This is a genomic window from Archangium violaceum (assembly GCF_016859125.1).
GTDB classification, from domain to species: domain Bacteria; phylum Myxococcota; class Myxococcia; order Myxococcales; family Myxococcaceae; genus Archangium; species Archangium violaceum_A.
In genome coordinates this window covers 4,424,745-4,652,494 of record NZ_CP069338.1, presented here as the reverse complement: position 1 = coordinate 4,652,494, position 227,750 = coordinate 4,424,745, and the positions used below count along the sequence as shown (strand labels likewise).

The following is a 227,750-nucleotide window of genomic DNA, read 5'->3' as shown; positions in this document are numbered from 1 at the left end:
TCGCCAGCTTGAAGGTGGCGTTGAAGGAGTTGACCACGATGAAGACGTGGTCCAGCACGTGGTTGAGGTCCTCCTCCAGGCTCTGCACCGTCTCGAAGAGCAGCTTGAGGCCGTGGAAGGAGAGGAAGTCGGCCAGCACCGGGACGAACAGGTCGTTGGCCGCCATCAACGCGTTGAGGTTGAGCAGTCCGAAGGAGGGAGGCGCGTCGAAGACGATGACGTCGTACTGGGCCTCCACCTCCTTGAGGGCGTTGCGCAGCTTGAACTCGCGTCCCGCCATGGGCATCAGCGCCAGGTCCACCGTGGACATGGTGAGGTTGGAGGGGACGAAGTGCAGGTTGGGCAGGGAGCTCTTCTGGATGACCTCGGTCATGGGCGCCTTGCGCACCAGGACGTTGAGGAGCGTCTTGTCGAAGTCCTCGCCCTCGAAGCCCAGGCACTTGGTGGCGTGGCCCTGGCTGTCGAGGTCGACGATGAGGACGTTGTAGCCCAGCTCCGCCAGGCGCCAGGCGTAGGAGGTGGAGAGGGACGTCTTGCCGGTGCCGCCCTTGAAGTTGAGGAAGAGCTGCTTGCGGCGGCCGAGCGACGGCGGGAACGCGCCGAGCTGTGCCCGCAACGCCCACACCTCCGTGCCGGTGTAGCTGTCCTGCTTCAGCGCCGAGGCGATGGACTTCGGGGGCAGGCCGAGCATCTCGGCAACCTGCTTGGGGCTGTACGTCGGCGCATCCATTGAGGAACCCTTCGTCGAATCTCAGGGGGGCATACCTTGCCTCAAGCGGCGAAGTATTTGTGCCCCCTCCTTATGATCGCTCCCCTGGCCACGAGCAGGGCGAGCGCCTCCTCCACGAGCTCCAGGGTCGCCGAGACCCCGGAAGCCAGCTCACCGAGCGAGCGGCCACGGATGGCCACGCGGATCTCCGACATCAACGGCCCGCACAGGGCTTCCACGGGGGAAGGGGCCGAGCGCGCGGCGGGACGCGAGGCGGGCGGAGGCGCTGCCTTCGGAGGGGCCACCGGGGTGGCGGCGGTCCGGACGGCCTGGGCCGCGCTCCGAGCCGGGGCGGGCGCGGGACGGGCGGGCGCGGCGGCCCGGGCCGGAGCCGGGGCGGGCGCCACGGGCACCGGAGCAGCGGCCATGGGAGCGGGCGCGGCCACGGCGAGGCGCACGGGTGGAGGCGCCCTGGGAGCGAGCGAGGCGCGCACGGGCTGCACGGGGAGCGAGGCGAGCCGGCGGATTTCCCGGCGGCGATGGCCGTCATCCATGTTCACCACGGCGGAGACGTCCTGGCCGAGGATGCGCGAGAGGCTCTGCGCGGCCGAGCGGCGCACGCGCACCTCGGGGTCCTTGAGGGCCTCCAGCAACAGCGAGCGGGCGTGCTCCCCGCTGCCAGCCCCGAGCGCCAGGGCGGCGAGGCTGCGCACCTCGGGGTCCGAGTCGTGGATGGCCTCCTCGCCCAGACGGCGCGCGCTCTCCCCCTCCAGGCCGAGCGCCAGCAACGAGGCACGCCGGCGCACGGAGCGGTCCGGGTCCTTCACGGCCTGGGCGAGGTGGGGCGCGGCCTCCTGGGGCGCCAGGGCCAGCAGCGCCTTGAGGGAGGCGATGCGTACCTCGGGGACGGTGGAGGCCAGCAGGGGCGACACCACCGAGGCCCCCTCCTCCTTGCCCACCTCGGCGAAGGCGGCCAGCAGGGCGACCTGGACGGTGGGGTCCTTCTCCGCGTGCAGCGCGGTGGCCAGCACGGGCGCGGCGGCCGGCTGGCCCAGGGCCTTGAGGCGCTCGGCGGCGCGCACGCGCGAGGTGGCATCCGGCGCCGACAGCTCGCGCACGGAGAAGCCGAAGAGGGTCTCGTCGCCGCCCCCGCTCCCGGAGAGCTCCGCCATCTGCCCGGGGCTCACCGCCAGCCGCCCCTCCAGGAGGAGGCGCTGCGCGTGCTGCATCACCGGAGAGACGCTCGCCACCGAGGACGCCGTCACCACCGCGAGCGCGGGGGCCGGCTCCTCCTCGGAACGCTGCGGCTCGGACGGCGCGGGCCACGGGTACACGGGGGCGGACGGCGCGGGCGCGGACACGGCCTCGGCCGGACGCGTGAGGGCCTCGCTGCGCAGCTGCGAGATGAAGGAGGCCAGGTCGATGCCCAGGCCGTCCTCGTCCTCCTCGCGCTCGGGCCGGTCCGAGGCCCGGATGCGGCTGGCCTCCAGCAGCTTGCCGAGCAGCTGGCTGCGCTCGGTGCGCAGGGCCTGGTTGAGGCGGGTGAGCTCGTCACGGTCGGCGGACAGGCGGCCCAGCCGGACCTCCAGCTCCGCCACCTCGCGCCGCAGCGCCAGCTCCCGCTCCTCGGACTGGGTCAGCTCGCGCTTGAGGTGCTCCATCTCCTCGCGCGTGGACATCAGCTCATGGTGGAGCTGCTCGGCACGGGCCTCGAAGTAGACGATCTTTTCGAGTGCGCTCTTGAGCAGCGCGTCCGGACGCTCGTCACTCACAGCCTGAACAGCCCTCCCAACCGGGGCACGCCTGGAAGCCTCGGCGCCTGGGAACGCGGGGGATTCCGGTACCCGGGGACCCCCGGGAGGGCGCCACCCTATGTCAGAACGTCATGCTAGGTAAACCCCTGAAATAGCTGGGACTTTTCCATTCCGACCCACCTCGGGGGTTGACAATCGCGCCGGGGCCGATTTCTCGGGCCTCCGGGCGATTGTGTCCCCGGGAGGCCAGCCCGGGCTTCCAGGCCCCGCCCCGCCTCCAGCGACCGCGAGTGCTCGGCCCCCAACAGAGCCGCCGGCCTTCCATGCCCCGGTTGTCGATTCCGAACCAACTCCAAAAGTTATCCGCTGACACGTGACTTCAGAAGTCATATAACCCTGGGAGTCAGGACGGAGCCGAGAGGATCCATGGCGTCGAAGACGACTTATCCAGGCCCCCCCGAGCAGTCCTCCTCGTCCCGGCGCCGTACGCGCGGCAACAAGGAGGCCTCCAACAGGGGGAAACGAGAAGCGAAGCAACAGTTGGCCAAGGCCATGGGGGACTCCGCCCGAGAAGCCCGGACGAAAGCGGGGCTCACCCAGGCGGACGTGGCCGAGCGAATCGGCGTGGCCACGGAGGTGTACGGACGGTTGGAGCGAGGACTGTTGATGCCCAGCGTTCCCACGCTGCGCCGGCTGTGCATGGCGCTGAGCCTGCACGCGGATACGTTGCTGTCACTCGGCCCGGGCCAGCCCCCCGCCTGGAGCACCCCTCCCCTACCACCCCAGCCGGAGAGTCCGCTGATGCGGCGGCTGATGCGCCACGTGCGCAAGCTCAACCCCATGCAGCTCCGGGCGCTGTCCCTGGTGGCCGCCACGCTGCTGCGCGGGAGCTGAGCCGGACGGGGGAGGCGGAAGCACGCGGGGCTTCGCGTTGGCGCAACCGATTGGCGCCTGCAATGAAGCAGTTCACACCCCGCGTGCGTACACGAATGGGACATGAGCCCTCGCCCCGCCTCTCCTCCCGCGGTCGATGTCCCACATCTCGCCGTCCATGCCCTCTGGTGGGCATGGGTGCCCGCTCTTTTGCTGGGGTGGGACACCCTGCCCGGGGTAGGACGCGCCGCCCTGCTGGTGCTCGGCTTCGTGCTCCTCTTCTGGAACTACGCCGTGCTCCACAACCACATGCACGTACCCATCGCGAGGCCCCGAGCCCTGCGCTGGCTCGTCTCGCGCACCCTGGGCGTGGCGTGTGGCTTCGCCTACCGCGGCTACCACATCCACCACTTCAACCATCACAAGTACAACGATGGAGAGGGGGACTGGGGCCGGCGCCGCCCCGGTGAGGGCGCGCTCACCTATCTGGTGCGCTCCACCCTCACCCCCTGGCTCTGGCCCTACGCGCTGCTGGGCAGAATCTGGAAGATCGCGTCCCAGAAGCGGGGCCAGCGCGCGGAGCTGGTGCTGGACTTCGTCCTGCTGCAGGGCTCCCTGGTGGCGCTCGCCCTGTGGCGGCCCTGGCTGGCGCTCTCCTACCTCGGCATGGTGCTCCTCGGGCAGCTGTCCATCCACCTGCTCAACCTGGCCGCCCACCATGAGACGGACGCCACCCGGAGGGACGCCCTGGGCGTCACCTCCACCTCCCGCCTGTACAACCTGCTGTGCTTCAACGCCGGCTACCACCAGGCCCACCACCTGCGCCCCCAGGCCCCCTGGAGGGAGCTGCCGGCCCTGACGGCCCGGCTGGCCGGCGAGGGGCTGGTTCGTCCAACACTGCAAACCCCGCTGGCCCCCATTCATCCCGCCTGGGTCCTCAGGCTCCTGCGGAGCTATGCTCCCGCGCCGTGCAATCCGCAGAAGGACTCGACGACTACCTCCGAGACCCCATCGGCCGCTACCTGACGGGGGAGAGCTTCCTCCATTGGTACGCCTCGCCCGAGGTGTGCGGGTTCACCGTATGGGGCAGGCCGGGCGAGGCGCAGATTCAACGCCTCACGCAGGTGCTGGACGTGGAGCTGGCGCCCTCGGCGCCACACGTGTCGCTGGTGGACGCGCGCCGCGTGGAGGCCCCGGACGCCAACGGCCTCGCCGTGCTGGTGAAGTACATGATGCCGCGCATCTCCGGCTTCTCCCAGACGGTGAAGCGCCAGGCGCTGGTGCGGCCGGAGGGCATGGCCGGCGCGGTGGTGGGCGGCTTCTACAGCCTCGTCAGCTCCAGCTACCCCACCCGCGCCTTCGCGGACCCGCTCGAGGCGCTCTCCTGGCTGGGCCGTCCCGAGAGCGAGTCGCACGCCCTCATGAACGAGCTCAACGATCTGGTGACACGGCTCATGGGGCAGACGCCCCTGCTCGGCGAGCTGCACCGGGTGCTGAGGACCCGGCTGGTGGACGCCAGCCTCACGGACGTGGCTCGGGAGATGGGCATGTCCGAGCGCACGCTCCAGCGCCGCCTGCGCGAGGCCGGCACCTCCTTCCAGTCCGAGCTCAACACGGTGCAGGTGCGCACCGCCCAGGCGCTCCTCCTGGAGAGCGACGCCAAGCTCACCGCCGTGGCCGTGGAGGTGGGGTGCGCCTCGCTCCAGCACTTCAGCAGCCTGTTCCGCAAGATGACGGGCGAGTCCCCCAGCGCCTGGAGGGCCCGGCACCGCAAGACGCCCTAGCTCGCGAGGCCGCAGGCCGCCGGCGCGGCGCGCTCCGCCCCCAGCGGGAGCACCAGGGAGAAGCGGGCGCCGCCCTCGCAGCGGTTCTCCGCGAGGAGCGTGCCCCCCGCGCGTGAGACGTACTCCCGGCACAGGGCAAGTCCCAGCCCCGTCCCCTTCCCGGGCGGCTTGGTGGTGAAGAAGGGCTCGAAGAGCCGCGACATCACCTCCGGGGGAAGCCCCGGGCCGTTGTCCTCCACCTCCAACCGCACCCCGCCCTCCACCCGCCTCGCCCTCACCACGATGTGGGCCCGGCGCGCGGGCACCGCCATCTCCACCGCGTCCGCCGCGTTCAGCAGCAGGTTCACCAACACCTGCACCAGCTGCCGCTGCCCCAGCCGCACCGGCGGCAGCCCCGGAGTCACGTCCAGCGACACCTCGCCCAGGCTGCGCAGGCGCACCGACGCCAGCCGCTTCGCCTCGTGCAGCGCGTCTTCCGGCTGGCCCGCCTCTTCCCCCTCCCCCTCACGCGAGAAGCGCCGCAGGTCCGTGACGATCTGCTGGATGCGCAGCACGCCCTGCTTCGTCTCCTCGAGCACGTCCCGCAGCTCCGCGCGGTCCATCGGCCCGTCCCCGCCCAGCAGCTCCTGCTCGAGGTAGTGCAGGTTGGACTTCACGAAGGCCAGCGGGTTGTTCACCTCGTGCGCCACCCCGGCGGCCAGCTGCCCCACCAGCACCAGCCGCTCCACCTCCGCGCGCTCGCGCTCGGCGCGCAACCGGCGGCGCTCGCTCTCCGCGAGCCGCTCCAGCGCCGCCAGCCGCTCCTGCTGCGCCACCAAGCGCTCCTGCTGTGCCACCCACCGCTCCTGCTGCGCCACCCACCGCTCCTGCTGCGCCGACCGCTCCGCGCTCCGCGTGCGCCGGTACGTCCCCGCCAGGAAGATGGCGACCCCACTGATGAGCCCGAAGCACGACACATGCAGCAGCATCTGCCGCGCCGGCATGCCGGCCAGCGTGTCCAGCAGCACCACCACTCCCACCATCCCCAGGCTCGTCAGGATCGTGGCTCCGCGGATCTCCGAGGCGAACGTCGCGACGACGAGCGGCAGCGCGCTGAGCATCGGGAAGTAGGGACTGGCTGGCCCTCCGGTGACGTGGATGAGCAGCGCCGCCGCCACGAGGCTGACGGACCCGGAGCACATGCCCGACCACTCCGCCGGAATCCACCCCGCCCCCACCGCCGCCCCGAGCAGCACGAACATCGAGCTCCACCCGAGCAACGACAGCAGCGGCGCCGGGTCCGCGGAGCCCGACACCCCGCAATGGCCAACGGCCCCCACGGCCAGGAGGGCCGCGCAGATGAAGAAGTTCCTCCTCTTCACCTGCGCCAGGGTCTTCAACCCGAAGGAATCCGCCATCATCGGGCTCCGCTGTAACATTTCAAGCGGGCGGCATTATATAATAGAGTTCCTGGTAAGTCAGGTCTTCAACGCTCGGACCCATGGGGTGATGGACAAGGAGCGCCCGTCCACCTAGGCGCGCTTCCTCCCGGGGCGCACCAGGCGCCGCGTCTTGCCCAGACGAATGCCCGCGGGGGAGCCCTTCTTCTTCGCCGGGCCCTCGCCCCCGGAGAAGATGGGGTCCGGACACACCGGGCGCAGCCGGCACCCGCGGCACTCGGCCCCGCTCCACACGGACTCGTAGAGCGCCGTCACCCGGTCGATGACGTCGAAGTCCTCGGTGACGAAGCCCATCTCGAAGTTGCGCGCGTCCTCGCCCTTGGCCCCCAGCCCCGCCCCGGTGAGGTTGGCGCTCCCCAGGTAGGCCCACGCCCCGTCCACCAGCACCGTCTTGAAGTGCACCCGCGGACACACCTTCAGCTCCAGCCCCCCCTTCACCAGCCGCGAGCGCTTGTCGAACTCCGCCCGGAAGGGCCGGCTGGGCAGCTCCGCGTGCAACAGCCGCAGCGCCACCCCTCGCGCCGCCAGGCCGTCCAGCACCTCCAGCACCGGAACGAAGCGCCCTCCCTGCTCCACGTACATGGCCTTCACGTTCGCCGTGGAGATCCACACCGACTCGCGCGCGTGCGCCAGCTTGCCGAGCACCACTTCCCGGTACAGCGCGCCGCCGTCGAGCAACTCCGCCTGGATGGGCCGCATGCCTACATGCTCGCACACCCATCGGACGACCGCGAGCTTCCCATCACTCCGAGAGAGGAGCCGAGGCCGTTGACAGGGAACCGGGGCACACCTAGGGGAATGACCCCCCGCCCCCCACCTCCCTCCCCTCCGGGCGGCAGGTGCGCGTCCAGGCGTGAACAATCCCATCGCCGCGCAGGGGACCCACCACTAAGGATGACCTAGAGCCTGTGAGCGGTGGGACCCGAAGGCGAACGGAACCCAGAGGAGACGAAGCAATGCGCGTGGTGGATACGAACGAACAGGCTCGGACGAACCCCCTCCAGGAGACCTTCGAGCGCCTTCGGGCGCGGCGCTGGGACATGGCGCACACGAGCGCGAAGGAGCGCATCGCCCGGCTGCGCAAGCTGCGCGACACCATCGTCCAGCGGCGCGAGGCGCTCTACCAGGCCCTGCACGCGGACTTCCGCAAGCCGGCGGCCGAGGTGGAGAACAGCGAGGTGCTGATGGTGTTGATGGAGATCGACCACGCCATCAAGCACCTGGCGAAGTGGATGAAGCCGCGCAAGGTGGGCACGCCCGTGCTGCTCGCCGGCACGCGCAGCGAGGTGCGCTACGAGCCCAAGGGCGTGGTGCTCATCATCTCGCCGTGGAACTACCCCTTCCAGCTGACCATCTCCCCGCTGGTGGCGGCGGTGGCGGCGGGCAACTGCGTGGTGCTCAAGCCGAGCGAGAAGACGCCGCACACGTCCGCCTTCATGCAGCAGCTCGTGCGCGACGTGTTCGACCCGTCCGAGGTGACGGTGGTGCCAGGCGGCGCGCAGGAGAGCCAGGCGCTGCTGGAGCTGCCCTTCGACCACTTCTTCTTCACCGGCGGCCCGAAGGTGGGGCGCCAGGTGATGGAGGCGGCGGCGAAGCACCTGGCCGGGGTGACGCTGGAGCTGGGCGGCAAGTCGCCCGCCGTGGTGGACGCGTCGGCGGACATCAAGACCACCGCCGAGCGCCTGACCTTCGGCAAGTTCCTCAACGGTGGCCAGACGTGCGTGGCGCCGGACTACGTGCTCGTGCCCGCCTCGAAGGAGGAGGAGCTGCTCACGCGGATGCGAGAGACGGTCGAGCGCTTCTACGGCAAGACGGAGGAGGCCCGGAAGGCCAACCCGGACTTCTGCCGCATGGTGGATGACGCGCAGTTCACCCGGGTGAACCGGCTGCTGGAGCGCTCGGTGGCCAAGGGCGCGCGCGTGGTGGTGGGTGGCACGGTGGACGCGGGCAGCCGCTACATCGCGCCCACGGTGCTGGCGGACGTGAAGCCGGAGATGCCCATCATGGAGGAGGAAATCTTCGGCCCGGTGCTGCCGGTGCTGCGCTACGAGCGGATGGAGGACGCGGTGCGGCACATCCGCGCGGGGACCAGGCCGCTGGCCATGTACATCTTCAGCCAGGACGCCCAGACGGTGGAGCGGCTGCTGTCGGAGACGTCCGCGGGCGGCACGTGCGTGAACACGGCGGTGGTGCACCTGAGCAACGCGGAGCTGCCCTTCGGCGGTGTCGGCGAGAGCGGCATGGGCAACTACCATGGCGAGTACGGCTTCCGGACCTTCAGCCACGAACGCGCGGTGCTGCGCCAGGGCCCCCTGTCCCTGCTGAGCACCCTCTTCCCGCCGTACACGGAGAAGTCGCGGAAGATGGGGCGCATGGCCAGCCGCCTCTTCGAGTAGAAAGCGCCCCCGTGCTCAGCGTCGATCCCCATCCGTTGCTGGACGTGGTGGCCTTCGAGGTCACCTTTCTCTCGCCCCTGTCCGCCTCGCCCTCCCCCGAGTGGCTGGTGGCCCTGCTGAAGCCGGACGCGTCGGCGCCCCTGAGCGCCGATGACACGGTGCGCGGCGCGGTGAGGGATTTGTTGCGCCACGGCGGCTACAAGCCCACGGGCCGGGGCAAGCCGGCCTCGGAGTACCTGGTGCGGGCCGCGGGCGACGGCTCGCTCGGCTCCATCAACGCGGCGGTGGACGTGTGCAACGCGGTGTCGCTGCACAGCGGGCTGCCCATCAGCGTGGTGGACCTGGACCGGGCCCGGCCGCCCCTGCGCATCGGCATCGCACCCGAGGGCTCCTCGTATGTCTTCAACGCCTCCGGGCAGAGCATCGACCTCGGGGGCCTGCTGTGCCTCTTCGACGCGGAGGGCCCCTGCGCCAACGCGGTGAAGGACGCGCAGCGCACCAAGACGCAGGCCGACACGCGCCGCACCCTCACCGTGCTGTGGGGGACGAAGGCCCTGCCGGGACGCACGGAGCGCGCCTTCTCCTGGTACCGCGAGCTGCTCGAGAGGCTGGGCGCGACGGTGGAGCGGCGGTCCTGAGCGCGCCGGAGATAGCCCCCCTGCTGGCCAACGGAGCCCGTGCACTGTCGGCGGCCTGGGGCCGTCCGGTGCTGCTCGGCTCGCCCGAGCTCCTGAAGACGGGGACGCGCAGCGTGGTGGTGCGCGCCCAGGTCCGGGGCGGCCCCGTGCCGGGCATCATCCTCAAGCACTTCCGGGATGAGCCGGTGTGCGGGTTCGACGACTGGGCCGGCGCGGAGTTCCTCACCCGCCGCGCGCCGGAGCTGGGGCCCCGCTTCCTCGCGGGCGACGTGGACGCGCGCCTCTTCGTCCAGGAGGACCTGGGACACGGACGCTCGCTGGAGGAGCTGCTGCGCGGAGAGGACGAGCGCGCGGCCGCCGGAGGCGTATTGGCCACCGCCCGGCTCGTCGGCCAGCTCCATGCGCGGACGATGGGCCTGAAGTCCGAGTACGAGCTCATCCGCCAGGCGCTGCCACCCCGGCACCAGCGGGTGCGGGTGGAGAACGCGCGCTTCCTCCTCGAGCACGAGGGACGGCTGCTGCGCTGGTTGTCGGCGGTGGAGGCCGAGGCGGCTCCGGGCACGCGCGAGGACCTCGAGACGGTGGCGCGCGCGCTGGCGGACCCGGGGCCCTTCCTCGCCTTCACGCACGGGGACCTGGCACCGGGCAACGTCCTCTTCACCCCCGGGGGCCCGCGCCTGCTCGACTTCGAGTACGCGGGCATGCGCCACGCGATGTACGACGCGCTGATGTGGCTCGTCACCGTGCCCTTCCCGGACGAGCTCGTGTCCCGCGCGGACATCACCTACCGCATCGCCCTCTCGTCCCAATGCGAGGCGGCCCAGGTGGACTCACAGTGGGCCCGGGCCCGCGCCACGGTGGCGCTGGCTCGCACGGTGAACCTCTTCCAGTGGCTGCCCCCGCGCGTGCTGGAGGAGGACCGCGAGTGGGCACCGGGCCTCTCCGAGCGCGCCGCCCTCCTGCACCACCTCGCGCGCTGCCGGGCCCTGCTCGCCCCCGCGGATGGCTTCCCGGGGCTCGCCCGCACGTTGCGGACGCTGGAGTCACGCCTGAGCGAGCGCTGGACGGTGCCACCCTTCGTGTGGCCCGCGCTCCGTCAGGTCGGTGCCTGAAGGCCCAGCTCCCGGAGGATCCTGGCCACCACCGTGTCCGGCTCCGCCGTGGAGACGTCCACCGCCAGGGCGTCCCGCGGCACCTCCAGCGTCGCGAGCTGGCTGCCGAGCAGCGTGGGCGACATGTAGTGGCCCGAGCGCCGCGTCAGCCGCTCGGCGAGGAGCTCCGGCGACGCATACAGGTACACCCACCGCTGCCGCGCCGCGTCCACCGTCAACCGCTCCCGGTAGGTGCCCTTGAGCGCCGAGCACGCCAGCACCAGGTCCTCCCCGGTCTCCTCCAGGGCGCTCCGCACCAACTCCCGCAGCCGCTCCAGCCAGGGCCCCCGGTCCTCGTCCGTCAGGGGGATGCCCGCGGCCATCTTCGCGACGTTCCCGGGGGGGTGGAAGTCATCCGCGTCCAGGAAACGCCACCCGAGCGCCGCGGCGAGCCGCGTCCCCACCGTCGTCTTCCCCGCTCCGGACACTCCCATCACGATGACCACCAAGCGCGTGTCCTCCGACCCGTCTTCATCCGTTACCAGGTGCACACCGGCCGTATCCGGGCAGGTAGAGCAGAAGTTCCATCGAAACCGGCCAGATGTGGAAGTTTTGATCAATCCTCCCCGAGCCAGGTGAACGAATTGAACATAGGCCTCCGAGGACAGAGGGGCGTGCGTTGGCCGTCATTGCAATCACCTGATTTCCCGTCGTCGCGCACTCCCTGCGACACAGTCCACATCCCCTCCATCCACCCGCGGACAGAGCACGGCGCTTGCAGATGGAACTCGTCCTGCATGCACTGCGAGCACTGTTCGTCAGAACATCCCGCGAGTCTCCCTTGCGAGGAACAGGCCACCTGGACGGGAGCCGAACCCACGGGCTCGGCGCCTCGCCAGGTGGCCTCGACGACACCGGCCCTGGTGGACCTGCGCGGCCGCACGCTCGGCCACTACAGGCTCGTCCAGATGCTGGGCAGCGGTGGCATGGGCACGGTGTACCTCGCCGAGCAGATCATCATCGGAGCCCGGGTGGCGGTGAAGGTGCTGCACCCGGACATGGCCCAGGACACCCGGTTGCGCTCGCGCTTCTACGCCGAGGCGCGCACGGTGAACCTCATCGGCCACCCCAACATCGTGCGCATCTTCGACATCAACGAGTCGAAGGACGGCATCCACTACTTCGTCATGGAGTACCTGGAGGGCACGCCCCTGTCGCGGCTGCCGCGCCCCGTGGAGCCGGGGTTGCTGGCCTGGCTGCTCGTCCAGGCGTGTGACGCGCTGGAGGCCGTGCACCGCAGTGGCGTGGTGCACCGCGACCTCAAGCCGGACAACCTCCTCATGATGGAGCGGCCGGGAGAGCTCCCCACGCTCAAGGTGCTCGACTTCGGCGTGGCCAAGGCGCTGCACGACACCGCCAACCCGGAACAGACGATGGCCGGGCAGGTGTTCGGCACCCCGGCGTACATGGCTCCGGAGCAGTGGGCGGGCCAGCACGTGGATGGGCGCGCGGACGTCTACTCCCTGGGCGTCACGGGCTACCTGCTCCTCACCGGCCAGCTCCCCTACCCGCGCGGGCAGCTCGCCGAGCTGGTGCTCTCGCCGGAGCCGCCGCCTCCGCTGCGCCCTCCCCATGAGCTGGCACCCGCCGTGCCCGAGGCGCTCTCGAACGCCCTCCTGCGCGCGCTCGCCCGCAACCCGGCGGAGCGCTTCGCCAGCGCGCTCGACTTCAAGAAGGCCCTGCTCGCCGCCATCCGGCCGGCTCCGCGCACCTACAGCGTGCCCCTGCCGCCTCGCGCGTCCAGCACCACTCCCATCCCCGCGCTCCCGGCCCGGCCCGAGCCCAATGATCCCACGCCGCCTCCCACCTGGGCGGCCCGCGTGCGCCACGACACGGGCTCCGTGGTGGTGCATTGCAGTGAGATCAGCCGCGGCGGTGTCTTCATGTGCTGCGCCGAGCCCTTCCCCGAGCTCTTCACCCGGCTCGAGTTCACCCTGCAGATCGGCGGTGAGGAGGTGGAGTGCGTGGGGGAGGTGGTCCGGCACGTGGACTCCTCCCAGGCGCGCACCTGGCGCATGTCTCCGGGCGTGGGCCTCCAGTTCATCAACCCCTCCGCCCGGTTGCGCGAGCTCCTGATGCGCCTGCGCCCTCCGCGCCGTCCGTCCGCGGCCCCCCAGTCCGCGCCCCTCCAGGAGGCGCTCGCGATCCTCTGAACGGCGCCTCTGTCCACTTCCAGCCATCCCGGGTTCGGGAACGTCTCCTGTTGGACGGTGCCGGAGTCAAGACAGGGCACCCCCTGTGCGTCATGGATACCTTCGTGTGCGCATGATGCGCGGATCTGGTGAGGCGACCCGGGGGGGTTGGATGCTGGCGCTCGTGTGCGCCGTGCTGCTGGGAGCCTGCCGGGATCCGGCCCAGGCCTCGGGGACGGCGCTCTACGTCACCACCGAGTTCGATCCCACCCTGCTGCTCACCCAGGTGCGGGTGTGGGGCACGGTGGAGGGTGGTGGCCCCACCTTCGGGCCCGAGATACTTCCCGAGCAACCGGACCGGCTGCTCTACAGCGGAGAGACGTTGCGCGTGCTGCTGGGAGACATCCCCAACGGCACGCGGGCGCTGGTGTCCATCGAGGGATTGCGCAACGGCGTCGTGGTGGCGCGAGGCCAGGGCAGCGCGGAGATCCGCGACGGGTACGAGGTGGACGTCACCCTGCGGCTGGAGCCGGCCTCGCCGGACAACCCGGATGGGGGAACCTTCTGTATCGGGTGCGATGGCTGCTGCTTCCAGGGCAACTGCGTGGACCGGACCTTCCAGACCTGCGGCACGGGCGGCGTCGCCTGCACGGCGTGTGATGAAGTACGCGCCGACACCTGTGACAGCCGCGGCGTCTGCGTCTGCGGGAAGAATCCCGCCTGCAGTGGTGTGGGCGTGGATCGCTGCGTGAACGGGCAGTGCAGGTGCGGCAACGGCCAGGCCTGCGCCGCGGGACAGGAATGCGTGGACGGCACCTGCCGCTGCACGTCGAACTCCTGCTCCGGCTGCTGCTGGAACGACACCTGCCAGCAGGGCAATACGCAGAACGCGTGCGGCAAGGGTGGAGAGACCTGCCGCCAGTGCAGGAAGAGCTGCAACACGGACCGGACCTGCAAGTGAACGCAGGCCTGGCCCGTTTCACCGCACGGTGAAGCCGCTCGAGGTGCCCCGGTAGGGTCGCACACGACCATCCCAGCCGGACTTCCAGTCTCCCTCGTGGATGATGCGGTAGGTGCCCGGCCGCGCGTCCTGGGGGATGGCCCACTCGATGGTGACATGCGAGCACGCCAGGGTGGGCAGGCAGTAGCCGCGCCGCCACGTGTACTTCGTCTCCCAGTCCCAGTCGTACGCCATGTCCTCCCACAGCGGACCCGCGCGGCGCTGCACGCGCAGGTAGGAGCCCTGGATGTGCGGCTCGTTCTTCGGGTGCCCGCCCAGGAAGGTGACGCGCACCGTTTCGCCTCGAGCGTAGGACGCGTGCGCGTCCACGAGGACGTCCCCGAAGTCCTTCCACAGCGGCTTGTCATCGAAGAGGACGCCGGGCCGCAACTGACTCTGCTGCTGGCACAGATCGCGAGGCCGCGGGCCCGGAGGCAGCGACGAGCCCTCGCGCAGGGCCTGGGCCAGGGAGTCGAACGCCTGCTGGAGGGCCGCCAACGTCCAGGGGCCGAAGTGGGTGGAGGCCCCTTCGTAGTCCTGCAGGGCGTACTCCTCGCGCGTGGCGACGTAGCCGGAGTAGGCATTGGACAGGCCCGCGATGACCACCTCCGTCACCCCCGCGGGCGCCAGCCGGGCCCGCACCGTCTCGCGCAGGCGGCGCCCCGCCATGGTGGTCAGCTCGAAGGGCACCGCCACCATCGCCACGTTGCCCACGGTGACGAGCTGCATCGGCAGCACCTCGGGGCTCCACGGGAAGGGTTTCATCGCGCCCATCCGCAACACGATGGGCTTCTCCGCCTGGCAGGACGTGGTGGTGGTGGAGCAGGTGAAGGAACTCCACACGTCGTGCATGGCGGCGCACGTCGCGCCCTCGCCTCCTCCCACGCCCGGCCCGTCCTCCGCGCCCGACAGCATGGAGATGCCGATGGCCGCCGGGCAGGTGTGCCGCGCGGTGCCGTCCGTGAACTCGGGCCGCACCTCCACGTCGTCCATCTTCACGTAGACGTGCCGGTAGTCCACCCCGCCGGTGAGGGGCGTGGTGGCGCTCGCGTAGAGCGACGCGGCGCGCTCGTACTGCTTGCGGCCCGAAATCTCCGTGCTCTCGAAGTCGTCCCGGCCACCGCCGTCCTCGCCCCCGAAGATGTTGGGCGTCACGTCGCCCTCGTTGGCCTGCGCGAAGGCGGCCACGAAGGTGTCCCCCCGGGCATCGTAGCGCGTGCCCATCGACTTCTCGAAGAGATAGGAGGCGTACCCCTTGTTGTCGCCGCTGATGTGGCGGTGCGCCTGCCCCATGGAGGTGGTGTGCACCGCGAACCAGTTGAGGAGCCCCACCTCCACGCCCGACTCCCTGGTGAAGCGCAGCAGCGTCATCCGCTTGTCCGTGTCGTGGGCGTAGCGCGCGCGCTCCTCGGGCGGGTTGAGCCGGTAGGCCTCGGGCGAGCGGTTGCGGCTCGCGTCGAGCAAATCCCCCGCCGCCAGGGTGATGCGGCCCGGCCCCAGGTGCTCGTGGGCCCGGACGATGGACTGGTAGATGCCCTCGACGATGATGTCGAAGTTCCCCGGCTCGAAGCCGAACGTGCTCAGGTTGTAGAGCGCGTAGTGCGAGTACCCCCCTGGCCCGCTGTGGGTATGGGTGGCGCTCAGCAGCACGTTGTCATCCGAGTAGAGAGACCCGTACGTGGCCCGCAGCCGCTCCACCACCCGCTGCTTCACGCCCTGGAACACCATGCCCAGGTCCGCGGTGACGATCGCCACGCGCTTGCCGTTGCACGGTGAGGCGATGACGAAGGCCCGCGAGCGCAGACGCTGGTGGATGCCCGTCGTCTGCTGCTCCAACTCCACGTAGCCCATCATCCCCACCTCGGCGGCGGGACCGGTGATGTCGTGGATGCCGCTGCCGATGAGGAACGATTGCTGCCCGGCGCAGGAGCCACCGAGCCCCTGCCCGCCTTGCTCCACGGGAAGCCCGGAACCCGACTGTTCCTCCCGGGAACCGCGGTGGCCACAGGCGGCGAGCACCAGCGCCAGCACGAGCGCACCCAGACGGATGACGGACGAACGCACACAAACCTCCACGAGGGGCGAAGACGCCCTTCCTGAAGGTTAGGAACCCGGGACGGGTGATGCAGGGCCGGCCGCTGGCCCGGCTCAGGAGACCCTGGGCAGCGTCACCCGGAAGACGCTCCCCCGGCCCAGGCAGGAGCTCACGGAGATGCTCCCCCCGAGCGTGCGCACGATGTCGCGGCACACGGAGAGCGTCGGCCCCGGGCGGGCGTCCCGCGCCGTGAAGAGCGGCTCGAAGACGTGGGGGAGCAGCTCGGGAGGGATGCCGGCGCCGGTGTCATGCACCTCGACCACCACGTGGCCCGTGCCGTCGCGGGTGACGAGGCGCACCTCGTTCGCCTCCGTGTCCTCCCCATCGGGCAGGGACAGCACGGCGTGGAGGACGAGGTTGAGCAGGGCCTGGCGCAGCCCGCTCTCGCTGCCGGCCACCGGGGCCCGAGCGCTGTAGTCACGCACCAGGCGCCCGCGCGTGCGCAGCGTGCTGGACACCATCTGGCCCACCGTGTCGAGCAGCGTGTTGACGTCCACCGGCCCCTGGCCCGACTCCGCCCGGAAGCCGCGCAGGTGGCCGATGAGCTGCCGCAGCCGCTCGGCCCCCTCGTGCACCTCGGCGATCGCCTCGCGCCACTCGGCCACCTGGCTCGCCGGGGTGGCCCCGGCCACGTCCCCCATGCTGGAGAGCAGGTACTCCAGGTTGGCGAGCATGAAGGCGAGCGGGTTGTTCATCTCGTGCGCGAAGCCCGGCAGGAGCATGCCCAGCGTGGCCAGCCGGTCCGTCTGCTGGAGGCGCGCCTGCAGCTGGCGGCGCTCGGTGGTGTCCGCCAGCGTCCCCAGCACCTCTCCCTGACCCGTCGGCGAGCTGTGAGCGGCCAGCTCCACCCATCGGACCCCCCCGGAAGCGAGCAACCGCAGCTCGAGCCGGAAGGACGCCTGCACGCGCGCGGCGATCGCATCCAACACCGCCCGCACGCGCGGCCGGTCCTCCGGGTACACCATCTCCACCAGCGGTTGCCCGAGCACGTCCTCCACGGGCAGGCCGGTGAGCGAGCTCCAGGTGGGACTCAGGAAGGTGAAAGTGCCCGGGCCGTCGAGCTGGAAGACCACCTCGCTGAGCTGCTCCGCCAGGAAGTGGTAGCGAAGCGCGTCCGCGGACAGTCCCGAACGGAGGTTGGCGGCGAGCGCCAGAAGGCCCATCCTCGAGAGCGCCCCCGGCGCCGGGCTCTCCGCATCGAAGGCGACGGCCTGCGACAGTTCCTGGTACGCCATACCGTGCTCCTTTCCCCCGGGGAGACGGCCGCGCTTCGGAGACGGATTCCCCCTGCCGTCTGCCGAGGGCTCCTCCCGCGCACGCCATACTCCACCAGACGGGCCCTCTACATATTCGGAAGCATAAGACCCTCGAATGAAGCGGCGTCAATTCGGGGGCCCCCGGTCCGGCTCCGTTTTCTCGGGAGTTGACATGAATACCAGGGAAAACCGGTCAATCAGTCCCCGGAATCGTCAGATGGTGGCCAGGAGGGGTCGGGGGCGCCGGAGCGGCGGCGGTCCCGGCGGTCGCCGATCACCCGTGCGGGGACGCCGGCGACGATGGCCCAGGGAGGCACGTCCCGGGTGACGACGGCGCCCATGCCCACCACGCAATGATCGCCGAGGCGAACCCCGTCGGTGACGCCCGCGTTGGCCCCCACCCACACGTCCTTGCCGAGCACGATGCCGCGTGAGGTGACGGGCTGGGAGCGCACGGAGCGATCCGGGGCCAGGCCGTGATCGAAGGCATAGAGGGTGGCACCGGTGGCGATGCGGCTGCCCTCGCCGATGTGGATGCCGGCGGCCCCTCCATCCAGGCTGACGCGCGCGTTGAGGCTCACCCCGGCCTCGAGCACCACCGGCCCGTGCACGAAGGTATTGGCGGCGATGCTCACCCCGGGGCCCACGATGCGGATGGGGCGGCCCGGCTCGGCGAACAAATGGGCTTCCGGGGAGATGAAACAGCCCTCGGCGATCTCCACCGTCTCCAGTTCGCGCAGTCGGTCCTGCACCTCCTTCTGCCAGGCCTCGGCCCAGGCGCGGTGACGAGGCTTGAGCGTGAAGTAGAGCCACGGCATCCAGGAGAGGCGCTGCTTGTGCTGTTCGCGTCTGCGGGCGTCGAGATCGTCCACGGCTTTTGACTACCACGACCGCGCACGGCCAGCCTCGGGAGCGATGCGGAGATGTTGGCCCGGGTGACGTCGCATGCTACGGAGCCCGCCCCTCCCGGCTTCCGCGCCCCCCCTATGACACCCTCCAGGCTCATGGCCTCGGCACTTTGCGTGCTGCTCGTCTCCTGCGGCACCACCCGCTCCACCATCACCCCCGCGGCCGAAGAACTCACCCGCTACGTGCTCGTCATCCAGGAGTCACCCGACGGTCAGGTGACCCACGACTGGCGACGTGCCGAGGACTTCGAGCTCTCCGGGTACAGGCTCTCCTCGAGCGCCCGTGGGTCATATGGACGCGTCGTGCGCGTGTCGGGCCATCCGCGTGACTGCGATGAGGAGAACCGTCAGTGCGTCAAGATGGGAAGGAAGAATGGTGTAACAAGCAATGCAGGCAACCCTATCGTGATTGTCAGGAATTGGAGGGCCGCCAATTCCAGGAGTTTTCGGCCATGGATGAGGCTGTTGACTGGCTGAAGCACAACCATGAGGCCATTCTGGTAGGAAGCATTGTCGTCATCGCAGGCGTTGCGTTCGTCACGGTTTCCGCGGGTGCGGGGCTCGTTGTCCTCGCTCCAGCGGCTCTCCTGGCATCTTGACGAGCCCTGCTCGACCCCCACATCACGGCGGCATCCTATGGATATCGGAAAGAGCATCTTCGAAGCGATAAACCTCCTCGGCTTGATTCATGAGAAGGCCCAGTCTCCAGAGGAGAAGGAGTTGCTTCTCATCGCAGCCGAAGCGCTCAGATTCATCAATGAGACCGGCCAGCAGTATGAGTTCGAGGACTACCGCGAGGATCTCGGGACCGAAGGACCCGAGATGGTGATCGCCGCCTTCGCAACGCGCGAAGAAGCGGAACGCTGGCTGAAAAACCATCCCAGGCCGCCCCATATGGCCTGTGTTCTGGTCGCGGACGAGTACCACGTCGTCGTGTATGACCGTGCTCGGAACTTCCGCAGGCTGCTCTCCCATCACTCCATCGAGCACCACCTCAAGGAGATGATGCAGGCTGGCCTTCCTCCGCCGGTGGCCACCTTCGACACGCGAGAGGAGGCGAAGGCCTGGTTCTACAATCTGCCCGAGCGGCCCTCCCAAGCCGTCATCCAGCTCGGGGGCGAGCCCTACCTCGCGGCGTACCACCGCAACATCGACCACCTGGCCTTCCACCCCTTCTCCCTCGTCGAGCGGCTGAAGGAGTCCAAGCCGCGATCCTGACGTCCCCGGGAATCTCGTTGGAGGGAGTCCCAAGCGACTCCTCTCAGCGGTACTTCTCGATGAACCGGGTCACCGCCTCGAGGAAGGCCTCGGGCTCCTCGAAGGGTGGCAGGTGCGCGGACTTCTCGAAGATGACGAGGAACTTGTGCTCGGGAGGTGTACCCAGGTTGTCATAGGCGTCGTGCGCCATGGCGACCGGCACCGCGCCGTCGTGCCGCCCCCACAGCACGAGCGAGGGGATGGTGATGCGCGAGAGCTTCGGGGACATCCGCAGCGCGTCGTAGAAGGCGTCGTCGGAGAGGAGCTTCTCGAGGACGATACCGTTGTTCGTGCGCATGGCCCCGAACGAGAAGGGCGAGAAGAGCAGCGGCTCCGCGCCAACGCCGGGCGAATTCGACGGATCAAGGAAGTAGCCCCCCGCCTTGGTGCACAGGCGCTGCCATTTCCAGAGGTTGTCGCTGCTCATCCGCGTCCCCTTCATCGACTCGGCCCACTCGGGAACACCGCGCCACGTGTCCACCTCCTCGCCCGCGGCCAGCTTCCGCTCGGCGTGGACCTTCACGTAGTCGAGCGCGAAGTCCCAGTTCTTCGAGCCGCTAACGGCCCGGGCCCGCCATCCCCTCGCGGGCCATGCTCACGAAGGCCCTCAGGGCCGGTGACACCTGGGCACGGCTGGGGAAGTAGAGGAAGAGGCCCGGCACCACGGGCGCGTACGGCTCGAGCACCACGCGCAGGCTCCCCCGCGTCAGCTCGGCGGCGATCAAGGGCTCGAACGTGTACATGAGCCCGACGCCTTCCTCGGCCAGTGCCTTCATCAGCGACCAATCATCGGTCGTGACCGGCCCCCGGACCGGAACGCGCCAGCTCTTCTTCCCGCGTTCGAGCTCCCACGCGTAGCGCCCGCCGCGGGTCGGCGCGCGGATGCAGATGCAGTCGTGAGCGAGCAGGTCATCCGGTTTCTCCGGGGTGCCCCTGCGCGCGAGGTAGGCGGGCGCGGCGACCACGACGAACCGGCTCGGCCCGGACAGCCGCACCTGCACCATGTCGCGCTCGATGGACTCGGTGAGGCGGACGCCGGCATCCAGCCCCTCGGCCACGATGTCCACGAAGCGGTCCTCGACGCGCACGTCCACCTCGACCTTCGGGTAGCGCGCGACGAAGCGCGGCAGCAGCGGCGCGATGACCGTCTTCACGGACATGGAGGGCACGGAGAGGCGGATCCTCCCCGTCACCTCGCCCGGTCGGGCCGAGGCCGTCTTCAGCGACTCGAGCGCCTGGTCCACGGCGGGGCCAGCGTTCTCGAGCAGGCGCTGGCCCGCCTCGGTGAGCGCCACGCTGCGCGTGGTGCGCGTGAGCAGGGTGACGCCCAGGCGCGCCTCGAGCTGGCGCACGGACTGGCTCAACGCCGAGGGAGAGATGCCGAGGTCCGCCGCGGCCGCCGCGAAGCTGCGACGGCGGGCCACCGCGAGGAAGGCGTTCAGGGCGTTGAGCGGGGTGAAGGCCATCGAGGCGCTGTTCTACGAGGCCAGGCTCGCCAAGTCGATGACGAACCGGTAGCGCACGTCGCCGCGCATCATCCGCTCGTAGGCCTCGTTGATCTTCTGGATGGGGATGACCTCGACGTCCGAGACGATGTTGTGCTTCGCGCAGTAGTCGAGCATCTCCTGCGTCTCGGCGATGCCGCCAATCATCGAGCCAGCGAGCCGCTTGTTCCCGCCGATGAGCGAGAACGCGTGCACGGGCACCTGCTCGGGCGGGACGCCGACGACAACCATCGTGCCCTGGACGCGCAGCAGGCCCAGGTACTTGTTGTAGTCGTGCGGGGCCGAGATGGTGTCGATGATGAGATCGAAGCGCCGCGCCAGCCGCTGGAAGGTGGCCTCGTCCTTCGAGTTCGCGAAGGCGTGGGCCCCCAGGCGGCGCGCATCGGCCTCCTTGGAGGCAGACGTGCTGAGCAGCGTCACCTCGGCGCCCATGGACACGGCGAACTTCACCGCCATGTGGCCGAGACCGCCCAGTCCCACCACCGCTACCCGGTCGCCCTTCTTGCAGTTCCACTGGCGTAGCGGAGAGTACGTGGTGATGCCGGCGCACAGCAGCGGGGCCACGGCGGAGAGCCCGAGGCCGGCGGGAACCTTGAGCGCGAAGTGCTCGGAGACGGTGATGCGCGACGAGTAGCCGCCGTACGTCGGCGTCTTCCGGTCCATCTCGGTGCCGTTATAGGTGCCGGCCATGCCCTTCTCGCAGAACTGCTCGTACCCGCGGCCGCACGTCTCGCAGGTGCGGCAGGAGTCGACCATGCAGCCGATACCGGCGAGGTCACCCACCTTGAACTTCGTGACGCTCGAGCCGACCTGCTTCACCCGGCCGACGATTTCGTGGCCCGGCACCATCGGGAAGATGCCACCGCCCCACTCGTCGCGGGCCTGGTGGATGTCGGAGTGGCAGACGCCGCAGTAGAGGACGTCGAGGAGGATGTCGTGCGGACCGGGCTCGCGCCGCTCGATGGAGAACGGCGTCAGCGGCTGGTTCGGAGCAACGGCTGCATACGCGGGGGTCTTCAACATGCGTGACTCCTGATGAGGGACCCGCGAGATATGCGCGGCCCGCGGCGTGTCGGAAACAGACAGGATGCGCATGGGTCGTTCAGGAAATCTTCATGATAGGCACCTCTCGTCTGTCGTCGCGCGCTCTCTTGTCTTGGAGGAGCGGCGGAGAATCAGACCTCCTCGTCGGGCAGGAGTGTGAGCAGCAACTCGTCGTCAGGGCCGAGCGGACGCCAGCCGGGCGGCGGTGGGGTGGCGAGGAGCGCATCGCCGGCCTTCCTGACACGCTCCTCATGAGTTTCAGGGGTATAGGCAGACCAGAGGCCGAGCGCCTCGGCGACAGCGAAACGGGCTTCGTCATCCAGCACGGCCGGCCAGCCGTTTGGGAGTGCCTCGGCCAATTCGCGCACGAGTTGCCCGCGCACCAGACGCGTGACCTTGCCGCTTCGCTCCGCCTCGGCAACCAACCCGCTGAACACCTGCACTGCCGCGATGTCATCAGGGCCAAGCTCGTCCGCCAGTTCCACTAGCGAAGCGGTGGGACGCGCCTCGGCGAAGGCGGTGAGCGAGTCGTAGCCGCGCTTGCGGACCCGCTCATACAGGCGCGCCTTTATGTTGCCCTGCCAGGCACGTCCGTCGCTCATGGTCCTCTCCATGGGACGAAATTCATCGGGATCCTGTAGCGCTTCATGTTGTTCGCGACAATTCTCAGGATCGCATTGCGCGTCAACATCCGGCCAGCCCTGGTCTCGGCATCAAACAGCGCCTTCATGACCATCCGGTTCCATTCGCCGGGCCATGTGCGGCCCAGCTTCCAGTCGCCACCGCCGTGAATGGCCTCGTGGTGCGCCTGCTCCAGCTTGACGCAGAACTTGTCGATGTCCATGTCGCCAGTGAAGCCGCGCTTCTCGAACCACTCGCGGAACTCCTTGGGCAGAACGTGGTGCCGGGGGGGCTCGGCCATGCCGGCCCCCGCTCTGTCCGTCACCCGCATGCCCCGTACCTCGGGCCCGTCGCCGAGAGCCTCGCGCACGCCGCGCGGCATCTCGCCGTGCGCCATCATCATCTGGCCGGCCTGAATCCGCACTGCGGCGCTGACGGCGGGCAAGGAGAGGACGCCCGCCCGCACCAGCCGGTTCACCATCTCCACCCACTCGGCGGAGACGACAATGCGCGTGCCCATCATCACGCCGTTGTTGCCCATCACCATGCCCACCCCGAGTGTCACGGGGGCCGAGGGTCGCAACGCGGGCAGCGAGAACTTCAGCGCCGACCTCATCGTCACCAGTTCCATGAGCTGCGCCAGCAACATCACCTTCTCGACGCTCCTCAGCCCCGAGTGAAGGCGCTCCGCCGTCCTGTTGAACTCGCCGGACAGGTAGCCCATCAGTGCGGGCATGTTCTCCGCCGCTGCCTCCACCTGCCCTGGCTCCCGCGAGGCCAGTGCCGCCATGGCCGGCTCCACCATCTTCCGCCAGCGGTCCATGTCCACGAACAGCGTCTCCACCGAGTCGTAGCCCTGCTTGAACGCCACATCGAGGAGGTTGAGGAAGTCCACCCATGCCGCGAGCAGCAGCGCGCCCAGCATGGCGGCCTCCAGCCGTGGGCCCGCCAGACGCAGCAGGGCCAGCTGCATGTCCGGGTCCTCCACCTCCGCGGCGGCGTGGGCCAGCCGGGTGGCGGCGGCAAGCTCGGCGTCCAACCACCGCAACTGGCTCTGACCATACTCGATAGAGGGCACGAAGAGGCCAGCGGCCTTGCCGGCGATGCCCCAGTGGCTCTTGCGCAACCTGGACAGCTCCCCGGAGAGGTCGCGGGTGGAGCCCGACACGTCGAGCAGGGCACCGCGAAACGCCAGGTGGGCCGCCAGGGCGCTCTGCCACGCCGTCTCCTCCGTGCCACCAGGGCCCACCGCCGTCACCGCCTCCCGCACGTCCTGGCGGCGGTGCAGCCGCTGTGGACCCTCGGGCTCGGGCGCGGACTCCTCGCCCGGGTCTCCGGCCCATGCGGGCGCGGCAGCCTCGTGCGGCGTGTAGCGCAGGTGCGTCCTCCGTCCGGGTGGTGACGTCAGCGACGCACAGGCGTTGGACAGCAGGGCCAGGGCGAGCAGCAGCCCCGTCCACCTGCATCCTGGCGACTCAGCGCGCATGCTCCACCCCCAGGCCCACGGAAGCGAAGGCCCCCGGGCGCAGCGCGCCCTGGCCTCGCGGAAACAGCAGCGTGCCGCCCTGGCCCAGCACGTACAGGTGCCCCCCGAGCAAGCGCCAGCGCACCTCCGCCGCACCCTGAGAGCGCGCCCCGGGTTGCCCCAGACCCACTGCCATCCCCTTCACGGCCACTTCCATCATGTCCAGCGTGGGTGTCACCGCATCCGCGCCCGCCCCCACCACCGCCGTCCCGTCCACGTGCGCCAGCGTCACCTGGGGGCCCGTCCTCCGGCCCAGCCCCAGCCATGCACGGCGGAGAGCGCCAGCGTGTAGCGCCCGCGCTGCCTGGGCCTACCGAAGAGGAGGTGCTGAATGTCCAGCGAGACTTCCGCGCCCATCAGCCGCGCGCCCAGCACGCCCGAGAAGGCCTCCGTGTAGAGAGGCCCCAGCGTGCCGGTGAGGTGCGCCGAGAGGAGGCTGTAGCTCTCCAACCCGCCCACCCACAGCGCCACGGGCGCGTTGTCTGAGCCCAGCTTGAGGCCGCGCACGAGCTGCCCCCAGTCCGAGAGGCTGTCCCAGTCCTCGCGGCGCACCCACCCGGCTCCTGGAGATCCACCACCCAGCCGCAGCCACACCGGAGCGCCCAGGTTGACGCCGAACTCCTCGCCGCCGTCCAGCACCAGCATGGGGGTCCGTTGGACATAGTGCTCCACGCCGCCCGTCGCGCCAGCCGGCAGCGGTGGCCCTATTGCCCCATCGGGCGGGTTGTCGGGCCCTTCCGCCTGAGCGAGGAGCAGTAGCACCAGCAGCGTGGACGTCATCAGCGCCTCCGATGGGTGACTCCCATTCTATTGGGCGCCTCCGACAAATCCGGACAGCCTGGACAGGGCGGGCAAAAGGTGCCTCGCGTCGTAGGGTCCGTAACCCAACCGTAAGGGGCACCTGGAGCAGCTCGATGCTCCCCGGTGCAGAAGGCGAGCGCATGCCTCCGCTCGATTTTTGGCCCTCCGCCGCCGAGGGCACGAAGACGAAGAGCACGTACAACAACGGTGGCTACGGGCAGCGGACCTTCGACGTGCCGTACTTCGAGTCCACCGTTGTCGACCGCATCCGTGCCGAGCTTCGGCAGAACAGCGTCCCCCTCGGGGATGGCCGATTCAAGTATGCGGACAAGACGTTCCGCTGGAGGTGATCGCGTTCAGTGAAGGTCTGTCGTCTCCCCGAGGTCGCTCCCCCAAGCAGGTGAGGAGCTGTCCACGCGCACGCTCCTGCCCGCCACGTTCGCGATCGACTGAGTGGCCCGGGTCCAAGTGCCTCCCTTGAGCGGCGTCGACCAGACGCTCTCGTCACCGCGCTCCAACGCATAGAGCTTCGTTGCGTCCACGGCGGTGATGGAGAGGGAGCGCGAGCCGTCGATGCCCGGCACCGAGGTGATGCTTCCGTCGGGCTTGAACTCGTTCAGGTGGCCGAGCCCCGAGTTGCCCGGGTATCTGACGACGGCGTAGGCGGAGGTTCCGTTCGACAAAGACGTGGGCGGGAGCTGGAGCCTCTCGGCCAGCAGGACACTCGAGTCGCCCTGCTTGGAGGCTCGGCCGAAGTAGCTGTAGCTGGCCTCGTACGTGATGGCTCCGGAGAAGTACACGCTCGTGCCAAAAGGAAGGATGGGCTGAGCGAGACCGGAGGTCTGCGCGAGCTGAACCGGCGCGCAACTCCCGCCGCACAGCGGGGTGCAACTCGCGGCGGCGGAAGGCGCGGGCAGGACCTCGCCCGGGTTCGCCGCCAGCTCCAGTCCGTCCGCGCCGCGCGCCGTCGAGATGTCCGAGGACTCCGTGCCCTCGACCCCCGCTCCGCATCCGCTCAGAACGGCCGCGAGGAAGAGCGCCGACACAGAAGGAGACAGCTTGCGCGACGACGCCCCTCACGCCGTGCAGGCCCACGGCGGGTGGACATGGGTGGACATCCACCTCATGAGGGCGCGGTATCGCCTCGGGACTCCTCGCGCAGCCCGGGGCTGCGCCGTCGGGCCGCACGGGCCACCACGGCCGACAGCAGCGCCCACCCCAGCCCCGCCATCCATCCGCCCAGCACGTCCGTGGGGTAGTGCACCCCGAGGTACACCCGCGTCAGCCCGATGAGCAGCGTGAGGGCCAGCACCACGCCCACCAGGTACGCCTTGAGCCACCGCCGATCGACGAGCTGCGCCAGCAGCGCTCCCAACGTCAGGTAGACGATGGCCGACAGCATCGCGTGTCCGCTGGGGAAGCTCTCCGTCAGCACCTGGGTGAGGTGTGGCACCACCGTGGGCCTCGGCCGGGCGAACAGGCTCTTGAGGAGCGAGTTCACCACCGCCCCGCCCAACGTCGAGCCCACCACCAGCGCCAGTGTCCTCCAGCGCCGCACCAGGATGAGGAACCCACTCACCGCGCACACCACCAGCGTCAGCACCGACACGCTGCCCAGCGCCGTCACATCCCGGGCCGCCTCGGCCAACCACAGCGGCCCGCGCGGCTCCTCCGGACTGCCCGGCTTCCGCAGCGCCAGCAGCACGCGCTCGTCGAAGTGTTGGGTTTCCCGCTCACGCACCTCGTCCGACAGCTCGATGAACCCCAGCCCCAACGCCAGCAGGGCCAGCAGCGTGGCCAGCAGGCCGATGCCGTCTCCCCCCATCCACCCGTGGAGACGCTCCTTCAGCTCACCAGGAGAGAGTCGCATTCCCACACCCTAGGTGCTCTCCCACCAGAGCGCACCCCGCATTCGTGAGCTTCCCGACATCGCACGCAGATCATTCGTGCGAACGACGGCAAACGACCCGTCATGGCCTTGGGGATGGCGTCGGGGATCACCAGATTGGCGCCACCATGATGTCGATGTCGTCGCGCGTGCCGGGCACGTCAGCCGCTCGGAATACCTTTCCGGGTACCCATCCCGGCCAGCCTGGGGAGTGATGGTCCCATGTCCGCATTCGCCGCCGCTACCGTGTCTCCTCCGAATTACAAGACGGGCCTCATCAACAAGGTCTTCTTCATCCGTTGGGAACAGCCGCCCAGCCCGGCCGAGGTCCAGATCGTCACCACGCGCTTCCGCGAGGCCTACGAGGCCTACCGCCAGCAACTGTGCGTCGTCGTCGTCACCGGGGCCAAGGCCCGGGTGCCCAACGGCGAGCAGCGCAAGGCGCTCTTCAAGATGCTGGAGGACCATCGCAAGTACATCTGCGAGCTCCACCTGCTCATGGAGGGCAACGAGCTGCAGCACAACCTGCAGCGCATCATCGCCTCGGCGCAGCTCATCGTGACGCGCATCTACGACAACAACTACGCGCGCCTGCACAAGGACTCGGCGAGCATCGCGCCCTTCCTCACCAACCGCCTGAAGGTGGACGGCAACCGCATCATCAACGACGCCCGTCTGCTGGGACTGGTGCACTGAATCACCGGGCGGTTCGAGGCCGTGGGCCGGAGTCATGGCGCACGGCCTCGATGTCGAAGCGCATGGACAGGCCCTTGGCGCTCCACGTGGCGGCCTTGACGCACGGCCCGCCGCCCCTCGAGACCCGGGCATAGCCCTACCGCGCCATGCAGACGTAGTAGTTCTCGCCGTAGTAGTCGTCGCTGTCGGCCGCGAGCACGCGCGAGAAGCCCAGGCGCCGCAGCGTGTCCACCAGCTCGTCCGGCTGGAAGAAGGTCACCATCTCGTTGGGGTCGGTGACCAGCCTGCGCGTCACGTCGACGTGGTAGGCGGTGGCGGCCTGGAGCGACTCGTCCCAGCGGCCCTCCGCCTTCCATTCCTCGATGGAGCCCACCATCACCTTGTGCAGGTCCGGCCGCTGCCGGGGTCCGGTGGCGATGACCACGCCGCCCGGCTTGAGGTGCTCGAGGGCCTGACGCAGCACCTGCTCCGGCGCGCGCACGTAGAAGAGGACGTTGTTGAGCACCACGGCGTCCGCCTCACCCGGCACCTGCGAGGGGAAGGAGCACACGTCCCCCTCCAGCACCTTCCAGCGGCGACGCGCCTCCTCCGGCGCCCCGGCCTGTTTGCCCACGGCCAGCCCGAGCATCGCCAGGTTGTTGTCGAAGCCCACCACCGTGTGCCCCCGCTCGACGAGCGGCTGGCTCACCAGCCCCGTGCCACACCCGGCATCGATGACGTACCTGCGACCCTCGGTGTCACGGAGGATCTTCGCGACCATCCGCCGGTAGCAGTTGAGCTGGGAGCAGATGACGTCATAGCTCCTGGCGAATTCGGTCCAGATGTTGTCGACCACGGGGGGGCCCTCGCTCTGGGTCCGGGAGAATCCCGGAACACGGGCGCCCAATGTAATGGGCCGGGCAAGGGCCGGGAGCCCCCGGGCCGGGCGGATGCGTCCAAAAAAAAACGGGCCCCGCGTTCGAGCGGGGCCCGGGCACAGGGGCGACGGCAACGCCCCGCGCTCCAATTGTCAGTGCTTCTTCATCCACTCGTAGATGGGGGCCCACACGGACTTCTCGGCGTCTTTGGCCAGGAAGAGGTCCGCGTGGCCGTAGTCCGCGGCGCGGTACGCATCCGGCAGCCGCTGCACCCGGTGGATGGTGACGTCCTTGCTGCCCAGCAGGTTCTTCACCACGTACTCGCCATAGGTGCCGAAGCCACCCGCGGCGCCCACGTAGAGCACCGGCACCTTCACCTTCGACAGGTGGTCGTCGTAGGGCAGATCCTTCGTGCCGCACTGCAGCTGCTCGCTCTCCACGATCTCCGTGAAGCTCTGGTACGGGTGGGCGGCGGAGAGGAAGTCGAAGAACTGCCGCGCCTCCACGTACTCCAGCCCCGTCAGCCTGTTGTTCGGGTCGAAGCGCCCCGCGGTGAAGTGGTAGCCGGGCACCGACGGCTGGATGCCGGCCGCAGCGTTGGAGAGGAAGGTGTAGGTGGCGGCCCCCACGGTGACACCGAGCTGGCCGTAGGTCGTATGCGGCGGCAGCTCGATGCCCGGCACCTCGGCGACGGTGTTCGGCCAGGCGCTGGCCGCCATCCCCACCTGCATGATGAGCACCCCGGCGCCATTGCCGGACAGGTTCCCCTCGTAGCGCCCGCCCGCCAGAATCATCTCGGCCACGCTCGCGCGCGTGCACGCCCACTGGCGCTGCTGCTCGGCCTCGGGCCCGAACTTCATCACCATGTCCACCGGGATGAAGCCGCTCACGTTGCGCAGGCCCGGCGGCAGCTGCGTCTCCGCGTTCATGTACGCGTAGGACACCATCGCCCCGCGGCTCCAGCCCAGCAGGTTCATCTTGTCGCCGCCGCTGCCCGTCAGCGCGCGCACCGCCCGGGCCACCGTCATGCCCACGCCCACGTCCCGCGCGTGCGTGCCCAGGTTCCAGTCCTTCATGAAGGTGAAGTCCTGCGTCTCCAGCGGCACATGCGTCCAGCGCAGGTCGATGCCCCACACGTCCACGCCCCGCTCCGCCAGGTACACGGCGATGGAGTGGTCCGCCGCCACCTCGCTCGTCAGCGTGCTGGTCATGAACGCGCCCCGGAAGTCCCAGGCGTCGCCGTGCACCATGAAGAGGGACTCGCGGCTCTTCTTCGGCACCCAGGCGTACTTCTCCTTCACCACGCGGTGCAGGGTGACGACGTCGTGCGCCGCGTCGGGGCCCACCTGCACGCGGATGGAGTAGTGGGCGATGTTGTCCGTCACCTGCTCGCGCTCGAAGTCGCTCAGGAAGCGGGTGCCCTCCGTCCCGCCCAGGCAGCTCGGGTTCTTGGAGGCCTGGAGCATGGACTGCTCCTGACCCAGCTCCTCGGCCACGACGGGCAGCTGCTCCTGGTCAACGGGAGTCTCGGCACCGCACCCCATCAGCGAGAGCAGGGCGAACGGGACGACGTGGCGGAGATTGAAGCGCATGGATTCCTCAAAAAAGAGTTTCTACGGGTTCGGAGAAGCGACGTTTCCATCACCCCACCGGCCCCACTTGCGCGGAATGAAGAGCAGGAACCGAGCCAACCCCCCAAGCCCGCGAAAAGACAGGAACACCCTCCTGGGCATGCCGTCACGGCTGAAACATGCCGTCACTACTAAACAAAGGAAAGCACGATTTTCAGAGGGAACGGATGTGGCGCGTCGGAATTGAAACCGATGCTTCAATAATGAATCAGAAATCATGAATTCGCTGTCATGTAGGACGGCCCTGAAGTCGTAGGACGCCGTGCACACCGTGACAGCGCTGTCCGGGCGTCACGTGCAGGCGTGAACGGGGGCCTGACGTACTCCTTGTCGCACCCAGCAGCCGGACCCACACTCGGAGCATCGAGAGGACAGCCCCATGGCCTTCGCCACCGTCGACCCCACCACTGGAAGGACGCTGCGCACCTTCTCCCCCCACACGCCGGAGGAGGTGGAGGCGAGACTGAAGCTCGCCGAGGAGACGTTCCACACGTACCGCCACACGCCCCTGAGCGAGCGCGCCGGGTGGATGCGCCGGGCGGGGGAGCTGCTGGAGGGCGAGGCGGACCGCTACGGGCGGATGATGACGGAGGAGATGGGCAAGCCGCTGGAGGCCGCGCGCGCCGAGGCCCGCAAGTGCGCCAGCGCCTGCCACTACTACGCGGAGCACGCCGAGCGCTTCCTCGCGGACGAGCCGGTGGCCACCCCGCCGGACACGAGCTTCGTGCGCTACCAGCCGCTCGGGCCGGTGCTGGCCATCATGCCGTGGAACTTCCCCTTCTGGCAGGTGGTGCGCTTCGCCGCCCCGGCGCTCATGGCCGGCAACGTGGGGCTGCTCAAGCACGCGCACAACGTGCCCCAGTGCGCGCTCGCGCTGGAGGAGCTCTTCCTGCGCGCGGGTTTCCCGAAGGGCGCCTTCCAGACGCTGCTGGTGGACTCGAAGGCGGTGCGTCCGCTCATCGAGGACCCCCGCATCCGCGCGGTGACACTCACCGGCAGCGAGGGCGCGGGGCGTGACGTGGGCCAGCACTCGGGCCGGCAACTCAAGAAGGTGGTGCTGGAGCTGGGCGGGAGCGACCCCTTCATCGTGCTGCCGAGCGCCGACCTGGAGCAGGCGGTGGAGTCGGCGGTGAAGGCGCGCCTCATCAACAACGGCCAGTCCTGCATCGCCGCCAAGCGCTTCATCGCCACCGAGCCCATCTACGACGAGTTCGAGCGCCGCTTCGTCGAGCGCATGCGCCGCGCCGTGGTGGGGGAGCCGCTGGAGCCGCGGACGGAGGTGGGCCCGCTCGCCACGGAGGGCATCCGCGACGGGCTGCACGAGCAGGTGGAGCGCAGCGTGGCCGCGGGGGCGAAGCTGCTGCTGGGCGGGCGCAAGCCCTCGGGGCCGGGCTTCTGGTACCCGCCCACCGTGCTGGCCCACCCGCCTCCGGGCACGCCGGCCTATACGGAGGAGATGTTCGGCCCGGTGGCCGTGCTCTTCCGCGCGGAGGACGCCCGGGACGCGCTGCGCATCGCCAACGATTCACCCTTCGGACTGGGCTCCTCCGTGTGGACGCGCGACGAGGCCGAGCAGCGCCTCTTCATCGACGGGCTGGAGGCCGGCTCGGTGTTCGTCAACGGCATGGTGGCGAGCGATCCCCGCCTGCCCTTCGGTGGGGTGAAGGCCTCGGGCCACGGGCGCGAGCTGGCGCGCCACGGCATCCTCGAGTTCCTCAACATCAAGACGGTGCGCCTGGTGAGCGCGTCGTCGACCACGCCGGCCCGGACGCAGGCCCAGGCTAACGAGTAGGCACCCGCTCCCGGGGCGGGGCGTCGCGGTGGACCTCCTCCAGGGCCTCGGCCACCGCGTCCATCTCCAGGCCGAGCTGCTCCACGCTCCGGCGCAGCCCCGCGCCCGCCACGTCCGCGCTCGCCGTGTCCGCCGAGCGCACCCGCAGCACCTGCGTGTAGAGGTTCTCCAGCGTGTAGTACAGGCGCATGTGCTCGGCCTCCAACCGCGAGGCCGCCGTGGCCAGTTCCGCGCGCTGTCCCCGCTGCTCGTCCAAGAGCCGCAGCGTCTTCTCCAGCCGCTCCTTCACCACCGCGTCGCGCTCGGACGCCACCCGCGCCGCCAGCTTCCCGTGCTCCTCCTCCAGCCGGCGCTCGTCCTCGGGCGTGGTCAAGGCGCGCAGCTCCCGCTCCCGGCGCGCCAGCTCGTGGCAGCCCTTGCGCAGCCCCTCCACCGTCTGCTCCGGCTGGTGCACCACGTCCCGCAGCACTCCCGGCCCCGCGCGCAACTCCGCCAGCAGCTTGTCGCACAGCGCGTCCACCCGCGCCGTCCTCGGGTCCTCCGGCGCCGGGGACGCCACCGTCCCGCTGGAGGCCGTGGGCTTCACGGGTGCCTCGCTCCGGACGTCCGCCTCCACCGCGGCCGTGCCCCGCCCTCCCTGGAGCCGGGCCCGCTTGTTCTGTTGGACCTGGCCCAGGATGCCCGCCGACGCCGCGCCCATGCCGAGCGCCACGAAGATGAGCCACCACTTGTCGGGCATGCGCAGCGCCATCGCCACCATCACCACCGCCGCCAGCGCGAACATCCACCCCATCAGCGGGTTGGCCTCCTCGGCCCGCCGCTGCCGCTTCAGGGCACGCCGCTGCTCGCGCAACATCCGCCGGTGCATGCGCCGCTCCATCTTGCGGCGCTCGCGCTTGCCCAGGTGGTCGGCCCACTTCTCCACCCCCTCGGCCCACTTCTCCACCCCCTCGGCCCACTTCTCCACGCCCTGGGCCTGGCGCTGGGCCCACTGCTCCCACCCCTCGGCCTGCTGGCGTGCCCACATCTCCTTCTCCCGGGCGTCATAGCGCTCCCACTTCTCCTTCCACTCCGCGTGACGCCGCTGGCCCTCGACGATGGCCTCCAGCATGCGGCGCAGGTTCTTCTGGAGTGGGGTCTCGGGCGGGGGAGCGGGCGGTTGCGGAGCCATGGCGGTTTCCAGGTGGTGGCGGCGGAGCACCACGGTGTGGGTTACACCAGACGTCTCATCCTGCCCACGATTCGACCGTTTCCACCAGGAGGCCAGGGCGCCATGCACCCGGGGCTTTCCTCCTGGAATGGAGGTGGCGCGCTCGCCTGTTCGCAAGGCCCACGGGATTTGCCCTTCCTCATCGAATGATCGAAGAAGCGGGAGCGGGCGGGGGGCCGTAAGGGGACAGTGGTGTCGAGGAACGAAGCACAAGGGGTCGGGCCCGAGGCGATTCGCGCACTGAGAGGGGGACTGAGCCGGGCGGCCTTCGCCCGACAGCTCGGGGTGACGCCGCTCACGGTGTACCGGTGGGAGCTACCAGAAGCCGCGCCCCAGGCCCGCCGGCCGAGGGGACGCGTGGCGCAGGTGCTGCGTGAGCTCGCCGAGGGGGGCCAGCCGGCCCCGCCCCCTCCTCCCCGGCTGGCCGGGAGCGTGCGCCAGCAGGAGATGTCGCCCGAGGAGCGAGCCCGGCTGGCACCGTGTCTGAAGTTCTTCCAGCGGGCCGATTGGCGCTCGGCGGAGAACGTCCTGCTGGCGATGCTGGCCTCGGGGGAGCTGCGCTCCACGGGCGCGCGCGCCATGGCCGCGGCGGGCCTGGCCTACGTGTACCGCTGGGGCTTCGAGGACGTGCGGCGCGCCTTCACCGTGCTGCTGCCCCACCTGGCCGAGGCCGACGCGGGCCTGCTGCCCGAATCCATCGAGGTGCACGTGCACGCGCAGGCCGCCAACCTCTTCGCCTCGCCGGACGGCCGCATCTTCGACGCGGGCAAGGTGAACGTGCACGTGGCGCGCGCGGAGGCCCTGCTGCGCTCCGGCAACATCACGAGCGCGGAGGTGCGCTGTCTGCTGCGCATGGCGGAGGTCGCCGCGGCCTTCTACCTGGGCGCGCCCGAGCTCATCTCCCGCCAGTTCGGGCGGTTGGAGGAAGTGCTCACCGGGGTGACCGATCCCACCATGCGGCTGATGGCCACGCATGGAATCGCGCACGAGGCCGCCATCCGGGGCGAGGTCTCGCTGGCCACCCGGCGCTTCCGGGAGCTGTCGCAGGGCGCGGCGCGCCTGGGTTATGGCCTGCTCGAGGCGCGCAGCCTCGCCTTCCTCGCGCAGCGCCGGCTGGACGAGGCGTGCGAGCCCGACGAGGCGCTCGCGCTGGTGCGTCGCGCCCGCGAGGTGGCCTGGGATGGACGGCTGGGGCGGGGCTTCTCCTTCATCTTCGCCGCGCGCGCGGAGGCGGACGCCCTGCTGCGGCTGGCCCGCTTCGCCGAGGCCGAGGCGGTGCTGAACCAGGGGGACGCCGTGGTGGAGGACCTGGCCTGGACACCGCACCCCCTGGTGGTGCAGCGCGCCCGCTTCTTCTATCTCACGGGCCGCTACGCGGACATGCGCCGGCTGGCGGTCCGGCTCTCGAGCTATTCCGGCTCCATCCAGCAGCCCCTCACCCACGCCTATGGACTCTGGGTGGAGGCGCTGGCGGACTGGGTCGAGGGCAACGCGCAGCGCTCCGCGGACGGCTTCGCCGCGGCCCATGCCCGCGTCCTGGAGCTGGGCGGCTGGCCCTACCTGCGGCGCGACAGCATCATCGCCGAGGTGGGGGCGCGCGCCGCCGCCAACCAGTTCCCGGAGGCCCGCGCGGCCCTGCGCCGGGCCCGGGCCACGGTGGAGCAGTTCCCCTCCGCCTGGAGCACCGCCCTGCTCCACCGCCACGAGGGGTGGCTGCTCGCACGCGAGGGCCGCTCGCGCGAGGCTCGCGAGAAGCTGGAGGCCTCGCTGGCCACCTTCACCCTGGCGGGAGACATCCCCGAGATGGCCCTCACCCGCCGGACGCTCCTCCGGGTGGCGCATGCCGCGGGCGAGCCGGGCTCCGAGTCCGCGCTCCTCCAGAGCGAGGAGGAGCTGCGCCGCCATGGCATCACCGCGCCCCCGGACTTCAGCCCGGGTCCCCTCCTCGCACAGGAGGCGCCTCCCACCGACGCGGCCCCCCGGCTGGGAGCCGAGTCGCTGATGGTGCCCTTCGAGCGGCTCGCCGTGCGCGGCATGGGCGCGTCCCTCATCCAGCGCGAGCTGGTGGCGGTGCTGGAGGGGCTCTTCCCCGGCTGCGCCCCCCGCATGGAGGAGCTGGACTCGCAGGACCGGGCCACACCGCTGCTGGGCCAGACCGATGTGCCCGCGAGCGAGTGGGTGGAGCTCAGCGATGGGTATGGCCGCCGGTTGCGCGTGGGCGTGGCCGGCCCCCTGCCCGCCGACGGACGGGCGCTGCTCACCGCGTTGGCGCGCCTGGCCGGCTTCGCCCTGGAGGTGTCCGTGCTGCGCGGCTTCGCCCAGGCGGAGCCCCCCCTGCGCGAGCCCGAGAGCGGAGCCCCGGAGCTGCCCGGCTTCATCGCCGCCTCGCCCGCCATGCGGCGGTTGAAGGCGGAGCTGGCGGGGCTGAGCGGCTCGAGAGCCACCGTCATCGTCACCGGCGAGTCCGGCAGCGGCAAGGAGGTGGTGGCGCGCGGCCTCCACCAGCTGTCGGCGCGGTCCGCGCGGCCCTATGTGGCCTTCAACTGCGCCGCGGTCCCGCGCGAGCTCTTCGAGGGCCAGCTCTTCGGCTACCGGCGCGGTGCCTACACGGGCGCGGCCACGGACCACCCGGGTGTCATCCGCGCCGCCCACGGGGGCACGCTCTTCCTGGACGAGATTGGCGAGCTGCCGCTCGAGGTGCAGCCCAAGCTGCTGCGCTTCCTGGAGAACGGGGAGATCTTCCCCCTGGGCGAGACGCGGCCGGTGCAGGTGGACGTGCGCGTCATCGCCGCCACGCACCGGGACCTGGGGCGGCTGGTGCGCGAGGGCCGCTTCCGCGAGGACCTCTACTACCGGCTGCAGGTGGTGCCCGTGCGCGTCCCCCCGCTGCGCGAGCGGCGCGAGGACATCCTCGCCCTGGCGCGTCACTTCATCGCCCAGCTCACCCCGGAGGGGCAGGAGCCTCCGACGCTGGGGCCGGACGCGATGGCGGCGCTGGTGGCACACCCCTGGCCGGGCAACGTGCGCGAGCTGCGCAACGTCATCGAGCGCTCGCTCGCCTTCGGGCCACTGCCAGCGGTGCTGGGGACGGACAGGCTGCGCATCACGGGCTGAGCCCGGAGCCGCGAGCCTCCGCGAGAAAAGAGCACCGCGGGCCAGGACAGGGGGCGAACCCGACCCGCGGTGCGTGGACTACACCTGCGAAAAAATGCGCGCGCGGGCCGAGGTGGGGGGGCCCCCGACCCTCACAGCGCTCCGGGCACCGAGGCACCCGAACTGGAAAGCGTTACCGGGAGAACACATAGCAGGTGGCGTGCCAACGTCAGCGGACCTTGGACGGCCAATTGGAAATCATCCAGGGCCATCCGAAAGCAGGCGGGCATATCCAACGGCGCATCCAACGGAAGCAGGGGGGGGTTCCTGGACACCCAGGTGGATATGGATGTTGGAGGAGCAGGCGGGCAGGTCGGACCAGGGGGGCGGGCGGGGTCGAAGTAGGTTAGGGAGGGAGCCATCCGATGAGTCCTTCCGCCTCCTCCCGTGCCTACCGCGTCTTCAGCTGGTTCACCCTCGCCTTCTCGCTGCTGGTGGTGCTGTGGGGCGCGTACGTGCGAGCCACGGGCTCGGGAGCGGGGTGCGGAGACCACTGGCCGGTGTGCAATGGCGAGGTGGTGCCGCGCGCGCCGAGCGTGCAGACGCTCATCGAGTACACGCACCGGCTGACGAGCGGGCTGGTGATGGTGTTCGCGGTGGTGCTGTGTGTGTGGGGGCTGAAGGCCCACGCGAAGGGGCACCCGGTGCGCACGGGGGCGGTACTCTCGCTCGTCTTCATGGTGACGGAGGCGGCGCTGGGCGCGGGGCTGGTGCTCTTCAAGATGGTGGCGGACAACGAGTCCATCGCGCGGGCCTGGTGGATGGGGGCGCACCTCATCAACACGTTCCTGCTGGTGGGCGCGATGACGCTGACGTGCTGGTGGGCGGGAGGCGGGGAGCGGCTGACGTGGCGGCGGCAGGGGCTGACGGGCTGGCTGGTGGTGGGGAGCGTGGTGGGGCTGCTGACGTTGGGGGTGAGCGGGGCCATCGCCGCGCTGGGCGACACGCTCTACCCGGCCACGAGCCTGGCGGAGGGACTGAGACAGGACGTATCCCCCACGGCGCACATCCTGCTGCGGCTGCGGATACTGCACCCGGTGCTGGCGGTGCTGGTGGGAGCGCTGGTGGTGTTCTCGGCGGGGATGGTGGCGAGGCAGCGTCCGTCGCCAGCGGTGAGGAGGTCGGCGATGCAGCTGGGCATGCTGTACGCGCTGCAACTGGTGGCGGGGATGGTGAACGTGGCGCTGCTGGCGCCGGTGTGGATGCAGCTGGTGCACCTGCTGTTGGCGGACGCGGTGTGGATCGTCCTGGTGAGGCTGAGCGCGGCGAGCCTCGCCCTGGGAGCACCGAGAACGGACGTAAAACTGAAGTCCGAGCTCTCCCTGTCCTGAAAACTCCCTCTCCCCCCGGGAGAGGGTCGGGGTGAGGGTATCCGGTTCCCCGGCTTCACCCCCGGGCCAGTTCCTCATCGATGCCCCGCAGAGCCTCCAGCGCCCGCAGGGGCAAACTGATGCCGCCGGTAGGAACCTGGGGCTCGCGCACGTTGATGCGAATCAACGTGCCCCGGCTCGCGGCCATGCGCTCACAGAAACGCCGCACGGAAGGGATGGCGGTGCCCGCGCCGCACTCGACGACGGCCAGCGTGCCAGGCGCCACCGCGTCCAACCACCGCGTGAGGCGCCGCTCCTGAGCCTGGCTGCGCGAGTCGTTCCAATCCCAGTCGTTGAACATGAGGATGTTGGGCCGCACGAGCGAGCCGCAGCGGGAGCAGACGGGAAGCGGCGGCCTGGCGCGAAAGGTCTCCGGGTCCACGTCCACGGAGTACGCATCGGCGGAAACGACGTCCGTGCAGGAGCCGAGACACTGCACGAAGTGGATGGAGCCGTGGATTTCGAAGAGACGCTCCTCCGGGAACCCGGCCTTCTGGAAGTGGCCGTCGACGTTGGAGGTGAAGACGGAGGCGCCGTGCTTCATGCGCGAGCCCCAGGAGCGCAGCAGCGCGAAGCCCGGGTGGGGAGCCGTCGCGCGGTACAGCCCGAGCCGATGGCCGTAGAACCCCCAGGCGAGCTCGGGCTCCCTCTCGAACCACTGGGGGTTGGCCAGGGAGGAGAAATCGAGCCCGAGCTTCCCGTAGGCGGGGTAGGCGCGCCAGAAGCCCTCGTTGCCACGGAAGTCGGGCAGGCCCGAGTCCACGCCCATGCCGGCCCCCGCTCCGATGAGGAGGGCCTGGGCGGAACGCAGCACGTCGGCGGCACGGCGAAGCTCCTGGCGCATCCGGGTCATCCCTCTCCCCTCCTCGTGCGAGCCACTACAGGAACGAGAACGACACCGCGTCGCCCTGGGGCGGAGGCGTGAAGCGCTGCAGCTTGCGATCCTTGAAGTGGAGCAGCACGAGCGAGGGGTCCTCCAGGGGCACGTCGAAGGTGAAGGACAGCTTCCGGGGCCCTCCGGTGTCCGCCTCCAGCACCTTCACCCTCAAGCCCTCCATGGAGACCTCGTGCCCGGCGGCCAGGGGGAAGCGGCTGGAGCGGTGGATGCGCTCGCCGATGGTGGTGAGGAAGCGGCCGTGCTCCAGCGCCACCTCGAGCGTGGACGGACCGGTGCGGGTGATGTGGTGCTCGCCCGAGGCGTAGGAGAGCGTCCACCAGGCGCGCGGGAGCACCTTGCCGGTCGCCCACCACTGCACCGAGGTGTAGATGCCCACCATGGCGTTCGGCGCGTTGAGCACCACCACGCGCTGCTCGGGGAGGCGCGCCATGTCGAACTGCTCCTGGAAGCGCAGCTGGAGCCGATCATTGCTGGCGGAGACGGTGGAGAACAGGTTGATGGTGCTCCACCAGACGTAGGGCGCGGCGACCACGTGGAGCAGCACCAGGGCACCGGCGCCGGCGACCACGGCCTTCCCGCGCCAGGAGCGCTCGCGCCGGCGCCAGGCGTGGTGCAGCACCACGGCGACGGCGACCGCGCCACCCAGGCTCGGCACGAACAGCGTGCGCGAGGAGGGGAAGGTGGAGGCCGCGAACCACGTGGAGAGGAAGGCGCCCACCAGCAGCCAGCGGACGTGACGGCGCTCCGCGTCCTCCAGGCCGGTCCAGCAGGCGCGCAGCAACAGCCCCACCACCACCAGGGCGGCGAGCCCCACGCCCAGCATGATGCCCTCGAGACGGGCCTCGCCCGCGAAGTCCACGGGGGCGTTGAGCAGGATGCCGCCCAGGTTGATGGGCACCCGGATGAGCGCCGTCTTCAGCCAGTAGAGGGGGCTGTCCAGCGGATCCAGGTACATGTCCGAGCCCGAGGCACCGTAGTTCAGCTTCTGGTGCACCCCCATGTAGACGAGCAGCACCAGGCCCGTGGGGACGAGCGCGCGGAGCCGCTCGGCGGGCCGGCCCGGGGCCCCCAGCAACTCATAGGCGACCAGATAGCCGAGGACGATCAACGCCGTCTCGCCGCCCGCGAGCGCCACCACCAGGGAGAGCACCGAGAGGGGCAGCGCCCAGGTGCGGCCCTTCTCGCGCCACTCCAGGTGCAGGCACAGGCCCACCAAGGAGAAGAGCATGGAGACCACCGCGCTGCGGTTGGCCAACCACCCCACGGTGGCGGCGTGCGAGTCGTCGATGGCGAAGAGCAGCAGCGCGAGCGCGCCCAGGGCCCCGGGCAGCACGCGCCGCATCAGCGCGCCGGCCAGCGCCACCAGGCCCAGGTACCAGAGCACCGAGTGCACGTGGTAGCCCAGTGCCCGGGTGCCGAAGAGCGAGTAGTCCATCGCGAAGAGCGCGCTGGAGAGCGGCCGCCAGAAGGCGACCTTGAGCTCGGGCAACACCCACCAGGGGAAGACCCCCTTCTCCATGAGCGCATGTTGCGCGGCGGCATCCCCCGCGGCGATGCGGTACAGATCGAAGGCCGAGTTGGCGAGCGGCGCCGGCGGCGGCACCTTCCCGAGGATGCCCAGGTAGACGAAGTCGTCGGGCATGAAGCCCGCCCTCAGCACCAGCAGGCAGAACGCCAGCGCGGCGCCCAGGGAGACCCAGAGGACGCGGGGAAAGGACAGCCAACGAGCAAGGCGGGACGGGGGAGTGTCCATAACCCGACTACCATACCAGGGCCGCAATCCCAGGTACCGCTCCCCTCCCCGTTCTCTCAACAATTCTTAATGTAGCGGCAAAAGAGCGGAAAAAGAGCAGGTGTGTCATGGCGGGCATGGAACAGCCCCGCTCGAGCACCTGGACGCCCTCCCCCTACTCCCTCCGCCGCGAGCCCGTCGTCTTCGGCCACGTGATGGAGCTGTTGCTGACCGACATGGAGCTGCTCCATCCGAGGGCGAGCGAGGCGCTCGCCGGGCTGGGGCTCTCATCGCGGGAGCCCCACGCGATCTACCCGAGCGCCGCGTGGGTGGGTGCCATCCACGTCCTCTCCGGCGCGCTCTACTCGCACCTGTCCTCGCCTGGCGCGGAGTTCGCGCTCGGACGGCGGTTCATGGCGCGGATCCTCCGGTCCCGCATGGGCGAGGTGATGAACGCCCGCGCCCGGGCGGTGGGCCCGGAACGCACGATGCACCGGCTGCCCAACCAACTGCGGATGCTGAACAACTACCTGGGTGCCTCCGTGCACGAGCTGCCCGGGAAGAGCCGCTGGGAGCTCACCCTCCGGCCGCTCCCCGAGTTCTTCCTGTCGTCGGGGGTCCACGTCGAGCCGCCCCAGTTCACCCGAGGCGCGCTCACCACCGCCTTCCAGGCCGCCGGCGTGTCCGGCATCCAGATGGACCTGGTGCGCCACGACGCGTCGCTGGGCACGTCCAGCTTCCACCTCACCTTCTGAGCCGCCCCGGGTGAGCCGCCCCAAGCCGATGGCTTCCGGCCCGGGACAGGTGGGTCCGACATCCGAGGTTGGCGCGTGGAACCCGCTGAAAAGGGCCACGCGAGAGCCCCGGGAAACCTACCGCTTCGGCTTCAGGAACGTGAGCACCTGGGTGAACGTCCTGTCTCCGTTGGGGGTGGTGAGCAGCACACCGCTCGCCCCCTCATAGGCGCCCGTGCCGCCGACGATGGGAATCGAGGAGGGGCCGCTCTCGGCCTCCCGGCCCGCGACGGTGATGGATCCATCGGCCATCGTGAGCGTCCACTGGCACTCACTGAACTGGCCGGGCAGCGTGCGGATGCAGAAGCCACTGTTCGAACCAATATTCTCCCTGGCTGCGTTCAACAGCGGCTGATCAAACACAAACATATCGCCCGGCGAGTCACCGGGGGCCCCCAGGTCCACCGGCGAGGCGATTCCGCTGCGGGCGTCGGCGATGGTGGTCAACGTCCAGGACTCCTCCGCCTGGGCGTTATCGGCACAGCTCCACATCGTCGAGGCAAGAGACACGACACCAACAGCCACGAACATGGCCTTGCGCATATGACTTTCCTTTGGGTTTGGCCCGTCCAGGGCCAGCGCGGCGTAACATGGCCACCGAGGACCGTCCAGCGATGCCCCCTCTCCCTCTGGGAGAGGGCGGGGGGTGAGGGTCGTCACCCGCGTGTTCCACTAAAGCCGTAGACCCCGGGGAACCACGAGCCGCTCGACGAGCTCGAACAACCCACTGACGAGCAACGCGAGCACCGCCGCGGGCACAGCGCCCTGGAGGATGAGCGCGGTGTCATCCAGCCGGATGCCGGTGAGGATGGGCTGTCCATAACCTCCGGCGCCGATGAGGGCCCCCAGGGTGGCGGTGCCCACGTTGATGACGGCGGACGTCTGGATGCCGGCGAGGATGGACGGAGCGGCCATGGGCAGCTCCACCAGACGCAGGCGAGCGCCGGGGGGCAGCCCCAGCGCTTCAGCGGACTCACGTACCTCCGGAGGAATCCCCGAGAGCCCCGCGGCGGTGTTCCGGATGATGGGCAGCAGGCTGTAGAGGAACAGCGCCACGATGGCGGGCCGCGAGCCGATGCCCAGTAGCGGAATCATGAACACCAGCAGCGCCAGCGAGGGCACCGTCTGGATGATACCGGCGAGCGCGAGCACGCCCTTGCCCCACCTCGGCCTGCGGGCCACCAGCACGCCCAGGGGCACCGCGACCCCGATGGCCGCGAGCAACGACAGGCCCACGAGGAACAGGTGCTCGCGCGTGTGGCGCCACAGATTCGCGAGGACACTGTCGCCGCGCACCGTCACCGTGAGGCCCAGCTCGCGCTCCAGGAACGTGGCCGCGACCTGACGCTCGGGGACGCGCTGCAACTTCGCCCGGGCGTTGAGCTCCACCATCTCGGGCTCGGAGATGCGGCCCGCGAGCCGCCCGAACGCCGCAACGGCCTCGGGAGCACGCCCCTCCAGATCGGCACGGTAGAGGAGCACGGCGTCATACGCGGGGAAGTGCCGGAGGTCATCCTCAAGGACGCGCAGGTGGTAGTAGGCGATCTCCGCGTCGGTGGAGTACAGGTCGGTCACCTGGATGGCGCCGCTCTCCAGGCCCCGGTAGGCCAGGTCGTGATCGAGCCCGCGCACCTCCCGCTGCGGCAACGCATAACGCGCGCGCAGGGAGGGCCAGCCGTCGGCCCGGTCCATGAACTCGTTGCTGAAGCCGAAGCGCAGCTCCGGGTGCTTACGCAGGTCCGAGAGGGTGCGAATGCCCAGCCGCTCGGCCTCGGCCTCCTTCATGCCCAGGGCATAGGTGTCATTGAAGCCCAGGGGCGCGCTCATGCGCAGACCCTCGGCGGCGAGCGCCTGGCGCAGGGCCTCGTCATCGGGCAGCGGACGGCCGGCGAAGATCTCCTGGCGCAGCGTGCCGGTGTACTCGGGGTAGACGTCGATCTCCCCGCGCCGCAGCGCCTGCCAGAGCACCTGGGTGCCCCCGAGCTCGCGCCGGTGCTCGGCCCGCGCGCCGGTGCTCCGGGCGAGCTGCGTCACCATGTCTCCGAGGATGACGGACTCGGTGAACTTCTTGGAGCCCACGCGCACGCCAGGGCCCTCCGAGGACACACCGGAGCACGCGGCGAGCACGACCACCAGACAGACACCGAGCCCCCTCATGACGGGCGCCCCTCGAGGGGCAGACGCTGGGCCTGGAAGAAGCGGGTGACGAAGGGCTCCGCGGGAGCGCGCTCCAGCTCGGCGAGCGGGCCCTGCTGGACGATGCGGCCCTCGCGCATCAGCACCACGTGGTCACCGAGGAAGGCGCCCTCGGCCAGGTCGTGGGTGACGAGCACCACCGTCTTGCCGAGCCGGGCGAAGATGTCGCGCAGGTCGCCCTGGAGCTCGTAGCGGACCATGGGGTCCAACGCGCCGAGCGGCTCGTCGAGCAGGAGCACATCCGGGTCGAGCATCAGCGCGCGCATCAAACCAACGCGCTGGCGCTGGCCCCCGGAGAGCTGGCCGGGGTAGCGCTCGAGGGCGTCCGGGGGAAACCGGGTGAGCTCGACGAGCTCGCGCAGCCGGGCGTGGACCCGGTCCGCGGGCCAATCCAGGTAGCGGGCCATGAGGGTGGCATTGCCCCGGGCGGTGAGGTGCGGGAAGAGCCCACCGCCCTGGAGGGCATAACCCATGTGCTGCCGGACGGTGAGCAGGTCCTCGTCGCGCAGGGGCTGACCCCGGAAGAGGACGCGACCGGTGTCGGGCCGGAGCAAACCGTTCATCAGGCGCAGCAGCGTGGACTTGCCGCAACCGCTCGGGCCGAGGAGGACGGTGGTGCGAGCCTCGGGCAGACGCAGGTCGAGCGGATGGAGCGCCCACGTGACACCGAAGCGCTTGGAGACTCCTTCGAACTCGAACACCTGACGCCCTCCTCGCGGATTGCCCTCGCGTCCGATTCCTCTACACGGGGGACGACACCCCGCAACATCTCCGGTCCTCGAGGGTCATGTTCTGTAAACCCGGGAGGGTTCCTCGGGGAATGCACGCTTGCCGGGGTATTGCACGGTCTCCACCTTCGCGCGGCCCGAGCCGTCCCAGGCGGGCTCCCCAAGGCGGAGACGTCATGCCCCCGAAACGAATTCTTTTCCTTCTGTATATGTTGTTGTTGGCCCTTCCCCTTCCGGCCCGAGCGCAGACCAGCCCGCGCGCGGTCAGCATCCGCATCCAATGCGAGCTCAGGGACGTCAGTCAGACGAGCGCGACATCGATTCGTGATTGCCAGAGCCTCTTCGGCTGGTTCGAGGGCCGGCTCGACTGGCGCAGTGGCGGCACGGTGGGCGACGACTCCTCGGGCACGCTGCTGTACTCGGAGATCGGCCGCTTCTACGCGACCCACTCCTTCGACGGCGAGGTGCTCGTCTACGCCGATGGCAACGACGTCTCCGAGGACTTCCAGCAGCGCTACCTCACCCCGAGCGAGCACAACGTCCTGACGGCGCCGGACGTCCGGGTCGTGCTCTACGCACACAAGCGGGGCGACTACGTGCTGCTCACGGACCAGCGCTTCATGCCGGTGGCGAGCGCGGCCTGGGCCCGGTACGCGGAGGAGGCGATGCGCTTCTCGGGTGAGCTGCGCGGTGACGTGACGGGGCCACAAGAGGGCACGCGGGTGGTGGGCCTCCAGAACGTCCCCGTGTCCGAGCTCGCGCCGGCCCCCGGGCAGCAACTCCGCTTCGATGGAAGCCAGTGGGCGCCCACCTCGCCCTCGCCGCTGACGGCGGGAACGGGGCTCCAGGGCGGCAGCTATGACGGCCTGAGCCCGGCCACCTTCGAAGTGGTGTTCGGAAAGGGCCCGGGCACGGTGACGGAGGGCTCCGACGTGAGGCTGCCACCGCTTCCGGACGGGGAAGGACAGCTGCTGTACTCGCATGACGGGCACTGGACCGCGCTCGCGCCGGGCGCCCCGACGCAGGTGCTGCACGGGGGTGACACGCCCTCGTGGGGGCCCGTGGCGCTGGAGAGCGACGTGAGCGGAGTCCTGCCGGCCGCGAACGGCGGTACGGGACTGGACTCGCCGGGCGCGGCGGGCAACGTCCTGCGGAGCACCGGGACGGGCTGGGCCAGCGGCCCGCTCACCGGCTCGGATATGCCGGGCGGCAGCGGCCACTACATCCAGAACCAGGACGGCGCGCCGCAGGATGCCCGGATGTCCATCAGCGGAAAGGCGAGCGTCGGAGCCCTCCAGGTGGGCGGAGGCACCACGTTCCAGCGGGTGCAGATGGGCACGTTCGTGCTGAACCCTCCCGGCCGGTGCGGCGGCTACCCCGTCGTGAAGTGCAACTACACCTACTCGTTCTGGTTCCCGATGGCGTTCTCGTCGCCCCCGACCGTCCTCGCCTCACCGCGCAGCGAGTGCTGGGACTGCTCGGACACGTTCAACGTCACCGTCCGGAGCGTGACGAACAGGGGGTTCAACGTGGTGGTGACGCGGACCGACCCGAGCCGCGCGGGTGGAGACTGGGGCCAGTCCCTGCGAATCGACTTCCTGGCCGGTAACTGAGGCGGAGACAGGGATGAACCCGGGTCGCTCCATCTGGATGCTGGCGTCCGTGGCGCTCCTCGCCGTGGGCGTACTGCTTGGAGTCCACGTGTATCGCCTGGAGGCGCGCCTGGCCTCGCTGGAGGCGAGCTCCGCCGGAGCCGGAGCGGCGACACCTGCGGAGGGACAGGCGCGAGCGTCGCCCGTCGACTCCACCGGCCGGCTCCTGCGGCTCGATGACGAGGCGGCGCGGCAGCTCTCCCGGAGGCTTGGGGGAGAACTGGGGCTCGAACAGGAGCGGGTGGAGAAGCTCACCCGTTTCCTGATGGCCTTCCACCTGCGCGAGGCACTGGCGAGCGCACGGGCACAGGGCGAGGACATATCCGAAGCGGCGGCGAGCTACCCCGAGTTGCTACGGGGAGACCTGAAGCAGGAGCTCCGCGAGCTGCGGCTCACCGAGGCCCAGCTCGCCGCCCTATCCCGGGAGACGCCAGGGCTCGACGCCCTGCTGTCGAGGCAATGAAGCTCCCTCTCCCTCTGGGAGAGGGCGGGGGGTGAGGGTCTTCACCTACCTGGGCCGAGGGGCCGGGACCAGCACGTTCTCCCCCGGCCTGCCCGTGGACGCGGCGAGCGCCTGACTTCCGACAGACACCGCAGCGTCCGAGACGAGACTGGTCTCGGCGCGCAGCACCGGCAGGCCCTGCGGCTGCTGCTGGAGGAAGGCGATGAGCTTCTCGCGCACGATGCAGCGCAGGTCGAACGCCTTGCCCGCGTCCGACGCGCTCACCAGTGCGCGCAGCGTCATCGTCCGCTCGCTGCAATTCGTCACCTGCACGCCCTGCGCCTTGCCATCCCACAGCTCGCGGCCCTCGTCGTGGAGGATGCGCACGAGCTCGGCCCGCACCGCGTCCACGTTCGTCCTGTAGTCCGCGTACACCTCCACGGTGCCGAGCAGCTCCGGCGACACCTTGCTCCAGTTCTGGAAGGGCTTGTCGAGGAAGTGGCTCATCGGCACCACCAGCCGCCGCAGGTCCCACACCTTCACGACCACATAGGTGAGGGTGATCTCCTCGATCCACCCCCACTCGTTCTCCACGATGACGGTGTCGCCGATGCGCACCGGCTGGGTGATGGAGAGCTGGATGCCGCCGAGCAGCGTGGAGATGGACTTCTGCGCCGCGAGGCCGATGACGAGGCCCGCGATACCGGCCGAGGCGAGCAACGACACGCCCACATTGCGCACCGCCTCGAACTGCAACAGCAGCAGGGAGATGGCGATGACATAGGTGGCCGCCTCGACGATGCGCCGCATCACCACGAGCTGGGTGCGCAGGCCCCTCACCCGCCCCACGTCGGCGCCGGACTCGCTGACCACCTTCTGCTCGATGAAGCGGGCGGACAGCTTGACGAAGCGCAGGACGAACCACGCCACCGCCACCAGGGCCAGCGAGTGCGCGACCACGTCCACCCACCGCTGCGCCGGAGGCGGGAGCAGCAACGCCCGCGAACCCAGGGCCCCCAGCACCGAGAAGAGGGCGTAGCGCACCGGGCCCTCGCCGGCCGCGAACACCTGATCATCCCAGCCGGACTTCGTGAAGCTCGCGGCGCGCTTGCCCAGGCGCAAGCTCCACTGCTCCAGCACCCGGCTCGCCAGCGCCACCGCGCCCACTCCCAGCACGAGCCCCAGCCACTGCCACAACTCCAGGATCCAGAACGGGCGCGCGAAGAGGAAGGGAGGCAGCACCTCCAACATCGGCGAGCCGTGTTGCGCGAAGAGCGCGTCGATGGCGCGCACCGTGTCCTCGCTGAAGACCCAGAGGGAAGCCCCATCGGGCCCGCTCACCTTGCGCAGCCGGATGTCCCGCTGCCCCTGGCCGAGCGGAATCTGCCCGACCGAGTCGTAGAGCGCATCCGCCGGGTCCCCCTGCGGATCATGGCTGATGCGGGAGAAGTCGAACCACAGCGCGCGGTCCACCACGAACATCAACCGCAGCGCGAGCCGTTCGCCCTCGGCGCGCTGCTTCTCCTTCGGCAGGTGGGACAGCCACAGGTAGTGCGGCATGCGCGTGACGTCCCGGGCGTGCGTGGCCTCCAGGAAGCCCGCCACGGTGGCCGAGGGTGTGCGGCGATCCACCTCGGGCGGAGGCTCACCGAGCCCTTCGTTGAGCGCGTTGAGCGCGAGGCCGGTGGACGGGACCACCAGCAGGAGCAGCGACAGGAGGGCGAGGTATCGATGCATCATGGGGGTCCGCATAAGCTATTTTGACCTCAAAATAAATATCAGAAGAGCAAGGCCCCCTGGACAGGGAGGAAGGAGGGTTGCGCATGCCCCCTCTCCCCCTGGGAGAGGGCGGGGGGTGAGGGTAGTCGCCCCCGTGAGCCACTCGGAAGCAGTGCCGAGGACCTCGCGGACAAGCCACGGCTCAGCACGGCTCAGTTCTCGATCCGAGGAGCCTTGATGACCGCGGCGGAGCACCGCCGGACCACGCCGTCACTGATGTTGATGTTGCCCCAGAAGTCGCTCGTGCCGGTGACGGAGAAATCCTCGACGGTCGTATTGCGCCCGGTGGAGTTCAGCCCCTGAGCGCCGTGACGATCCGATCCTGGCCAGTAATCGGGGGCGGAGTAGGAGCCGCCCACCACGGTCACGTTGGCGTTCTTCTCGTTGATGTTGATCCCCATCAAGGAGTCATGGCGCTCGTTGATGTACCCGCGCTGAACCATGGTGAGGTTCTCGATCCGCCCTCCCTGGCTCAAGTACGGATGATCCCCCTGGATGTAGGTGTTCAAGGCGAACGTCGCGTTGAGACCCCGGGCCCGGATGAACTGGACGTTCGCACTCCGGAACGCCTCGAAGCCATGGAGGAGGATGGGGCTGCCCACGGTGCAATCGATACACCCTCCCCCGCTGGAGTCGGCCCACTGGAACATCCACTGCACGTAGATCTTCAACCCTTCCGTCATCACCACGTCGACCCGCTCGGCCCAGACGCTCTCGGCACCATTCGAGGTGCTCACGGCACCCTGGCCTGCTCTGCAGATGATCGATCCGGGTCTTCCAGAGACCATCCGTCGGGAAGATGCCCTTGAAGGCGACACTGCCCGAGCGCGTGTGACGGTAGTCCCGGAGCCGCAGGATCTCCTGCTGGTTGTACTTCAAGTAGATATCGAAGCCGCTCGTGCCGAAGGTAAAGGTCTTCTCGGAGTCCGAGGAGCTGTATCCCGGCAGCTTGCTGGCGAGGTCGCTGATGACCTTCAAGCGATAGGTCTTCTCGGGCAGACCCTTCGCGCCGTCGATGTTCTTGACGATTCCCACCTCCAGGCTTCCGGTTCCCGCCCGGGCATGCCGCAGGTAGATGGCGCTTCCATCCGGGGTGAGCCGGAGGAAGAGCCGTCCGTAGGTCATCCAGGTCGTGACCTCGACATCACGCGAGCAGACCCTGGACTGGAGCAGGTGCTGATTGAAATCACTGCTGACGAAGCTCTTCGTCTGCGAGCCCGTCGCATTGAAGTTCGGGACCACCTTGCCCGGACTGTTCAAGAGGTACGAAGACAAACTATCGGCGGCGCAGGTCGAGTTGGAGGCCCGGGGCTGCGGGTCGATCTCGATGCGAACCGGAGAGATGGGGGTCCGGGAGGCATCGGAGCACAGCGTGATGGCGGGCCCCGCGTACAGCGTCTCCGTTCGAGCGGCCTCCTCGGGAGCCGCGGGAATCACCTCCTCCTCGAGCCCGGTGCAGGCAGCGCAAAGCCGCAAGGAAAGGACGCCAATGAGCACCCGCGCGATCACGGTCATCGCTGAATGGAACATGTGTCTGTCACCTGTCGTTCCACGGTAATTCCCAATTACCCGGTGAAGCACTGATCAAGCGAATGCCGAAGCGCGCGCCTCACCGGGCACACGGGACGGAGGAGCACGCGCCCCACATTCCGCGGCCGGCGCGCCGGGCGGAGGACTCGAGCGCCTCGAACTCGGAGCGCCGGGAGCCACCCGCCGGAGCCACGTAGAGGACACAGGCATATCCCTCCCGAGCGAGCAGGGAATTCACCTCGCGACCATCCACGCTCACATACGCGAGCAGCCGCCCATAGCGGTCGGTACACGCCTCGCCGTACTCCAGCCGCACGTGGCGGCCCTCGACGAGGGAGCGGTTGAAGTCGCGGGCCTGGGAGCCGAAACACTCGTGCTTGCCACCCGTGCTCTCCGGAGTGTCTACGAGCAGGTAGCGCACGCGCTCACCGCTCTGGAGCACGAGGGTGTCACCATCCACGACCCTCGACACCACGCCGGCGCCCGGGCCACAGGCGGACTCCGAGCCGCACGCGCACAGGACGATGAGCACCCACCCGAGCGCGACGAAGAGCACCCGCCAGCCACTCACGGAACGCATGGACGGTTCTCCGCGCCAGGGGTGCCCCAATCTCCCAGGCCGAAACGAAAGTCCCTGGGCGTCGGACAGAAGCTCTCCGCCGCATCGTTGCGCGTGGGGTCCCTGCGAGCCGGGTCGAGCTGACGGGACACACCGGGAGTCGCGGCGCTCGTCCAGGACACCTCGTCGAGCAGGGTGCCATCCAGGAGCAACCGGAGCGCATGAAACCCCTCGCTGTTGCTCAAGCCAAACGAGAAGGTCCCCAGCACGGAAGGCAATCCCCCATTGGCCGCGGAATCGGCGCTCCGCGCGAGCACCACATGGGTCCCCGCCCTCACCTCCAGGCACCTCGAGTCACCGAGCAGGGTCCGACCACTCCCCTCGTTCGCGAGCGTCACGCCATTGAGGTCCACATCGCGAAAGGCATACACCTCCACCCACTCCCCCGAGACATCCGCCACGGCCTTCGGATCGGCCATGACCTCGGTGAGGAGCACGTCACCCGGACGCGGACGAGACAGGCTCCGGACCGACCCCGTGCGCGAGGACAGACACGTACTCGAGGACACGCCCGCGTCGCCGGACACTCCACCATCCGCGCCTCCGAGCGGCTCCGCGCAGGCCGGGTTCGCGGCGCCGGGGCTCGTCCGGGTGCCACCGTCCGGAACAGGAGGCGCATCACACCACCGGCCCGGCTCATCATTGTCCGTCGAGTCCGGGACGAGCCTCCCGTCGTAGATGCGCCCCACACCGGGACGGGTCGGCCCCAGGTAGCGCACCTCGTCCACGACGACATCTCCACAACGCAGACCCACGAGCCCGCCCGAGTTCCCCAGGGAGCCCAGGACATCGCCGTACGAATGACTCACATGGGCGGGCAGCGAGTCCGAGCGCACGTCCCCGAGCACCACATATCCCCGCGCATCCACCGGCACGGAGGACTCGAAGAGATACGCCCGCTCCTGCGAGCCGTCCGCACGCGCCGAGTAGAGCAGGAGCCCCCGCAAATCCACCGCCGAGCGCCCGGGGTTGTGGAGCTCCATCCACTCCTGCCCGGTGTCCGCGCCCTCGGGGTCCGGCAGGAGCTCGGTGAGGACGACGTCTCCGGGCCGCCAGCCTTCACAGGCGGGCTCCACGTCACCGAGCGAAAGACCACAGGCGCCACTCACGAGCACCAGGGGCAAGGCAAGACAACGAAGGGGTATGACTCTCTTCAAGGTCGACTCCATGGGAAACGGCCTTCCAGCTCCAGCCGGAAGAGGTGTTGAGGGGGCTCGGGAGGAGTGCGCGAGCCCACGGGTGCCTTCAAATCCAGCGCGAACTCGTACCGGGCACGCAGGCCGGGCCCACGCTCGAGAGCCCAGGCCACCTCCAGCGAGGTGCGCAGCGTCTGCGTGAGCCGGGTGTTCTCCGAGAGGTCCTCGTCCTGCCAGCTCGCGCGTCCGTGCAGGCGCAGCGACGGCAGCGGCCGGAAGAGGACATCCAACAGGGCACGGCCGTCCTGCTGAAAGCTCTCGGGGCGCTGACGACTGCCCACCCACGTGTGCTGGTACTGCACGGCCAGCGCCAGACTCTCGAAGGGCGCGAGCCGCACCCGGCCCGCGAGGCGATACTGCTCGCCGGCACAGGTGGCGTCTCCCGCGAAGCACAGCCCGGGCCCGTTCCGCCCGAGGTCCTTGTTGCGATGCTCCACCCACACCGAGGGCTGGAGCTCCGGCACGCCCACGGAATCCACCCGGACGGAGGTCCCCAGGTGGGCAACGCCAGACGACTCGCCTCCGGGAGGCTGCGTCCACACATCCACCCGCCCCACCAGGCGCCACGCCCCGTCCGCCGTCCGGTGGAGGTAGCGCAACCGGGCCCCCATCTCATTGCTCGCGCGCAGGCCCTCGGACTCATCGGGGCCCGAGACGGCCCGGCTGTAGGGATTGTCGAAGCCGCGCCCGTAGTAGCGCAGCGTCAGCTCCAGCTCCCGGCGCCTGTCACCGAGCACGGAACGCTGAACGGCTCCGAAACCGCCCCCTGCCCCGGGCGGGCCCGAGAAACCACGCGCGCCCTCGAAGAAGAGGTCCACCGGACCGGCACCCCACGCGGCGTCCACCCCCACCGCGCCAGGAGCACCCCCCCCGGGGTAGCGGGCACTCTCCTTGAAATCGAGCGACACGCCCTCCACCGCCCACACGGGCCAGGCGCCCCAGCCCGTCAGCCCCACGCGGGCGCGCGGTGAGAAACCCACGGTGAGGTGGCCACCTCCGGCCAGCTCGTGGAAGACATCTGGCAGGGTGCGCGAGACGAAGCGCGCGGCTCCGGGCACCTGCTTCCCGGGGAGCACGGCGAGCACGTCCGGAGCCTCGCGGGTCTTCGTGTCGAACAGCTCGTACTGGGAGAGGTCGCGCGACTGGTACGAGCCGAAGCCCGTGAGCGACAGCGCCACGCCCTCCACCTGCCCGTGCACGGTGCCCACCACGCCGCGAAAACCCTCCGTCCACCCGAAGTCCGGAGTGACGCGCCCCTGCTCACTCGCGTCCGAGCAGGCCCCCGTCCCCGTCAACATGCAGCGCCGCTCGGAGCCACCGGGCGCGCGGAATCCATCGTCGGGGACGAAACCGTCGGGTGCGGGCTGGCCCGTGGTGTCGAGGGTGAGCCGCTGCCCGAAACCCAACCGGTACGTTCCCACCAGCACCGACGCGTGCTCGCCCTCCCACCGCACATGGAGCTTCGGCAGTTGGAGCGCGGCGCTGGGGAGCTCGGCCACCAGGGCACGGCGGCGCGAGTCGTAGCGCACGGAGTCCAGGCGACGCCGGGTGAGCGAGAGAACGCCCCCGCCCCGCAGCCCCAGCGGCCCGTCCACCCGGGCCTGGAGCAGGACGGGAGGCACCAGCGCATCCGCCGCGCCATACGCGCTCAGCAGGCGCACGCGGCCGGAGAGCGTCCCCTCCCCGCGCTCCTCTCCGGCGAGGAAGGGCCGCAACCGGCGGAGCTCCTCCGCGGTGAGCACCCCGGCCTCCACCAACTCCTCCGGCGCGAAGGAGCCCCCCACCCGCTCCCGGTACGCGAGGAGCGCGTCCACCTGTGCCCACGTGAGGCCCGGCAGCGCGTACAGCACCTCACGCGAGGCGGTGCGCGGCTCCACGCCGGTGCGCAGCAACTCCCGCAGCGTCTCGAATTCCTCTTCCGAGAGGACACCGTCCTCGTACAGCACGCGGAGGTCCGTCTCGTCGTCGATGGAGAGCTCGACATCGTAGGGCTCGGCGCGCGCGTCCGGCGCGACGAGGAGGAGGAAAGCGGTCATCAGCAGGGTAAGCGGGCAGGCACGTCGCACGGCGCGGGCGCCCTGCACGAAGGAGACCAGCGAGGACACCTCGGGGACCCCACCTCCGAGGTGTCCCGGACGGGGACGGCCCATCCAGGACGCGGACCGGGACGCGGGGGAGTTGGCCGGGACCGCGGGGCTGACTATCGTTCGACCCCGCCGTTCTCCGGCGCCCGCCCATGGGTCACGTCCACATCATCCGAGACTTCTCCTCTCCACAGGAGGGCTTCACCCGCACCGTGCGCATCTACACGCCGGACGGGTACGACCAGGCCCCCCACCACGCCTTCCCCGTGCTCTTCATGCACGACGGGCAGAACGTCTTCGCGCATGCCGAGTCGGCGGTCTTCGACACCTGGTGCGCCAACCACGTGGTGGAGCACCTGGTGGGCGAGGGCCGGGGGGAGCCGTGGCTCATCGTGGGCATCGACTCGGGTCCCGGGCGTCTCGAGGAGTACACCCCGTGGGACGAGCCACGTGGCAACGTGCGCGGCCGGGGCGACGCCCATGCCCGCTTCGTCGTCGAGACGCTCAAGCCGTACATCGACAGTGTCTACCGCACGCGCCAGGGCGCCGAGTGGACGGCCATCATCGGCTCGTCGCTGGGCGGGCTGATGTCGCTGTACCTCGGCTGGAAGTACCCCGAGGTGTTCGGCCGCATCGGCGCGCTGTCCCCCTCGGTGATGTGGAGCGAGTACCAGATGTTCCGGAACTGGACGACCCACACCCGGCGCTGGTCGCGCATCTACCTGGACGCGGGGGCGGACGAGTGGATCGACCCGGGCGGCATCCCGATGCCCTACGGCGAGGCCACGCGCGACTTCTACTTCCACCTCAAGGGGCTCGGGTACGCGGACCACGAGGTGGCGCTGGTGCTCGAGCCGGGCGGGCTCCACCACGAGCGCGACTGGCAGCGGCGGCTACCGTTCGCGATGAACTGGCTGCTCGGATGAAGAGGGGCGGTTGCGACCTCGCGAGGTAAAGCAGGAAGACCGGATGGTCTTCGTCCAGGTGGTGGAGGGCCTGCTCCGGTACGGAGTGGGTGGACGGGTGACGCCTCGCCTGCGCAACCGACTGCGACAGGTGGGGCTGGACCTGGACCGGCCGCTGCTGCCGGCCTACCCGGTGGACCAGTGGAAGCACTGCCTCCACATCATCATCGAGGAGGTGTACCCGGGGATGCCGCGCGAGGAGGCCTTCGGCCTGTTGGCGGCGGCGCACCTGGAGGGCTACGGCCGGACCCTGGTGGGGCGCGCGCTGCTGAGGCTGTTGCGGCTGCTCGGCCCGAGGCGCACGGTGCACCAGATGACGCAGGCGCTGCGGACCTCGGACAACTACACCGAGGTGCGGCTGACGCAGCTGGGGCCCACCGCCTACGAGATGTGGATGAACTCGGTGTTGGACGCGCCGGGCTACGCCGAGGCGCTCTTCGTGAGCTTCCTGCGGGTGAGCGGCGCGGAGGAACCCCGGGCGAATATCGTGCGCGAGGAGGACGGGGGGACGGTCTACCTCCTCACCTGGAAGGAGCGCTGAGGGCGCGCCGGGAGGGCGTCAGGTGGCCTGGATGAGCCGGATGGCCTCGTGCATGGAGGCGAGGTCCTTGTGGCGGGTGAGGTACATCTCATTGCCCATGGCGCTGTGGTAGACGGCGGGCATGTCGCGGTGGAGCAGGAGCGCGTCGCCGAGCTTCGCCACCAGTTCCGCGTGGGAGTAGCGGTAGCGGCGGCTGGCGCGCCGGGCGCTGTGGCACACGTGATACTTCAGCGTGTAGCGGAAGTCGCGCAGGTCCTCGCCAGTGAGGATGCGAGCCCAGAGGCGGTACACGTCCATGTCGCACGTGTAGTTCATCATGTCCGTCATGAAGCCACCGGGGGGACGCAGATTGGCCTCGAGGGCGACGTAGCTGCCGTCGGAGAGCCGGAAGAACTCGAGGTGGAACCAGCGCTCGCGAAGACCGAGCGCGGCCACGGCGCGGCGGCCGAGCGCCTCGAGTGCGGGAGGGACCTCGGTGAGGCTCCAGAAGGAGATATCGCGCTGCTCGAGCACGACCTCCATGACGCCATCGCTGTACTCGTGGCTGAGGCGGAAGACGATGTTCCCATCGCGGTCCACGAGCCCGTCATAGGTAACGATGGCGCCGCGCACGAAGGCCTGGGCGACGTAGTTGTGGAGGGGCTCGGCGAGGGCGGCATCGACGTCGGCATCGGAGGAGACCTTGAAGGTGCGGGCGGCGCCGACGCCGACGTCGGGCTTGAGGACGAGCGGGTAGCCGACGCTGCGGGCGAAGGCCTTCACACCGGCGGCGTCCTTGACGGGGATGCCATCGGGATGGGGGACGCCGGCCTTCTTGAAGACATCGTGCATGCCGAGCTTGGTGCGCAAGCGGGCGATGTCGGGAGGCAGCAGACCGGGGACGTGGAAGTCCTCACGGAGACGGGCCTCGACCTCGAGCCAGGTCTCGTTGAGCGAGTCGATGCGGTGGATGCGACCGTGGCGCCAGGTGAGATAGCCGGTGGCGCGGAGGAGGGCGTCGTAGTCGTTGAGGTTGGGGGTGAAGAAGTATTCGGAGAGGGATTCGCGGAGCTCGTGGGGGAGGGAGGCGTAGGGGGCGTCGCCGATGCCGAGGACCGTGACACCGCGCTCGCGCAGGGCGGTGACGAAGTGGAAGAACTGGGGAGGAAAATGGGGTGAGATGAAGACGACGTTCATGGGCGGGCTCGGGAGGGCCTCCTGCGCGAGAGTCACCATAGCGCGGCCGGAGACGGCGCCCATTTCCAGGTCGGCCCCGAGTAAGAACCGCGACATTCGCAATACCCCCTCTCCCTCCGGGAGAGGGTTGGGGTGAGGGTATCTCGCCTCCCTGGTTGCCCCTGTGAAAGCCCCCTCTCCCTCTGGGAGAGGGCTGGGGTGAGGGTCTACCCCGGGTGAACTCCACCCACCCGAGAGACACGGAGAGTGCCACCTGGACAGTAGGCCTCCCCATGGTCCACCAGTCACCTCCTGGAGCAAGGCCACGACTTCGGTGCAAACAAGAGCCCCAGGCGCCGAGCGGACAGGAAGGCGAGCGAGGAGCGAGCATGAAGGACGAGAAGGAGTCCGGGTCGAGTTGGGAGGAATCGGAGCGATTGGGGCCGTACCAACTGCATGAGCAGATGCAGCAGGCCGCACGGGAGCGGGGAGAACTGTACCGGGCCACGAACGAGACGAGCGGGGCGACGGCCCTGGTGCTCAAGCCCACGGCCGAGGACGAGGACGGCGAGACCCGGCGGAAGGACTGGCAGGTGCGCTGCGTCTCCTCGAGTTCGCCCGACTACCTGGCCCTGGAGGTGGAGCGAACCCCGTGGTCGGTGTCCCCGGACAGACACTCGGCGGAAGCGCTGGTGTTCACGTTCGAGGACCTGCGCGAAGGAGTGAGACGCATGGCCCGGCACCTACCCACGGCCGACGAACCTCGCCCCAAGTGGCGCCTGGGACTCGCCCTGGCGAGTGCCGCCGCGGCGTGCGCCCTGCTCTTCGCCCTGGCCAACATGTCCCGACCACCCGACGGCCCGGATTCCGAATGGAGAGCCGCGCTATCACCCATGAACCCCGAGGGGGTGCAGACGGACACCGCGATGCCCTTCGAGGGAATTTCGCTCACGGACAGCAGGGATGGAGGGTCTATTGATCTCCTTGCCCGTCCCCTACCGAGCAAACCCTACAAGGGGCAGAAGCGTCCTCCCTGCACCCCCCGTATCGAGGTAGAAATCATGGGTGGCTGCTGGGTGCCGCACAAGCTGAAGGCACCGTGCCCTGAAGAACTCCACGAGTACCAAGGGGAGTGCTACACGATCGCCGTCAGCGCCAAGCCACCGCCCCAGTCTCTTGGGCAATGAGTACGCAAGGCCATCGCAGCAGACGAGGAAGTCGAGCCAGTCGAGGTGAAGGCCGTCCCCTACCGCGACCTTACGTGACGGCAGAGCACCACCTTGGAGCACATGGGACTGCCCACGCAGCCTTAAAAGACTGACCCCGGCGCTCTCGCCACCACACCAAGACGTCCAAGCCCCTGCCGCGCTCCTCGTGGGGGCGCGGCCAAGTGCTTCAAGTGGGCCGCACTGTCGGCTATAACCGGCCCGGCACACGGCATTTGGCTCCCGGCCGCCATCTCTCTGCACCATCTCGCCACCGTCCACAGGGCCCCATCCCCCTATGCTCCAGCTCTACTCTGGTGTGCTAAGGTGCGTTTCTTGGCAAAGCAGAAGCGCTGTCCTACCGAAAGCATGCCCGCCGGAGAGCACGCCCCTCTATGAGCATCGCATTGAAAGCGGTGGCCAGCTACGATTCCGGGAGCCACCATTTCCGAGTGGTGACCCCGCAGGACCCTGAATCGTTCCTGCAGGCAGTTGCCAAGGAGTACAATCGTCTACGGACAGAGACTGCACTTCCCTTAACTGAGGTGCAGCTTGATGGTATTCAGGTTCTAGACGTCGCAGGACTGAAGGCCAAGCTGGCCGCAGCCTGCATTCCCCAGCGGACAGGAACTACCTTCGATGTCACCCGAAGCGACTTCGGGGAAACCATCGCCTACATGCTTTTGGAGAAAGAGTACGAGACACGCTTCGGATACCGTAGCATCCGTGACCGCGAACTCGTTAATCTTCCAGGCCGGGGCATTGACCTTGTTGGCGTAGAAACAGGGCCAGTCCTCACGCTAGTTCTGGGCGAGACGAAGGTGTCTGGCGAAAACGTATCCCCTCCACAGGTTGTCGAAAAATCAGAGGACTCGCTCCACCGACAGCACCGCTTTCACCTCACTGAGCGCAAAGCAACTTACAACAAACTATTCGATCTGGCGCGACACGTCAGGGACGAAGATATCCGTAACTACCTCTTTGCAGCTGCGCTCTTATTCGAAAAAGAGGAATGGAGCCGTTTGCAGCTTATCTCTTATTGTGTACTGGTGCGACCGCATAGTTGCCACAAGAAGGCAGATTTCGGAAAGTTTATAAAAAAGCCCGAGGTCTTCGACCCTTCGCAAATCCGCTTCTGGATTGTCTGCATGCCTGACGACATCGATTCGACAATCGATGCGTGGCACAAGCACTGCACCTCCGCAATGGAGGCCGCATGAACAACATCGATTTCGCAGCAGTTCTGCAAGATACGGGTGCTGCCGATGATGTTCAACGGATTACCGAGGTTACAATCGCTGCGACGTTAGCCTCCGAGGTAACTGAATCCACGGTGGCCTATCAACCCGAGCGTCTGCCCCGTCTCGGGTTTCTGTACGAAATTCAAGGCCTCAGCGCCTATCGGAGATGGACTGCACGAAAGGCATCTTTCGACCGCGCGACCGCGCAAAGTTCCTTCGGCCTTGCCTCGGCTTGCTGGCGTGGGCTAATGGCCCTTCCGGGCGAAGAGGACATCGGAAAGCCCTCTCGAATAGTCTCAAAGGAGGGCGAACGCTTGATGGCGGCCGAGATGCCAGAGGCGCTCATTCCGCCCGCACTTTCCCTTGCCTTTCACCTCGGCGTAGCGAGTGTCGCCGCTGGACGCTCCGCCGAGGCTCGCTTAGATCTCAGTCGCATTGAACTTGCGGACACACCAGCCCCTTCCGACTGGCGTGGCCATGTTGCCTCTAATGTATTCAGGGCCTTCGTTCTCCTTGTTCGGAAGCAAGGCGGCTGGAGCGATGTTGACCGTGCATTAGATTCCATTTCCAGTCTGCGCCAGCTACAGGCGCAATTTGAGGACACATGGCTCAAGCAGTCTGGCTCTGGTGAAGACAGTACCACAGTCCGTGCAGCACTCTCGCTCGTAGGCCTCTACCATCTTGCCCAGCTCGTCACCCTGTGCGGCGATTATCTCAGCACGGGGAAGGAAGCATCAGGTCGAGTCCTGACGCGGCTAGAACGCCATCAAGACCAAGCGACGACAGCATTCGAATCGGCGGGAGATCAGCCTTCCGCGCACCTAGCTCGCCTTCTCCATCTCGGATGCCGAGAACTCGTGCAGAACTCCATTTGGTCGCAGGTCGAGGGTCTAGGGGCACCTGCGCAGCTTCTTGCTAGGCACCTTGCGCGTCGCGGCGCGGAACGGCCCGTCATTGAACTCTGGCCGGCGCAGCAAACTGCGCTTCGAGAGCGTCTCCTAGACCCCTACCCTCGCGCCATCGCTGTGGAAATGCCTACTAGCGCTGGCAAAACGCTACTCGCAAAGTTTGCCATCATCCAAACCCGTGCGCTCAGCCAGGGAACCATCACCTATGTCGTTCCCACGCGCGCGCTCGTCAATCAAGTCACGATTGAACTGAGGGCAGACTTCCGAGACCTCAATCTGCGAGTTGAGCAAGCAGTTCCAGCCTTCGAACTAGACCCTACCGAGGAGCGCCTTCTCCAAAGCGGTGCAGACATTCTCGTCACAACGCCTGAGAAGCTCGACCTCCTAGTGCGCAAGGATCACCCCATCGCCAAAAATTTGGCGCTGGTGATCGCGGATGAAGCGCACAACTTGGCAGAGCGACACCGGGGACCACGACTTGAACTCCTGTTGGGAATGATCAAGCGAGACAGGCCTGGCGTCCGGTTTCTACTCCTCTCCCCCTTTATCCCACAATCCAGTGAGCTTCTCACGTGGCTGGGGGATGACCGCACTATCCCCCCCATCCGCGTTGACTGGCGTCCATCCCGTCGCGTGGTGGGTACAATTCGTAGCAAGAAGGAGAAGGGAACCAGAAAACTCACGTTAGAGACCTTGGCAGCAGCGGACAACGTCGACGTCCGTGCTGGATTGAAGATCACTCTCGCTCGGGGCGATCAGGTTCCTGATCAGACATCGATTCGCTCTCTGGTCCGTGGAGCAGTACACGCGCTGAGCACCAAGGGATCGGTGCTTGTTCTCTGTCGCGGTCCAGGGACCGCTGTCACTCGAGCCCGAGAACTCGCCGAGGCCCTTCCCGAAGTTCCGCTGACATCAGAATGCGAGTCCGTGTGTCGCTATCTTGAGGCCGAAATAGGCAGAAAGTCGGCACTCGCAGATTGCATTCGCCACGGAGTTGTTTATCACCATGCAGGCCTTTCACTTGAAGCCCGTGCGCTCCTTGAGGGGCTTATTCGTCGAGGCCAAGTCAAGGTTGTCTGTGGAACCACGACCCTAGCCCAGGGAGTCAATTTTCCTATTTCGACGGTCATCGTTGAGACCCTCCAAAAGGGAAACGACGACCTCACCTACTCTGAGTTCTGGAACATTGCAGGGCGTGCGGGACGAACACTCGTCGACCCCGTTGGACTTGTCGCATTTCCAGCACCTACAAAAGCCGACGTCGAAAAGTTCTCCGCATTTCTGAAAGGAGAGGCAGTTGCCATCTCCAGTCAACTCGCGCTCCTTGTCGACCACATCGACGAGATTGGTGACAAATTCGATATCAACACGCTTATCAACGTCCCAGAACTATCACCGTTGCTACAATTCCTGGCGCACGCGATGCGCGTCTCCGGCAGCGAAGACTTTGCAGCACACGTCGATGACGTGGAAGATATTCTCCGATCCAGCCTCGTTTATCATCAGGTCCGTGCTCAGAGTGATAGTGCTGTTCAGCGACTGGTTGCTCTCTGTCGCGCGTACTTGGAGCAGGTTCGCGGGCTATCGCGAGGCACATTGGTTCTAGCTGATCAGACCGGCTTCGCAACACCCAGCGTCCTCAATCTACTGCGGCGAAAGAGTGCCACTCCTGAGCTTCAGAGTACTTCGGAATGGCAACCCGACCGGCTCTTCGGCGAAGATTTGGGGCCACTCGCTCTTCGCATCTCTGCTATTGCTTCTCTGCCTGAAATTCAGCTCGGCAGCGACGAACAAGGCCCTTTTGACGCTAAGCGTGTTGCTTCGATCTTGCGCGATTGGGTTCGGGGGGAACCGCTGGACGTAATCGCTCGCCGCCATACGAGGGATACACCGGGAGTCGAGAAGGATCCGGACAAGGAACTCTCAAATTTTTCCAAGTACCTCTTTTCACAACTCCTGGGTCGAGCTTCTTGGGGCATGGGGGCACTGGAGTCAATCTGCCTTGCGGGAACGAACGATGCGGGTCTACAGGAGGCAGGACACGTTCCTTCGATGCTCTACTTCGGAGTGAGCCATAGAGAAGCCGTCTGGTTCCGGATGGTTGGCGTTCCGCGTGTAGTGGCCGAAGGTTTGGGACGTCTGTGGAAAATTCGTGCTGGCCGAGAGCCCCAATCTTTCGATGACCTGCGCGGCTGGGTAGGAAACCTGAGTGAAAGCGACTGGCGCAGTAGCATTCCTTCTAATTCCCCCCTCAGTCCCGCTGACATGCGTTGGATTTGGAAAGAGTTTTCGGGAGGCGTGGCCTGAAATTCTCGGTAAGGGAGTCAGACACTTCGTACGATACTTCGTACGGATTGCGTCACTCGCCAACCGGCGCGGGCTCGGGCCGTTCGATAAGGCCTGCTCGGTCAAGCAACTCGCGCACACGTGCGGTGAACGCCACGTGCTCGGGGTTGCTCGCCGTCATGGGCTCGGGGGAGAGAACGAGAAGCCATCCAAGAGCCCCTATTGGCTCGATGCGCACGGGAGCGGGTAGCGGCGGCACCGTGCCCAGGCGGCGCGACAGGTACGTCAGCCATCCCACCCTCACCTCTCGCTTCCGCTTCTGAATGAGGCGTACCATCTCGGTCGAGCTGGCCATGGCGAAGTCGGGATCCCACGCCGTAGCCACACTGGTGAGAACCTCGGCCAGCACGGGAGCACTTAAAAGTCGCTCCCGTCCCGGCCCCTCATCGGGTGGATAGAGCAGGCAGGTGTTTCCTGGTCCCGATGGCGAGTATTCACCGCAGTGAATTTCGACGCGGGTCCGCTCCTTCTTCGCATTCCACACGAACTCGCTGAACCCTAGATCCTCGATCACCTTTCCACCAGCGTCCGTGCGGTTCCTCCCGCGAAGGAACAATTGCTCCCACTCCGTCACCTCTGGGCGGACTGGGTGACCAGGCAGCTCGCGGGGGGCTCCTCGTCCCCCCCTGTACCACTGAGCGAACGTCGGGTCACATCGCGCCAGCATGGAGAAGAAGACTGCCGCACGCCGGGCGCACTCCAGCGCGCTCTCCTGACGTGGCCCCCAGTACGCCCCTACGTAGTACCTCTCCGACATGCGTGCTCCTCACCGCGCTGGCGGCGTATGGCTGACGGTGATGTTGTCCCATCCATTTTCTTCGAAAAGGGCTCGAAGGAAGTTCGCGAATTCCGCTTCGGCAATGTGCCAGATCACCGGCAGATTCAGCGCCCTGGCTGTGTCCGACTGCCGCCTCGCCTGGTCCATCAGCCCCTTGAACCCCTTCCCATTTTCGAACCAATGCTGGGCTGAACCGCCTTTCGTGAGGAAGTTCTTATAACTACCGCCCTTGGCCTCCAGCAGCGCCTTACCATTGAAGCCGTCGAACTCCACGGCGCCAGTCATGTACACCCACCATGCGGGCCGTCCCGTTATCTGCTCCTGGTAATCACGGGCCTGCTCGGACTCGGTGGTGGGCTTCTTGTACGTCCACTTGCCGGGCCCCTTCGCCGAAGCCGTTTTGGTGGACCGCCCCGGGTTGCGACTCCTGCCGGTGTTTCCCTGGCCTCTACCCGCCATGTGGAGGATGGAGAGGGCTCCCAGGTCCATGCTCGCTGAGGCTGCCATCGTGCCTCCCGCCACGACCACCCGGCCCAGCACCATTTCGCCCTTGAGCGTGAGCGACAGCACCGGCAGCTCGGCTCCCAGCCCGCTCATGCGCCCGACGATGGCCTCCGCGCCCCCGAGCATCATGATGATGTGCGTGGACAACCGTGCCGCCTCGCGTATCTGGTCCTCCCGGGACATGGCGCCGTAGCGCGCGAAGTAGCCGGGCGAAGAGGCAATGAGGAGCGCCACCGCAGTGGGCAGTTGCGCGAGGTCCTCGACAGCGCGGATGGGATGGAGGACGGATTGGGCCAGAGCCACCGCCATCTCCCCCATGGCATCCTGGGCCCCGTCGAGTGCGGCGTTGAGCGGGTCTCTCTCCAGACCCAGCTCGGCCAGAGGCGGGCTGTCCGCGCACCGCAAGGCCTCGGTAACCGGGTAGAAGATGCCGCCGCGCGAGAAGTAGAAGTCGCCCACCCGGAGGCGTCCCACCATCCACTCGCCCTCCACGATTTCGAGTGGGCCCAGGCGCTGAAGAGAAGAGCCGGTGAGCGCGGCCACCAGGTAGCCATCCGGGCGCACCAGCACCAGGAGCCAGAACCGCTCGGCACGCCATTTCAAGTCGGCGTACTCCACGCGCTCGCCGCCCTCGAGCACCTCGCGAAGCAGCCAAAACAGTACCCGGCGCGGGGCGAAATTCTTCGGTGTTACGCGCGTTTTCGCTAGATGCTCCAGGAGCGCACGAGCCTGCTCCAGGTAGAGCGCCGCGCCCGCTGGGTGCCGAGCCTCCATCGGCAGACCGCTGGCCTCCTGCACAACCTGGAACGGGTCCGCCACCTGCGAGGGGACGCCGTCGGCACCTCCCACCGCTCCGGGCGCAAGCGTGGCGACAGATCGCAGAGGGTCGGAGTTGTGGCGGAACGAGGTGACCCGCGAGCGGATACCGTCGCCGCCCAACGGATTCCCGCGAAAATGGCCGGTGGCGCACCCTTCGAGGAGCACGACCACGGCCAAGGCCAGAAGCACCACGCCGATTTGGCTGCATTTAGCCCCAGCGGGCGCCAACGGGACAAACACGCCCACATTGGAGCGCAGCCATGTGCGAAAGGAATGCACGCCAAGAAGACGATTGGACATGCCGCACCGCTCTCCCAGCCGCATGCGTTGGAGTTGAACACCCAAGACTTCACGGGGCAGCATAGAAACTCACCTCTCCCTGACCGGCCGCACCAAGGCTCCCCGCACCTTCTCCGCCGCCAGCGCTCGGGCCACTTCCCGCGACACCAGAACACCCTTGTGGGCCGACGCTCCACTGCCGAAGTATTCCCTCGTCTTCGCCATCCGGGTCGGGGGCTCGCTCGCCAGTGGAGGGAAGGCACCTCGTGTTACGGGAAAATACTTGACCCGTTCACAACGTGCACAGCGCTCCACCTCAAGGCCCATCACCACCACGCCCACCTGCTCCTGGATGACGAGTTGAACCACAGTCTTCAGCTCCGTGCCATCCACGTCGAGAACCGGCCGGCAGCCCACTCCGTTAGGATTGAAGACGGTGCTCCAGACCTCTGGTGTCACGAAGAACTCGTCGAAGACCCAGTAGAGTTGAAGGATGCCGTTGCGCCCCCACCTCGGCTCGGACTTCATCTGGAAGGGAGCCTTCTGCTCCAACCCAATACCGCACTGCTCGCAGAAGCTTGCCTTCGCATAGGTCGCATCCCGGTAGCCGAAGTGGGCCTCGATTGGCTGAGGGTATCCATGGTGCCAACCCGGCTCCAGCGCGAACCATGAAGCCTCTGCCAACTCCCTCTCCGAGAACTTCGTGCTGACGATGTCCGCGGCCCCGCTCTTCGCAATCCACTGCCGCAGGGCCGACCACGCCTCGTGGGCCTCATCTACCTCGAAGGTGACCAACCCGCTCGCCCCCACGATGACCCCCAGGGCCGCCAGTTCCCCTCGGATCTCGGGCGTCGATGAGATGGAGATGCGATGGATGATCTGCATCGTCCGCATCTTACAACCCAGGAGCCTTCAATCGTTCAGGGAATCAGCGGGAATCGGAGGGGGCCTGCTCCCGCTCGCGCAAGCCATAGTCCCGGAGAACGCCCGCCACCCGAAGGCGATAGTTCCGGAAGAGCCCCCCCCGGCCCCGGGCCTGCGCGGCCCGGTGCGCCTCCAGCGTGCGCCATGCCTCGACGGCCTTCTCGTCCCGCCAGAAGGAGAGGGAGAGGATCTTCCCCGGCTCGCCGAGGCTCGTGAACCGCTCGATGGAGATGAAGCCCTCCACGCCCTCAAGTAGCGGCCGGAGGTCGGCGGCGGTGTCCAGGTAGTCCTGCCGGTGGGCTTCGTGGGGCCACACCTCGAAGATGACGGCAATCACAGTCGTGCACTCCCAGGCTCGAAGAGAGGAATCCGCGCGTTGGCGGAGGCGCGATAGGTCACCGCTCCCGCCAGGGACTCGAACGGCATGCGAGACATCAGGACACGTTCAACGCCCGCCTTCGCGAGCGCCAGGGCGAGCGCTTCACCCGGACAGGCATGGACCCCGGCACCGAAGGAGCGCGTCTCCCGCTCCGGCCGGAACGGGTCGAAGCGCTCGGGACTCGGGTGGACCCGCGGGTCCCGGTTCGCCGCCGCGAGGACGACCAGAATCACGTCTCCCGCCCTCATCCGCCCGCCCGCGACCACGTCGTCCCGGACAACGAAGCGGCGGGTGTTCTGGATGGGTGGGTCATACCGGAGGACTTCCCGAAGTACGTCGCCCAGCAGGCCCGAGTTGGCAACGACGCGCTCGCGCCACTCGGGGTGGGCGGCCAGGACCCGCAGCGTGTTGCCGAACAGCCCCGCTCCCGCCTCGTAGGCCTGGGACATCAGACCGATTCCATTCGCCGCCACGGCCTCCCCGACATCCAGGCCCCCGCTCCTGCGCCCCAGCTCCCGCGCGAGGGTGGACAAGAGTGACTCTGCCGGGAGGGCGTGCCGGGCGAAGAGCCACTCGCGGAACAGGCCGAGCAGCTGGCCCGCGGCCACCCTGCCCCGTTCGACCTGCTCGGGACTGCTCGCGGGCGCGAGGCAGCGGACGAAATCGCTCATCCAGTCCGCGACTCGTGGCAGGTGCGCCTCCGGCATGCCCAGCAGTTCCCCCACGCCGTGGACGGACAGGCGAAAGGCGAAGTCGGTCAGCCCGCCGGGAAGGGACGCGGGAGCCAGCTCCTCGAAGAGCCGCCGCGCCCACTTGCGTCCCAGCGCCAGGGCCCGGGCTTCATCCACCGTCCCCAACGTGGCGGACACCGCCTGCTTGAGCGGACAATGGCTGGCGCCGTCATTCATGCGAACCAGGAGGCGGAAGATGTCGGCGGCGGGCGAGCCGAGCAAGGCGCGCGGAACCGGCTCCGACACCGGGCGTACCCGGCAGGCGTCGTGGGAAAGGACGGCCGTCACGGCTTCCGCGCTCGAGGCCACCCAGAGCCCCAGCTCCCGGTCATGGTGGAGGGGCCTGTCCGCCACCAGGCGCGCGTAATAGGGATAGGGGTCGGGATGGGTTACCGCCGCGACAGGGGATTGCGGAAGGGTCATGGATGGGTGCTCCAGGGCTCGCACCGCGGGAGTCGCGGAGAGCGCTCTGCCTCGGAAGCGGCGCCAGTGTCTTCGGAGTGGGGCGCGTTGTCCCGCGGGAACAGTTTGGTTACCGTCGAACCATGACGGACGAACCAGACCTGGGCGCGCTGGCGCGAGCACTGGGTGACCCCACCCGCCTGCGCATGTTGACCCTCCTCATGGAGGGCCGAGCCCTGACGGCCAAGGAGCTGGCGTATGGAGCGGGAGTGGAACCCGCGACCGCCACGGCGCACCTGCAGCGGCTGACGGCCAGTGGGTTCGTCCACCCTCGAGCGCAAGGCCGCCACAAGTACTTCCACCTCGCGTCCGAGGACGTCGCGCGGATGATGGAGTCGATGATGGTCGTGGCGCCCTCCGCCCCACGCCGGGCACCGGGAGAGAAACCCGACGCCCCCATCCGCATGGCCCGCTTCTGCTACGACCACCTCGCGGGCCGGCTGGGCGTCCGGCTCGCGGAAGCGCTCGTCTCCCGCCGCGTCCTCCGAGCGGAGGACGACGCGTTCTCCGTCACTCCAGCCGGTGAGAAATGGTTCCGGTCATTCGGCCTCGACCTGCCCGACCTGAAGCAAGGCCGCCGCAAGTTCGCCTCGAGGTGTCTCGACTGGAGCGAACGACAGGAGCACCTCGCAGGAGCGCTGGGAGCGGCCATCGCCCGGAAGCTGACGGAGGAAGGCTGGATCACCCGGCACACTGACTCCCGCGTCGTGTCCGTCACATCCGAGGGACGGCGGGTCCTCAAGGAGCGGCTTGGGGTGTCGCTGGAGCGCTAAAGAAGCTCGAACTCGAAGCGCTCCCGCAACCCGCACGTCCTGTCCTGCTCCTCGACCTTCCTCAGGATACGCACAATCCGGTCGAAGACAGCCCCCATGGCAAGACGCGAGACCTCCGCGTCCTTCCAGACCAGCTTCACGGGCCGTTCCACGTCCGCACTGAGCCTGTCCCACAGAGCATCCAGATTCCTGCCGTAGTACGGCCCGAAATCCAGCATCCTGGCGAGCTGCTCATGAAAATCCCGCTCCGACCTGAGTCGACTTCCATCCAGTTCGACCAACATCCACGCTCTCCTGGACCGTGCTACATCGGCGTGTGCCGGAGGAAGGTATCAGGGTACGACCTCCACCGGGCCCGAGCCTCAGCTGCCAGGCCATCGGGGCCATGGCGCGCTCCGCTCGAGCTCAACCTCCGGGCTTGTCCCGCTTGCTCCCCCTCCGTCTGTCAGTCGCGGCGCGCTCCGTGCGGGGTCGGCTGCGCTTGCTGGGCGGCGGTGCCGGGCGGGTTGCATCTGGCCGCTCCGCCTCTTCCTCGGCAGGGTCCAGAGCCCAGGTGCCTTCCTCCCAGCGTTTCAAGGCTTCGGAAGCCTCAAAGGGAATCAGTCCCATCCCTTTTGCAGCCTCCTCTAAAACCGCTTTGGCCTCGGCTGTCCGATGACGGAGCAGAAACGCAGCCGCAGATGTCCGCACGTCCATACTCGGATGCGTGAAAAGCACAGCGAGTGCGTCCCGCCCCGTATCTCCTCTGGAGCGCAACTCCAGGAACGCGGCAACGGCCTTCTTTGCGTGCTTGTTTCCAGTCTTCGCGTCTCCCTTGAAGATCTCTTTGGTTTGAGCCTGTACGTGATACGCGAACTCCTCAACGAGCTCTTCAAGACTCTTTACCATGCCCCATTCCTGACATTGGTGATTGTCAGTAGACCAAACGCGCTCTGCACCTCGTAGGATCCCGCACCTCAGCTCCCGCACGAGGACGGACAAGAGTGTCTCTTCCGGGAGGACGTACCGGGCGGAGAGCCACTCGCGGAACATGCCGAGCAGCTGGCCCACGGCCACCCCGCGAGGCAGCGGACGAAATCGCTCATCCAGTTCGTGACTCGTGGCAGGTGCGCCTCCGGCACGCCCAGCAGCTCCCCACGGGAAGGAGGCCAGGAAGCGGTCAGCCAGACTGGCTGACCTGGCCGAGAATCGACACATTCTTTTCCACGGGCTGTTTCGGTACCTTGAGATGGTTCGCCGGAAAGTCAGGGTCCGCATACCCCAAGGACAGCCCACAGAGGATCACGAGTTCCTCGGGGATGGCGAGCTCACGGCGAATGACTTCTGGATACGTCGTCAACGCGGCTTGGACGCAGGTTCCGATACCGCGCGCCGTCAGTCCCAGGACCAGGGTCTGAAGGTACATTCCGACCCCCACTGCATCCACGAGCCCGAGCTCCCGGTGCATGCACAGGATGCCGACCATGGGCGCGCCGAAGAATTCGTAATTGCGCCGCGAAGCCAAAGCCCTCCCGGCTTCATCGTCCCGGGAGACTCCCATCGCCCCGTAGACGATCGCGCCCAGCTCACGGCGATACGAGCGAAAAGACGCTGGCAACGGCGCCAGCTCACGCGGATTCGCTCTCACCTCCGCCATGAGGGCCTCGCGCAGACGGTCCTTGCGTTCGCCCTCCGCGAGGAAGAGGCGCCAGGGTTGGATGTTCGAGTTGGAGGGTGCGAGCTGCGCGAGAGACAAGGCTTCCACGAGAAGCTCGCGAGGAATCGGGGTGGGAAGAAAGCGGCGGCTCGAGCACCGGCTTCGGACGATTTCCTCGAAATCAAACATGCGGACCTCTTCAAACCCGGTTCAGGGTTGTGGGGGGGAGGTCAATCATAACGTGCAGGACGAAGGGGCGGCAGTAGGTGCCGCCATCACCCGAATCGCACTCAAAAGCGCACGTTCGCGCTCACCATGGCATAGAGGGGCGGCAGCATCGCGTCATAGCGGCCATGCACCTCGTAGCCCGCGCGGAGCAACAGTTCGAACCGCCCTGACGAGAGCAGTCCCGCGCGCACGCCCGCGCGCAGGGTGTCCGCGGATGCTCCGTACCAGCCGGAGCGCGCATCGGCGTAGATGCGGCTCCGGTGCTCGGCCGTGGGCTCCAGGTACGTGAGCCATTGGCGATCCCACGAGAGCTCCGCGGCCAGCAGCCAGCGTTCTCCGTACCAGCCCGGCATCGCCCCGAGTTCCGTGCCCAGCCCGCGTGCCATGAAGGAGACGTTCTCCGTGCCTCGTACCTGGACGGCCGCCTGAAGTGGCAGCTCGAACCCGCCCAACCGGAGGAGATGCACCCGCGCACCCGCGCGCAGCGAGAAGTCACCGAAGTCAGGCTGAAGCAACGGGATGGCCGCGTCGGCGAACACCCACGTGGGAGCAGCGGACCCGGTCCCCAGCGCTCGCGCATAGCCCAGCCGGCCCGTCATGAGCGCGCCATCCATCCCGATATCCAGGTACATGGCGTTGGGACGGTCCGAGGAGGGCCTCGAGGCCACGTCGGCGACCGCTCGCTCCGGCAACAGCACCACCCCGGCCAGGAGCCCCAACACAAGAGAGATGGTTCTCATCGGGCCCCCTCCAGGTCCAGCGAGCGCAGGTAATCGCGGATGTGCTCCACGGACTCCGCGGCTCGCCAGTAGACGATGTCGTTGTGGCCCGCGTCGGGGATGACCTCCAGGCGGGAGCGTTGGAAGAGGGTGCGCTGCGTCTCCTGGAACGCGACTCCGAGGTCCTCCGTGGCTCCGCCCACGATGAACAGCACCTTCGGCTGGACCCGGTCCAGGTTCGCGGTGAAGTCGAAGCGCTGGTTGGAAAGCTGGTCCAGATAGACATAGACCTTCGACGCCATCCCCGTGCGCCAGGAGGGCACGCCCCTGTCATTGCGACCCGGCTGGGCGCTCTCGTCGAGCAACCCCACCGTGAGCAGGAAGTCGGCACGCGCATGGTCATCCGTCCCCACCACCTGACGCGCCCAGGCCCAGTCATTGACCCACTCGGCGTTCAGGACCGGGCTGAAGCCGGGCACCTGCTTGCCCAGCTCCGTGCTGAACTCTCCCGGTTCGAGCAACACCACTCCCGCCACGCGTTCGGGGTGTGCGCTCATGTACATCGCGGCGTACTGGCCGCCCCACGAGTGGCCCACCAGCACCACCTGGCGCTCGCCGGCAACGCGCTCCACCAGCTCTTCCAGGTCGCGCAGGTGTTTGTCCAGGCGGAGCTCCTCGGGGTCCGAGAAGCGCTCCGAGAGGCCCGCCCCGCGCTGGTCCCAGAAGACCAGCCGGTAATCGTCCGCGAGACTCACTCCGCCGTGTCGGCCCGCGAGCGGCAGCAGATACTGGTAGTCATCGCCCGGGCCGCCGTGCAGGAAGATGAGGACGGGAGCGCCCTCGGGCCCGAATTCCTCGATGTGGAAGGAGGCACCATTCCACCGGGCCTGTGGCAACGAGGGATCCTCGACCACCGTCCCAGGCACGAGATTGCCCGGCTCCGAGGCGTCGAGGCACCCCGCCGACACAGCCACTGACAGACCCAGACACATCCTTATCACCCGGTGCAGAACAGACGCACGTCGCGCCATCGGCTCCTCTCCTTCGCGGCGGACGGATGAACATCCTCCTCGTACCGCGCGCAGGAGGAACACCGGGCAATGAAGGAAGTGTCACCCGACAGGGTCACCGCGCGTCCACGCGGCGGGCCTCGCTCTCCACGCCCATTTGAATCCAGGTGAAGCCATAACCACCGTCCTCGAGGCGCTTCGGGCGTAGCACCGCATCGAAGGCGAGCGGGAAGAAGTCTCCCGCGCTGTCGTAGCCCAGCTCGAACGCCGGCTGACCCTCGGCCTGGATCTCCAAGGCATTGCCCTTGCGACCCAGCCGCAGCTTCAGCCCTCCCGTGAGCTCGTAGTGCCCGACCAGCGCATCCATCAGCGCCGGGTCGGCGGCCACCACCTTGCGTGGCTCGCCCGGTGGCACGGAGGCGTCGATCAGGTGCATGCCCAGGCCGCCCAGCCCGTTGAGCGAGAGCAGCGCCGTGTCCGACAACACCACGACGCCGCGCTTCCGCTCGGCATCCAGGGCCACGAAAGAGGTGAAGCCACCCGTGCCCCCCTCGTGCACATGCACTGTGCGTCCACCCACCGTGGTCAGCATCCAGTTCATGCCCATGCGCTGACCCGACACGGTCTCGATCGGCCGTAGGGTGCGCTGCAACGCCGGGGTGATGGACGACTCGCGCCTGCCGAGTCCGGCCTCGACGTAGCGCACCATGTCGTCGAGCGTGGCGCGCACACCGCCCACACCCGCCAGGTTCGTGGCGAAGGTCCACGCACTCGTGGGCTGCCCGTTCGGGAGGTGGCCCGTGGCGGCGCGGACCGTGTCGGGGCGCTTGTTGACATAGGCGCCCTCCATTCCCAGCGGAGTGAAGAGGCGGCGGTCGAGCAACGTCTCGAAATCCACACCGGCCCGGCGCGCGATACCCGCTGAGAGCAGCATCATCCCGAAGTTGGAGTACTCGAAACGGCTGCCCGGTGCCTGCTCCAGCTTCACGTCGGCGAGCGACTCCAGCAGCGTCTTCTCGTCGAGGTCGGCGTAGGGGTTGGCCGGGTCCTTCAGAGGCATGCGTGACGGGAGGGACGGCAGCCCCGAGGTGTGTGTGACGATGTGCCTCAGGAGGATGGGCTTGCCCTTGAACGTCGGGACCTTCGTGCCCTTTGGCAGGAGGCTCGCCAGCGGGGTATCGAGCGAGACCTTGCCCTGTGCCATCAGGTCCGCGAGCAACGTGGCGGTCAGGGTCTTGCTGACCGAACCCAGTTCGAAGGCGGTTCTCGAGTCGATGCGCCCGGCATCCTTCGCGTTGGCACAGACGTAGGCACGCGCGACCTCGTCGTCGATCACGGCCACGGCGAAGCAGGCGCCCGTACGGTCTCCAGACAGGCGCCGCTCGACCACGGATTCCAACTCGGCATCGGTCATGGCCTGTGCGGCTCCGGCACAGAGGGTGGCGGCGGCGACGAGCATGCGCTTCATCGAGGTTCCCTTTCGCTGATGAGATGGCGGCAATCCCACGCGACTTCATGCGGAGTCGCGTTCACCTCCGCCAGAAGGGCCTCGCGTAGCCGGTCCCTGCGTTCGCCCTCCGAGGCGGCTCACGAGCGATACCACGCCCCACCACACAGCAGCCCAGAATGCGGCAACGGCGCTCCACCCGAACAGCGAGGGAGCGCCCCATCCACCAGACTGCGCCCCCGCGAAAACGGGGAGGCCAGCTGCCCGCAGGACCATCACGTCAGCAGCGAACCCCACAGCACCAGGAGCAGTCGCACGTTTCAAAAACCTCGAATGGCTTGCTGGCGACCTCGTGACGCCACCACGGGACCCTGAGCAATGCCCGGCAAGGTTGTCAACACCCACCAGGGGAATGGACGCAGCGGCTCGCGGGTGAGCGCTGCGTCATCCACGTAGGTGCCGTCCGAGGGGGACACCCTGTCTACGGGTGCGTCGCGAAGGTAACGAGCGAGCCGCAGGGGTGATCACCCGCGACCACGTCGGCCAGGGTGATGGCATTGCCCGCGGAATTCATCGGGTAGCCGGTGTAGGTGAGCGCGCCCGTGGTGAACTGCGTGATTCCACCCGTGGCCCAGTACGCGGGGAAGCCGGCGGCGGGCGCGGGCGTCGAGGTGATGGAGAGATTGCCAGCGCAGTAGGCGGGCGCGCCCGGCGGGAACTCCAAGGACAGCTTCAGGTGGGTGCTGGCCCGGAGGTTGACCAGCGCGATGAACGACGTACTGGAGCTCACCGTCACCTCCTTCGACCTGGGCGTCCCGCTCACGGTCATCTGCTCGAAGGCCACCTCGAGACCCGGCTCGGGGGTAGAGGCGGGCGGAGGGTTGTAGCAATCCAGGGGGATGTTCTCGAACTTGATGAGGGTACAGGCGGGGTTGACCGTCTCGATGTCCGCGTTCCAGGTTCCCAGGCCATCCGCGGAGTCGATGGTGCCCTTGCGCTGGCCGAGGATCCGGAACGAGGTGCCCATGGTATTGAATTGAGGGCTCGCGGCCTGCTCCATCCACAAGCCGGTGCGCGGATCGAACCGCCACATCGCGGCCCGGCAGCTCCCATTGAGGACACAGGCGGGCATCGTCCCGCCCCCGACGGCCGCGGGCACGGGCAGCCGCACGTCCAGGGTCTTCCCGGCGATCAGGCTCAAGGTGTTACCACTGGCATCCACCGCCGCCAGCGTCACCGCCCCCACCGTCTCGAGCGCGACCGGCTGATTGGCGGAATTCCTCGCGCTGAAGTCGCCGGGCATCGTGTCCGGACCGTGCGGCGCGATGAAGAACGAGACCCGCCCCGTGGCGAGCGCGCCCGTTGGGGTCTGGAGGCTGTTGGCGGGCAGCATCACCCGGATGCCCGAAGCCGGGTCGGCGATCTCGTTGTTGATCGCCGGGTCGATCAGCTTCGTGAAGGACTTCGCGAGCACATGCTTCCGCGCGATCGCGCCTCCGGTCGTGAACACGTTCACCGGCGCGTAGCCATCCTTCCGGATGTCGAACCGATAGCCCGCCAGCGACTCGGTGACCGCGACGCTGTACGTCCCCGTGGAGCTGGTGAGGCGGAGGATTCCATTCACCGTCACACGCGCGCCGGCGATGGGTTGACCCTGATTGTCCACGACCGTCCCCGAGAAGACCGCCGAGAGAGCGGCGGACCCGGCGCGAGTGCCGTCGGCGGTGGATGAAGACATCTCCGCCTCGCCACAGGCGAGACCGAGGAGGGTGGGCAACAACAACAGAGCGGAGCGTTTCATGTCGGGATTCTCCTGAGGGAGGGAGGCCTCAGGATTTGCACGGAGCGTACCGACCACGCCTGTCACCGCCTTCTCCTCTGGAGCGTCAGGGAGGACGAGCCCGTCACACGTCGCGGTGTCGACCCGAGCACAACACGAAGGACCGTGGAACGTGGCCCTCCTGGCTACGAACGCGGGTCGACCGGCGCGAAGGTGCCAAGCCGCGCTTCGATCGCCGCGGCCGCATCGAGGCACAGATCCTCGCGGTAGAAGCTGGCGATGACCTGCACGCCTTGCGGAAGTCCACCGGCGAGGTGTGTGGGAACGGCGACAGCTGGCACGCCGATGAAGCTCGTGGCGGTACACAACCGCAGGGCGTTCGCGCACCGGGCGTGCTCCTCGGGCCCGCGCGTGTCGTAGCCGACCGGCACGGCCGGCTCCGTGAACACCGGTCCGAGCACGAGGGGATGGTGGGCCAGGAATTGTGCCCAGTCTCGCTGGAGTCCCTGCCGGACCGAGGTCAGCCGCACGTACTCGGCGAGATCGACGGGGCCGCGCAACGCCATCGCGAGCTCGATATAGCGGCGGCCATCCGGAGCCAGCAGCCGCTCGAGCATCGGCCAGCTCAGGCTGAACTCGGTCATGATCATGTGTCCATACGTGTCGACGGTCTCGGCGAGCCTTGGCACATCCACCTCCTCGACCACGTACCCGGCGTCCCGGAGCGCGGCCGCGGCCAGCTCCACCGCGGCGCGTACGTCCGGGTGAACGCCGAGCCCGCCCGGGTCTGCTGTAACGGCGACGCGGAGCGGGCGCGCGAGTGGCGGTCCCTCGAGGGGGGCCGGCACCACTCGCGGGTCGCGCGGATCCGGGCCCGCGAGCACATGGCAGGCGACGCGCAGGTCCGCGACGGTGCGCGCGAGCGGTCCGTCCACCGGAATCAGCTGGGAGGACAGCGTCAGGTCACGCGGCCCGATGCTGCGATCGCCGGGGAATCGCCCGTAGCTCGGCTTGAGCGCGGCCACGCCGCCAAGCAGCGCGGGCAGGCGCACCGAGCCACCCGCGTCGTTCCCCAGACCGAGGGGCGACATTCCCGTCGCGAGCGCGACCCCCTCCCCTCCGCTCGACCCACCCGGCGAGAGACTCGGGTCCCAGGGGTTCACGGTGTCACCGTGGAGCTGGCTGCGGGTGTGCATGCGAAGAGAGAGGTCCGGCAGGTTGGTGCGGGCGAGCGGGATGGCACCCGCCTCGCGCAGCCGCTGCACCACGGGCGCATCGAGCGGCGCCACGGCGTGACGCAGCGCGGGAACACCGTGCGTGGTCGCCGAGCCCGCCACGTCGAGGTTCTCCTTGGTCGTGAAGGGCACTCCGGCCAAGGGTCCGAGTGCCTCACCCGAGGCACGCCGGCGATCGACGGCTCTCGCCGCTTCGCGCGCGGAGTCGGCGAGGACGTTCGTGACCGCGTTGACCGAGGGATTCACCTCGGAGATCCGGTGCAGGTGGTCGTCCACGACCTCGAGCGCGCTGCACTCTCCGCGCGCCACCATGCCAGCAAGCTCCCAGGCACTCCGCTTCCACAGTCCCGTGGTCACGTGATTCATCTCCATCGTTTTCCGAGTGGGAGGCAGCAGCGACACCTGGCGGCGGCTTCCATGCCGACCCGGCGCGTCCGGTGCCTCTTTCGACGAATACTACCCGGGTATAATCAGCTGTCAATATTACCCGGGTAGAATATCGGTCACGGGCAGCGGGCCCGCGTTGCCGGGTCATGCGCGACGGTCTGCGCTATCACCTTGCGCTCGAACGAAAATATGGCTTTCCTGCTATTTCCAGAAAGGATCAGATATCATGAATTCATCTCGTCGCCATTGGCAGACGCCGCTCTTCGCGCTGGGCCTCGTGGTCCTGGGCGCCTGTGGTCCTGAAAGGGAAGAACTGGAAGCAGAGGCTTCGGGAGGACCAGAGGCCGCCCTCGCGGCGAATCCGCTCACGCTGGCGGACTACCCCATCAAGGCGAGCGCGGACCAACGCTCCCTCGTCACGGCCACGGGAGCGCCGTTCCGGTACGTCGCCGACACGCCGTGGGGGCTGCCGTCGAGGCTGAGCCAGGCGGATGTGATTGCGTACCTCGACGACCGCAAGGCGAAGGGCTTCAACACCATTCAGGTGATGTTGCTCCCGATGCCGAGCGAGTGGGGGACGAAGAACTATTACGGCGACACGCCCTTCAACGACATGAACCCGGCGTCACCGGCCATCACCTCGGTGGCCACGACGAACCCCTCGGATGCGAGTGGCTATGATTACTGGGACCACGTCGAGTGGGTCATCGACCAGGCCGGGCAGCGCGGCATCCAGGTAGCGGCGGCGGTGTCCTGGTATGGCTACGGGGGCAGGGACTGGCGCCCGTACATGACGACCAGCGCGTCCACGTCCTACGGGACCTTCCTGGGCAAGCGGTTCGGAGGCAAGAACAACCTCTTCTGGATTCTGGGCGGAGACAACAATCCCACGGGCGATGCCGCGGACGTCCCGGCGGGCATGGACACGAGCGACCGCGTCGAGGCGACCAACGCCCTGGCCAACGCCATCCGCGCCAACGAGGCGAAGCGTCACCTGATGTCGTACCACGCGAAGCGGAGGAGCTCGTCCGCGGCGTACTTCGGGAGCCAGGCCTGGCACACCGTGCACTTCGCGTACTCTCCCGAGACGACCTACAGCTACGTGCTCGCGGACTACAACCGCACGACGGTGCGTCCCGTGGTGATGCCCGAGTCGTACTACGATGCCCGCACGTCCTCGCCCATCCTCGATCGCCGGCGCCTGCGCGCGCAGGCCTGGTGGTCCTACCTCAGTGGTGCCGTGGGCTTCGCCTATGGCCACGAGAACATCTGGGACATGGACTCGGCCTGGAAGACGGCCTTGCAGGCGCCGTCGGCCACCGACATCAAGAACCTCGCGTCCTTCCTCGCGGGCTACAAGACGCACCTGCTGCGGCCGGACCATCGGACGGGGAACACCCAGAAGCTGCTGGCCGGTGGATACGGCACCACCTCCACCAACGGGGGACTCGACTACGGCGTCTCCGCCACGGCGAGCGATGGCAGCTTCGGCCTCGCGTACTTCCCGACGACGCGCTCGGGCATCGTCGTCAACCTCGCCGCGCTGGGAGGGGGCAACGTGACCCTGTCCTGGTGGAACCCGGGCGCGGGTGGAGCGAAGACGCTCATCGGGACGTACGCGGGGACGGGGACGCGCGCTCTCGCCTGGCCTTCGGGCTACACGGATGCGCTGCTCGTGGTGGAGCGCGCGGGCACCCCGCCCACCTCGGGGACACTCCTTCGCGCCATCAACCTCGGTGGGCCGGCGCTCACCATCGATGGGCGGAGCTGGGAGGCCAGCAGCGGCGCGGCCAACCTCACCCTCACGGGTACGCGCTTCGAGGACCAGAGCATTCCCCTGGTGCCCGCGACGGACGCCAACCGCGCGCAGATGATCCGCTCGTGCATCTACGGCACGACCGCGAGCGTGGCGATGGGCGCGGTGCCCTCGGGCACCTATGACGTCTACCTCTACGTATGGGAGGACAACGCGACGAAGACGTTCGACGTGCGGGTGGAGGGCACGCTCGTCCAGGACAACTACGTGAGCGGCGCCCCCGGTGAGTGGAAGCGGTTGGGACCGTGGGTCGTCTCCGTCACGGATGGCACCTTGAACCTGACCACGTCGGGAGGCACCGCCAACCTGTCGGGCCTCGAGGTCTACCGCCACTGACGGGCGGCGCTGGAAGGGACGAGATCCCCAGGAGGGTTTGCGCACCGCGTCATCCGTGTCATGGTCCACCGGAGTGACGACTCCTCATGACACGGAAGCGCCGGCCCTGGTGCCGGTAACCGGGCCGGTCCCGCCCATCCTCGCAGGGGAGGGCACGGCGTCGCCTCCCGGGGCCCGAGCGGGGGGCGGCAAGCTGGAGTTCGCCCTCGGGGTCCTCAATGGCGTGCTGGGGGACTACCTCCACCGCCAGGACAACGAGCTGGCCACGCCGATGGAGCTCTTTCTCGACGGGCAGCCGGTGCGGCTCGACCGCGCGTCGCTCCAGCGGGCCTACCCCGCGCCCACGGGCCGACTGGCGCTCTGGGTGCACGGGCTCGCCGTCACCGAGGCCGTCTGGTCCTTCCCCGGCGAGCCCGCGGTCACCTACGGCGCGCTGTTGAAGAAGGAGCTGGGCGTGACGCCGCTCTACCTCCGCTACAACTCCGGCCTGCACATCTCCGAGAATGGCGAGGCCCTGGCCCGGCTGCTGGAAACGCTCATGGCCGAGTTCCCGGTCCCCATCGAGGAGCTCATCCTGGTGGGCTACAGCATGGGAGGGCTCGTCGTGCGCAGCGCATGCCACGTGGCCGCCGAGGCCGAACTCACCTGGCTGTCCCGGGTCCGTCGCGCCCTCTACATCGGCGTGCCGCACCTGGGCTCCCCCCTCGAGCGGCTGGGCAAGGTGGTGACCTGGGCGCTGCGCTCCATCCCCAATCCGTATACGCAACTGGTGGCGGACATCGCCAATCTGCGCAGCAACGGCGTGAAGGACCTCGGCTTCGGGAACCTGCTGAAGCAGGACTGGGAGGGCACAGACAGTCAGGCGCCGCTCCAGAACCGCCGCCACCCCGTCCCGTTGCTCCCGGAGCTCTCCCATCACCTGCTCGTCGGCTCACTGGGCCGCGACGAGCGCCACCTGCTCTCCGCGCTCTTCGGCGACGGCGTGGTGCCCCTGTCGAGCGCCGCCGGCCGGGCGGGCGCGATGGACCGGAGTCCTGTCTTTCCGCAGGAGAACGTCAAGGTCGTGGCCGGGGTGGATCACATCGCACTGGCCCACCACGCGGACGTCTACGCCCAGGTCCGGGCCTGGTGTGAAGGGGAGCTCCCATGAAGACGTGGCGCGGAGTGAAGGCGCTGGTGCAGGACGCGGTGGACAAGGGCGCGACGGCGGTCGAGCAGGTGCACAAGCGCACCGCCGCGGTGCCCTTCGAATTACTGGAGAAGGTCCCCCCGCTGGCGGTGCCCGTCCGGGGTGTCCACGCGGTCCACGACCTGGCCCTCTCGGGCTCGTACGGGATGGTCCGGCTGGTCAACCGCGTTGCCGGCAAGGTGTTGGACGTCGCACTCGATGTCGTGTTCTCCATCCGTCCCCAGCGGAAGAGGTCCCTTGCAAGACCGACGAGACCTTTCCTACAGGCTAGCTCTGGCGTGTGCGCACGGACCTGCCAGGTCAGGAAAGGGAGCTCCAGATGTGTAGGAACGTCTGCGGGAACGACGTGGTGCATGCGGGAGGACCGTTGACGAGAGGCACATCCCGTCGGCGGTTCCTCGCGGCGGGGGCCGTCTCTCTCGGAGCGGCGGTTGCCTGTGCGACCCCTGGACCGAAACGGAATACGCCAGAGCCGGATGAGCTGCCGCGAGACACCGGTACCGAGGGGCGCCGGTACCTCTTGAAGGGCGGTGCGGTCCTCAGCATGGATCCTTCCGTTGGAGACTTCGCCCGCGCCGACGTGCTCGTCGAGGGCAGGAAGATCGTCGCGGTCGGGCCCGCTCTCGAGGCCACGGGTGCGGCGATCATCGACGCGACCGGTACGGTCGTCCTGCCGGGCTTCGTCGATACCCACCACCATCAATTCGAAACGGCGCTCCGGAGCTCCCTGGCGGAGGGCCTGCTGCTCAACGAGGGTCAACCGCACAGCGAGAGGAACTACTTCGACATCATCCTTGGAAGGCTGACGCCGGCCTACAGGCCGGAGGACGTCTACATCTCCGAGCTCCTCGGCTCGCTCAGCCAGCTGGATGCCGGAGTGACGACGGTCGTCGACACGTCCCAGGTGAACCATACGCCGGAGCATTCGGATGCGGCCATCCGGGCCCTGAGGGATGCGGGACGTCGCGCGGTCTATGCCTATGCGTCGGGCCAGGGCTCCGGCACCGCGTACCCGCGGGACCTCCTGCGGCTGCAAAAGCAGTACTTCTCCTCCAGCGACCAACTCCTGACGCTGGCCATGAACGCCGAGCTCAGGGAGAGCGGGTTCCGCGAGAACTGGGCGCTTGCTCGCCAGGCGGGTGTGCCCATCGTGACCCACCTCGTCGGCAGACTCGACCAGGCAACGCTCCTGGAGCAGCTCGGGCGGGAGGGACTGCTCGCATCGGATATCGAGTACATCCACGCCACCGGTATCTCGCAAGCCTCATGGAAGCAGATCGCCGACACCGGTGGGGGCGTTTCGATCGCGGCCCCGATCGAGTTGACGATGCGGCACGGCATGCCGCCGATCCAGACCGCGCTCGACCACGGCATCCAGCCTTCGCTCAGCGTCGACGTCGAATGCACGATGACCGCTGATTTCTTCACGCAGATGCGGACCGTCTACACGCTCCAGCGGGGGCTCATCAACGAGCGCGCACTGAACGGCGAGACGCAATTGCCCGCGCTGCTCTCCTGCCGTGACGTCATCCGCTTCGCCACGGTCGAGGGTGCTCGGGTTGCTCGTCTCGCACGGAAGGTCGGCTCGCTGACACCTGGGAAGGAGGCGGACATCCTCCTTCTGCGGACAGATGCCATCAATGTCGCCCCGCTCAACAACGTGCCGGGCGCCATCGTGACCCTGATGGAGCGCAGCAACGTGGACACCGTCATCGTCGCTGGAAGAATCCGGAAATGGAGAGGAGCCCTTCTCGACGTGGACCTGGGCCGTCTCCGTTCTGAAATCGAAGCATCGCGAGACTACCTGTTCGAGAAGGCCGGCGTCCCGCGCGAGCTCTTTTAAAATCCAGAGGTGACCCGAAAATCCCGGCCGCGGACTCCTTTACGGTGAATTCCACCTCGAAGGCAGAGAGGTCCGTCCGCATGAGGAAGCCATTCATCGCGCCGTCCCTGGTCCTGCTGTCCGTGTTGTCCGGTGGTCAGTCGCTCGCGCACGGCTCCATGGAGATCCCCATCAGCCGTGTGTACAACTGCTACAAGGAAGGGCCGGAGACGCCCAAGTCCGCGGCTTGCAAGGCGGCGATCGCCTACGGCGGCACGCAGGCCTTCTATGATTGGAATGGCGTCAGGCAGGGGAACGCCAATGACCGGCACCGAGAGATCATTCCAGACGGAAAGCTTTGCAGCGCGGGCAATGAGTCACACAAGTCCCTGGACCTGGCGAGGAACGACTGGCCGGCGAAGCTGATCGCTCCGAACTCGAGTGGCCGGTTCGAGTTCGTCTATCACGCGACCGCGCCCCACGCGGGCCGGTACTTCCAGTTCTACGTGACGAAGGATGGCTACAATCCGCTGCAGCCGCTGAAGTGGTCGGATCTCGAGGCAACGCCGTTCTGCACCGTGACGAGCGTCACCCTCCAGAACAACCGCTACACGATGAGCTGTCCATTCCCCAGCGGGAAGAGGGGCCGGCACGTCATCTACAACATCTGGCAACGCTCGGACAGCCCGGAGGCGTTCTACGCCTGTATCGACGTGGACTTCGGGAGCGCGGGCATCGCGGCATCCGACTGGAAGGAGCTGGAGCCGGTGCAGGCCCGTGAGGATTTGCGCGCGGGGAGCAAGGTGACCTTCCGGGTGTTCGACCGCGACGGCAGGGACGTGGAGCGTCACGAGCTCCGATTGGAGGACGAGGTGAGCCCCGCGGCCCACTGGCTCGTGCGGCTGGCTCGGCAGGTCAATGCGCACTCCCGCTACGTCCGGGTGGGTGCCCTCGAAGCCGGGGGAGGAATCGCTCCCGTCGAGGCGCGTCAGGGCAACAGCGTCTATGTCCGGGACGCGGGGTACCGCATCCAGATCGACATCGAGAAGCCGGTGAGCGGCGAGCCCTCGCGCTAGGGCCGGGAGCGGTGGAGCTGATAGCCGCCATCCACGTCCCAGATGGCGCCCGTCACGAAGCCGCTCGTCTTCTCGTCGAGCAACATCAGGGCATGCCGCGCGACCTCCTCGGGGGTGGCCACACGCTTGATGAGGCTGCTCTCGATCGTGTCCTGCTCGAGCGTCGGCATCACCTTCTCCGCGGCGTCGAAGGCGGGAGTCCTCGTGCCTCCGGGGCTCAGGCAGTTGACGCGAATCCCGCGATTGGCGAGCTCGATGGCCCACGTCTGGGCCATGTGCTGCACCGCCGCCTTCGTCGCGCCGTAGATGGAGAGGTAGGGCACGGTGCGGCGCCCCGCCGACGACGAGATGATCAGGATGGCCGCGCCCGGGCGCCCGCTCAGCGCCTTCACGGCCGCGTTGGTGAACACCACCGTCCCGCGCACGTTCACGCTGAACATGGTGTCCACGTCCTCCAGGGACAGGGCTCCGATGCCTCCAACGCGAAGGGTTCCCGCGTTGTTCACGAGCAGGTCCAGCCCTCCGTGGCGGCTCACCGCCGCTTCCACGGCGCGCTCGGCCGTCTCCGCTTTCGAGGCATCCCCCACCACGTACGAGGCGCGGGGCCCCAGCTTGCCCACCGCCTCCACGAGCTTGTCCTCTCGCCGGGCGACCAGCACCACCCGCGCGCCTTCCTCGACGAGCCCGGCCGCGATCGCGAAACCGATTCCCTCACTGCCCCCCGTGATGACCGCCGACTTTCCCGCGAAGCGCATGGAGACCCCGGAATGCCACGTTCGCCATGGCGTGGTGGTCATCGAGGCTAACGCGGATTTCAACATGCTGACAACATGCCACCCTGGGTGGAACTCCCGACCTCGAGAAGGTTGCGTCAGGTGAAGCGGACCCTGTCGGTGAGATGATCCAGGAACGCCCGCACGCGGGCTGGCAGGTGCCCGCCCTGGCCGAGGAAGACAGCGTGGACCGGCTCGGTGTCCCCCGGGTTGCAGTCCTCCAGCACCGGCAGGAGCCGGCCCGCCGCGATGTCGGCCTTGACCTGGAAGGCGGCCAGCCGAGCAAGACCGAGACCCGCCAGCGCGAGGTGGCGCAGCGCCTCACCGTCGCTCACCTGGGCGTTGCCGACGGGTGCGACGGTCACCTTGACACCCTGGTCCATCAGCGGCCAGCCCTCGACCGCGCGCGCGTAGCCGAACCCAAGCCGATTGTGCGCCTCCAGCTCACCGGGTGTCCTGGGCATGGCGAAGCGCTGGAAGTAGGCCGGCGCCCCGACGATGACCATGCGCGTCTCACCAAGCTTGCGCGCGACGAGACGCGAGTCCTTCAGCGGCCCGGCGCGGATCGCCACGTCCGTGCGCTCATCGAGCAGATCGATGACCGCGTCGGTCAGGACGATGTCCAGCGAGACGCCCGGATAGCGGGCCAGGAACTCCGGGACGAGCGGCAGCAGGAAGTGCGTGCCGAAGGGCACGTTGGCGTTGACGCGTAACCGGCCACACGGGACGTCACTCGTCGCCGCTCCCCGCTCGGCCTCCTCGAGATCCGCGAGGAGGCGAACGCTCCGCTCGTAGAAGGTGCAGCCTTCCGGCGTGAGCTGGAGGCCCCGGGTCGAGCGATTGACGAGCCGTGCCCCCAGGCGTCTCTCGAGCCGGGCGACGAGCTTGCTCACGGCCGAGGGCGTCATGCGGAACGCCCGGGCGGCCGCCGAGAAGCCACCCAGCTCGACCACCCGCACGAAGACTTCCATCTCGCCGAAGCGGTTGACGTCCAATCGAGCCATCGTGAGCTCAACTCACAAGTCCTGTTCCGTGCGGCGGTCTATCGCACGGGTGCCGCGCCGTCCATATCAGGGCTGGCACCCACGGGAGGAAGTCATGAGCACCCAGAACAAGGTCGCCCTGGTCGTCGGAGCCCAGGGCGTCATCGGCCGCAACCTCATCGAGCACCTCGCGACACTCGGCGACTGGGACATCATCGGCCTGTCGCGGCGCGGCGGAGCGTCAACGGGCCGCGTCCGGTACGTGGAGGTGGATCTGCTCGATCGGAACGACTGTCGCGCGAAGCTCGGCGGGCTCACCCGGGTGACGCACCTCTTCTACGCCGCGTACCAGGATCGACCGACCTGGGCCGAGCTCGTGCCGCCCAACCTCGCCATGCTCGTCAACGTCGTCGACGCGGTCGAGCCGGTCGCGTCCGGCCTGCGGCATGTCAGCCTGATGCAGGGCTACAAGGTCTACGGCGCGCATCTGGGCCCGTTCAAGACGCCGGCCCGCGAGACCGACGCCCACCACATGCCGCCCGAGTTCAACGTGGACCAGCAGGCCTTCCTCGAGCAGCGGCAGAAGGGCAGGGATTGGACCTGGTCGGCCATCCGCCCGTCCGTGGTGTGCGGCTTCGCGCTCGGCAACCCGATGAACCTGGCCATGGTGATCGCCGTCTACGCGGCGATGTCGAAGGAGCTGGGGCTGCCCTTGCGCTTCCCGGGCAAGCCGGGTGCGTACGACTCGCTGCTCGAGATGACGGACGCGGGGCTCCTGGCGCGGGCGACCGTCTGGACCGCGACCCACGAGCGCTGCGCCAACCAGGCCTTCAACATCAACAATGGCGATCTCTTCCGCTGGAGCGAGATGTGGCCGAAGCTCGCCCTCTTCTTCGAGCTCGAGGTGGCGCCTCCCCTGCCGATGTCACTCGACGTCGTCATGGCCGACAAGGAGCCACTCTGGAACGCCATGCTCGAGAAGCATGGGCTCGAGCGGAACCCCTACAAGGACGTGTCGTCCTGGCGCTTCGGCGACTTCGTCTTCTCCTGGGACTACGACATGTTCGCCGATGGCTCGAAAGCGCGCCGGTTCGGCTTCCACGAGTACGTCGACACCGAGGCGATGTTCCTGGACATCTTCGCGGATTTCCGCCGGCGCAGGGTCATTCCCTGAACCGCGCCACGCGGCCAGCGCCCCCGTCAAAAAGCGCTGGCCGCGGGCTCGGCGAACGGCGACCTCCGCCGTTCTACCCACATCCCCGGGCGTTCACGGCTCTTCCGGCCCGGAACACCGATTGCTGATGCAGAGATCGGAAGGCTTGGAGCTGCATCCGAGAGGAACAGCCCTCCTCACGGAGCCGGAAGACAGAGCAACCGTTGTGCCACGAACATTCATCGCTCGTGAGCCACGCCTCTGGCCGTGAAACCGAAGCCGTGGAGTGTCCGGATATAGAACGCTCAATCCCATTATCGCATATCTCCTGCAAGCCCCCGGCAGGGATTCGCGGATGGGGAGAAAGTCTCTACGTCTGAGAAATGGCGTCCTCCACGCAAAACTTCACATGGATGGTTCAGGCCAGGATCTCTTCCAGGAAGGTCCGCATCGCGGCCCAGGAGCGCCGGTCGGCCTCGGGATGATGGACGATGCCGCGCTCGGGCATGTTCGCACCCGCGAAGGTGAAGGCGTGCTGGGCATGGCCGTAGGCGTGAAGCTCCCAGGGCGCACCCGCCGCGGTCAACTCGCGCGCGACCGCCGCCACGTCGGCCGGAGGCGCCAGCGGGTCGTCCCAGCCATGGAGCAGCAGCACCTTGGCGGAGATGGGCCCCTGCGCCCCGAGGTTCGGCGGCTGGAACACGCCGTGGAAGCTCACGACGCCGCGAAGATCCGGCGGCGCGGCTCGTGCCAGATCGAGCACGCAGAGCCCACCGAAGCAGTAGCCGATCGCCGCGATCCGCCCGGTGTCGACCGCTGGATGCTTTCGGGCCGCGGCGAGCCCCGCCAGCAGACGCCGGCGCAACAGGGCCCGGTCCGCCATGAGCGGGCCCATCAGCCCTGAGTTGTCGCCGGTCTCGGACCCACGTATGCCCTTGCCGTAGACGTCGAGGGCGAAGCCGACATAGCCGAGCCTCGCCACCTTCTCCGTCATGGCACGCATGGCCCCGTTCAAGCCGCTCCACTCGTGAGCGACCAGGACACATGGACGCGGGCCCGTCGTATCCGATGGGTAGGCGACGTAGGCTTCGAAGACGGAGTCCGCCTCGGTGTAGTCGAGGTACTCGGTACGCAATTCCAGAGAAGTATCGGCGGCCGACATGGGCCCTCCTTCGCGATGAGGGGGGAGAGCCTAGACGCATTCGGGTCCTCGCCGCTGGGCTTTACTCAGGGCCCCTGAGAATGGCCGCTGAGAACGGGAACGAGCCTCTCCCGGATTTCCTTCAAGTACTCGGTGAGGCCCGTGTTCCCGCCCCGCGCCGCCAGTGAGGAGAGGGACGTGTCCTCCAGGCACGCGCGCTCGCGCTCCTTGTCCCCACGCGTGAGCTCCTCCAAGGCGACCTTCGCATCGTTCTTGGCCCCGTGCTCACGTGCATCCAGGCGGTGGGCATCCCTCACGGGGTGGAAGGAAAGCCGACGCTCCGACGCTTGGAGCCGCGCGGTCTCCTCGGGGTTCTTGGGGTCGAATCCCGTGAGCGCCCAGCATTCGCGCTTGGGCTCGGCCACGCCGATGATGATGGGAAAGGGCCAGCGCCTGTCATCCCTCGCCTGTTCGAGCCCAAGGCGGCGCCGGGAGTCTCCATCACTGTCGCGAATCAGGAGCACGGCCTTGGGAGGTTGCACGGATGAGGCCAGAAGCAGAAGCGCGAGACGCGCCATGAATGCGTCCGGCTGACCGGGCTGTCCATTGACACAGACGACGCCGAGCTCGTAGGAGGCCTCACTCATGGCTCGCCGTCTCGCCTGCCTTCTCCAGCCAGGACTCGCCCACGGTGCTCCAGAACTCACCAGGGCTCATCAGGTCCTTCCAGCGCTCGAACTCGGGATGGGCCGAGAGCTTTTCGCAACGGGCAAAGCCGTTCTCCGCGAGGAAGGTCATCCGGACCTCCTTCGGGTCGAGGTAGTTCAGGATGAACGGCGAGTGGCTCGTGGCGATGATCTGCAACTCGGGGTCATTCTGCTGAAGCCTCCGCAGGACCTCGATGAGCTTGGCTTGAGCGACGGGGTGCAACCGCATTTCGAGGTCGTCGAGAAGGACGAGACGCGGCTTTTGAGGGCTCATCAAGACGGTCAGGAGACCGAGCACCATGAGCGTGCCTTCTCCCGCCGCATCCGCGGCAACGCCCTTGGCGCCCCGCATGTCCAGAACGATTCGCTGGCCCCACAGCGTGCGCGTCTCTGGAATCTGATGTTGCTGCTCATCCAGGGAGAGCGTTCGAATGAACCTCTGCTCGACCACGGCACGCTCGAGACGAATGCGACGGACCGAGGGAACCACCTGCTTCAGTGCGAGCTCAATCTCACTGAAGATCTCATCCTGGCTCAATTTGAGGTAGGCCAGTACGGACGCCAGTCCACTGCCATCCGTGCCAATCTGGGGAACAGCCTCCTCACTGTAGGAAGCCGCCGAGAGACTGCTGGCCTGGAACCGCAGAACCGTGGTCGCGCTCAGGGCCTCACGGATTCGCTGAAAAGAGGCCGTTTCCAGGTCACCATGGAGGCCGTGGGGATTATTCGGACGAGCCGTCTTGCCCCAATCTCCAGCCCAAAAATGCGCCCCGTTCCATTCTCCCTCGAGCTTGAATGGGAAGTATGGCGGCGAACCGTCTTGCGGTTTGTATGGCTCTGGGCTGCAGCTGGCGCTGGCCGATCCCTCAATGCCTTTCCACCTGCCAGAAACGCTCAACTCAATCGGCGCCTTGACTCCGTAAGACTGGAATTGGAGATTGTTCGTGGGCAGGAACCCCCTTCCTCCTGCCAGCATCTCGTAGGCCACTACGGAAAAATGATGCAGCCCTTCCAGCAGCGTCGTCTTGCCCGATGCATTCGGGCCGACGAGCACCGTGAAGGGCTCCAACTCCAGGTCGAGCGAGCGGTACGCCTTGAAATTGCGGAACGAGACCTTCTGAATCACGACCGCCCTCCCGGGAGGGGACGACCCTCACCCTAGCCCTCCTAGAGGGAGAGGGAACTTCCACAGCCGTGAACCTGGGACTTCCTTTACCCTCACCCCGACCCTCTCCCGGAGGGAGAGGGAGGAGTGGGCCGTGTCAGCTCTTCGTGAGCGGACGGTAGCGGATGCGGTGCGGCTCCAATGCCTCGGGGCCCAACCGCTTCTTCTTGTCCGCCTCGTAGTCCTGGAAGTTGCCCTCGAAGAAGAACGCCCGGCTCTCTCCCTCGAACGCCAGGATGTGCGTGGCGATGCGGTCCAGGAACCAACGGTCGTGGCTGATCACCACCGCGCAGCCCGCGAAGTTCAGCAGCGCCTCCTCCAGGCTCCGCAGCGTCTCCACGTCCAGGTCGTTCGTGGGCTCGTCCAGCAGCAGCAGGTTGCCGCCACTCTTGAGCATCTTCGCCAGGTGCACCCGGTTGCGCTCGCCTCCCGACAGGTCCTTCACCCGCTTCTGCTGATCCTGTCCCTTGAAGGCGAAGCCCGCCAGGTACGCGCGGCTCGGCATCTGCCCCGCCCGGCCCAGGTCGATGTAGTCCAGCCCGTCGCTCACCTCCTGGAAGACGGTCTTCTCGCCATCCAGCGCGTCACGGCTCTGGTCCACGTACGCCATCTTCACCGACTCGCCGATGCGCAGCTCGCCCGCGTCCGGCTTCTCCTGGCCCGTCAGCATCCGGAACAGCGTCGTCTTGCCCGCGCCGTTGGGACCAATCACTCCCACGATGCCACCCGGCGGCAGCTTGAAGTTCAGGTCGTCGATGAGCAGCCGATCCCCGTATGCCTTGCGCAGGCCCTTGGCCTCCACCACCAGCCCCCGGAGCTGCGGCCCGGGCGGAATCGTCACCTCGCCCGTTGGATCCCTCTTCTCCTGCGTCTGGTTGAGCAGCTCCTCGTACGCCGTGATGCGGGCCTTGCTCTTGGCCTGGCGCGCCTTCGGCGACGCGCGCACCCACTCCAGCTCGCGCTTGAGCGTCTTCTGCCGCGCGCTCTCCGCCTTCTCCTCCAGCTCCAGCCGCTTCTGCTTCTGCTCCAGCCAGCTCGAGTAGTTGCCCTTCCAGGGCACCCCCTCGCCGCGGTCCAGCTCCAGGATCCACTCCGCCGCGTTGTCCAGGAAGTAGCGGTCGTGGGTGATGCAGACGATGGTGCCCTTGTACTCCTTGAGCGCCTGCTCCAGCCACGCCACGCTCTCGGCGTCCAGGTGGTTGGTGGGCTCGTCGAGCAGCAGCAGGTCCGGCTTCTCCAGCAGAATGCGGCACAGCGCCACGCGGCGCTTCTCACCGCCCGACAGCTTCGTCACGTCCGCGTCCCCCGGCGGCAGGCGCAGCGCGTCCATCGCCATCTCCAGGGTCCGGTCCAGCTCCCAGCCGTTGCACGCGTCGATGGCGTCCTGCAGCTTGCCCTGCTCGGCCAGCAGCTTCTCCATGGCCGCGTCGTCCATGGGCTCGGCGAACTTCGCGCTCACCTCGTTGAAGCGGTCCAGCAGCGTGCGGATGGGCTTGAGCCCCAGCTCCACGTTCCCCTTCACGTCCAGCGAGGAATCGAGCTGCGGCTCCTGCGCCAGGTAGCCCACGCGCGCGCCCGGATCCGGCTTGGCCACCCCGAAGAACTCGGTGTCCACGCCCGCCATGATGCGCAGCAGCGTCGACTTACCCGACCCGTTGGGACCGATGACGCCAATCTTCGCGCCCGGGAAGAAGGACAGGTAGATGCCCTTGAGGATCTCCTTGCCTCCCTTGACCTTGCGCAGGTCCTGCATGGTGAAGATGAAGTTCTGGGCCATCGTGTTCTTTCTGCCTCCGACTCGGTGACGTGGACGCAGGCGGATACCAAGGAGCGCAGGCGGCCTCAAGGCGCACGGTCACTCGCTCGGTCTTCCCGGACACATGCTGTCCCGGGCTTCCGCCTCTTCCGGCTGAGAACAGTCCGTCGTGCGCGCCGCGTCCTCCCCGTCCCCCGCGCTCCTCCCTTTCCCCGCGCTCCCCTGCCCTCCGGGCGGGACTGCGAGTGCGCATCCTTCACCCCCCCGGCATTCCAGCTCCATTGGAATGCTCTCGGGCCTTTTCGGAAGCCGTGGTGGTGGTAAACGCCTCCCCACCATGTCCACCACCCCCGCGCTCGAGCTGCAGGGTCTCACGAAGTCCTATGGCGGCAAGCTCACGGCCCTCTCCGACGTCAACCTCAGCATCCGCCCCGGGGAGATCTTCGCCCTGCTCGGACCCAACGGCGCCGGCAAGACGACGCTCATCGGTTCGGTGTGCGGGCTGGTGAAGAAGACGAGCGGGAGGATCCTCGTCTTCGGGCAGGACCTGGACGTGGACCCGGTGCGCCCGCGCTACGAGGTGGGGCTGGTGCCGCAGGAGATCAACTTCGATCCCTTCTTCACGGTGGCCGAGTCGCTCTACATCCAACAGGGCTACTACGGGCAGCGCCGGGACGAGGCGCGGGTGATGGAGGTGCTCACCGCGCTCAACCTGCAGAACAAGGCGAACGCCATCACCCGGGCGTTGTCGGGCGGAATGAAGCGCCGGCTGCTCATCGCCAAGGCGCTGGTGCACAAGCCGCGGCTCGTCTTCCTGGACGAGCCCACCGCGGGCGTGGACGTGGAGCTGCGGCGCGACCTGTGGAACTACGTGCGCAAGCTGGCCGCGGAGGGCACCACCATCGTCCTCACCACGCACTACCTGGAAGAGGCCGAGGAGCTGGCCGACCGCGTGGGCGTCATCAACGAGGGCAAGCTGCTGCTGGTGGAGGAGAAGAAGGCCCTGTTGCGCCGGCTGGGCGAGAAGCGCCTCATCGTCACCTTCACCGAACCGGTGAGCACGCCGCCCGAGCTCGTGCGCAAGGCGGGCGCCACGCTGTCCGCCGATGGCCGCACCCTCACCTATCCCGAGCGCGAGGGCTGCGCTCCCGCGGGTGACATCCTCCGCACCCTCTATACCCTGGGCCTCCCGGTGGGCGACGTGGAGACGCGTCACTCGCGCCTGGAGGACATCCTCATCGACATCCTGCGCGGCAAGCCCGCCGCCACTCCCGCCACCTGAGCGCCCCACTCCCTCCCCCGACACCCACCATGAACACCCTTGGGATGAAAACCCTGCTGGTGAAGGAGGTCCGGCGCTTCATGCGCGTGCCGGGCCAGACGGTCCTCTCACCGCTCATCAGCACCTCGCTCTACTTCCTCGTCTTCGGCTACTCGCTGTCCGGCCGCGTCCACCAGGTGGAGGGCGTGTCCTATCTGGAGTTCATCGTTCCGGGCCTCGTCTTCCTGGGCCTGGCCAACAACGCCTTCCTCAACAGCAGCTCCTCGCTCTTCATCAACAAGATGCAGGGCACCATCGTGGACCTGCTGGTCGTGCCCCTGGGGCCCCTGGAGCTGATGGCCGGATTCATCGGCGGGGCCATGGTGCGCGGGCTCATGGTGGGCCTGCTCACCTGGGGCGTGGCCACCCTCTTCACCGGCTTCCGCCTGGAGCACGCCCCCGCCACGCTCCTCTTCCTGCTGCTGTCCTCGTACACCTTCAGCGTGCTGGGAATCCTGGCGGCGGTGTGGGCCGAGAAGTTCGAGCAGATCAACTTCTTCCCCACCTTCGTGATGCTGCCGCTCACCTTCCTGGGCGGCATTTTCTACTCGGTGCGTGAGCTGCCCTCGCCGTGGAACCACATCAGTCTCTTCAACCCCATGGTGTACATGGTGGAGGGACTGCGATACGGAATGCTGGGCCGTAGCGGCTTCCCGCCACTGTTGGGCTCTAGTATCCTGGTGGCGTTAGCGCTGGCGGCCACCGTCCTGGCATGGGCCGCATTGCGCTCTGGTTACAAACTGAAAGCCTGAGTGTGCGTCGCCTGCCTGCTTGCCTGCCCGGCAAGGAATGTAGGGGACAGGACATTCGCGGATTCTTGGAAGCCGGGTTATCGTGACGCGTCATGGCCGTCCCCTTCGGCAAGTACCTGTTGTTGCGCAAGATTGCCTCCGGCGGGATGGGCCAGGTGTTCCTTGCGCTCGAGCGGGGCGCGGGGTTCGAGCGGCTCGTCGTCATCAAGCTGATCCTGCCGCACCTGGCCGAGGACGAGGAATTCCTGTCGATGTTCCTCGATGAGGCCCGGCTGGTGGCGCGGCTGGCGCACCCCAACCTCATCACCATCCTGGATCTCACGGAAATCAACGGCCGGCACTGCCTGGCCATGGAGTACGTGCAGGGCGACGACGTGCGACGGCTGGAGAAGTTCGCACGAACGGAGGGCAAACCGCTGCCCGAGGGGCTGGGGCTGCGCATCATCGCGGAGGCGGCGGCGGGGCTGCACTACGCGCACCAGGCGAGGGATCAACAGGGCCGGCCGCTGCAGCTGGTGCACCGGGACGTGTCGCCGCAGAACATCCTGGTGGGCTTCGACGGAGGCGTGAAGGTCATCGACTTCGGGGTGGCGAAGGCGATGGGGAGCGCGTCGCACACGGCCACCGGGGTGCTCAAGGGCAAGTACCCGTACATGTCGCCGGAGCAGGCCAATGGACTCGCGGTGGATGCGCGCAGCGATCTGTTCTCCCTCGGCGTGGTGCTGTGGGAGCTGCTGACGGGCCGGCGCCTCTTCAAGGGCGAGTCGGATCTGATGACGCTGCGGCTGGTGCGCGACTGCCAGGTGCCGCCGCCCTCGCAGCTCAACCCGAAGCTGTCGCCGGACGTGGACGCATTGGTGCTCAAGGCGCTGGCACCCACGCCCGAGGCGCGTTTCCCGGACTGCGGGGCCTTCCGTCTGGCCATCGAGGACTACATCCTCCAGCACCAGCTCCCGGCCAGCAACGCGCACCTGTCCGCGTGGCTGCGGGAGGTGTACGCGGAGCGCATCGCCCGCGAGGCGGACCCGTCCAACCTGGATCAGCTGCCCGAGGACGCGGACCTGGACGCGAAGTCCAACCCGTCGCGCAGCAGCGTGCGCTCGCATTCGCAGAAGCCCGAGCCCCAGGCCGCCGCGCCCGAGGGGACGATGGTCGCCCCGCATCCCAAGACGCTGGAGGATGGGAAGACCCACCATACGCAGACGCTCCTGCCGGACACCGTGTCGCGGCGGCGGCGCATCCCGGTGGTGCCGGTGGTGGCCTGCGTGGGCGCGATGCTCGTCGCCGCGGGAGGCGCCCTCATCTACCTGCGCCAGCACCCGGCCGACAAACCGATGCAGGTGGCCAACCCTCCGCCGGAGGAGCAGCAGACCCAGGCCGAGCCTCCAGGGCCCGAGCGTCCGAAGCCCCAGCCCGTGAAGCTGAAGGTGCTCTCGGAGCCGGCGGGCGCGCTGGTGGTCGTGAATGGGAAGCATTTCGGCGAGACGCCCATGGATCTCCCCCTCGCGCCCGATGCGCCGCCGGTGACGCTGGCACTGAAGCTGGATGGTTACGAGCCGGTGTCGCAACGGGTGTCCGCCGGCAACGCACCCGAGGTCTCGGTGAAGCTCACGCCGAAGCCCACGCCCCAGAAGCCGCCGCGCCGCACGGGCCCGCTGCTCGACATCAAGAAGGGCCGCTAAGCTCACACGATGCCGTGGCCCTCCCTTGCCGACCGCCCCTCCGCCGCCCTGTTCGTCACCCTCACCCTGCTCGCGGGGTGCACCGGAGCCACGCGGAGCACCCGACAGCCTCCGGCCGTGGACGCGCTCTTCTCCGCCCATGACGGCCCGGAGGTCCCCGGCGCCAGCGTCGTCGTGATTCACGAGGGGCGGGTCGTGCTCGACCGCGCCTACGGACTGGCGGAGCTCGACTCGCGCACCCGCGCCACGCCGGAGACCCAATACCGCCTCGCCTCGCTCACCAAGCAGTTCACGGCCACGGCCATCCTGCTCCTGGTGCAGGAGGGCAAGCTCCGTTACGACGACCGCGTGGTCGACGTGCTCCCCGGCTTCCCGGCGTACCTGCGAGAGGTCCGCATCCGCCACCTGCTCCACCACACGTCGGGTATCTGGGATTACGAAGCCTTCGTCCCGGAGAACCAGCGCGTCCAGGTGAAGGATCGCGACGTCCTCGAGCTCCTCGCGCGCGCGGACCGCACGTACTTCCCGCCCGGGAGCGCGGTGCGCTACAGCAACTCCGGGTACGCGGTGCTCGCCCTCGTCGTGGAGCACGTCGGAGGAATGCCCTTCGCGAGGTTCCTGCGCGAGCGCGTCTTCGCTCCCATCGGCATGCACTCGGCGGTCGCGTACGAGGCGGGCATCTCGACGGTGCCACGGCGCGCCTACGGCTATGTGGCCGACGCCCAGGGCTTCCGCCCGCGCGACCAGAGCCCCACCAGCGCCGTGCTGGGAGATGGCGGCATCTACGCATCCGTGGCGGAGCTGGTCGCGTGGGACGCGGCGATGGACGCGCACACGCTCGTCGGCTCGGACACCCAGAAGCTCGCGTGGACGCCGGCGGTGCTGCCGGATGGCGCGTCCGCGCGCTACGGGTTCGGATGGTTCATCGACGAGGACGAGGGCCGGGTGCGACTCTCCCACCACGGCGAGACGTGTGGCTTCACCAACGCCATCGTGAAGTACCCGGAGCAGCGGCTCACGGTCATCGTCCTGACGAATCGCGCTGGCGGAGAGCCGTGGAGGCTCGCGCAACGGCTCGCGGACCTGTGGCTCCCCCCCGCGGCGGACGGGCGGCATGCACCCGCCGAGGCGCGCGCGTGGCCCTTCGAGACGATGCCCAACGCGCGTTGAGCGCGGCTACCGTTGCTGGCCGTCGTCGGACTCGAGCACCTCGATGGAGGTCGCGACGCGGACGCCCCCCTCGTTGCGGAAGTGCGTACGGATGGGCGTGCCCTCCCGCAGCTGGTCGAGCGCGAGCGGTCTCCGCCCCTCCTGACGGATGGAAACCCGGTCCTCGTCCTTCACGACGACCTGTACCAGGGGCTCATTCCGGCCCACGTCGAGCGTGATGACGTTGCCGGTGGCCCCCTTCACCGTGCCGTGGATGAAGCCCGAGTCCTGCTCGGTGAACTGGTCTCCGGGCGTGGCCTTCTCCTCGACGGCCTGGAGCTCCGGGGGCGCGGGGTCCTCGGCCGCCCACGCGCCGAAGGCGAGCGTGGCCACGGTGAGCCCGGCGAGTACGGTCCGTGAGCGCATGGCAGACCTCCTTCCGGGAAGAGTGTGTCCGGCGTCGTGCCCCGCCAACCCGCGCCTGCCCTCCAGGACACCGGGCGACCCGGATGGAAGTTCGCGCCCACATACTCAAACTTGACCATTCATCCTCGAGCCCTATAGGGTTCCTCGCCGAGGAGAGGGAGAATCCATGAGCACCCGGCTGCTCATCCTGGGCATGCTGACGCGCGCGCCGATGCACGGCTACGAGATGCAGCGCGCCTTCGAGGTCAGCCGCGTGGACGCGTGGGCGGACGTACTGCCCGGCTCCATCTACCACGCGCTCAAGAAGATGGCCGACGAGGGACTCGTCCGGGTGCAGGCCACGGAGCAGACGGGACACCGGCTACGGGCCGTGTACGCCATCACCGACGAAGGCCGCGACGCCTTCCGTGCGCTGCTGCGCGAGGCCTTGAAGCACCCGCCCCGCTCCTTCCCCACGGACTTCTACGCGGCGCTCGCCTTCCACGACGCCATTCCCCGAGCGGAGCTCCTGGCCGCCGCCGAGGCCCTCATCCCCCAGTTGGAGCGAGAGCTGGCACAGTGGAAGGAGGGCGAGGGCGCCAAGGCCAACGTCGGCGCGATGCCTCCCGAGCTCCAGCTCTTCTTCGCCAACGCCCGCCAGCACATCGAAGCGGACCTGGCCCTGCTGCGCGGTCTGCGCGAGCTGCCCGCGTCGCGAGGGCGCACCCGAGCGAAGCCCGATACCCGGTAGGCCCCGGCCTCTCGAGCCCACCGGAGCGCCTGGTCCCGGCGTGTTCGCGGGCGCGGATGGTCAAATTTGACCAAACAATATTGTCCATGAAGGAGGATGCGATGAAGACACAGGCGTTGACGGAGCAGCGGGTGCTGGTGACAGGAGCCACGGGGTACCTCGGGAGGCGACTGGTGGCGCGACTGGCCCGCCCCGTGGTGCTGACACGGGATGTCGCGCGTGCACGCGCGGTACTCGGCGACGTGGAGGCGCACGCCTGGGAGCCCCTGGCCGGCCCGCCTCCGGCCGAGGCCCTCGAGGGCGTGGACGTGGTGTTCCACCTCGCGGGAGAGCCACTCGCCATGAGTGGATGGTGGACGCCGGAGAAGAAGGCACGCATCCGCGACAGCCGCGTGGTGGGCACGCGCCACCTCGTCGAGGGACTGCGCGCCTCGCGTCCCGGCGTGCTGGTGTCCGCGTCCGCCGTGGGCTTCTACGGCCCCTGCGGCGATGAGGTGCTGGAGGAGGGCTCGGCCTCCGGCACCGGCTTCCTCGCCGGACTGTGCCGCGAGTGGGAGCAGGCCGCGTCCGCGGCGGAGGTCTCGGGCTGGCGTGTGGTGACGCCGCGCATCGGCATGGTCCTCGGCGAGAGTCGAGGGTTCCTCGGCAAGCTGCTCGGGCAGTTCCGCGTGGGGCTCGGTGGGTGCATCGGCGATGGCAACCCGTGGATGCCGTGGGCCCACGAAGAGGATGTCCTCGGGCTCTTCCTCCACGCCGCCTCGTGCCCCGACGTGTCCGGCCCGCTCAACGCCACCGCCCCCGAGCCCGTGCGCAACCGCGAGTTCACCCGGACCCTCGCCTCGCTCCTGCGCCGCCCCACCCTCTTCCACTTTCCCTCGGGTCTGCTGCGGCTCGCGCTCGGGGAAATGGCCGAGGAGCTCGTGGTGTCCCAGCGCGTGGTGCCTCGCGTCGCCGTGCGCTCCGGGTACTCGTTCCGCTACTTCCGGCTCGAGGAGGCCCTGCGGGACATCCTGAAGCGTCCAGCGGCTCGCTCAGCCGAAGCGCTCGCGGAACGCGCGTAGGTTGGGGCCCCGGCGCGGTGAGGCAATCCCCGTCAGGCTCCGCCGCTCGTGGCGTAGTGCAGCACCAGCAGCGCCGCCAACACATACACCACCGGGTGCACCTCGCGCGGGCGCCCCGACAGCAGCTTCAGCGCCGCGAACGACACGATGCCCGCGCTGATGCCATTCGCGATGGAGTACGTGAAAGGCATCAGGGCAATCGTCAGGAAGCCGGGCAGCGCCTCATCCATCCGGCCCCACTCCAGCTCGCGCGCCCCGCCCATCATCAACGCGCCCACCACCACCAGCACCGGCGCCGTCGCCACCGGAGGAATCGCCGCCAGCGTCGGTACGAAGAAGAGCGACAGCAGGAAGAGCACCGACACCATCACCGCCGTCAGCCCCGTGCGCCCGCCCTCCTCCACTCCCGCCGCCGACTCGATGTAGCAGGTCACCGTGCTGGTGCCGAACGCCGCTCCAGCCACCGTGCCCACCGCGTCCGCCATGAAGCCCCGGCTCGCTCCCGGCAACTCCCCGTTCGGCTTCAGGAAGCCTCCAATCCGCCCCACGCCCAGCAGCGTGCCCGCCGTGTCGAACACGTCCACGAAGAGGAACGCCAGCATCACCGTCAGGAACTTCCCCGTCAGCACCTGCGAGAAGTCGAACGCCCAGAACGTCTCCCGCGGAAGGCTCGGCACGCTCACCCATGCCTCTGGCGCCTTCGCCAGCCCCATCACCCACGCCGCCACCGCCACCGCCGCGATGCCAATCAACAGCGCGCCCTTCACCTTGCGCGATGACAGCACGCCGATGATGACCAGGCCCACCAGCGCCAGCAGCGGCACCGGCGCATGCAGCACCCCGAGCTGCACCAGCGTGGCCGGGCTGTCCACCACCAGCCCCGCGTTCCTCAACCCGATGAGCGCCAGGAACAGGCCGATGCCCGTGGTCGTCGCCACCTTGATGGGTGCCGGAATGGCCCGGAGGATGAGGGTCCGGATGCCGCCCCAGGACAGCACGATGAACAGCAGGCCCTCGAGGAACACCGCCGTCAGCGCGAAGCGCCAGTCCACGCCCAGGCCCTTCACCACGCCATAGGTGAAGTAGGCGTTGAGCCCCATGCCCGGCGCCAATGCGAAAGGGTAGTTCGCGTACACGCCCATCAGCAGCGTGCCGAATGCCGCGCCCAGCGCCGTGGCCACCGTCACATCCGAGACCGGCATTCCGGCCTCGGAGAGGATCTGCGGGTTGACCAGCAGGATGTAGGCCATGGTCAGGAACGTCACCAGGCCCGCGCGCAGCTCCGTCCCGACGGACGAGCCCCGCTCACGGATGTGGAACAAACGCTCGAGAGCTTCCATGGGCGCCATATAGACGCCCGCTCGCCCGCCCCCCAAACTTCAAGAGCCTGACTTCATGTGCCTGGCCGCCTGGGGGGGGGCGGTGGCGGGGAGCTTGGACGCGTGCGCTTCCAGTCCCCAGGGCCCGCGCCCAGTTTTCGACAGACCCCTCGAACGAACGGGGGGACACAGGGAGGCAACATCATGAGCTTCAAGAAGAGCTGGGGTCTCGGCGCCGTCGCCGCGGCCTCGCTGCTGGCGGTGCCCGCGCTCGCCCAGGATCGCGACGAGCGCATCTTCGACGCGGATGACGCGCGCCGGAGTCTCACCCAGGACCTGAACGTCAGCGTGAGTGGCGGCTTGAGCGCCTTCACGGGCGACCTGGGAGCGGAGACGGTGGCGGGTGGCTTCCTCGGCGTGCAGGCCAGTTCCCGCCCGCTGCCACTGCTGGGCCTCGAGCTCGGCTACGAGGGCTCACGCAACGCGTTCGAGGACATCGACGGAGGCCTGTGGCGTCACAACCTGGGCGCGCTCGCCAAGGTGGGCCCGGAGCTCGGCGCCAACCGCAACCTGCGGCCCTTCGTCGGCGCGGGCGTCGGTGTGAGCTTGCTCAACCCGAGCGAAACCGGGGAGGTGTTCTTCGAGAACGACGTCATCACCGAGGTGCCGTTCGCCGCGGGCGTCGAATACGACCTCGGCGGCATCACGGCCGGTGCACGCGCCTCGTACCGGTTGCTCGGTGGCGAGAACCTGGGCGTGGCCGAGAGCGGCAACATCGTCAACCTCGGCATCCAGGTGGGCGGCGCGTTCTAGGCACCGCCCTGACTGCCCGGGACTCAGTCCTTGATGCGGACCACCACGGCCGAGGGACCCTCGAGCCGCACCACCCCGCTTCGCAGCGGCTCCTGCTCCTGGGTGCCGCCGAAGCGGGGTGACTCGGTCCACAGCACCAGCTCCGCGTTGGCGGGCACCCGGTGCTCCAGCGTCCCCTTCACGTTGACGATGACGTGGAGCGCGCCCCCAGGGCCCCGGCGCTCCAGCACCAGCCCGTGCGAGCCCGTGGGCCGCGCGTCGAAGTGGCCCCGGCGGTGCTCCTTCAGGCAGGGGTCCGTGGCGCGCAGACGCAACAGCTCGCGGTAGAGGGCGAGCACCCCGGCGTGCTCCGGCCGCCCGGCCTCGCTCCAGTCGAGCTTCGAGCGCGTGAAGGTCTCCACCGCCTGCGGGTCCGGCACCGTGTCACCCGAGAAGCGCGCGAAGCCGGCGAACTCCTTGCGCCGTCCCTCCGTCACCAGCCTGCCCAGCTCGGCGTTGTGGTCGGTGAAGTACAGGAAGGGCGTGCTCGCGTTCCATTCCTGCCCCATGAAGAGCAGCGGCGTGTAGGGCGCCAGCAGCAGCAGCGCGCTCATCGCCCGGAAGGCCGCTGGGGACACGTCCGCTCCCAACCGCTCGCCGTGCGCGCGGTTGCCCACCTGGTCGTGGTTCTGGATGCAGAGCACGAGCTGCCAGGGCTCCGCGCCGCTCGCGGGCGTGCCACGGACCCGGCCGTGCACCTGGGACACCTGGCCCTCGTAGAACCAGCCCTGGCGCAGCGTGCGCGCGATGTCCTCCGTGCTCCCGGTGTAGTCGCGGTAGTAGCCCTCGCTGTCCCCGGCGAAGGCCCGGCGCATCTGGTGGTGGAAGTCGTCCGCCCAGACGCCGTCCAGTCCGTAGCCCCCCTGGTCTCGCGGACGCACCAGGCGCGTGTCGTTGCGCTCGTCCTCCGCGATGATGACCACCCGCCGGCCGGGCGCCGCGGCACGAGCCCGCTCGGCGATCTCCGTGAGCAGGTGCGGCGTGCCGTCATCGAGGATGGCGTGGGCCGCGTCAAGGCGCAGCCCGTCCGCGTGGTAGTCGCGAATCCACATCTCCACGTTGGAGAGCACCAGCGAGCGCACCACCGCGGAGCCCTCGCCGTCGTAGTTGACGGCCTCGCCCCAGGGCGTGTGGTGGCGGCCGGTGAAGTAGTAGGGCGAGTAGCAGCGCAGGTAGTTCCCGTCCGGCCCGTAGTGGTTGTAGACGGCGTCGATGAGCACCGCGAGCCCCTCGGCGTGGGCCGCGTCGACGAGGCGCCGCAGTCCCTCGGGGCCGCCGTAGGCCGCGAGCGGGGCGAAGAGATCCACGCCGTCGTAGCCCCAGTTGCGCACGCCCGGGAAGCTGGCCAGCGGCATCAGCTCCACCGTGGTGACGCCCAATTCCTTGAGCGAGCGCAGACGGGGAATGAGGGCCTCGAAGGTGCCCTCGGGCGTGGCGGTGCCCACGTGCACCTCGTAGATGACCTGGGCCTCCGGGCCCGGCCCCTTCCACCCGGCGTCCGTCCAGGCGAAGTCCGGCACCACGACCTCGGAGGGACCGTGCACACCGTCCGGCTGTGAACGGCTCCACGGGTCCGGGAAGGGGCCTTCCCCATCCACCCGCAGCTTGTAGCGCACGCCCGCGCCTTCACCCGCGAGTGTCGTGGAGAAGAAGCCTCCTCCTTCGTCTGTCATGGGCAGCGACGTGCCCGGCCGGCCGTCCTTCCCATGAAGCACCACCTCCACCTTCTGGTGCCCCGGAGCCCAGACGCGCCAGCGCACACCCTCGCCCGGCTCCACCCAGGCCCCCAGGCGAGCCACCTGACTCCGCGTATCCTCTGCTCGTTCCATGGCCACCTACTTATCCACCCTCACGCCATCCGCAGGTGTTCTTCAGGCCAATGAGGCGAGAAGATGTTCACTGGTGGCCCTGTCTCGCATGGTGGATGCCCCCTCCGAGAGCGGGCGGGCACTGGCGGAGTCGACAGCCAACGCTTGTCGCATGACCTTTTACAACGGAAAGATGTCGGCTACTTCATGAGCCCACGTCCCGATCATCTGCAGGCCGTCTCCTTCGCACGCGGCGAATCCGTTCGCGAGCGCGTCGCCGCGTTGGAAGTGCTCTCACCGCGAGAGATTGACCAACGCCTCACCGAGCTCGGCTACCGGGGCCAGACGGAGGCCCGGCGCGCGGCGTCGGTGCTCGCCTACCGACACGTGCGGCGGCTGCGGCGCATCCACCTGGAGGGCATCCTCCCCGAGCCCGGCACGCGCGAGAACTGTCTCTTCCTGGGCCCCACGGGCAGCGGGAAGACGTTCCTCGTGGAGCTGCTCTTCAAGGAGATTCTCGGCGTGCCCACCGTGCTCGTGGACGCCACCCAGTTCTCCGAGACGGGCTACGTGGGCGACGACGTGACCACCATGCTCTCGCGGCTGTACGAGGCTGCGGGTGGGGACGTGGCGTGGGCGGCCTGCGGGGCCATCTGCATGGACGAGTTCGACAAGCTCGCCACCAGCCGCTCCGATGCCCGCTTCGCCGGACAGCAGACCACCAAGGACGTGAGCGGCTTCGGCGTGCAGCGCAGTCTGCTCAACCTGATGAGCGCGGCGAAGGCGGACTTCCCACCGGACTTCGGCTTCACCAGCCGCACGCCGCCCATGCCGCTGGAGTTGTCCGCCATCACCTTCATCGCCTGTGGGGCCTTCAGTGGCCTGAAGAGCACGGCGGAGGAGCTGGGCGGCCAGAAGGAGCGGATGGGCTTCGGTCGTGAGACGAGCAAGCGCGAGGCGGCCATCGCGGAGAAGGTGACGGAGGATCAGCTCGAACAGACGACGGCCTTCGCGCGCTACGGCTTCATCCCGGAGCTGATCGGCCGCTTCAGCCGCATCGTCTCCTTCTCGCCGCTGGACGCGGCCACGCTGGGCAACATCCTCGAGGACAACGTGCTGCGCACCTACGAGCGCGAGTTCGCCCACGAGGGGCTGAACCTGGAGGTGGATGCAGCGGTGCGCGAGTGGGTGGTGCAGCGAGCGCTCAAGCGCGAGACGGGAGCGCGAGGCCTGCGCGCCGCCCTGGTGCCCCAGTTGGAGCGCGCCGCCTATGATCACTTCGGCGAGCCGGAGGTGTCCACCGTGCGCCTGGTGCTCGATGGAGATCGGGTGGGCGTCGTCACCCGCTGAGCGGGCACGGCGGTCGGACGGGCAAGGCGGAGAAGAGGCGTCCCCTCTGCCTCTCTGGGAGAGGACAGGGTGAGGGTCGTCCCGACTCCATCGGTTCGTCCCATGTCACGCCCGCGTCAGATATCGGCGCTCCGTGAGGAGGCCGTGGCTATGATGGGCCGAGAGCGTGCGGCCCTTTCAGCCCGACGTGGGATACCATGTACCTCCTCGACATCAACATCTCCGGACTCAAGTTGCTACGCGACTTCCGCCTTCCGCTGCGGGACGCGCGGGGACAGCCGAGGATGTGGACGGTCCTCATTGGTGAGAACGGGCTCTGCAAGACGAGCATCCTGCAGGCCATCGCGATGGCGGCGAGCGGCTACCTACGCGCCAATCAGCTCGCGGATGTGCCGTCACTACCGGACCGAAGGACGATTGGAACAGCCCTGACCATCGACGCCGAATTCACCTTCGGCGCGAATCAACACGCGCAGCGGAGATACCCTGGAATCCATCCACGCCCGGAGTCTCCGCCGGTCATCCACTCGAGCGTCTATCTTGAGCCCTGGCATAACGTTTTCGATGGAAAGTCGGACTACGACGACCCGCATGAAGACGAGAACGAACCTTCCTCTTCATTCGATCCCATCGAGGAAGCCAGGGCCCTCAATCTTCCCCAATGGTTCGTGGCGGGTTACGGGACCACGCGTCTATTACCGCGCCCCTTCGGGAGTGACAAAGTAGAAGATCCCATCCTGAGCAGGCTCAATTCCCTGTTCGACCGTGGTCGGATCATCGGAACTGGTTTCGCGGATCTGCTCGAAGACTCCCGAGAGTTTGCTCAAGCAATGCATCAGGCGCTCGTGAGCAGCCAGTTGCTGCCACGAACCACCAACGTCGAGTTGCAGGGGAGAGGCGGAACGAAGACCCCGAGCGACCTCGTCGCCAGGCATAGCTTCGAGCTCACGGTCGGTACCGAGAAGTTGAAGCTCCCCGCGACCTGGCTCTCGCAGGGCTACCAGAGCACCATTGCATGGATCGCCGACATCATCGGTCAGATGTTCTGGGAGAACGGTGGGCCCATCCCACTTTCCGAGATGGAGGGGCTGATTCTCGTCGATGAGATCGACCTGCACCTCCATCCCAAGTGGCAGCCTGGCCTCATTCCCACCCTCAAACGCGTCTTCCCTAAACTCCAGTTCGTCGTGACGACACACTCGCCCATGATCCTGCCGGGACTGTCTCGCGAGGAGGTCGTCATCCTGGGCACCGATGACAAGGGCAACGTCATCGCCCAGGAGAACTCGGAGTCTCCGGCACTACTCACGGGCAGCGAAATCTACCGAACCTTCTTCGGCATCGACCGGCTCCACCCATCCGATCTCGGCAAGGATCTCCAGCGCTATAGCCTCCTCATCGCCGACCCGCTGCGGAGCGATGAGGATGACAAGGAGATGCACGACATTTCGAAGCGCCTCGCCGAAGCTGGCGTCGACCCTGGCTGGGAGCCCGTCCCGCGCATCCAGGTGCCACCGGCCGGGAGTGAAGAGCCGTCATGATCCGTATCCACCGCGGTGCGGAACCCGCGGAGCTCGCCGCGGCCAGGGCGGCCGAGCTCCCCAGAATCCAGGCCCTCGCCACTACGCGCCGACAAACCCAGGAGGACCTCGGCAGGAAGTACGAGGTCGCCAGGGAAGCGCTCTGGAAGGCCCAGAGATACAAGTGCTGCTACTGCGAGAGCCGGGAACAGTCGAAGCGCAACGATGTCGAGCACTTCCGGCCCAAGACGCAAGCGGACCGGAGGCCCGGCACGCGCGAGGCTCACGGCTATTGGTGGCTCGCCTGGACCTGGGAGAACCTCCTCTTCTCCTGCCGCAACTGCAATCAGGCGCCTGCCAAACTCGACAAGTCCCCGCTCGCCGAGGGGAGTGAGGCGCTGCGGGAAGGTCAACTTCCTCCGAGCAAAGGAGCGGCCATTGCTCATCGACCCGGCGGAGGAATCCGGCATCGAGCACATCCAGTTCGTCCGGATGCTTCATGGCCCTGGAACGACGGGCAGGTGGTACCCGAGGCCTCGCAACGGAAGCCATCGGGGAGCAATGACCATCAGGGTTTGCATGCTGGACCGGCCTGACCTGCTCGACCTGTACGGACATCATGTCGAGCAGAACGTCATGCCCATGGTGGAAGACATCCGCGCGGCCATGCGGGGAGGCGGTAACGCCGATGTGCAGCGACAGTGGTCACGCGCACTGCTGCGATTGCTCAATCCAGTTCAGCTCTACATTGGGCTCTCATACGACGCGCTCGACTTCTTCATCCCCTCCGTACTCCGCAAGAAGCACCAACTCGAGCTCACCCTGCCCGACTCGCGGTAGGTCGGAGGACTGCGCATCCAGGCTACCGCCCCAGGATTCGCGCCAGCACGTCCACGCCGCGTAGCACCACGTCCGGGGGCGCGCAGGTGAAGCACAGGCGGATGTGATGGGGGAACGGCCCGAAGCTCGGCCCCGGGGACACCAGCAGGTTGTGCTCGACACACCGCTCCAGCAGCCCCGGGAGTCCCCGCTCGTCCAGGTGCTCGGAGACGTCCAGGAAGAGGAAGGTGCTGCCCTCCGGCGCGGGGACACCCAGACGCGCGGCGGCCTTCGTCCCCGTGTCGCGGTAGCTCGCCGAGGCCATGGCCACCCAGGCCTCCCCCGGGCCCCGCAGCACGCGCACGCCCGCGAGCTGCGCGGCCGTGGGTGCGCTGTAGAAGGAGTGTGTGCTCACCTTGCGCAGCTGCGCCACCGCCTCCGCCGGCCCCACCACGTAGCCGCACCGGTTGCCCGCCATGCCGTACCCCTTGCTGAAGGAGTACGAGGAGAGCGTCCGCTCCGGCGCCAGCGCGCGCGCGTACGTGTGTTCGCCCGCGTAGACATAGTCCTCGTACACCTCGTCCGAGAGCAGCCACAGCCCCTCGCGGCGGGCCAACTCCGCCAGGGCCTCCACCCACGAGCGCGGCAGCACCCGGCCCGAGGGGTTGTTGGGCGTGTTGAGGTAGAGCGCCACGCCGCGCTCCGTGAGGCGCTCGCGCACCGCCGCCACCAGCGCCTCCGGGCTCTCGCAGTCCAGGAAGGGCACCGGCACCGGCCTGCCGTGGAACGCCGTGACGATTCCCGAGATGAGTGGCCAGTAGGGGGCGAGGATGAGCACCTCCTCGCCCGGTGACACCAGCCCGCCGATGATCGCCCCCAGCGCGCCCGTGGCCCCCGTGGTGACGAGCACCTGGGAGCGCTCCGTGGGCACGCCCGTCCTCGCTCGCACCCGCTCCACCACCGCGTCCAGCAGCCCCGGCAGCCCCTGCACCGGCGCGTAGCGGTGCATGCCCGGGTGCTCCTCCACCCGGAAGTCCTCCATGCGGCACCCCTCGGGCGGCTCCATCCACGTGTCCCCCACGTGCAGCGGGTACACCTCTCCGGAGCTGCTCGACAGTCGCTCCGCGAGCCCGGAGTACAGCGTGCTCGACATGCCCGAAACCGAGGGCGCGTAGGCGGGATGGCGCGGCATGGGTTCCTCCTGGATGGCGGCCGGAACATGGCACGGATGCCTCCCGGGGGAAGTCACTCGGTCCTCCCCGCTTCCCAAAATCCGTGACTCACCATCCGAGAAAAACTTGAGCTTCGACTATTTCCCGTGATACCAGGGAAAACCGGTCATAACCATGCAACGTTCATCCCTCAAGGTCGCCGCACTGCTCGGCGCCCTGCTGCTCATCGTCCTCGGAGCGGCGCTGCTGTCGCGCCGGCCGGATTCAAAGGTGGGGTCCTCCTCGGACTCCACGGCCCCCACGGACCCGTCGTCCGGAGGCATCCGGACCGCCACCGCCCCCACCCACGCCGGAAGCCCGGCCCCACCACCCCAGGAGCGCCGTCCGAAGGAGGACGTGCTGCCCATGCCGGGGTGCTGGGAGGGCGTGGGGGAGTTCGACAAGGACGTCTCGCTCGACACCTTCCGCCGGGCCCTGGCCGCCGCCGTGGGCGCGGGGGACCAGCAGCTCGCGCAGTACCTCCAGGAGCGGCTCACGGAAATCATCGGGGGTGACGCGACGCTCGCGCTCCAGGTGCTCGACCTGGCGGAGAAGTCCCAACAGCCCGAGCTGGGCGTCTTCATGGAGGCGCTGAAGAACGCATCCGCCGTGCAGGACCCGAAGGTGGTGGAGCGCCTGCTGAAGATGGGCGAGGACAAGGGCTCGCCGCTGGTGAACCGGGCCGCGGCCATGGACACGCTGGAGACGCAGAAGCGCCTGTCTCCCGCGAACATCCAGCGGCTGAAGGCCGTCGCGATGGACGTGTCCGCGGACTCGGCGGGTTGGGTGGCCACGCGCACCCTCGGCCGGGTGATGAAGGAGGACTACGAGCGCACCGGCAACTTCGCTCCCTATTGGGAGGAGCTGTTGGACATCGGCGAGAAGTCCGAGGACATGGCCGTGCGCCTGCTCGCGCTGGAGATGCCCTCCTACTCGGATCCCCTCATCGGCGGGGAGTCGATGGACCGACTCAGTCAGATCATGCGCACGGATCGCGAGCGCGACGTGCGCGAAATGGCCGCCTTCCGGCTCGCCGTCACGCAAGAGCCGGACAAGGCGCTGGAGGCCTACCGCACCGCCTTCCCGGCCGAGCACGACGAGTGCGTGCGCTGGGCCCTCTTCCGCTTCGCCGTGCGCGCCGCGGGAGCCCGGGCGCTCCCGGTGTTGCAGCAGATGGCCGCGCAGGATCCGCGCTTCCTGCCGGACTACCAGGACTTCCTGAGGCTCTACGCCGGGGGCACGGTGGACTTCGCCCGCATCTGGCTGGGCAAGGAGGATCGCCACCAATGCATCGTGGAGGAAGGAGCGCCGCACTGATGAGCCCCCACACCTCCGAAGGAACGACTCCCATGAACCGCTCGCCCTCCTGGCGCATGGCGCTGCTCGCCGCCGCGGCCTGGCTGCTGCCCACCACCGCCTCCGCCGGCGACGAGGCGCCCCTCCGCCCGACGACGTGCTCGTTCACCGGCATGATGGACGAGCTGCGCGCGGCGCTGAAGTCGGGCTCGCCCGCCTACCGCAAGTACGTGAAGGAGCGGCTGAAGATGGCCGCCCGGGTGATGCCGTCGAAAGAGCTGCTCGCGGCCGTGCAGCAGGAGCGCGACCCGGACACGCTGGAGGCCCTGGGCGCCGCGCTGGCCGGCAAGTCCAGCTTCTCCGAGGACGCCACCCTCCTCCAGCCGCTGCTCGCGCGCGCGGTGGGGGATGCGGACCCGAGCCTGCGCGCCGCGGCGGTGCGCGGGCTGCGTGGCACCGGCTCCGTGGACGCGATGGCGAGGAACGGCGGCGTGGTGACGTACGAGCAGCTCATCCGCGACAGCGCGCCCGAGGTGCGCCAGGCGGTGGCGGACAACCTCGTCCACGAGAGCGCCAAGGTGTACTTCGGCCATGATCGCACCGTGTCCGAGACGGCCGTGGCCACGGCGCTGGCCTCGAAGGACCCCGAGGTGGCCGCGAGGCTGCTGTCCGAGGTCTCCATGGAGCAGGTGGGCCACGAGACGGTGGAGAAGCTCCGCCAGCAGCTGCGCTCGGAGGACGCGGGGCTGCGCTCGGCCGCGGCGACGGCGCTCGGGGGCGTGCCCGGCTCGGAGTCCGCGAGCACCAGCCAGACGCTCGTCCAGCTCTACCGCACCGAGCAGGACCCGGGCGTGCGCAAGGCCGCGCTGCAAGGCATTGCCCGGCTCGGTCTGGGGAGCGCGCGCTCCACGCTCGAGTCGCTGCGCGGCGTGGCACCCGCGTTGGACCCGGAGATCGACGCCTGGCTGTCCGCGATGAAGTTGGGGCTCCAGGAATGGCACCTGCTGCTCCGCGAGAAGGAGCGCATCCGCAAGTGAGGGATTGGGGGGAAACGCAGTCGCGCAGTGAAACACCAGGAGGCAGCATGAACATGAAGAAGATGATGTACGCCGTCGCGGCGCTCGCCGCGGGCTGGACCGGCGTCGCCGTGTCCGCCACCGCCAAGGGTCCCATCTGCGAGACCACGGCGAAGGTGAACTCGACGACGTATTACAGCTGCTCGGGCAGCAGCCACACGGCGCTCGACATGAGCAACTCCTCGTGCGGCGAGTGGAACCACCGCGGCATGCTCTCCGGCAGCTACTACTACAAGTACTACGGCGGCTGTGCCGCGGCCTGCTACGGCTCGAGCTGCAACGGCGGCGCGGGCAACTACTACGTGGTGACCGGCGGCAGCGGCTGGGAGTTCCGGCAGCTCCACATCTACGCCAACGCCAGCTCCGGCTCGAAGACGTGCGACGGCTGCGCGCTGGGCCTCGTGGGCGGCACTGGCCAGGCCACTGGCCCGCACGTGCACGCGGACAACCGTCAGTACGGCACCCGCAAGTCGGCCTGGTACACCAGCAAGGGCACCACCTGCGGCACCAGCGCCTACTGCGGCAACGTCGTCGGCGTCCCGACGCTGTAGTCCGGCATCCCCACCGCCCCGCTCCCCTCCTGGACGGGGCGGTCCTCCCCCGGCCTCGCGCCCGCCCATCAGGCGGGCGGCGCACCCCCTGCTCCGCGCTCGCCCGGTTGTGCCCGCTCGCTCCGGCTCCCACCTTGTTCCTATAGAGCCATTGAACGAACACGGTGGAGGACGAATGACCCCGCACAAGTGGACGTGGAGCCTCACGGCGGTGGCCCTGCTGGGTCTCGCCTCGGGCTGCAGCAGGGACCGCACCGACCCGGGACGCCTCGATCGCGAGAAGACGGTGCAACAAGGCACCGAGGGTGACAGGACCCCGATGGCGGACTCGCGCCAACCCGAGCAGAGCCCGCTAATCACCGGCGGAGAGGACCTGGCGGACCAGGAAATCTACGGGACGGTGACCGGAGTGGCCGGCAACAGCCTCACGGTGCGCAACCCCACTGGGAGCACCACCCTGACGCTCACGTTGGACGACAACACCCGCTTCGTCCGCCAGGGCCAGCAGGCGGACCGGGGACAGCTCCAGGAGGGCATGCAGGTGCGCGCGTCCTATGACGAGGACGGGGGCAGGTACGAGGCCACCACGGTGGAGCTCCTCCAGGACGCCTCCGCGCCCCAGAAGCCGTGAGCCGCGCGGCACCCGGCGAGGTGAGCCATGCATCACACACGTGAGATTCCCCGCGAGGGGTGGGCCGATTATCTCTCCCTGCTGAGCGCCATCGAGCGCGACCACCAGGTGCGCATCCACGCGGGGAGTCCGGAGCTCGGAGACCAGACGGTGGCCGGGAGCCTGCCGCTGGTGGACATCGCCCTCGAGGAGAAGGGCAGCGAGGAGGGCTCCATCGAGGTGACGGTGGGCAACCCGGGCGAGGCGCTCACCCATCGCATCTCCCACCCGGAGCACCTGTGGGCCGAGGAGAGCGACAGCGGGGAGCTCGAGTGCCTCGACATCGAGGACTCGGACCACGTGAAGACGCTCATCTACTTCGAGCCGCAGGAGTTGCTCGACGAGGCCTCGCCGCCACCCCCGGCGTAGCGGTCCCGGAGCGCGGTGGGAAAACGAAGAGGCCGGAGACGCGCCGCCCTCGTGGAGAGAGCGTGCATCTCCGGCCCCTGTCAGCTCATGCGAGCGGACGGATTACGGGTAGAGGGCCCTGGCGCCGGTCTTGTCCAGGCTGGTCAGCACGAGGTCGCCCGTCTGGGTGCCGTTGCACTGGGGGTAGTGCATGACGGAGGACGAGTCGTAGTTCGTCAGCGCGCGCCAGCTGGCATCCTCGTAGCAGCCGGTGCTGCTCAGGCGGGTGTGCTCGTGGCGGAAGCCGAGCGTGTGGCCCAGCTCGTGGCGCAGCACGCCCGTGAGGGTCCAGGCGCCCATGTTGCCGAAGGCGCTGCTGTCGATGAGGACGTTGCGGGCCGAGCGGCTGGAGTTCGGGAAGAACGCACGCGCCGTGTAGCCCGCGCCGCTCACCATGCGCACGTCGAAGACGACGGCGGACTGGGACGCGGTGCAGCTGGAGTCGTAGGTGCTGCTGTGCACGAAGTTGACGTTGGCGGTGGCCTCCCAGGCCGCGGCCGCGTTGGCCATCGCGCTCACGACGGTGTTGTAGCGCGTGCCGAACGACGTCTTGCTCACGCAGTAGGTGATGTTGCGCGCGGCGGTGGCGCTCCACTTGATGTCGCGGCCACCGCTGTAATACACGGCCAGGCCGCCCTCGGTGGTGCCCACGTCTCCGTTGGCGACGTAGTTGTCATAGTACGCCTTCAGGCCCTCGATGCCCTCGATGGCCTCGTCGCCGTTGACGACATAGACGTCACCCTCGTCCTTGATGGCCTGGGCCTGGAACTCCTCGAACGTCGGAATCTGCTGCTGCTCGGCGGCCTCGGGACCACCACAGCCAACGAGCGCCACACCAGCCAGCAACGCCATCGAGATCTTACGCATGGGGACTTCCTCTGGGGGACAACGGGGATGGGCGTGGCCGCCTGGGGGGACCAGCCGCAGCCGCGCGCCCCTGCCCTGAGCAACTCACGGGCCAGGAGGTCCGTTGTCCTGAAATCGAGGACTTAGCGGGGATACCTCGAATAGCCGTGGAGCATGGGTGCTCCAGGTAGCTCCCGCTTTCTCGTAAAAGAGCCTGACAGTTTCCGAGCAACCCCTTGTCGTCGCGGGGACTTGCCAACGCGTCCCCGCGTCGTCCGACTCTCGGACGGGGATGTTGTGCAATCGGACAGCAGGCACACGCCTCCCGTACCGGGGAGACCCACCGGTAGCGAGAGCGGCCACACTCCCGTTGCCAACAATGTTGGAGGACCGAGGAAGTCCCCTCACGAGAAGTGAGGACGAGCCTCCCCGGCCCGGACTTCACCTGCGGGGCCCGGACTCGGGCCGCGGGATTACGGGTAGAGGGCCTTGACGCCGGACTTGTCGTAGCTGGTCAGCACGAGGTCGCCCGTCTGGGTGCCGTTGCACTGGGGGTAGTGCATGACGGAGGAACGATCGTAGGTGGTCAGCGCGCGCCAGTTGGCGTCCTCGTAGCAGCCGGAGGAAGTGGAGCGGGTGTGCTCGTGACGCAAGCCGAGCGTGTGGCCCAGCTCGTGGCGCAGAATGCCCGTGAGGGTCCAGGGCGAGACGTTGCCGAAGGCGCTGGTGCTGATGAGCACGTTGCGCGCCGAGCGGCTGGAGTTCGGGAAGAACGCGCGGGCCAGGTAGCTGGTGGTGCTCGTCTGACGCACGTCGAAGACGACGCCCGACTGGGACGCGGTGCAGTTGGAGTCGTAGGAGCTGCTGTGCACGAAGTTGACGTTGGCGGCGGCCTCCCAGGCCGCGGCCGCGTTGGCCATCGCGCTCACGACCGTGTTGTAGCGCGTGCCGAACGACGTCTTGCTCACGCAGTAGGTGATGTTGCGCGCGGCGGTGGCGCTCCACTTGATGTCGCGGCCACCGCTGTAATACACGGCCAGGCCGCCCTCGGTGGTGCCCACGTCTCCGTTGGCGACGTAGTTGTCATAGTACGCCTTCAGGCCCTCGATGCCCTCGATGGCCTCGTCGCCGTTGACGACATAGACGTCACCCTCGTCCTTGATGGCCTGGGCCTGGAACTCCTCGAACGTCGGAATCTGCTGCTGCTCGGCGGCCTCGGGACCACCACAGCCAACGAGCGCCACACCAGCCAGCAACGCCATCGAGATCTTACGCATGGGGACTTCCTCTGGGGGACAACGGGGATGGGCGTGGCCGCCTGGGGGGACCAGCCGCGGCCGCGCGCCCCTGCCCTGAGCAACTCACGGGCCAGGAAGACCGAGTCTTGGAATTTCAAGGACCTGGCGGGACTCGCCCGATTTCACTTGGAGCACCGACAATCCGCATGGCGCGGCAAAATTGCCAAGGCGCTTTACACTTTCTGCTCAAACATTTTGCATTTCAATAGTTTGCACTCAAACATCTACCCTGTCCGGAAGTCGGACACGTGCTGTCTTCCACCAGATCACACGGCCGGGCACCGTGCCGCACCGCGGCGCTCAGCCGTTGGCGGCCTCGGGCACCTTGAGGGGAGTGGGAGGAGCGCTGGTGTCGCCCTGGGCGAAGTAGATGCGCTCGAGCAGCTTGCGGTGGTGGATGAGGGGCTTGTCGTACTTGCCCAGGCGCATGCCCTTCATGCTGTAGGGGGTGTGGGCCACCAGGGGGATGAAGCGGGCGTCGTCACGAATCTCGTACCAGGACATGGCGAGCGCGGCCCGGCGCACCAGGGGCATCAGCGGGCGCAGGCGCTCGTCGTGAATCAGTCCGAAGGAGAAGGTGTGCAGGCGCGTGGTGTGCGCCGTCTCCGGGACGAAGAAGATGATGGCGCGGTTGGTGAAGGGGCGCTGCTCGCCGGTGGGGCTCGTCCAGGTGATGGTGTAGTCGGTGCGCACGGGGTCGAAGCGCGTCACCCAGTGGTTCTGGAAGAGGTCCCCGTTGCGCAGCAGCAGCAGGGGAATCAGGAACGAGGGCCGCTGGGGCGCGCGGTAGAGCACCTCGGTGCGGTCATCGAAGTTGTGGGCCTCGAACTGGATGTCCTTCGTCTGGGCGCGGTTCCACCCCAGGCGGGTGTGGACGAAGGGGGTGTGCTCGTCCTCGCTGAAGTTGTCGAGCGCCACGTGCAGCGGCGCGCGGAAGAGCATGGAGAAGGAGCCGTTGAAGTCGTAGCCCTGGGGGACGAAGTCGGGGAAGGAGGACAGGGGCGTGTCGCGCGCGGCGAGCCACAGGTAGCCGAAGCGTTCCACCACCTGGAAGGAGCGCGCGTCGCACTTCTTGAGGTCGGGCTGGCTGGGGCTGCGGCCACGGCCATCGGCGTCGAAGAGCCAGCCGTGGTAGGGGCACTCGAGCTGTCCCTCGCGCGTGACGCGGCCGGCGGACAGCGGGGCCAGGCGGTGCGGACAGGCGTCGGAGAGCGCGGCGGGGCGGCCCTGGGCGTCGCGGAAGAGGGCGTAGGAACGGCCGGCGAGCTCCACGCGAACGGGCTTGTCGCGCAGCTTCCGGGCGGAGAGGACGGGGTGGAAGAAGCAGGTGACGTCGGGCATGGGCTCCATGGACAGAAGTATACGCCCGCCCTGGAAGAGCCTCCTGCCTGGCCGGGAGCATGCGCATATTGTCCCGCTGCCCCGGCCCCATGCCCGGCCGGGCGGAGGTTGGATGACGCTGGAATCGCTGCTCCTGGCGATATGGCCCCACGTAGCGGCGGCGTTCACGGTGGTGGCCAATCTGCTGGCCACCGGACACGCGGTGCTGCGCAAGCGGGATGTGCGCGCGGCGGTGGCGTGGGTGGGGTTGGTGTGGCTGGTTCCGCTGGTGGGGGTGGTGCTGTACCTGCTGCTGGGCATCAACCGCATCCGCCGCCGGGGCCGCTCGCTGGCGCTGCGCCAGGAGCATGGTCAGTTCCCTCCGAAGCCGGGCGTGGCCGCGTGCACCCCCGAGCAGCTGGTGGCGCGGGTGCCCCCGGCGGCCCACCTGGCGCCGCTGGCGCGCCTGGTGGACGAGGTGGTCCACCACCGGCCGCTGCTGCCGGGCAACCGGCTCCTCCCACTGGAGGCCGGCGCGGGCGCCTACCCGGCCATGCTGGACGCCATCGAGGAGGCGCGCACCTCCATCACCCTGTGCAGCTACATCTTCGACAACGACGAGGCGGGCCGGCGCTTCGTGGACGCGCTCGGGCGCGCGGTGAAGCGGGGGGTGCAGGTGCGCGTGCTCATCGACGCGCTGGGTGCGCGCTATGACTGGCCTCCCATCACCGGCCGTCTGCGCCGTGCCGGGGTGCGGGTGGCGCGCTTCCTCCCCACGCTGTTGATGCCGGCGCGCCTGGCCTTCATGAACCTGCGCAACCACCGCAAGCTGCTGGTGGTGGACGGGAAGGTGGGCTTCACCGGGGGGATGAACATCCGCGAGCACTTCCTGCCCGGCCACGGCGACGCGAGGGACCTGCACTTCCGCGTGGAAGGCCCGGTGGTGGGGCAGCTGCAGGAGACGTTCGCCGAGGACTGGGCCTTCACCACGAAGGAGCGTCTGGAGGGGGAGGCGTGGTTCCCTTCGCTGGAGCCCGTGGGGCCGGTGGTGGCCCGGGGGATTCCGGACGGCCCGGACGAGGACTTCGAGACCTTGCGCTGGACGCTGCTGGGAGCGCTGGCCTGCGCGCGCACCTCGGTGCGCATCGTCACGCCCTACTTCATTCCGGACTCGGCGCTCATCACCGCGCTGAACGTGGCGGCGCTGCGGGGCGTGCGGGTGGACGTGGTGCTGCCCCAGAAGCTCAACCTCCCGGTGGTGCAGTGGGCCGCCACCGCGCAGCTGTGGCAGGTGATGCGCCCCCACTGCCGCGTCTTCCTCACCGCGCCGCCGTTCGACCACACCAAGCTGATGGTAGTGGACGGGGTGTGGTCGCTGGTGGGCTCGGCCAATTGGGATCCACGCTCACTGAGGCTCAACTTCGAGTTCGACGTGGAGTGCTACGACGCGGAGCTCGCCACGCGCCTGGACGCCCTCATCGAGGAGCGGGTGTCGCGGGCCCGGCTCCTCACCTTGGAAGAGCTCGACCGGAGGCCGCTGCCCATCCGCCTGCGCGACGGCCTGGCCCGGCTCATGTCGCCCTACCTGTAGGCCCGCGCCGCCTCAGCCGTTGGCCGCCTGGGGGACGACGGCCTCCTTCCAGCGCACGAGGAAGGTGCAGGCGGTGCCCTCGAGGGACCATACGTCCACGTGCACGTTGCGCGCGCCCGCCATCTGCTGCGCCCGGAGGATGAACCCCGCCACGAAGGAGGAGTGGTTGCCGAGGATGTCATTCACCCACAGCTCGACATGCCGGGGCGCGTCCTCCAGCCGCACCTCGCTGAAGTTGTTGAAGCCGCGCAGGTCGCGCTCGATGCGCTCCAACATCCGCCGCGGGCCGAGCACCGGCGCCAGCTCCGCCAGCACGCGGCCCATGGACGTCTGGAGGTAGCCCTCCATGAAGTGGATGCCCATCCACCAATGCGCCTCGGAGGGAGACAGGTGCGGATAGAGCGCCTCGGCGCCGACGCGGACGAACGTCTTCCACTGCTCCAATGGGTAGGAAACGTCGAGCGGATGCTCCAGGTCCAACCCGGCCTCACGAAGCAACCTCCGGGCCAGGGGCGTCAACGTCGCCCCCAGCTCCCGGACGAACAACGCCTCGATGGCCGTCGCATACACCAGCTTCTCTGGCGGCATGACGCTCCCCTGGCACCTCATCGGCGCCCCCCCACGGGAAAACGGCTCCGGTCACGAAGTGCTCCCTCGTCGAGAACGGATGCTCACTTTCTCATAATGGGGAATGCCTCCGCCACTCTCCCGCCGGGTGGGCTCACACGCGGAGTGCGGCAGGACTCAGGGCGACACGCGGCCGACGAGCGCGAGGATGGCCTCGCCGTAGCGCTCGGCCAGCTTGGGGCCGACACCGTGGATGCGCTGCAACGCCGCGCCGTCACGAGGGCGCGAGGTGGCGATGGCCCCGAGCACCCTGTCCGTGAGGATGCGGAAGGCGGGCACGCGCCGACGGCGGGCCTCGGCGAGACGCCAGGCGCGCAGGGCCTCCGCGAGCTGGGGCGAGGCCGTGCCCATCCCGAGCGTCGCCCCGCTGCGCCTGGAGCGCTCCAACGCCTGGGCCAGGGCCTCCCGGCCCCGAGGCACCCGGGTCTCCGCCACCGGCTCCCGCTCCTCGTCTCCGTCGTCGCCGTTGTCGAAGTCGGGCTCGTACTCCGGCTCGTACTCGACCTCGGACGAGGGCTCGGACTTCGGCCCGAATCGCGGGGAGGCCGAGCGTTTGCGCCTGCCCCCTGGAGAACCCTTCGCGGAGGCCGAGGTGGACCGCTTGCGGCGCGAGGTACGACGGCCACCACCGGCCGGAGCCCCCTTCGCCCGGGAGCCGCGGCGCTTGCGCGCGGGGGCCTCGTCGGGAGGCAGCGGCAGTTGCACCTGACCTGGGGCGGGCTCTCGCGTCCGGCGGCCCTCGGGCGTGAGCGCCACGCGCTGGAAGGTGATGTGCTGACCGTCCTTCTCGAAGGTGTCCTCGGACAGGCGCACGAGCCCGGCGCGCACGAGGCCCCCGAGCAGCCGCTCGAAGTCACGGCGTGGCAGGGACTCGCCGAACAGCTCGCGGTGGAGCCGTCCGGTGGCCTGGGCATCACGCTCGTGGAGGGCCCCGAGGATGCGCGCGAGCGCCTGGGCCTCCGCGTGCGAGGGCTCGCCGAAACGCAGGGTGGCACAGGACTCGGGAGCGCAGACGTCGCACAGGCCGCAGGCGGCGCCCGTGTCCTGCACGTCACCGAAGTGCGCCACGAGGTGCCGCATCCGGCACCCGTGTGACTCGCCATAGCGGGCCATGTGCTCGAGCTGGGACTGCTTGTGCTCGCGCTGCGCCGAGTACGCGGCCATCCAGCCCGGCCGCCCGCGGCGCACGGACTCGTCCGGAGTCATCTCCACACCGCCGTGAATCCAGAGTTGCTCGAGCGCCTTGTCGAAGACGTCGGACTCCATGCGCACCCGGGCCGCGAGCGACTCCTTGGGCTCCGGCTCCTCGCGGGTGGCACGGAAGAGCCGCTCGAGCACGGAGGGCTCGGGGTAGTCGCGCTGGTGGAAGAACTCGTGCGTGCGCCGGTCGATGAAGGAGTGCAGCAGCACCGCGCGCGCGGGCTTCCCATCGCGGCCCGCGCGGCCCAGCTCCTGGTAGTAGCCCTCCAGGCTCGCCGGCAGCGCGGCGTGCACCACGGTGCGCACGTCCGCCTTGTCGATGCCCATGCCGAAGGCCGTCGTCGCCACGATGACCTCGAGCCGGCCTCCGAGGAACGCCGACTGCACCTCGTCCCGCTCCGACGCGCTCATGCCCGCGTGATAGGTGCCCGTGCGGAAGTCCGCGCCGAGCTCCTCCGCGTACCGCTCCGCGTGCTTGCGCGTGGCCGCGTAGACGATGGCCGGGCGATGCGAGGGGTCGGCGAGCAGCTCGCGGATGGCCTCGGAGCGCTGGCTCGGGTTGAGCTCGCGCACCTCGATGGCGATGTTGGTGCGCCGGAAGCCGTGGATGAAGGTCTGCGCGGGAGTGTTCGCCGAGCCCCGGAGCCCGAGTTGCTGGACGATGTCGCGCTGCACGTCCGGGGTGGCCGTGGCGGTGAGCGCGACGACGGGCGCGGGACGCAGCATCGGCAGCCGGGCGCCGAGCAGCCGGTAATCCGGGCGGAAGTCGTGTCCCCACTGGGAGATGCAGTGGGCCTCGTCCACCGCCACCAGCGCGGGCGTGCGCCGGGCCAGCAGCTCCACGAAGCCCGGCACCCCGAGCCGCTCGGGCGCGATGAAGAGGAAGTCCAGCCGGCCCTCGAGGTACTCCGCGCACACCTGGCGCGACGTGGCCCGGTCCCTCCCCGAGTGGATGCGCTCCGCCGCCAGCCCGAGCGACTGGAGCCGCGCCACCTGGTCCTCCATCAGCGCGATGAGCGGGCTGATGACCAGCGTCGTCCCCGCTCGCGCCAGGCCCGGCAGCTGGTAGCACAGCGACTTGCCCGCTCCCGTCGGCATCACCAGGAGCAGGTCCTTGCCTTCCGTCGCCGCGCGGCACACCGCCTCCTGGTACGGCCGGAAGTCCGGGAAGCCGAACACCTCCTGGAGCAGTCCCCGCAGTTGGTGGGGCGGCGTGGGCTCCCGGGGCTTGCGCTCGGGCCGGACGGTGTTCGGGCTCGTGAGGGTGAGCGTGGGGCGCGCGGTGTTCCTGCTGGGTACGGTGGCGAGCTCGTTGGGGGCCCGGGGGCGCTGGGTTCCGGGCAGACCCTCACCCCGTCCCTCTCCCAGAGGGAGAGGGGATGAACGCGGGGACGACCTGGGACCCCTGGTACCCTCACCCCGTCCCTCTCCCGGTGGGAGAGGGGTGATTGTTGGCATCGGGATGTTCGGGGGGACCTTGCCCACCACCTCGATGACGTAGGCCTCGATGCCTTTCAGGAAGGAGTCCAGGTCTCCGCTGCCGTGCTCGATGCGCCGCAGCCACGCCTCCCACTGCCCCGTCATCGCCGGACTCTTCACGTCCGGATGCACCACCCGGATGAGACCGATTCCCTTCTCCGTCGCCTCGAACGACTTGCCCCGCCGCACCAGGTAGCCCCGGTCCAGCAGCGTCTCGATGATGGCCGCGCGCGTGGCCGGCGTCCCCAGCCCCGACTCCCGCATCGCGTCCGCCAGCTCCTTGTCGTCCAGCGTCCGCCCCGCCGTCTCCATCGCCGTCAGCAGGCTCGCGTCCGTCAAGCGGGGCGGGGGCCGCGTCCGCTTCGTCACGGGCTTCACCTCCCGCACCGCGCGCGCCTGCCCCTTCGCCAACCCCGGTGGCAGTTCCTGCTCGTCCTCCGGCTCCTCCGCCTCGGCCTCGCTCCCCTTCTTCCCCGCCTCGCGCGGCTTCGGCGCCCGCTGCCCGCCTCCCACGTCCAGCACCTTCCAGCCCTCGCGCTCCACCATCGTGCCCGTGCTGTGGAAGCGGTCCACCAACGGCACGTCTCCGCTCGCGACCTGCGCGCTCACCGCGGTGATGACGGTCGTCACCGACCAGACGAAGTCCTCGTGCCACGCCGCCAGCAGCCGGCGACAGACGAGCTCATAGATGTGTCGCTCGTCCGGGGACAGCCGCGCGCCCTCCGGCGACGTCGTCGTGGGGATGATGGCGTGGTGGTCCGTCACCTTCGCGTCGTCCACGAAGCGGCGGCCCAGGGGACGCTGCCCCGTGCCGGGCGCGAGCAACGCCTCCCACGGCCCGCGGATGGCGCGCACCACCTCCGGCAGCGTCTCCGCTATCTGCTTGGAGAGGTGCCGGCTGGAGGTACGCGGATAGCTCAGCAGCTTGTGCTTCTCGTACAGCGCCTGCGCCAGCTCCAGGGTGCGCTGGGCGCTGAAGCCATACAGACGGTTGGCGTGACGCTGCAGCTCCGTCAAGTCGTAGAGCAGCGGCGCCGCCATCCGCTTCGTCTCGGAGGTGACGGACTCCACGGCCGCGCGTCCCGTCTTCACGCGCTCCACGATGCGTTTGGCCTCCTCGCCATCCGCGGGCAGGCGCCGCGCCTCACGCGCGTCCCATTCCTTCTCCCTGCCCGGCTCCGCGGGGCGGAACCAGGTGCCCTGGTAGCTGCCCTGGGGACCCTCAGGACCCGCCGGGCCGAAGGTGGCGACGATTTCCAGATAGTCCTTCGGGACGAAGTCGCGGATGGCCAGCTCGCGCTCCACCACCATCGCCAGCGTGGGCGTCTGCACCCGCCCCACCGAGAACGTGTCCCCGCACGCCAGCGTGTACAGGCGCGACAGGTTCATCCCCACCAGCCAGTCCGCCCGGCTGCGCCCCTTCGCCGCGTCCGCCAGCGGCTCGTAGTCACGCCCTGGCCTCAGCGAGCGGAAGCCCTCGCGGATGGCCCCCTCCGTCAGCGAGGACACCCACAGCCGCTTCACCGGCTTGCGGCATCCGGCCGCCTCGTAGATGTAGCGGAAGATGAGCTCGCCCTCGCGCCCGGCATCCGTGGCGCACACCACGGCGTCCACCTCGGGCGCGGTCATCACCCGGCGCACCACCTTGAACTGGCTCGCCGTCCTCTCCTCCACCACCAGCGGCCAGTCCCCGGGCAACATGGGCAGCAGTTCCCGCTGCCACCTCTTCCACTCGGGCTTCATCTCGTGCGGCTGCGCCAGCCCCACCAGGTGGCCAATCGCCCACGTCACCACGTAGCCGTTGCCGCGGTAGCACCCCTCGCCCTGCTCGCGAGCCCCCAGCGCCCGCGCGATGTCGCGCGCCATGGCGGGCTTCTCCGCCACCACGGCCAGCACGCCCCGTCCTCCGTCACCCATGGTCATCCCACCTCATCGCGTCCTACCCGAATCCATACCGCGCCTGCCCCTCCCACCTGCAAGGCCGTTCAGCCGGAACGGCCGTCCACTCGGAGAGCAGGCGAGTGGACGAGGAGTATGACCTCCGCTCGGCCGCCCTCGCTCCGCAAGCGCCCGGTCCCCGGGTTGGCGTGCTTACGCAAGCAGTTGGCGTCCGAGCGGAAAACTCCGGGGCGCACTTTGGCCAATATCCCGCCTGTCACCAACGCGCACACGGGCGTGCCACGGGGGGAGGTGCCCATGCAGCTCACGGTGGAGAGGAACGGGATGAAGGCGTCGCGGCATCAGGTCGGGGGGAAGGGGTTCGGAGGGGGGAAGGTGGGAGGGGTCCTGAATGCGGGGGGAGAGCTGCATGCGGCGGTGACGAAGACTCTGGCCCGGCTGACTTGTACGGCCGGGCAGTCCGAGCGCGATGGGGGTAACCGACTGGAAGTACCGCTGCTGGCGTCCTTCGCGGGGGCGAAACGGACCCAGTTGGCGGTGCTGACGGAGGCCGCGGTGATGGCCGAGCTGCGCCAGGTGGTCACGGGGGTGACGTGCCTGGCATCGGTTCGGCCGCTGTCGCCGCGGCTGGCGGTGGCCCCCATCGTGCTCGCCAGAGGTCAGGACTTCAGCCCGGGCCGGGCCCACCGGCACGGGTGGGTGGAGTCGGCACACAGACACGACTTCGACGAGGTCGTGGACGAGGGCGGTATCTACAGCTGGTAGGACTTTTGCTTCCAGCCCCCCTGGTGCACCGGGGGGCCAGTCTGGGAGTCCCGTGGGGGCGGGGCTCCAGGGCTGACGGCCCAACGACTCCTGCTCGCCTGAGGGGGAGAGCAGACGAGGTCGAGGTCGGAGTGATGAGGGGTGCCTCGCTTTCAAACGAGGCATCCCTCATTTTTTTGCCCTCAGCGCGCCTGGGCCGAGCCGGCCCGCTGCTTGTGCCAGGCGGCGAGCACCTCGCGCTCGCGCACCGGGGTGAGGCCGGCCCGCTTCCGCAGCTCCGCCTGCCGCTCCGGGGGCAGCCCGTTGAACCAGGTCAGCGTGTCGCGCGCCGTGTCCACCGTGGGGCGGAATTTCAATCCACGCGCCACAGCCCGGGCATTGCTGACGGCGCTCATGCCCGCCAGCTCTCCCCCGGGCGACACCCACACCGGCATGTCCGTCCACGCCGCCACGTTCTGCGTCTCCAGGAAGGGGGCGTCCGCCCAGGTGAAGGTGGCGTTGCTCTGGCTGGCCTGTTTGCAGGCCTCCAGCAGTTCCTTCATGGAGAGCGGCTTTTCCGGGCCGGTGGCGTTGAAGATGCCCACGTCCCGGTTCTCGAGGGTGAGGAGGGTCCACTCGGCCAGGTCGCGCACGTCGATGAACTGGACCGGGTCCGAGCCGTCGCCGGGTGCGAGCACCTCGCCCCCTTGGGCCACGCGCACCGGCCAGTAGGAGAAGCGCTGGGTCGGGTCATCCGGGCCCACGATGAGGCCGGGGCGGATGTTCGTGGTGCGCCCGGGAAAGGACGCCTCGGCCGCCTTCTCGCAAAGCGCCTTGAGGGCGCCGTAATTGTCACGGACGTTCTCGTCGTTGGTGTCGGCGATGGTGGCCAGTGGCGCGTCCTCGTCCATGCCCGGCCGGGGCAGCTCCTTGTAGACGGAGATGGTGGAGATGAAGACATAGTGGCCCACGTTGGGCGCCAGCAGCGCCGCCGAGGCCCGCACGATGCGGGGCACATAGCCGGAGGTGTCGATGACGGCATCCCAGCTCCGCCCCTCGAGCGCCTTCAAGCCCTCACCATTCCTGGGATCCCGGTCCCCGTGCAGCTTCTCCACATCCGGGAACAGGTGGGGGCGCGTCTTGCCGCGGTTGAAGAGGGTGACGGTGTGGCCACGTGCGCGCGCCGCCTCCACCAACTGGGGACCGAGGAACCCCGTCCCTCCAAGGATGAGGATGCGCTTGCTCCCTCCACGTGGCGTGGACGCCTGGGCCGCCCCACCCTGCTCCCGGGTGGCGGCACACCCCATGGCCCAGAGCGAACCGAGCGCGGCCGCTCCCTGCAACACCCCTCTGCGAGTCAGCTTCATGCGGACTACCCCCTCTCGAGTGGAACGAATGATGGACCGCCCTGGCCACATGCCGCGCGGCTCAGCGGGTCACGTCGACGGTGGGCCCCAGCGGCGAAGCCCGAACGGGCATGGAGGCGCGCTGGTGCCGGGCGAGCCACAGGGATACCACGAGCCACAGGCCCGCGAAGGGCACCGCCGCCAGCGCCAGGCCCGACGTGCCCAGTCCCAGCTTGTCGAGGCCCGAGTACATCCAGGCGCTCACCGAGTCGCTGCCGCGGTACACCACCGTGTCGATGAAGCCCTTGGACTTGTACTTCGCCTCGCGGTCCACGTTGGTGAAGAGGATTTCGCGTCCGGGCCGCTCGAAGGCGTAGTGCGAGGCACCGCGCAGCGACTTGAAGCCGATGAGCATCCCCAGCGTGGGCACCGCCGCCAGCCCGACGAAGCCGAGCGCGGTGAGCAGCGGCGCCACCGCCAGCGCCACGCCCAGGCCGAAGCGGGGGATGAGGTGCCCCGTCACCACCGTCTGCAGCACGAGCGTGAGCACCTGCACCCAGAAGTCGATGTCGGCGAAGGCGGCCGCGCGCGCGTTGGCGCCCGAGGCCACCCTGTCCACGATGTGGGCCTGCTGGTTGTAGAGGAAGGTGGAGGTGGAGGCGTAGAGGAGCATCTGCAGCCCCAGCCCCAACAACAGCGGTGAGGAGAACAGCAGCCGCAATCCGGCGAAGACTCCACCGCCCACCGGCGCCTCGGCGACGACGGCCCGGGCCGACACGATGGACGTCCGGCGCGACAACAGCCGCACGCACTGAGCGCTGCCCTCCAGCAGCACCGCGGTGAAGAGCATCAGGTTCGTGGCCCCCAGCGGCTCGGCCAGGTGTTTGACCAGGAAGGGCCCCACCAACATCCCCGCCGTGCCCCCCGCGGCGATGAAACCGAAGAGGCGCTTGCCCTGCTCGCTCACGAACAGGTCCGCCATGAAGCTCCAGAACACGGAGACGACGAAGAGGTTGTAGACGCTCACCCAGACGAAGAAGACGCGCGCCACCCCGTCCCGGGCCATGCCCAGCTTCAGCACCACGAAGAAGGCCAGCAGGTTGAGCAGGAAGAAACGGTAGACGAGCGGAATCACCCGCTGCCTCGGCCAGCGCGACACCAGCGCCGAGAAGGCTGGCACCGCCACCAGCATCACCCCGAACGTCGCCGTGAAGAGCCACGGGATATTCTTCACGCCTCCCGCCGTCGCCATCTCGTCCCGCAGCGGCTTGAGGATGGCGTAGCCGCACATCAGCGTGAAGAAGTAGACGAAGGACAGCAGGACAGCGCCTACCTCCTCGTCCTTCACATTCACGAATCTCTTGAGCATGGGTGCCTGGCCGCCGTCCGTGCCGCCACCAACCGCGACATTTCGGGACTATTCCCAAGCCTGATGGGACCCACCAGCGGGGCACCTGGAGCCGGAGCACGGCGTGACTTCGTGTGAAGCGCTCCGGCCCTCGGAGTCGTCTACCGGCCCGTCGCCTCGCGCAACACCGCCTCCACCCTCGGCAGCGCCGCGCGGATCTCCTCCATCGACACCGCGCCCACCGACAGGCGGAACCAACCCGTGTCGTCCTTCAAGCCGAACGCCTGGAAGGGCACGAGCGCGAAGCCCGCCTTGTCGAGCAGCAGCTTGCGGATGTCATCATTCGTCCGCAGCCCCGCCTTGCCGACGAGATCGAACTGCGCCGACAGGTAGATGGCACCCTGCGGGGCGATGGAGCGCACCGGCAACCCCGCCGCCCGCATCGCCTCGAAGCCCTGGTGCAGCGCCACCAGCCGCTCGTCCACCCGCCGCCGCATCGTCTCCAGGAAGGCCGTGGTCGCCGGCACGTCATCCATGAAGCGCGCCACCGCCACCTGCTCGGCCTTGGGGGCCCACGCGCCCACGTGTCCCAGCACGTCCTTCATCCGCGAGATGATGGACGGCGGCCCCACCGCCCAGCCCACGCGCACGCCCGTGGCCGCGAATGCCTTCGAGATGCCATCCACGAACACCGTGTACGGCGCCATCTCCGGCACCAGCTCCACCGGCGTCACGTGCTTCGTCTGCCCGAACGTGAGCGTCCAATAAATCTGGTCGTACATCACGATGAGCGGCCTGCGCCCCTGCGCCTCGCGCTTGCGGTTCTCCTCCACCACGCGCTGGCCGATGTCCCGCAGGGCCTCGGGCGAAATCATCGTGCCCGTGGGGTTGAGCGGGCTGCATAGGCACAACAGCCGCGCCTCCGCGAGGTGCGGCGCAAGTTGCTCCACCGTGGGCATGAAGCCGAGCTCGGGGTCCGTCACCACCGTCACGTGCTTCGCCCCCACCATGTGCGCGTAGTGGTTGTTGTTCCACGAGGGCACCGGGTAGACGACCGTGTCTCCCGGATCCATCACCGCGCGGAACACGCCGTAGATGACCGGCCGCGCTCCGCCGGTGATGAGCACGCCGTCGATCGGATACTTCAGACCCAGCGTGCGCTCGTAGAAGCGCTGCACCGTCTGCCGGAGCGGCAGCACACCGTCCGAGGGCGGGTAGTTCGTCTCACCCGCCTTCAGCGCCGAGGCGATGGCGTCGCCCAGTCCTGACGGGATGGGGAACTCGCGGGGGCTGAAGTCCCCCACGGTGAGGTTGCACACCTGTTTCCCCTGGGCCACCAGCTCGCGGATCTCCGCCGCGATGCGGAGGATTTCGCTTCCAACGAGACCACGCACCATCGTGCCAACGGTGTCGTCCCGGCGAGGGCCAAACAGGGGATTGAGGTCGAGAGCCATCGGGGCATTACTCCAGGGTCGGATACGCGTCCGGGCGAACGATATACGCGGCGGAAAGCCCGGGCCCAAGCGGTCCGTGGAATCCGTGGGATTTTCCGTTCCCCCTGCATCCTCAGCTCCCGGACGCCCCCCTCCTCCCCCGCCCAGGAACATCGACCGAGGCCTGGGGCACGAACTGCCTTTTACCGGGCACTTCCTTTCGGCTCGAATCGATGACGTCGTTGAAGTCCTCTAGACACGTTGACCGACCGTCGAGACTCCAGGCCCACCCCGGGCCCTCCACGAGTCCTGGCGGACAGATAGGAGAAACATCGATGCACATGCGTGAAATGAAGCGCTGGGGCGTGCTGACCCTGCTCGGAGCCGGGCTGCTGGGGCTGGTCGGCTGCGGAGAGTCGCACGTGTCGACCACCCAGCTGTCGGGCGCCAACGAGGTTCCCCCCGTGACGACATCCGCCTCCGGCACGGCCAGCGCCACGCTCGACGGAGATGAGCTCTCCGTCAGTGGCACCTTCAGCGGGCTGTCGAGCCCCCTGTACGAGGAGTCCGGCAGCGCGGCCCATGTCCACCAGGCGCCCCCGGGTGAGAACGGCGGCATCGTCTTCAACCTCACCGTCTCCGGTGATGGGGCCTTCAGTGGCACCAAGAAGCTCACCGACGCCGAGCAGGAAGCCTTCAAGGCCGGGCGCTTCTACGTGAACGTCCACACCGAGAACCACCCGACGGGAGAGATCCGCGGCCAGTTCTCCACCACCATCAGCGGCAACTGACGGATGCTCCGGACGGAACCGGCCTCGTCCCGGTTCCGCTCCCTCCTCACCGGCAATCGTGCTGGCACTCGAGCGCCGCTCGTGCCACATGGGACCCCGCCCGGGCCTCGCGGGCCACCAGGAGGATGCTGATGAAGATGATTGGACGCTGGATGCCGACACTCGGGCTCGCCGCCTGCCTCGCGACCACCGGATGCAAGAAGGAAGAGCCCGCTGCTCCCACCGCACCCGCTACTCCCGCCGCACCCGCGGCCCCCGTGGACCCGACCGCCACGGCGGATGCCGGTACGCCGGTCGATGCCGGTGGCACGGCCGCTCCCCACCCCGCTCCCGAAACACAGACGCCACCGTCCTCTCCCACGCCGGACACCCAGGCCGCCGGGCCCGAGGACCCGAAGAACCGCGAGTGGACCGCGGGCCTCGTGGACATCCCCCGCTCCGGCATGATGCCGGTGACACTGCTCGAGGTGAGAGAGGGCCGCAACGAGGGCTTCGACCGCGTCGTGTTCCAGTTCCAAGGCGATCAGCTGCCCGGCTACCACCTCGAGTACATCGACAAGCCCGTCACCAAATGCGGCTCCGGCAATCCCACGGAGGTCGCCGGCCAGGGCTGGCTCGAGGTCCGCATCATGCCCGCCCAGGCCCACGTGGACGGTAAGGTCACCGTCGCCTCGCGCGAGCGCATGCCCAAGCTGCCCGTCATCGAGGAGATGGAGCTCACGTGCGACTTCGAGGGCGAGGTCACCTGGGTGCTCGGCGTGAAGCACCCCAACAAGTACCGCGTGATGGAGCTGCGCGAGCCCACCCGCCTCGTGGTGGACGTGCGGCACTGAGCACCTCCATCACCCGCGCCGCAGCGCTCCGGCCAGCCGCTCCAGGTCCGCGATGAGCTGCCCGTGCCGCGCGCGAGCCGCCTCACCGCCCGCGCGCAACGCCATCGCCAGCGCCTTCGGCAGGTTCAGCGCCCCGTCGCTCGCGAGCTTCTCCGCGTACCCACTTCGATAGTCATTGGGCACGCGGAGGCTCCAGTTCTCCTCACTCACTGTGCCCGGCGCGTTGTACGTCTCCTTCATCCCCAGCAGGTCCGCGAAGAACACCATCACGTTCTCCGCCCGGCTGGCGAAGAGGTCCGCGAACTTCGCCTGCACCAACATCCCCGGCTCCTCCACCAGCCGGCGCGCGAAGTCCTCCCGCCCCTCCTCCTCCGGGTGCAGCCTCCACGCCAGGTAGTCCGCCTGCGCTCGTGCCTCCCCCGCCTGCCTCCACCGGTCCGCCAGCGCCCAGATGGGCTTCGTGTCGTGGTTGCCCACCATGATCCAATCCTGGGGCGCGGCGTTCTCGCTCCGGTACACGTCTCGCGGATTGTTCAGGTCCGCCTTCTGCGTCACGCGGAAGCGCCCCAGCCCGTACTGCTCCATCACCCGCTGCAACGGGTACGGCATCGTGCTCAGCACCTCGCACAGCAGGTCCGACACCTTGCGCCCGTGCGCGTGCGCCGACGCGATGATCGCATCGAAGAGGGCGCTGTAGCAGCTCACCTGCTCCGGGTTCAGCTCGCGCACCCAGCCGTCCGCGTGGCGCGGCGCCGAGCGATCCAACTGCTCCGGCTTCACGAGCGCCCAGCGCGCCAGCTCCGGATGGTCCGGCAGATCCGGCGAGGAGAAGAGCCGCGCCCCACTCTGCACCGCGCGCAGCGCGTTCAGCTCTCCCGACCGGTATACCCACGGGCACACCAGCCCGTGCGGATGATCGATGCGCAACCCGTCGTACTCGGTCAGCATCTTGTTCACCCGCGAGCCCATGAACCACAACACCGGACCGGGCTGCCTCACCCCCGGGTACGGCCCCGCCGGATTGGGCGGCGCGTGGTACTGCGAGGGGTCCAACACCGGGTAGTTCCACGGTTGGCCCTCGGGGTTGGTGCGGCTGGGCGGCGCTCCCATCAGATACGAGCCCACGAAGAGCCCCTGGTACGCCCAGGCATCCCTCGGCGAGTAACCAATCTGAAGGTCACCGAACAACTTCAGGCCCCACGCCGCCGTCCGCTCCCGCAGCGCCGCGTGCTGCGAATGCACCAGGAATTGCCTGAACGCATACGCCTCCACCTGCGCGGCGTACTTCGTCAACAACACCTGCCGGCGATTGCCGAACGTCGCCTCCTCGCCCGGGCGCGGGTTCCACAGCCGCCGGTCCCACTCGCTCGGCCATTCCTTCCAATAGGCACGCCCGTGCTCCGTGCAGAGCACATCGTAGAGCGCGTCCCGCTCCAGCCACTCGCGGTGCTCGCGCCGGAAGGTGTCGAAGTGCTCGGACAGCCAGGCGATGGCGCTGCCGGGCTCCGCCCGGGCCCGCTTGTGCTGGAAGTTCGTCCAGGCCTCCTCCAACGCCTCGCTCTGGGCTCGGAAGACGTAGCGGTGCTTCACCCTCCCGTCACCACCCGGACGCGCCGCGACGAGGGCCTGCACACGCTCGGGCCGCAGCAGGCCCCCCCAGGACTCCTCGTGCGTGAGCGACGCGAGCGCCACGTTCAGCACGTTGCGCGAGAAGAGCGTCCCGTCATACGGCGAGGGGTTGTCCTCCGATGTCTGCCCCTGCGGGCCAAGTTGGATGCCGTTGAAGCCCAGCTCCCGCGCGAACTCGAGGAAGCGCAGGCCTCCCTCCGCGTACGGCGAGCCCCGGCCAGGGTCCTCGCCCGGGGCGCTCGGGAAGCTCGGGTCATGAATGCTCAACACCAGGTTGCGCACGTTCAGCGCGGCCAGGGCCGCGGTCACGTGTCGCTGGTAATCTTCGGGCAGGTTTCCGCGGGGCATCGGCACGGCTCGGGGGGGGGGGAGAGGCTCGCCCCCACCCTAGGAGATCATCGCGGGGCCGTGAACCCCTTCCCGCCCGGAGCCGCCCGGTTCCCTCGCGGCTGCCGACAGGAGGACAGGTGGACCGGTTGCCTAACCGTCCGCGCTCGCGCCCTCCTGCTCCGCCGCGCAATCCCGCCGCTTCGAGGGCTTCTTCGCCTGCTTCGTCACCACCGCTCCCCGCTCCACCGAGAAGCGCCAGGTGCGCGTGTCGCACGTCGGGGCCGTCAACTCCTCCTCCAGCACCAGCTCGCCCCGGCCCACCCGCAGCCCCTTCACCTCCGACGCGGCGTCGTCCTCGGGCGGCTCGATGACGGTGGACTCCACGTCCTCCTTCTTCAGCAACGCGAGCACCAACACCCAACTCCGGCGCGCTCCACCGCCCTCCTCCATGTGGTCGAACGTGACGGCGGTCAACGTCCCTCCCGGGGCACGCATCCGCGCGCTCTTCCCGAAGGACCAGCCCGGCAGCAGCTCGGGGCACGCCAACGGCTCCCCTTCGTCCCACAGCACCCGGCGTGAAGACACCCCGGGCTCGAGCGCGGAGAACACCTTCGCCATCACCTCGCCCTCCTTCACCTCGCACACCCCCAGCGCCACGAAGAAGGCGCCGGGCCTCAACCCGGGCACCTCCGCTCCGTCGATGACGCGGGGATACGCCGAGCCCGCCTCCAGGACACGTGCCCAGTCCACCGAGCGCGCCTGGTAGGACTCCACGAGCGACTCGGCCTCATCGCGCGTGCGGCCCGCGCCCCAGACCACCATCACCCGCTCCTGGATGGGGCCAGCGGATACCGGCGACTCCGCTCCAGCCCACACCGGGAGCGACACGACCAGGACGAGGAGGATGAGGACCAGGCGCATGGTGTCACGCACGATGGCATGGCTTCCCGACCTCTCCCAACTCGTAGTCCCCGGCTCCCAACAGTGAACACTGAGGGACGCGGATGGGTGGACGTCCCAGCCTCGCGTTGGAAGGGTTCGGGCCCCAGGGGAGACCCTCTTCTTCGATTCCGGAGTCCTTGATGAGCATGGTGGCCCCTCCTCCCTCGCCCGCTTTTCCCCAGACACACCGGACCGGCGAGGGCCTGGGCGCGGAGATGCTCGCGCAACTCTTCGAGCGCGCCCGTCCGCTGGTGGAGGCGCTCTTCGCGCAGGTGAACGACGGCGTCACCGTGCAGGGCCCGGACCACCTGCTGTGCTTCGCCAACCCCGCGGCGGCGCGCCTGCTCGGTGCCAACACCCCGGAGGAACTGCTGGGCCCACGCGGCGTCCCGCTGCTCGAGTGCTTCCAGGTGCTCGACGCCTCGGGCAGGCCGACGAGCGCCGACATCCTCCCCGGCCGGCAGGTGCTCGCGGGCCAGAGCGGCGCCGAGCGCGTGCTGCGCTTCCGCCACTCGCGCACCGGCCAGGAGAAATGGTGCCGGCTGTCCGCGGCTCCGGTGCGCGATGCCGACGGCAGGGTGGTGTACGCCGTCAACGTCTTCCATGACGTCACCGAGATGATTCGCACCCAGGAGCGGTTGAGCGTGCTGGCCGAGGCCGGTGAGCTGCTCTCCGCCTCGCTCGACCTGGAGAGCACGTTGACCGCCACCGCTCGCCTGCTCGTGCCCCGGCTCGGAGATTGGTGCGCGGTGGACCTGGCGGACGATACCTCCGCTTCACGGCGGGTGGCCGCCATCCACGCGGACCCGACCAAGCTGGAGCTGGCGCGCACACTGCGCGAGCGCTACCCCGGGAGCGCCGAGAGCACCGGCACCATCGCCCACGTGATGAAGACGGGTCAGCCCCACCTCACGGCCCACATCACGGACGAGATGTTCGTGGCGACCGCCAGGGACGCGGAGCACCTGCGGCTGTTGCGCGAGCTGGGCCTGCGCTCCATCATCGTGGTGCCCCTCAAGGCCCGGGAGCGGACGCTGGGTACCCTCACGGTGGCCACCGCGGAGTCCTCGCGTCACCTGGGGACGGACGAACTGCAACTGGTGGAGGAACTGGCCCGCCGGGCGGCGCTCGCGGTGGACAACGCCCGCCTCTACGCGGAGGCGAAGCGCACCCAGGCCCGGCACGAGGTGGCGCTCGAGGCGGGCCGCATGGGCGCCTGGGAATGGGACATCTCCGCCGGACGCGTGACCTGGGCCCCCACGTTGGAGCGCATCCACGGCATCCCCGAGGGCAGCTTCGGCGGCACCTTCCAGGATTACCAGAGCGACATGCACCCGGAGGACCGGGAGCGGGTGCTCGCGAGCATCCAGCGCGTCGTGGCCCAGCGAGAACCGGAGCACCACATCCAATACCGCATCGTCCTCCCCGACGGACAGGTGCGCTGGATGGAGGCCCACGGCCGGCTCACCCTGGACGAACAGGGCCAGCCCTCGCGCCTGACGGGCGTGTGCACCGACATCACCCAACGGCTCGCCCTGGAGGAGGACGCGCGGCGGTTGGTCCGCGAGCAGGCCGCGCGCGCCGAGGCCGAGCGGGCCCGCCAGCACACCGCCGAGCTGCTGGAGAACCTGCGCAAGACCCAGGCGGAGCTCGCCCAGCGCGCCCAGGAGCTCGCCCGCTCCAACGCGGACCTGGAGCAGTTCGCCTACGTGGCCTCGCATGACCTGCAGGAGCCGCTGCGCATGGTGGCCAGCTACGTGCAACTCCTGTCACGTCGCTACAAGGGCAAGCTGGACGCGGACGCGGACGAGTTCATCCGCTACGCGGTGGACGGCGCCACCCGCATGCAGGCGCTCATCAACGACCTGCTCGCCTACTCGCGCGTGGGCACGCGAGGCAAGGAGCTGATGCCGGTGCCGCTCGAGAAGAGCCTGGAACGCGCCCTGTCCCACCTGCGCCTCGCCCTACGGGAATCCGGCGCGGAGGTGAAGGTGGAGCCCCTGCCGTGGGTGCTGGGAGACGAGACCCAGCTCGTCCAGCTCCTGCAGAACCTGGTGGGCAACGCGGTGAAGTTCCGCGGCGAGCACCCTCCACTCATCCGCGTGTCCACCACGCGCGAGGCGGACACCATCACCGTCACCGTGGAGGACAACGGCATCGGCATCGAGCCCCAGTACTACGAGCGCATCTTCGCCATCTTCCAGCGGCTGCACGCCAAGGAGGAGTACCCGGGCACGGGCATCGGCCTGTCCATCTGCAAGAAGATCGTCGAGCGCCACGGCGGGCGCATCTGGGTGGAGTCCACTCCGGGCCAGGGCAGCACGTTCCGCTTCACGCTCACCGCGGCCGAGCCCCAAACCACGTAACGCTCCCGGCACATCCCCGGCGCTGTGCGAACCACCGGGTTCGTATATCCTCCAACGACACGACGACGGTACCGGCGTTCCCCACGGGTTCTTCGGGAGCGCGTCCCGCGCACCGGCCGCCGTGTCAAAGAGGGGATCGACATTCATGCGCAAGGTCGTGCAGATCGTGGGGGGCGCGCTGTTGGCGCTGGGTCTCACCGCGTGTCCTGATTCGGATGAAGACAAGGACAAGGACACCACTTCAACGGGCAACACCATCAGCGGCACGGTGAAGGCACCTGCCGGGGGCAGCATCATCAGCACGGAGCTCGTGGCCTGCTTCGTCGTCGACGGCCAGTGCGACGTCGAGTCGTCCAAGACCCGCCTGCAGGTCCTGCAGGGCATGGGCACGAGCGCCTCGTACAAGTTCGACAACCTGTCCGCGGGCCAGTACCTGCTCATCGCCCTCAAGGACACCAACAAGAACAACGAGTTCGACCCGGGCGACTACGTGGGCGTCTACGGCAACTCCCTGGGTGCGGTGGCCGTCAAGCCACCGGCCCAGAACATCAACATCACCATGACGGTGAACACCGAGACCGCCAACACCGGCATCAGCGGCACGGTGACCGCGCCCGCGGGCGGCTCCATCAGCGGCACCCAGGTGGTGGCTTGCTTCGTCAGCGGCGGTGCGTGCGTCCCCGACCACTCCAACACCCGGCAGGTGACCCTCAGCGGCACCGGCTCCAGCGGCACCTACAGCTTCAGCTCCCTGGCCGCCGGCCAGTACACCCTCGTCGCGTACAAGGACATCAACGTCAACTCCCAGGTCGACGATGGCGACTACGAGGGCTTCTACACGACGACCGGGACCAGCGCGTCGCCCGTCACCTCGCCGGCCCAGGGCGTCAACATCTTCCTGAGGGTGAGGGGCGGCGGCACGACCACTCCTCCCCCGGGCGTGACGTTCCTGCGCCCCTCGGACTTCAGCGGCGGCTCGGCCACCGTCACCCTCCAGGGCCTCTCCCCCACCGAGCGCGTGGCCGTCATTCCGGTGCACGCCAGCCAGTCCTCGACCGTGGATGGCCTGCGCTACACCCTCAACACCACCGGCGTGCTCGCCCAGACCCTGACGGACTCAGGCGTGGCGGCGCTGCCGCGCTCGGACCTCGAGCCGGCCGTGCCCGACACGGGCGATGAGAAGGCGGCCCACCAGGAGGCCCACCTGACCCGGCTGAGCAAGGGCCTGCGGGACGTGGAGACGCTGCGGCGGGGCGGTGCCCGGACACTGGGCGCCAGGGGCACCGTTCGTGCCCAGGCCCTCGACAACTGCGCGGCGCCCTACACCGTGGGCTCCAAGGCCTGCTCCTTCTGGATCAGCAATGGCAGCTCGCAGACGCGCATCACCGCCACGCTCAGGCACTCGAGCCCCAACGCCTACTGGTTCGTGCAGAACGAGGACACGAGCGAGTTCAGCAGCAGCGAGCTGCAGAGCCTGGCCAACGACTTCGAGACCCGGGTCATCCCCTCGGACAACCGCTACTTCGGCGACTTCGCCGACGTGGACAACAACCAGAAGATCCTCATCGTCTTCAGCCGCCTGCTCGGCCCGCAGGGGCTGCTCGGCTACGTGTTGCCGTTGGATCTCTACGACGACGCCAATGCGTACCCGGCCACGGGCACGCACAGCAACGAGGGCGACATCTTCTACGCCGCCACGCCTGGCACCCTCGGGTCGGTGTACTCCCGCTCCAGCTACTTCAGCACGGTGATGCCCGCCACCATGGTGCACGAGCTCAAGCACCTCATCGCCACCGGCCGCCGGCACACCGCCGACAACCTGCCGGAGGAGCTGTGGATCGAGGAGGGCAGCGCCATGGCCGCCCAGCAGCTGGCGGGCCTGGGTACCCAGGTGGGTGAGATGCAGCCCTACGCGCGCTACGCCCTGGCCGCCCCGCAGAACTACCGGGTGGTGCACGCGTCGCGGCCGAGCAGCCATGACGAGGGGCTGGGCATCTACGGCTACAACTTCCTGTTCGTCTGGCGCGCGGCGCAGGCCGTCGGCCACGACACCTTCTGGAGGAACTGGACGGCCGGCCCCGGCAGGGGCATCTCCAACCTCGAGGTCCACACCGGGAAGCCCTTCTCCGAGCTGATGCTGGACTGGGCGGCGGCGCTCGCGCTGGACCATGCCCACCTCATCGACGGCTACGACTACGACACCTTCAACCTGCGTGACGGGAGCTGGACGAGTCTGGGGTACGGCACGCTGCAGAGCGGGGTGAGCGGAACGACGCGCTCCATGGCCTACCACGTGGGCCGCGGCACCGGCGCCAACGCGAGCATCACCCTCCAGGTCTCCAATGGCGCCAATCCCCACGCCGTGGTGTTGCGTCTGCCGGGAGCACTGCCCTCCTCGTCCGCCCCCGCGGCCATGAGCGTCCCCCTCACCCAGGTCCTCCCGCCGGAGCTGCTGAAGCCGGCGCGCCTCGACGCACGGGCCCTGCTCCCGCAGCTGCTCACCGGGAAGCCCTGAGCCGAGCGCATTGAATGGTGGGAGGGGCGCGCGCGTCCCTCCCGCCAGAGACCTTCGAGAGAGCCCTCCACCTCATGCACCTCATCCTTCCCCTCATCGCCCTGCTCGCCGCCGCCCCGGCCCAATCTCCCTATCGCGCGTTCAGCTGGGATGCGCTCGCCAGGGGACAAGCGGGCTCCGGCCCGGTGCGCGTCACCGGCCGCTACATGCCCTACGCCGAGTACAGCGACCTGGTGCGCGGCGTGCTCGTCTCCGGCCGCTTCGCGCTGCGCGTGGAGGGCCCCTCCTTCGACTGGACGCCCAAGCCCGGTGAGTACGTGGAGCTCTGGGGCCAGCTCGAGTCCGACGCACAGGGCCCCCTGCTTCGCTTCCACAACGGCCGCCCCACCCGGGACACCCGCCGCGCTCCCAGCCCCATGCCCGAGCTGACCGCCGGCCAGCAGGTGCGGCTGAAGCTGCGGGTGAGCGAGGGCGGCGCCAATCCCTTCCCCAACGCCCAGGGCGTCACCGAGGACGGCCGTAACGTGATGCTCCCCAAGGACTACGCGGGCCCCTTCGGCGTGGTGTGCCTCCAGGGCACCGTGGCCTCCCTGGGCAACGGCTTCGTCCTGAACGAGCCCACCCCCTGCGCGAAGCGCTGAGCCCCGCGCACGGGTGGCTTCGGGGGTGGGGCCATCCCGCCCACCCTCAGAGCTGCTGCTCGCGGCCGCGAGGCCTCAATGTGTCGCGAGCGGTCATGTTGGGGTGCCACATCTCGGAGGTGGAGCACATGGACGAGGTGGGGCCGCGGACGGGCGCAGAGAGGACCCAGCGCTGGTGGCTGAGCAAGCTGCTCGGGAAACCGGAGATGCAGGAGGCGTTGCTGCTCCCGGTGGGCAGGTTGGAGAGAGGCCGGACGTGAAGGACTGGAGGGCCGAAGGGGCGCAGCTGACGGCGCCGGAGGAGTGCGGCCGGACGTTACGCCGTGGCAATCCGGCCTTATTGAACCGGGAACGTGGGAGGTGATGGTGGAGGCAGAGCTGACGGAAGAGCAGGCCCGGAGGCGCTTCACCCTCAAGCCATGGGACGCGAGCGGGACCCGGACGTTCAGCGTTGGCGGTCTGCCCCATCCCGCTCAAGGAGGCATTGCCCCTGGGTGGAGCAACGCTTTCTCCAACACGTCGGCCAACTCCAGCCACGCCCTGCGTCCCACATCCACGCTCTCCGTCCCGAGCACCATCTCCCGCTGCAACCTCTGGCTCTCCACCCTCCTCTTGCCCTCCATCCGCACCTGATACCAACGACTCCACTGCTCAAGATGCCGGGCTCCCCATGTCTCCAGCCGCTCCGCCATGATGACATTCGCGATGGAGTCCACCAGTGCAGTGACTCGCTCCTCATCGTCATCCAAGATACGACTGGCATCCCAGAGATGCTTCACGGCACGGATGAAGTTGTTCGCGCCGGGTCCTGTGAAGTCATCGTCATCGGGCCACACCAGGCCGTCCTTCATGCCAATCCTCGCCGAGTCCTCGATGAACTCGAGTGGCCACGTCACTCCTGGCTGATGGCGCTCGAACAATGACCATCGGGAAGCCACCTGCCGTTGAGTCAACTCCAATGCCTGATGCGCCGGTATGCGGAGCAGCAGACTCTTCGTCGCGTCCTGACAGGCATTGGAGTCCACCACCTCCCCCGCGTGTCGTAGGGCGACAACGTCCACATCCCGAGAGTCCGACTGACTCATACGCCCCACACCTCCAGGCAGCATACGTCCTTCTCGCAGCTACCAAACAATCCTGCATTTCGTCCATTCAACAGGTCCCACATCCGCATTACCCACACAGCAAGGGCAGCAAACAATCGATCCCACCCTTTTTCCATCCATACGAACGTTGACGTGAGTTCCGACATCCGCGCACGGCCCCCTGGTTGCAACTGCCGCCCCGTGAAGACTCAAGTTCTTCTGATTCAATTCTTTCTTCATGGCATTCAGCGCCTGCTGCTCGCTGTGATATGAATACCCATCAGGCAGGGCGGCGCACATCTCGAGGTGGGGAAAGCGAGAGGAACATGTCTCCTCTTCACTTTTCTTCACGTACGGAGGTGGCCGTCTGGGTTCAGAGTCCCGCCCCTTATCTTCACGCTCATCATTGGCCTTCCAGAGCTTCTTCCCAAGCTCCTCTCCAGCGGCCCTCGTCAGCAGACCCGAAGCAATGGACTCAGCTATCAGCGCTTCTGCCTCCGCGTACTGGCCGCTCCCAATCAGGGCTTTGATGCGAAAAGCCGCACTGCTCCCTCCCTTGATTCGCCCCCCCTCTTCAGGTGCATATGCACCCGCAGCGGCGTCTTCTCGAATGCTCTCGTGAGCACATGCGATGAGAATGACTCCGCACATCAGCACCTGTTGAATTTTCAAACCGGGCCTCTGTCCGAGCAAGTCACCAGCCGGAGGGCGCTTCGCGTGGTTGGGTGCCCATTCAAGGGGCGGCCATGGGGTGGATCACGAACGTTCTCTTCGAAGACAAGGAAATGAAGAGTGAACGGCTCGAGGGAGTCCCGCTCGCAACTCCGAGCCACCCCACTCTGGCGGAAACCCTCAGAGGGGTGACATGCCAGGTATGTCCATCAAGGGAAAGTCTTCACGCCTCGCCCTCTTCTCTTGACTCTTCCCACGTGCCGCGTTCGGCCGAGCCTCCACGACCGCCAGCCCCCCAGATGCACAGGTTGCTGGGGGGCAGGTGGTCACTTGATTCGAACGAGCCGTGGCTCGCCAGTGCATCCGTAGCCCGGGGCCCGCCCTCAGAGCTGCTGCTCGCGGCCGCGCACGTTCCAGGACTCGCGCAGCGCCTCGGGGATACGGAAGGGCGGACGCTCGGGGCCACGGTGCACCCAGACGATGCCCTCCATCAACTTGCGCCCGAACAGCTCGCAGAGCTTCGCGTTCACCACGTTCTGCTCGTCACCCTCGTCCATCACCCAGCCCAACAGCTGCAGGGGCTTCATCAGGGACTTCGTCCAGTCCGATGGAGGCACGGCGATCAGCTCCGCCGTGGAGTCCCCCACCAGGTGGCGGATGAGCGTGCGGCCCAGGCCATCGAAGATGTTGCCGGGGATGATGTGCTCGATGAGCTCGATGAGCGCGCGCGTCATCGCCCGGCCCTCCTCGCTGCTACAGAAGACGCGCCCGAAGATGGTATCCGCCAGGCGCGCGCCGTCCTCGTACTTCTCCGGCAGCAGGCGCTCGTCCACGCCCATGATGTAACCCACCACCCGCCACGCGTGGTAGTAGGCCTGCGCCTCGCGCGGATCGAGCGTGTAGCCCAGCTTCGCCAGCGCGCGGATGGTCACCACCGAGAACGTCACCAGCGTGCCGGCCATGTCCTCCTGGTTGATGGGCTGGCCCCACTCGGGCTTCCACTGGCCGCTCTGGTGGATGAGGTAGCGCACGGCGGCGTGCATGAGGCGCACCTTCTGCGCGTCCCGGATGCCCCAGCCGTCCGGCTCCAGGCCTCCCGGCGACATCACGTCCACCACCATCTGCGCCGTCTCCACGATGCGGCGCTTGGTGTCCGTCTGCAGACGCGCGGTGAGGTGCAGCACCTGCACGCCCTCGGCCCCCGCGTAGCACGTGGGCAGCGACGCGCAGACGAGCGCCAACACCGACAGCGAGCCGCACCGGCTGAACACCGCCTGGCCCTCGCGGATGAGCTCCGGGTCCGCCCACGAGGGCATCCGCGCGCTCTGCTCGAAGTACCCGCGCAAAGGCGCGGGGAGCTGATCCGCCGACACCGACTCCTTGGCCACCAGCTGCTTCATCAGCTCGTTGGCCGACCCCACCATGCCCTGCGCGAAGAGGCTCCGCACCGCCTCGTCGGCCGGCGCATCGCTCTGCTCGCGCATGGAATCCAGGAACTCGTTCGTCCAGCGCATGTCCGTCATTGGGCTTGTCCCCCGCTATGGCTCCGCCCCCGCTACCGCGAAGGGCGGCCGCAGTGTGTCACACCCCCACGGACTGTTCGATATCGGATGCTCGCCCGCCCTTCAATGGACCGGGGGCTCGGGGGGCCGCTCGTGCTCCACCAGGAGTGAAGCCCGGGGCAGGGTGAAGCAGAAGGTGCTGCCCCGCCCCTCCTCGCTCTCCACCCACAGGCCGCCTCCATGGGCCTCCACGAATCCCCGGCTGATGGAGAGGCCGAGCCCCGTTCCCTTCTTTCCCGTCCCCTCCACCTGCCAGAAGGGCTCGAAGAGGTGGGGCAACGCCTCCGGGGGGATGCCCGGGCCGGTGTCGCGCACCAGGAAGCGCACGAAGGACTCCTCGAGCACCGCCTCCACCGTCACCATCCCCCCCTCGGGGGTGAACTTGAGCGCGTTCCCCACCAGGTTGGAGAGCACCTGGAAGACGCGGTCCCGATCGCAGCGCACCTGGACGTGCTCCCGGGGCGGTTGCGTGTGCAGGGCAATCCCCTTCTGGATGGCCAGCGGCTCGAGCAGCGACAGGCCCTCGCGCAGCAGCTCGTCCACGGCATGGCGCCGCAGGTCCAGCTTCAGCCGGCCCGCCTGGAGGCTGGCCATGTCGAGCAGATCCTGGATGAGGCGATCCATCCGCTCCACCGAGCGCTCGATGGTAAGGGTGTGTTTGAGCATCCGCTCGCCCTGCTCACCCGGAGGCAGGAGCCGCCGCAGCAGCTGGATGCTCAACGAGATGCTGCCCAGCGGGTTCTTCAGGTCGTGGCTCACCACGGCCAGCACCTCCTCGCGGGTGCGGACGGCCTGCTGGGCCTCGCGCTCGGCGGCCTCGGCCCGCGAGCGCTCGCGTTGCTGGGCTTCCGCCTCGGCGCGCGCGGCCTGCTCCCGGGCCATGAGTTGGATCCGCTCCGCCTCGATGCTCAGGCGCCGGGCCTCCACGCGGTCCAGCGCGAACGCGGCCCCCCACACCAGCGCGGTGAAGACGACGACGAGCCCCGTGGCGATGAGCGCCAGGGCGAAGGGCAACGAGTAGGCCTCGGAGCGGTAGCCCACGAGCACCAGGCCGACCAGGAGGGTGGGGAGGACGAGCGCTGGCGGCAGCAACCAGCGCGAGAGCACACTGCCCAGGCCCGATTGGGTGACGATGCTCATCAGGCCCCGGTCCGGGCGGCAGTGGAAGACGCCCAGGGACAGCAGCAGCAGACACACCGTGGTGTGCACCGCCATCCGCGCATAGCGGCTGATGCCGGTGAACTCCTCCAGCCCATAGAGGTAGCCCACGAAGCCCACCAGCGCGATGACGCCCGAGAGGGCAGCGAGATACTGCGAGGGCCAGCCCACCATCCGCGTCTTCACCTCGATGCACAGGAGTGCCATCCCGAGCAGGACGAAGCAGAGGGCCGTATTGGGAGCCATCCGCCCCGGATAGCCAAGCTCCATGTCCTGGCCGGGGTCCCTCACGAGGAGCTGGTCGATACCCAGGTCCACGTCGAGGACGTACTGGAGGAGCGTCAGTCCACCCAGGAGGGCGACGAGCCCCGCGCCCACCTGCGCGGCCCGACGCTTGAAGGGGCTGGCGTGGGGGATGCTCGCCAGCACCAGCGCGATGCCGGAGAGCATGAAGCACAGGGCCGTGTTGACATTCATCGTGGGCAGGCCCGGCCGCAACCCCTTGAGCGAGTCGAGGCCGAACACCCAGGCGACGATGACCACCAGCCCCACCAGCAGGACGAGCCCGCCCTCGATGGACGCGAGCCTCCGGAGGACCCGGCACAACCGCTCATGGATGGTCACTTCCATGGCTCGTCCTCCCTCCGGGGCCGTGCCGCCCTGGCGCGCCCTCAGGCCCCAGGACGTGCCTGGGGCGGACCGTGCAGGGGCTCACGCCCCTCATGCCTCCCCATCCGCCGGAGCTTCCTCATGGCCCAGGTGCGGAAGTCGTGGAGGATCTCATACACCGTCGGAATCACCAACAACGTCAGCAACGTGGAGGTGATGACGCCACCGATGACGGCGCGGCCCAGGGGGGCCCGGAAGTCACCGCCCTCGCCCGTGCCCAGCGCCACCGGCACCATGCCAGCGATGATGGCGAACGTCGTCATCATGATGGGCCGCAGGCGCGTGCGCCCCGCCTCGATGAGCGCCTCCCGCATGGGCATGCCCTCCTTGTGCGACCACTTGGCGAAGTCGATGAGCAGGATGGCGTTCTTGGCGACGATGCCCATCAGCAGGATGACGCCGATGAGGCTCATGATGTTGAGCGTGTCCCCCGTCGCCAACAGCGCCAGCACCACGCCGATGAGTGACAGCGGCAACGAGACGAGGATGGCCAGTGGATCCAGGAACGAGCCGAACTGGATGACCAGGATGAGGTACATCAGCAGCACCGCCATCCCGAGCGCCAGGAAGATGCGGCCGAACACCTCGGCCTGATCGCGGGCCTCGCCGCCCTCATCCAACACGTAGCCCGGCGGCAGCCGCACCTTCTCCACCCGCGCCCGGATGTCCGTCATCACCTCCGACAGCGAGCGGCCCTGCACGTTGGCCTGGACGCTGATGACCCTCTCGCGGTTGAGGTGATTGATTTGAGCGGGGCCCACCGTCTCGCGGATGCGCGCCACCTGCCCCAGCGGGACGAGCGCCGGTGTGCCCGTGCCGCCCGGTGCCGCGCCCGCCACCAGCGGCAGCTGCGCCAGGTCCCCCGGACGTGTGCGCGCCTCGGGGATCAGCCGCACCATCACGTCCCGCGTCTCGCCCGAGGGGTCCACCCAGTCACCCGAGTCCACCCCCGCGAAGGCCGCGCGCAGCGACTGCGCCACCTGCGCCACCGTCACGTTGAGCCGGCCCGCCACGCCACGGTCCACCTCGACCTCCACCTCCGGCTTCTCTCCACGCGTGGACAGGCCCACGTCCACCGCGCCCGGCACCTGCGCCAGCTGCTGACGCACCTGCTCGGCCAGCCGCGATAGCTCCCGTGCGTCCGGCCCACGTAGCTCCAGCTGAATCTGCTTGGAGGCCCCGCCAAAGCCGCTGGTGAACACGGACACGTTCGCCCCGGCCACGCGAGAGAGCTCCTGGCGCAGCGTGGTGCCAAGCACCTCCTGGCTCACGTCGCGCTCGTGCTTGGGCTTGAGCCGCACGTACACCTGCGCCTGGTCCACGCCCGGAGCGCGCAGCGCCTGGGCCGTGCCAATGGTGGAGAAGGTGTACGCCACCTCCGGGTGGCCGCGCGCGATGCGGGCCACCTCCTCCACCTTGCGCCGCGTGTAGTCGAGGCTGGAGCCCGCGGGCGTCTCCACCTGCAACTCCAGCTCGGCGCGGTCACTCACCGGAGCGAAGCCCGCGCCTCCGAAGAGGCCCTGCAGCACCAGCGCTCCCACCAGCGAGCCCACCGCCACCAGCACCATGACCAGCCGGTGATCCAACGCCCAGGCGATGACGCCCTTGTAGCGGTCCGCCTGCCGGTCGAACCAGTGGTTGAAGTGCAGGAGCACCCGCGAGATGGGACCCTTGCGAGCCCCCTTCTCCACCGCCGGGTCCGGCCAGTACGCCGACAGCATCGGGTCCAACGAGAAGCTCACGAAGAGCGACACCAACACCGAGCACGCGATGGTCAGGGCGAAGGGCTTGAACCACTGCCCGGCCACCCCGTACATGAAGGCCACCGGCACGAACACCGCCACGATGGAGAACGTCGTCGCCGCCACCGCGAGGCCAATCTCGCTCGTGCCCTCGCGCGAGGCCGTGTAGTGGTCCTTCCCCATCTCGATGTGGCGCACGATGTTCTCGCGCACCACGATGGCGTCGTCGATGAGGATGCCGATGGCCAGCGACAGACCCATCAGCGACATGGTGTTGAGCGTGAAGCCGAACGCCCACACGCTGATGAAGGAGGCCAGCACGCTCACCGGCAGAGCCAGGCCGGTAATCACCGTGGAGCGCCACGAGTTGAGGAAGAGGAACACCGTCAACACGGTGAGCAGCGCGCCCTCCAGGAGCGTGGACTGCACGTTCTCCACGGCGCTCTCCACCCGGACGCCCGCGTCACGGACGATCTCCATCTTCACGCCCGGAGGGAGCCGGGGCTGGAGCTCGGTCACCCGCTCGCGGATGGCATCGGCCACCTGGGTGGTGCTGTATTCCTGGGCCTTGATGACGTCGATGCCCACCGCCTCGCGGCCGTCATAGAGGGCCAGGGTGCGCGGCTCCTCGATGCCGTCCACCACGTTGGCCACCTGGCCGAGCCGGATGGGCTGGCCCCCCCGCTCCGCGATGACGACGCGGGCGAAGTCCTCGGGCGTCTCCAGCCGGCCCTTGAGGCGGATGGTGGTCTCCTCCAGCGGCCCGTCCAACCGGCCCACCGGGGCGGCGAGGTTCTGCGCCTGCAGCGCCTGCACCACCTGCGCGATGCTCAACCCCGCGGCCTGCAACGCCTCCGGCCGCACGAGCACCGACATCTCCCGCTCGATACCTCCCACCACCGAGGCCTGCGCCACGCCGGGAATGGAGCGCAGCTCGCCCACGATGCCCGGGTCCGCGATGCGGGTGAGCTCCGTGGCCTTCAGCGTGTCCGAGGTGATGGCCAGCGAGACGATGGGCAGGTCCGCCGGATCGAAACGCGTGAGGACGGGCTCCTCCATCTCCAGCGGCAGGTCCGCGCGCTTGCTGGAGATGGCGTCGCGCACGTCCTGCGAGGCCTGCTGCAGGTCCTTTTCGAAGTCGAAGAAGATGGTGAACTGCGCCAGCCCGTCGATGGCACTGGAGGTGGTCTGATCTGCGTCCACCCCGCTGATGCTGAAGATGGCGTCCTCGATGGGCTCGATGATCTCCCGCTCGACCACGTCGGGCGAGGCGCCCGGGTAGGCGATGGTGACGTTGATGACGGGAGGCTGGACCTCCGGGAACTCATCCGTCTGCAACACCATCAGCGCCACCACGCCGAACACCACGAGCGCCAGCATGACGGTGATGGTGACGATGGGCTTCTTGATGGCGAAATTGGAAATGAACACGGCAAGGCTCTCCGCTCAGCGAGGCGTGAGTTGCTGGGGCTCCTGCGCGGTGCCTCCACCGCCCACGCCCGGCTCGGACTCCTGCGGCTGCTGCTCGGGGACCCTCACCTGCACCGGCGTGCCCTCGGCCAACTCCTGCGCCGAGCCCCTCAGCAGCACGTCTCCCACCTGCACGCCGGAGCGCAACTCCACCATTCGCGCCAGCTCGTCCGTCATGCCGACCGTCACCGGTACCTGCTCCACGCGCCCGTCCTTCACGCGCATCACCGTGGGCGGCTCGGCGCGGAGGCTCACCGCGGACGTGGGCACGGCGGCCACCTCGCGCTGCACCGCCGAGACCCGGCCCTCGGCGAAGAGCCCGGTGAGCAGCGTCTGCTCGGTGTTGGGCAGCGTGACGTAGAGGCGCACCTGGCCCGTGGCGGGATCCACCGCGGGGTTGATGCGCTCGATCTCTCCCGCGAAGGTACGGTCCCCGAAGCCTCCGACATTGAAGTCCACGCGCGCGCCGGGCTTCAGCAGCTCCAGTTGCGAGGCGGGAACGGAGGCCTCCAGCCGCATGCTGGTGGGGTCGATGACGGTGTAGAGCGCCGTGCCCGGCTGGACGATGTCACCCGCGCTGGCCCGGCGCTCACTCACCACCCCGTCGAAGGGGGCGACGATGCGGGTGCGGCCCAGTTGCTGGTTCGCGATCGCGAGCCGGGCCTCGGCCTCGGAGAGTTGCGCCTGCGCCTGCTGGCGCGAGAGCACCGCCCGCTCCAGGTCGCGCTGGGTGATGACCCCCGCGTTGGCCAGCGTGCGGTTGCGCTCCTCATCGGCCCGGGCCACCTGCACGGCGTTGCGAGCCACCCGCACCGCGGTGCGCGCGGCGAGGACCTGGTCCCGCAGCGAGGTGTCCTCGATGCGCGCGAGGAGCTGCCCCTTCTTCACCTCCTGGCCCTGCTCGACGGCCATCTCCAGGATGGAGCCCTGGACCTCGGCCCGCATGGAGGCGGCGCGCCGGGCCTGGAGTGTTCCGGAGAGGACGGGCCCGTTCCGCAACCGCCGCTGCTCCACGCGCACCACGTCCTCCGGCCCGAGCACCACCGGGGCCTGTTGTCCCTGGGCCTGCTGTCCCTGGGCCGGGGGCACCTCCGGACCGCCCCGGTCGCAGCCCGAAAACACCAGCAGGCCCAGCAACACGAGGGCCCGGCACATGCCCGCCCCACCCCCGGGAACCCATCTCTCGCCCCGGCGTACCGTGCTCTCGTTCACGCCTCTCCACCTCCTGAAAACGCCGTGTGGAGATGTGCACGAAGCACCCCGGGTGCACCCGGAGTCACACCTCGCCCCCCTGGACGCCTGCCTGCTTGGAGCGACCCGCCGCCTCGTTCGCTCGCCCGGCGTCCGGGCCAGTACAGGTCTTAAGATTCTCTTACGACCCGTCCCGTACGACGCGACATGAACGAGGAGAGGACGGACACACATGGCCGAGCGCATTCTGCTCATCGAAGACGACCCTCAGTTGGGAGCTCAAATCGTCGACTGCCTCGGCCGCGCGGGCTTCGAGCCCACGTGGTGGACCGAGGGCCGACCCCTGCAATCCGGGGACGTGGCGGCCTACCGGCTCGTCATCCTGGACCTGATGCTCCCGGGAACTCATGGGATGGACATGCTGCGGCGGATGCGTGACGGATCGGACGTGCCGGTGCTCATCCTCAGCGCGCGCAATGACACCGCGGACAAGGTGCGGGCGCTGAAGCTGGGAGCCGACGACTACATGACCAAGCCCTTCTGGCCCGAGGAGTTGGTCGAGCGCGTGCGCGCACGGCTACGACGCCCGGCGATGCAGCGGCAGGGAGGTGTGGAGATCGGCGCGCTCCACGTGGACCTCGAGAGCCGCGAGGTGCGTGTCCAGGGCGAGCCGGTGGAGCTGACACGCGTGGAGTTCGACCTGCTGGCCGCGCTCGCCCGCCGTCCAGGGGCCGCGGTGACACGCCAGTGGCTGGTGGAGAACGTGTTGGATCCAGAGCGCGAAGGCACCGAGCGGACGCTGGACGTGCACGTGTCGCGGCTGCGGCGCAAGCTGGGTCCTGGCAGGTACATCGAGACGGTGTGGGGCATCGGCTACCGGCTCGGTGGAGAGGAGCCATGAGGCTCCGGATGCGGCTGGCGCTCACGACGGCGGCGATGGCGCTGCCCATCACGCTGGTCATGACGGGGCTCCGCAACACCGTCGAGGTGAACGCGCGCAAGGCGGTCCTCGCCGAGTATGCGCTCGCGACCCTGCAGGCGGGCGAACGAGAACACTGTGAGGCCGCCCCAGAGACCTGGAGCAGGCAACCCCCCCGTCCCCCTCCCCCTCCGGAGAGGAAGGGGGAGCGGCCTCCGCCACCGCCTCGCGGGGACCGCCCGGGACCGCGTCCGGAACGGGAACAGGAGGTTCAGCTCTTCGCCTACGACGCCCACTTCACGTCCCGCAACCCCGCCGCTCCCCCCCTGGACGCGAAGCTCGTGGAGGCCCTGCGGCGGGGAGAGGACATCGCCAGCCGCTCCGCCACGTACGGCCCGATGGGCCCGAGCGAGGTGCTGGTCCGGATGCCCTGGGGCTCCGGGCCGTGCGCCTTCGTGCTCGTCAAGAGACGGGAGCCGCGCGACACGGGGATGTTGAAGGGCCTGCTCCCCCCGGCCGACATGTGGCTGATGCCCACGATCGTCGCCCTGGCCGGAGTGCTGCTCACCCTCGGGCCGGTGGTGCGCCGCCTCCGCCAGCTCACCGGCGAGGTGCGGACCTTCGTCCGCAGCGCCTACCAGGGGACCCTCACCGTCCACGGCAACGATGAGATCTCCGAGCTGGCGCGCGCCTTCGACGAGGCGGGGCGCGAGGTGCACGCGCAGATGGACCTCAAGGAGAAGCGGGAGCAGACGCTGCGCACCTTCCTGGAGAACACCACGCACGACGTGATGATCCCCCTCACGGTGCTCCAGGGGCACCTGGCCGAGCTGCAACGACGCGCGGCCCGGGGAGAGCCGGTGGACGCGGCGATCGTCACGGCGGCCAGCCAGGAGTCCCACTACATGGCGGCGCTCATCCACAACCTGGGCGCCGCGGCCCGGCTGGAGGCGGGCGAGCCGGCCCTGCAGCGCGCGTCAGTGGACCTCAACGCCCTGGTGGAGCGGTGCATGAGCCGCCACCGGCCCATCGCGCGGCAGCTCGGCGTGGCGCTCGAGTGCGCCGTGCCGGAGCCGCCCGTGGTGGTGGAGGGAGACGTCACGCTCATCGAGCAGGCGGTGAGCAACATCATCTACAACGCCATGCGCTACAACTCGCGCGAGGGCCATGTCGCCGTCGTGCTCGAGCGAACGCCGGGAGAGGGCTTCCGCCTGCGGGTGCTCGACGACGGACCCGGCATCCCCGAGAGCGAGCTGTCGCGCATCATCGAGCGGCGCGTCCGGGGCGACGCGGCACGCACGCGCGGAGTCCACGGGCACGGCCTGGGCCTCAACATCGCCTGGCAGGTGACGGTGCTGCACGGGTGGAAGTTGGAGCTGGGGCGCTCGGAGTACGGCGGGCTCCAGGTGGACTTCCTGGGCGCGCTGACGCCCGGCTCCGTTCAGGGTGAAGGCAGCAAGATGGTGGGCATCGCGTAGGCACCCACCCGCGTGTGTTACGGATGGGCGGCCGGGTAGCAGCCCGCCCGACGCGCGCGCTCGCGCACCAGCGCCAGCACCATGTCGCACGTGGGCATCGGCCTGCCCACGAGCTGGCCGAGCTCCACCACCGCGCCCAGCAGCGCGTCGATCTCCATCGGCCGGCCACGCTCGAGGTCCTGCAGCATGGAGGTCTTGTGCGCGCCGACCTCCGCCGCGCCCTGAATCCGCTTGTCCACGTCGATGGGGAAGCGCACGCCCAGGGCCTCGGCGACGGCCTGGGCCTCGACCATCATGGTGCGCGCCACCGCCCGGAGGTCCGCCTGGGTCGCGAGCCGGTCGAGCGTCGCGCCCGTGAGCGCCGAGAGCGGATTGAAGGCGAGGTTGCCCCAGAGCTTGACCCAGATTTCGTCCCGGATGCGCGGGCGGACCGGTGACTTCAGCCCCGCCTGGATGAACAGCTTCGACAGGGCCTCGACGCGGGGGCTCCTGCTGCCATCGGGTTCGCCCAGGGTGACGCGGTCGCCGTAGGTGTGCTCGATGACGCCGGGCTCCATCACCTCGGCCGCCGGGTAGAGCACCGCGCCGATGGCACGCGAGGGATGCAGCGTCTCCCAGAGCGTCCCCCCCGGATCCACGCTCTCCACGTGCCGGTCGCGGAAGGGCCCCTCGAGGCCGTGGAAGTACCAGTAGGGCACGCCGTTGATGCCCGTGACGAGCGACGTCTCGGGGCCCAGCAGGGGCTGCATCTGCGCCGCCGCCGCTGGCAGGGAGTGCGCCTTCAGCGTGATGAGGACGGAGTCCTGTGGCCCCGCCTCGGCCGGGTCGTCCGTGCAACGCGGCCGGACGGTGACGCGCTCACCGCCGCTGCGCAGGGTAACGCCCCTCTCGAGCATCGCGGCCAGGTGGGCTCCGCGCGCGATGAAGGTGACGTCCGCGCCCGCCTGGAGCAGCCGGACGCCGAGGAACCCGCCAATCGCTCCCGCTCCGAAGATCGCGATCCTCATGACGTGAGCCCCAGGCGCGCGGCGAGGCCGATGCGCTGCAACTTGCCCGTCGCTCCCTTGGGAATCTCCGGGAGGAAGAGGATTTTGCGCGGCACCTTGAAGTCGGCCAGGCGCGCGGAGACGAAGTCCTGGAGCTCCCGCTCTCCCGCGCTCGCGCCCTCGCGCAGCACCACGGCGGCGGCGACCTCCTCGCCCAGCTTCGGGTGCGGCATGGCGAACGTCACCACCTGCCGCACCGCCGGGTGGTCCATCAGCACCGTGTCGATCTCCAGCGGGCTGATCTTCTCGCCTCCCCGGTTGATGATCTCCTTGAGCCGGCCGGTGAGCCGCAGGTAGCCGGCCTCGTCGAGCACGCCCTGGTCCCCGGTGCGGAACCAGCCGTTGGAGAAGGCCCTGGCGTTGGCCTCGGGGTTGTTCTCGTAGCCGGCCATGACGTTGCGGCCCCGGATGACGACCTCGCCGAGCGAGCCCGGAGGCAGCGGGTTTCCGGCCTCGTCCATGATGGCGACCTCCGGCCCCGCGGCGATCCCCACCGAGCCCGCGTAACGAGGCCTCGGCGGCAGCGGGTTCGAGGCCATCTGGTGCGAGGCCTCCGTCATGCCGTAGCTCTCGATGACGGGCACGCCGAACACCTGCTCGAGCTCCTGCATCACCTGCGGTGGCAGCGACGCGGAGGACGAGCGGATGAGGCGCAGCCGCCCGGCCCGGATGAGCCCGGCGTTGCGGCCCGCCCGGCCGAGGATGGCCTGGTGCATGGTGGGCACCGCCGTGTACCAGGTGGGCCGGATCTCCTCGAACCAGGAGAAGAACTTGAGCGCGTTGAAGCCCGGCGTGCATACCACCTCGCCACCCGCCGCGAGGCTCGCCAGCACCGCCGCGATGAGGCCGTGGATGTGGAAGAGCGGCATGATGTTGAGGCAGACGTCCTCGCGCCCCAACTCCAACGTCTGGCCGATGTGGAAGGCGGAGGCCGTGACGTTGACGTGGCGCAGGGGGACGATCTTCGGCCGCGCCGTCGTCCCGGAGGTGTGGAGCACGAGCGCCACGTCCTCGGCCCCGGCGAAGCCCGCCCGTGCCGGCGTGCCGGAGAACGGCCGCTCCGGTTTCAAGGAGAAGAGACCGGCGGGCCCGCTCGAGTCTGGAACCAGCTCGATGACCGGGATGCCTCGCGCTGCGGCAACGGCGCGCGCCGGGCTCTCCATCCCCTCGAGGATGACGAGCGCCCGGGCATTCAGGTCCGAGAGGTAGAACTCGAGCTCCTCCGCCCGGTAGGCGGGATTGAGCGGCGCGGTGGTGGCGCCGCAGGCGAAGGCAATGAAGGCCGTCGCCATCTCCGGCCCGTTGGGCAGCACCAGGGCGACCCGATCGCCACATCCGATGCCCAGTGCATTCAGCGCCGCGACGGTGCTCCGAGCGAGCGCCCGCAGGCCACCATGGGTCAGGCCGGGCCGCCCCGGCGCGCCGATCGCGCGGTCGTCCTCACGACCGTGCTCGATGAGACCAACGACCGTGTCCGCTCTGTACATGCTCGACGCTCCTCGGCTCGGCTGGAGGATTTCCGATACGTCCTCCCGCAACTTGTCCGACAGTAGGACAAGTTGGAGAAAAGTACGGCCGGAGGAGGTCCGTGGGGAGCACCTGACAGGACCGTCTTCTCCTGGCTTAGGCTCCGGGCCCCGTGCGCACTCCTCTTTCGTTCCCCAACACGTTCCTCGCCTGCCTTCTCGTCTCCACCTGCGCCCTCGCGGCTGGCCCGCTGGTGCTGGAGGGAGAGGTGCCCTCCGAGGGCAGCTTCTTCGACGTCCCCTTCGAGGTGCCTCCGGGCACCGTGGAACTGGAGGTCCGCCATGACGACCTCGCCAGCGAGAACATCCTGGACTGGGGGCTGGAGGATCCGAACGGCTTCCGAGGCTACGGCGGCGGCAACGAGGAGCCCGCCATCGTGGGCGAGCAGGCGGCCTCGCGCTCCTACCTCGCCGGCCCCCTGCCCGCGGGCACCTGGCGGGTGACGGTGGGCAAGGCGAAGATTGGCAGGACGCCCGCGCGCTATCGCATCGAGGTGCACCTGCGCACGCAGGCCACGCTCGCGCCCCAACCCGAGCGCCAGCCCTACCACCCCGCCCGCGCGCTCTCCGCCCAGGCCCGCTGGTACACGGGCGACTTCCACGTGCACTCGCGCGAGAGCGGTGATGCCCGGCCCCCGTTGGAGGAGGTCGCGACATACGCGCGCGACCATGGGCTCGACTTCGTCGTGCTCACCGACCACAACACCACGTCCACGCGCGACTTCCTCGTGGCCGCCCAGTCGCGCTTCCCCGGTCTGCTGCTGGTGCCGGGTGTCGAGTACACCACCTATGCGGGCCATGCGAACGCGATTGGCGCCACCGGCTACGTGTCCCCACGCGTGAACGAGGGCATCACCCTGAAGGAAGCGGTGGACGCCTTTCATCGCCAGGGCGCGCTCTTCTCCATCAACCACCCCGTCTATGACGTGGGCGACCTGTGCATCGGCTGCGCATGGCAACACGCCGTTCCTCCGGGCGGCGTGGATGCCGTCGAGGTGGCCAACCCCGAGTGGGAGAAGCTGGGGCGCTTCTTCTCCGAGGGCGCGATCGGCTACTGGGATTGGCTCCTCGCGCAGGGGCACCACGCCGCGGCGCTCGGAGGCAGCGACGACCACCGCGCCGGAGTGGACCTGGACTTCAAGCAGAGCGCCATCGGCAACCCCGCCACCCTGGTGTACGCGCGCGAGCTGAGCGTGGCGGCGCTGCTGGAGGGCATTCGCGAAGGCCGCACCGTGGTGAAGCTCCAGGGACCGGATGATCCCATGGTGGAGCTGACGAGCAGCGTGGCGCCCACCGGAGACACGGTGCTCGCGGGCAGCGCCCGGCTGAGTGCCCGCGTCACCGGTGCCAGGGGCCACCAGGTGCGCTTCATCCACAACGGCGTGCGCCTGCCGCTCGTGGAGGTGACCTCGGAGGACTTCGTGGTGGAGCGGGACGTCACCGCGCCCGAGCACGGCGAGGATCGCTTCCGCGTGGAGGTATGGGTGAACGGCCATCCCCGCACCGTCACCAGCCACCTGTGGATTGCCCGCGGCGCGGACATGCGCGGCATCCCGGGACCCGTGCCCCAGGTCACCGAGCCGAGGGCCTGTGGCTGCGACTCGGCACCGGGCTGGAGCGCGGGGCTGCTCGCGCTGGCCGTGCTGGCGCGCGGGCGGGAGCGGAAGCGAGGTCAGAAGCGCGCCCGGATGCCCAGCGACGGAAGTGTCACGGGGGGGAGTCCGAAGGGCCTGCGCACCAGTTGACCCTTCTCGCTCCCATAGGAGTAGCGGAACACCTCCTTCGTCAGCGACAGGTTGAAGACGTCCAACCACGCCTCCCAGGTCAGCGGCCCCAGCGTGCCCGTCTTGGACACCCGGCCATCCACCCGGAAGTAGCCCGGCAGGCGCGCCACCTGGTCCCGGTCCACCGGCACCCAGCGCGCCGTCCCCTTCTCCGGATCCACGCCCTCGCGCTGCGTGGAGGAGAAGAGCAGGCTCCCCGTCTCGGGCGCCCCGGTGTTGTAGTGCAGCGTGGTGCCCACGGTGAGGCCCCACGGCAGCTTCACGGTGACGGCCGCGTTGAGCACGTGCCGCTGCTCGAGCGCGGAGGCCAGGGGCACCGTCTCCGTCCCCACCACCTGGCCCGTGTCGTCCCGCCGCTCCACGCGCGTGTTCAACGTGCGCCGCTGGAAGGTGTACGCGGCGAGCAGCGACCAGCGCTCCGACAGCGGGCGCCGCGCCATCAACTCCACGCCGTAACCGTACCCCTCCGCCGTGCGCATCCGCCCTCGTGCCGCCGGGTCGTCCGCGAGGAGGTCGAAGGACAGCACGTCCAACTCCACCGTGCGCACACTCGGGTGGACGAACACGTCCGCGCCGAAGGTGAAGCCCGCCGGCCCTCGCAGGTCCGCGCCCGCCTCGACCTGGAAGGCCCGCTGCAGACCCAACCGCGCCGCCGCCGCCTCCACGCCCGGCGCGTCGAGCAGGTGGGCCGGCGGCTGGTGCAGCAGGCCCGCCCCCAGCCGCAGCGCCACCGTCTCCGAGAGCGCGGCCCGCGCGTGCAGCCGTGGCTCGACGACCACCTGGTTCAGCGCCGGTGCCAGGAGGTAGCCGTCCACGCGCAGGCCCGGGGTGACACGCCACATGCCCTGAGTCCACGTGGCCTGCGCGTACGCCCCCGTGAACGTCGCCCGGGCGAGAGACTGGACGACGCTCGTGGTGACGGTGGGACGCTCCGGAGCCCCGGCCTCACCGGGACGGAAGGTGGTGGACTGGTCCACGTGGGTGAGCCGGCGCTCCACGTCCGCGCCCGCCTCCACCGCGAGCCGCTGGGAGAGCGCGGCATGCCACGCCATTCGCGCCCCGAGTGTGCGCTCGGAGAGTCCCACCGTGACGCGCGAGGCCTCTCCTCCTCCGTTGGCGCCCAGGGTATCCTGGCCCCAGGTGACGGCGGCCTCGACCTCGCCCACGCCCAGCGGATGCGTGAGGCGCAGGTCCACGCGGTGGAAGGCGGTGCCCAGCCGCACCACGTCGCCCGTGCCGCTCAGGCCCGCGTCATCCGAGCTGCCCAGGGCCAGCAGGCGCAGCGAGCCCTGGCCCACGCGCTGCGTGACACGCGCCTGGTAGTCGAGGAGGCCGAGCACCAGGTCCGGGCTCGACGGGCCTCGCAGGCCATTGATGACCGAGGCGGCGATCCACGGCGTATAGGCGAAGCGCCCGGCGAGCGTGACTTCGGTCCCCGTGGAGCGAAGGGGCACCTGGGTGAGCACGCCCACGTCGAGGAGATCGATGGAGCCCACCGCGCGAACGGTGTCGGTGCTCGGCGCGATGAGCCGGGCGTCCACGGTGCCCCCCAGCTCCCGGCCGAAGCGGGCCGGAGCGGGACCCCGGTGGAAGTCGAGCCCGGAGACGAGCTCCGGGTGCACGGTCGAGGGACCGACCCACAGGTGGTAGAGCTGCGGCACGCGCACGCCGTCCAGGTAGAAGCCCGTGGAGGACGGGGCCGACCCGCGCACCACCGGGAGGCTCGCGCCGGAGACGATATGGCTCACTCCGGGCATCACCATCAGCGCGCGGAACGGCTCACCCCACGTGCCCGCCAGGTCATGCAGCTCGGAAGACTCGAAGGAGAGGGGGGCACCGCTCGTCGTGGGCGTCTCCTCGGCTCGGGAAACGGCGCCCACGAGGAGCACAAGCAGGACACCTGGCGTCGGACGCATCTCGGGTTCGACTCTCCCTCTCCGGACCCCCTCTCGTCCAGAACCCGCGTGTGGCTACGGCGTCTCGCTCTGGATCAGCGTGCCGGTGGAGAAGGACCGCTCCGAGCCGCACTGCGTCTGCCGCACCGGGGTGCTCGGGCACGACACCGGCGCGTGGGCGCGGTTGTGGTCCGTGAAGCAGCGCGCGCCCTCGGTGTCCCACTCCGCCTCCACCGCCCAGCCCTCGGTGTCCCGCTGCACGCCCACCGCGTCGTAGAGGTTCACCCACTGCCCATTCACGGTGTGCGAGGTGCCATCGCCGCAGTAGTCCGCGCGGATGAGGCGCGTGCACGCCTGATGGTGCGCCGCCAGACTCACCCCGTTGACGCTCGCCCACGGCTTGTAGCCGAAGTGGATGCACTTCGCGATGGCCGCGCCCTCGCAGGCGAAGGTGAAGGTGCGCGGATCGTCATACTTGGCGCCGCCCTGGCCCGGCAGCCCCTGCCGGTAGTCCCAGCGTCCCGCCACGGCGATGGCGCCCGCGGGCTGCCCGCTCGTGTCCCGGCAGATGGGGTACCACCGTCCATCCGCCGGCTCGCGATAGGACACGCGGTACGTCCACACGTCCTGGTTCTCGCCCGAGCCCGGCGTGATGGAGTCCACACGCAGCTCCACCTGTGCACCGTTGCCCAGGTTGCCCTTGAAGCGAGCCTGTTCGAAGTCGAGCCCGGAGAAGTGACGCCCGCGGAAGCGACCGTGGAAGACCGAGCCCTTCAGCCACACCCGTTCGAACCGCCCCTCCCTCCACACGGCTCCGTCTGGCAGCTCCAACCTCGCGCCCGCGTAGTTCACGGACACCAGCATCCGAGCGAGCCCCTGTCCATTGAGCTCGTCTCCATTGAGGTTCGAGCCATTGAGATTCGAGCCATTGAGGTTGGACCCGTTCAGATTCGACCCATTGCTCACACCGAGAGCAGCCTCCGACTGCCCGAGCAGCTCCTCCTGCGACACCGGAGCCTCGCCACCACATGCCACTACGCCCACTGCCGCCACGACGACACGGCACCACCCGCTCGCTCGCATGTCCCTACCCCTCCTGCACACCATCCCCGTCAAGAGCGACGGTGTGCAGGGGCCATTTCTCGGGCAAGCCACACATGCCGCACCGGACACTTGCACCGTCCGAGGCAATCACCCACGTGCGCATCCCTTGGGGTCACTCCCGCGAGGGCGGAGTACGGGAGGGCAGATCCGCGCACAGGCGGATGCCCACGGTGATGTCCCGCAGGGTCCGCTCGGGCAGCTCGCGGTTGGCCAGTCGCGCCGAGGCGGCGGCGAAGTAGTACGCGCCCCCCCGTGCCACCACGCGACCGGGCTCCAGTGACGAGCGCGTCCACTCCCAGGCGTTGCCCACCATGTCGTCCACGCCGAAGGGACTGCGGGAGGCCAGGTGAGACCCCACCTCGTCGGGGCCGAAGCCGCCTGGCTCCTTGCCGTAGGTGAGATCGAAGTTGGCGTCGTCCGGGGCGAGCACGTCGCCGTGGGGGAACTCGCGCCCATCCTCACCTCGCGCGGCCCGCTCCCACTCCAGCTCGGTGCACAACCGGGCGCCCGGAACCCTGCCCGTCCGGTCCAACCACGCCGCGTAGGCCTCCGCGTCCTCGAACGAGATGCCGGTGACGGGGAAGCGCATCCAGTCCTGGGAGACGCGGCGATCACGCTTCGCGTAGTTCAGCAGCTCTCCGGCGCGGACGGTGTAGGGCACGCCTCCAGGCTGGAAGCGCAGGGTCCAGGAGCTCCTCTCGCGCGTCAGCCGGAGCATGCCGTGGTAGGTCGTGCTCGTGCGCGGCAGGCGGCGAGTGCGCTCCGCCGCGGACAGCGACTCCACGAAGGTCAACCATTCCGCGTAGGTCGTCTCGCGCTGGGAGATGAGGAAGCCGGCCGTCTCCTTCGCGTGCAGCGGTACGGCGTTGAAGAAGCCGCGCACGCTCGCATCCGCCGCGCTGCCGAAGAGCACGCGCCCCGGCGGCACGTAGGCGAAGCCCGCGGGAAGCTCGCCCTCGCGGATCAGCGGCAGGGACAGGCGTCTGCGCTCCGCGCGGGCCAGGCGCAGCGGGATGAGCGCGGGCTCGTACCCCGGGGCCCGCACCGTCAGCCGCCAGTCTCCTGGCGCCACCTCCACGTCCACCCACGGCCCCGGCCCGAGCGGCACCGGCGCGCCGATGCTCTCGCGGCCGTCCACGTCCTTGGTGACGGGCCGCAGCTCCAGCGTCGCGCCGGGCACGGAGAGCTCGAGCGTGACGAGCGCGGGCGCGGTCCAACGCCGCCAGCGCTCCCCGGACGTGTCGTACAGCCGCAACCGCTGCAGCAGCGCCGGCAGCTCACTGGTCTCCAGCGCCTGCTCGGCATGCAGGGCGCGCTCGAGGAGGAAGTCGGCCAGCGCGTCCCGGACATCCTGGCGCATGGGGTCCAACACCAGCGCGTGCTCCAGGTGATCTCCCGCCTCGTCCAGGCGGCGGTGCAGCGCGGTCTCCGCCGCGACGGTGCGCGTCCAGGCCGAGTCACCCTCCTCCTTGCGGCCGGCGTCGTAGAGCCGGAGGGCCTCCTCGCGGGCCGCGGCGAAGGCGGCGCGCTCCCGCTGTACCTCGTCCATCGCGGTGGCGGCCTCGGCCAGCCAGCCACGCACCGCCTTGTCCCGCTCCGCCTCCTCGTGCATCCGCACGCCCGCGTAGACGAGCGCCAGCGAGAGGACGAAGGCCGCCCAGAGCGCCCGCCGCAGGTGGCGGCTGCGCACCACCGTGCGACGCGAGGCCTCGAGGAAGGCCAGCTCGCGCCGGGTGAGCTCGGCGGTCTCGAGCAGCGAGGCCTCGGCCAGTTGCCGCGGGCCCCAGAGCATGTCCCGCACATGGCCCACGCGCTCCCAGTGGGCGGAGTCGGCCTCCAGCCGGGCCTGCACCTCGCGGCGCTCGGCGGCCTCGGCCAGCCAGCGGGCCAGCGTTCCCCAGCCGCTCAGCAGCGCCTCGTGCGCCACTTCATAGGAGGTGCCCCCCTCCCCCTCCCGCGCCACCAGCAGGCGCGCGCGCACCAGGGCCTCCAGCACCGTGCGTTGGCGCGGATCATCCCCCACCAGCTCCCGGTCCGTCTTGCGCGCCCGGGTGCCCTCCGCGGTGATGAGGCGCAGCAGGACACCGCGCGCGACGGTCCGCTGATCCGGCAGCAGGCGGGCCACGGCCTCGTCCGCGTGCTTCGCCAGCGCGCCCGCCACTCCGCCCAGTCCGTCCAGCGAGGCCTGGGTGATGACGCCCGTGCCCTCGTCCCGCGCGTCCCACAGCTCGGCGAGCGCGAACTGCAACAGCGGCAACCCGCCCCCGGCGGCCGAGCCCACCAGCGCATCCACCAGGGACTCGGACTCGAAGCGCACGCCCTTCATCCGCGCCGGGCCCACCACGGCCTCGCGAATCTCCTCCGGGCCGAGCGCCCGCAGCAGGTAGAGCGCCCCGGGCACCGCAGCGCCCAGGCCCGGCACCGCCGTCAGCCGGGTGAGGAAGTCGCTGCGGCACGTGGCCAGCAGGCGCACGCCGGACACGCCCTCGGCCAGTCCCCCGAGCGCGAGCCCCGCCTGCGCGGCCTCCGCGTCCCCCGCGAGCGTCACCAGCTCCTCCAGCTGATCCACGTAGACGACGAGCCCCTCCTCCGAGCGGAGGTGGGCCCGCAGCCGGCGCGCGAGTCCCGTGGGGTCCGCGCGCAGGGAGGCGGCGAGCCCCTCCTCTTCCGCGCCCAGCACGGGAGCGAGCGCGGCGGCGAGCGCGGCGGCGGGGCGCCGGCCCGGGATCAGCCGCACCCCACGCCAGCGCCGCCCGTCCTCCAGCGCCCCCTCGGCGAGCCGCGGCAATACCCCCGCCAGACACAGCGAGGACTTGCCCACGCCGGAGTCACCGGCGACGAGCAGGAAGGGCTCGGCGCGCAGCCGCTCCACCACCTCGCGCTGCTCGCGCCGCCGGCCGAAGAAGAGGGCGCGGTGCTCGGCCTCGAAGGCCTGGAGCCCGCGGTAGGGGTTGCCCTCGGGCACGGCGCCCGCCCACTCGTCGCGCGCCAGCTGCTCCAGCGCGTCCAGCAGCGGCATCGCGGAGGCGAAGCGCTCCTCCGGGTCGCGGCGCAGACACCGGTCCACCACGGCCGCGAAGTCCGCGTCCACGCCCGGGGCGGCCTCGCGCAGGGGCCGCGCGTCCTCGGAGGCCATCACCCGGGGGAGCTCGCGCAGGGACACGTGCCGGAAGGGTCCCTTGCCCGCGCACAGCTCGTAGAGCACCAGCCCCAGCGAGTACACGTCGCTCCGTGTCGTGAGCTCCTCGCCCGCCCAGGCCTCCGGGGACATGTAGTAGGGCGTGCCCACCAGCATGCCGTGCGGCAGCGAGGGCAGGTCCACTCCGTCGAGCGAGCCCGCCACGACCTCTGGATCCAACTCGGGCAACGCGGGCGGGCCATCCCGGGGCTCCCGGGGCGCTGGCACCTCCAGGACGGGCGTGCCCGGATCCATCAGCTTGGCCAGCCCGAAGTCCAGCAGCTTCACCTCCCCCGACTCGGTGAGCAGGGCATTGCCCGGCTTGATGTCGCGGTGGAGCACGCCCCGCCGGTGCGCGGCGCCCAGCCCTCGCGCCAGGTCCCTGCCGAGCGCCAGCACGCGCTCCCACGGCAGCGGCCGGGGCAGCTCGTCCAACGAGGAGCCGCGGACGAACTCGGAGATGAGGTAGGGGTGGTTCTCCAGCTGCCCCACCCGGTAGAGCGTGACGACGTTGGGGTGCTGGACGCGCGCCGCGGCCCGGGCCTCCACGAGGAAGCGGGTGAGCGCGCCGGCCCCCAGCGCGCGCACGAACTTCACCGCCACCGGCCTGTCCAGCAGCGTGTCGTGCGCCAGGTACACGCGTCCCGTGGCCCCGCGGCCAATGAGGCGCACCAGGCGGTATTCGTCGAATGCCTCGGGTGGAGTCCACCCGTCGACATGGGACCGGGATGCAGGCGGATGGCCCACGGATCGTGCCTACGGAGCGAGGAGAAAGGGGTGTCCGGCTAGGGCCTGCCCTTGGGCTTGCTGGGTTTGAGCATCCGGCGGATGCGGTCCTCCAGGTCCTGCGGCAGGCAGGGTTTGGCGACGAACTCGTCCGCGCCCGCCTGCCTCGCCTGCTCGGCGTTGCCGGCCAGCACATGGCCGCTGAGCGCCATCACTGGAATGTTCCGGGTGCGTTGGTCCTGCTTGAGCCGTCGGGTGGCCTCCCACCCATCCATCACCGGCAGGGACAGGTCCATCAAGATGATGTCCGGCGGGGCGCCCTGGGCCTTCTCCACGGCCTCGACGCCGTTGCGGGCCACCTCCACCTGAAAGCCAACGAATTCGAGGTACTCCGCGTACATCTCGCGGGCGTCATCGAAGTCGTCGACGACGAGCACACGCGTGCGGTCGGCCGAACCATCCGGCTCGGCGGCATCATTCGCTCTGATTTCGAGGCTTTGCGTGAGCGGAATGGTCATGGCGCGGGGCCCTCGTACAAAGTGGGAACGCCGCACCATGCTATGCACGCCCCCTGAGATGTGCTCGTCCCGGCCAGGGTCCGGAGGGGCTCGGACCCTCGAAACGTGTCGGGGCCCGGACACTTCACTCACAGCGTTGATGACTTGGGACAACCAGGCGGTTCAGCGCTACAGCCTGGTGAGCGTCGATTCCAGGCTCGTCGTCCAGGGCACGGGTCCGCCCCAGGCCGTCTCGAAGTAGGCCGAGGGGTCCACCGACTGGAACTTCGCGAAGTCCGTCTTCACCTTGACGTTGCCGGCGCCGACGACGATGGGCGGAACCGTCGACGCGGGGCTGCCGTACGTGAAGGCGAAGCGGCTCGTGGCCTCGTTGAAGTTCGTGACGTCGATGGGGTACTTCGAGGCCGTCTCCCCGACGCAGGCGCTGCTCGAGGGCTGATCGGCCTTCACGAGCCTGAAGGAATTGCTCGTATCCCCCGAGGTGATGGTGGCATCGAGCTGCAGGATGGCGGAAGGAATCACCGCCTGGCTGAAGGTGAGGATGACGCACTCGCCCGGCTCCAGCGTCCCCTCGGTGCCCGCGGAGCCATCCTTGTAGCCGACGGTCGCAATCTGGAGGGAGCGCGGCGTCTTCGGGTCACCGCTGACGAAGTAGCCCTTCCAGGTCCTGACGGTGCCATCGTACGCCGAGGTGGCGCGCAGGATGAGGTTGTACTCCAGACCCTCGCGAAGCTGCGAGGACAGGGGCGTGAGCGTGTAGACATCCCCCGTGGCGTTCGGCGTCACGGTGAGGTTGAGGGAGTCCCGGCCGAACTCGTCCGTGAGGATGGCCAGCAGCGAGTCCTTCATCACCGGCTGGCTGAAGCCGAGGTAGACGGGCTGACCGGGCCGGACCAGGTTGCGCACCGGCTTCTTCTGCAGCTCCATCTGCGCCTTGAGCGGGTCCCCATCCGCGAGCTTCACGTAGTTGAGGCTGGGCACGTTGGTGGCCACCAGCTGGAAGCCCGAGGCCTCGCCCCCCCCATCGTTGCGCGGCGCGGACATGCGGATGAGCCGCGAGCCGCCGTACGTCAGCAGCTCCGAGGCGCTGATCTTCTCGTCATGGCCGGCGGAGTCGACGATGCCGTCCTCGTTCACGTCGACCGGGTCCACCCAGAGGTGGTAGCCGCCCGAGGCCTCGCCCACCCCACCGATGCGCGCGAGCTCCGCCGGAGCGGGCACGTTGCCGAAGGTGACGACGCCGAGCGCATCCGCCCTGGCGGAGACCACCACCGAGCTCACGGCCGCCGCCGTGCCACCATTGAAGGAGATGGTGCCGGCGGGGGAGGCCTCGAGGTACGCCAGGGCGCCGGAAGCGGGCTGGCCCGAGGGCGTGACGAGCGAGAAGCTCACGGAGCTCTTCGTCTCGGCGAGGGCGACGGCGCCGATGTTGGCGTTGCCGTTGTTGATGGGGATGTTGCCCGCGGTGGAGGGGACCGTCGCGGTGGCGCGCAGGGTGGCGTAGCCCGCCTTGCTGAGGGTCACCAGGATGTCGGAGCCGGCCGGCACGCCCGTGAGCATGAAGTTGCCCGAGGCGTCCGTCTGGGTGGAGAAGGGCTTCTCCGCCGTCGCGCTCCCGATGGTCAGCACCACCGAGGCCTCGGAGAGCGGCTCCATGCGGGTGTTGAGGACCTGACCGGAGACGGTGCCCTTGGGGTTGGCCGGGGCCACCACCGACACGGAGTCCGGCTCGCGCACGCCGTCGGCGATGCCGTCTCCGTCGGAGTCCTCCGGCGTGCACCCGATGACCAGGAGAGGCAGCACGACTGCCCAATGCTTCTTCATCTTTCCACCTTGCATGCTTGGAGTGTCAGCCCGCGCGTGGCGGCGCTGAGACAGTCTCCGACCCGGACCGCCTCCGTCAAGAAGGGGACAGAACGGGAGACCCCTTCTTCCAGGTACGCTGGTAGCGTGACACCCCATGAGTGACGTGGACGTGAATGAGCCCTGCCTCGGCTGCGCCGTGGTGGGAGGGAGCCACCAGCCCGTGGGAGGAGTGCTCGCCCGCTCGGCGGGGTTGGTGCTCCATGGCGTGGCCTCGCCCAGTCCCCTGCCCGGCTGGGTGGTGCTCACCAGTGTGCGGCATGCGCGTGCCCTGTACGACCTGGACGAGGAGGCGGCGCGGGAGCTGGGCCCCTTCGCCGCGAGGGTGATGCGGGCCCAACGCGAGGTGCTCGGCGCGGAGCACGCCTATGCCTTCGCCATTGGCGACGTGCTGCGGCATTTCCACCTGCACCTGGTGCCACGCTACCGGGACACGCCCCAACGGCTGTGGGGCCGGGGAGCGTTCGACGCGACGGCCGCGGACTGGCGCCCGGCAGGCGAGCTGGAAGCCGCGGCGCGACAATTGGCCTCAGCCCTGGCCCGGTGACTTTCCACGCCCACATGGAAGAATGGGCGGGCCCATGCGCGCGCTCCGTCTCGGCTCCCTCATCCTGTCGCTGCTGCTCGTGCCCATGGCGGCCGCCCTGGCCAACAACACGGCGGATGAAGCGGACGTGGCCTTCGAGGTGGGCAACGAGGCCTACGACCGGGGGCATTACATCGAGGCCCTGCGCTCCTACTTCGCCAGCTACCGGCTGGTTCCCAACCGCAACGTCCTCTTCAACATCGCCCGCTGCTACGAGGCGCTCAGCCGCTACAACGAGGCGTACCGCTACTACAACGACCTCGCGCAGGAGCACATCCCCGCCGTGGACAAGGCGAAGGTGCACCAGGCCCTGGAGCGGCTGCGCCCCAAGGTGGCCCTGGTGCGCGTCATCACCGAGCCCGAGGGCGCCGAGGTGCTCGTGGACCGAGAGGATCTCGGGGTGCGCGGGCTCTCGCCCCGGACGCTCGCGCTACCACCCGGGCCCCACAAGGTGATGGTGCGCAAGGAGGGCTACCGCTCCACGGAGCAGTCCATCCACCTGCAGCGGGGCCAGTCCGTGGAGCATGCGTTCAAGCTGGAGCCCATCACCGGCGAGGTGGAGCTCGCCGGCACGCCCTATGGCGCGGAGGTGCGCGCGATGCCGGATGGCCCCGTGCTGGGAACGGTGCCCGGCCGGCTGCGCTTCACCCCCGGCCCCCACGTGCTCCACGTCCGCGCGCCCGGCTACAACCCGGCGCAGCTGCTGGTGGACGTGCCCGCGGACGCCAGCGTCACGCTCCAGGTGGCGCTCCGCGAGCTGGAGCGCCCCACCGGACGCATCATCGTCACCGCCAACCGGAACAACGCCGCGGTGCGCGTGGACGGCCATCCCTCCGGCTTCACCCCCATGGTCCTCACCCTCCCCGAGGGCGAGCACAACCTGGAGGTGGAGAGCCGGGACGTGTACCCCGTGCGCCAGCTGGTCACCGTGGTGGCCAACCAGGACACGAAGTTCCACGCGGAGTTGCGCTACGAGCCCCCGCCGGTGCGCGCCGCCTCGAAGAACCCGCTCTCCGTGGACGAGGCCCCCGCCTCCACCACCGTCATCTCCCGGGAGGAGCTGCGCGCCTTCGGCTACACCACGCTGGCCGAGGCCCTGGCCGCCGTGCGCGGCTTCTTCATCTCCAACGACCGCTCGTACACGTACCTGGGCGTGCGCGGCTTCGCGCCTCCGGGTGACCTCAACACCCGCGTCCTCATCCTCTGGGACGGCCACCCCATGAATGACGTGTGGGCCGGTCAGGGCTACGCGGCGCGCGACCTGTCGGTGGACCTGGAGGAGGTGGACCGTATCGAAGTGGTGCGCGGCCCGGGCAGCGCCCTCTACGGAACCGGCGCCTTCTTCGCCGTCATCAACGTGGTGCCGCGCGAGTCGCTGGGCCTGGAGCGCAGGGTGGAGGTCACCGGCTCGGTGGAGGCCCTGGGCACCACGCGGCTGCATGGGACGGCGGCGTGGGACAACGTGCGCGACTCGGTGCTGTTGTCCCTGGCGGCGTTGAACATGGAGGGCGCGGAGACGACCCGGCTGGGAGACGGACTGCCGGTGGTGGAGGGCCTGGACGGGGAGCGCGCCATCACATCCTCGCTGCGGGCCCGCTCCGGCGGCCTCTCGCTCCAGGCCCAGGTGCACGCACGGGAGAAGCAGGTTCCCACCGGCTCCTTCGGCACCGTGTTGGGCGTGGAGGGTACCCACATCCACGACTTCCGTGGCTTCGTCGAGGCTCGCTACGAGAAGATCCTGGACGAGCGGATGCGCCTGTCGCTGCGCGGCTCCTATGACGCCAGCCGCTACCGCGGCTATTGGATGTACGTGCAGCCGAGCGGCGGCCTGCGGCGCGATACGGACTCCGGCCTCGCCGACTGGATCTCCGCCGAGGCCCGCGTCCTCCTCACCCTCTCCAACACCCACCGCCTCACCGTCGGCCTGGAGGGACAGGGCCAGCTGCGCGTGGAGCAGGAGAGCTTCGGCCCCGAGGGGATGACGCCCATGGCCAGCAAGCGCCGGGTGTTGCTCTCCGCCTATCTGCTGGACGAGTGGCGTCCACACCCGAGGCTGAGCCTCTCGGCGGGCCTGCGCCTGGACAAGTACTTCGACCTGAACACCACGCCCATCACCCCGCGGCTGGCCGTCATCGCTCGCCCCTATGACGGGGGCCTCACGAAGCTGGTGGCCGGCTCCGCCTTCCGCGCGCCCAACGCATACGAGCTCGACTACAACGACGGCGGCGTCACCCAGGTGGCGCCCAGCACCCTGGAGCCGGAAGCCATCGGCACCCTGGAGCTGGAGCACTCGCACGACCTGACGGATGATCTGCGCGTCACGGTCGCCGGCTATCACAACCGCATCGCGAATCTGATCGTCCTGGAGACGGAGAGCGGACAGCCCCGGTGTGGCACTCCGGCGGGCACCGAGGAGTGCATCGTCTTCGCCAACCGGCCCGGCCAGACGCTCGCGTGGGGCGCCGAGGCCGGCCTGCGCTGGCAGCCGGGGCGCTTCATGATGGTGGACCTGAGCTACTCCTTCGTCACCCTCCTGAATGCGTCGGAGGATGTGGCCGCCGCCGTCCCCGCGCACCTGGCCTCCGGACGGCTGCTGCTGCCCCTGGGCAACACCGACGTGCGCCTGTCCACCCAGGCCACCTACCAGAGCGCCCGCGGCGGCTCGAAGAAAGGCGCCGCCGACGGTGAAGCGCTGCTCATCAACGTGGGCCTCTCTGGCGAGTTCCAGCACCTGCGCTACTTCGCCGGTGTGCAGAACCTGCTCGACTCCCACTACTCCCTGTCATTCGGGAGCGATCGCGCCGCCGCGCCCGTGCCCCAGTACGGGCGCACCTTCTCGCTGCAGCTCACCGGCGCATTCTGAGGCTCACCCCTGTGCTCACAGATGGTTCGTGGGGAACTCCTTCTGTCCCTCGGTGCAGAAGAGGCCGATCCGATTCGTCCCCACGAAGGGCACCTCCCGGTCGCCCTTCTCGAAGTCGCTCATGGCAATCTCTCGCACACCGCCGGGGGCCATACCGCCCAGCTTGTACACGTCCCGCCCCTGGGCGACGAGGATGCAGCCGCTCCAGATGATGGTGTCCGTGTTGGTGAGCTCGATCTTCTTCAGGAAGGGGCCGACGCTCTTGATGCTGATGCGCCCGCTCAACTCCCGCGGCGCGGCGGGAGTCTCGGCGGTCGCGGAAGCGGAAGCCGGCGCGGAGGAGGGCGTGGAGCTCTCGGCAGCGGGCGCGGGCTGGGCGATTGGGGCGGGCTGGGCGATTGGGGCGGGCTGGGCGATTGGGGCGGGCTGTGAGGGCAGCACCAGGAAACGCTCGAGGCTCCCGGCCTTGCGCACGCTGGCATCGGGTTCCACCACGGAGCGCCGCGGATACGCCTTGAGCACCGTCGCCTCTCCGAGCAGCTTCGCCTTGCCGTCCTTCACCGGCGCCGCCACCACCTGGAGGACCATGCCCTCGCTGAGCCCCGCCAGGCGGCCACGGGGAACCGAGTAGAACGAGCCGCGCGGCTTCATCGGCACCATGTTCCCCACGGGGATGAGCCTCGATGGGGAGCGCGAAGGAACCGCGGCCTTGGATTCAACCGGCTCGGCAGGCGCGGGAGGAGGCCGGGACTCGAAGTCCGGGCGGGGTTCTCCTGGCTGCATGCCCGGAGGTGGCGGAGGTCTCTCGTGCGGGGGACGGTCCCCCGGATGCGGGCCCGGACCGTGGTGCGGAGGAGGACCCCGGTGCAGCGGAGGCCGCCCATCCGGAGCAACCATGGGCGGTGGAGGGGGACGGCGGGACATCAGGACCGAGGTCACTCCCGCCGTGGCGCCGATCAGACCGAGGGCGCCGAGGGTGATCGCCACCGTCCACCCCTTGCGTCCCGGCCCGGAGGAAGGCCTGTCCAGATGGAGCGTCTGGGCCGGCGCGAGGCCGGGCGCGGAGCCGACCGTGGGCGTGCCGGTGCTGCTGGGTGGGCTCATCAGGGTGGCGTCGTAGCCGGACACGGAGCCAGGGTCCGCGTGGGACACTCCCGGGGGCAGCGGGGTGTGGCGGGCGGTGTCCATGGGAACGAGGGCGCCACCGGGTTGGGGCGTGCGGCGCAGCCCCGCGGCCTTGGAGGTGGTGAGCCGGGAGAGGAGCTGGCGCTGCGAGGCGAAGGCCTCCGGGCAGAGCGAGCGCACGAAGTTGCCCACCTCCTCGGCGCCAAACGAGGAGGAGGTACGTAGGAACTGCTCGTTGAGGGCGCGGGCGAAGTCGTCGGCGCGCGCGTAGCGCTCCCCGGGGGTGGGGGCCAGCGCGCGGCGCACCACAGCGTCGAGGGCCGGGTCCACATCCGGCCGCAGCTCGTGGAGCGCGGGCACGGTGGGGTTGGACATGGCGGCCATCATCTCGGCCACGGTGCCGTGGTGGATCAGCGGCCGGCCCGCGAGCAGTTCCCACACCACCACGCCGCACGAGTAGATGTCGGTGGGGTGGTTGACGGCCTCGGCGTGGACCTGCTCCGGCGACATGTAGCCGAGCTTGCCCATGACGGTGGCCGGCAGGGTGTACTTGCTGCGCGCGGCGCTCTTGGCGAGGCCGAAGTCGATGACCTTCACCTCGCCCTCGTACGAGACCATCACGTTGTGGGGCGAGACGTCGCGGTGGACGATGCCCAGCGGCATGCCATCCGGGCCCGTCTTGCGGTGGGCGTAGCCGAGCCCCTCGGCGATGCGCTGGCCGAGCAGGAGCGCCACCGGCACGGGAATCAGCTGCCCCTGGGCACGCGCCTGCTCCAGCAGGTAGGCCAGGTCCACGCCGGCCACGTACTCGAGGGCCATGTAGTAGGTGCCCTCGGCCTCGCCCATGTCGTACACCTGCGCGATGGACGAGTGGACGAGGTGCACCAGTACCTTGGCCTCATGGTGGAAGCGATCGAGGAACTGCGAGTCCTTGAGCAGCGCGGGGAGGATCGTCTTGACGATGCAGGGCTTCTCGAAGCCCGCCGCGCCGGAAATCTTGGCGAGATAGACCTCGCCCATGCCGCCCTGGCCGAGAAGGTGGACGAGCTCGTAGCGTCCGAGGAGGCGGGGGAACTGGGGGGTGTCGTTCATCGGCGGAGAGTCCATGGCCAGGTGCGTCCATCCTAACCCGGGACGGGCCCGGTAGCTGGGGGACCCCTCCCGCGCTGGGTGAGGACCGGAACTCGTGAAGTGTCCGGTGCCCGCCGACAACCGGACGGATGAAATTGCCGCCGGGCCTCGGGGTCACCTAGGGTGGACCCCGCTGACTCGTAAGATCAGCGAGGATGGACGGAGCGGGGAGGAGCGCACCACTCCCGGGAAGGCCGCACTGAACCTTTGTACAGCCCCCCCCCCCCCCAACCATCTGAAATTACTTGGTTTTTTTGGTTGAACGGGAGTGTGGGGAATGGCCAGGAAGTACCCCTCGGACTCGGGCGAGTCCCCACGGCTTTCGAGGCTGCTCGCGCGGGTGTGCGCCGCGACGGTGGCTTGTGCCGGTTGGGGGCACACGAGGCCGGCCAGGGGGCCCGGAGCGGACCTACGTCATAGACGAGCCCGCGCGCAAACCCTATCCACATATCGAACACAACGAATGGCATTGCGAACACCGCACCCGCTCGCCCTCTAGAAGTCTGTCATTGCCCGGCCTGCCAATGAAATACAACAAGAACTTCGATGTGGATACCGTCCTCCGGACCGTGGAAGCCGTGAGCAGGAATCACCCGGAGGGGTCGCCCGAGGAGGAAGCCCTCCGGATCTGCGCGGCCGCGTTGCTCTTCGTGCGCGACGACGTCCGGAAGCTCGACGAGTTCCGCGAGTTCTTCCGGAAGCTTACGACTCCCGCCGCCGAGGGAGTGAAGCTCGCCCACACGTTCGCCTCGAGAGAAGAGGCGGAGGCCTGGCTCGCGAGCGGAGTGGCCACGGATGGCCAGCTCGTCAGGGCGGGTGGCCAGGGCTTCATCGTGGTCGACCGCGGGCCGAAGGGGCTGAAGCTCGTCCGGATTCCCCTTCCAGAAGAGCTTCCACCTCACAAGCCGGGGGAGTAGCGCCCCGTCACTCGGCCTTCTTCGGCGCGCTGACGGCACCCACCACGCGGTGGACGGGGTAGAGCTCGCCCACGGTGATGAGACCGTCGAGGAACTGCCAGCGGCAGAAGCCGTCATCGGAGTGCGGCTCGAGCAGGTACACGATGAGCGTGCCGGTGCGCTGCGCCGTGGGGACGTACAGCGTTCCCGCGGGGAACTCGCGAGTGGAGCGCTCGGGGGCCACCGTGAGCACGGTCTCGAAGCGCACGGGCTTGGGCTTCTGGCTGAGCGGAACCTCGGCCTGGCCGGGTGGCGGGACGTTCGCGGCCACGTCGGGGCTGAACGTCTCCTCGCGCCGCGCCACCCGGTAGCTGTCCACGGTGAAGCGCCGCGGCGCATCCAGGCGCTCGAAGCGGATGCCATGCCCCTCCAGACGCGAGGCGAGCTCCGCCGGCACGAGATACGCCTCCGGCGTGCTCACCGCGTGCGTGGGAACGAACGTCCGGTGATGCGGCGTCTGGTAGGTACGGCGCCGCTTTCCGGGGTACCGCCGCGCGGTGATGCTCGCCTCATCGAAGGCCTGGATGTGGGCCACGTCGCCGGGCTTCGCATGGGCGGGGTACTCGAACACGAGCGCGCCCTTGTCGTCGCGCGTGGCCACGCCGTAGTTGATGCCCACGAGCGCCTGAATATCGGGTGATTCACCGCGCGCGAGGATGTGCTCGGCCTCGATGTCGGTGATGGCGCGATAGGCGGTGGCGTTCTTCGCGGCATCGCGGAACAGCTCGAGCAACCAGGCCCTCATCACCGCGCAGCGGCGCGGGAAGTCGATGTAGCTGTAGGTCTCGAGCAGCACGTCCAGCCGGCCGAGCAACCCGCGGTAGTGGCTCCCGAAGCGCGGGAGCGCGGGATAGGTGTGCCAGCCCGAGCGGGGATTGCCCTCTTCCTTGTAGTTGCCGTACCAGAAGCTGTCGAAGCCATGGCGCGTCTTCACGGCCTTGGCCACGCGCTCGAGCATCACCCGGTTGAAGGCGCGCATCTCCGCGAAGAGCGGCTCGTTGGAGTGCGACGTGTCGAAGGTGAGGTCGAAGGCGTGGATGCTGCCATCGGTGGTGTGGCAGTCGATGAAGAGGTGCGGCCACCACTCCTGGTACAGCTTCGCGAGGCAGCGCGTCTCGGGAGCCTCCTGCTTCATGCTGTCGCGGTTGAGGTTCCACCCCTCGCCCGTGTAGCGCGTGCCCACACCGCCCTCGGGGTTCACCTGCCCCTCGAGGTTCGCGAGGTCGAGCTTGCGGTTGTTCGGGCTGATGCGGTCGTTGCCGTCCGGGTTGAAGTTCGGAATCAACACGAGGCAGAGCTTGTCGAGCAGCTTCTGGCCGAGCTTCGTGAGGGTCAGGTCGCGGGCGAGCGCGAGCACGGACTCCTTGCCCTCGACCTCACCGGCGTGGATGTTGGCCTCCACCATCACGACGATCTTCTTCTGCTTGCGCGCGAGCTCGGGGGTGAAGCAGCCGCGATCGCTCACGATGAGGGCCACCAGGGGCTGACCCTCACCGCTCTTTCCGAAGTCGACACGTCTGGCGAGCTTCGTCCGGCGGCAGAGCTCGTCGACGAAGGCGAGCACGTCGGAGTGGCGCGAGGTTTCCTTGTACTTCGAGGCTTCGGCGCGGGTGAGCAGCTCGGTCATATGGGGGCGCATCCGAGCGCCCCGCCCCCCGCAGCGTCAAGCATTTGCTCAGGCGGCGGGTGCCACGTCCTGCTCGGGGGCCGGAACCCGGCGCATCGGTTGGAGCTTCCCGTAGGTCAACGAGCGCCATACCCACTCGACGGGGCCGAAACGGAAGCGCGCCAACCAGAGGTGGCTCACCAGGACCTGGACCCAGAAGAGCCCGAACATGAGCGCGAGGCACGGCAGGGGGCGCAGCTTGCCAATGAGGTTGAAGCCGTAGCCGTAGTAGACGAGCTGGCTGATGACGGTCTGGCACAGGTAGTTCGTCAGCGCCATCTGGCCAGCGGGGGCCCAGAGGGAGAGGAGCCGCCGCGCCCGGGGGCGCAGGAAGAGGAGAGAGAGGCCGGCCACGTAGCACGCGGAGAGGCCGAGGACGCCCACCTCCCACACCGCCGGAGAGAGCACCCGCCACCACGGCGCTGGCTTGGAGAGGGTCCCGGCCTTCAGCAAGGAGTCGACGAGCAGTCCCACCCCATTGCCCAGCACGGCCAGGCCCAGCCCCCACCCGAGGAGCCGGCGGAAGACGGGACGGTTCGCATCCACGTCGTGGAAGAGCTTGCGCCGCCCCGCCATGAGTCCCAGGAGGAAGCGGCCAAGGGTGATCAACGCATGCGCCGCCGTCATCGGCTTGAGGAAGACGTTCCAGTAGAAGGCGGCATTGGCCTTCACCGTGGTGAGATAGGAGCCGCTCTGGAAGGCGGCCAGTGTCTGGCTCCGGATCTCCGTCAGCATTGCCATCTTCGCCTTGGAGGCCGCCTGTACGGCCTCCGGCGAGCCCGCGAGCAGCGGCATGTAGATCATGATGGCGGAGACCACACTCGATGCGCCGAGGATGAGCACGAGGCTCCAGATGAGCAGGCGCCTGTCGGGCAGCCCGCGGAACAGCAGGAGCACGAAGCCCATCACCGCGTACAGGTTGAGGACGTCGCCGTACCAGAGCGCGAACAGGTGCGAGAGGCCGATGAGCAGGAGCACCGCCAGCCGCCGGGTATAGACCGGGACGATGGAGCTCCCCCGCGCCTCGGCCCGGCCCATCTGGATGGCGAAGCCGAGGCCGAAGAGGAACGAGAAGGTGGACATGGCCTTCTCGGCCACGAAGCGAGTGAAGAGGAAGTCGGTGACGACATCCACCCGCGTCGACATCAGGGCGTCGGCGGCCTCCTTTGGCAGGAAGCCCCGGCCACTCAGGTGCACGTAGGCATTCGAGACGAAGACGCCGCACAGGGCGAAGGCGCGCAGGACGTCGAGGAGGATCAGGCGCTCGCTGGAATCGACGGGGCGCGCACCGGTGTCCGCCGAAGACACCGGGGAGGGAATACTGGCCATGCATACAGCAGACGCGTCCCCCCCGCGCGCGTCAAGCGGCCGACACAGGGGTCCTCACTTCTCGTGTGAACGAGGCCGCACTCATCTTCCGCACGGACATTGCGGCCCGGGGCTCGCTTGGGTACGTGTGTCCGGACATGGAACGAGGACGAAGACCGGAGCTGCCGGCGGGTGGCGGGAAGGCCGTGTGGCGGGCGCTCGGATATCTCGAGCGCTACAAGCTGGAGACGGCGGGCGCGCTGGTGTCACTCCTGCTGGTGTCGGCCGCCAACCTCGCCGCGCCCCAGATGGTGCGGATGGCCATCGACGGAGGCCTCGCCCGGGGAAGGAGTGCCCCGGTCTTCGCGGCGGTGGGCGGATTGTTGGGCATCGCGCTGGGGCGAGGGCTCTTCAACTTCCTCCAGGGCTACCTGGCCGAGCGTGTGTCGCAGGGCGTCGCCTTCGACCTGCGTGACGCGCTCTTCGCGCGCATCCAGCGGCTGAGCTTCAGCTACTACGACCAGGCGCAGACCGGCCAGCTCCTCACCCGGCTCACCAATGACGTGGAGCAGGTGCGCACCTTCGTCGGCTCGGGCGTGCTCCAGCTCGCGGCCTCGAGCGTCATGCTGGTGGGCTGCGCGGTGCTGCTGTTCAGCATCAACCCCGTGCTCGCCGTGGTGGCACTGGCGGCCATCGCGCCCATCCTCTGGTTGCTCAAGGTCTTCGTGGGCAGGATGGGCCCGCTGTTCGGCAGGGTGCAGGGGGCGCTCGGCCGGCTCAACACGGTCCTCCAGGAGGATCTGCGCGGCATCCGCGTGGTGCGCGCGTTCTCCGGCGAGGCCCGCGAGGCCGCCCGCTACCAGAAGATCAATGACGAGCTGCTGGACAACAACCTGCGAATCATTGACGCGCTCTCCAACAGCTTCCCGTTCGTGAGTTTCTTCGCCAACCTCGGCACGCTCGTGGTGGTGGGCGTCGGCGGCATGCTCATCTTCCGCCAGGAGCTGACCCTCGGCGAGCTGCTCGCGTTCAACTCCTATCTGGGCTTCGTGCTCATGCCCCTCATGACGCTGGGTTTCATCGCGGCGCAGATGTCCCGGGCCGGAGCGTCCGCGCTGCGCGTCTTCGAGCTGCTCGACACCCAGGTGGAGGTGGCCGACAAGCCCGGGGCCCGGGTCCTGCCGCCCCTCCAGGGACGGGTCGAGTTCCGCGACGTGCGCTTCCGCTACGCGGGCAGCGAGCGTGAAATCCTGCGCGGGGTGAGCTTCGTGGCCGAGCCGGGACAGCTCGTGGCGATCCTCGGGACGACGGGCTCCGGCAAGAGCACCATCATCAACCTGCTGCCCCGCTTCTACGACGTGACGGGTGGCGCGGTGCTCCTGGACGGTCGCGACGTGCGCGAGGTGACGCTCTCCAGCCTGCGCTCGCAGATAGGCGTGGTGTTGCAGGACGCCCTGCTCTTCTCCGGGACGGTGCGCGAGAACATCGCCTACGGCCGCCCGGAGGCGACGCTGGAGCAGATCCAGGCGGCGGCCGAGGCGGCGCAGGCGGCGGAGTTCATCGCCGGGCTGCCACAGGGCTACGACACGGTGGTGGGCGAGCGGGGGGTCGGGCTGTCGGGAGGCCAGCGCCAACGTCTGGCCATCGCGCGGGCGCTGCTCACGGATCCGCGTCTGCTCATCCTCGACGACAGCACCTCGGCGGTGGATGCGGAGACGGAGGCGGCCATCCAGGGCGCGCTCGATCGGCTGATGCGGGGCACGCACCGCACCGCCATCGTCATCGCCCAGCGGATCAGCACGGTGCGCGACGCGGACCTCATCCTCGTGCTCGACGAGGGCAAGGTGGTGGCGCAGGGGAACCATGAGCAGCTGCTCGCCTCGAGCCCGCTCTACAACGAGATTCTCGGCTCGCAGTTGCAACCCGGGACGGTGGAGGCAGCATGAGACCCGGATCCATCCATACGATGGCGGAGCAGGAAGTCCAGCGAGCCGTCAACCGTGGCGCGGTGGCGCGCCGGCTGCTGACCGAGATGCGGCCCCACCGTGGCACGCTGCTCGTGGCCATGGGTTTCATCCTCGTGGGCGCGCTGACACAGGCCGCCGGACCGTACCTGGTGAGCCGGGCCATCGACCACGACATCTCGGGCGGGAATGCCATGGGCCTGCTGCGCACCATGGTGCTGCTGCTCGTCGTCTACGGAGCGGGCGCCCTGTCCGGACGGGCGCAGACACAGCGGGTGGGCGCGACCGGCCAGAAGGTGCTCTCCTCGATGCGCGTCCGGCTCTTCGAGCAGCTCCAGACGCTACCGCTCACGTACTTCGACAAGCGGCCGATCGGCGATCTGATGAGCCGGCTGCTCAGCGACGTGGACACGCTCAGCCAGTTCTTCTCCCAGGGGGTGACGCAGCTCCTGGGCTCGATACTGGGGCTGGTGGGCGTGCTGGTGGCGATGCTGGCGCTCAACGTGCCCCTGGCGCTGGCGTGCTTCACCCTCATTCCGGTGATGTTCCTCACCACCCGGTTCTTCGCCGCCCGAGCCCGGAATGCCTACCGAAAGACGCGGCAGACGGCGGGCAATGTGACCGCGGAATTGCAGGAGGAGATCGTCGGCGTGCGGCAGGCGCAGGCGTTCAACCGCACGGACGTGAACATCCAGCGCTTCCGTGACCGGAACGCCGCCAACCGGGACGCCAACGTGGCCGCGGTGGGCGTCACCTCCGCGTTCTCCCCGGCGATGGACATGCTCTCCACGATCGCCACGGCGCTCGTCATTGGTTATGGCGGCTACCTGGTGCTCCAGGGGCGGCTGAGCGTGGGCCTGCTGGCGGCGTTCCTCATCTACGTCCAGCAGTTCTTCCGGCCGGTGCAGCTCATGGCCTCGGTGTACACGCAGATGCAGTCGGCGCTCGCTGGAGCGGAGCGCATCTACGCCATCCTCGACGAGACGCGCGAGCCCGCCGACGCCCCGGACGCGGTGGAGCTGGGACGAGCGGAGGGACGCATCACGTTCGAGAAGGTGTCCTTCGCCTACGACCCCGCGCACCCGGTGCTGCATGACATGAGCTTCGAGGTCCAGCCCGGCCAGACGGTGGCGCTGGTGGGCCGCACGGGCGCGGGGAAGACGACCGTGGCCAACCTGATTCCCCGCTTCTACGACACGACGTCGGGGGTGGTGCGGCTGGACGGGCAGGACATCCAGCGGCTGACGCGGGCGAGCCTGCGGCGGCAGATGGCGATGGTGATTCAAGAGCCGTTCCTGTTCTCCGGAACCATCGCGGAGAACATCGCCTATGGCCGGCCGGGCGCGAGCCGGGAGGAGATCGAACAGGCGGCGCGCGCGGTCCATGCGCACGAGTTCATCACGACGCAGCCAAAGGGCTACGACTCGGTGCTGGGCGAGGGAGGCGCCACGCTGAGCCAGGGGCAACGGCAGCTGCTCGCGTTCGCGCGAGCGGTCATCGCGGATCCGCGTGTACTCATCCTCGATGAAGCGACGGCGAACATCGACACGCGGACGGAGGCGCTCATCCAACGAGCGCTCTCCACGCTGCTGGCGGGACGGACCAGCGTGGTCATCGCGCACCGGCTGAGCACCATCCGCAACGCGGACCTCATCCTCGTCATCGACGCCGGGCGCATCACGGAGCGCGGCACACACGAAGAGTTGATGGCTCGAAATGGACTGTACGCGGAGCTGTATCACCGGCAGTTCCGCGAACCACCGCCCGCTACCGCGCCAGCGAAGCTCGCGAGCGGAGATACACGGCCGATGAAGGCGTGATTCCCCCTCTCCCTTCGGGAGAGGGATGGGGTGAGGGTATCGGGTGGACCCGGGTTGAATCCCTTGTTCGCACTGAGGGCGACGGGTTGAAGAACGGGCTCGGATACCCTCACCCTGACCCTCTCCCAAAGGGAGAGGGAACATCATCGCGTCCCTGAAAGGGATTACGGGGCGGAAGCGGCGGGCTTCACGGGCTCGCCCTGGCGGAAGCGCTGCTCGGGACCGGGGCCCACGTACACCTGTACGGCGCGGAAGCGCGGTGCACCCTCGGGAATGCGGGCCGAGTGGAGGGTCCCCGCCGGAATGTAGACGGCATCCCCCTGCTTCACGGGCAGCATCCGACCCTCGATGGTCATCTCCGCTCCACCCTCCTCCACGTAGAGCATCTCCACGCTGCGCTCGTGGAGGTGCTCGGGCACTCCGGCTCCTGCCTGGAGCTCCAGCACTCCCATGGAAGCGGCACTCGCTCCGGTCTCCTCGTTGACGAGCAGGATGGCGGTGCCCTTGCCCTGCGAAACCCGGAAGGTGGGAGCATCCGCGCTGCCCACCACATAGCGGACGGGCACGGTGGAGACCCGGGCACAGCCGGAGGAGACACAGAGCAGGGCCGTCAGGAGCGAAGTGCGGAACATGGCTCCCATTCGTAGCACGGGAGTCACTGCCCTGGCGGACCCGGTCCCGCTAAGGTGCCCGCCGTGAGCCAGCCTCGATTCCTTCCCGGACATGATGCACCCACGCGCTCGCGTGACACCGCCCTGCTCTTCGCCGCGCGCGGCCTCGACCTCCTCGTCGCCGAACGCGACGGCGCCCTGCACATCCCCACTGGCGCGGAGCTGCCCGCGCTCGCCACCGAGGCTCACTTCCTCGGCACGCTCGATGGCGTGGACTGCTACGCCGCCGCCCTTCCCAAGGACACCGAGCCCCCCGCCGGAATGAAGCTCGTCCCCGCGCGCGGCCTCTACAACCGGGTGGACGAAGTCCTCTTCGCCATCGCCGGCCGGGCGCTCGCCACCGCCGAGTGGGACATCACCCACCGTTTCTGCGGGCGCGATGGTCAGCCCACGGTGCTCGTCCCCGGTGAGCGCGCTCGCCGCTGCTCCGTCTGCAACACGCCCTTCTACCCGCGCATCTCCCCCGCGGTCATCGTGCTCATCACCCGGGGTGACTCGATGCTGCTCGCGCGCAACGCCAACTTCCCTGGCGCCTTCTTCAGCACCCTGGCCGGCTTCGTCGATGTCGGCGAGTCGCTCGAGGAGACGGTGGTACGCGAGGTCAAGGAAGAGGTCGGCGTGGAGCTGAAGAACCTCCGCTACTTCGGCAGTCAGCCGTGGCCCTTCGGCCGCTCGCTCATGTTGGGCTTCACCGCCGAGTACGCGGGCGGCGATATCCAGGTGGATGGCAAGGAGATCGCCGAGGCCGCCTGGTTCACCCCCGACAACCTCCCGAACCTCCCCCCGCCCATGAGCATCGCCCGCCAGCTCATCAACAGTTTCATCGCCCAGGTGAAGGCGCGCTCCACGCGGGGCTGAGGGCCTCGCTCCGGCGCTCGCTCTCCCGGGAGGGGGGCGGGCGCCTGGAATTCCCTGGGGACATCATGGGGTTGAGGCCCAGGGGCCATCTCCGCTTGCATCCACCCACCCGGGTGGGGTTGAAGCGGGTCCCCGGACTCCCCCATGCCCCTCGCGCGTCCCCACATCGAGCCCCGTCGTGTTCCCACCGCTGACTCGGTGGTGGTCAAGGAGATCTACCTGTCCGTGCAGGGCGAGTCCTCGCACGCAGGGCTCCTCTGCTCCTTCGTGCGGCTCACCGGCTGTCACCTGCGCTGCTCCTACTGTGACAGCGAGTTCGCCTTCCACGGCGGCACGCGCATGAAGATTCCGGACGTGGTCGCCCAGGTGAAGGCGCTCGGCGCGCCCCGCGTGGAGGTGACGGGTGGCGAGCCCCTGCTGCAGCCCGGGGTGTATCCGCTCATGGAGGAGCTGCTCGCCGCCGGCCTCATCGTGTTGTTGGAGACGAGCGGCGCCATCGACGTGCGGCTGGTGCCTCCGGCGGTCCATAAAATCGTGGACATGAAGACGCCGTCCTCGGGCGAGTGCGACCGGAACGACTACCGGAACCTCACCACGATGAACGCCAACGACGAGCTCAAGTTCGTCATCGGCAGCCGCGAGGACTACGAGTGGTCCAAGCGGCTCATCGCCGAGCACCGGCTGCTGGAGAAGCCCTACGAGCTGCTCTTCTCCACCGTCTTCGGCAAGCTCACCACGAAGGCGCTGGCCGAGTGGATCATCGAGGACCGGCTCCCGGTGCGCTTCCAGCTCCAGATGCACAAGTACACCTGGGACCCGAACGAGCGCGGGGTGTGACGGCGGGGCGCGGTCGCCTCAGGGCCGTCAGAGGCCGCTGTAGAAGTCGAGGAAGCTCTTGGCCAGCAGGGCGGCCTGGAGCAGCACGTAACCCAGGTTGACCCAGGCCCCCGCTCGGACCCAGCGGAGCCACCGGCTCGCGGAGGGGGGAAGCTCCGCACGCCCCAGGCGGCGCCGTTCGCGGAACGCGGCCCCGAACCCGAGCCCGGCGGCGAGCCCGTTGAGTACCGGTATGCCGCGCAGGAGCGAGAAGGCGAAGACGGCCCCTTCCACCCGGATCAACCCTCGGAGCGGCAGGACCAGCGCGAGTGGGATGGACGCGAGGGCGATGACCTCCAGGCCGAGCGCCATCTCGAGGAACAAGGGAGGCGCCCCGTGCTCGCCGATGAAGGCCATGCAGGAGGCGCAGTACGCGGCCTCGCCGAGCAGCTCGGTGCACTCGCCGCACAGGAAGGTGCCGCAGCGCACGCAGGTGGCGACCGCCGCCCGCTGATGGGAGGGACAGCGCGCCGAGGTGAAGGCGGGCGAGCTCAGAAGACGGGGGGCTGGGGCGGGCGCAGCATGACCTGCTCCAACGCGTGCGCGCCCAGACCGAGGAAGACGGCGGCCAGCACGGTGCCACCGAAGAAGCCCGCGAGGATGAGGTTCTTGCGCGGGTGCTCGAACTGACTGAAGGCGTAGACGAGCATGTAGAAGGGAATCAGCAGCACCATGATTCCCGTCCCCAGGCTGCGTCGGAACGCATGGACGAGCAGGAAGGCGGCGCAGACGAGCGTGATGACGCCGAACAGGGCGGCAAGAGGAAGGAGCGGCACGGCCCTCAGATAGCACGGCTCTCGCATCCTCGCGGCCCAAGTACGCACATTGCGTGCTAAAGGACGCTCCCACGTCTCCTCACCGAGGTGCCCGGACATGGCCACACTGAAGACGCTGCTGACCTTCATTCTCGCGGGGGCCTTCCTGGGCCTGGCCACGTCTTCGTGGCTGGCGCCGAAGTGGCTCGAGTGGGACAACACGACCCGCTTCCAGTCGACCCAGACGATGTGCGATCTGCCCCAGGTCATCCGGCAGATCTCCGCGGACCTGCTGCACTACCAACTCATCGGCACCCTGGTCGGCGCGGGGGCCTTCCTCATCCTGGGCATCTTCTTCGTGGTGGCGCGCTCCAAGAAGCAGAAGCAATCGCAGCAGCCGCCCCCACCCCGCCCCAGCCCCGTCCGGCCGCCTGAGCCCCACCCGCGGCGCCTAGGCCGCCGACAGCTCCACGATGAAGCGCGCACCGCCTTCCGGGCGGTTCTCCGCGCGCAGCGTGCCCCCGAAGGACTCCACGTACTGCCTCGACAACGCCAGCCCCAGGCCCGTCCCCTTCCCCGGCGCCTTCGTGGTGAAGAAGGACGTGAAGAGCCGCGGCAGGTTCTCCGGAGAGATGCCCGGCCCGTTGTCCTCCACCATCAGCCTCACCCGCCCGGCCTCCACCCCCACGCGCACCGCCACCCGCCCGTCCAGCACCTTCGCGTCCTCGATGGCGTCCGCCGCGTTCAGCAGCAGGTTGAGCAACACCTGCCCCAACCGCCTCGACTCGGCCCGCACCGAGAGGTCCCCCGGCACCTCCACCGACAGCTTCACCAGCGACTTGAGCCGCACCGACGCCAGGCGCACGCTCGCGTCGATGATGGGCGCCAACTCGCACCGCCCCACGCCCTCCACCGACTCCTCCGCGCGCGACAGCGCCGTGAGGTCCTTCACGATTTGATGGATGCGCTCCACGCCCTGCATCGTCTCGTGCAGGGCGTCGGTGTACTCGGTGTCGGAGGCGCCCGTCGTCGGCTGCCGCCACTCCTCCAACAGGAAGCGCAGGTTGGCCTGCACGTACGCCAGTGGGTTCTTCACCTCGTGCGCCACACCCGCCGCCAGCCGCCCCACCTGCGCCAACCGCTCGGCCTCCAGCACCCGCGCCTGTGACGCCACCAGCGCCTCCTGCACCGCGCGCTGCTCCTCCTCCGCCTTCTTCCGCGCCTTTCTCAGCCGCCGGTAGAAGGAGCTCATCTGCAACCCCACCACGCCGGAGCCCGCCACCAGCAGCAGCCACGACCCCGCCAGCACCGGCGGCGCCCCCTCCAGCCACAGCAACGTGCCCGCGCAGACGAGCGGCATGAACGTGCTCGTCAACGCCTGCCACGTCTCCCCCCGTGACACCGAGAGGCTCACCACCGGCATCACGCAGAACCAGCCGAAGAGCGGGTTGCCCACCCCGCCCAGCCGGTGCACCACCAGGAGCAGGAAGAGGTTGGGCACCACCACCCCGCCAATCGTCAGCACCAGCCGGCGGCGCGGCGGCTCCAACCGCCACAGCGACCTACCCAGCGCCAGCGTCAGCCCCGCCCACACCACGCGCAGCGCCAGCGTGTCCCACGTCGGCCTCATCACCGACAGCGCGTCCACCACCCAGAACGGCAGACACGTCAGGGCCAGCATGAAGAAGAAGCGCTGCTCATTGCGGAGCACCAGCTCCTCGCTCCGTGCTGTCGCCTCCTGGCTGTCCAGGGTCTCGCCCCCGTGCTGCTGCGTCATGTCCGAGCCGGTCTCCCCCGATTTCTAGGGTATGGAGAGTTGCGTTCCGAACAGTGTCACAAAATGGGGTCAAACAAAACCCAGCCCGGGTCAGCGGCGCACCCGTTGGACAAGGCGGAGTTTCTCGAGGCGTGAGAGACGCTTGAGGGCCGCCTCGCGGCGCAGGGCGGCGCTCCGGTCGGCCGCCGGCTCGCTCCAGACGAGCGTCACCGGCAGGCGGGCACGGGTATAGGCGGCGCCCCGGCCCCGGTTGTGGGTGGCCAGGCGGCGTTCGAGGTTGTTGGTGGCGCCGGTGTAGAGCGTCCCGTCCCGGCAGCGCACCATGTAGACGGTCCAGGCGTCCGGCACGGCGGAGCGGCAGCATAGCGCACGCCCACGCCCGTCCGGATGCCTGCTTGGAATGCCGGGCCCCTCACGGGGCCACCAGACATTCTCCTCGGGGCCTCTCACATGCCGCCATCACCAGCGACACCGGCAGCAGGGGGTCCACCCCCCAGGCCGACAGCACGTGGGACCTGCTGATGAGCCCCACCAGCCTCCCCGCCTCCCCAACGACAGGGAGCAGGCAGACGCGGTACCGCTCCATCACTCGCAGGGCACGCAGGAGGGTATCACTGGGAACCAGGGTGACTTCAATCGAGGACAACTTTTCCGCTAGCGTAGGCTTCTGCCGCATCCACGAGCCTCCCGGAATGAACGGGGGAGTACCTCTGCAACCGTTCTGCCGACATGTGGGTGCGTAGGATTTTCAACAAGGCACTCGTACTCGAGGGCATTAGATTCCAGTCGTGACGAACCGAAACGGGCCCAGGCTGACGCGGATGGCGGATCTCTTCTCCCGGGCGGTCAATCGGGAGGGAGAGGGATTGCTCACCCTGCCCTTCAAGCCGGACGAGCTGTACCGGGTGCCCACCGACGACGGGGCGGCCATCGCGCTGGGGCGCTACCACCCCCGGGGCGAGCGCCGGTACGCCGAGCCGGTCATCCTCTGCCATGGGCTCGGGGCCAACCGGTTCCACATGGACTTCGACGAGCGCTACAGCCTGGCGCGCTACCTGGCCCGGGCGGGCTTCGAGAGCTGGGTGATGGAGCTGCGCGGCCGGGGCCTTGCGGGCCCGTGTGGCGACGCCTCCTTCGACGACCAGGCCGAGTATGACGTGCGCAGCGCCCTGCGAACCGTCCTGTCCACGGGGGCGAAGGAAGTGCTCTGGGTGGGCCATTCCAAGGGTGGCCTCACCCTCTACGGCCATCTGGCGCGAAACCCGCAGGCACCGGTGCGCGCCGCGGTGGCCATGGGCAGTCCCTTCACCTTCGCGGTGCAGCCGGGCGTCAAGCTCTTCATCCAGAAGATAGAGCCGCTGCTGCGCTTGAAGGTGATTCCCACCCGGCGCATCACCGGCATCGCCCTCTTCGGCGCGCCGCCGGGGCCGCTCAGCCGCTACATGATGTTGGACTCCAACATGGAAGCGGACGTGGTGCGCAAGGCGCTGGCCAACGTGCCCTCCGACATCTATGGCGGCGTGGTGCGCCAGTTCGCCCACTGGATTACGACGGACTCCTTCTGCATGGCGGACGGGACGTGCTACCGCAAGCCACTGGCCGGGGTGAGGCTGCCCATCATGTTGCTGGCGGGAAGCAAGGATCTGCTCGCTCCCCCGCTCGCCGTGGCGCGGGCGCAGGAGCACCTCGGTGGCCCGGTGAAGCTGGTGGTGGCCGGGCGGGGGCATGGCTTCGCCGAGGATTACGGCCATGCCGACATGGTGCTGGGGCGTCGGGCACCGGACGAAATCTTCCCGCTGGTGGAGGCGTTCCTGTCCGCGCACGCGACCCGGGCTTGACGCCCCGGGGACGGCTGGTTGTCCGCTCCCCCCTGGCGTGCTACCCCACGGGCCCGCACTCCATGTCCTCCTCCTCCCGTTTCCTCGCCCTCGCCCTGTTGGCCCTCACGGGCTGCGAGCGAGGCCCCGCGCCGGGCCTCGCCGTGGTGGACTTCCGTCATGCCCGTGAGTCCGGGGGCACGCCGGTGGCCTCCTGGACGGGCGACAAGGTGACGGCCGAGGAGCTGCGCCAGCGCCTGGAGGAGATGAGCCCCGCGCTGCGCGAGCGCTACCAGACGCTGGAGCAGAAGCGCGAATACGTGGAGGGCCTGGCCCGCTTCGAGCTGCTGGTGCAGGAGGCGATCGCTCGCGGGCTGCAGAACGACCCCGAGGTGCTGGCCAGCACCAAGCGCGCCCTGGTGTCCCGGCTGATGCGCTCGCAGCTCGAGGAGGCGAAGCCCCCCGTCTCCGACGCGGAGGTGGCCGCGTATTACGCGAGCCACGAGGAGGACTACGTGCGGCCGGAGCAGGTGCGGCTCTCGCATGTCTTCCTCGCGGCGCCCCGAGCGGACACGGCCCGTGTGGCGGCGGCGCGCGCCAGGGCGGAGAAGGTGCTCGCCGAGGCGAAGGCGCTGCCCCCCAGGGACTTCGCCGCCTTTGGCCGGCTGGCGCGTACGTACAGCGAGGAGCCCCGCACGCAGCCGCTGGATGGAGATCTGCGCTACCGCTCCTTCGAGGTGCTCGCCCAGGACTTCGGGCCCGAGGTAGCCGAGGCCGCGCGAGCCCTGGTGCCTGGCGGTCCGGGCGCGCTCACCGGCGTGGTGCAGACGGACGCGGGCCTGCACGTGCTGCAGCTCACCGGACACCAGTCGGCGTTGGACCTGAAGCTCGAGGACGTGCGCCAGCAGATTACCGGGCGCCTCTCGCAGGAGAAGCGCACCCGGGCCTGGGCGGAGCTGCTCTCCAGCCTGGAGCGCCGCGCCGGCTTCACCGTGGACGCCGCGACACTTTCGCGGGTGCACGTGGACATGAGCAGCCCCATGCTGCCCCCGAGCGGCCCTCCGCCCGGTACCATTCCCGCCCCCTTTCCCACCGCCGCCGCGGAGCAACCGTGACCGTCGAAAGGAGCTCCTTCATGCGTCAGGCCTTCGTCCGTGCCACACCGCTGCTCGCCACCCTGGCACTCGCCGTGGGGCTGTCCGGCTGCCCGAAGAAGGACCAGGAGGACCCCGACGCCAACGTGGTGGCCACGGTGAATGGCGAGGTGCTCTCCCGCGCGGACTTCGAGAACGAGCTGGGGCGCGAGCTCGCCTCCTCGGCCACCGAGTCCGCCCAACACACCCCGGAAGAGGTGGAGCCCTACAAGCGGGCCCTGCTGGACACGCTCATCTCCCGCATGGTGCTGCTGCAGGAGGCCCGGACGCACAACATCACCGTGACTCCCGAGGAGGTGGACCGGGGCGTGCTGCGGCTGTCGAGTGATTACCCGGCGGGCAACTTCAACGAGGTGCTGGCGCAGGGGCAGCTCTCCATGGCGGAGCTGAAGGCGCGCGAGGCGGCGCGGCTCACCATCGAGAAGCTCTTCGCCAACCAGGTGTACACGCGCGTGGCCCTCACGGAGGAGGAGCTGCGCGGCTACTACTCGGCGCACGAGGCGGAGTTCTCCGAGCCCGAGCAGGTGCGCGCCGCTCAAATCGTGGTGAAGGGGATGGACGAGGCGCGGCGGGTGCAGGCGCAGCTCAAGTCCGGCAAGAAGTTCGCGGAGCTGGCGCGCAAGTATTCGCTCAGCGCGGACGCCAAGGTGGGAGGCGACCTGGGCTTCTTCCCTCGCGGGCAGATGCCACCGGCCTTCGACCAGGTGGTCTTCTCCATGGGCGTGGGCCAGGTGTCCGACGTGGTGGAAACGGAGTACGGCTACCACCTGTTCCGGGTGCTGGAGAAGAAGGCGGGCCGCAAGCTGGAGTTCGCCGAGGTGCGCGACCAGGTGGAGGCGAAGCTCCTGGAGCAGCGCCGCTCGGAGGCGCAGACGAAATATGAGCAGGAGCTGCGGGCGAAGGCGAAGGTGTGGGTGAACGAAGCCACGCTGCAGGCCATCCGCGGCAAGCCGGCCACGCAGCCGGCACCGAAGGAATGAGGAAGCCTATGAAGAAGCTGATCGGGACGATGGTGGCGGCGCTGTTGCTGAGCGGCGCCGTGGCTCGCGCGGAGATGGTGGACCGGGTGGCGGCGGTGGTGAACCGTGATGTCATCGCGCTCTCCGAGGTGGAGAAGCGCGCGGCGCCGGAGCTGTCGCGGCTGGGTGGGTTGAGGGATCCCCAGAAGCGCGCCGAGGAGCGGACGCGGCTCATCAAGAGCGCCCTGGACGCGCTCATCGGCGAGAAGCTGATGGAGGAGCAGATCCGCGAGCTGGGCCTGGCCGTGACGGACTCGGAGGTGGACGCGGCGGTGGCGGACGTGAAGCGGCAGAACAACGTCACGGACGACGCGCAGTTCGAGCAACTGCTGTCCGGCGAGGGCTTCACCATCGCCACCTACAAGCAGTTCCTGCGCAACCAGATGTCGCGCATGAAGCTGGTGCAGCTCAAGGTGACGCCGAAGGTGAAGGTGTCGGAGGAGGACCTGAAGGCGGCCTACACGCAGTACTCCAAGATGGAGTCGGGCGACGCGGAGGTGCACGCGCGCCACATCCTGGTGCAGGTGGACGCGAAGGCGACGCCGGAGCAGGTGGAGGCGGCGCGCAAGAAGGCGCTCGCGCTGGCGGAGGAGGCACGCAAGCCGGGCGTGGACTTCGCGGAGCTGGCGAAGAAGAAGAGCGAGGGCCCGAGCGCGGCGGACGGCGGAGACCTGGGCTTCTTCCGGCGCGGCGTGATGGTGCCGGCCTTCGAGAAGGTCGCCTTCTCGCTCGGGGAGGGCGAGGTGAGCGAGCCGGTGCGCACCCAGTTCGGCTGGCACGTGCTGAAGGTGGAGGAGCGGCGCGCGGTGGACGTGGCCCCCTTCGAGCAGGTGAAGAACGAACTGGAGCAGCGGCTGAAAATGCAGAAGACGGAGAAGTACGTCGAGCAGTACGTTCAGGAGCTGCGGCAGAAGGCCTCGGTCGACGTGAAGATCTGATGTCCAGGGAGAGGGAAGACGCGTGAACGAGCGACCCGTCGTAGGCATCTCACTGGGAGACGTCTCCGGGATCGGCCCTGAAATCACGGCGGAGGCCCTCTCCCTGCCCAAGGTGCGCCGGTCGCTGCTGCCCGTCGTCTTCGGAGATGGGCCCACGCTGGCGCGCTTCCCCCTCTTCAAGAAGTACGCCCACACCACGCCCCAGACGCTGGCCCGGCCCACGGAGCCCACGGTCTGCGTGGTGACGGAGCTGGCGGAGAAGGACCGCGTGCCGGGCAAGCCCGCCCGCGCTGGAGGCCGCGCCCAATACGCCTTCATCCAGGCGGCCATCGAGGCGGCCCGAGCCGGCAGGGTGGACGCCCTCTGCACGGCGCCGGTGTCCAAGGAGCAGATCTCCCGGGCGGGCATTCCCTTCATGGGGCACACGGAGGTCCTCGCGGAGGCGTTCGGCCGCGAGGTGCTGATGCTCATGGACGGCCCGAGGGTGCGCGTCGCGCTGGCGACGAACCACGTGCCGCTGGTGGAAGTGTCACGGATGCTGACGGTGGAGCGGCTGGTGGGCCAGCTCCAACTCCTGTCGCGGAGCCTGAAGCCCGTGGTGGGCCGGACACCCCGGATTGGCGTGCTGAGCTTCAACCCCCACGCGGGCGAGGGCGGACTGCTGGGCCGCGAGGAAGTGGAGGTCCTCACGCCAGCCATCAAGCGCGCGCGCCGGCTGCGGGTGGACGCGCACGGGCCGCTCGCGGCGGATGGGCTGTTCGCCCAGGTGGAGCGCTTCCCCTACGACGTCGTGCTGGCCATGTACCACGACCAGGGCCTCATCCCGGCGAAGGCCCTGGACTTCGAGCGGACGGTGAACGTGACGCTCGGTCTGCCAGTGCCTCGGACCTCGCCGGACCACGGCACGGCCTACAGCCTGGCCGGCACGGGCAAGGCGAGCAGCGTCCCCATGGTGGAAGCGCTGCTCAAGGCCGCCCGGCTGGCCGCGCGCTGACCCCGCTCAGTACGTGAACGGGAAGCGGATGGGCTCGCGGCTCCGCACCCGGTGCTGCGGGAACTTCCACGAGCGCACCTGCCCCTCGATGCAGCGGGCGAACGGCGTGCCCTTGAGAGCCTCGGTCTCCATGGCGACGTCGGTGGCGGAGCCCGACGGCTGCACCCGCCAACGCACCACGAACCTGTCCTTGCCGGAGTCCGACATCCGCTCGGGCTCGTGCGTGTCGATGCAGGCGAGGATGGCCTCCTTGTGCGAGCTCACCACCTGCACGATGTCCGAGGTGGAGAGGGACTCGGGCACGTCCCCGCCAGGCTCGGGCGGCACATAGACGCTCCGCCTGGAGCGAGGATCCTCCGGCGTGTGCTTCGGCTCGCCCTTCGCGAAGCCGAGCTCCCTCTCGAACTCCTTGTCGATCGAATCATCGAAGTTGGTGGGGTCCACGGCGGACGGCGCCTCGCGCCGCGCCGTGGTGACCGGAGCCACGGGCGCGGGCGGAGGCTGCTGGCGGCGCTGCGGGGCGGACCCGGCGACCCGCTCCTCCGAGGCAGACGCGGCCACCACCACGGACTTCGGCTTCTCGTGCCGAGCTGGAGCGGCGACGACCTTCGACGCGACGACCTCGGGCCGAGGCGCCGGAGGCTGCGCCACCGGAGCCGAGGGCTGTACGGCTGGCGCCGCGGGCTGCACCGCCGGAGCCGCCGCGACCACGGGCGCGGGCGCGGGCACGGGCGCGGGCGCGGGCGGAGCGGTCTGGGCCACGACCGGGGCACTCGGAGACGCGGCCTGCCCGGAGGACACAAGGGGCTGCGCGGAAGCCACGGGCACCTGCTCGGGCGCGCGACGGACCTGGGGCAACAGGAGCATCGCCCCCAGGATGACGCCCGCTGTCGCCGAACCGATGAGCGCCCCGACCAGGAACGTCCTCCCCCGCCGCGAAGGCGCGAGCGCCTCCGGAGGAACGGGGGCGGCCATCATGGCGGGAACGAGGGGAGGCGCCATGGGCATCCCCGGATACTGCGCGACCGGTCCCCCCATCTGGGGAGGAACGGGAATCGGCCCCAGCAGCCCCCCCGTCGCCACAGGAGCCACCGGAGCCACCACGGGCTGCATGGGCGGAGCCACCGGCACCACGGGAGCCACCGGGGCCACCACCGGCACGGGAGCGCTCGGCGCGTCCAGCATGGCCTGGCGGGCCTCTTCCTTCGCCTGCTCCTTCACCTCCTCCTGCTTGCGCAGCCACGACTCCTCCTGCTGCACGAGCGAGTGCAACGCGGAGACGACCTTCTTCTCCGAGCCGGGCGCCTTCGTGCGCACCGAAGCCGAGGAGACGCTCGCGTCCGCGGCCACCGTGGGCAGCCCCGAGATGGTCATCGCGGCGACGAGCTCGGGCACGTGGGACAGCGGCCTCCAGTTCGTCCACGCCTCGCACCAGAAGAGGGTGTCGGGGTCGAACTCGCCCTGGTGCCACAGCTCGCGCAGGCGTTCCAGACGGAACGGACCCGCCGGCTGCCCGTTGCGCTCCATGTACCAATCCATGGCGCCCACGGGCACGGGAGCCGCGACGGCCCGTCCGTCGGAGACCTCCTCCGCCTGAACCGTCTCCAGGGTCGGCGGCCCGAAGAGCGCGCCATCGAAGATGGCATCCAGGTCATCCGGCCTCACTTCACGCAGGGCGGACTGGACGCTGGGTGGCGCCTCGGGCTCGGACTGAGAGAGCCGCGGGGGTTGAGCCCCGTTGCCCGCACGAGAAATGGAATCGCCCTCGCTGCTCGAATGGTTCCCGTCCACACGCCCTCCAACCGGCCCCTGCTGCCCAGACGTTGGGTCAGCTCGGGCCTCAAGCTAAGGACGTCCGACGCCCCAGCCAGGATTCACATTCCCGGGCGCGAGCGGTTCTTTTCACTTCCGAGCGCTTCCCGTGAAGGAAAGTTCTGCTCTGGACGACTCCAAATCCCTGGCAGGTCCAAACCCCTGGACAACCGGACTACGGCGTTTCCGAAGATGGGCAAGAAAGGTGAGCGATCAGCTCCGCGCCATCCCTCGCCGGGTCGATCAACACCACATCCGAGAACTCGCCGTTGCGCCGGAGCTGGACACTCACGAGCCCCACGGGGCAGTAACCCAGGCACCCGGTGAGGCTCACCCGGACAGACCCGGCGCAACCCCGCGCGGCGAGCGTGTCTCGAATGCGGCGTGGCAGGTCCACGCCCCCCACGCTCGTGTCGAGCCGCATCAGGCAGCGGTGACAGACCTGGGCCTGCATGTCCTGTGAGCTCTCGTCACGCATGAAGCACCTCGGCACCACCCCGCCACATCCCGCGCATCCCCTCAAGGAATTGCTGGAACCCGGGCGCGGGAACCCCCCTGATTGCCGGTTCCCCGGGCGGGCATCCAGACAAGCCCCGGCTCGGAAAACCGAGGGGCTCCCACGAACTCCAGAGGGAACGGGTGGCGCGAGCCGGCGCAAGTCCTCGTCTTCTGGGCCTCGCGCCGGAGTCCCCCATCTGGCGTGTGGCTTGCTGCCCGGGGGCCACTATTTCTTCAACAAGGAGGACCAGACGTGTCTCTCGTACGTGGTGTCTGGAGCGTGTGGGTCGCCGTTTTGCTGTGGGGCGCGGGTTGTGACGGTTCGCGGGACGAGCCCACTTCGGAGCCGGATGCTCCCTCGAATGAGGACCTCCCACCGGAAGGCTTCGCCGGAGTGTTCCACTGGGAGGGCAAGCCCGATGCCTACAACCTGTCCATCGAACCGGGAGGACGGGTGCGCTGGTCGATCAACGGCTGCGACTCCTTCGGACAAGGGCATAAACAGTGGGAGGTGCGTGACGGAAAGCTGGTGCTGACGAACGGAGCGGGTGGCTCCACGGTGACGCTGGAGCGAGCCACCGACTTCGATGGACTCATCGCCAACGGCCCCGTGCTGGCCAGTGATGGCTCGTCCACACAGCGCTGGCCCCGAGGCGGGGTCTGCCCCGTGTGCAAGAACCCCGATGGTGGACCCGTCCTGGGTCCCGTCGAGGTTCGCGCATGCGACAACCCGTCGCTGCCGTGACAGGAGCCGCGGCGCCGGCTTGAGTCATGGGCACCGCCTTGTGAGGATGGCGGGACGACCTCTTCTGACTGGAGAACTGGATGGCCCCCTTCTTCGACCCTCCGGGTGTCCGCCGCGGCGTCCTCTGCCTTCTCCTCGGAGCGGGGCTGCTCACCGGATGTGGACCGAGCGGCAGGTGTGATGGCACCGTGGGCGGCACACGCATCCAGGGCGACATCGACGGCGACAGCTCGCTCACCATCCAACCGACGACCTTCAGCGCCAACCAGTCCGCGCACGTCCGGGGCGCATGGCTCCAGCTCTCCTACGGAGAGGGCGCGCTGCGGCTGCTGATGGAAATCAAGCTTCCGGCGGAGCAGGACACGACGGAGCTCCCCCTCGTCATGACCGAGGAGGAGTGGCACCGGAGACCGCCCCAGAATGGCGGAGTGTCCATCTGGAAGCTCGAGACACCCGCGAACGCGCCGGCCCTGAGCGGCGGCACGGTCACCGTGAAGCTCGCGGACGCCAACAACCTCGAGGGGAAGCTCGACGCGCTGTTCGAGGACGGCTCCCACCTCGAGTGCACCTACGACGTGCGCGGCAAGAACTTCGTACCGGGTGACGACCCCACCTACAACGGCCCGCCGTGAGCCGGGTGGGAGCCCGGGGACGACACGGGGGAGGGCTCGGATGGAGCCCTCCCCCTCACGTGCTTCAACGGTGGGCGCGGAGCCCTTCAGCGTAGTGCTGCAACTGGCGCCGGGCGGCATCGAAGGCATCGTTCACGGCCTGGTAGGCGTCCTCGTGGGCGGCCTTCTCCGCGTTGTCGCGGTCGACCACGATGTTCTTGCCCGGGACGTGCAGGTCCAGACGGACGTGGAAATGCTTGCCCTGCTGATGATGCCGGTGCGGCTCCTCCACCACCACGTGGCAGCCAGTGATGCCGTCGAAGAACTGCTCGAGCTTCTCCGCGTTGTCGCGGATGTGCTCCGAGAGGGCATCGCTGGGACTCATTCCACGGAAGGTGATCTGCAGGTTTCGCTTCATCTTCGCGCCTCTTGATTGGCTCACCGTTGGAGCCGTCGTGACGACCTCTCTCCATTGCATACGGGAAGCCAACACCTCTTCCCTCGGAAACCAGGGGGTTGGGCCCCGAAAGTCGCGCAGCCTTTGCGGAGGCCCTCGAGGGGCACGCAGCCTTTGCGGTGGACGCACAGCGCGTCGGGGGCTCTACACGGACCGGCAACCCGAGGGGCGGCCGGGCGGGCACATGCTGCGGAGCATCAAGGCGGTGCGCACCCTGTGCGGGTGGAGGAGCGCGCGTGATTCGCATCGGCCCCGCGGGGTGGAGCTATGACGACTGGGCGGGAGTGGTGTACCCGAAGCCGAAGCCGAGGGGGTTCGACCCGCTGGCCTTCCTGGCGGGGTACTTCGACGCGCTGGAGCTGAACACCAGCTTCTACCGGCCCATCAGCCGCCGCAACGCGGCACTCTGGGTGGAGCGCACGGACTTCAACCCGGACTTCCGCTTCACCGCGAAGCTGTGGCGGCGCTTCACCCACGAGCGCAACGCGGTGTGGACGGCGGACGAGGTGCGACAGACACGCGAGGGGCTCGACACCCTCCATGACGCCGGGAGGCTGGGAGCGGTGCTGGTACAGTTCCCCTGGTCGTTCCGCAACGACGAGGAGAACCGGGACTGGCTGGACGAAATCGTGTCCACGTTCTCCGACTGGCCACTGGTGCTCGAGGTGCGGCACGAGTCCTGGAATGTCCCGGACGTGTTCGCGGAGCTGGCCGAGCGCGGCGTGGGCTTCGTGAACATCGACCAGCCGCTCTTCCACGACTCGATAGCGCCGAGCGCGCGGGCGACGTCGTCGGTGGGCTACGTGCGGGTGCACGGGCGCAACTACCGCAATTGGTTCCGCAAGACGGCGAACGCGATGGAGCGCTACGACTACCTGTACTCGGCGAAGGAGCTGAAACCCTGGGCCGAGCGCACGAAGGAGATCGCCGCACACCCGCGCGTGAGTGATGTGTACGTGGTCACCAACAACCACGTAAGGGGCAAGGGCGTCGCCAACGCGATGATGTTGCAAGCGATGCTCACGGGCCGGAAGGTGCACGCCCCGGAGACGCTGGTGAGCGAGTACCGCGATACGCTCGAGCCCTACGTGCTGCCGCCGGAGGAAGAGATTCCCGAGCCACCCGGCGCGAGCCCCACGGGCTGAGAGGCGCGAGGCTTCAAACCTCGATGAATTTCGTGCCGGTGATGCCCTCTTCTTCCAGGGCTTGCTTGATGCGCTCGGAGACGATGAGGACGACCTTCCAGCCCCAGGGGCGGAAGATATTGGCATTCCCAATCTTCGCCGGGTTCACCTTCAGCCCCCGAACATTCCTGTATCCACCCAACTTGTCCGGGCGGTTGTCCTCCGGTAGCCAATAGAAAACCTCCTCACACCTGGCGTCGTCGATGCATCGGATGACGTACAAGGTATTGAGAATGAACCAAGGCTCCGTCTGCCCATCCACCTCCACGGGAATGAACTGGACCTCCTTCTGGAGACCCAGACGTTCGAACAGCGAGACGACCCGGCGGTGAACGACGGGAACCCCCATGGAACAAAGGGTGAATTCCAGGGCAACGCCCGCAAGCTTCAAGGGAAAGCGGATCGACTCCTCAATATCGAGAACTCTTCCCTCGTTGAACCGCCAGGTGTCGATCCACTCACCCCGACCATCAACAGGCATCTTCAAGTGCCAACGTCCTGGGATATACACGTCGTCGTATAACTCGTAATACTTCATTTGTGCTGTCACGGTCTCCTCGTGGCAAGCTTGTTGAGTGTGGAGCCGGGCGTACACACCTCCCCTGAGATCCTGTCGAGCTCATCCACGAGCTTGGCTCGACAATCAGCTCCAGGCCTACAGAACTCAAGCACCTCCCTCAGCCGTTTGAAGATTTCGCTGTGATACTCCTCGGGATGCGGCCCCTTGTGGCCTCGCAAATAAACGATGTTCGCTGGATCCTCCAGGCTCATCCCCGCCCGTTCGAAGAGCACCTCGAACCGTGGCGTCCAGGGGCCACCACTGCTCTCGGACTTGTCGTTCTTGTTGGTGCACAGGTGGTGGGCGTGGTGGTCATCCCTCTTCGACTCGGCACACGCGCCCGTCGTCCGTGCCGAGGACGCCGCCGTGGTGACCGCGGAGGCGCTCGTGCTCGCCGAAACGCCCATGAGCACCACCGTGCCGTCCGCCACATTCACCCGCGCGCGCGTCCCCGCACTCACCCTGAAGCCACCCTGCCCTCCCGCGAAGGCGAAGCGCGGAGGCGACAGCCGCGCCCACAGCCCGCCCTGGGGCACCTCTGGCAACCCCCTGGCCAGCTTCGCTCCCGCCACCGTCACCAGTACGCGCAGCCCCACTCCTCCCAGCGCCTTTCCGAAGCGCTCGGCCACCGCCTCCAACTGCGCCTGCGTCCTCGCCGCTTCCGCATCCCGGTACAGGTGCAGGCACGCCAGCCCCACGGCGTACAGTTCCGCCGCCGTGTACGTCATCAGCAGTCCCAACGGTCACCGCTGCCGCGAAGGCCTTCGAGAAAATAGGCTCGGGCACCGCCCACGCCATCATGTAGAGCATCATCGACAGGCCCACCGACAGCAGCACGGCGGGAGAGCTGAACATCTCCACGGCGGCCTCGCGGACCCCGTCTCCCATGTAGCGCGGTGAGAGCGCGAGCGCCTGAAACCACCTGGCCCTTTCCAGCGAGCCCGGCAACTCCACATGGGCAGGCCCATACAGCGACTCGTACGCCTCGCGTACCCGCCGCTCCAATGCTGGCGGCGAACTATGCGGCGACAGCAGGGACGCCATGCCTACCACCTCCGCTCTCGGGCTGGCCTTCTTCCCCCTCGTCCCTGCCCTTCCCTCCCACCCGAACTCTTCCTCCAGCGCCGCCACCACCTCCCGCGCCTCCTCCAGCGTCCACAGGGCCAGAGTTGGCTCCGCTTCCAGCGCCTTGAAGCCAAGCCGCACTCCGACCCCTTCATCTCCGCGGTATTCCTCCACCCGCACCGGCTCCAACATCCGCAGCCGTGATTGACCTTCGGACGGGGTTGCCCACACCACCAGCGGTAGCAACAGCCACGAGCAAAGGACGGAGAAGACTCGCGAGTTCATGACCGACTCCGGCGGCCCCTGCTCATTCTGGGGCGTCGAACGTCATTGTCCATCCCCAGGTAACGGAGAGCCAGAACCAGCCGGATCCCATGAGGGAGACCCCACCCGGACGGGGACTCGGGTCGCACTCGCGGAAAAGCACCTTGCGACACTCGGGCCCCCACCGACTCATGCCGGGAGCTTGTCGGAGTACCCCACCGTAGAGGGTGGACCAGAGGGGTGACGCCCCAGGTGGTCCTTCCGTGGGGAATCAAGACCTGTGTAGAACCCGGTCCGAGTGTCGAGCCCAGCTCGTGGAAGAACTCGACGAGATCGCAGGGGACGAGTGTACGCCCGGCTCCCGGCTCAACAGGCCTGCTACGAGGCAATCATGACCGCGCAGATGAAGTACTACGATCTCTACGACGACAAGTACATTCCAGGGCGATGGCACGTGAGAATGCCTCGTAATGATGAGGACGGCCGGGAAGAACTGTTCGACGTCTGGCGATTCAACGAGGGCCGGGTCCTGAACATCGAGAAGCCGATTCGCTTGTCCGTGAAGCCAACGGGCACTCCAATCGAGTTCTCTCACGCTCTGGGGATTCCCATCGTCCATCGCCGGGTCGTCGCGCTCTTCGAGTGTCTGGGTCTCCAGAAAGAGGTCCAGTTCATCCCCGTAGAGGTGGAGGGGCAGACGGAGCCCTGGTTCATCCTCAATGCCCTCCAAGTCATCCGGTGCATCGACGATGCCCGAAGTGAGGAGGTGCTGTATTGGGGACCGGAAGACGGTCAGCCGGACAGGGTGGGTGAATACCAGAACGTTCAAGGACTGAAGGTGGACCCCACGAAGATTGGAGAGGCCCACATCTTCCGGCCCTGGGGCTGGAAGGTGGTCCTCATCGTCTCCGAGCACGTCAAGCGGGCCCAGGAGAAAGAAGGCATCACCGGCATCAAGTTCCTCGAGGTCTGACGGGCGGCACGCGGGCTCGTTCGGGGATTCGCCCTCGTGGTAGACCCCGGAACCACTCATGCTCTTACGTCTCCTCGCCTTCTGCGTGTGGCTGTGGGTGCCTGTTTCCGCCCAGGCCGCTCCGCCCGCAACCGAATCGCGGCTCCATGTGTTGGAAGCCGTGGTGGTGAGCGAGTACCAAGGCGATGAAGGCCATGGACTGAGGCTCAGCTTCAAGCCGCTCGGACCCAATCCGGCTTTGTCTCTGTTCTCGCGGGAGGATGCACGGGAGGTGGTGGCGGCGTTGGGGGACGGCTGGACACCGAGGAAAGCCCACCCGACCGTGGTGGTTGCAGGCAGCCTTGTCGGGCATCCACCAGACTCCCGGCGCTCGGACATGGAGAGACGCACGCGCGAGGCGTACGAGGCGCTGTATGGGCCTGCTCTGGTGGAGCTACCGGGCTCGCTGGAGAGCGCCAGGTGGTTTCAGGCGCTCGCGCTCTCCCCTCGCTACATGGGCGACGGGGTCCGCGAGGCCGCCGTGGAGATGTTCAGCTCTCCCGCCGTGCTGCTGTCGGTGGGCCTGTCGATGATGCTCTACATGATGGCGTGGGCGGCGCCCGAGCCGCTCTTCAGCAAGGCGTTCGCGGCGGCTGTGACGCTGGGGCTGCTGATGACGTACTCGGCCGCGGAGCTCTACGCCGTGGGGCTGGCGTGCCTGCACCTGTACCGGGAGGCGGAGGCAGCGAGGACGCAAGCGCAGTTGGAAGCGGTGGCCGAGCGCTTCGGCAAGGCGCTGGGAGGAGTGGGGTTGCGCGTGCTGGTGACGGTGGCGGGAGCGAAGCTGGCCCGAGGACTGCCAGAGGTGCCCCGGGGCGGGCTGTGGGCGCGGCTGTCTCCTCCGCGCTTCGCCTTCGCGGGAGGGCGGGGTGGCTTCAAGGTGAGCGCGGGGACGCGCACGCGGGTGAGTGTGGCTGACGGCACCGTGGTGCTCATGGGCGTGTCGGCGAGCACGACCGCCGCCTCGGTCACTGCGGCGGCGTCCTCGGCAAGGACGACGGGCGCGTGTGCCGAATCGAAGCGGGATGACCACCACGCCCACCACCTGTGCACCAACAAGAACGACAAGTCCGAGAGCCGTGGTGGCCCCTGGACGCCGGAGTTCGAGGAACTCTTCGCACTCGCGGGAATGAGCCTCGAGGACCCGGCGAACATCGTCTACCTACGAGGCCACAAAGGGCCCCATCCCGAGGTGTACCACAGCGAGATCTTCGAACGATTGGAGGGAGCACTTGATGGCTGTAGGCCTATAGCTGACTGTCGAGCCAGGCTCATGAGGGCTCTCGACAAGATCGCAGGGGACGTGTGTACGCCCGGCTCCAAACTCAACAAGCTTGCCACGAGGAAACCATGATGGCGCAAACAAGCTATTACAAAATATACGACGACAAGTACATTCCAGGGCGATGGCACCTGAGAATGCCTCGTGATGATGAGGAGGGTCGGGAAGAATTATCGTTCGACGTCTGGCAATTCAAGGAAGGGCGGGTTCTGAATATCGAGAAGCCGATTCGCTTATCCGTGAAACCAGCGGGCATTCCAATCGAGTTCTCTCATGCTCTGGGGACTCCCATCGTCCACCGCCGGGTCGTCGCGCTGTTCGAGCGTCTGGGCCTCCAGAAGGAGGTCCAGTTCATCCCCGTGGAGGTGGAGGGACAAACGGAGCCCTGGTTCATCCTCAATGCCCTCCAAGTCATCCGGTGCATCGACGATGCCCGGAGTGAGGAGGTGCTGTATTGGGGACCGGAAGACGGTCAGCCGGACAGGGTGGGTGAATACCAGAACGTTCAAGGACTGAAGGTGGACCCCACGAAGATCGGAGAGGCCCACATCTTCCGGCCCTGGGGCTGGCCAGTGGTCCTCATCGTCTCCGAGCACGTCAAGCGAGCCCTGGAGGAAGAGGACATCACCGGCATCAAGTTCCTCGAGGTCTGACGGGCGGCACGCGGGCTCGTTCGGGGATTCGCCCTCGTGGTAGACCCCGGAACCACTCATGCTCTTACGTCTCCTCGCCTTCTGCGTGTGGCTGTGGGTGCCTGTTTCCGCCCAGGCCGCTCCGCCCGCAACCGAATCGCGGCTCCATGTGTTGGAAGCCGTGGTGGTGAGCGAGTACCGAGGCGATGAAGGCCTTGGACTGAGGCTCAGCTTCAAGCCGCTCGGACCCAACCCGGCGTTGTCTCTGTTCTCGCTGGAGGATGCACGGGAGGTGGTGGCGGCGTTGGGGGACGGCTGGACACCGAGGAAAGCCCACCCGACCGTGGTGGTTGCAGGCAGCCTGCTCGGGCATCCACCAGACTCCCGGCGCTCGGACCTGGAGAGCCGTGCGCGCGAGGCGTACGAGGCGCTGTATGGGCCTGCCCTGGTGGAGCTACCGGGCTCGCTGGAGAGAGCCAGGTGGTTTCAAGCGCTCGCGCTCTCCCCGCGCTACATGGGCGACGGCGTCCGCGAGGCCGCCGTGGAGCTGTTCAGCTCTCCCGCCGTGCTGCTGTCGGTGGGCCTGTCGATGATGCTCTACACGCTGGCCTGGGCGGCGCCCGAGCCGCTCTTCAGCAAGGCGTTCGCGGCAGCGGTGTCGCTGGGGCTGCTGATGACGTACTCGGCCGCGGAGCTCTACGCCGTGGGGCTGGCGTGCCTGCACCTGTACCGGGAGGCGGAGGCAGCGAGGACGCAGGAGCAGTTGGAGGCGGTGGCCGAGCGCTTCGGCAAGGCGCTGGGAGGAGTGGGGTTGCGCGTGCTGGTGACGGTGGCGGGAGCGAAGCTGGCCCGAGGACTACCAGAGGTGCCCCGGGGCGGGCTGTGGGCGCGGCTGTCTCCTCCGCGCTTCGCCTTCGCGGGAGGGCGGGGTGGCTTCAAGGTGAGCGCGGGGACTCGCGCGCGGGTGAATGTGGCGGACGGCATCGTGGTGCTCATGGGCGTGTCGGCGAGCACGAGCGCCTCCGCGGTCACGGCGGCGGCGTCCTCGGCAAGGACGACGGGCGCGTGTGCCGAATCGAAGCGGGATGGCCACCACGCCCACCACCTGTGCACCAACAAGAACGACAAGTCCGAGAGCAGTGGTGGCCCCTGGACGCCACAATTCGAGGAATTCTTCGCACTCGCGGGAATGAGCCTCGAGGACCCGGCGAACATCGTCTATCTGCGAGGCCACAAGGGGCCTCATCCCGAGGAGTACCACCGCGAGATATTCAGGCGATTGGAAGAGGCGATTGGGACCTGCAGGCCTGTGGATGAGTGTCGAGCCAGACTGATGGAAGAGCTCGATAGAATCGCAGGGGACGTGTGTACGCCGGGTTCTAGACTCAACAAGCTCGCCACGAGGCAGCGATGACCACCATGCCCGTAAGGTATTACGACATTTTTGATGATATGCAATTTCCTGGACGCTGGCACTTGAGGCGCCCTATCGATGTGCAAGGTCAATGGCTCGATACCGGCCAGTTCAAGGAAGGAAGAGTCCTGGATATCAAGGGACTGATTCGCTTCCCGGTGAATCCCGCGGGTGAGGCCCTCGAGTTCTCCCTTGCCTCCTTTGCGATTCCTGTCGTTCACCACCGGGTCGTCGCGCTGTTCGAGCGTCTGGGTCTCCAGAAGGAGGTCCAGTTCATTCCCGTGGAGGTGGAAGGACAGACGGAGCCCTGGTTCATCCTCAATGCCCTGCAAATCATCCGGTGCATCGACGACGCCCGGTGTGAGGAGGTGCTCTACTGGCTCCCGGAGGACAACCGCCCGGACAAGCTGGGCCAATACCGCAACGTCGCGGGGCTGAAGGTGGACCCCATGAAAATCGGAGAGGCCCACATCTTCCGCCCCTGGGGCTGGAAGGTCGTCCTCATCGTCTCCGAGCACGTCAAGCGGGCCCTGGAGCAAGCGGGCATCACCGGCATCAAGTTCCTCGAGGTTTGACCGGCGAGTAGAGTCGCCCTCCAAGGAACCACTCATGCAAACACGTCTCCTGCTCGCCTTCTGCGTGTGGCTGTGGGTGCCTGTTTTCGCCCAGGCTGCTCCGCCCGCAACCGAAGCGCGGCTCCATGTGTTGGAAGCCGTGGTGGTGAGCGAGTACCAAGGTGATGAGGGGCATGGACTGAGGCTCAGCTTCAAACCGCTCGGACCCAATCCGGCTTTGTCTCTGTTCTCGCGGGAGGATGCACGGGAGGTGGTGGCGGCGTTGGGGGACGGCTGGACACCGAGGAAAGCCCACCCGACCGTGGTGGTTGCAGGCAGCCTGCTCGGGCATCCACCAGACTCCCGGCGCTCGGACCTGGAGAGCCGTGCGCGCGAGGCGTACGAGGCGCTGTATGGGCCTGCCCTGGTGGAGCTACCGGGCTCGCTGGAGAGAGCCAGGTGGTTTCAAGCGCTCGCGCTCTCCCCGCGCTACATGGGCGACGGCGTCCGCGAGGCCGCCGTGGAGCTGTTCAGCTCGCCCGCCGTGCTGCTGTCGGTGGGCCTGTCGATGATGCTCTACATGATGGCGTGGGCGGCGCCAGACCCCGTCATCTCGAAAGCCTTCGCGGCAGCGGTGTCGCTGGGGCTGCTGATGACGTACTCGGCCGCGGAGCTCTACGCCGTGGGGCTGGCGTGCCTGCACCTGTACCGGGAGGCGGAGGCAGCGAGGACGCAAGCGCAGTTGGAAGCGGTGGCCGAGCGCTTCGGCAAGTCGCTTGGGGGTGTGGGGCTGCGCGTGCTGGTGACGGTGGCGGGAGCGAAGCTGGCCCGGGGACTGCCGGAGGTTCCCCAGGGCGGGCTGTGGGCGCGGCTGTCTCCTCCGCGCTTCGCCTTCGCGGGAGGGCGGGGTGGCTTCAAGGTGAGCGCGGGGACGCGCGCGCGGGTGAATGTGGCGGACGGCATCGTGGTGCTCATGGGCGTGTCGGCGAGCACGAGCGCCTCCGCGGTCACTGCAGCGGCATCCTCGGCACGGACGACGGGCGCGTGTGCCGATTCGAAGAGGGATGACCACCACGCCCATCACCTGTGCACCAACAAGAACGACAAGTCCGAGAGCAGTGGTGGCCCCTGGACGCCACGGTTCGAGGTGCTCTTCGAACGGGCGGGGATGAGCCTGGAGGATCCAGCGAACATCGTCTATTTGCGAGACCACAGGGGACCCCATCCAGAGGAGTATCACCGTGAGATCTTCAAACAATTGGAGGGGGAACTCGGAATCTGTAGGACTCAAGCTGACTGTCGAGTCAGGCTCATGCGCGCGCTCGACAAGATTGCAGGAGAAGTGTGTACGCCAGGCTCCAAGCTCAACAAGCTCGCATCGAGGAGACCATGACAACACAGGCAAGGTATTACGAAATATACGATGACGTGTACATCCCAGGGCGGTGGCACCTGAGAATGCCGCTCTACGCCGAAGAGGGCCGGGAGGAGTTGTTCGACGTCTGGCAATTCAAGGAGGGGCGTGTCCTGAACATCGAGAAGCCGATTCGCTTGTCCGTGAAGCCAGCGGGCATTCCAATCGAGTTCTCTCATTCCCTGGGGGGTCCCATCGTCCACCGCCGGGTCGTCGCGCTCTTCGAGCGTCTGGGTCTCCAGAAGGAGGTCCAGTTCATCCCCGTGGAGGTGGAGGGACAGACGGAGCCCTGGTTCATCCTCAATGCCCTCCAAGTCATCCGGTGCATCGACGACGCCCGGTGTGAGGAGGTGCTCTACTGGCTCCCGGAGGACAACCGCCCTGACGTGCTGGGCCAGTACCGAAACGTTCGTGGACTGAAGGTGGACCCCACGAAGATTGGAGAGGCCCACATCTTCCGGCCCTGGGGCTGGCCAGTGGTCCTCATCGTCTCCGAGCACCTCAAGCGGGCCCTGGAGGAAGAGGGCATCACCGGCATCAAGTTCCTCGAGGTCTGACGGGCGGCACGCGGGCTCGTTCGGAGATTTGCCCTCGTGGTAGACCCCGGAACCACTCATGCTCTTACGTCTCCTCCTCGCCTCCTGCGTGTGGCTGTGGGTGCCTGTTTCCGCCCAGGCCGCTCCGCCCGCAACCGAATCGCGGCTCCAGGTGTTGGAGCCCGTGGCAGTGAGCAAGTACCGAGGCGATGAAGGCCATGGACTGAAGCTCAGCTTCAAGCCGCTCGGACCCAATCCGGCTTTGTCTCTGTTCACGCTGGAGGACGCGAGGGAGGCGGTGGCGGCGCTGGGGGACGGCTCGCCACCAAGGACGGCCCACCCGACCGTGGTGGTTGCAGGCAGCCTGCTCGGGCATCCACCAGACTCCCGGCGCTCGGACATGGAGAGACGCACGCGCGAGGCGTACGAGGCGCTGTATGGGCCTGCTCTGGTGGAGCTACCGGGCTCGCTGGAGAGCGCCAGGTGGTTTCAGGCGCTCGCGCTCTCCCCTCGCTACATGGGCGACGGGGTCCGCGAGGCCGCCGTGGAGATGTTCAGCTCTCCCGCCGTGCTGCTGTCGGTGGGCCTGTCGATGATGCTCTACATGATGGCGTGGGCGGCGCCAGACCCCGTCTTCTCGAAAGCCTTCGCGGCAGCGGTGTCGCTGGGGCTGCTGATGACGTACACGGCGGCGGAACTCTACTCCGTGGGGCTGTCTTGTCTGAACCTATACCGGGAGGCGGAGGCCGCGAGGACGCAGGAGCAGTTGGAGGCGGTGGCCGAGCGCTTCGGCAAGGCGCTGGGAGGAGTGGGGTTGCGCGTGCTGGTGACGGTGGCGGGAGCGAAGCTGGCCCGAGGACTGCCAGAGGTGCCCCGGGGCGGGCTGTGGGCGCGGCTGTCTCCTCCGCGATTCGCCTTCGCGGGAGGGCGGGGTGGCTTCAAGGTGAGCGCGGGGACTCGCGCGCGGGTGAATGTGGCGGACGGCACCGTGGTGCTCATGGGCGTGTCGGCGAGCACGAGCGCCTCCGCGGTCACGGCGGCGGCGTCCTCGGCACGGACGACGGGCGCGTGTGCCGAGTCGAAGAGGGATGACCACCACGCCCACCACCTTGCCACCAATAAGAATGACAAGTCCGAGAGCCGTGGTGGTCCCTGGACGCCGGAGTTCAAGACTCTCTTCGCACGAGCGGGGATGAGCCTGGAGGATCCAGCGAACATCGTCTATCTGCGAGGCCACAAGGGGCCTCATCCCGAGGAGTACCACAGCGAGATCTTCGAGCGACTGAGCAGGGCGATTGTGAACTGCAGGCGTCGGTCCGAGTGTCGAGCCCAACTCGTGGAAGAGCTCGACAAGCTCGCAGGGGACGTGTGTACGCCCGGCTCCAAGCTCAACAAGCTTGTCACGAGCAAACCATGATGGCGCAAACGAAATATTACAAACTATACGACGACAAGTACATTCCAGGGCGATGGCATGTGAGGATGCCTCTTGATGATGAGGAAGGCCGCGAAGAACTGTTCGACGTCTGGCGATTCAACGAGGGCCGGGTCCTGAACATCGAGAAACCGATTCACTTGTCCGTGAAGCCGGCAGGCATTCCAATCGAGTTCTCTCACGCGCTGGGGATTCCCATCGTCCACCGCCGGGTCGTCGCGCTCTTCGAGCGTCTGGGTCTCCAGAAGGAGGTCCAGTTCATCCCCGTGGAGGTGGAGGGACAGACGGAGCCCTGGTTCATCCTCAATGCCCTCCAAGTCATCCGGTGCATCGACGACGCCCGGTGTGAGGAGGTGCTCTACTGGCTCCCGGAGGACAACCGCCCTGACGTGCTGGGCCAGTACCGAAACGTTCGTGGACTGAAGGTGGACCCCACGAAGATTGGAGAGGCCCACATCTTCCGGCCCTGGGGCTGGCCAGTGGTCCTCATCGTCTCCGAGCACCTCAAGCGGGCCCTGGAGGAAGAGGGCATCACCGGCATCAAGTTCCTCGAGGTCTGACGGGCGGCACGCGGGCTCGTTCGGAGATTTGCCCTCGTGGTAGACCCCGGAACCACTCATGCTCTTACGTCTCCTCCTCGCCTCCTGCGTGTGGCTGTGGGTGCCTGTTTCCGCTCAGGCCGCTCCGCCCGCAACCGAATCGCGGCTCCAGGTGTTGGAGCCCGTGGCAGTGAGCAAGTACCGAGGCGATGAAGGCCATGGACTGAAGCTCAGCTTCAAGCCGCTCGGACCCAATCCGGCTTTGTCTCTGTTCACGCTGGAGGACGCGAGGGAGGCGGTGGCGGCGCTGGGGGACGGCTCGCCACCAAGGACGGCCCACCCGACCGTGGTGGTTGCAGGCAGCCTGGTCGGGCATCCACCAGACTCCCGGCGCTCGGACATGGAGAGACGCACGCGCGAGGCGTACGAGGCGCTGTATGGGCCTGCTCTGGTGGAGCTACCGGGCTCGCTGGAGAGCGCCAGGTGGTTTCAGGCGCTCGCGCTCTCCCCTCGCTACATGGGCGACGGGGTCCGCGAGGCCGCCGTGGAGATGTTCAGCTCTCCCGCCGTGCTGCTGTCGGTGGGCCTGTCGATGATGCTCTACATGATGGCGTGGGCGGCGCCAGACCCCGTCTTCTCGAAAGCCTTCGCGGCAGCGGTGTCGCTGGGGCTCCTGATGACGTACACGGCGGCGGAACTCTACTCCGTGGGGCTGTCTTGTCTGAACCTATACCGGGAGGCGGAGGCCGCGAGGACGCAAGCGCAGTTGGAAGCGGTGGCCGAGCGCTTCGGCAAGTCGCTTGGGGGTGTGGGGTTGCGCGTGCTGGTGACGGTGGCGGGAGCGAAGCTGGCCCGAGGACTGCCAGAGGTGCCCCGGGGCGGGCTGTGGGCGCGGCTGTCTCCTCCGCGATTCGCCTTCGCGGGAGGGCGGGGTGGCTTCAAGGTGGGCGGGGAAACGCGCGCGCGGGTGAGCGTGGCGGACGGCACGGTGGTGTTCATGGGCGTGTCGGCGAGCACGACCGCCTCTGTGATCACTACGGCGGCGTCCTCGGCACGGACGACGGGCGCGTGTGCCGAGTCGAAGAGGGATGACCACCACGCCCACCACCTTGCCACCAATAAGAATGACAAGTCCGAGAGCCGTGGTGGTCCCTGGACGCCGGAGTTCAAGACTCTCTTCGCACGAGCGGGGATGAGCCTGGAGGATCCAGCGAACATCGTCTATCTGCGAGGCCACAAGGGGCCCCATCCCGAGGAGTATCACAGCGAGATCTTCAAGCGGCTGAGGGAAGCACTCGAGCTGTGTAGAACCAGGGTCGAATGCCGAGCCAGACTCGTGGAAGAACTCGACAAGCTCGCAGGAGAGATATGCACCCCCGGCTCCCGGCTCAACAGGCTTGCTACGAGACAACCATGACCGCGCACATGAAGTATTACGAACTCTACGACGACAAGTACATTCCAGGGCGATGGCACGTAAGAATGCCTCTTGATGACGAAGAAGGCCGGGAAGAATTGTTCGACGTCTGGCGATTCAACGAGGGCCGGGTCCTGGACATCGAGAAGCCGATTCGCTTATCCGTGGAGCCGGCAGGCATTCCGATCGAGTTCTCTCACTCCATGGGGATTCCCATCGTCCACCGCCGGGTCGTCGCTCTGTTCGAGCGTCTGGGTCTCCAGAAGGAAGTCCAGTTCATCCCCGTGGAGGTGGAGGGGCAAACGGAGCCCTGGTTCATCCTCAATGCCCTGCAAATCATCCGGTGCATCGACGACGCCCGATGTGAGGAGGTGCTCTACTGGCTCCCGGAGGACAACCGCCCGGAGAAGCTGGGCCAATACCGTAACGTCGCGGGGCTGAAGGTGGACCCGGCGAAGATCGGAGGGGCCCACATCTTCCGCCCCTGGGGCTGGAAGGTCGTCCTCATCGTCTCCGAGCACGTCAAGCGGGCCCTGGAGCAAGAGGGCATCACCGGCATCAAGTTCCTCGAGGTCTGACGGGCGTGCAGAGGAGTACCCCTCGTGTAGACAGCTCGGGGCTCGCCTGGGAGCACGCCCGGCTCACACTCCCAGCGAAGCGCGCGGGCTCGTTCGGGGATTCTCCCTCGAGATAGACACCCTGGCACTCCGGTCCTCCGTGACCGCACCTGTTGGGGAGGAAGTCTTGGGAAGCACGGGTCTATCTCCAGCGAAGCGCCGTCTCGCCCTCTTGCAGCTCGGGCGGGCCCGCCTCAACGAATTGACGCAACAGTACGCGCTCGACGTGGCCGACCGCCGCGTCCCCGAGCACCACGCCGAGGCCCTCGTCAGCGCGAAGTCGGTGGACTTCGCCGAGCTGCTCGGCGGCCTCAAGCGCGAGGAGCTCCAGTCCATCTGCGATGCCCTCAGACTGGACCGCGGCGGCCGGGAGAAGGGCGTGCTGGTGCAGCGCATCCTCGGCGCCGGGGACGGCGGGGCCGAGCCCGCTCCGGCCGCACCGAAAAAACGCCCCGCCCGCGAGAGCGCCCCTCCGGAGCAGACGAGCCTCGACCTGCCCTCGACGGCCAGGCTCACCGTGGATCAGCTCGAGCGGTATCTCTGGAGCGCCGCCGACATCCTCCGGGGCTCCATCGACTCGTCCGACTACAAGAACTACATCTTCGGGCTGCTCTTCCTGAAGCGCCTGTCGGATGTGTTCGAGGAGGAGGCCCAGAAGCTGCTCGACCAGGGCGAGCCCGAGGACGTGGCGTGGGAGGACCACGACTCGCACCGGTTCTTCGTCCCCAAGCGCGCCCGGTGGAGCGAAATCCAGAAGGTCTCCACGAACATCGGCGAGGCGCTCAACAAGGCGTGCGCGGCGCTGGAGGAACAGAACAGCAGCCTGGACGGCATCCTCGCGGGCATCGACTTCAACGACGAGCGCAAGCTCGGGGATGGGAAGAACCGGGACACGGTGCTCTCGAAGCTGGTGCAGCACTTCGCGAAGCTGAACCTGCGCAACGCGGCGCTGTCCGAACCCGACATGCTCGGGCGCGCCTACGAGTACCTCGGGGAGGCAGTACCGGTTGGAAGTCCGTCGTGGAGGTACGGCCCCCGAGGTGCGGCTCGCTCGCGGCCGGCTCCGGGTCGTCATCCCCGGGGCACGCACGAGAGAAGTACAGGCAGGGGCTATCCGGGAGGCGTTCGTCGGTTGGTACCGGGAACACGCCCGAGAGCGCCTGACCGAACGAACCACCTGGTGGGCTCAAAGGGTGGGCCTACCGGAGCCCCGGGTGCTCGTCCGCGAGCAGGAGCGGCGCTGGGGGAGTTGCAGTGCCGGGGTGGTGCGCTTCAACTGGCGCATCATCCAGGCACCGATGCGGCTCGTGGACTACGTGGTGGCCCATGAGGTCGTCCATCTCGTCCATGACGACCACGGGAAGGAGTTCTGGGCGGCGCTGGGGCGGCTGCTCCCGGATTACGAAGCAAGACGGGAGCGGCTGCGCACAGAAGGACCACGGCTCGTCTGGTAGGGACCGCACGAGGGGCAAATCGCATCACTTCCTGGCGAGAATACGTCCTTCAGCATCGACGGCGTACTCCGCGCCTCCGTCAGTGATGATGGCACCAGGGGCACATCGCGACAGGTCTGGAGTGAAACGAACGAAGAAGATGTTGTTGTCGTTCGGCTGCCAGACAGACACTTGAAACGTCTCTCGAAGGGATAGGCACCGCGCCACGGGATCATCACCCTTCCGAGGTACCGTTCCAGGTGGCAGGAAGTCATTCATGGCCGCTGCCAGCGCTACCACCATGGGTCCCTCGAGGTGGGCACCCTTCTCATATGAATTGGGGAACTTCACCCTGGCGGCCATTTCCGGAGGTGCCCACTCCGCCTTCTTGTACAAGCCATATCCGAAGAACGAGCAACCCGACAGGGTCATCAAACAAAAAGAAGTAACGACAGAGAAGACCCGTCTCATGGACATCCCTCCAACGGTTCGTTTCACGCGGAACCCGGCTTCGTCGTGGGCAACGGTTCGAGACCCCGTGGATTCCACACATATTCCTCACTGAGCGTCAGCCTCATGTTGGTGAAACCGTGCCGCGCCACGAAGCGCTCGAAACGTTCGGACACGGTCAGCACGCCCTGCAGCCCCCGAGGGTGGAAGATGTCCTCTCCCCTCCAGCTGCCCGCCTCCAGAGAAAATCCGTGGATGGCATCCAGGCCATCGCAACGGCATTCATCGCAGGTGGGGGACTTTCCATAACGAATACGGCTGCGAGCAAGATCCACCGCCGCGCGGCCGAAGCACGGCCTGACGAGCAGATAGTGGGGAATAGGAGAGGGCCCGGTGCCTCGTCGCCTCCCACGCACCCGGAGAACCTCCACCGGATGGAAGCCCTCCAGCCCAGTGAGTCCCTCTTCCCGGAAGGCCTGTGCGAACCTCTCGGACACCAGGATGTCGTACCCTGAAGCCTCGATGAAGTCCCCGAGCTCCTCTCCGTGCAGCACCAACTCGGTACGATAGGGAGGAAGCCATGGCCTCATCCCGATGGGTTCGCCGCACTGAGGGCAACGGGGCGCTTTTCCAATGTTACGGGGCTCGACCTCATCGACCTCTGCATCGTAACGGGACCCGAGGACATCTTTCTCCAGGACGAAAAAGCGTGAGCAGGTAGAGGGTTCAGAAACCATGGGGGAACCTCTTGAGCATGTCGGGCCTACTGTAAATCTCTCGGAGGTATGACTCGAACTGCTCCACTGTCGCCTTGGGGTATCGCCGAAGCCATGCGATGACCTCATCATCCACTTTGCGGTGCCACTCCTGATAACCGCAATGGGCCTTCTCATCCACGGCTCGGGCGACGAAGCGTGGGTCGCGCGGCTTGTAACGACCACTCAGCGTCTCATGACTTTCCAACCTCTTGGCGATGGGCCGGGAGATGACGTGGTGCTCCTGCCCCTTGCACTCAGGGGGCTCGGGTGAAGCGGAGGACGCCAGGGCCTCGGCATCGAACGCCTCCTCCGTTTTCCGGCCCGCCTCCTCCAGCACCTTCGCCGCTTGAATCGCGGCGTCCACCTTCTTGGCCAGCTCCGGATTGCTCTCCCGCAGTGCCACGCATGCACTGACCATCCCCGCCTTGCAGTGACATACGATCGACCCCTCGTACGGCTCGCACGGAATCCCGGCGAGCAGCACCAGCACCATCGCAAGCAGGTGACTCCTCCCGGGCAACGATTCGAATCTTGAATTACCGCATCACGGCTGGTGGAGCGTCCCCACCGTCTCTCCTCGGAGGAACCGTTCCACGGCGTGGAGCACGTCACGGTCGGACATGAGCGCCACGTGCTCGGCGGGGCTGTCCAAGCGATGATAGGCAATGGGCAGCTCGGGCAGCGCTCGCGCCGACTGCACCGAGCCATCTCCATCCGCTCGCGGCGGGTTCTTCAAGTCGAGCTTCCCGTCCACCATCCGCATCCCGCTCACCGAGGGCCGCCCCGTTCCCACCACCACGAGCGTCTCGAAGGCAGGCGAAGGCAACCCAGGCCGTGGCGCGAGCGCCTCACGGAACTCCCGGTGCGCGTCCAGCATCCGCACGAGCTGCGCGCGGTAGGCCTCGTCCTCGCGCAGCGCCGGGTCCGCGAAGGGACCCCAGCCCTCCTTCAGCCAGACAGCCGGGTCAAAGGCATCCACCTCCACCGGCCTGCCCTCCGCGTCCACGAAGAAGTCGCTGCGCGTGGGCAGCATCTGGAAGGCCGAGGCGAAGGTGAAGAGCGCCTCGGGTGCCATCAGCGCCCGGTTGCGCATCGTCTCCGTGCCCACCTGCAGGTCATCGAACATGCCCGGGCCCCCACCAAACGGCGTGCCGATGATGACCACGCGCTTCACGTGCCCGGCTCCAGCCCACGGCCTCTCGCCAGCCCGCGCTCCACCGTGCAGCAGGCAATGCATCGTCACCAGCCCGCCCATGCTGTGGGCCACGATGTTCACCTTGCGCCGCCCTCCCCCTTCCGCCACGAGCTGCTCGATGCGCGCGCACAGCGCTCCGGCGCTCTCGCGGATGTCCCGCCGCCAGTCATAGGAAAACGGAACGAAGCCCGGCAGGTGGTCCCGGCCAAACTCCATGAACGAGCGGTACGCGTCCACCGACACGAAGAGCGCCGACAGCTCGGTGAGCGGTCCATCCGGCCGCAGGGTGCCGTAGGTTGGCACGGGCCGCTGCCCCGGGAAGGGAATCGCCAGTGTCTTCTCCCCTCGCGAGAGCGCCTGTCCCACCGTGAGCCAGGCTCGCTCGGGCTCCGGGCCCTCGGTGACGAGGAAGCTGCCGCGGTAGCCGGGAACCAGAATCGTGACCTCGTCTCCCATGGGCGGAGGCACGGTGACGCGGGCGACGGAGCAGCCGGCGAGAACCGCCCCCAGCAGGACCAACAGGAAACGCGAGCCATGGAGTGTCTTCATGGCGCGCAGCTTCCGGGGGAAGGCCCAGGCCCACAAGACTCCTGTCGCTCGGCCAGGCAGCCAGGCACACGGGCCCCAGAAAACCCGTCACCGCCCGCTGACGCCCGCCCGCATCGTTCGCACTTTCGGGCAGAGGAGGTGCCCGATGGCGAACGACCCTTTGGAGAAGCAGCACCAGCGCGAGCGGGAACAGGAGCGGGAGCGGTTGCGCGAGCTGGAGGCCAAGGACCTGGAGGTGGAGGCGAAGCGCGGCCCGCGTCCGCTCGAGGGCTTCGCCGGTGGTCACTCCTCGTGGACGAGCAAGCAGGACGACGAGGCCGCCTCCGAGGTGCACGCCCGTGACGCCCAGGACGCCTGGGCCGCCAGCGAGGAGCAGGTGGCACGCCTCTCGCCCGACGAGGACGACACGAAGTAGCCTCACACCGCGAGTCGCAACGGGCGCAGCACGCCGCGGAAGCGCCGGTCTCCGCCCACGGCGAAGTTGCGCGTGGCGCCCAGCTTCTCGAGCAGCGGCAGGACCGCCAACATCAACCGCGGCAGCAGCCCCGTGCCCACGAGGAAGCGCGCCTGCCGCGTCTGGATGGCCTGGATGTCGGAGACCTCGGGCAGCCGCTCGGCCTGCACGCGCGCGGCGGCGGCATCCAGTGCCTCGGGCGAGCCCTCCGCCGCGAGCACGGGGAACAGGTGGTTGGCCGCCACGAGCGCGTCGCGCAGGGCCACGTTCACCCCCTGCCCCCCCACCGGAGACATGGGGTGCGCCGCGTCCCCGATGAGCAGCAGCCCCGGTGCCGTCCAGCGCACGAGCCGATCGCAGATGGCATCCAGGAGGAACGGGTGGCTCACCTCGCCCCGGTGGGCAAGCAGGTGCGCGCCCAGCTCCGGCCGCACCGCCCGGGACAGCTCCTCCACCCACGCCTCCACGCCCTGTCCGCGCAGCTGCTTGAACTTCCCCTTCCGCATGCTCCAACCGAGCTGCAGCATCCCGTCATAGGAGGGAAACGCCAGACACAGGCCGCCCTGGGTGGTGGCGTGGATCTCCGCCTCGCCCGGCCGCCAGAAGGCGGGAACGGGCACCTTGCACCAGAGGATGTCGAAGGACTGCGGCATGCGCTCCTCGTGCAGGTCCGCCTTGCGGCGCAGCACCGAGTTGCGCCCGTCCGTGCCGATGACGAAGTCCGCGCGCAGCTCCGCCTCGTGCCCGTCCCGCTCCACGCGCACGCCCACCACGCGCCCGCCCTCGCGCACCACGTCCCGCACCGCCACGCCGCGCTCCAGGCGGAAGTGGGGGAAGCGTCCCGCCTCCTCCACCAGCATCTCCAGCAGCGCCGGCTGGCTCACGATGCGTACCACGTTGTCGCGGGCCTGCTCGGGCACGTCCACCGACAGCAGCCTCCGCGAGCCCCGCCACACGGAGACGGCCTCCATCCTCACGGACGGCAGCGCGTCGAAGCGCGAGCCCAGCCCCATCTGGCGCAGCACGTCCTGGCCGCTCGGCTGGAAGCCCTCGCCGCGGAACTCGCGAGAGAAGTCCCGCTGGCGCTCCAACAGGTGCACCGGCACGCCCCGGCTCGCGAGAATGTAGGCGAGGGCGGCGCCCGCCGGTCCCGCTCCGACGATGAGAACCCGCTTCATGACTTCCCTCCTGGTTGGGCCGGCGTGAGCAGCCGGCGTATGGCGTCCACGACACGCTCCGCGTGCTCCCGCATGGCCGCGTCGTCGAGTTGCTCCCAGTGCGCGAGCAGCCACTGGTCGCCCGCACTGTCGAGGGCGCGCACCCAGGCGCCGAGCAACGCCTCGGGCACGTCCTCGCGGATGACGCCCAGCTCGCGGCCTCGCACGAGCAACCCACGCATGAGGGCCTGGCCGCGCTCGATGAGGACCGCCATCGGCCCGCTCTCGCGCAGGTGCGGCGGCAGCGTCCATACGGCCCGCGCCACGCCCATCAACCAGGGGCTCTGGCGCAAGAGGATGAACTGGCGCTGGTAGAGGGCACGCAGGTGCTCCCAGAAGGTGTCGGCCCGCAGCACCTCCGGCCGTAGCGCCTCCTCGACCGACAGGTGCTCCCAGCAGTGCCGCAGCACCGCGAGGAACAGGTCCGCCTTGTCGTCGAAGTAGTAGTAGGCGGCCCCCTTGCTCAGCTCCGCCTTCTCCAGGATGCGGTTGAGCGACGCCCCCTCGTAGCCGAGCGCGCCGAACTCGCGCGCCGCCACCTCCAGGATGTGGACGCGACGCTCGGGCGGAAGCTTCTCGAAACGCGGACGGGGCATGGCGGCGGGCACCTCGGGGACCAGGGGTAGACCGGGAGTACGAACCCTCTGGTTGGACCAGGTAGTCTGAACGGCCGGTCCGCGCAAGTCCTCGTGCTGGGAAGGGGACGCAGGCGTCCGAGGCAACTTGAATTTCCAGTTAAATCGAAACCTACCGCCTTGCTGGATTCCCAGGGCTTGAGATAACGACGGGTGTCCCTGTCCCTGGAGGCGAGCCCATGCTCACCCACCCGCTGACCGCTGTCCGTTCCCTGCTGCTGCTGACCGCCTTGTTGCCCACGCTGGCCTGGTCGCAGGGCCTGCGCTTCACCACCCTGGACATCGGACAGGGGGACTCGGCGGTGCTCATCGCGCCGGGGGGCTGCGTGGCGCTGTTCGATGGAGGTCCCACGGGCTCGGGAGCCACCATCAAGGCCTACCTGAAGTCATTGGGGGTGACGAACATCGACATGGTCTTCGTCTCGCACATGCATGCCGACCACATGGGCGGCATCGACGAGGTGGACGTGGGCACGGACGCGGTCTCCATCGACGCGGTGTACGACCACGGGGGTACGTACAACTCGAACGCGTATGACGACTACGTCAGCCACTTCAGCGGCCGGCGCTTCACGGCGCTCCGGGGACAGACGTTCTCGCTCTGCGGCGAGGTGACGCTCACCGTCGTGGCGGCCAACGGCAACGGCATCACCAGCTCGGACGAGAACGCCAAATCCGTGGCGGTGAAGATTTCGTATGGCGAGTTCGACGCCCTCGTGGGAGGAGACCTCACCGGCAGCCCGGACATCGAGTCCACCCTCCTCAACGACGTGGGGGAGATCGAGCTGTACAAGGTGCACCACCACGGCTCGCGCAGCTCGTCCAACGACTCGTTCCTGGATGTGACGAAGCCCACGGTGTCCTTCATCTCCGTGGGCAAGGACAACACCTACGGCCACCCGACGCAGGAGTGCCTGGACCGGCTGACGGCGCGCGCCTCGGACATCTGGCTGACGGAGGATCCGGCCACGAACAAGGTCCGGGGCCACATCGAGCTGAGCTCCGCGGACGGGAGCACCTTCGTGGTGAAGCAGGGCAGCGTGAACGTCTCGTACGCCTCGAAGGGCCCGGATCTCCAGCCGCCCTCCGCGCCTGGCGCGCTGGTGGCCAGCGCCGTGTCCTCCACGGAGATCGACCTGTCCTGGAATGCCTCCACGGACAACGTGAAGGTGACGGGCTACCGGGTGTACCGGAGCGTCAACGGCGGCGCCTACACGTCCGCCGGAACCACGAGCACCCCGGGCTTCGCGGACCTGGGCCTGACGCCCGGCGCCTCGTATGAGTACCTGGTGACGGCCGTGGACGCGGCGGGCAACGAGTCCACCGCGAGCAGCGCCTCCGCGCGCACGCCCGCGCCGGGCATCACCGTCACCAAACCCAACGGTGGCGAGAGCTGGGCGGGGGGTAGGGCGCAGAACATCACCTGGACGGCCCAGGACATCTCCAACGTGAAGCTGGAGTACTCGCTCGACAACGGCGCCTCGTGGACGGTGATCGCCAGCAGCGTGGCCGCGTCCACGGGCAGCTATTCCTGGACGGTCCCGACCACGGCCAGCACGACGGCCCGGGTGCGAGTGAAGGACGCCTTCGGCACGGACTGGGACATGAGCGATGGCCCCTTCACCATCAACATGGTCAACAGCCCGGCGAAGGTCATCCTCAATGAGATCCTGGCCAACGAGCCCGGCAGTTCCACGAATGGCGAGTTCGTGGAGCTGGTGAACGTGGGCGGCGCGTCCATCGACATCAGCGGTTGGACCCTGTCGGACGCCACGTCGGTGCGGCACACCTTCGCGGCGGGGACGGTGCTCGGCGCGGGCAAGGCCATCGTGGTGTTCGGCGGCGCGAGCGGGATTCCCGCGGGGACGACCAACGCCGTGGTCGCGTCCACCGGCACGCTCAGCCTCAACAACGGCGGCGACACGGTGACGGTGAAGACCTCTTCCACCGGGACCGCGACGACGATCGACATGTTCACCTACACGAGCGCGCTGGCCAGCCAGGACGGCGTGTCGATGAACCGCAGCCCCGACGCGAGCGCCACGGGAAGCTTCGTGCTCCACACGAGCCTCTCGTCGCTGAGCGCGTCGCCGGGGACACGTGTGAGCGGCGTCGGCTTCTAGCCCGCCCCCGTGGCGCTCATCTCCAGCACCGCCGCGCCACGGATCCGCCCCTCGCGCAGGGCCGCCAGCGCCTCGTTGGCGGCCTCCAGCGGGAAGGGTTGCACCTCGGTGCGCACCGGCACCCGGGGTGCGAGCGCGAGGAAGTCCAACCCGTCCTGCCGCGTCAGGTTCGCCACGGAGCGCACGGTGCGCTCACCCCACAGCAGGGAGTAGGGAAAGGCGGGGATGTCGCTCATGTGGATGCCCCCGCACACCACCGTGCCGCCCTTCTCCACGGCGGCCAGAGCCGCGGGGACCAGGCTCCCCACGGGGGCGAAGAGGATGGCCGCGTCCAATGGCTCGGGCGGCAGCACGTCCGAGTCCCCCGCCCACTCGGCCCCCAACCGCAGCGCGAAGTCCCGCGCGTCCACGTCTCCCGGACGCGTGAAGCCGAACACCCGCCGCCCCTGGTAGCGCGCCACCTGGATGATGACGTGCGCCGCCGCGCCGAAGCCGTACAACCCCAGCCGCTCGGCGTCTCCGGCCATGCGCAGGCAGCGGTAGCCGATGAGCCCCGCGCACAGGAGCGGCGCGGCCTGCAGGTTCGGGTAGCCCTCGGGAATGGGGAAGCAGAAGCGGTGGTCCGCCACGGCGTACTCGGCGTAGCCCCCGTCGAGCTGGTAGCCGGTGAAGCGCGCGTTGTCGCAGAGGTTCTCCCGGCCCGAGAGACAGTAGCGGCAGGTGCGGTCACTCCATCCCAGCCAGGGCACGCCTACCCGCGTGCCCGGCCCGAGGAGGCCCGCCCGCTCACCCGCCTTCACCACCGTGCCGACGATTTCGTGCCCCAGCACCAGCGGCAACCGGGGGCGCGTCAGCTCCCCATCCATCACGTGCAGGTCCGTGCGGCACACCGCGCACGCATGCACCTTCAGCAGGAGTTGCTCGGGACCCGGCTCGGGAATCGGCCTCTCCTCCAACCGGAGCGGCAGACCCGGAGCGTGAAGCACCATGGCTCGCATGATTCAAGAGGAGCGCGTCCGGCACGGGCTCACCTACCCCACACCCATCCATCCGGCACACCCACCCCGACCCGCACCGGAAACCCACTCTCGTCCGTGCCGGGCACGCATCTAGAACCTAGGTACGCTCCGGCCGGGCACCACCCCCCCTCGGGGAATGCCCGGCCGCCGGGCCGTCAGGAGGAGAGGCGCTCGGAAAGCCTCTCGCGGCTCAGATCTGAATGCCGGCGACGAGCCCCGGCCACACCTGCACGCGGACGTCATCCGAGTAGTAGATCCGGCCCTGCTTGAAGCGGTCCGTTCCCGACGGAGCCTCGCCCTGCCAGGTGACGAGGGTGTTGGCCGTCACGCCGCCGAAGATGGCGAAGTGCTTGAACGGCTGGAAGCCGGCCACCAGACGCAATTGGCCTAGCAGGTTGTGGCCGGAGTCGATGAACGAGCCCTCGCGCATGGAGCTGGCCAGCGCGTCCAGGTCGACGAAGAAGAGACCGACGGGGATATGGCCGCCGAAGCCGAGACCCGTCGCCCAGAGGCGCGGCTCGCCAGCGTGGGGGGGCCGCATGCCCACGGTCAGCAGCGTGTGAAAGTACTTGCCGCCGAGCTTCAGCGCCACGTTCGCCATGGCCATCTCACTCACCCAGGCCTGCACGTGGTGCTGGCCGTTGCCCACGAAGCTCAGGATGCCGATATTGGCGCCCTCCGCCTCGCCCGCCACGTTGAGGAGGCCGAGCTGCAGCCCCTTCATCCGCCGCGCGACGTTGATGATGCCCACCTGCGCGCCGCTCACGTCCCCACCGATGTTGAGGATGGAAATCTGGGCCCCCTCGAGGCGGCTCGCGATGCTCAGGCCCGGCGACGTCTGCACGCCCACCATGTCCTGGGCGATGTTGAGTCCCACCGCGGCCTGGAGCCCCCGGGTCTCTCCCGCCGCGATGTTGACACCCGTGGAGAGCTGCGCGCCCACCATCTCCCCAGCGGCCACGTTGGCGCCCAGCGACGTCTGCCAGCCCCGCATGGAGCCACCCGCCACGTTCACGCCCAGCGCCATCTGCACGCCCTTCACCTGGCCAGCGTAGTTGGCGACCATCGCCAGCGCGGCCCCGCTCGACTCCCGCTCCATCCAGTTGCCCACCATGGCCATGGCCAGGCCGTCCACCCGCCCCGCATTCGTGGTGAGCAGGCCGAGCGAGAGACTGTTCACCACGTTACCGCTCGAGAACCCGTTGGTGCTGAGACCGCTCAGGATGGAGAGGTTGACGGGCTTGTAGACCTCGGCCGGGGCGGGCGGCAGGGGGGCCTCGGGGGCCGGCTCCTGGGCACCCGCGGAGAACGACACCATCGCCGCCATGACACCTGCATACACCGAGACCGTGCGATTCATCGCGGAACCCTCTTTGTAATGAACCTTTCGGCGACTGGAACACCCGGGTGACGCGGAGGTGTCACCTGCTACTTTCGGGTGCATGCTGACGCGCACCATTCCGAAGAGCGGTGAGAAGCTGCCCGTCATCGGGCTCGGGACCTGGCAGACATTCGACGTGGGGCCCTCCCCTGGCGACCGCAAGGACCAGAAGGAGGTGTTGAAGCGCTTCCTCGCGGCCGGAGCCCGGGTCATCGACTCCTCGCCCATGTACGGCCGGGCGGAGACGGTGGTGGGGGACCTGCTCCGGGAGCTCGGCGAGGAGCGCACACCCTTCCTCGCCACCAAGGTGTGGACCAGTGGCCGCGAGGCCGGCGTGGAGCAGATGCGTGATTCGCTGCGCAAGATGGGCCACGGGCAGTTGGATCTGATGCAGGTGCACAACCTCGTGGACGTGCGCACCCACCTGGCCACCCTGCGCGAGTGGAAGAAGGCCGGGCGCATCCGCTACCTCGGCGTCACCCACTACCTGCGCGGTGCCTTCGACGACCTGGAGAAGCTCATCCGCGAGGAGTCGCTGGACTTCGTTCAGTTGCCCTACTCCATCGCCATGCGCGACGCGGAGGAGCGGCTGCTGCCTGCGGCCGCCGAGCACGGCACCGCGGTGCTGGTGATGCGCCCCTTCGAGAGCGGAGAGCTCTTCCGCCGGGTGAAGGGCAGGTCGCTGCCGCCCTGGGCCGCCGACTTCGACTGCAAGAGCTGGGCGGAGTTCTTCCTCAAGTACATCCTGGGACACCCGGCGGTGACGTGTCCCATTCCCGCCACCAGCAACCCGCGCCACCTCGAGGACAACCTCCGCGCGGGCACCGGGCGCCTGCCCGACACGAAGACCCGGGCCCGCATGGTGGAGCTGCTCGGCCTGTAGCCGCGCGCGAGCTGGTGCTCAGTCCTCGAGCTGGGACTCGTAGACGAGCTCGCCCTTGAGCGTGAGGACGAGGCCGGTGCCCAGCTCGCCCTCCTCGTCGTCACGGCCCACGTCGAGCTGCTGCGTCTCCTCGTCCCACTGGCCCACGTAGTACTCGCCACCGGCCGCCATCCACGCGCGATCTCCCGAGACGAGCGTCTCCACCGTTTCGCCCTTGTCGCTGGTGGCCCGGTAGACACTCCACTCCACGCCCTCCTCCTTCATCTCGGACACCACCTCGGCGAGCTCCTCGTCCTGGGGCGTGCCCCCCTCCTTGGCCGGCTCCACCTTCCACGTGCGCTCGTCGGCCTTGGGCTTCTGCGCGAGCCAGCCCCGCACCAGCTCCCTCATGGCCTGCTCGGCCTTGTCCTGCAGTCCCTTCATGCTCGCGGGCAGCCCCACCTCGTCCAGCGCCATCAGCGCCGTCTCCAGCTGGATTGCCTTCAGGGCCCAATCGTTCATCGCCGTCTTCAGCATCGCCATCCATCTCCTCGGGCCACGTCCGGCCCGCCATCCACTCCCGGGGACTTCCCGCGGTCAGGGCGGGTGCCCCCCTATCACGTTCCTTCTCCAGGGGGTTCCCCCTTGCAACGCGCAAGAGCGGCCCCCCCTTGGACCGCCGTACAACGCCCCTGTCCGCCGGTGAACGCGCGCCGGGGAGCTCCCCGGCAGCCAACAGAGCGAGCAGCGCCCGTGCTCGCCAGATGGCGGGGCACTGACCACCTTCACGGACACCGCCGCTCACGCGGCGGAAGGAGGCGGATGGTGGGCAGCGAGCGACAGGAACTGAGCCTGAATGGGCCCCCGGCAATCCCCCTGGCGAGACCGACGGGAAGCGCGCCCACCGTGAGCATCCCCCTGGCGATGCGCAAGCCCACACGGGCGAGGCTCCTGGCGATGCTACGCCCGGCGTTCGCGGTGGTGGGCCTGGGCGTGCTCGTCCTGCTCGTGCGGGACGTGGGGACCGAGGAACTGGGGAAGGTCCTGTCCCGAGCGGCCCCCTGGCTGCCCCTGGTGCTCCTGCTCGAGGCGGCCCGCCTCGCACTGGACGCGGTGGGCACGTGGGTGGCGTATGGCAGCCGGGCCGAGGAGGTCCCCTTCCGCTCCCTGCTCCGCGCGCAGCTCATCAGCACCCCGGTGTCCACCCTGGCGCCCGCGGGGCGGACCGCGGGCGAGGCGATGAAGGCGGCACTGGTCAGCCGCTACACGGGAGGTGCCACGGCGGCGGCGGCGGCGGCCACGTCACAGGCGGCCTCGCTGGTGTCGGGTGGCCTCATCTCCATTCCGTGCGCGCTCGCGGCGTACCTGTTGACGGGGACCTCGTGGCTGACACTGGCGCTCGGGGTGCACACGGTGGCGCTGGTGCTCGTGGGCATGGGAATGCGCGCGGGCATGCGGGCACAGAAGCTCGGGGCGTGGTTGAAGCGCCGCTTCCACCGCATCGCCACGCACACGGAGACCTTCCAGGAGTCGGCTCGCGGCGACGGGCTGCTACCGGCCCGGCCCATCGTGGCCACCTTCCTCGGCCGCGTGCTGCAGGTGGTGCAGTACGGCACCCTGGCGGTGGCGGTGGGCATCGACACGAGCTCGTTGCAGGCGCTCGTCGCCCAGGGGCTCAACATGGTGGCGCTGGCGGTGGGCACGCTGGTGCCGGGACAATTCGGTGTGAGCGACGGAGCCTTCGCGCTGTCGGCCCAGGTCTTCGGCACCACCACGGCCAAGGCCGTGTCCATCGCGCTGCTCGCCCACGTGGTGCAGGTGCTCTTCGTGCTGGTGGGCTCGCTCACGCCGCTGGTGTGGAAGACGGACGCGCGGAAAGGTGATTAGACTCGCGCCCCCCGTTCCCGCAGGGAGCCCGCACTGACCAGAGCCCTGTTCCTCGGCCTCGTCCTCTTCTGTCTGCCTGGCTTCGCGCAGGAGCCTCCCGCCCCCGAGCCCGACGGTCTCGCGGCGGTGAAGGCCCGCGGGGAGTTGTTGTGGGGTGCCGACGCGCAGGGCGGCGCCCCCTACGTCTTCCAGGATCCGATGGACCCCAACCGCCTCATCGGTTTCGAGGTGGACCTGGCCGAGGCGATCGCCGGAAAGCTGGGCGTACGCGCCAGGCCCGTGCTCGGCCCCTGGGACTCCCTGCTGGAGCTGCTGGCCCGCGGCGACTTCGACGTGGCGCTCAACGGCATCGAGGTGGCCGAGGAGAAGAAGCGCGTCTGCGATCTCTCGCGGCCCTATTACACCGCCGCCGAGCGCCTCACGGTCCGCCGGGGAGACGCTCGCGCGCCGCACTCGCTGGCCCAGGTGAAGGGGCGTCCGGTGGGAACCCTGCCGGGCTCGCTGGCCGAGCGCATCCTCCGCCGCGAGGGCGCCCTGGTGAAGACGTACGAGGGCGGCCAGGATGAAATCTACGCGGACCTGAAGCTGGGTCGCACGGACGCGGTGCTGCTGGACGAGCCCATCACCCGCTACTACGGCGCCATCGATCCGGAGCTGGAGGTGGTGCCGGGCACCTTCGGCGAGGTGCGGTACGCGGTGGCGGTGCGCAAGGGCGAGGAGGAGCTGCGCCGGGCCATCGACACCGCCCTGGAGGAGCTGCGGCGCGAGGGCACGCTGCGGACCCTCTACGAGCGCTGGGGTCTGTGGAACGCGGAGACGGCGGAGCTGCTGGGCGACCCGAACCCGAGCCCCCGGGGCGTACCGGAGCAGTACGAGGCCTGGCGGGCCTCGGTGGGGAAGATTCCGCCCTTCCTCGAGCGGGTGAGGGAGCGCTATCCGAGCACGCTGATGCTGTTCGCGCGCGGGGCGTTGATGACGCTGGGCGTGTCCCTGCTGTCCATGGCGCTGGCGGTGGTGGCGGGCGTGGTGCTGGCGGTGACGCGCGTCTACGGCCCCGGGCCCCTGCGCTGGCTGGCCATGGCCTACATCGAGGTGGTGCGCGGCACCCCGCTGCTGGTGCAGCTCACGCTGGTGTACTTCGGGCTGCCCCAGCTCGGCCTGAGCCTGGAGCCTCTGACGGCGGGCGTGCTGACGCTCGGGCTCAACTACGCGGCGGCCGAGGCGGAGAACTACCGGGCCGGGTTGTCCAGCGTGCCCGCGGGCCAGCACGAGGCGGCCAAGGTGCTCGGCCTCTCGCGGTGGCAGACGCTGCGCCACGTGGTGATGCCCCAGGCCGTGCGCGTCTCCCTGCCGCCGATGACGAATGACTTCATCGCGCTGCTCAAGGACAGCTCGCTCGTTTCCCTGGTGACGCTCACCGAGCTCACGCGCACCTACCTCAACCTGGCCAACGCCATGCGCGACCATCTGGGCCTGGGACTCCTCGTGGCCCTCATCTACCTGCTGATCGGCCTGCCCTTCGCGCACCTGGCGCGCACCGTGGAGGCCCGGCTCGGACGGCACCTCAAGGGGGTGGCGCGATGATCCGCGTCGAGGACGTGCGCAAGCGCTTCCCCGGCGCGGGCTCGGCCACCCTGGACGGTGTGTCCTTCACGCTGGAGACGGGGCGGCTGGCGGCCATCCTCGGGCCGAGTGGCTCGGGCAAGTCCACGCTGCTGCGCTGCATCGTGGGCCTGGAGCGGCTGGACTCGGGCTCCATCCACCTGGGCGGGCAGGCGGGGCTGGTGTTCCAGTCCTTCGAGCTGTTTCCGCACCTCACCGCATTGGGAAACTGCACGCTGGCGCAGCGGTTGGTGGCCAGGCGCTCGCGGGAGGAGGCCGAGGCACGGGCTCGCCGGCTCCTGGAGGCTCTGGGGCTGGGGCAGCGGCTGGATGCCTACCCGGAGATGCTCTCGGGCGGGCAACGGCAGCGCGTGGCCATCGCTCGCGCCCTGGCCATGGAGCCCGCGGTGCTCCTGTATGACGAGCCGACGAGCGCGTTGGATCCCTCCCTGCGCCGCGAAGTGGTCGAGACGCTGCGCCGCGTGGGCTCGCTGGGAATGACCCAGCTCGTGGTGACGCACGACGTGCAGCTCGCACGCGCCGCCGAGCGGGTCATGGTGCTGGACCACGGTCATCTCGTCGAGCAGGGCCCACCAGAGCAGGTGCTGGACGCGCCCCGGCACGAGGCCACTCGCCGGCTGCTCGCCCAGGTACACGACGACTGATTGGAAGACGGTGACGCATGGGGACTATCGCGGGCAGCGCATGGTCTCCTGCTCGGAGACGAGACACACCCGAGCCGGCCGCGTCACTCGCGTGGTTGCAACACCGGTCTCCCATACTCAATGACGGGAGAGGCCCCAGGGATTGGAACGGCCTCCGGGAGACTCCATGCGGCAGCGTATCGACGACTACGCCCTCCTGGGCGACTGCCACTCGGCGGCCCTGGTGGGCCGTGATGGCTCCATCGACTGGGCCTGCTTCCCCCGCTTCGACTCGGCCGCGGTGTTCTGCCGCATCCTGGACGTGCGACGGGGCGGCTCCTTCCGGGTGAGCCCCGATGGTCCCTTCCAGTCCAAGCGCCGGTACATCGACGACACCAACGTGCTCATCACCACCTTCACCACGCCCACCGGCGTGCTGGAGGTGACGGACTGCATGCCCATCCGCACCGGCCTGGCCCGCAGCTCCCGCGTGGGAACCCGGCACTCGTTGTTGCGACGGCTGCGCTGCACGAGCGGGGAGGTGCACGCACGCGTGGTGATGGCGCCTCGCTTCGAGTACGGGGCCTTCGTTCCGCGCATCCGCCTCACCTCACCCCATACGGCCGAACTGGTGGGCGGCGCGGATGCGCTGTGGGTGACGGCCACGCGCCCGCTGACGGCGCACGACAACGCCCTGCGCGCGCGCTGGCGCATGCGTGCCGGGGACGAGGCCTGGGTGGAGGCGGCGTGGACTCCCTCGCTCGTCGAGCGCACTCCGGCGGAGATGCCGGACCTGGCGACGCTGCGCCGGCGGCTGGAGGACACGGTGTTCTTCTGGCGCGATTGGATCTCCCACTGCGCCTACGAGGGCGAGTACACCCGCGAGGTGCGCCGCTCGGCGCTGGTGCTCAAGGCGCTCACGTACGCGCCCTCGGGCGCCATCGTGGCCGCCCCCACCACGTCCCTCCCCGAGGAGCCCGGCGGCGTGCGCAACTGGGACTACCGCTACACCTGGCTGCGGGACACCACGCTCACGCTCAACTCACTGATGCTGCTGGGCTACCAGGAGGAGACACTCGCCTTCCAGCGCTGGCTGGAGCGCACCAGCGCGGGCCGGGCCGAGGACGTTCAAATCATGTACAGCATCCGCGGCCACCGGCATCTGCCCGAGGTGGAGCTGCCCCACCTGGAGGGCCACCAGGGCTCGCGGCCCGTGCGGGCCGGCAACGGAGCGGTGAAGCAGCTCCAGCTCGACGTCTTCGGGGAGCTACTCGAGGGGGCGTGGCTCTTCTCGAAGATGGGCGGAAGGATGTCACAGCGGCACTGGGACTTCCTGCGCGGGCTGGTGGATGACGTATGCGTGCGCTGGCGTCAGCCGGACCAGGGACTGTGGGAGATAAGGGACGAACCCCGGCACTTCATCCACTCGAAGCTGCTGTGCTGGGTGGCGTTGGACAGGGCCATCCGCATCGCTCGAACGCGGCGGCTCCCCGCCCCCGTGGGCGTCTGGGCCCGCGAGCGCGCGCTGCTACGCGAGTACCTCCTGAAGGAGGGGACGCGCCTCGGGTGGTTCTCCCAATCGGTGGGCTCGGACACACCGGATGCCTCGGTGCTGCAGCTCCCCGCGTTGGGCTTCCTGCCCTCGGCCCACCCGCTGGTGAGCCGCACCGTGAAGGAGGTGCGCAAACGGCTGGAGAAGGACGGGCTGCTCTTCCGCTACCACGCTCCGGACGGATTGAGCGGCGGAGAGGGCACCTTCCTCCTGTGCTCCTTCTGGCTGCACGACGTGCTGGTGCACTCGGGCAGGACGGGGGAAGCGGAGGATCTGCTGCGGCACCTGCTGAGCCTGTCCAACGATGTGGGCCTCTACGCGGAGGAGGCGGTGCCGGGTACGGGCGAGGCGCTGGGCAACTTCCCGCAGGCCTTCACGCACATGGCGCTGGTCGCCTCCTGCGCGCAGCTCTCCGCGGGCCGGAGCTTCCAGCTGCCTCGGGCGGGGGCGTACGACTACGCGGACTTCGCGCTCACCTACCACCTCGGCCGGCGCTCCATGTTCATGTCCCACTTCTCGTGGGAGGCCGCGCTCTAGCCCCGCTATAGTCATCAAAAGCAGAGTATGGGTGACGCATGAAGAAACAGCGCGAGCCCTCGGACTTCGAGTGTCCGGTGGAGCTGACCCTGGATGTCATCGGTGGGAAGTGGAAGGGCGTCATCCTCTACCACCTGCTCGAGAGCGAGACGCTGCGCTTCGGCGAGTTCCAGCGGCTCATGCCGCGGATCACGCTACAGATGCTCACCAACCAGCTGCGCGAGCTCGAGGCGGACGGGGTGGTTCACCGGGAGGTCTACCCTCAGGTGCCACCCAAGGTGGAGTACTCCCTCACCGAGCTCGGTAGGAGTCTCGGGCCCATCATCCGCCTCATGCTCGAGTGGGGCCGCCGCCAGGAGCAGCGCCTGCGAACGGAGGCGGGTGAAGCCGAGCGGGGCACAGCGCCCGCCACCTCGCGCGAAGCAGCCCGTGTCCCCTGGACGTCGCCGGGCCACCCTCCCTGGATGACGCTCCCCGCGGGGACTAGTACCCCAGGCTTGGATCGTACCGGGGCGCCAGCAGCGAGAGCACCACCATCTCCGTCACGTCCTTGCCCCCCTGCAGGTTCGTGGCGAGGCACCGGGGTGTGTAGATGAAGCCCCAGGGCAGCCCCCACCAGCCGAGGAGCAGTGAGAGCAGGGTGTAGCCCAGACTCAAGATGAACGTGCCCTGTCCCGCCCGGACGAAGTACACGTCCGACGAGCGTTTCGTGGTCGTGACGAAGAAGGAGACGCAGTACTCGAAGACCACGAACCTGCCGCCGCGGCGCAGCTCATCCTCGACTTGCGCCGTGGACAGGCCCTCCATACCGAGGATGCCAGCCATACAGCCCCCTGTTGTCCGAGATTGCGGCCTGAGCCGCGAAGAACAGACTGTCACACGGTACATGGCGAAGATGCGGCTGCACAGTCACGCAGAGAAAGAAGAGGCGTGACACCACGACAAGAAAGAGGGCCCCAATACTCCGCGTACAGGTGCAATCCTGTAACGACTCTCATTGGTGAAGAGTGCGACTCTCAGAGTCTGAGAACAGCATCTCCCAGACAGCACACGGAAGTTCAGTGTGTTGCTTTGGACGCAACACGCCAATGTCTCTACGTGAACGTTGGACACGGCATCACCCCTTACGAGCGGGCGGACGAGGGAGCGACATCCGCGCACGTGCCACGCCCATTCCCCCTGCTTACCGTGAAGGGCCGGGAGGCAGGCATGGCCACGAAGAAGACGGAGAAGAAGAATCCCATCGCGCATCTGGGCGAGCTCATCCACGGCATCAAGGTCGCGATGATGACGACGGTGGAGGAGGACGGCACCCTGCGCAGCCGTCCCATGTGGACGCACGACCGGGACTTCGATGGGGAGCTGTGGTTCTTCACCCGCGAGCACTCGCCCAAGGTGGACGAGGTGGAGCGAGACCACCACGTCAACCTCTCCTATTCGGAGCCCGGCAAGGATCGCTATGTGTCGGTGAGTGGCATGGCGCGGCTGGTGCTCGACAAGGACAAGGCCCGCGAGCTGTGGAACCCCACCCTCAAGGCCTGGTTCCCCCTGGGCGTGGATGACCCCGAGCTCGCGCTGCTGTGCGTGACGGTGAACAAGGCCGAGTACTGGGACACGCCCAACAAGCGCATGGTGCAGCTCGTGGGCTTCGTGAAGAGCGTCCTCACCGGCGAGCAGTTCCGCCCGGGTGAGAACGAGAAGGTGAACCTCGACGAGTCCGGCCCCGCGCTGCACTGACGCGGCCCCGTCGCTCCCGGCGGGTGGAGGTCTTTCGCGCTATGCTGCGCGGCGTCATGACCTCCACCTTCGCCGAGCACTTCCCCGCCCTGCGGTCGGGTTTCAGCTACCTCGACAACGCCGCGGGGGCCCAGGTGCCCACCCACGCCATCGACGCCCTCACCCAGTTCCTCGCCAGTGGGAGCTGCAACGTGGGCCAACCCTACGCCGCCTCCGTGCGCGCCACCGAGGTGAAGGCCCAGGCCCGCGCCGCCACCGCCGAGTTCCTCCACTGCCAGCCCGAGGAGGTCATGCTGGGCACCAGCGCGACCGCCCTCACCTTCCAGCTCTCGCGCGCCTTCTCGCGCCTGTTCCAGCCCGGCGATGAAGTCATCATCTCGGAGCTGGAGCACGAGTCCAACGCCAGTCCCTGGCGCTGGCTGGAGGCCCAGGGCGCGGTGGTGAAGGTGTGGCGCGCGCGCTGGCCCGAGGGACGCCTGGAGCCGGCCGACCTGCGCCCGCTGCTCACCCCGCGTACCCGGCTCGTCGCCGTCACCGCCGCCGCCAACTCCGTGGGTACCACGCCCGACGTGGCCGCCGCTGGAGAGCTCGCCCACTCCGTGGGGGCGTGGCTCATCGTCGACGCGGTGCACTCTAGCCCGCACCTGCTGCCCGACGTGAAGGCCTGGGGCGCGGACTTCGCGACGTTCTCTCCCTACAAGGTCTTCGGCCCCCACCTGGGCTGCCTGTACGTGCGCCGCGAGCTGCTGCCCACACTGCCCGCGGACAAGCTGTGGTTCGTGCCCGAGGACAGCCCGCAGAAGTTCGAGCCCGGCACCGCCAACCACGAGGGCCTCGCCGGCTGGCTGGGGTCGCTGCGCTACGTGCGCGAGGTGCTCGGCGGCGGGCAGCCCGGGCGCGCGGGGCTGGAGCAGGCCTTCCGTCGCATCGAGTCGCTCGAGCGCCCGCTGCTGGAGTCCACACTGGAGCGGCTGCGCACCCACCCGCGCGTGCGGCTGTACGGCATCCCCGAGCCGCGGGGAAGGGTGGCCACCTTCTGCTTCAACGTGCCGGGACTCGCGCCGCGCGCCGTCGCCGAGCACCTGGCCCGCCACGAGGTGGGCGTGGCCGCGGGCCACTACTACGCCACCCTGGCCATGCAGGGGCTGGGCCTCATGCCCGAGGGCGCGGTGCGCGTCTCGCTGCTGCACTACAACACGCTCGAGGACGTGGACCGGCTCCTCGCCGGACTGGACACCCTGCCCTGAGCTGGAAACGGGCCAACCTGCCCCATCGGGTCGGGATGGCCTTCCCGACCTGGCTCAGCGCGTGAGCGCGGTGGCGATGATGTTGAGCACCTTGAGCTGGGCCGGGGACAGGTTGCGCAACGAGCGCGCGAGCCGCCGCAGATCCGGGGAGCGCTCCTCCCGGGGCGGTAGCGAGTCCACCCAGGCCGTCACCTCCGAGTGACTCAGGCTCAGCAGCGTGTCCGAGGGAATCTTCAGGACGATGCTCAGACGGCGCAGCGTGGGGACGCTGGGCATCATTCCTCCACGCTCGATGCGACCGTAGACGCCCGGGGCCAGGCCGACCTTCTCGGCCGCCTCCGCCTGGGTGAGCCCCGCGCGCAGCCGGGCGGCACGTGCCGCCGCTCCCAGGGCCAGAGCCAGCTTGTCGTCCATGCGCTGCTGCGAAGTGGGGGGAGGGGTACGTTTCGATGCCATGGTGCCTGACGTCCAAAGAGACGTTGGAGGACATTACCCGAGAGGCCAACCCGCGCCTAGGGACTTGCGGAATCCCCTCCCACTCGGAAGCCCCACCGCTCCGGTCCCCTCCACCATGTATTCCCCATGACCTCGGGAGTCCCCCTCGCCGCCCGAGGGGACGGAGAGGGTTCGGGTGAGCAGGCGCCTCCTGCGGGGTCGGAGCCCGCGTGCCCACGTTCGGGGTCAAGCAGCTGACACCCCAACCGACGGAGATGAAACGATGGCCGGAAAAATGAAGACGCGTCTCACCCTGGCGGGACTGTTCGCGGCGGCCCTGGCGCTGGGCACCGTTGGAAGCCAGCGCGCCGAGGCACGTCCGCAGGATCTCCTCCAGCAGCAGCAGGAGGAGACCACCCAGGAGAACACCGACACGACCACCGAGGACCAGGACACGCTCGACGAGCCCGGCACCGGCGGCGCTGGCACCGGCGGCACCGAGGGCATGACGAACGAGCCCGGCACCGGCGGCACGGGTGACACCGGCGTGCTCGACGAGGATGAGGGCGTCCTCCAGCCGGGCGTGAACGACGAGGGGCTCGACTCCGACCAGGGACAGGCCGACCAGGACACCGTGGAACCGGGCACGCGCGCGCAGCCCGAGGACCAATCCGCTTCAGGCAGATGAGCCCCTGGGCACATGCGCTGACAACCGCGGCACGCTCCCCTCTCCCTTCGGGAGAGGGAGTATCAATCCCCGAGGGGCTCAACCCGCTCCAGCCGGACGCGTCCCGGACTCCGCCGTGCCCACGTCGGAGCCGGCGGGCAGTGCGATCTGGAGGATGAGTCCGCGCCGGCGCCGCGCCAGCTCCAACCGGCGTTCGAGCGCCGTGCGCTCCTGACGGACCTCCTGTGGCTCGGTGAGGGCCCGCGCGGAGATCGCCAGGAGCCGCTCGTTGATGGCCTGCAATTCCTCATCGAGCAGCACGGGCTGGATGTGGCGCGGCACGTTGCGCTTGCCGAGCGCGACGTAGTGGTTGTTCTCGATCCACACCGGCAGGACGGACATGCCCTCCAGCGACACGGACGCACCCGGAGAGGGACGTGAGAGCGAGAGCTTCAACAGCATCGAGTCCCGCTTCCTGCCGTCCTCCTCCATATGACGGCCCTGGATGAAATGCCGGTCCTGGTTCGCGATGAGGTTGCCCAGGGAGAAGGCGATGAGCGTGTCGCGCCCGGAGGTGGTGCGGTACGACTCGATGGGCTGCAGCACGTGGGGATGGTGGCCGATGATGGCGAGCGCTCCGGCCTCCAGGAGGGCCCGGGCCAGCTTGCGGTCATCGGGTTGCGGTGCGTGGGAGTACTCGATGCCCCAGTGGATGGAGACGATGAGCGCGTCACAGCGACGGGCCGCGGCTCGCACCAGCTCCACGGCCGACTCGGGACCGAGACCGAGCCTGGCGGACCTCGAGGGATAGGGCACGAAGGCGACATGGGGAGAGACATCCGGGTCCACCGGATTGCGAGCGCCGTTGAGCCACCGGGTGAAGGCCAGGAAGCCGATCCGCATCCCGCGCTTCTCGAGGATGAGGGGCTCCCACGCCGCGGCCTCGGAGGGACCCGAGCCGACACCCTGGAGGCCCGCCTCGGCCAGGTGCGCCCAGGTGGCCTGGATGCCCGCGCGGCGCTGGTCGAAGGCGTGGTTGTTGGCGAGCGACACCACGTCCACCCCAGCGGCGGCCAGCGCGTGCAGCATGGCGGGCGGTGCGTCGAAGCGTAGGGGCGCGGTGGAGGCCCGGGGGTCCCCACTGACGGGCGTCTCCAGGTTCACCATCGCGACGTCGGCGGAGCGCAACGCGTTGGAGATGGGACCGAAGATGTGGTCCCAGCCCTCGTTGTTGATCGAGCGGGCCGGGCCGGCATCGCCCGAATCGACGCGCGCGTGGTCGGCCGCGGCCTCCTTCACCTCGCCATGGGGGATGACATCTCCTCCGAAGACGAGCTCCACGCGCTGGGATGGGGTGGCACACAACAACGGAACGAGCAGGAACGCAGCGACGGACACGCTCTCACGCTAGCCGAGCGGGCGGCCTGGAGGACAGTCCCCCATATCCTGGAGGACATGGCCGAGGGTACGGGTCACCGGGCGGACCTTCCGGTGCGGGGACTCCGTTGCTGGGGAGCGGCTTGCGGCTGTCCGCATGCATCTCCACGCTCGTGGAGAGGACCCACATGGCCCATGCAGGAGCCCTCCCTCGCCAGAGGACCATCGATGTCACCGCGTCTGGCGAAGCTTTGGAACTCCCTCCAGGCGAGCCTCTCGTTCCGGCCTCCACGCAGTATACACCCCGCGGCTGCTGGGGCACTTCATGGCGGACCACGGCACGCAGCGGGTGCTCGGCTTCTACCTGCTCAGCTTGAGCCTTCTGCCCGCTACACGATGGCTCGCGCTCCTCTGCGTGCTGCTGGCCGCGTGTGCCACTTCAGCGCCAGGCGTGCGCGAGGACGACGAAGCGCCGGATGCCGTGTCCTCGTGGGAGGAAGCCCGTGCGGACCCGAGCTGCGTGGTGCCGCTGTGCGACGAGGCACGCTGCGCCCTGTGGCGCTGCCGGAACCTGGTGGAGGTGGACGCGTCCCCATCCGTGGTGCTGGCGCGCGGGCCCATGCCCCAGGCGATGCGTCCTCCCCTGGTGGGCAGCCCCAGCCGCTGGTGGGGACGCACCCTGGCCGCGCCCACCTACGAAGAACCCGTCTTCGAAATCCCCTGGCACAACTGGAAGGCCCGCGAGCAGGGCACGCATCCGCCGAGGCACCCGCTCGCGTGCATGCTCCCGCCCGAGCCGCTCGAGAAGCACCACATCTTCCCTCAGGCCCGGGATCTCGCCGATTGGTTCACGAGCAGGCACATCGACATTCACGCCTTCACGGTCAGCCTCCCCAGGAGCTTCCACCGATGGCTGCACAGTGGCGGGCCCTCGGGTGGCCAGTGGAATGAGGCCTGGCGTCAGTTCCAGGAGCAGAACCAAGGAGCCACCACGAAGGAGATCTGGCGGTTCGCATTCGAGCTCATGTTCTTGTTCAAGGTGAATGGTCCGCTCGTGCCGTACTGCCAGGATTGAGCCGAGGAACAACGATGCGATATTTCAGAATCAAGAAGGACAGGGCGTCGGACTACACCGGGGACATTGACGCCACACACAGGTGGAAGATTCCGGGCGTTCTTGGTTGCCCTGCCTGTAAAGCCACCTGGGGTGACAATTCCAGAGCGTATCCTTCGGTGGACCTCACCCCGGTCACAGCCCAGGCCGACTTCGAGGAGGCCCGCGCCGAGCCCATCGATGAATATGAAAGAATGTGCGAGCTGGTCCGTCCCTTCCTACCTCCAGGTGCGTTACTGCAGCCTGGTGCCGCCCTTGGCCCGCTCGTGGGAAAGGCCCAG

Annotated in this window: 197 protein-coding genes and 3 pseudogenes (2 of these 200 cut by a window edge); 97 read left to right on the top strand and 103 right to left on the bottom strand. The window is 68.7% G+C overall.

Annotation, left to right across the window (positions count from 1 at the left end; genetic code table 11):
• Positions 1-730, bottom strand: partial view of a ParA family protein gene (locus JQX13_RS20055; RefSeq protein ID WP_203410557.1) — the 5' portion only. Its footprint begins 230 nt before the window's first position; the window shows 730 of its 960 coding nt (coding positions 1-730); its start codon is at positions 728-730; its stop codon lies off the left edge, out of view.
• A gap of 41 nt (positions 731-771) precedes the next feature.
• Positions 772-2,481 carry a HEAT repeat domain-containing protein gene (locus JQX13_RS20050; protein WP_203410556.1) on the bottom strand — a complete coding sequence of 570 codons (1,710 nt, stop codon included), beginning with the start codon at positions 2,479-2,481 and terminating at the stop codon, positions 772-774.
• Positions 2,482-2,889: 408 nt separating this feature from the next.
• On the opposite strand from JQX13_RS20050, the gene JQX13_RS20045 reads away from it, so the two are divergent.
• From JQX13_RS20045 to JQX13_RS20035, 3 genes are all read left to right on the top strand, one after another.
• The gene (locus JQX13_RS20045) at positions 2,890-3,357 is read left to right on the top strand and encodes a helix-turn-helix domain-containing protein (protein ID WP_343211109.1); all 468 of its coding nucleotides are present in this window, start codon (positions 2,890-2,892) and stop codon (positions 3,355-3,357) included.
• 177 nt (positions 3,358-3,534) lie between these two features.
• On the top strand, positions 3,535-4,362 hold the full coding sequence (locus tag JQX13_RS20040; RefSeq protein WP_239014936.1) for a fatty acid desaturase family protein: 828 nt from the start codon (positions 3,535-3,537) through the stop codon (positions 4,360-4,362).
• Entirely contained in the window at positions 4,305-5,120 is an 816-nt protein-coding gene (locus JQX13_RS20035; protein ID WP_239014934.1) for a helix-turn-helix transcriptional regulator, read from the top strand. The genes JQX13_RS20040 and JQX13_RS20035 overlap by 58 nt, the downstream gene beginning before the upstream one ends.
• Here the strand turns inward: JQX13_RS20035 and JQX13_RS20030 are convergent.
• Together JQX13_RS20030 and JQX13_RS20025 are read right to left on the bottom strand one after the other, a co-directional pair.
• Positions 5,117-6,520 carry a sensor histidine kinase gene (locus JQX13_RS20030; RefSeq protein WP_203410554.1) on the bottom strand — a complete coding sequence of 468 codons (1,404 nt, stop codon included), beginning with the start codon at positions 6,518-6,520 and terminating at the stop codon, positions 5,117-5,119. The two genes, JQX13_RS20035 and JQX13_RS20030, sit on opposite strands and share 4 nt — an antisense overlap.
• A 111-nt stretch (positions 6,521-6,631) precedes the next feature.
• Entirely contained in the window at positions 6,632-7,258 is a 627-nt protein-coding gene (locus tag JQX13_RS20025; RefSeq protein WP_203410553.1) for a phospholipase D-like domain-containing protein, read from the bottom strand.
• 257 nt (positions 7,259-7,515) lie between these two features.
• Here JQX13_RS20025 and JQX13_RS20020 point away from each other — a divergent pair, with 257 nt between their 5' ends.
• The 3 genes from JQX13_RS20020 (at position 7,516) to JQX13_RS20010 (ending at position 10,705) form a co-directional block, all read left to right on the top strand.
• A complete protein-coding gene (locus JQX13_RS20020) occupies positions 7,516-8,955 on the top strand; it encodes an aldehyde dehydrogenase family protein (RefSeq protein WP_203410552.1) in 1,440 nt (479 codons plus the stop codon).
• A gap of 11 nt (positions 8,956-8,966) precedes the next feature.
• Positions 8,967-9,593: a phenylalanine--tRNA ligase beta subunit-related protein gene (locus JQX13_RS20015; RefSeq protein ID WP_203410551.1), complete on the top strand. Its 627-nt coding sequence runs from the start codon at positions 8,967-8,969 to the stop codon at positions 9,591-9,593.
• Positions 9,594-9,661: 68 nt separating this feature from the next.
• Complete coding sequence (locus JQX13_RS20010) at positions 9,662-10,705, top strand: phosphotransferase (RefSeq protein WP_203410550.1); 1,044 nt, start codon at positions 9,662-9,664, stop codon at positions 10,703-10,705.
• Here the strand turns inward: JQX13_RS20010 and JQX13_RS20005 are convergent.
• Positions 10,690-11,193, bottom strand: coding sequence for a gluconokinase (locus JQX13_RS20005; RefSeq protein ID WP_203410549.1), 504 nt, complete (start codon positions 11,191-11,193; stop codon positions 10,690-10,692). The genes JQX13_RS20010 and JQX13_RS20005 overlap by 16 nt on opposite strands.
• Positions 11,194-11,583: 390 nt before the next feature.
• Between JQX13_RS20005 and JQX13_RS20000 the strand changes: the two genes are divergently transcribed.
• Positions 11,584-12,897, top strand: coding sequence for a serine/threonine-protein kinase (locus tag JQX13_RS20000; RefSeq protein WP_239014932.1), 1,314 nt, complete (start codon positions 11,584-11,586; stop codon positions 12,895-12,897).
• A 112-nt stretch (positions 12,898-13,009) separates the two neighbouring features.
• On the top strand, positions 13,010-13,837 hold the full coding sequence (locus JQX13_RS19995; RefSeq protein ID WP_239014930.1) for a hypothetical protein: 828 nt from the start codon (positions 13,010-13,012) through the stop codon (positions 13,835-13,837).
• An 18-nt stretch (positions 13,838-13,855) separates the two neighbouring features.
• On the opposite strand, the gene JQX13_RS19990 is transcribed toward JQX13_RS19995, so the two are convergent.
• The 3 genes from JQX13_RS19990 to JQX13_RS19980 all read right to left on the bottom strand — a co-directional run bounded on the left by JQX13_RS19990 (position 13,856) and on the right by JQX13_RS19980 (position 18,045).
• Complete coding sequence (locus JQX13_RS19990) at positions 13,856-15,940, bottom strand: neutral/alkaline ceramidase (protein WP_203410547.1); 2,085 nt, start codon at positions 15,938-15,940, stop codon at positions 13,856-13,858.
• 84 nt (positions 15,941-16,024) lie between these two features.
• Complete coding sequence (locus JQX13_RS19985; RefSeq protein WP_203410546.1) at positions 16,025-17,206, bottom strand: two-component system sensor histidine kinase NtrB; 1,182 nt, start codon at positions 17,204-17,206, stop codon at positions 16,025-16,027.
• Between the two features lie 218 nt (positions 17,207-17,424).
• Positions 17,425-18,045 carry an acyltransferase gene (locus JQX13_RS19980; protein WP_203412123.1) on the bottom strand — a complete coding sequence of 207 codons (621 nt, stop codon included), beginning with the start codon at positions 18,043-18,045 and terminating at the stop codon, positions 17,425-17,427.
• 542 nt (positions 18,046-18,587) lie between these two features.
• Between JQX13_RS19980 and JQX13_RS19975 the strand changes: the two genes are divergently transcribed.
• Positions 18,588-18,734 (top strand): hypothetical protein, encoded by a 147-nt coding sequence (locus JQX13_RS19975; protein ID WP_203410545.1) that lies wholly within the window; start codon positions 18,588-18,590, stop codon positions 18,732-18,734.
• Positions 18,735-18,771: 37 nt separating this feature from the next.
• Positions 18,772-19,353 carry a head protein gene (locus JQX13_RS19970; protein ID WP_203410544.1) on the top strand — a complete coding sequence of 194 codons (582 nt, stop codon included), beginning with the start codon at positions 18,772-18,774 and terminating at the stop codon, positions 19,351-19,353.
• A 43-nt stretch (positions 19,354-19,396) separates the two neighbouring features.
• Here JQX13_RS19970 and JQX13_RS19965 read toward each other — a convergent pair whose 3' ends face one another.
• The 7 genes from JQX13_RS19965 to JQX13_RS56375 all read right to left on the bottom strand — a co-directional run bounded on the left by JQX13_RS19965 (position 19,397) and on the right by JQX13_RS56375 (position 24,867).
• Positions 19,397-19,915 carry an alpha/beta fold hydrolase gene (locus JQX13_RS19965; RefSeq protein WP_203410543.1) on the bottom strand — a complete coding sequence of 173 codons (519 nt, stop codon included), beginning with the start codon at positions 19,913-19,915 and terminating at the stop codon, positions 19,397-19,399.
• 34 nt (positions 19,916-19,949) lie between these two features.
• On the bottom strand, positions 19,950-20,858 hold the full coding sequence (locus JQX13_RS19960; protein ID WP_203410542.1) for a LysR family transcriptional regulator: 909 nt from the start codon (positions 20,856-20,858) through the stop codon (positions 19,950-19,952).
• A 12-nt stretch (positions 20,859-20,870) separates the two neighbouring features.
• On the bottom strand, positions 20,871-21,920 hold the full coding sequence (locus JQX13_RS19955) for an NAD(P)-dependent alcohol dehydrogenase (RefSeq protein WP_203410541.1): 1,050 nt from the start codon (positions 21,918-21,920) through the stop codon (positions 20,871-20,873).
• 152 nt (positions 21,921-22,072) lie between these two features.
• A complete protein-coding gene (locus JQX13_RS19950) occupies positions 22,073-22,543 on the bottom strand; it encodes an NUDIX hydrolase (protein ID WP_203410540.1) in 471 nt (156 codons plus the stop codon).
• Positions 22,540-24,048, bottom strand: coding sequence for a DUF2380 domain-containing protein (locus tag JQX13_RS19945; protein ID WP_203410539.1), 1,509 nt, complete (start codon positions 24,046-24,048; stop codon positions 22,540-22,542). The genes JQX13_RS19950 and JQX13_RS19945 overlap by 4 nt, the downstream gene beginning before the upstream one ends.
• Positions 24,038-24,319, bottom strand: coding sequence for a hypothetical protein (locus JQX13_RS56380; protein WP_430384184.1), 282 nt, complete (start codon positions 24,317-24,319; stop codon positions 24,038-24,040). The genes JQX13_RS19945 and JQX13_RS56380 overlap by 11 nt, the downstream gene beginning before the upstream one ends.
• Entirely contained in the window at positions 24,316-24,867 is a 552-nt protein-coding gene (locus JQX13_RS56375) for a hypothetical protein (RefSeq protein ID WP_430384183.1), read from the bottom strand. Before JQX13_RS56375 ends, JQX13_RS56380 begins: the two co-directional genes overlap by 4 nt.
• Before the next feature lie 161 nt (positions 24,868-25,028).
• On the opposite strand from JQX13_RS56375, the gene JQX13_RS19935 reads away from it, so the two are divergent.
• Positions 25,029-25,238 carry a hypothetical protein gene (locus JQX13_RS19935; RefSeq protein WP_203410538.1) on the top strand — a complete coding sequence of 70 codons (210 nt, stop codon included), beginning with the start codon at positions 25,029-25,031 and terminating at the stop codon, positions 25,236-25,238.
• A 6-nt stretch (positions 25,239-25,244) separates the two neighbouring features.
• On the opposite strand, the gene JQX13_RS19930 is transcribed toward JQX13_RS19935, so the two are convergent.
• Together JQX13_RS19930 and JQX13_RS19925 are read right to left on the bottom strand one after the other, a co-directional pair.
• Positions 25,245-25,934 carry a hypothetical protein gene (locus JQX13_RS19930; protein ID WP_203410537.1) on the bottom strand — a complete coding sequence of 230 codons (690 nt, stop codon included), beginning with the start codon at positions 25,932-25,934 and terminating at the stop codon, positions 25,245-25,247.
• A gap of 77 nt (positions 25,935-26,011) precedes the next feature.
• Positions 26,012-26,713 (bottom strand): phosphatase PAP2 family protein, encoded by a 702-nt coding sequence (locus JQX13_RS19925; RefSeq protein ID WP_203412122.1) that lies wholly within the window; start codon positions 26,711-26,713, stop codon positions 26,012-26,014.
• A 285-nt stretch (positions 26,714-26,998) separates the two neighbouring features.
• On the opposite strand from JQX13_RS19925, the gene JQX13_RS19920 reads away from it, so the two are divergent.
• Complete coding sequence (locus JQX13_RS19920; RefSeq protein WP_239014928.1) at positions 26,999-27,472, top strand: DofA protein; 474 nt, start codon at positions 26,999-27,001, stop codon at positions 27,470-27,472.
• A gap of 136 nt (positions 27,473-27,608) precedes the next feature.
• Here the strand turns inward: JQX13_RS19920 and JQX13_RS19915 are convergent, their stop codons facing one another.
• Both JQX13_RS19915 and JQX13_RS19910 read right to left on the bottom strand, forming a co-directional pair.
• Positions 27,609-28,307, bottom strand: a complete 699-nt coding sequence (locus tag JQX13_RS19915; RefSeq protein ID WP_203410536.1) for a class I SAM-dependent DNA methyltransferase — start codon at positions 28,305-28,307, stop codon at positions 27,609-27,611.
• Between the two features lie 174 nt (positions 28,308-28,481).
• On the bottom strand, positions 28,482-29,921 hold the full coding sequence (locus tag JQX13_RS19910; protein WP_203410535.1) for a hypothetical protein: 1,440 nt from the start codon (positions 29,919-29,921) through the stop codon (positions 28,482-28,484).
• 418 nt (positions 29,922-30,339) lie between these two features.
• Here JQX13_RS19910 and JQX13_RS19905 point away from each other — a divergent pair, with 418 nt between their 5' ends.
• On the top strand, positions 30,340-31,752 hold the full coding sequence (locus tag JQX13_RS19905) for an NAD-dependent succinate-semialdehyde dehydrogenase (protein ID WP_203410534.1): 1,413 nt from the start codon (positions 30,340-30,342) through the stop codon (positions 31,750-31,752).
• On the opposite strand, the gene JQX13_RS19900 is transcribed toward JQX13_RS19905, so the two are convergent.
• Positions 31,742-32,923: a hypothetical protein gene (locus JQX13_RS19900; RefSeq protein ID WP_239014926.1), complete on the bottom strand. Its 1,182-nt coding sequence runs from the start codon at positions 32,921-32,923 to the stop codon at positions 31,742-31,744. The two genes, JQX13_RS19905 and JQX13_RS19900, sit on opposite strands and share 11 nt — an antisense overlap.
• 231 nt (positions 32,924-33,154) lie before the next feature.
• Here JQX13_RS19900 and JQX13_RS19895 point away from each other — a divergent pair, with 231 nt between their 5' ends.
• Together JQX13_RS19895 and JQX13_RS19890 are read left to right on the top strand one after the other, a co-directional pair.
• On the top strand, positions 33,155-36,076 hold the full coding sequence (locus tag JQX13_RS19895; protein WP_239014924.1) for a sigma-54-dependent transcriptional regulator: 2,922 nt from the start codon (positions 33,155-33,157) through the stop codon (positions 36,074-36,076).
• A gap of 404 nt (positions 36,077-36,480) precedes the next feature.
• Complete coding sequence (locus JQX13_RS19890) at positions 36,481-37,446, top strand: COX15/CtaA family protein (protein WP_203410532.1); 966 nt, start codon at positions 36,481-36,483, stop codon at positions 37,444-37,446.
• A gap of 55 nt (positions 37,447-37,501) precedes the next feature.
• On the opposite strand, the gene JQX13_RS19885 is transcribed toward JQX13_RS19890, so the two are convergent.
• Positions 37,502-38,338, bottom strand: coding sequence for an SIR2 family NAD-dependent protein deacylase (locus JQX13_RS19885; RefSeq protein WP_239014922.1), 837 nt, complete (start codon positions 38,336-38,338; stop codon positions 37,502-37,504).
• 25 nt (positions 38,339-38,363) lie between these two features.
• Positions 38,364-40,136 (bottom strand): hypothetical protein, encoded by a 1,773-nt coding sequence (locus JQX13_RS19880; protein ID WP_203410531.1) that lies wholly within the window; start codon positions 40,134-40,136, stop codon positions 38,364-38,366.
• Between the two features lie 107 nt (positions 40,137-40,243).
• Between JQX13_RS19880 and JQX13_RS19875 the strand changes: the two genes are divergently transcribed.
• Positions 40,244-40,870 carry a DUF2378 family protein gene (locus JQX13_RS19875; protein WP_203410530.1) on the top strand — a complete coding sequence of 209 codons (627 nt, stop codon included), beginning with the start codon at positions 40,244-40,246 and terminating at the stop codon, positions 40,868-40,870.
• Positions 40,871-40,987: 117 nt separating this feature from the next.
• On the opposite strand, the gene JQX13_RS19870 is transcribed toward JQX13_RS19875, so the two are convergent.
• The 3 genes from JQX13_RS19870 to JQX13_RS19860 all read right to left on the bottom strand — a co-directional run bounded on the left by JQX13_RS19870 (position 40,988) and on the right by JQX13_RS19860 (position 43,806).
• Positions 40,988-41,452, bottom strand: a complete 465-nt coding sequence (locus JQX13_RS19870) for a dirigent protein (protein WP_239014920.1) — start codon at positions 41,450-41,452, stop codon at positions 40,988-40,990.
• Positions 41,453-41,581: 129 nt separating this feature from the next.
• Entirely contained in the window at positions 41,582-43,066 is a 1,485-nt protein-coding gene (locus tag JQX13_RS19865; RefSeq protein WP_203410529.1) for a glycine betaine ABC transporter substrate-binding protein, read from the bottom strand.
• Complete coding sequence (locus JQX13_RS19860; protein ID WP_203410528.1) at positions 43,063-43,806, bottom strand: ATP-binding cassette domain-containing protein; 744 nt, start codon at positions 43,804-43,806, stop codon at positions 43,063-43,065. Before JQX13_RS19860 ends, JQX13_RS19865 begins: the two co-directional genes overlap by 4 nt.
• Positions 43,807-44,051: 245 nt before the next feature.
• Between JQX13_RS19860 and JQX13_RS19855 the strand changes: the two genes are divergently transcribed.
• Positions 44,052-45,446, top strand: coding sequence for an H-type lectin domain-containing protein (locus JQX13_RS19855; protein ID WP_203410527.1), 1,395 nt, complete (start codon positions 44,052-44,054; stop codon positions 45,444-45,446).
• A 13-nt stretch (positions 45,447-45,459) separates the two neighbouring features.
• Positions 45,460-45,948 carry a hypothetical protein gene (locus JQX13_RS19850; RefSeq protein ID WP_203410526.1) on the top strand — a complete coding sequence of 163 codons (489 nt, stop codon included), beginning with the start codon at positions 45,460-45,462 and terminating at the stop codon, positions 45,946-45,948.
• Positions 45,949-45,993: 45 nt separating this feature from the next.
• Here JQX13_RS19850 and JQX13_RS19845 read toward each other — a convergent pair whose 3' ends face one another.
• The 5 genes from JQX13_RS19845 to JQX13_RS19825 all read right to left on the bottom strand — a co-directional run bounded on the left by JQX13_RS19845 (position 45,994) and on the right by JQX13_RS19825 (position 53,156).
• Entirely contained in the window at positions 45,994-47,667 is a 1,674-nt protein-coding gene (locus JQX13_RS19845; RefSeq protein ID WP_239014918.1) for a mechanosensitive ion channel family protein, read from the bottom strand.
• Between the two features lie 191 nt (positions 47,668-47,858).
• A complete protein-coding gene (locus JQX13_RS19840; RefSeq protein ID WP_203410525.1) occupies positions 47,859-48,443 on the bottom strand; it encodes a hypothetical protein in 585 nt (194 codons plus the stop codon).
• Positions 48,444-49,315: 872 nt separating this feature from the next.
• On the bottom strand, positions 49,316-49,816 hold the full coding sequence (locus JQX13_RS19835) for a thermonuclease family protein (RefSeq protein ID WP_203410524.1): 501 nt from the start codon (positions 49,814-49,816) through the stop codon (positions 49,316-49,318).
• The gene (locus tag JQX13_RS19830) at positions 49,804-51,012 is read right to left on the bottom strand and encodes a lamin tail domain-containing protein (RefSeq protein ID WP_239014916.1); all 1,209 of its coding nucleotides are present in this window, start codon (positions 51,010-51,012) and stop codon (positions 49,804-49,806) included. Before JQX13_RS19830 ends, JQX13_RS19835 begins: the two co-directional genes overlap by 13 nt.
• A complete protein-coding gene (locus JQX13_RS19825; protein ID WP_239014914.1) occupies positions 51,009-53,156 on the bottom strand; it encodes a helix-hairpin-helix domain-containing protein in 2,148 nt (715 codons plus the stop codon). Before JQX13_RS19825 ends, JQX13_RS19830 begins: the two co-directional genes overlap by 4 nt.
• A gap of 131 nt (positions 53,157-53,287) precedes the next feature.
• On the opposite strand from JQX13_RS19825, the gene JQX13_RS19820 reads away from it, so the two are divergent.
• Positions 53,288-54,061, top strand: coding sequence for an alpha/beta hydrolase (locus tag JQX13_RS19820; protein WP_203410523.1), 774 nt, complete (start codon positions 53,288-53,290; stop codon positions 54,059-54,061).
• A gap of 43 nt (positions 54,062-54,104) precedes the next feature.
• Entirely contained in the window at positions 54,105-54,641 is a 537-nt protein-coding gene (locus JQX13_RS19815) for a DUF2378 family protein (RefSeq protein WP_203410522.1), read from the top strand.
• Positions 54,642-54,659: 18 nt separating this feature from the next.
• On the opposite strand, the gene JQX13_RS19810 is transcribed toward JQX13_RS19815, so the two are convergent.
• A complete protein-coding gene (locus tag JQX13_RS19810) occupies positions 54,660-55,817 on the bottom strand; it encodes an ATP-grasp domain-containing protein (RefSeq protein WP_203410521.1) in 1,158 nt (385 codons plus the stop codon).
• Positions 55,818-56,185: 368 nt separating this feature from the next.
• On the opposite strand from JQX13_RS19810, the gene JQX13_RS19805 reads away from it, so the two are divergent.
• The 3 genes from JQX13_RS19805 to JQX13_RS19795 all read left to right on the top strand — a co-directional run bounded on the left by JQX13_RS19805 (position 56,186) and on the right by JQX13_RS19795 (position 61,457).
• Positions 56,186-56,983, top strand: a complete 798-nt coding sequence (locus tag JQX13_RS19805) for a hypothetical protein (RefSeq protein ID WP_203410520.1) — start codon at positions 56,186-56,188, stop codon at positions 56,981-56,983.
• Positions 56,984-57,396: 413 nt separating this feature from the next.
• Positions 57,397-58,221, top strand: coding sequence for a hypothetical protein (locus tag JQX13_RS19800; protein WP_203410519.1), 825 nt, complete (start codon positions 57,397-57,399; stop codon positions 58,219-58,221).
• Positions 58,218-61,457: a DEAD/DEAH box helicase gene (locus JQX13_RS19795; protein WP_203410518.1), complete on the top strand. Its 3,240-nt coding sequence runs from the start codon at positions 58,218-58,220 to the stop codon at positions 61,455-61,457. Before JQX13_RS19800 ends, JQX13_RS19795 begins: the two co-directional genes overlap by 4 nt.
• A 52-nt stretch (positions 61,458-61,509) precedes the next feature.
• On the opposite strand, the gene JQX13_RS19790 is transcribed toward JQX13_RS19795, so the two are convergent.
• The 5 genes from JQX13_RS19790 to JQX13_RS19770 all read right to left on the bottom strand — a co-directional run bounded on the left by JQX13_RS19790 (position 61,510) and on the right by JQX13_RS19770 (position 66,333).
• Positions 61,510-62,253 carry an Imm52 family immunity protein gene (locus JQX13_RS19790; protein ID WP_203410517.1) on the bottom strand — a complete coding sequence of 248 codons (744 nt, stop codon included), beginning with the start codon at positions 62,251-62,253 and terminating at the stop codon, positions 61,510-61,512.
• Between the two features lie 9 nt (positions 62,254-62,262).
• Positions 62,263-63,897 (bottom strand): Tox-REase-5 domain-containing protein, encoded by a 1,635-nt coding sequence (locus JQX13_RS19785; protein WP_203410516.1) that lies wholly within the window; start codon positions 63,895-63,897, stop codon positions 62,263-62,265.
• Positions 63,898-63,966: 69 nt separating this feature from the next.
• Positions 63,967-64,761, bottom strand: a complete 795-nt coding sequence (locus JQX13_RS19780) for a hypothetical protein (protein ID WP_203410515.1) — start codon at positions 64,759-64,761, stop codon at positions 63,967-63,969.
• 43 nt (positions 64,762-64,804) lie between these two features.
• Positions 64,805-65,137: an antibiotic biosynthesis monooxygenase family protein gene (locus tag JQX13_RS19775; RefSeq protein ID WP_203410514.1), complete on the bottom strand. Its 333-nt coding sequence runs from the start codon at positions 65,135-65,137 to the stop codon at positions 64,805-64,807.
• Entirely contained in the window at positions 65,134-66,333 is a 1,200-nt protein-coding gene (locus tag JQX13_RS19770) for a cytochrome P450 (RefSeq protein ID WP_203410513.1), read from the bottom strand. The genes JQX13_RS19775 and JQX13_RS19770 overlap by 4 nt, the downstream gene beginning before the upstream one ends.
• Before the next feature lie 122 nt (positions 66,334-66,455).
• Here JQX13_RS19770 and JQX13_RS19765 point away from each other — a divergent pair, with 122 nt between their 5' ends.
• The gene (locus tag JQX13_RS19765; protein WP_203410512.1) at positions 66,456-67,145 is read left to right on the top strand and encodes an ArsR/SmtB family transcription factor; all 690 of its coding nucleotides are present in this window, start codon (positions 66,456-66,458) and stop codon (positions 67,143-67,145) included.
• Here JQX13_RS19765 and JQX13_RS19760 read toward each other — a convergent pair.
• The 8 genes and pseudogenes from JQX13_RS19760 to JQX13_RS19725 form a co-directional block, all read right to left on the bottom strand.
• Positions 67,142-67,429 carry a barstar family protein gene (locus JQX13_RS19760; protein WP_203410511.1) on the bottom strand — a complete coding sequence of 96 codons (288 nt, stop codon included), beginning with the start codon at positions 67,427-67,429 and terminating at the stop codon, positions 67,142-67,144. The genes JQX13_RS19765 and JQX13_RS19760 overlap by 4 nt on opposite strands.
• Before the next feature lie 253 nt (positions 67,430-67,682).
• Positions 67,683-68,033: pseudogene (locus tag JQX13_RS56370) on the bottom strand (DUF2019 domain-containing protein); the annotation flags it as partial.
• A gap of 271 nt (positions 68,034-68,304) precedes the next feature.
• Positions 68,305-68,970: a nitroreductase gene (locus JQX13_RS19750; RefSeq protein ID WP_203410510.1), complete on the bottom strand. Its 666-nt coding sequence runs from the start codon at positions 68,968-68,970 to the stop codon at positions 68,305-68,307.
• A gap of 101 nt (positions 68,971-69,071) precedes the next feature.
• The gene (locus tag JQX13_RS19745; RefSeq protein ID WP_203410509.1) at positions 69,072-69,749 is read right to left on the bottom strand and encodes a hypothetical protein; all 678 of its coding nucleotides are present in this window, start codon (positions 69,747-69,749) and stop codon (positions 69,072-69,074) included.
• A complete protein-coding gene (locus tag JQX13_RS19740; RefSeq protein ID WP_203410508.1) occupies positions 69,746-70,654 on the bottom strand; it encodes an alpha/beta fold hydrolase in 909 nt (302 codons plus the stop codon). The genes JQX13_RS19745 and JQX13_RS19740 overlap by 4 nt, the downstream gene beginning before the upstream one ends.
• A gap of 199 nt (positions 70,655-70,853) precedes the next feature.
• Positions 70,854-72,206, bottom strand: a complete 1,353-nt coding sequence (locus JQX13_RS19735; protein WP_203410507.1) for a serine hydrolase — start codon at positions 72,204-72,206, stop codon at positions 70,854-70,856.
• A 460-nt stretch (positions 72,207-72,666) separates the two neighbouring features.
• On the bottom strand, positions 72,667-73,986 hold the full coding sequence (locus JQX13_RS19730) for a carboxypeptidase-like regulatory domain-containing protein (RefSeq protein ID WP_203410506.1): 1,320 nt from the start codon (positions 73,984-73,986) through the stop codon (positions 72,667-72,669).
• 164 nt (positions 73,987-74,150) lie between these two features.
• Positions 74,151-75,557 (bottom strand): amidase, encoded by a 1,407-nt coding sequence (locus JQX13_RS19725; protein WP_203410505.1) that lies wholly within the window; start codon positions 75,555-75,557, stop codon positions 74,151-74,153.
• A 256-nt stretch (positions 75,558-75,813) separates the two neighbouring features.
• Here JQX13_RS19725 and JQX13_RS19720 point away from each other — a divergent pair, with 256 nt between their 5' ends.
• From JQX13_RS19720 to JQX13_RS19700, 5 genes are all read left to right on the top strand, one after another.
• On the top strand, positions 75,814-77,739 hold the full coding sequence (locus tag JQX13_RS19720) for a DUF4038 domain-containing protein (protein ID WP_203410504.1): 1,926 nt from the start codon (positions 75,814-75,816) through the stop codon (positions 77,737-77,739).
• Positions 77,740-77,812: 73 nt separating this feature from the next.
• Positions 77,813-78,889, top strand: coding sequence for an esterase/lipase family protein (locus JQX13_RS19715; protein WP_239014912.1), 1,077 nt, complete (start codon positions 77,813-77,815; stop codon positions 78,887-78,889).
• Positions 78,886-79,299, top strand: a complete 414-nt coding sequence (locus JQX13_RS19710; RefSeq protein WP_203412663.1) for a hypothetical protein — start codon at positions 78,886-78,888, stop codon at positions 79,297-79,299. The genes JQX13_RS19715 and JQX13_RS19710 overlap by 4 nt, the downstream gene beginning before the upstream one ends.
• A gap of 173 nt (positions 79,300-79,472) precedes the next feature.
• Positions 79,473-80,771 (top strand): amidohydrolase family protein, encoded by a 1,299-nt coding sequence (locus JQX13_RS19705; protein WP_239014910.1) that lies wholly within the window; start codon positions 79,473-79,475, stop codon positions 80,769-80,771.
• A gap of 80 nt (positions 80,772-80,851) precedes the next feature.
• Positions 80,852-81,826, top strand: coding sequence for a lytic polysaccharide monooxygenase (locus JQX13_RS19700; RefSeq protein ID WP_203410502.1), 975 nt, complete (start codon positions 80,852-80,854; stop codon positions 81,824-81,826).
• Here JQX13_RS19700 and JQX13_RS19695 read toward each other — a convergent pair.
• Positions 81,823-82,581 carry an SDR family NAD(P)-dependent oxidoreductase gene (locus JQX13_RS19695; RefSeq protein WP_203410501.1) on the bottom strand — a complete coding sequence of 253 codons (759 nt, stop codon included), beginning with the start codon at positions 82,579-82,581 and terminating at the stop codon, positions 81,823-81,825. The two genes, JQX13_RS19700 and JQX13_RS19695, sit on opposite strands and share 4 nt — an antisense overlap.
• Before the next feature lie 116 nt (positions 82,582-82,697).
• On the bottom strand, positions 82,698-83,603 hold the full coding sequence (locus JQX13_RS19690; protein WP_203410500.1) for a LysR family transcriptional regulator: 906 nt from the start codon (positions 83,601-83,603) through the stop codon (positions 82,698-82,700).
• Between the two features lie 94 nt (positions 83,604-83,697).
• Here JQX13_RS19690 and JQX13_RS19685 point away from each other — a divergent pair, with 94 nt between their 5' ends.
• Entirely contained in the window at positions 83,698-84,756 is a 1,059-nt protein-coding gene (locus tag JQX13_RS19685) for an SDR family oxidoreductase (RefSeq protein WP_203410499.1), read from the top strand.
• 397 nt (positions 84,757-85,153) lie between these two features.
• On the opposite strand, the gene JQX13_RS19680 is transcribed toward JQX13_RS19685, so the two are convergent.
• From JQX13_RS19680 to ettA, 4 genes are all read right to left on the bottom strand, one after another.
• Positions 85,154-85,897 carry a dienelactone hydrolase family protein gene (locus JQX13_RS19680; RefSeq protein ID WP_239014908.1) on the bottom strand — a complete coding sequence of 248 codons (744 nt, stop codon included), beginning with the start codon at positions 85,895-85,897 and terminating at the stop codon, positions 85,154-85,156.
• 65 nt (positions 85,898-85,962) lie between these two features.
• Positions 85,963-86,523, bottom strand: coding sequence for a hypothetical protein (locus tag JQX13_RS19675; protein WP_203410498.1), 561 nt, complete (start codon positions 86,521-86,523; stop codon positions 85,963-85,965).
• The gene (locus JQX13_RS19670) at positions 86,516-87,709 is read right to left on the bottom strand and encodes an AAA family ATPase (protein ID WP_203410497.1); all 1,194 of its coding nucleotides are present in this window, start codon (positions 87,707-87,709) and stop codon (positions 86,516-86,518) included. The genes JQX13_RS19675 and JQX13_RS19670 overlap by 8 nt, the downstream gene beginning before the upstream one ends.
• Before the next feature lie 136 nt (positions 87,710-87,845).
• Positions 87,846-89,525 carry an energy-dependent translational throttle protein EttA gene (ettA, locus tag JQX13_RS19665; protein WP_203410496.1) on the bottom strand — a complete coding sequence of 560 codons (1,680 nt, stop codon included), beginning with the start codon at positions 89,523-89,525 and terminating at the stop codon, positions 87,846-87,848.
• A gap of 316 nt (positions 89,526-89,841) precedes the next feature.
• Between ettA and JQX13_RS19660 the strand changes: the two genes are divergently transcribed.
• The 4 genes from JQX13_RS19660 (at position 89,842) to JQX13_RS19645 (ending at position 94,429) form a co-directional block, all read left to right on the top strand.
• Complete coding sequence (locus JQX13_RS19660; protein WP_203410495.1) at positions 89,842-90,786, top strand: ABC transporter ATP-binding protein; 945 nt, start codon at positions 89,842-89,844, stop codon at positions 90,784-90,786.
• Between the two features lie 44 nt (positions 90,787-90,830).
• Positions 90,831-91,577 (top strand): ABC transporter permease, encoded by a 747-nt coding sequence (locus JQX13_RS19655; protein ID WP_239014907.1) that lies wholly within the window; start codon positions 90,831-90,833, stop codon positions 91,575-91,577.
• A gap of 92 nt (positions 91,578-91,669) precedes the next feature.
• A complete protein-coding gene (locus tag JQX13_RS19650) occupies positions 91,670-93,259 on the top strand; it encodes a serine/threonine protein kinase (protein WP_203410493.1) in 1,590 nt (529 codons plus the stop codon).
• A 9-nt stretch (positions 93,260-93,268) separates the two neighbouring features.
• A complete protein-coding gene (locus tag JQX13_RS19645) occupies positions 93,269-94,429 on the top strand; it encodes a serine hydrolase domain-containing protein (protein WP_203410492.1) in 1,161 nt (386 codons plus the stop codon).
• A gap of 6 nt (positions 94,430-94,435) precedes the next feature.
• On the opposite strand, the gene JQX13_RS19640 is transcribed toward JQX13_RS19645, so the two are convergent.
• On the bottom strand, positions 94,436-94,834 hold the full coding sequence (locus JQX13_RS19640) for a hypothetical protein (protein ID WP_203410491.1): 399 nt from the start codon (positions 94,832-94,834) through the stop codon (positions 94,436-94,438).
• A gap of 166 nt (positions 94,835-95,000) precedes the next feature.
• Between JQX13_RS19640 and JQX13_RS19635 the strand changes: the two genes are divergently transcribed.
• Positions 95,001-95,564, top strand: coding sequence for a PadR family transcriptional regulator (locus JQX13_RS19635; RefSeq protein ID WP_203410490.1), 564 nt, complete (start codon positions 95,001-95,003; stop codon positions 95,562-95,564).
• Positions 95,565-95,665: 101 nt separating this feature from the next.
• Positions 95,666-96,625 (top strand): TIGR01777 family oxidoreductase, encoded by a 960-nt coding sequence (locus tag JQX13_RS19630; protein WP_203410489.1) that lies wholly within the window; start codon positions 95,666-95,668, stop codon positions 96,623-96,625.
• A 32-nt stretch (positions 96,626-96,657) separates the two neighbouring features.
• On the opposite strand, the gene JQX13_RS19625 is transcribed toward JQX13_RS19630, so the two are convergent.
• On the bottom strand, positions 96,658-97,965 hold the full coding sequence (locus JQX13_RS19625; RefSeq protein WP_203410488.1) for an NCS2 family permease: 1,308 nt from the start codon (positions 97,963-97,965) through the stop codon (positions 96,658-96,660).
• A gap of 183 nt (positions 97,966-98,148) precedes the next feature.
• Here JQX13_RS19625 and JQX13_RS19620 point away from each other — a divergent pair, with 183 nt between their 5' ends.
• Positions 98,149-98,757 carry a hypothetical protein gene (locus JQX13_RS19620; protein ID WP_203410487.1) on the top strand — a complete coding sequence of 203 codons (609 nt, stop codon included), beginning with the start codon at positions 98,149-98,151 and terminating at the stop codon, positions 98,755-98,757.
• Between the two features lie 23 nt (positions 98,758-98,780).
• On the opposite strand, the gene treZ is transcribed toward JQX13_RS19620, so the two are convergent.
• Positions 98,781-100,625, bottom strand: a complete 1,845-nt coding sequence (gene treZ, locus JQX13_RS19615; RefSeq protein ID WP_203410486.1) for a malto-oligosyltrehalose trehalohydrolase — start codon at positions 100,623-100,625, stop codon at positions 98,781-98,783.
• Between the two features lie 186 nt (positions 100,626-100,811).
• Between treZ and JQX13_RS19610 the strand changes: the two genes are divergently transcribed.
• From JQX13_RS19610 to JQX13_RS19600, 3 genes are all read left to right on the top strand, one after another.
• Entirely contained in the window at positions 100,812-101,954 is a 1,143-nt protein-coding gene (locus JQX13_RS19610; protein WP_203410485.1) for an AAA family ATPase, read from the top strand.
• A gap of 197 nt (positions 101,955-102,151) precedes the next feature.
• Entirely contained in the window at positions 102,152-103,495 is a 1,344-nt protein-coding gene (locus JQX13_RS19605; RefSeq protein ID WP_203410484.1) for an AAA family ATPase, read from the top strand.
• A 558-nt stretch (positions 103,496-104,053) separates the two neighbouring features.
• Positions 104,054-104,314, top strand: a complete 261-nt coding sequence (locus JQX13_RS19600; RefSeq protein ID WP_203410483.1) for a hypothetical protein — start codon at positions 104,054-104,056, stop codon at positions 104,312-104,314.
• Positions 104,315-104,336: 22 nt separating this feature from the next.
• Here JQX13_RS19600 and JQX13_RS19595 read toward each other — a convergent pair whose 3' ends face one another.
• Positions 104,337-105,485: a pyridoxal phosphate-dependent aminotransferase gene (locus JQX13_RS19595; protein WP_203410482.1), complete on the bottom strand. Its 1,149-nt coding sequence runs from the start codon at positions 105,483-105,485 to the stop codon at positions 104,337-104,339.
• Positions 105,486-105,639: 154 nt separating this feature from the next.
• On the opposite strand from JQX13_RS19595, the gene JQX13_RS19590 reads away from it, so the two are divergent.
• The 5 genes from JQX13_RS19590 (at position 105,640) to JQX13_RS19570 (ending at position 109,466) form a co-directional block, all read left to right on the top strand.
• A complete protein-coding gene (locus JQX13_RS19590) occupies positions 105,640-106,821 on the top strand; it encodes a HEAT repeat domain-containing protein (RefSeq protein WP_203410481.1) in 1,182 nt (393 codons plus the stop codon).
• A 32-nt stretch (positions 106,822-106,853) separates the two neighbouring features.
• The gene (locus JQX13_RS19585; protein ID WP_203410480.1) at positions 106,854-107,837 is read left to right on the top strand and encodes a HEAT repeat domain-containing protein; all 984 of its coding nucleotides are present in this window, start codon (positions 106,854-106,856) and stop codon (positions 107,835-107,837) included.
• A gap of 47 nt (positions 107,838-107,884) precedes the next feature.
• The gene (locus JQX13_RS19580) at positions 107,885-108,427 is read left to right on the top strand and encodes a peptidase M23 (RefSeq protein WP_203410479.1); all 543 of its coding nucleotides are present in this window, start codon (positions 107,885-107,887) and stop codon (positions 108,425-108,427) included.
• A gap of 175 nt (positions 108,428-108,602) precedes the next feature.
• Positions 108,603-109,058, top strand: a complete 456-nt coding sequence (locus JQX13_RS19575; RefSeq protein ID WP_203410478.1) for a DUF5666 domain-containing protein — start codon at positions 108,603-108,605, stop codon at positions 109,056-109,058.
• A 27-nt stretch (positions 109,059-109,085) separates the two neighbouring features.
• The gene (locus JQX13_RS19570) at positions 109,086-109,466 is read left to right on the top strand and encodes a DUF5335 family protein (protein ID WP_203410477.1); all 381 of its coding nucleotides are present in this window, start codon (positions 109,086-109,088) and stop codon (positions 109,464-109,466) included.
• A 102-nt stretch (positions 109,467-109,568) separates the two neighbouring features.
• On the opposite strand, the gene JQX13_RS19565 is transcribed toward JQX13_RS19570, so the two are convergent.
• From JQX13_RS19565 to JQX13_RS19555, 3 genes are all read right to left on the bottom strand, one after another.
• A complete protein-coding gene (locus JQX13_RS19565) occupies positions 109,569-110,372 on the bottom strand; it encodes a M57 family metalloprotease (protein WP_203410476.1) in 804 nt (267 codons plus the stop codon).
• A 452-nt stretch (positions 110,373-110,824) separates the two neighbouring features.
• On the bottom strand, positions 110,825-111,628 hold the full coding sequence (locus JQX13_RS19560; RefSeq protein WP_203410475.1) for a M57 family metalloprotease: 804 nt from the start codon (positions 111,626-111,628) through the stop codon (positions 110,825-110,827).
• A 321-nt stretch (positions 111,629-111,949) separates the two neighbouring features.
• Entirely contained in the window at positions 111,950-112,990 is a 1,041-nt protein-coding gene (locus JQX13_RS19555; RefSeq protein ID WP_239014905.1) for a Rieske (2Fe-2S) protein, read from the bottom strand.
• A 112-nt stretch (positions 112,991-113,102) separates the two neighbouring features.
• Here JQX13_RS19555 and cls point away from each other — a divergent pair, with 112 nt between their 5' ends.
• A complete protein-coding gene (gene cls / locus JQX13_RS19550; protein WP_203410473.1) occupies positions 113,103-114,560 on the top strand; it encodes a cardiolipin synthase in 1,458 nt (485 codons plus the stop codon).
• 12 nt (positions 114,561-114,572) lie between these two features.
• On the opposite strand, the gene JQX13_RS19545 is transcribed toward cls, so the two are convergent.
• Together JQX13_RS19545 and JQX13_RS19540 are read right to left on the bottom strand one after the other, a co-directional pair.
• A complete protein-coding gene (locus tag JQX13_RS19545; RefSeq protein WP_203410472.1) occupies positions 114,573-115,148 on the bottom strand; it encodes a DUF2378 family protein in 576 nt (191 codons plus the stop codon).
• A 156-nt stretch (positions 115,149-115,304) separates the two neighbouring features.
• Positions 115,305-119,783: a DNA topoisomerase 3 gene (locus tag JQX13_RS19540; RefSeq protein ID WP_239014903.1), complete on the bottom strand. Its 4,479-nt coding sequence runs from the start codon at positions 119,781-119,783 to the stop codon at positions 115,305-115,307.
• A 399-nt stretch (positions 119,784-120,182) separates the two neighbouring features.
• On the opposite strand from JQX13_RS19540, the gene JQX13_RS19535 reads away from it, so the two are divergent.
• Complete coding sequence (locus JQX13_RS19535) at positions 120,183-120,530, top strand: hypothetical protein (protein WP_203410470.1); 348 nt, start codon at positions 120,183-120,185, stop codon at positions 120,528-120,530.
• Positions 120,531-120,712: 182 nt separating this feature from the next.
• Here JQX13_RS19535 and JQX13_RS19530 read toward each other — a convergent pair whose 3' ends face one another.
• The 3 genes from JQX13_RS19530 to JQX13_RS19520 all read right to left on the bottom strand — a co-directional run bounded on the left by JQX13_RS19530 (position 120,713) and on the right by JQX13_RS19520 (position 124,657).
• Positions 120,713-121,876 (bottom strand): SDR family oxidoreductase, encoded by a 1,164-nt coding sequence (locus JQX13_RS19530; RefSeq protein WP_203410469.1) that lies wholly within the window; start codon positions 121,874-121,876, stop codon positions 120,713-120,715.
• A gap of 61 nt (positions 121,877-121,937) precedes the next feature.
• Positions 121,938-123,224, bottom strand: a complete 1,287-nt coding sequence (locus JQX13_RS19525; RefSeq protein ID WP_203410468.1) for an NTP/NDP exchange transporter — start codon at positions 123,222-123,224, stop codon at positions 121,938-121,940.
• 140 nt (positions 123,225-123,364) lie between these two features.
• Complete coding sequence (locus JQX13_RS19520) at positions 123,365-124,657, bottom strand: pyridoxal phosphate-dependent aminotransferase (RefSeq protein WP_203410467.1); 1,293 nt, start codon at positions 124,655-124,657, stop codon at positions 123,365-123,367.
• A 320-nt stretch (positions 124,658-124,977) separates the two neighbouring features.
• Here JQX13_RS19520 and JQX13_RS19515 point away from each other — a divergent pair, with 320 nt between their 5' ends.
• Both JQX13_RS19515 and JQX13_RS19510 read left to right on the top strand, forming a co-directional pair.
• Positions 124,978-125,427, top strand: coding sequence for a CHRD domain-containing protein (locus JQX13_RS19515; protein WP_203410466.1), 450 nt, complete (start codon positions 124,978-124,980; stop codon positions 125,425-125,427).
• A 131-nt stretch (positions 125,428-125,558) separates the two neighbouring features.
• The gene (locus tag JQX13_RS19510; protein WP_203410465.1) at positions 125,559-126,260 is read left to right on the top strand and encodes an AMIN-like domain-containing (lipo)protein; all 702 of its coding nucleotides are present in this window, start codon (positions 125,559-125,561) and stop codon (positions 126,258-126,260) included.
• 9 nt (positions 126,261-126,269) lie between these two features.
• Here JQX13_RS19510 and JQX13_RS19505 read toward each other — a convergent pair whose 3' ends face one another.
• On the bottom strand, positions 126,270-128,237 hold the full coding sequence (locus tag JQX13_RS19505; RefSeq protein WP_203410464.1) for a 4-alpha-glucanotransferase: 1,968 nt from the start codon (positions 128,235-128,237) through the stop codon (positions 126,270-126,272).
• A 132-nt stretch (positions 128,238-128,369) separates the two neighbouring features.
• Positions 128,370-129,152, bottom strand: a complete 783-nt coding sequence (locus JQX13_RS19500; protein WP_203410463.1) for a hypothetical protein — start codon at positions 129,150-129,152, stop codon at positions 128,370-128,372.
• Between the two features lie 149 nt (positions 129,153-129,301).
• Here JQX13_RS19500 and JQX13_RS19495 point away from each other — a divergent pair, with 149 nt between their 5' ends.
• The 4 genes from JQX13_RS19495 (at position 129,302) to JQX13_RS19480 (ending at position 134,943) form a co-directional block, all read left to right on the top strand.
• Positions 129,302-131,527: an ATP-binding protein gene (locus JQX13_RS19495; RefSeq protein ID WP_203410462.1), complete on the top strand. Its 2,226-nt coding sequence runs from the start codon at positions 129,302-129,304 to the stop codon at positions 131,525-131,527.
• A gap of 145 nt (positions 131,528-131,672) precedes the next feature.
• Positions 131,673-134,042, top strand: coding sequence for a carboxypeptidase-like regulatory domain-containing protein (locus JQX13_RS19490; RefSeq protein ID WP_203410461.1), 2,370 nt, complete (start codon positions 131,673-131,675; stop codon positions 134,040-134,042).
• A gap of 74 nt (positions 134,043-134,116) precedes the next feature.
• Complete coding sequence (locus JQX13_RS19485) at positions 134,117-134,683, top strand: hypothetical protein (RefSeq protein ID WP_203410460.1); 567 nt, start codon at positions 134,117-134,119, stop codon at positions 134,681-134,683.
• An 80-nt stretch (positions 134,684-134,763) separates the two neighbouring features.
• Positions 134,764-134,943 carry a hypothetical protein gene (locus JQX13_RS19480; RefSeq protein WP_203410459.1) on the top strand — a complete coding sequence of 60 codons (180 nt, stop codon included), beginning with the start codon at positions 134,764-134,766 and terminating at the stop codon, positions 134,941-134,943.
• A 213-nt stretch (positions 134,944-135,156) separates the two neighbouring features.
• Here JQX13_RS19480 and JQX13_RS19475 read toward each other — a convergent pair whose 3' ends face one another.
• From JQX13_RS19475 to JQX13_RS19450, 6 genes are all read right to left on the bottom strand, one after another.
• A complete protein-coding gene (locus tag JQX13_RS19475; RefSeq protein ID WP_203410458.1) occupies positions 135,157-135,768 on the bottom strand; it encodes a hypothetical protein in 612 nt (203 codons plus the stop codon).
• Between the two features lie 39 nt (positions 135,769-135,807).
• On the bottom strand, positions 135,808-136,440 hold the full coding sequence (locus tag JQX13_RS19470; protein ID WP_203410457.1) for a hypothetical protein: 633 nt from the start codon (positions 136,438-136,440) through the stop codon (positions 135,808-135,810).
• A 383-nt stretch (positions 136,441-136,823) separates the two neighbouring features.
• Complete coding sequence (locus tag JQX13_RS19465; protein ID WP_203410456.1) at positions 136,824-137,963, bottom strand: oxygenase MpaB family protein; 1,140 nt, start codon at positions 137,961-137,963, stop codon at positions 136,824-136,826.
• A gap of 102 nt (positions 137,964-138,065) precedes the next feature.
• Positions 138,066-139,790 carry a sensor histidine kinase gene (locus tag JQX13_RS55460; RefSeq protein WP_203410455.1) on the bottom strand — a complete coding sequence of 575 codons (1,725 nt, stop codon included), beginning with the start codon at positions 139,788-139,790 and terminating at the stop codon, positions 138,066-138,068.
• A 41-nt stretch (positions 139,791-139,831) separates the two neighbouring features.
• Positions 139,832-143,002: an efflux RND transporter permease subunit gene (locus tag JQX13_RS19455; protein WP_203410454.1), complete on the bottom strand. Its 3,171-nt coding sequence runs from the start codon at positions 143,000-143,002 to the stop codon at positions 139,832-139,834.
• 15 nt (positions 143,003-143,017) lie between these two features.
• Positions 143,018-144,253 (bottom strand): efflux RND transporter periplasmic adaptor subunit, encoded by a 1,236-nt coding sequence (locus tag JQX13_RS19450; protein WP_275425006.1) that lies wholly within the window; start codon positions 144,251-144,253, stop codon positions 143,018-143,020.
• A gap of 211 nt (positions 144,254-144,464) precedes the next feature.
• Between JQX13_RS19450 and JQX13_RS19445 the strand changes: the two genes are divergently transcribed.
• Complete coding sequence (locus JQX13_RS19445; RefSeq protein ID WP_203410453.1) at positions 144,465-145,133, top strand: response regulator transcription factor; 669 nt, start codon at positions 144,465-144,467, stop codon at positions 145,131-145,133.
• Positions 145,130-146,629 carry a sensor histidine kinase gene (locus JQX13_RS19440; protein ID WP_203410452.1) on the top strand — a complete coding sequence of 500 codons (1,500 nt, stop codon included), beginning with the start codon at positions 145,130-145,132 and terminating at the stop codon, positions 146,627-146,629. The genes JQX13_RS19445 and JQX13_RS19440 overlap by 4 nt, the downstream gene beginning before the upstream one ends.
• 17 nt (positions 146,630-146,646) lie before the next feature.
• Here the strand turns inward: JQX13_RS19440 and JQX13_RS19435 are convergent, their stop codons facing one another.
• Entirely contained in the window at positions 146,647-147,636 is a 990-nt protein-coding gene (locus JQX13_RS19435; protein WP_203410451.1) for a 2-dehydropantoate 2-reductase, read from the bottom strand.
• The gene (locus JQX13_RS19430; protein WP_203410450.1) at positions 147,633-149,162 is read right to left on the bottom strand and encodes an acyl--CoA ligase; all 1,530 of its coding nucleotides are present in this window, start codon (positions 149,160-149,162) and stop codon (positions 147,633-147,635) included. The genes JQX13_RS19435 and JQX13_RS19430 overlap by 4 nt, the downstream gene beginning before the upstream one ends.
• 152 nt (positions 149,163-149,314) lie before the next feature.
• Between JQX13_RS19430 and JQX13_RS19425 the strand changes: the two genes are divergently transcribed.
• Positions 149,315-150,946, top strand: a complete 1,632-nt coding sequence (locus tag JQX13_RS19425; RefSeq protein WP_203410449.1) for a CehA/McbA family metallohydrolase — start codon at positions 149,315-149,317, stop codon at positions 150,944-150,946.
• On the opposite strand, the gene JQX13_RS19420 is transcribed toward JQX13_RS19425, so the two are convergent.
• The 5 genes from JQX13_RS19420 to JQX13_RS19400 all read right to left on the bottom strand — a co-directional run bounded on the left by JQX13_RS19420 (position 150,874) and on the right by JQX13_RS19400 (position 160,230).
• On the bottom strand, positions 150,874-152,901 hold the full coding sequence (locus JQX13_RS19420) for a TonB-dependent receptor (RefSeq protein WP_203410448.1): 2,028 nt from the start codon (positions 152,899-152,901) through the stop codon (positions 150,874-150,876). The two genes, JQX13_RS19425 and JQX13_RS19420, sit on opposite strands and share 73 nt — an antisense overlap.
• A 54-nt stretch (positions 152,902-152,955) precedes the next feature.
• Entirely contained in the window at positions 152,956-153,963 is a 1,008-nt protein-coding gene (locus JQX13_RS19415) for an ADYC domain-containing protein (RefSeq protein WP_203410447.1), read from the bottom strand.
• 133 nt (positions 153,964-154,096) lie between these two features.
• The gene (locus JQX13_RS19410; protein WP_203410446.1) at positions 154,097-157,909 is read right to left on the bottom strand and encodes a bifunctional serine/threonine-protein kinase/formylglycine-generating enzyme family protein; all 3,813 of its coding nucleotides are present in this window, start codon (positions 157,907-157,909) and stop codon (positions 154,097-154,099) included.
• A 38-nt stretch (positions 157,910-157,947) separates the two neighbouring features.
• A complete protein-coding gene (locus tag JQX13_RS19405; RefSeq protein ID WP_239014902.1) occupies positions 157,948-158,406 on the bottom strand; it encodes a response regulator in 459 nt (152 codons plus the stop codon).
• 168 nt (positions 158,407-158,574) lie between these two features.
• A complete protein-coding gene (locus tag JQX13_RS19400; RefSeq protein ID WP_203410445.1) occupies positions 158,575-160,230 on the bottom strand; it encodes a carboxypeptidase-like regulatory domain-containing protein in 1,656 nt (551 codons plus the stop codon).
• Between the two features lie 136 nt (positions 160,231-160,366).
• On the opposite strand from JQX13_RS19400, the gene JQX13_RS19395 reads away from it, so the two are divergent.
• Together JQX13_RS19395 and JQX13_RS19390 are read left to right on the top strand one after the other, a co-directional pair.
• On the top strand, positions 160,367-160,816 hold the full coding sequence (locus JQX13_RS19395) for an HIT family protein (RefSeq protein ID WP_203410444.1): 450 nt from the start codon (positions 160,367-160,369) through the stop codon (positions 160,814-160,816).
• Positions 160,817-160,850: 34 nt separating this feature from the next.
• Complete coding sequence (locus tag JQX13_RS19390) at positions 160,851-163,718, top strand: TonB-dependent receptor domain-containing protein (RefSeq protein WP_203410443.1); 2,868 nt, start codon at positions 160,851-160,853, stop codon at positions 163,716-163,718.
• Between the two features lie 15 nt (positions 163,719-163,733).
• Here the strand turns inward: JQX13_RS19390 and JQX13_RS19385 are convergent, their stop codons facing one another.
• Positions 163,734-165,935, bottom strand: coding sequence for a serine/threonine protein kinase (locus JQX13_RS19385; protein ID WP_203410442.1), 2,202 nt, complete (start codon positions 165,933-165,935; stop codon positions 163,734-163,736).
• 548 nt (positions 165,936-166,483) lie between these two features.
• Here JQX13_RS19385 and JQX13_RS19380 point away from each other — a divergent pair.
• Entirely contained in the window at positions 166,484-166,891 is a 408-nt protein-coding gene (locus tag JQX13_RS19380) for a hypothetical protein (RefSeq protein ID WP_343211105.1), read from the top strand.
• A 7-nt stretch (positions 166,892-166,898) separates the two neighbouring features.
• Here the strand turns inward: JQX13_RS19380 and JQX13_RS19375 are convergent, their stop codons facing one another.
• Positions 166,899-168,557: a M14 family zinc carboxypeptidase gene (locus JQX13_RS19375; RefSeq protein ID WP_203410441.1), complete on the bottom strand. Its 1,659-nt coding sequence runs from the start codon at positions 168,555-168,557 to the stop codon at positions 166,899-166,901.
• Between the two features lie 48 nt (positions 168,558-168,605).
• Positions 168,606-169,925, bottom strand: coding sequence for a DUF418 domain-containing protein (locus tag JQX13_RS19370; protein WP_203410440.1), 1,320 nt, complete (start codon positions 169,923-169,925; stop codon positions 168,606-168,608).
• A gap of 137 nt (positions 169,926-170,062) precedes the next feature.
• On the opposite strand from JQX13_RS19370, the gene JQX13_RS19365 reads away from it, so the two are divergent.
• Together JQX13_RS19365 and JQX13_RS19360 are read left to right on the top strand one after the other, a co-directional pair.
• The gene (locus tag JQX13_RS19365) at positions 170,063-171,850 is read left to right on the top strand and encodes an ABC transporter ATP-binding protein (RefSeq protein ID WP_203410439.1); all 1,788 of its coding nucleotides are present in this window, start codon (positions 170,063-170,065) and stop codon (positions 171,848-171,850) included.
• Positions 171,847-173,688, top strand: coding sequence for an ABC transporter ATP-binding protein (locus JQX13_RS19360; RefSeq protein WP_239014900.1), 1,842 nt, complete (start codon positions 171,847-171,849; stop codon positions 173,686-173,688). Before JQX13_RS19365 ends, JQX13_RS19360 begins: the two co-directional genes overlap by 4 nt.
• Positions 173,689-173,852: 164 nt before the next feature.
• Here the strand turns inward: JQX13_RS19360 and JQX13_RS19355 are convergent, their stop codons facing one another.
• Positions 173,853-174,320, bottom strand: a complete 468-nt coding sequence (locus JQX13_RS19355) for a cupin domain-containing protein (protein WP_203410438.1) — start codon at positions 174,318-174,320, stop codon at positions 173,853-173,855.
• 63 nt (positions 174,321-174,383) lie between these two features.
• Here JQX13_RS19355 and nudC point away from each other — a divergent pair, with 63 nt between their 5' ends.
• On the top strand, positions 174,384-175,217 hold the full coding sequence (gene nudC / locus JQX13_RS19350) for an NAD(+) diphosphatase (RefSeq protein WP_203410437.1): 834 nt from the start codon (positions 174,384-174,386) through the stop codon (positions 175,215-175,217).
• A 144-nt stretch (positions 175,218-175,361) separates the two neighbouring features.
• The gene (locus JQX13_RS19345; RefSeq protein WP_203410436.1) at positions 175,362-176,054 is read left to right on the top strand and encodes a radical SAM protein; all 693 of its coding nucleotides are present in this window, start codon (positions 175,362-175,364) and stop codon (positions 176,052-176,054) included.
• Positions 176,055-176,081: 27 nt separating this feature from the next.
• Here the strand turns inward: JQX13_RS19345 and JQX13_RS19340 are convergent, their stop codons facing one another.
• From JQX13_RS19340 to JQX13_RS19320, 5 genes are all read right to left on the bottom strand, one after another.
• Positions 176,082-176,522, bottom strand: coding sequence for a hypothetical protein (locus JQX13_RS19340; protein ID WP_203410435.1), 441 nt, complete (start codon positions 176,520-176,522; stop codon positions 176,082-176,084).
• Between the two features lie 62 nt (positions 176,523-176,584).
• Positions 176,585-176,869 (bottom strand): hypothetical protein, encoded by a 285-nt coding sequence (locus JQX13_RS19335; protein WP_203410434.1) that lies wholly within the window; start codon positions 176,867-176,869, stop codon positions 176,585-176,587.
• Positions 176,870-177,299: 430 nt separating this feature from the next.
• The gene (locus JQX13_RS55455; RefSeq protein WP_203410433.1) at positions 177,300-178,625 is read right to left on the bottom strand and encodes a sensor histidine kinase; all 1,326 of its coding nucleotides are present in this window, start codon (positions 178,623-178,625) and stop codon (positions 177,300-177,302) included.
• Positions 178,626-178,715: 90 nt separating this feature from the next.
• Positions 178,716-178,949: a GIY-YIG nuclease family protein gene (locus JQX13_RS19325; RefSeq protein ID WP_203412107.1), complete on the bottom strand. Its 234-nt coding sequence runs from the start codon at positions 178,947-178,949 to the stop codon at positions 178,716-178,718.
• A gap of 88 nt (positions 178,950-179,037) precedes the next feature.
• Complete coding sequence (locus JQX13_RS19320; RefSeq protein WP_203410432.1) at positions 179,038-179,301, bottom strand: CBS domain-containing protein; 264 nt, start codon at positions 179,299-179,301, stop codon at positions 179,038-179,040.
• A 145-nt stretch (positions 179,302-179,446) separates the two neighbouring features.
• On the opposite strand from JQX13_RS19320, the gene JQX13_RS19315 reads away from it, so the two are divergent.
• The 5 genes from JQX13_RS19315 to pdxA all read left to right on the top strand — a co-directional run bounded on the left by JQX13_RS19315 (position 179,447) and on the right by pdxA (position 184,547).
• A complete protein-coding gene (locus JQX13_RS19315; RefSeq protein ID WP_203412106.1) occupies positions 179,447-180,463 on the top strand; it encodes an alpha/beta hydrolase in 1,017 nt (338 codons plus the stop codon).
• Between the two features lie 62 nt (positions 180,464-180,525).
• Positions 180,526-181,557, top strand: coding sequence for a peptidylprolyl isomerase (locus JQX13_RS19310; RefSeq protein ID WP_203410431.1), 1,032 nt, complete (start codon positions 180,526-180,528; stop codon positions 181,555-181,557).
• Between the two features lie 20 nt (positions 181,558-181,577).
• Positions 181,578-182,576, top strand: coding sequence for a peptidylprolyl isomerase (locus tag JQX13_RS19305; protein ID WP_203410430.1), 999 nt, complete (start codon positions 181,578-181,580; stop codon positions 182,574-182,576).
• Between the two features lie 8 nt (positions 182,577-182,584).
• Positions 182,585-183,553, top strand: a complete 969-nt coding sequence (locus JQX13_RS19300) for a foldase protein PrsA (protein ID WP_203410429.1) — start codon at positions 182,585-182,587, stop codon at positions 183,551-183,553.
• 22 nt (positions 183,554-183,575) lie between these two features.
• Complete coding sequence (gene pdxA, locus JQX13_RS19295) at positions 183,576-184,547, top strand: 4-hydroxythreonine-4-phosphate dehydrogenase PdxA (protein ID WP_203410428.1); 972 nt, start codon at positions 183,576-183,578, stop codon at positions 184,545-184,547.
• Between the two features lie 6 nt (positions 184,548-184,553).
• Here the strand turns inward: pdxA and JQX13_RS19290 are convergent, their stop codons facing one another.
• Positions 184,554-186,338: a GYF domain-containing protein gene (locus JQX13_RS19290; protein ID WP_203410427.1), complete on the bottom strand. Its 1,785-nt coding sequence runs from the start codon at positions 186,336-186,338 to the stop codon at positions 184,554-184,556.
• Positions 186,339-186,534: 196 nt separating this feature from the next.
• On the bottom strand, positions 186,535-186,837 hold the full coding sequence (locus JQX13_RS19285) for a hypothetical protein (protein WP_203410426.1): 303 nt from the start codon (positions 186,835-186,837) through the stop codon (positions 186,535-186,537).
• 273 nt (positions 186,838-187,110) lie between these two features.
• On the opposite strand from JQX13_RS19285, the gene JQX13_RS19280 reads away from it, so the two are divergent.
• Together JQX13_RS19280 and JQX13_RS19275 are read left to right on the top strand one after the other, a co-directional pair.
• Positions 187,111-187,602 (top strand): hypothetical protein, encoded by a 492-nt coding sequence (locus tag JQX13_RS19280; protein WP_203410425.1) that lies wholly within the window; start codon positions 187,111-187,113, stop codon positions 187,600-187,602.
• An 80-nt stretch (positions 187,603-187,682) separates the two neighbouring features.
• On the top strand, positions 187,683-188,234 hold the full coding sequence (locus JQX13_RS19275; protein ID WP_203410424.1) for a hypothetical protein: 552 nt from the start codon (positions 187,683-187,685) through the stop codon (positions 188,232-188,234).
• 64 nt (positions 188,235-188,298) lie between these two features.
• On the opposite strand, the gene hpf is transcribed toward JQX13_RS19275, so the two are convergent.
• Complete coding sequence (gene hpf / locus JQX13_RS19270) at positions 188,299-188,631, bottom strand: ribosome hibernation-promoting factor, HPF/YfiA family (RefSeq protein WP_203410423.1); 333 nt, start codon at positions 188,629-188,631, stop codon at positions 188,299-188,301.
• A gap of 275 nt (positions 188,632-188,906) precedes the next feature.
• Here hpf and JQX13_RS19265 point away from each other — a divergent pair, with 275 nt between their 5' ends.
• Entirely contained in the window at positions 188,907-189,815 is a 909-nt protein-coding gene (locus JQX13_RS19265; protein WP_203410422.1) for a DUF72 domain-containing protein, read from the top strand.
• Between the two features lie 13 nt (positions 189,816-189,828).
• On the opposite strand, the gene JQX13_RS19260 is transcribed toward JQX13_RS19265, so the two are convergent.
• A complete protein-coding gene (locus JQX13_RS19260) occupies positions 189,829-190,392 on the bottom strand; it encodes an imm11 family protein (protein WP_239014898.1) in 564 nt (187 codons plus the stop codon).
• An 8-nt stretch (positions 190,393-190,400) separates the two neighbouring features.
• Positions 190,401-191,763: pseudogene (locus JQX13_RS56365) on the bottom strand (AHH domain-containing protein).
• 370 nt (positions 191,764-192,133) lie between these two features.
• Here JQX13_RS56365 and JQX13_RS19250 point away from each other — a divergent pair.
• The 13 genes and pseudogenes from JQX13_RS19250 to JQX13_RS54230 all read left to right on the top strand — a co-directional run bounded on the left by JQX13_RS19250 (position 192,134) and on the right by JQX13_RS54230 (position 204,048).
• On the top strand, positions 192,134-192,715 hold the full coding sequence (locus JQX13_RS19250) for an imm11 family protein (RefSeq protein ID WP_239014895.1): 582 nt from the start codon (positions 192,134-192,136) through the stop codon (positions 192,713-192,715).
• Positions 192,716-192,773: 58 nt separating this feature from the next.
• A complete protein-coding gene (locus JQX13_RS19245; RefSeq protein WP_203410421.1) occupies positions 192,774-194,108 on the top strand; it encodes an AHH domain-containing protein in 1,335 nt (444 codons plus the stop codon).
• A gap of 167 nt (positions 194,109-194,275) precedes the next feature.
• Positions 194,276-194,689, top strand: coding sequence for an imm11 family protein (locus JQX13_RS19240; RefSeq protein ID WP_239014893.1), 414 nt, complete (start codon positions 194,276-194,278; stop codon positions 194,687-194,689).
• 58 nt (positions 194,690-194,747) lie between these two features.
• Positions 194,748-196,082: an AHH domain-containing protein gene (locus JQX13_RS19235; protein ID WP_203410420.1), complete on the top strand. Its 1,335-nt coding sequence runs from the start codon at positions 194,748-194,750 to the stop codon at positions 196,080-196,082.
• A complete protein-coding gene (locus JQX13_RS19230) occupies positions 196,079-196,657 on the top strand; it encodes an imm11 family protein (protein WP_430384182.1) in 579 nt (192 codons plus the stop codon). Before JQX13_RS19235 ends, JQX13_RS19230 begins: the two co-directional genes overlap by 4 nt.
• 64 nt (positions 196,658-196,721) lie before the next feature.
• Positions 196,722-198,029, top strand: coding sequence for an AHH domain-containing protein (locus JQX13_RS19225; RefSeq protein ID WP_430384210.1), 1,308 nt, complete (start codon positions 196,722-196,724; stop codon positions 198,027-198,029).
• Entirely contained in the window at positions 198,026-198,607 is a 582-nt protein-coding gene (locus tag JQX13_RS19220; RefSeq protein WP_430384181.1) for an imm11 family protein, read from the top strand. The genes JQX13_RS19225 and JQX13_RS19220 overlap by 4 nt, the downstream gene beginning before the upstream one ends.
• A gap of 58 nt (positions 198,608-198,665) precedes the next feature.
• Positions 198,666-200,003: an AHH domain-containing protein gene (locus tag JQX13_RS19215; RefSeq protein ID WP_203410417.1), complete on the top strand. Its 1,338-nt coding sequence runs from the start codon at positions 198,666-198,668 to the stop codon at positions 200,001-200,003.
• Positions 200,000-200,581: an imm11 family protein gene (locus JQX13_RS19210; protein ID WP_239014889.1), complete on the top strand. Its 582-nt coding sequence runs from the start codon at positions 200,000-200,002 to the stop codon at positions 200,579-200,581. Before JQX13_RS19215 ends, JQX13_RS19210 begins: the two co-directional genes overlap by 4 nt.
• Before the next feature lie 58 nt (positions 200,582-200,639).
• Entirely contained in the window at positions 200,640-201,977 is a 1,338-nt protein-coding gene (locus JQX13_RS19205; RefSeq protein ID WP_203410416.1) for an AHH domain-containing protein, read from the top strand.
• A complete protein-coding gene (locus tag JQX13_RS19200; protein ID WP_239014885.1) occupies positions 201,974-202,555 on the top strand; it encodes an imm11 family protein in 582 nt (193 codons plus the stop codon). Before JQX13_RS19205 ends, JQX13_RS19200 begins: the two co-directional genes overlap by 4 nt.
• A gap of 139 nt (positions 202,556-202,694) precedes the next feature.
• Positions 202,695-203,456 (top strand): annotated as a pseudogene (locus JQX13_RS55945) (type I restriction-modification system subunit M N-terminal domain-containing protein); the annotation flags it as partial.
• Positions 203,457-203,601: 145 nt separating this feature from the next.
• Entirely contained in the window at positions 203,602-204,048 is a 447-nt protein-coding gene (locus JQX13_RS54230; RefSeq protein ID WP_239015318.1) for a M48 family metallopeptidase, read from the top strand.
• 24 nt (positions 204,049-204,072) lie between these two features.
• Here JQX13_RS54230 and JQX13_RS19185 read toward each other — a convergent pair whose 3' ends face one another.
• From JQX13_RS19185 to JQX13_RS19170, 4 genes are all read right to left on the bottom strand, one after another.
• A complete protein-coding gene (locus JQX13_RS19185; RefSeq protein ID WP_203410414.1) occupies positions 204,073-204,498 on the bottom strand; it encodes a hypothetical protein in 426 nt (141 codons plus the stop codon).
• Positions 204,499-204,521: 23 nt separating this feature from the next.
• Positions 204,522-205,067, bottom strand: coding sequence for a hypothetical protein (locus JQX13_RS54225; protein ID WP_239014883.1), 546 nt, complete (start codon positions 205,065-205,067; stop codon positions 204,522-204,524).
• A 136-nt stretch (positions 205,068-205,203) separates the two neighbouring features.
• Positions 205,204-205,728: a Wall-associated protein precursor gene (locus tag JQX13_RS19175; RefSeq protein WP_203410413.1), complete on the bottom strand. Its 525-nt coding sequence runs from the start codon at positions 205,726-205,728 to the stop codon at positions 205,204-205,206.
• A 51-nt stretch (positions 205,729-205,779) separates the two neighbouring features.
• The gene (locus JQX13_RS19170) at positions 205,780-206,979 is read right to left on the bottom strand and encodes a lipase family alpha/beta hydrolase (RefSeq protein ID WP_203410412.1); all 1,200 of its coding nucleotides are present in this window, start codon (positions 206,977-206,979) and stop codon (positions 205,780-205,782) included.
• 145 nt (positions 206,980-207,124) lie between these two features.
• Between JQX13_RS19170 and JQX13_RS19165 the strand changes: the two genes are divergently transcribed.
• Entirely contained in the window at positions 207,125-207,394 is a 270-nt protein-coding gene (locus tag JQX13_RS19165) for a hypothetical protein (protein ID WP_203410411.1), read from the top strand.
• Positions 207,395-207,396: 2 nt separating this feature from the next.
• Here the strand turns inward: JQX13_RS19165 and JQX13_RS19160 are convergent, their stop codons facing one another.
• Positions 207,397-208,611: an FAD-dependent monooxygenase gene (locus tag JQX13_RS19160; protein ID WP_203410410.1), complete on the bottom strand. Its 1,215-nt coding sequence runs from the start codon at positions 208,609-208,611 to the stop codon at positions 207,397-207,399.
• A complete protein-coding gene (locus tag JQX13_RS19155) occupies positions 208,608-209,246 on the bottom strand; it encodes a TetR/AcrR family transcriptional regulator (protein WP_203410409.1) in 639 nt (212 codons plus the stop codon). Before JQX13_RS19155 ends, JQX13_RS19160 begins: the two co-directional genes overlap by 4 nt.
• Before the next feature lie 218 nt (positions 209,247-209,464).
• Here JQX13_RS19155 and JQX13_RS19150 point away from each other — a divergent pair, with 218 nt between their 5' ends.
• The gene (locus JQX13_RS19150) at positions 209,465-211,408 is read left to right on the top strand and encodes a lamin tail domain-containing protein (RefSeq protein WP_203410408.1); all 1,944 of its coding nucleotides are present in this window, start codon (positions 209,465-209,467) and stop codon (positions 211,406-211,408) included.
• Here JQX13_RS19150 and JQX13_RS19145 read toward each other — a convergent pair.
• Positions 211,405-212,406, bottom strand: coding sequence for a zinc-dependent alcohol dehydrogenase family protein (locus tag JQX13_RS19145; protein ID WP_203410407.1), 1,002 nt, complete (start codon positions 212,404-212,406; stop codon positions 211,405-211,407). The genes JQX13_RS19150 and JQX13_RS19145 overlap by 4 nt on opposite strands.
• A gap of 211 nt (positions 212,407-212,617) precedes the next feature.
• Positions 212,618-213,787, bottom strand: coding sequence for an LA_2272 family surface repeat-containing protein (locus JQX13_RS19140; protein ID WP_203410406.1), 1,170 nt, complete (start codon positions 213,785-213,787; stop codon positions 212,618-212,620).
• A gap of 82 nt (positions 213,788-213,869) precedes the next feature.
• Here JQX13_RS19140 and JQX13_RS19135 point away from each other — a divergent pair, with 82 nt between their 5' ends.
• Entirely contained in the window at positions 213,870-214,691 is an 822-nt protein-coding gene (locus tag JQX13_RS19135) for an aldo/keto reductase (RefSeq protein ID WP_203410405.1), read from the top strand.
• 18 nt (positions 214,692-214,709) lie between these two features.
• Here the strand turns inward: JQX13_RS19135 and JQX13_RS19130 are convergent, their stop codons facing one another.
• Positions 214,710-215,213 (bottom strand): hypothetical protein, encoded by a 504-nt coding sequence (locus JQX13_RS19130; protein ID WP_239014880.1) that lies wholly within the window; start codon positions 215,211-215,213, stop codon positions 214,710-214,712.
• 363 nt (positions 215,214-215,576) lie between these two features.
• Between JQX13_RS19130 and JQX13_RS19125 the strand changes: the two genes are divergently transcribed.
• The 5 genes from JQX13_RS19125 (at position 215,577) to JQX13_RS56360 (ending at position 221,488) form a co-directional block, all read left to right on the top strand.
• Positions 215,577-216,557, top strand: a complete 981-nt coding sequence (locus JQX13_RS19125) for a lysylphosphatidylglycerol synthase transmembrane domain-containing protein (protein WP_239014878.1) — start codon at positions 215,577-215,579, stop codon at positions 216,555-216,557.
• 126 nt (positions 216,558-216,683) lie between these two features.
• Complete coding sequence (locus JQX13_RS19120; protein ID WP_239014877.1) at positions 216,684-218,141, top strand: ABC transporter substrate-binding protein/permease; 1,458 nt, start codon at positions 216,684-216,686, stop codon at positions 218,139-218,141.
• The gene (locus JQX13_RS19115; RefSeq protein WP_203410404.1) at positions 218,138-218,824 is read left to right on the top strand and encodes an amino acid ABC transporter ATP-binding protein; all 687 of its coding nucleotides are present in this window, start codon (positions 218,138-218,140) and stop codon (positions 218,822-218,824) included. Before JQX13_RS19120 ends, JQX13_RS19115 begins: the two co-directional genes overlap by 4 nt.
• Positions 218,825-218,990: 166 nt before the next feature.
• Positions 218,991-220,892, top strand: a complete 1,902-nt coding sequence (locus tag JQX13_RS19110; RefSeq protein ID WP_203410403.1) for a glycoside hydrolase family 15 protein — start codon at positions 218,991-218,993, stop codon at positions 220,890-220,892.
• A 38-nt stretch (positions 220,893-220,930) separates the two neighbouring features.
• Positions 220,931-221,488 carry a winged helix-turn-helix transcriptional regulator gene (locus tag JQX13_RS56360; RefSeq protein WP_275425005.1) on the top strand — a complete coding sequence of 186 codons (558 nt, stop codon included), beginning with the start codon at positions 220,931-220,933 and terminating at the stop codon, positions 221,486-221,488.
• On the opposite strand, the gene JQX13_RS19100 is transcribed toward JQX13_RS56360, so the two are convergent.
• Positions 221,376-221,717, bottom strand: a complete 342-nt coding sequence (locus JQX13_RS19100) for a hypothetical protein (RefSeq protein ID WP_239014875.1) — start codon at positions 221,715-221,717, stop codon at positions 221,376-221,378. The two genes, JQX13_RS56360 and JQX13_RS19100, sit on opposite strands and share 113 nt — an antisense overlap.
• Before the next feature lie 384 nt (positions 221,718-222,101).
• On the opposite strand from JQX13_RS19100, the gene JQX13_RS19095 reads away from it, so the two are divergent.
• Together JQX13_RS19095 and JQX13_RS19090 are read left to right on the top strand one after the other, a co-directional pair.
• The gene (locus JQX13_RS19095) at positions 222,102-222,629 is read left to right on the top strand and encodes a pyridoxamine 5'-phosphate oxidase family protein (protein ID WP_203410402.1); all 528 of its coding nucleotides are present in this window, start codon (positions 222,102-222,104) and stop codon (positions 222,627-222,629) included.
• A gap of 41 nt (positions 222,630-222,670) precedes the next feature.
• Positions 222,671-223,876 (top strand): cysteine desulfurase-like protein, encoded by a 1,206-nt coding sequence (locus JQX13_RS19090; protein WP_239014873.1) that lies wholly within the window; start codon positions 222,671-222,673, stop codon positions 223,874-223,876.
• A 54-nt stretch (positions 223,877-223,930) separates the two neighbouring features.
• Here JQX13_RS19090 and JQX13_RS19085 read toward each other — a convergent pair whose 3' ends face one another.
• Positions 223,931-224,332: a helix-turn-helix transcriptional regulator gene (locus JQX13_RS19085; protein WP_239014871.1), complete on the bottom strand. Its 402-nt coding sequence runs from the start codon at positions 224,330-224,332 to the stop codon at positions 223,931-223,933.
• 262 nt (positions 224,333-224,594) lie between these two features.
• Here JQX13_RS19085 and JQX13_RS19080 point away from each other — a divergent pair, with 262 nt between their 5' ends.
• Positions 224,595-224,999 (top strand): hypothetical protein, encoded by a 405-nt coding sequence (locus JQX13_RS19080; RefSeq protein ID WP_203410401.1) that lies wholly within the window; start codon positions 224,595-224,597, stop codon positions 224,997-224,999.
• Positions 225,000-225,077: 78 nt separating this feature from the next.
• On the opposite strand, the gene JQX13_RS19075 is transcribed toward JQX13_RS19080, so the two are convergent.
• Positions 225,078-226,376: a CapA family protein gene (locus JQX13_RS19075; protein WP_203410400.1), complete on the bottom strand. Its 1,299-nt coding sequence runs from the start codon at positions 226,374-226,376 to the stop codon at positions 225,078-225,080.
• 352 nt (positions 226,377-226,728) lie between these two features.
• On the opposite strand from JQX13_RS19075, the gene sitA6 reads away from it, so the two are divergent.
• Together sitA6 and sitI6 are read left to right on the top strand one after the other, a co-directional pair.
• Positions 226,729-227,430, top strand: coding sequence for a SitA6 family polymorphic toxin lipoprotein (sitA6, locus tag JQX13_RS19070; RefSeq protein ID WP_430384209.1), 702 nt, complete (start codon positions 226,729-226,731; stop codon positions 227,428-227,430).
• Between the two features lie 14 nt (positions 227,431-227,444).
• Positions 227,445-227,750: the start of a SitI6 family double-CXXCG motif immunity protein gene (gene sitI6, locus JQX13_RS19065; RefSeq protein WP_203410398.1), read on the top strand. 408 nt of this gene lie beyond the right edge of the window; the window shows 306 of its 714 coding nt (coding positions 1-306); the start codon lies at positions 227,445-227,447; its stop codon lies off the right edge, out of view.

Bases quoted from the DNA above. Each gene is read 5' to 3' on its own strand.
- JQX13_RS19650 (WP_203410493.1), top strand. From the start codon at position 91,670: ATGGCCGTCCCCTTCGGCAAGTACCTGTTGTTGCGCAAGATTGCCTCC.
- JQX13_RS19785 (WP_203410516.1), bottom strand. From the start codon at position 63,897: ATGTCCAATCGTCTTCTTGGCGTGCATTCCTTTCGCACATGGCTGCGC.
- JQX13_RS19790 (WP_203410517.1), bottom strand. From the start codon at position 62,253: ATGTCGGAGAGGTACTACGTAGGGGCGTACTGGGGGCCACGTCAGGAG.
- JQX13_RS19765 (WP_203410512.1), top strand. From the start codon at position 66,456: ATGACGGACGAACCAGACCTGGGCGCGCTGGCGCGAGCACTGGGTGAC.
- JQX13_RS20045 (WP_343211109.1), top strand. From the start codon at position 2,890: ATGGCGTCGAAGACGACTTATCCAGGCCCCCCCGAGCAGTCCTCCTCG.
- JQX13_RS19135 (WP_203410405.1), top strand. From the start codon at position 213,870: ATGCTGACGCGCACCATTCCGAAGAGCGGTGAGAAGCTGCCCGTCATC.
- JQX13_RS19745 (WP_203410509.1), bottom strand. From the start codon at position 69,749: ATGAGAACCATCTCTCTTGTGTTGGGGCTCCTGGCCGGGGTGGTGCTG.
- JQX13_RS19585 (WP_203410480.1), top strand. From the start codon at position 106,854: ATGAACCGCTCGCCCTCCTGGCGCATGGCGCTGCTCGCCGCCGCGGCC.
- JQX13_RS19100 (WP_239014875.1), bottom strand. From the start codon at position 221,717: ATGGCTGGCATCCTCGGTATGGAGGGCCTGTCCACGGCGCAAGTCGAG.
- JQX13_RS19760 (WP_203410511.1), bottom strand. From the start codon at position 67,429: ATGTTGGTCGAACTGGATGGAAGTCGACTCAGGTCGGAGCGGGATTTT.
- JQX13_RS19325 (WP_203412107.1), bottom strand. From the start codon at position 178,949: ATGGTGCGCTGCCGGGACGGGACGCTCTACACCGGCGCCACCAACAAC.
- JQX13_RS19490 (WP_203410461.1), top strand. From the start codon at position 131,673: ATGCGCAAGGTCGTGCAGATCGTGGGGGGCGCGCTGTTGGCGCTGGGT.
- JQX13_RS19625 (WP_203410488.1), bottom strand. From the start codon at position 97,965: ATGGAAGCTCTCGAGCGTTTGTTCCACATCCGTGAGCGGGGCTCGTCC.
- JQX13_RS19575 (WP_203410478.1), top strand. From the start codon at position 108,603: ATGACCCCGCACAAGTGGACGTGGAGCCTCACGGCGGTGGCCCTGCTG.
- JQX13_RS19770 (WP_203410513.1), bottom strand. From the start codon at position 66,333: ATGACCCTTCCGCAATCCCCTGTCGCGGCGGTAACCCATCCCGACCCC.
- JQX13_RS19520 (WP_203410467.1), bottom strand. From the start codon at position 124,657: ATGGCTCTCGACCTCAATCCCCTGTTTGGCCCTCGCCGGGACGACACC.
- JQX13_RS19080 (WP_203410401.1), top strand. From the start codon at position 224,595: ATGGCCGGAAAAATGAAGACGCGTCTCACCCTGGCGGGACTGTTCGCG.
- JQX13_RS19925 (WP_203412122.1), bottom strand. From the start codon at position 26,713: ATGGGGGGAGACGGCATCGGCCTGCTGGCCACGCTGCTGGCCCTGCTG.
- JQX13_RS19635 (WP_203410490.1), top strand. From the start codon at position 95,001: ATGAGCACCCGGCTGCTCATCCTGGGCATGCTGACGCGCGCGCCGATG.
- JQX13_RS19485 (WP_203410460.1), top strand. From the start codon at position 134,117: ATGCACCTCATCCTTCCCCTCATCGCCCTGCTCGCCGCCGCCCCGGCC.
- JQX13_RS19185 (WP_203410414.1), bottom strand. From the start codon at position 204,498: ATGAGACGGGTCTTCTCTGTCGTTACTTCTTTTTGTTTGATGACCCTG.
- JQX13_RS54225 (WP_239014883.1), bottom strand. From the start codon at position 205,067: ATGAGGCCATGGCTTCCTCCCTATCGTACCGAGTTGGTGCTGCACGGA.
- JQX13_RS19565 (WP_203410476.1), bottom strand. From the start codon at position 110,372: ATGCGTAAGATCTCGATGGCGTTGCTGGCTGGTGTGGCGCTCGTTGGC.
- JQX13_RS19885 (WP_239014922.1), bottom strand. From the start codon at position 38,338: ATGACCCGGATGCGCCAGGAGCTTCGCCGTGCCGCCGACGTGCTGCGT.
- JQX13_RS19980 (WP_203412123.1), bottom strand. From the start codon at position 18,045: ATGCCGTGGCTCTACTTCACGCTCAAGCCTCGTCACCGCGCCTGGGCC.
- JQX13_RS19880 (WP_203410531.1), bottom strand. From the start codon at position 40,136: ATGGACACTCCCCCGTCCCGCCTTGCTCGTTGGCTGTCCTTTCCCCGC.
- JQX13_RS19985 (WP_203410546.1), bottom strand. From the start codon at position 17,206: ATGGCGTACCAGGAACTGTCGCAGGCCGTCGCCTTCGATGCGGAGAGC.
- JQX13_RS19815 (WP_203410522.1), top strand. From the start codon at position 54,105: ATGGTCTTCGTCCAGGTGGTGGAGGGCCTGCTCCGGTACGGAGTGGGT.
- JQX13_RS19210 (WP_239014889.1), top strand. From the start codon at position 200,000: ATGATGGCGCAAACGAAATATTACAAACTATACGACGACAAGTACATT.
- JQX13_RS19245 (WP_203410421.1), top strand. From the start codon at position 192,774: ATGCTCTTACGTCTCCTCGCCTTCTGCGTGTGGCTGTGGGTGCCTGTT.
- JQX13_RS19230 (WP_430384182.1), top strand. From the start codon at position 196,079: ATGACCACCATGCCCGTAAGGTATTACGACATTTTTGATGATATGCAA.
- JQX13_RS19090 (WP_239014873.1), top strand. From the start codon at position 222,671: ATGCTGCGCGGCGTCATGACCTCCACCTTCGCCGAGCACTTCCCCGCC.
- JQX13_RS19630 (WP_203410489.1), top strand. From the start codon at position 95,666: ATGAAGACACAGGCGTTGACGGAGCAGCGGGTGCTGGTGACAGGAGCC.
- JQX13_RS19530 (WP_203410469.1), bottom strand. From the start codon at position 121,876: ATGAAGCTGACTCGCAGAGGGGTGTTGCAGGGAGCGGCCGCGCTCGGT.
- JQX13_RS19110 (WP_203410403.1), top strand. From the start codon at position 218,991: ATGCGGCAGCGTATCGACGACTACGCCCTCCTGGGCGACTGCCACTCG.
- JQX13_RS19300 (WP_203410429.1), top strand. From the start codon at position 182,585: ATGAAGAAGCTGATCGGGACGATGGTGGCGGCGCTGTTGCTGAGCGGC.
- JQX13_RS19155 (WP_203410409.1), bottom strand. From the start codon at position 209,246: ATGCCCCGTCCGCGTTTCGAGAAGCTTCCGCCCGAGCGTCGCGTCCAC.
- JQX13_RS19875 (WP_203410530.1), top strand. From the start codon at position 40,244: ATGGCGGGCATGGAACAGCCCCGCTCGAGCACCTGGACGCCCTCCCCC.
- JQX13_RS19920 (WP_239014928.1), top strand. From the start codon at position 26,999: ATGTCCGCATTCGCCGCCGCTACCGTGTCTCCTCCGAATTACAAGACG.
- JQX13_RS19655 (WP_239014907.1), top strand. From the start codon at position 90,831: ATGAAAACCCTGCTGGTGAAGGAGGTCCGGCGCTTCATGCGCGTGCCG.
- JQX13_RS19505 (WP_203410464.1), bottom strand. From the start codon at position 128,237: ATGCCCCGCGGAAACCTGCCCGAAGATTACCAGCGACACGTGACCGCG.
- ettA (WP_203410496.1), bottom strand. From the start codon at position 89,525: ATGGCCCAGAACTTCATCTTCACCATGCAGGACCTGCGCAAGGTCAAG.
- JQX13_RS19275 (WP_203410424.1), top strand. From the start codon at position 187,683: ATGGCCCCCTTCTTCGACCCTCCGGGTGTCCGCCGCGGCGTCCTCTGC.
- JQX13_RS19835 (WP_203410524.1), bottom strand. From the start codon at position 49,816: ATGCGTTCCGTGAGTGGCTGGCGGGTGCTCTTCGTCGCGCTCGGGTGG.
- JQX13_RS19700 (WP_203410502.1), top strand. From the start codon at position 80,852: ATGAGGAAGCCATTCATCGCGCCGTCCCTGGTCCTGCTGTCCGTGTTG.
- JQX13_RS19805 (WP_203410520.1), top strand. From the start codon at position 56,186: ATGAAGGACGAGAAGGAGTCCGGGTCGAGTTGGGAGGAATCGGAGCGA.
- JQX13_RS19115 (WP_203410404.1), top strand. From the start codon at position 218,138: ATGATCCGCGTCGAGGACGTGCGCAAGCGCTTCCCCGGCGCGGGCTCG.
- JQX13_RS19995 (WP_239014930.1), top strand. From the start codon at position 13,010: ATGATGCGCGGATCTGGTGAGGCGACCCGGGGGGGTTGGATGCTGGCG.
- JQX13_RS19215 (WP_203410417.1), top strand. From the start codon at position 198,666: ATGCTCTTACGTCTCCTCCTCGCCTCCTGCGTGTGGCTGTGGGTGCCT.
- JQX13_RS19250 (WP_239014895.1), top strand. From the start codon at position 192,134: ATGACCGCGCAGATGAAGTACTACGATCTCTACGACGACAAGTACATT.
- JQX13_RS19510 (WP_203410465.1), top strand. From the start codon at position 125,559: ATGAAGATGATTGGACGCTGGATGCCGACACTCGGGCTCGCCGCCTGC.
- JQX13_RS19705 (WP_239014910.1), top strand. From the start codon at position 79,473: ATGGATCCTTCCGTTGGAGACTTCGCCCGCGCCGACGTGCTCGTCGAG.
- JQX13_RS55455 (WP_203410433.1), bottom strand. From the start codon at position 178,625: ATGACGCAGCAGCACGGGGGCGAGACCCTGGACAGCCAGGAGGCGACA.
- JQX13_RS19610 (WP_203410485.1), top strand. From the start codon at position 100,812: ATGAGCCCACGTCCCGATCATCTGCAGGCCGTCTCCTTCGCACGCGGC.
- JQX13_RS19605 (WP_203410484.1), top strand. From the start codon at position 102,152: ATGTACCTCCTCGACATCAACATCTCCGGACTCAAGTTGCTACGCGAC.
- JQX13_RS19560 (WP_203410475.1), bottom strand. From the start codon at position 111,628: ATGCGTAAGATCTCGATGGCGTTGCTGGCTGGTGTGGCGCTCGTTGGC.
- JQX13_RS19975 (WP_203410545.1), top strand. From the start codon at position 18,588: ATGGATGAGGCTGTTGACTGGCTGAAGCACAACCATGAGGCCATTCTG.
- JQX13_RS56360 (WP_275425005.1), top strand. From the start codon at position 220,931: ATGAAGAAACAGCGCGAGCCCTCGGACTTCGAGTGTCCGGTGGAGCTG.
- JQX13_RS19735 (WP_203410507.1), bottom strand. From the start codon at position 72,206: ATGAAGCGCATGCTCGTCGCCGCCGCCACCCTCTGTGCCGGAGCCGCA.
- JQX13_RS19570 (WP_203410477.1), top strand. From the start codon at position 109,086: ATGCATCACACACGTGAGATTCCCCGCGAGGGGTGGGCCGATTATCTC.
- JQX13_RS19720 (WP_203410504.1), top strand. From the start codon at position 75,814: ATGAATTCATCTCGTCGCCATTGGCAGACGCCGCTCTTCGCGCTGGGC.
- JQX13_RS19205 (WP_203410416.1), top strand. From the start codon at position 200,640: ATGCTCTTACGTCTCCTCCTCGCCTCCTGCGTGTGGCTGTGGGTGCCT.
- JQX13_RS19910 (WP_203410535.1), bottom strand. From the start codon at position 29,921: ATGCGCTTCAATCTCCGCCACGTCGTCCCGTTCGCCCTGCTCTCGCTG.
- treZ (WP_203410486.1), bottom strand. From the start codon at position 100,625: ATGGAACGAGCAGAGGATACGCGGAGTCAGGTGGCTCGCCTGGGGGCC.
- cls (WP_203410473.1), top strand. From the start codon at position 113,103: ATGACGCTGGAATCGCTGCTCCTGGCGATATGGCCCCACGTAGCGGCG.
- JQX13_RS19675 (WP_203410498.1), bottom strand. From the start codon at position 86,523: ATGAGTGAGGCCTCCTACGAGCTCGGCGTCGTCTGTGTCAATGGACAG.
- JQX13_RS19320 (WP_203410432.1), bottom strand. From the start codon at position 179,301: ATGCGGCAGAAGCCTACGCTAGCGGAAAAGTTGTCCTCGATTGAAGTC.
- JQX13_RS19865 (WP_203410529.1), bottom strand. From the start codon at position 43,066: ATGAGGGGGCTCGGTGTCTGTCTGGTGGTCGTGCTCGCCGCGTGCTCC.
- JQX13_RS19365 (WP_203410439.1), top strand. From the start codon at position 170,063: ATGGAACGAGGACGAAGACCGGAGCTGCCGGCGGGTGGCGGGAAGGCC.
- JQX13_RS19445 (WP_203410453.1), top strand. From the start codon at position 144,465: ATGGCCGAGCGCATTCTGCTCATCGAAGACGACCCTCAGTTGGGAGCT.
- JQX13_RS19355 (WP_203410438.1), bottom strand. From the start codon at position 174,320: ATGTTCCGCACTTCGCTCCTGACGGCCCTGCTCTGTGTCTCCTCCGGC.
- JQX13_RS19690 (WP_203410500.1), bottom strand. From the start codon at position 83,603: ATGGCTCGATTGGACGTCAACCGCTTCGGCGAGATGGAAGTCTTCGTG.
- JQX13_RS19870 (WP_239014920.1), bottom strand. From the start codon at position 41,452: ATGCGCAAGGCCATGTTCGTGGCTGTTGGTGTCGTGTCTCTTGCCTCG.
- JQX13_RS19555 (WP_239014905.1), bottom strand. From the start codon at position 112,990: ATGCCCGACGTCACCTGCTTCTTCCACCCCGTCCTCTCCGCCCGGAAG.
- JQX13_RS19160 (WP_203410410.1), bottom strand. From the start codon at position 208,611: ATGAAGCGGGTTCTCATCGTCGGAGCGGGACCGGCGGGCGCCGCCCTC.
- JQX13_RS19900 (WP_239014926.1), bottom strand. From the start codon at position 32,923: ATGGCTCCGCAACCGCCCGCTCCCCCGCCCGAGACCCCACTCCAGAAG.
- JQX13_RS19495 (WP_203410462.1), top strand. From the start codon at position 129,302: ATGAGCATGGTGGCCCCTCCTCCCTCGCCCGCTTTTCCCCAGACACAC.
- JQX13_RS19525 (WP_203410468.1), bottom strand. From the start codon at position 123,224: ATGCTCAAGAGATTCGTGAATGTGAAGGACGAGGAGGTAGGCGCTGTC.
- JQX13_RS19375 (WP_203410441.1), bottom strand. From the start codon at position 168,557: ATGACCGAGCTGCTCACCCGCGCCGAAGCCTCGAAGTACAAGGAAACC.
- JQX13_RS19645 (WP_203410492.1), top strand. From the start codon at position 93,269: ATGCCGTGGCCCTCCCTTGCCGACCGCCCCTCCGCCGCCCTGTTCGTC.
- JQX13_RS19145 (WP_203410407.1), bottom strand. From the start codon at position 212,406: ATGCGAGCCATGGTGCTTCACGCTCCGGGTCTGCCGCTCCGGTTGGAG.
- JQX13_RS19345 (WP_203410436.1), top strand. From the start codon at position 175,362: ATGCCCCTCGCGCGTCCCCACATCGAGCCCCGTCGTGTTCCCACCGCT.
- JQX13_RS56375 (WP_430384183.1), bottom strand. From the start codon at position 24,867: ATGACGTCCACGCTGCTGGTGCTACTGCTCCTCGCTCAGGCGGAAGGG.
- JQX13_RS19795 (WP_203410518.1), top strand. From the start codon at position 58,218: ATGAACAACATCGATTTCGCAGCAGTTCTGCAAGATACGGGTGCTGCC.
- JQX13_RS19395 (WP_203410444.1), top strand. From the start codon at position 160,367: ATGAGTGACGTGGACGTGAATGAGCCCTGCCTCGGCTGCGCCGTGGTG.
- JQX13_RS19685 (WP_203410499.1), top strand. From the start codon at position 83,698: ATGAGCACCCAGAACAAGGTCGCCCTGGTCGTCGGAGCCCAGGGCGTC.
- JQX13_RS19600 (WP_203410483.1), top strand. From the start codon at position 104,054: ATGCTGGACCGGCCTGACCTGCTCGACCTGTACGGACATCATGTCGAG.
- JQX13_RS19405 (WP_239014902.1), bottom strand. From the start codon at position 158,406: ATGACCATTCCGCTCACGCAAAGCCTCGAAATCAGAGCGAATGATGCC.
- JQX13_RS19960 (WP_203410542.1), bottom strand. From the start codon at position 20,858: ATGGCCTTCACCCCGCTCAACGCCCTGAACGCCTTCCTCGCGGTGGCC.
- JQX13_RS19620 (WP_203410487.1), top strand. From the start codon at position 98,149: ATGAGCTTCAAGAAGAGCTGGGGTCTCGGCGCCGTCGCCGCGGCCTCG.
- JQX13_RS19165 (WP_203410411.1), top strand. From the start codon at position 207,125: ATGGCGAACGACCCTTTGGAGAAGCAGCACCAGCGCGAGCGGGAACAG.
- JQX13_RS19175 (WP_203410413.1), bottom strand. From the start codon at position 205,728: ATGGTGCTGGTGCTGCTCGCCGGGATTCCGTGCGAGCCGTACGAGGGG.
- JQX13_RS20020 (WP_203410552.1), top strand. From the start codon at position 7,516: ATGCGCGTGGTGGATACGAACGAACAGGCTCGGACGAACCCCCTCCAG.
- JQX13_RS19710 (WP_203412663.1), top strand. From the start codon at position 78,886: ATGAAGACGTGGCGCGGAGTGAAGGCGCTGGTGCAGGACGCGGTGGAC.
- JQX13_RS55460 (WP_203410455.1), bottom strand. From the start codon at position 139,790: ATGGAAGTGACCATCCATGAGCGGTTGTGCCGGGTCCTCCGGAGGCTC.
- JQX13_RS19415 (WP_203410447.1), bottom strand. From the start codon at position 153,963: ATGCGAGCGAGCGGGTGGTGCCGTGTCGTCGTGGCGGCAGTGGGCGTA.
- JQX13_RS19595 (WP_203410482.1), bottom strand. From the start codon at position 105,485: ATGCCGCGCCATCCCGCCTACGCGCCCTCGGTTTCGGGCATGTCGAGC.
- JQX13_RS19360 (WP_239014900.1), top strand. From the start codon at position 171,847: ATGAGACCCGGATCCATCCATACGATGGCGGAGCAGGAAGTCCAGCGA.
- JQX13_RS19435 (WP_203410451.1), bottom strand. From the start codon at position 147,636: ATGAGGATCGCGATCTTCGGAGCGGGAGCGATTGGCGGGTTCCTCGGC.
- JQX13_RS19515 (WP_203410466.1), top strand. From the start codon at position 124,978: ATGCGTGAAATGAAGCGCTGGGGCGTGCTGACCCTGCTCGGAGCCGGG.
- JQX13_RS19095 (WP_203410402.1), top strand. From the start codon at position 222,102: ATGGCCACGAAGAAGACGGAGAAGAAGAATCCCATCGCGCATCTGGGC.
- JQX13_RS19420 (WP_203410448.1), bottom strand. From the start codon at position 152,901: ATGCGTCCGACGCCAGGTGTCCTGCTTGTGCTCCTCGTGGGCGCCGTT.
- JQX13_RS19850 (WP_203410526.1), top strand. From the start codon at position 45,460: ATGAACCCGGGTCGCTCCATCTGGATGCTGGCGTCCGTGGCGCTCCTC.
- JQX13_RS19260 (WP_239014898.1), bottom strand. From the start codon at position 190,392: ATGAAGTATTACGAGTTATACGACGACGTGTATATCCCAGGACGTTGG.
- JQX13_RS19140 (WP_203410406.1), bottom strand. From the start codon at position 213,787: ATGAATCGCACGGTCTCGGTGTATGCAGGTGTCATGGCGGCGATGGTG.
- JQX13_RS19220 (WP_430384181.1), top strand. From the start codon at position 198,026: ATGACAACACAGGCAAGGTATTACGAAATATACGATGACGTGTACATC.
- JQX13_RS19890 (WP_203410532.1), top strand. From the start codon at position 36,481: ATGAGTCCTTCCGCCTCCTCCCGTGCCTACCGCGTCTTCAGCTGGTTC.
- JQX13_RS19465 (WP_203410456.1), bottom strand. From the start codon at position 137,963: ATGACGGACATGCGCTGGACGAACGAGTTCCTGGATTCCATGCGCGAG.
- JQX13_RS20030 (WP_203410554.1), bottom strand. From the start codon at position 6,520: ATGATGGCGGATTCCTTCGGGTTGAAGACCCTGGCGCAGGTGAAGAGG.
- JQX13_RS19820 (WP_203410523.1), top strand. From the start codon at position 53,288: ATGGGTCACGTCCACATCATCCGAGACTTCTCCTCTCCACAGGAGGGC.
- JQX13_RS19750 (WP_203410510.1), bottom strand. From the start codon at position 68,970: ATGTTTGATTTCGAGGAAATCGTCCGAAGCCGGTGCTCGAGCCGCCGC.
- JQX13_RS19475 (WP_203410458.1), bottom strand. From the start codon at position 135,768: ATGAGTCAGTCGGACTCTCGGGATGTGGACGTTGTCGCCCTACGACAC.
- JQX13_RS19955 (WP_203410541.1), bottom strand. From the start codon at position 21,920: ATGTTGAAGACCCCCGCGTATGCAGCCGTTGCTCCGAACCAGCCGCTG.
- JQX13_RS19170 (WP_203410412.1), bottom strand. From the start codon at position 206,979: ATGAAGACACTCCATGGCTCGCGTTTCCTGTTGGTCCTGCTGGGGGCG.
- JQX13_RS19390 (WP_203410443.1), top strand. From the start codon at position 160,851: ATGCGCGCGCTCCGTCTCGGCTCCCTCATCCTGTCGCTGCTGCTCGTG.
- JQX13_RS19905 (WP_203410534.1), top strand. From the start codon at position 30,340: ATGGCCTTCGCCACCGTCGACCCCACCACTGGAAGGACGCTGCGCACC.
- JQX13_RS19800 (WP_203410519.1), top strand. From the start codon at position 57,397: ATGAGCATCGCATTGAAAGCGGTGGCCAGCTACGATTCCGGGAGCCAC.
- JQX13_RS19315 (WP_203412106.1), top strand. From the start codon at position 179,447: ATGGCGGATCTCTTCTCCCGGGCGGTCAATCGGGAGGGAGAGGGATTG.
- JQX13_RS19370 (WP_203410440.1), bottom strand. From the start codon at position 169,925: ATGGCCAGTATTCCCTCCCCGGTGTCTTCGGCGGACACCGGTGCGCGC.
- JQX13_RS19810 (WP_203410521.1), bottom strand. From the start codon at position 55,817: ATGAACGTCGTCTTCATCTCACCCCATTTTCCTCCCCAGTTCTTCCAC.
- JQX13_RS19935 (WP_203410538.1), top strand. From the start codon at position 25,029: ATGCCTCCGCTCGATTTTTGGCCCTCCGCCGCCGAGGGCACGAAGACG.
- JQX13_RS19430 (WP_203410450.1), bottom strand. From the start codon at position 149,162: ATGTACAGAGCGGACACGGTCGTTGGTCTCATCGAGCACGGTCGTGAG.
- JQX13_RS19285 (WP_203410426.1), bottom strand. From the start codon at position 186,837: ATGCGTGACGAGAGCTCACAGGACATGCAGGCCCAGGTCTGTCACCGC.
- JQX13_RS19440 (WP_203410452.1), top strand. From the start codon at position 145,130: ATGAGGCTCCGGATGCGGCTGGCGCTCACGACGGCGGCGATGGCGCTG.
- JQX13_RS19540 (WP_239014903.1), bottom strand. From the start codon at position 119,783: ATGGGTGACGGAGGACGGGGCGTGCTGGCCGTGGTGGCGGAGAAGCCC.
- JQX13_RS19950 (WP_203410540.1), bottom strand. From the start codon at position 22,543: ATGAGCGACGGACGTGCCTGGCAGGGCAACATAAAGGCGCGCCTGTAT.
- JQX13_RS19680 (WP_239014908.1), bottom strand. From the start codon at position 85,897: ATGTCGGCCGCCGATACTTCTCTGGAATTGCGTACCGAGTACCTCGAC.
- JQX13_RS19130 (WP_239014880.1), bottom strand. From the start codon at position 215,213: ATGGCGATGCTGAAGACGGCGATGAACGATTGGGCCCTGAAGGCAATC.
- hpf (WP_203410423.1), bottom strand. From the start codon at position 188,631: ATGAAGCGAAACCTGCAGATCACCTTCCGTGGAATGAGTCCCAGCGAT.
- JQX13_RS19780 (WP_203410515.1), bottom strand. From the start codon at position 64,761: ATGCAGATCATCCATCGCATCTCCATCTCATCGACGCCCGAGATCCGA.
- JQX13_RS19845 (WP_239014918.1), bottom strand. From the start codon at position 47,667: ATGATGCATCGATACCTCGCCCTCCTGTCGCTGCTCCTGCTGGTGGTC.
- JQX13_RS19945 (WP_203410539.1), bottom strand. From the start codon at position 24,048: ATGCGCGCTGAGTCGCCAGGATGCAGGTGGACGGGGCTGCTGCTCGCC.
- JQX13_RS19200 (WP_239014885.1), top strand. From the start codon at position 201,974: ATGACCGCGCACATGAAGTATTACGAACTCTACGACGACAAGTACATT.
- JQX13_RS20025 (WP_203410553.1), bottom strand. From the start codon at position 7,258: ATGCGGCCCATCCAGGCGGAGTTGCTCGACGGCGGCGCGCTGTACCGG.
- JQX13_RS19545 (WP_203410472.1), bottom strand. From the start codon at position 115,148: ATGCCGCCAGAGAAGCTGGTGTATGCGACGGCCATCGAGGCGTTGTTC.
- JQX13_RS19310 (WP_203410431.1), top strand. From the start codon at position 180,526: ATGTCCTCCTCCTCCCGTTTCCTCGCCCTCGCCCTGTTGGCCCTCACG.
- JQX13_RS19590 (WP_203410481.1), top strand. From the start codon at position 105,640: ATGCAACGTTCATCCCTCAAGGTCGCCGCACTGCTCGGCGCCCTGCTG.
- JQX13_RS19085 (WP_239014871.1), bottom strand. From the start codon at position 224,332: ATGGCATCGAAACGTACCCCTCCCCCCACTTCGCAGCAGCGCATGGAC.
- JQX13_RS19580 (WP_203410479.1), top strand. From the start codon at position 107,885: ATGAACATGAAGAAGATGATGTACGCCGTCGCGGCGCTCGCCGCGGGC.
- JQX13_RS19385 (WP_203410442.1), bottom strand. From the start codon at position 165,935: ATGAACGACACCCCCCAGTTCCCCCGCCTCCTCGGACGCTACGAGCTC.
- JQX13_RS19730 (WP_203410506.1), bottom strand. From the start codon at position 73,986: ATGAAACGCTCCGCTCTGTTGTTGTTGCCCACCCTCCTCGGTCTCGCC.
- JQX13_RS19235 (WP_203410420.1), top strand. From the start codon at position 194,748: ATGCTCTTACGTCTCCTCGCCTTCTGCGTGTGGCTGTGGGTGCCTGTT.
- JQX13_RS19400 (WP_203410445.1), bottom strand. From the start codon at position 160,230: ATGAAGAAGCATTGGGCAGTCGTGCTGCCTCTCCTGGTCATCGGGTGC.
- JQX13_RS19640 (WP_203410491.1), bottom strand. From the start codon at position 94,834: ATGCGCTCACGGACCGTACTCGCCGGGCTCACCGTGGCCACGCTCGCC.
- JQX13_RS19695 (WP_203410501.1), bottom strand. From the start codon at position 82,581: ATGCGCTTCGCGGGAAAGTCGGCGGTCATCACGGGGGGCAGTGAGGGA.
- JQX13_RS19305 (WP_203410430.1), top strand. From the start codon at position 181,578: ATGCGTCAGGCCTTCGTCCGTGCCACACCGCTGCTCGCCACCCTGGCA.
- JQX13_RS19150 (WP_203410408.1), top strand. From the start codon at position 209,465: ATGCTCACCCACCCGCTGACCGCTGTCCGTTCCCTGCTGCTGCTGACC.
- JQX13_RS19660 (WP_203410495.1), top strand. From the start codon at position 89,842: ATGTCCACCACCCCCGCGCTCGAGCTGCAGGGTCTCACGAAGTCCTAT.
- JQX13_RS19970 (WP_203410544.1), top strand. From the start codon at position 18,772: ATGGATATCGGAAAGAGCATCTTCGAAGCGATAAACCTCCTCGGCTTG.